The 187,590-nt window shown below is 42.0% G+C and carries 171 protein-coding genes, 1 pseudogene, 1 riboswitch and 2 other annotated features (1 of these 175 running past the window's edge); of the genes and pseudogenes, 143 read left to right on the forward strand and 29 right to left on the reverse strand.

Annotated elements, in window-relative coordinates:
- The 7 genes and pseudogenes from G4417_RS00710 to G4417_RS00740 form a co-directional block, all read left to right on the forward strand.
- Positions 1-1,742: the 3' portion of an Ig-like domain-containing protein gene (locus G4417_RS00710; protein WP_055052727.1), read on the forward strand. The gene continues 394 nt to the left of window position 1, outside the view; 1,742 of the gene's 2,136 nt are visible here — the last part of the coding sequence; its start codon lies off the left edge, out of view; it ends in the stop codon at positions 1,740-1,742.
- A 464-nt stretch (positions 1,743-2,206) separates the two neighbouring features.
- Positions 2,207-2,980, forward strand: a pseudogene (locus G4417_RS00715) (transposase); the annotation flags it as partial.
- 288 nt (positions 2,981-3,268) lie between these two features.
- Positions 3,269-3,562 (forward strand): nucleotidyltransferase family protein, encoded by a 294-nt coding sequence (locus G4417_RS00720; RefSeq protein WP_008706339.1) that lies wholly within the window; start codon positions 3,269-3,271, stop codon positions 3,560-3,562.
- Positions 3,549-3,938, forward strand: a complete 390-nt coding sequence (locus tag G4417_RS00725) for an HI0074 family nucleotidyltransferase substrate-binding subunit (protein WP_008706340.1) — start codon at positions 3,549-3,551, stop codon at positions 3,936-3,938. Before G4417_RS00720 ends, G4417_RS00725 begins: the two co-directional genes overlap by 14 nt.
- Positions 3,939-3,978: 40 nt before the next feature.
- Complete coding sequence (locus tag G4417_RS00730; protein WP_173682275.1) at positions 3,979-4,593, forward strand: NUDIX hydrolase; 615 nt, start codon at positions 3,979-3,981, stop codon at positions 4,591-4,593.
- A 72-nt stretch (positions 4,594-4,665) separates the two neighbouring features.
- On the forward strand, positions 4,666-7,086 hold the full coding sequence (locus tag G4417_RS00735) for a glycoside hydrolase family 3 protein (RefSeq protein WP_173682276.1): 2,421 nt from the start codon (positions 4,666-4,668) through the stop codon (positions 7,084-7,086).
- 40 nt (positions 7,087-7,126) lie between these two features.
- Positions 7,127-7,309, forward strand: coding sequence for a hypothetical protein (locus G4417_RS00740; protein WP_173682277.1), 183 nt, complete (start codon positions 7,127-7,129; stop codon positions 7,307-7,309).
- Between the two features lie 168 nt (positions 7,310-7,477).
- On the opposite strand, the gene G4417_RS00745 is transcribed toward G4417_RS00740, so the two are convergent.
- On the reverse strand, positions 7,478-8,818 hold the full coding sequence (locus G4417_RS00745) for an MATE family efflux transporter (protein WP_173682278.1): 1,341 nt from the start codon (positions 8,816-8,818) through the stop codon (positions 7,478-7,480).
- 456 nt (positions 8,819-9,274) lie between these two features.
- Here G4417_RS00745 and G4417_RS00750 point away from each other — a divergent pair, with 456 nt between their 5' ends.
- The 14 genes from G4417_RS00750 to G4417_RS00815 all read left to right on the forward strand — a co-directional run bounded on the left by G4417_RS00750 (position 9,275) and on the right by G4417_RS00815 (position 21,508).
- Positions 9,275-10,387: an ROK family transcriptional regulator gene (locus G4417_RS00750; protein WP_173682279.1), complete on the forward strand. Its 1,113-nt coding sequence runs from the start codon at positions 9,275-9,277 to the stop codon at positions 10,385-10,387.
- 323 nt (positions 10,388-10,710) lie between these two features.
- A complete protein-coding gene (locus G4417_RS00755) occupies positions 10,711-11,739 on the forward strand; it encodes a zinc-dependent alcohol dehydrogenase (RefSeq protein ID WP_008706353.1) in 1,029 nt (342 codons plus the stop codon).
- Between the two features lie 113 nt (positions 11,740-11,852).
- Positions 11,853-13,217, forward strand: a complete 1,365-nt coding sequence (locus G4417_RS00760) for an MFS transporter (protein WP_173682280.1) — start codon at positions 11,853-11,855, stop codon at positions 13,215-13,217.
- Between the two features lie 189 nt (positions 13,218-13,406).
- The gene (locus G4417_RS00765; protein ID WP_173682281.1) at positions 13,407-14,699 is read left to right on the forward strand and encodes an MATE family efflux transporter; all 1,293 of its coding nucleotides are present in this window, start codon (positions 13,407-13,409) and stop codon (positions 14,697-14,699) included.
- Between the two features lie 78 nt (positions 14,700-14,777).
- Entirely contained in the window at positions 14,778-15,596 is an 819-nt protein-coding gene (locus G4417_RS00770) for a TrmH family RNA methyltransferase (protein ID WP_062808087.1), read from the forward strand.
- Between the two features lie 26 nt (positions 15,597-15,622).
- Complete coding sequence (locus G4417_RS00775) at positions 15,623-16,096, forward strand: YbaK/EbsC family protein (RefSeq protein ID WP_022379991.1); 474 nt, start codon at positions 15,623-15,625, stop codon at positions 16,094-16,096.
- Positions 16,097-16,176: 80 nt separating this feature from the next.
- Positions 16,177-16,548: a hypothetical protein gene (locus G4417_RS00780; RefSeq protein ID WP_173682282.1), complete on the forward strand. Its 372-nt coding sequence runs from the start codon at positions 16,177-16,179 to the stop codon at positions 16,546-16,548.
- A gap of 159 nt (positions 16,549-16,707) precedes the next feature.
- On the forward strand, positions 16,708-17,145 hold the full coding sequence (locus G4417_RS00785) for a PPC domain-containing DNA-binding protein (RefSeq protein ID WP_173682283.1): 438 nt from the start codon (positions 16,708-16,710) through the stop codon (positions 17,143-17,145).
- Between the two features lie 114 nt (positions 17,146-17,259).
- Positions 17,260-17,751, forward strand: coding sequence for a GNAT family N-acetyltransferase (locus tag G4417_RS00790; protein ID WP_173682284.1), 492 nt, complete (start codon positions 17,260-17,262; stop codon positions 17,749-17,751).
- Positions 17,752-17,960: 209 nt separating this feature from the next.
- Positions 17,961-18,500, forward strand: coding sequence for an RNA polymerase sigma factor (locus G4417_RS00795; protein WP_173682285.1), 540 nt, complete (start codon positions 17,961-17,963; stop codon positions 18,498-18,500).
- Entirely contained in the window at positions 18,497-19,291 is a 795-nt protein-coding gene (locus G4417_RS00800) for a hypothetical protein (RefSeq protein ID WP_173682286.1), read from the forward strand. The genes G4417_RS00795 and G4417_RS00800 overlap by 4 nt, the downstream gene beginning before the upstream one ends.
- A 241-nt stretch (positions 19,292-19,532) precedes the next feature.
- Positions 19,533-20,117 (forward strand): biotin transporter BioY, encoded by a 585-nt coding sequence (locus G4417_RS00805; RefSeq protein WP_022381192.1) that lies wholly within the window; start codon positions 19,533-19,535, stop codon positions 20,115-20,117.
- Positions 20,101-20,484 carry a CHY zinc finger protein gene (locus G4417_RS00810; protein ID WP_202048464.1) on the forward strand — a complete coding sequence of 128 codons (384 nt, stop codon included), beginning with the start codon at positions 20,101-20,103 and terminating at the stop codon, positions 20,482-20,484. Before G4417_RS00805 ends, G4417_RS00810 begins: the two co-directional genes overlap by 17 nt.
- 241 nt (positions 20,485-20,725) lie before the next feature.
- Positions 20,726-21,508: a ZIP family metal transporter gene (locus G4417_RS00815; RefSeq protein WP_173682287.1), complete on the forward strand. Its 783-nt coding sequence runs from the start codon at positions 20,726-20,728 to the stop codon at positions 21,506-21,508.
- A 20-nt stretch (positions 21,509-21,528) separates the two neighbouring features.
- Here G4417_RS00815 and G4417_RS00820 read toward each other — a convergent pair whose 3' ends face one another.
- On the reverse strand, positions 21,529-21,852 hold the full coding sequence (locus G4417_RS00820) for a hypothetical protein (RefSeq protein ID WP_173682288.1): 324 nt from the start codon (positions 21,850-21,852) through the stop codon (positions 21,529-21,531).
- A 515-nt stretch (positions 21,853-22,367) separates the two neighbouring features.
- Positions 22,368-22,610: a binding site (T-box leader), on the forward strand.
- Between the two features lie 72 nt (positions 22,611-22,682).
- On the opposite strand from G4417_RS00820, the gene G4417_RS00825 reads away from it, so the two are divergent.
- Positions 22,683-24,377 carry a carbon starvation protein A gene (locus G4417_RS00825; protein WP_055052711.1) on the forward strand — a complete coding sequence of 565 codons (1,695 nt, stop codon included), beginning with the start codon at positions 22,683-22,685 and terminating at the stop codon, positions 24,375-24,377.
- A 202-nt stretch (positions 24,378-24,579) separates the two neighbouring features.
- On the opposite strand, the gene G4417_RS00830 is transcribed toward G4417_RS00825, so the two are convergent.
- On the reverse strand, positions 24,580-25,491 hold the full coding sequence (locus tag G4417_RS00830) for a 4Fe-4S dicluster domain-containing protein (RefSeq protein ID WP_173682289.1): 912 nt from the start codon (positions 25,489-25,491) through the stop codon (positions 24,580-24,582).
- Positions 25,492-25,663: 172 nt separating this feature from the next.
- Here G4417_RS00830 and G4417_RS00835 point away from each other — a divergent pair, with 172 nt between their 5' ends.
- From G4417_RS00835 to G4417_RS00860, 6 genes are all read left to right on the forward strand, one after another.
- Entirely contained in the window at positions 25,664-26,509 is an 846-nt protein-coding gene (locus tag G4417_RS00835; RefSeq protein ID WP_118633401.1) for a LysR family transcriptional regulator, read from the forward strand.
- Positions 26,510-26,689: 180 nt separating this feature from the next.
- Positions 26,690-28,411 carry a S8 family peptidase gene (locus tag G4417_RS00840; RefSeq protein ID WP_173682290.1) on the forward strand — a complete coding sequence of 574 codons (1,722 nt, stop codon included), beginning with the start codon at positions 26,690-26,692 and terminating at the stop codon, positions 28,409-28,411.
- Between the two features lie 195 nt (positions 28,412-28,606).
- Positions 28,607-28,954, forward strand: coding sequence for a TnpV protein (locus G4417_RS00845; RefSeq protein WP_055160784.1), 348 nt, complete (start codon positions 28,607-28,609; stop codon positions 28,952-28,954).
- A gap of 111 nt (positions 28,955-29,065) precedes the next feature.
- Positions 29,066-30,904, forward strand: a complete 1,839-nt coding sequence (locus tag G4417_RS00850; protein ID WP_334296867.1) for a phage/plasmid primase, P4 family — start codon at positions 29,066-29,068, stop codon at positions 30,902-30,904.
- Positions 30,905-31,100: 196 nt separating this feature from the next.
- Positions 31,101-32,045, forward strand: a complete 945-nt coding sequence (locus tag G4417_RS00855; protein WP_055160778.1) for a ParM/StbA family protein — start codon at positions 31,101-31,103, stop codon at positions 32,043-32,045.
- Positions 32,042-32,494 (forward strand): hypothetical protein, encoded by a 453-nt coding sequence (locus G4417_RS00860; RefSeq protein ID WP_055160641.1) that lies wholly within the window; start codon positions 32,042-32,044, stop codon positions 32,492-32,494. The genes G4417_RS00855 and G4417_RS00860 overlap by 4 nt, the downstream gene beginning before the upstream one ends.
- Before the next feature lie 53 nt (positions 32,495-32,547).
- On the opposite strand, the gene G4417_RS00865 is transcribed toward G4417_RS00860, so the two are convergent.
- Positions 32,548-32,781 (reverse strand): helix-turn-helix domain-containing protein, encoded by a 234-nt coding sequence (locus tag G4417_RS00865; protein WP_015540886.1) that lies wholly within the window; start codon positions 32,779-32,781, stop codon positions 32,548-32,550.
- Between the two features lie 106 nt (positions 32,782-32,887).
- Here G4417_RS00865 and G4417_RS00870 point away from each other — a divergent pair, with 106 nt between their 5' ends.
- The 8 genes from G4417_RS00870 (at position 32,888) to G4417_RS00905 (ending at position 41,894) form a co-directional block, all read left to right on the forward strand.
- Positions 32,888-33,151, forward strand: a complete 264-nt coding sequence (locus G4417_RS00870; protein ID WP_055158244.1) for a hypothetical protein — start codon at positions 32,888-32,890, stop codon at positions 33,149-33,151.
- 759 nt (positions 33,152-33,910) lie between these two features.
- Positions 33,911-34,291 carry a plasmid mobilization protein gene (locus G4417_RS00875; RefSeq protein WP_055160636.1) on the forward strand — a complete coding sequence of 127 codons (381 nt, stop codon included), beginning with the start codon at positions 33,911-33,913 and terminating at the stop codon, positions 34,289-34,291.
- Positions 34,240-35,481, forward strand: a complete 1,242-nt coding sequence (locus tag G4417_RS00880) for a relaxase/mobilization nuclease domain-containing protein (protein ID WP_173682291.1) — start codon at positions 34,240-34,242, stop codon at positions 35,479-35,481. Before G4417_RS00875 ends, G4417_RS00880 begins: the two co-directional genes overlap by 52 nt.
- A 28-nt stretch (positions 35,482-35,509) precedes the next feature.
- A complete protein-coding gene (locus tag G4417_RS00885; RefSeq protein ID WP_055160633.1) occupies positions 35,510-36,106 on the forward strand; it encodes a DUF6040 family protein in 597 nt (198 codons plus the stop codon).
- A gap of 197 nt (positions 36,107-36,303) precedes the next feature.
- The gene (locus tag G4417_RS00890) at positions 36,304-37,380 is read left to right on the forward strand and encodes a helix-turn-helix domain-containing protein (RefSeq protein WP_243872039.1); all 1,077 of its coding nucleotides are present in this window, start codon (positions 36,304-36,306) and stop codon (positions 37,378-37,380) included.
- 111 nt (positions 37,381-37,491) lie between these two features.
- Entirely contained in the window at positions 37,492-38,262 is a 771-nt protein-coding gene (locus G4417_RS00895; protein ID WP_055160630.1) for a hypothetical protein, read from the forward strand.
- Between the two features lie 73 nt (positions 38,263-38,335).
- Positions 38,336-40,153: an ABC transporter ATP-binding protein gene (locus G4417_RS00900; RefSeq protein ID WP_055160627.1), complete on the forward strand. Its 1,818-nt coding sequence runs from the start codon at positions 38,336-38,338 to the stop codon at positions 40,151-40,153.
- Entirely contained in the window at positions 40,146-41,894 is a 1,749-nt protein-coding gene (locus G4417_RS00905; protein WP_019162562.1) for an ABC transporter ATP-binding protein, read from the forward strand. The genes G4417_RS00900 and G4417_RS00905 overlap by 8 nt, the downstream gene beginning before the upstream one ends.
- Before the next feature lie 103 nt (positions 41,895-41,997).
- Here G4417_RS00905 and G4417_RS00910 read toward each other — a convergent pair whose 3' ends face one another.
- Positions 41,998-42,558, reverse strand: coding sequence for a helix-turn-helix domain-containing protein (locus tag G4417_RS00910; protein ID WP_055160624.1), 561 nt, complete (start codon positions 42,556-42,558; stop codon positions 41,998-42,000).
- Between the two features lie 372 nt (positions 42,559-42,930).
- Between G4417_RS00910 and G4417_RS00915 the strand changes: the two genes are divergently transcribed.
- The 5 genes from G4417_RS00915 (at position 42,931) to G4417_RS00935 (ending at position 48,461) form a co-directional block, all read left to right on the forward strand.
- Positions 42,931-43,092, forward strand: coding sequence for a hypothetical protein (locus G4417_RS00915; protein WP_173717658.1), 162 nt, complete (start codon positions 42,931-42,933; stop codon positions 43,090-43,092).
- Between the two features lie 110 nt (positions 43,093-43,202).
- Positions 43,203-43,448, forward strand: coding sequence for a DUF6870 family protein (locus tag G4417_RS00920; protein WP_016286640.1), 246 nt, complete (start codon positions 43,203-43,205; stop codon positions 43,446-43,448).
- Positions 43,449-43,576: 128 nt separating this feature from the next.
- On the forward strand, positions 43,577-45,250 hold the full coding sequence (locus G4417_RS00925; RefSeq protein WP_055160621.1) for a recombinase family protein: 1,674 nt from the start codon (positions 43,577-43,579) through the stop codon (positions 45,248-45,250).
- Positions 45,251-46,906, forward strand: coding sequence for a recombinase family protein (locus G4417_RS00930; RefSeq protein ID WP_055160619.1), 1,656 nt, complete (start codon positions 45,251-45,253; stop codon positions 46,904-46,906).
- Positions 46,899-48,461 (forward strand): recombinase family protein, encoded by a 1,563-nt coding sequence (locus G4417_RS00935; protein WP_055160606.1) that lies wholly within the window; start codon positions 46,899-46,901, stop codon positions 48,459-48,461. Before G4417_RS00930 ends, G4417_RS00935 begins: the two co-directional genes overlap by 8 nt.
- Positions 48,462-48,713: 252 nt before the next feature.
- On the opposite strand, the gene G4417_RS00940 is transcribed toward G4417_RS00935, so the two are convergent.
- On the reverse strand, positions 48,714-50,474 hold the full coding sequence (locus G4417_RS00940; protein ID WP_173682292.1) for a diguanylate cyclase domain-containing protein: 1,761 nt from the start codon (positions 50,472-50,474) through the stop codon (positions 48,714-48,716).
- 200 nt (positions 50,475-50,674) lie between these two features.
- Here G4417_RS00940 and sfsA point away from each other — a divergent pair, with 200 nt between their 5' ends.
- The 16 genes from sfsA (at position 50,675) to G4417_RS01020 (ending at position 67,593) form a co-directional block, all read left to right on the forward strand.
- Positions 50,675-51,373, forward strand: coding sequence for a DNA/RNA nuclease SfsA (gene sfsA, locus G4417_RS00945; RefSeq protein WP_173682293.1), 699 nt, complete (start codon positions 50,675-50,677; stop codon positions 51,371-51,373).
- 43 nt (positions 51,374-51,416) lie between these two features.
- Positions 51,417-51,575 (forward strand): hypothetical protein, encoded by a 159-nt coding sequence (locus G4417_RS16820; protein WP_008706411.1) that lies wholly within the window; start codon positions 51,417-51,419, stop codon positions 51,573-51,575.
- 170 nt (positions 51,576-51,745) lie between these two features.
- Positions 51,746-52,579: a hypothetical protein gene (locus tag G4417_RS00955; RefSeq protein WP_173682294.1), complete on the forward strand. Its 834-nt coding sequence runs from the start codon at positions 51,746-51,748 to the stop codon at positions 52,577-52,579.
- A gap of 67 nt (positions 52,580-52,646) precedes the next feature.
- Positions 52,647-53,591, forward strand: a complete 945-nt coding sequence (locus G4417_RS00960) for a DUF4428 domain-containing protein (protein WP_173682295.1) — start codon at positions 52,647-52,649, stop codon at positions 53,589-53,591.
- Positions 53,592-53,811: 220 nt separating this feature from the next.
- Positions 53,812-55,479, forward strand: a complete 1,668-nt coding sequence (locus G4417_RS00965) for a histidine kinase N-terminal 7TM domain-containing protein (protein WP_173682296.1) — start codon at positions 53,812-53,814, stop codon at positions 55,477-55,479.
- A 20-nt stretch (positions 55,480-55,499) separates the two neighbouring features.
- Positions 55,500-56,819: a sensor histidine kinase gene (locus G4417_RS00970; RefSeq protein ID WP_243872040.1), complete on the forward strand. Its 1,320-nt coding sequence runs from the start codon at positions 55,500-55,502 to the stop codon at positions 56,817-56,819.
- Complete coding sequence (locus G4417_RS00975) at positions 56,767-57,393, forward strand: response regulator transcription factor (RefSeq protein ID WP_173682297.1); 627 nt, start codon at positions 56,767-56,769, stop codon at positions 57,391-57,393. The genes G4417_RS00970 and G4417_RS00975 overlap by 53 nt, the downstream gene beginning before the upstream one ends.
- Positions 57,394-57,481: 88 nt before the next feature.
- Positions 57,482-58,333 carry a hypothetical protein gene (locus G4417_RS00980; RefSeq protein ID WP_173682298.1) on the forward strand — a complete coding sequence of 284 codons (852 nt, stop codon included), beginning with the start codon at positions 57,482-57,484 and terminating at the stop codon, positions 58,331-58,333.
- Between the two features lie 58 nt (positions 58,334-58,391).
- Positions 58,392-58,916 (forward strand): hypothetical protein, encoded by a 525-nt coding sequence (locus tag G4417_RS00985; RefSeq protein ID WP_173682299.1) that lies wholly within the window; start codon positions 58,392-58,394, stop codon positions 58,914-58,916.
- A gap of 450 nt (positions 58,917-59,366) precedes the next feature.
- On the forward strand, positions 59,367-61,331 hold the full coding sequence (gene rsxC, locus G4417_RS00990) for an electron transport complex subunit RsxC (protein WP_020993629.1): 1,965 nt from the start codon (positions 59,367-59,369) through the stop codon (positions 61,329-61,331).
- Between the two features lies 1 nt (position 61,332).
- A complete protein-coding gene (locus G4417_RS00995) occupies positions 61,333-61,953 on the forward strand; it encodes a methylenetetrahydrofolate reductase C-terminal domain-containing protein (RefSeq protein ID WP_062808077.1) in 621 nt (206 codons plus the stop codon).
- A 25-nt stretch (positions 61,954-61,978) separates the two neighbouring features.
- A complete protein-coding gene (locus G4417_RS01000; RefSeq protein ID WP_008706435.1) occupies positions 61,979-62,857 on the forward strand; it encodes a methylenetetrahydrofolate reductase in 879 nt (292 codons plus the stop codon).
- Between the two features lie 197 nt (positions 62,858-63,054).
- Entirely contained in the window at positions 63,055-64,041 is a 987-nt protein-coding gene (locus tag G4417_RS01005) for an alpha/beta hydrolase (protein ID WP_173682300.1), read from the forward strand.
- A 257-nt stretch (positions 64,042-64,298) separates the two neighbouring features.
- Complete coding sequence (locus tag G4417_RS01010) at positions 64,299-65,687, forward strand: condensation domain-containing protein (RefSeq protein WP_173682301.1); 1,389 nt, start codon at positions 64,299-64,301, stop codon at positions 65,685-65,687.
- Between the two features lie 26 nt (positions 65,688-65,713).
- A complete protein-coding gene (locus G4417_RS01015) occupies positions 65,714-65,944 on the forward strand; it encodes an acyl carrier protein (protein ID WP_173682302.1) in 231 nt (76 codons plus the stop codon).
- A 104-nt stretch (positions 65,945-66,048) separates the two neighbouring features.
- On the forward strand, positions 66,049-67,593 hold the full coding sequence (locus tag G4417_RS01020) for an AMP-binding protein (protein ID WP_173682303.1): 1,545 nt from the start codon (positions 66,049-66,051) through the stop codon (positions 67,591-67,593).
- A gap of 35 nt (positions 67,594-67,628) precedes the next feature.
- Here the strand turns inward: G4417_RS01020 and G4417_RS01025 are convergent, their stop codons facing one another.
- Together G4417_RS01025 and thrS are read right to left on the reverse strand one after the other, a co-directional pair.
- The gene (locus G4417_RS01025; protein ID WP_173682304.1) at positions 67,629-68,207 is read right to left on the reverse strand and encodes a TetR/AcrR family transcriptional regulator; all 579 of its coding nucleotides are present in this window, start codon (positions 68,205-68,207) and stop codon (positions 67,629-67,631) included.
- Between the two features lie 135 nt (positions 68,208-68,342).
- Positions 68,343-70,304 carry a threonine--tRNA ligase gene (gene thrS / locus G4417_RS01030; protein ID WP_173682305.1) on the reverse strand — a complete coding sequence of 654 codons (1,962 nt, stop codon included), beginning with the start codon at positions 70,302-70,304 and terminating at the stop codon, positions 68,343-68,345.
- Between the two features lie 156 nt (positions 70,305-70,460).
- Positions 70,461-70,688, reverse strand: a binding site (T-box leader).
- Between the two features lie 147 nt (positions 70,689-70,835).
- On the opposite strand from thrS, the gene hisC reads away from it, so the two are divergent.
- Both hisC and G4417_RS01040 read left to right on the forward strand, forming a co-directional pair.
- A complete protein-coding gene (hisC, locus tag G4417_RS01035) occupies positions 70,836-71,891 on the forward strand; it encodes a histidinol-phosphate transaminase (protein ID WP_173682306.1) in 1,056 nt (351 codons plus the stop codon).
- 15 nt (positions 71,892-71,906) lie between these two features.
- Positions 71,907-72,407, forward strand: coding sequence for a COG2426 family protein (locus G4417_RS01040; RefSeq protein ID WP_173682307.1), 501 nt, complete (start codon positions 71,907-71,909; stop codon positions 72,405-72,407).
- Positions 72,408-72,431: 24 nt separating this feature from the next.
- Here the strand turns inward: G4417_RS01040 and G4417_RS01045 are convergent, their stop codons facing one another.
- Genes G4417_RS01045 through G4417_RS01075 form a run of 7 tightly spaced genes read right to left on the reverse strand, consistent with a single transcriptional unit; the run spans position 72,432 to position 77,279 of the window.
- Positions 72,432-73,493, reverse strand: coding sequence for a type IV pilus twitching motility protein PilT (locus G4417_RS01045; RefSeq protein ID WP_173682308.1), 1,062 nt, complete (start codon positions 73,491-73,493; stop codon positions 72,432-72,434).
- Complete coding sequence (locus tag G4417_RS01050) at positions 73,490-73,972, reverse strand: hypothetical protein (RefSeq protein ID WP_173682309.1); 483 nt, start codon at positions 73,970-73,972, stop codon at positions 73,490-73,492. Before G4417_RS01050 ends, G4417_RS01045 begins: the two co-directional genes overlap by 4 nt.
- Positions 73,965-74,417: a hypothetical protein gene (locus G4417_RS01055; protein WP_173682310.1), complete on the reverse strand. Its 453-nt coding sequence runs from the start codon at positions 74,415-74,417 to the stop codon at positions 73,965-73,967. The genes G4417_RS01050 and G4417_RS01055 overlap by 8 nt, the downstream gene beginning before the upstream one ends.
- Positions 74,414-74,914: a DUF4860 domain-containing protein gene (locus tag G4417_RS01060; protein ID WP_173682311.1), complete on the reverse strand. Its 501-nt coding sequence runs from the start codon at positions 74,912-74,914 to the stop codon at positions 74,414-74,416. Before G4417_RS01060 ends, G4417_RS01055 begins: the two co-directional genes overlap by 4 nt.
- On the reverse strand, positions 74,911-75,261 hold the full coding sequence (locus G4417_RS01065) for a hypothetical protein (protein ID WP_173682312.1): 351 nt from the start codon (positions 75,259-75,261) through the stop codon (positions 74,911-74,913). The genes G4417_RS01060 and G4417_RS01065 overlap by 4 nt, the downstream gene beginning before the upstream one ends.
- Positions 75,262-75,271: 10 nt before the next feature.
- The gene (locus tag G4417_RS01070; protein ID WP_173682313.1) at positions 75,272-76,321 is read right to left on the reverse strand and encodes a type II secretion system F family protein; all 1,050 of its coding nucleotides are present in this window, start codon (positions 76,319-76,321) and stop codon (positions 75,272-75,274) included.
- A 49-nt stretch (positions 76,322-76,370) separates the two neighbouring features.
- Complete coding sequence (locus tag G4417_RS01075) at positions 76,371-77,279, reverse strand: transglutaminase-like domain-containing protein (RefSeq protein ID WP_173682314.1); 909 nt, start codon at positions 77,277-77,279, stop codon at positions 76,371-76,373.
- A 175-nt stretch (positions 77,280-77,454) separates the two neighbouring features.
- Positions 77,455-77,541: riboswitch (cyclic di-GMP riboswitch) on the forward strand.
- Positions 77,542-77,702: 161 nt separating this feature from the next.
- Between G4417_RS01075 and G4417_RS16720 the strand changes: the two genes are divergently transcribed.
- The 20 genes from G4417_RS16720 (at position 77,703) to G4417_RS01175 (ending at position 99,103) form a co-directional block, all read left to right on the forward strand.
- Entirely contained in the window at positions 77,703-78,668 is a 966-nt protein-coding gene (locus G4417_RS16720) for an anthrax toxin lethal factor-related metalloendopeptidase (RefSeq protein WP_202048465.1), read from the forward strand.
- 450 nt (positions 78,669-79,118) lie between these two features.
- Positions 79,119-80,510 (forward strand): transcription termination factor Rho, encoded by a 1,392-nt coding sequence (gene rho / locus G4417_RS01085; protein ID WP_173682315.1) that lies wholly within the window; start codon positions 79,119-79,121, stop codon positions 80,508-80,510.
- 142 nt (positions 80,511-80,652) lie between these two features.
- Entirely contained in the window at positions 80,653-80,856 is a 204-nt protein-coding gene (gene rpmE / locus G4417_RS01090; RefSeq protein ID WP_020993628.1) for a 50S ribosomal protein L31, read from the forward strand.
- A gap of 73 nt (positions 80,857-80,929) precedes the next feature.
- Positions 80,930-81,898, forward strand: coding sequence for a DUF1385 domain-containing protein (locus tag G4417_RS01095; RefSeq protein ID WP_173682316.1), 969 nt, complete (start codon positions 80,930-80,932; stop codon positions 81,896-81,898).
- Positions 81,895-82,872, forward strand: a complete 978-nt coding sequence (gene prmC / locus G4417_RS01100) for a peptide chain release factor N(5)-glutamine methyltransferase (protein ID WP_173682317.1) — start codon at positions 81,895-81,897, stop codon at positions 82,870-82,872. Before G4417_RS01095 ends, prmC begins: the two co-directional genes overlap by 4 nt.
- Entirely contained in the window at positions 82,865-83,941 is a 1,077-nt protein-coding gene (prfA, locus tag G4417_RS01105; protein WP_173682318.1) for a peptide chain release factor 1, read from the forward strand. Before prmC ends, prfA begins: the two co-directional genes overlap by 8 nt.
- A gap of 82 nt (positions 83,942-84,023) precedes the next feature.
- Complete coding sequence (locus G4417_RS01110) at positions 84,024-84,941, forward strand: nucleotidyltransferase family protein (protein ID WP_173682319.1); 918 nt, start codon at positions 84,024-84,026, stop codon at positions 84,939-84,941.
- 61 nt (positions 84,942-85,002) lie between these two features.
- A complete protein-coding gene (gene glmM, locus G4417_RS01115) occupies positions 85,003-86,349 on the forward strand; it encodes a phosphoglucosamine mutase (RefSeq protein ID WP_173682320.1) in 1,347 nt (448 codons plus the stop codon).
- A 20-nt stretch (positions 86,350-86,369) separates the two neighbouring features.
- Positions 86,370-87,440: a tetratricopeptide repeat protein gene (locus G4417_RS01120; protein WP_173682321.1), complete on the forward strand. Its 1,071-nt coding sequence runs from the start codon at positions 86,370-86,372 to the stop codon at positions 87,438-87,440.
- 13 nt (positions 87,441-87,453) lie between these two features.
- The gene (hflX, locus tag G4417_RS01125) at positions 87,454-88,689 is read left to right on the forward strand and encodes a GTPase HflX (RefSeq protein ID WP_173682322.1); all 1,236 of its coding nucleotides are present in this window, start codon (positions 87,454-87,456) and stop codon (positions 88,687-88,689) included.
- Positions 88,690-88,914: 225 nt separating this feature from the next.
- A complete protein-coding gene (locus tag G4417_RS01130) occupies positions 88,915-91,293 on the forward strand; it encodes a ribonucleoside triphosphate reductase (protein WP_173682391.1) in 2,379 nt (792 codons plus the stop codon).
- Between the two features lie 40 nt (positions 91,294-91,333).
- Positions 91,334-91,762 carry an amino acid-binding protein gene (locus G4417_RS01135; RefSeq protein WP_173682323.1) on the forward strand — a complete coding sequence of 143 codons (429 nt, stop codon included), beginning with the start codon at positions 91,334-91,336 and terminating at the stop codon, positions 91,760-91,762.
- Between the two features lie 243 nt (positions 91,763-92,005).
- Positions 92,006-92,440, forward strand: coding sequence for an RrF2 family transcriptional regulator (locus tag G4417_RS01140; protein ID WP_173682324.1), 435 nt, complete (start codon positions 92,006-92,008; stop codon positions 92,438-92,440).
- A 121-nt stretch (positions 92,441-92,561) separates the two neighbouring features.
- Positions 92,562-93,491 (forward strand): cysteine synthase A, encoded by a 930-nt coding sequence (gene cysK / locus G4417_RS01145; RefSeq protein WP_173682325.1) that lies wholly within the window; start codon positions 92,562-92,564, stop codon positions 93,489-93,491.
- A 213-nt stretch (positions 93,492-93,704) separates the two neighbouring features.
- Positions 93,705-94,787 carry a tRNA 2-thiouridine(34) synthase MnmA gene (gene mnmA, locus G4417_RS01150; RefSeq protein WP_173682326.1) on the forward strand — a complete coding sequence of 361 codons (1,083 nt, stop codon included), beginning with the start codon at positions 93,705-93,707 and terminating at the stop codon, positions 94,785-94,787.
- Positions 94,788-94,992: 205 nt separating this feature from the next.
- The gene (locus tag G4417_RS01155; protein WP_173682327.1) at positions 94,993-96,306 is read left to right on the forward strand and encodes an O-acetylhomoserine aminocarboxypropyltransferase/cysteine synthase family protein; all 1,314 of its coding nucleotides are present in this window, start codon (positions 94,993-94,995) and stop codon (positions 96,304-96,306) included.
- Between the two features lie 287 nt (positions 96,307-96,593).
- Positions 96,594-97,448 carry a putative manganese transporter gene (locus G4417_RS01160; protein ID WP_173682328.1) on the forward strand — a complete coding sequence of 285 codons (855 nt, stop codon included), beginning with the start codon at positions 96,594-96,596 and terminating at the stop codon, positions 97,446-97,448.
- Between the two features lie 122 nt (positions 97,449-97,570).
- Complete coding sequence (locus tag G4417_RS01165; RefSeq protein ID WP_173682329.1) at positions 97,571-98,008, forward strand: Fur family transcriptional regulator; 438 nt, start codon at positions 97,571-97,573, stop codon at positions 98,006-98,008.
- Positions 98,009-98,070: 62 nt separating this feature from the next.
- Positions 98,071-98,796 carry an AzlC family ABC transporter permease gene (locus G4417_RS01170; RefSeq protein WP_173682330.1) on the forward strand — a complete coding sequence of 242 codons (726 nt, stop codon included), beginning with the start codon at positions 98,071-98,073 and terminating at the stop codon, positions 98,794-98,796.
- Entirely contained in the window at positions 98,786-99,103 is a 318-nt protein-coding gene (locus tag G4417_RS01175) for an AzlD domain-containing protein (protein WP_173682331.1), read from the forward strand. Before G4417_RS01170 ends, G4417_RS01175 begins: the two co-directional genes overlap by 11 nt.
- A gap of 91 nt (positions 99,104-99,194) precedes the next feature.
- Here the strand turns inward: G4417_RS01175 and dapF are convergent, their stop codons facing one another.
- Positions 99,195-100,046: a diaminopimelate epimerase gene (gene dapF, locus G4417_RS01180; protein ID WP_173682332.1), complete on the reverse strand. Its 852-nt coding sequence runs from the start codon at positions 100,044-100,046 to the stop codon at positions 99,195-99,197.
- A 320-nt stretch (positions 100,047-100,366) separates the two neighbouring features.
- Here dapF and G4417_RS01185 point away from each other — a divergent pair, with 320 nt between their 5' ends.
- From G4417_RS01185 to G4417_RS01195, 3 genes are all read left to right on the forward strand, one after another.
- Positions 100,367-101,155, forward strand: coding sequence for a transporter substrate-binding domain-containing protein (locus tag G4417_RS01185; protein ID WP_055059322.1), 789 nt, complete (start codon positions 100,367-100,369; stop codon positions 101,153-101,155).
- Between the two features lie 70 nt (positions 101,156-101,225).
- Entirely contained in the window at positions 101,226-101,933 is a 708-nt protein-coding gene (locus tag G4417_RS01190) for an amino acid ABC transporter permease (RefSeq protein WP_020993623.1), read from the forward strand.
- Entirely contained in the window at positions 101,923-102,663 is a 741-nt protein-coding gene (locus G4417_RS01195) for an amino acid ABC transporter ATP-binding protein (RefSeq protein WP_330598069.1), read from the forward strand. The genes G4417_RS01190 and G4417_RS01195 overlap by 11 nt, the downstream gene beginning before the upstream one ends.
- Before the next feature lie 90 nt (positions 102,664-102,753).
- On the opposite strand, the gene G4417_RS01200 is transcribed toward G4417_RS01195, so the two are convergent.
- Both G4417_RS01200 and asnA read right to left on the reverse strand, forming a co-directional pair.
- The gene (locus G4417_RS01200; RefSeq protein WP_022380489.1) at positions 102,754-103,179 is read right to left on the reverse strand and encodes a CBS domain-containing protein; all 426 of its coding nucleotides are present in this window, start codon (positions 103,177-103,179) and stop codon (positions 102,754-102,756) included.
- A gap of 108 nt (positions 103,180-103,287) precedes the next feature.
- A complete protein-coding gene (gene asnA / locus G4417_RS01205; protein ID WP_173680821.1) occupies positions 103,288-104,295 on the reverse strand; it encodes an aspartate--ammonia ligase in 1,008 nt (335 codons plus the stop codon).
- 219 nt (positions 104,296-104,514) lie between these two features.
- On the opposite strand from asnA, the gene G4417_RS01210 reads away from it, so the two are divergent.
- Complete coding sequence (locus G4417_RS01210; RefSeq protein ID WP_173682333.1) at positions 104,515-105,084, forward strand: hypothetical protein; 570 nt, start codon at positions 104,515-104,517, stop codon at positions 105,082-105,084.
- A 120-nt stretch (positions 105,085-105,204) separates the two neighbouring features.
- Positions 105,205-107,340: an anaerobic ribonucleoside-triphosphate reductase gene (gene nrdD, locus G4417_RS01215; protein ID WP_173682334.1), complete on the forward strand. Its 2,136-nt coding sequence runs from the start codon at positions 105,205-105,207 to the stop codon at positions 107,338-107,340.
- A 157-nt stretch (positions 107,341-107,497) separates the two neighbouring features.
- Here the strand turns inward: nrdD and arcC are convergent, their stop codons facing one another.
- Complete coding sequence (arcC, locus tag G4417_RS01220) at positions 107,498-108,430, reverse strand: carbamate kinase (protein ID WP_173682335.1); 933 nt, start codon at positions 108,428-108,430, stop codon at positions 107,498-107,500.
- A gap of 702 nt (positions 108,431-109,132) precedes the next feature.
- Here arcC and G4417_RS01225 point away from each other — a divergent pair.
- The 26 genes from G4417_RS01225 to ftsZ all read left to right on the forward strand — a co-directional run bounded on the left by G4417_RS01225 (position 109,133) and on the right by ftsZ (position 141,089).
- A complete protein-coding gene (locus G4417_RS01225) occupies positions 109,133-111,016 on the forward strand; it encodes a DUF7507 domain-containing protein (protein WP_173682336.1) in 1,884 nt (627 codons plus the stop codon).
- Between the two features lie 190 nt (positions 111,017-111,206).
- A complete protein-coding gene (locus G4417_RS01230) occupies positions 111,207-112,664 on the forward strand; it encodes a UDP-N-acetylmuramoyl-L-alanyl-D-glutamate--2,6-diaminopimelate ligase (RefSeq protein ID WP_173682337.1) in 1,458 nt (485 codons plus the stop codon).
- Positions 112,665-112,690: 26 nt separating this feature from the next.
- Entirely contained in the window at positions 112,691-114,910 is a 2,220-nt protein-coding gene (gene priA, locus G4417_RS01235; protein ID WP_173682338.1) for a replication restart helicase PriA, read from the forward strand.
- 108 nt (positions 114,911-115,018) lie between these two features.
- Positions 115,019-115,495 carry a peptide deformylase gene (gene def / locus G4417_RS01240; protein ID WP_173682339.1) on the forward strand — a complete coding sequence of 159 codons (477 nt, stop codon included), beginning with the start codon at positions 115,019-115,021 and terminating at the stop codon, positions 115,493-115,495.
- 122 nt (positions 115,496-115,617) lie between these two features.
- Entirely contained in the window at positions 115,618-116,565 is a 948-nt protein-coding gene (gene fmt, locus G4417_RS01245; protein WP_173682340.1) for a methionyl-tRNA formyltransferase, read from the forward strand.
- Between the two features lie 4 nt (positions 116,566-116,569).
- A complete protein-coding gene (locus G4417_RS01250; RefSeq protein ID WP_173682341.1) occupies positions 116,570-117,265 on the forward strand; it encodes a zinc metallopeptidase in 696 nt (231 codons plus the stop codon).
- Entirely contained in the window at positions 117,258-118,610 is a 1,353-nt protein-coding gene (rsmB, locus tag G4417_RS01255; RefSeq protein WP_173682342.1) for a 16S rRNA (cytosine(967)-C(5))-methyltransferase RsmB, read from the forward strand. The genes G4417_RS01250 and rsmB overlap by 8 nt, the downstream gene beginning before the upstream one ends.
- Before the next feature lie 3 nt (positions 118,611-118,613).
- Complete coding sequence (gene rlmN / locus G4417_RS01260) at positions 118,614-119,654, forward strand: 23S rRNA (adenine(2503)-C(2))-methyltransferase RlmN (RefSeq protein WP_173682343.1); 1,041 nt, start codon at positions 118,614-118,616, stop codon at positions 119,652-119,654.
- A gap of 1 nt (position 119,655) precedes the next feature.
- Positions 119,656-120,402, forward strand: a complete 747-nt coding sequence (locus G4417_RS01265; RefSeq protein ID WP_173682344.1) for a Stp1/IreP family PP2C-type Ser/Thr phosphatase — start codon at positions 119,656-119,658, stop codon at positions 120,400-120,402.
- Complete coding sequence (gene pknB, locus G4417_RS01270; RefSeq protein ID WP_173682345.1) at positions 120,396-122,579, forward strand: Stk1 family PASTA domain-containing Ser/Thr kinase; 2,184 nt, start codon at positions 120,396-120,398, stop codon at positions 122,577-122,579. The genes G4417_RS01265 and pknB overlap by 7 nt, the downstream gene beginning before the upstream one ends.
- Before the next feature lie 3 nt (positions 122,580-122,582).
- A complete protein-coding gene (gene rsgA, locus G4417_RS01275; RefSeq protein WP_173682346.1) occupies positions 122,583-123,461 on the forward strand; it encodes a ribosome small subunit-dependent GTPase A in 879 nt (292 codons plus the stop codon).
- Complete coding sequence (gene rpe, locus G4417_RS01280) at positions 123,461-124,135, forward strand: ribulose-phosphate 3-epimerase (protein ID WP_334296868.1); 675 nt, start codon at positions 123,461-123,463, stop codon at positions 124,133-124,135. The genes rsgA and rpe overlap by 1 nt, the downstream gene beginning before the upstream one ends.
- Before the next feature lie 4 nt (positions 124,136-124,139).
- A complete protein-coding gene (locus tag G4417_RS01285; protein ID WP_173682348.1) occupies positions 124,140-124,886 on the forward strand; it encodes a thiamine diphosphokinase in 747 nt (248 codons plus the stop codon).
- Between the two features lie 189 nt (positions 124,887-125,075).
- Positions 125,076-126,173, forward strand: coding sequence for a redox-regulated ATPase YchF (gene ychF / locus G4417_RS01290; RefSeq protein WP_173682349.1), 1,098 nt, complete (start codon positions 125,076-125,078; stop codon positions 126,171-126,173).
- Positions 126,174-126,193: 20 nt separating this feature from the next.
- Positions 126,194-127,150: a prolipoprotein diacylglyceryl transferase gene (lgt, locus tag G4417_RS01295; RefSeq protein WP_243268895.1), complete on the forward strand. Its 957-nt coding sequence runs from the start codon at positions 126,194-126,196 to the stop codon at positions 127,148-127,150.
- A 294-nt stretch (positions 127,151-127,444) separates the two neighbouring features.
- The gene (gene mraZ, locus G4417_RS01300; RefSeq protein WP_173682351.1) at positions 127,445-127,876 is read left to right on the forward strand and encodes a division/cell wall cluster transcriptional repressor MraZ; all 432 of its coding nucleotides are present in this window, start codon (positions 127,445-127,447) and stop codon (positions 127,874-127,876) included.
- A gap of 51 nt (positions 127,877-127,927) precedes the next feature.
- Positions 127,928-128,863, forward strand: coding sequence for a 16S rRNA (cytosine(1402)-N(4))-methyltransferase RsmH (rsmH, locus tag G4417_RS01305; RefSeq protein WP_173682352.1), 936 nt, complete (start codon positions 127,928-127,930; stop codon positions 128,861-128,863).
- A gap of 15 nt (positions 128,864-128,878) precedes the next feature.
- Complete coding sequence (locus G4417_RS01310; protein WP_173682353.1) at positions 128,879-129,457, forward strand: hypothetical protein; 579 nt, start codon at positions 128,879-128,881, stop codon at positions 129,455-129,457.
- Positions 129,458-129,522: 65 nt separating this feature from the next.
- Positions 129,523-131,706, forward strand: a complete 2,184-nt coding sequence (locus G4417_RS01315) for a peptidoglycan D,D-transpeptidase FtsI family protein (RefSeq protein WP_173682393.1) — start codon at positions 129,523-129,525, stop codon at positions 131,704-131,706.
- Positions 131,707-131,772: 66 nt separating this feature from the next.
- On the forward strand, positions 131,773-133,551 hold the full coding sequence (locus G4417_RS01320; RefSeq protein ID WP_173682354.1) for a peptidoglycan D,D-transpeptidase FtsI family protein: 1,779 nt from the start codon (positions 131,773-131,775) through the stop codon (positions 133,549-133,551).
- 109 nt (positions 133,552-133,660) lie between these two features.
- Positions 133,661-134,617, forward strand: coding sequence for a phospho-N-acetylmuramoyl-pentapeptide-transferase (mraY, locus tag G4417_RS01325; protein ID WP_173682355.1), 957 nt, complete (start codon positions 133,661-133,663; stop codon positions 134,615-134,617).
- A 25-nt stretch (positions 134,618-134,642) separates the two neighbouring features.
- Positions 134,643-135,998: a UDP-N-acetylmuramoyl-L-alanine--D-glutamate ligase gene (gene murD / locus G4417_RS01330; RefSeq protein ID WP_173682356.1), complete on the forward strand. Its 1,356-nt coding sequence runs from the start codon at positions 134,643-134,645 to the stop codon at positions 135,996-135,998.
- Positions 135,999-136,082: 84 nt separating this feature from the next.
- The gene (locus G4417_RS01335; protein ID WP_173682357.1) at positions 136,083-137,180 is read left to right on the forward strand and encodes an FtsW/RodA/SpoVE family cell cycle protein; all 1,098 of its coding nucleotides are present in this window, start codon (positions 136,083-136,085) and stop codon (positions 137,178-137,180) included.
- A 120-nt stretch (positions 137,181-137,300) separates the two neighbouring features.
- Positions 137,301-138,545 (forward strand): UDP-N-acetylglucosamine 1-carboxyvinyltransferase, encoded by a 1,245-nt coding sequence (gene murA / locus G4417_RS01340; RefSeq protein ID WP_173682358.1) that lies wholly within the window; start codon positions 137,301-137,303, stop codon positions 138,543-138,545.
- A gap of 58 nt (positions 138,546-138,603) precedes the next feature.
- Complete coding sequence (locus tag G4417_RS01345; RefSeq protein WP_173682359.1) at positions 138,604-139,746, forward strand: cell division protein FtsQ/DivIB; 1,143 nt, start codon at positions 138,604-138,606, stop codon at positions 139,744-139,746.
- A gap of 170 nt (positions 139,747-139,916) precedes the next feature.
- Positions 139,917-141,089, forward strand: coding sequence for a cell division protein FtsZ (gene ftsZ, locus G4417_RS01350; RefSeq protein ID WP_173682394.1), 1,173 nt, complete (start codon positions 139,917-139,919; stop codon positions 141,087-141,089).
- 149 nt (positions 141,090-141,238) lie between these two features.
- Here ftsZ and G4417_RS01355 read toward each other — a convergent pair whose 3' ends face one another.
- The gene (locus G4417_RS01355) at positions 141,239-141,568 is read right to left on the reverse strand and encodes a DUF1540 domain-containing protein (protein ID WP_173682360.1); all 330 of its coding nucleotides are present in this window, start codon (positions 141,566-141,568) and stop codon (positions 141,239-141,241) included.
- Between the two features lie 436 nt (positions 141,569-142,004).
- On the opposite strand from G4417_RS01355, the gene infC reads away from it, so the two are divergent.
- From infC to G4417_RS01400, 9 genes are all read left to right on the forward strand, one after another.
- Positions 142,005-142,499 (forward strand): translation initiation factor IF-3, encoded by a 495-nt coding sequence (infC, locus tag G4417_RS01360; RefSeq protein WP_008706524.1) that lies wholly within the window; start codon positions 142,005-142,007, stop codon positions 142,497-142,499.
- Between the two features lie 35 nt (positions 142,500-142,534).
- The gene (rpmI, locus tag G4417_RS01365; protein ID WP_008706525.1) at positions 142,535-142,732 is read left to right on the forward strand and encodes a 50S ribosomal protein L35; all 198 of its coding nucleotides are present in this window, start codon (positions 142,535-142,537) and stop codon (positions 142,730-142,732) included.
- 47 nt (positions 142,733-142,779) lie between these two features.
- Complete coding sequence (gene rplT / locus G4417_RS01370) at positions 142,780-143,136, forward strand: 50S ribosomal protein L20 (RefSeq protein ID WP_008706527.1); 357 nt, start codon at positions 142,780-142,782, stop codon at positions 143,134-143,136.
- Between the two features lie 435 nt (positions 143,137-143,571).
- The gene (locus G4417_RS01375) at positions 143,572-144,726 is read left to right on the forward strand and encodes an ABC transporter substrate-binding protein (protein WP_020993610.1); all 1,155 of its coding nucleotides are present in this window, start codon (positions 143,572-143,574) and stop codon (positions 144,724-144,726) included.
- Positions 144,727-144,974: 248 nt separating this feature from the next.
- Positions 144,975-145,862 carry a branched-chain amino acid ABC transporter permease gene (locus G4417_RS01380; RefSeq protein ID WP_008706530.1) on the forward strand — a complete coding sequence of 296 codons (888 nt, stop codon included), beginning with the start codon at positions 144,975-144,977 and terminating at the stop codon, positions 145,860-145,862.
- A 10-nt stretch (positions 145,863-145,872) separates the two neighbouring features.
- Positions 145,873-146,928, forward strand: coding sequence for a branched-chain amino acid ABC transporter permease (locus G4417_RS01385; protein WP_173682395.1), 1,056 nt, complete (start codon positions 145,873-145,875; stop codon positions 146,926-146,928).
- 3 nt (positions 146,929-146,931) lie between these two features.
- The gene (locus tag G4417_RS01390; RefSeq protein WP_025578122.1) at positions 146,932-147,690 is read left to right on the forward strand and encodes an ABC transporter ATP-binding protein; all 759 of its coding nucleotides are present in this window, start codon (positions 146,932-146,934) and stop codon (positions 147,688-147,690) included.
- 12 nt (positions 147,691-147,702) lie between these two features.
- Entirely contained in the window at positions 147,703-148,413 is a 711-nt protein-coding gene (locus G4417_RS01395; RefSeq protein WP_020993607.1) for an ABC transporter ATP-binding protein, read from the forward strand.
- A gap of 14 nt (positions 148,414-148,427) precedes the next feature.
- Complete coding sequence (locus G4417_RS01400) at positions 148,428-149,051, forward strand: AAA family ATPase (RefSeq protein WP_119251100.1); 624 nt, start codon at positions 148,428-148,430, stop codon at positions 149,049-149,051.
- A gap of 40 nt (positions 149,052-149,091) precedes the next feature.
- Here the strand turns inward: G4417_RS01400 and G4417_RS01405 are convergent, their stop codons facing one another.
- The 5 genes from G4417_RS01405 to G4417_RS01425 all read right to left on the reverse strand — a co-directional run bounded on the left by G4417_RS01405 (position 149,092) and on the right by G4417_RS01425 (position 153,463).
- Positions 149,092-150,411: a replication-associated recombination protein A gene (locus tag G4417_RS01405; RefSeq protein ID WP_173682361.1), complete on the reverse strand. Its 1,320-nt coding sequence runs from the start codon at positions 150,409-150,411 to the stop codon at positions 149,092-149,094.
- A gap of 31 nt (positions 150,412-150,442) precedes the next feature.
- Positions 150,443-150,955: a DUF4364 family protein gene (locus G4417_RS01410; protein ID WP_173682362.1), complete on the reverse strand. Its 513-nt coding sequence runs from the start codon at positions 150,953-150,955 to the stop codon at positions 150,443-150,445.
- A 36-nt stretch (positions 150,956-150,991) separates the two neighbouring features.
- A complete protein-coding gene (locus G4417_RS01415) occupies positions 150,992-151,918 on the reverse strand; it encodes a TIGR01212 family radical SAM protein (RefSeq protein WP_173682363.1) in 927 nt (308 codons plus the stop codon).
- Positions 151,915-152,622 (reverse strand): YesL family protein, encoded by a 708-nt coding sequence (locus G4417_RS01420; protein ID WP_044955952.1) that lies wholly within the window; start codon positions 152,620-152,622, stop codon positions 151,915-151,917. Before G4417_RS01420 ends, G4417_RS01415 begins: the two co-directional genes overlap by 4 nt.
- Positions 152,623-152,746: 124 nt before the next feature.
- Entirely contained in the window at positions 152,747-153,463 is a 717-nt protein-coding gene (locus G4417_RS01425) for a polysaccharide deacetylase family protein (RefSeq protein WP_243872041.1), read from the reverse strand.
- 227 nt (positions 153,464-153,690) lie between these two features.
- Between G4417_RS01425 and G4417_RS01430 the strand changes: the two genes are divergently transcribed.
- The 13 genes from G4417_RS01430 to G4417_RS01490 all read left to right on the forward strand — a co-directional run bounded on the left by G4417_RS01430 (position 153,691) and on the right by G4417_RS01490 (position 172,602).
- Positions 153,691-154,710: a sugar ABC transporter substrate-binding protein gene (locus tag G4417_RS01430; protein WP_173682364.1), complete on the forward strand. Its 1,020-nt coding sequence runs from the start codon at positions 153,691-153,693 to the stop codon at positions 154,708-154,710.
- On the forward strand, positions 154,707-156,188 hold the full coding sequence (locus G4417_RS01435; protein WP_173682365.1) for a sensor histidine kinase: 1,482 nt from the start codon (positions 154,707-154,709) through the stop codon (positions 156,186-156,188). The genes G4417_RS01430 and G4417_RS01435 overlap by 4 nt, the downstream gene beginning before the upstream one ends.
- A 26-nt stretch (positions 156,189-156,214) precedes the next feature.
- Positions 156,215-157,810, forward strand: coding sequence for a helix-turn-helix domain-containing protein (locus G4417_RS01440; RefSeq protein ID WP_173682366.1), 1,596 nt, complete (start codon positions 156,215-156,217; stop codon positions 157,808-157,810).
- Positions 157,810-158,907 (forward strand): sugar ABC transporter substrate-binding protein, encoded by a 1,098-nt coding sequence (locus tag G4417_RS01445; protein WP_243100787.1) that lies wholly within the window; start codon positions 157,810-157,812, stop codon positions 158,905-158,907. Before G4417_RS01440 ends, G4417_RS01445 begins: the two co-directional genes overlap by 1 nt.
- Positions 158,908-159,175: 268 nt before the next feature.
- Complete coding sequence (chvE, locus tag G4417_RS01450; RefSeq protein WP_420313643.1) at positions 159,176-160,192, forward strand: multiple monosaccharide ABC transporter substrate-binding protein; 1,017 nt, start codon at positions 159,176-159,178, stop codon at positions 160,190-160,192.
- 143 nt (positions 160,193-160,335) lie between these two features.
- Complete coding sequence (mmsA, locus tag G4417_RS01455) at positions 160,336-161,874, forward strand: multiple monosaccharide ABC transporter ATP-binding protein (protein ID WP_173682367.1); 1,539 nt, start codon at positions 160,336-160,338, stop codon at positions 161,872-161,874.
- A 5-nt stretch (positions 161,875-161,879) separates the two neighbouring features.
- Entirely contained in the window at positions 161,880-163,052 is a 1,173-nt protein-coding gene (gene mmsB / locus G4417_RS01460) for a multiple monosaccharide ABC transporter permease (protein WP_055059354.1), read from the forward strand.
- 481 nt (positions 163,053-163,533) lie between these two features.
- Positions 163,534-164,256: a phosphatase gene (locus tag G4417_RS01465; protein WP_173682397.1), complete on the forward strand. Its 723-nt coding sequence runs from the start codon at positions 163,534-163,536 to the stop codon at positions 164,254-164,256.
- Positions 164,257-164,493: 237 nt separating this feature from the next.
- Positions 164,494-164,799, forward strand: a complete 306-nt coding sequence (locus tag G4417_RS01470; RefSeq protein WP_008706557.1) for a YerC/YecD family TrpR-related protein — start codon at positions 164,494-164,496, stop codon at positions 164,797-164,799.
- A gap of 90 nt (positions 164,800-164,889) precedes the next feature.
- Complete coding sequence (locus G4417_RS01475) at positions 164,890-165,822, forward strand: helix-turn-helix domain-containing protein (protein ID WP_173682368.1); 933 nt, start codon at positions 164,890-164,892, stop codon at positions 165,820-165,822.
- 144 nt (positions 165,823-165,966) lie between these two features.
- On the forward strand, positions 165,967-169,149 hold the full coding sequence (locus G4417_RS01480; RefSeq protein ID WP_173682369.1) for a glycoside hydrolase family 2 TIM barrel-domain containing protein: 3,183 nt from the start codon (positions 165,967-165,969) through the stop codon (positions 169,147-169,149).
- Between the two features lie 123 nt (positions 169,150-169,272).
- Positions 169,273-170,268, forward strand: a complete 996-nt coding sequence (gene mgrA, locus G4417_RS01485) for an L-glyceraldehyde 3-phosphate reductase (protein ID WP_173682370.1) — start codon at positions 169,273-169,275, stop codon at positions 170,266-170,268.
- A 114-nt stretch (positions 170,269-170,382) separates the two neighbouring features.
- Positions 170,383-172,602 (forward strand): alpha-galactosidase, encoded by a 2,220-nt coding sequence (locus G4417_RS01490; RefSeq protein WP_330598074.1) that lies wholly within the window; start codon positions 170,383-170,385, stop codon positions 172,600-172,602.
- Positions 172,603-172,685: 83 nt separating this feature from the next.
- Here the strand turns inward: G4417_RS01490 and G4417_RS01495 are convergent, their stop codons facing one another.
- Positions 172,686-173,612 (reverse strand): AraC family transcriptional regulator, encoded by a 927-nt coding sequence (locus G4417_RS01495; RefSeq protein WP_243872042.1) that lies wholly within the window; start codon positions 173,610-173,612, stop codon positions 172,686-172,688.
- Between the two features lie 222 nt (positions 173,613-173,834).
- On the opposite strand from G4417_RS01495, the gene G4417_RS01500 reads away from it, so the two are divergent.
- The 3 genes from G4417_RS01500 to G4417_RS01510 all read left to right on the forward strand — a co-directional run bounded on the left by G4417_RS01500 (position 173,835) and on the right by G4417_RS01510 (position 176,996).
- Entirely contained in the window at positions 173,835-175,100 is a 1,266-nt protein-coding gene (locus G4417_RS01500) for a sugar ABC transporter substrate-binding protein (protein ID WP_330598076.1), read from the forward strand.
- Positions 175,101-175,265: 165 nt separating this feature from the next.
- Positions 175,266-176,159 carry a carbohydrate ABC transporter permease gene (locus G4417_RS01505; RefSeq protein WP_173682372.1) on the forward strand — a complete coding sequence of 298 codons (894 nt, stop codon included), beginning with the start codon at positions 175,266-175,268 and terminating at the stop codon, positions 176,157-176,159.
- 12 nt (positions 176,160-176,171) lie between these two features.
- Positions 176,172-176,996: a carbohydrate ABC transporter permease gene (locus tag G4417_RS01510; RefSeq protein ID WP_008706570.1), complete on the forward strand. Its 825-nt coding sequence runs from the start codon at positions 176,172-176,174 to the stop codon at positions 176,994-176,996.
- Between the two features lie 73 nt (positions 176,997-177,069).
- Here the strand turns inward: G4417_RS01510 and G4417_RS17665 are convergent, their stop codons facing one another.
- Positions 177,070-177,246: a DUF6783 domain-containing protein gene (locus tag G4417_RS17665; protein WP_420314183.1), complete on the reverse strand. Its 177-nt coding sequence runs from the start codon at positions 177,244-177,246 to the stop codon at positions 177,070-177,072.
- Between the two features lie 21 nt (positions 177,247-177,267).
- On the opposite strand from G4417_RS17665, the gene G4417_RS01515 reads away from it, so the two are divergent.
- Positions 177,268-177,933: a YesL family protein gene (locus G4417_RS01515; protein WP_173682373.1), complete on the forward strand. Its 666-nt coding sequence runs from the start codon at positions 177,268-177,270 to the stop codon at positions 177,931-177,933.
- 56 nt (positions 177,934-177,989) lie between these two features.
- Positions 177,990-180,191, forward strand: coding sequence for an alpha-galactosidase (locus tag G4417_RS01520; RefSeq protein WP_173682374.1), 2,202 nt, complete (start codon positions 177,990-177,992; stop codon positions 180,189-180,191).
- A 142-nt stretch (positions 180,192-180,333) separates the two neighbouring features.
- Here G4417_RS01520 and G4417_RS01525 read toward each other — a convergent pair whose 3' ends face one another.
- On the reverse strand, positions 180,334-180,951 hold the full coding sequence (locus G4417_RS01525; RefSeq protein ID WP_025578120.1) for a DUF1836 domain-containing protein: 618 nt from the start codon (positions 180,949-180,951) through the stop codon (positions 180,334-180,336).
- 332 nt (positions 180,952-181,283) lie between these two features.
- Between G4417_RS01525 and pcrA the strand changes: the two genes are divergently transcribed.
- Positions 181,284-183,518 carry a DNA helicase PcrA gene (pcrA, locus tag G4417_RS01530; protein WP_173682375.1) on the forward strand — a complete coding sequence of 745 codons (2,235 nt, stop codon included), beginning with the start codon at positions 181,284-181,286 and terminating at the stop codon, positions 183,516-183,518.
- Between the two features lie 133 nt (positions 183,519-183,651).
- On the opposite strand, the gene G4417_RS01535 is transcribed toward pcrA, so the two are convergent.
- Positions 183,652-184,335 (reverse strand): YjjG family noncanonical pyrimidine nucleotidase, encoded by a 684-nt coding sequence (locus G4417_RS01535; RefSeq protein WP_118342285.1) that lies wholly within the window; start codon positions 184,333-184,335, stop codon positions 183,652-183,654.
- 247 nt (positions 184,336-184,582) lie between these two features.
- Between G4417_RS01535 and G4417_RS01540 the strand changes: the two genes are divergently transcribed.
- The 5 genes from G4417_RS01540 to G4417_RS01560 all read left to right on the forward strand — a co-directional run.
- Positions 184,583-184,804, forward strand: a complete 222-nt coding sequence (locus tag G4417_RS01540) for a hypothetical protein (RefSeq protein WP_008706577.1) — start codon at positions 184,583-184,585, stop codon at positions 184,802-184,804.
- A gap of 66 nt (positions 184,805-184,870) precedes the next feature.
- Complete coding sequence (rlmD, locus tag G4417_RS01545; RefSeq protein WP_173682376.1) at positions 184,871-186,235, forward strand: 23S rRNA (uracil(1939)-C(5))-methyltransferase RlmD; 1,365 nt, start codon at positions 184,871-184,873, stop codon at positions 186,233-186,235.
- A 42-nt stretch (positions 186,236-186,277) separates the two neighbouring features.
- Positions 186,278-186,688, forward strand: a complete 411-nt coding sequence (locus G4417_RS01550; RefSeq protein ID WP_173682377.1) for a hypothetical protein — start codon at positions 186,278-186,280, stop codon at positions 186,686-186,688.
- Positions 186,689-186,800: 112 nt separating this feature from the next.
- Positions 186,801-187,208, forward strand: a complete 408-nt coding sequence (gene tnpA / locus G4417_RS01555; protein ID WP_173682378.1) for an IS200/IS605 family transposase — start codon at positions 186,801-186,803, stop codon at positions 187,206-187,208.
- Positions 187,205-187,590: helix-turn-helix domain-containing protein (locus tag G4417_RS01560; RefSeq protein ID WP_173682379.1), on the forward strand; the 386-nt coding region annotated here is incomplete at its 3' end. The genes tnpA and G4417_RS01560, both read left to right, overlap by 4 nt.

The raw sequence follows: 187,590 nt of genomic DNA on the forward strand, positions 1-187,590 counted from the left end.
CGGATCTGACAGAGTTTTCCTATTGTTCAGCTTCTGGCTGGACTTATACTCTTGATAATGTATTTATGGGTGTAGGCATGGGGGCAAGCCATCCTTCAGACGGAAGTGTACTTCGTGTCATGTTTGCCCTGTGTGGCGGTACGGATATCACCGGCTGTGATCCGTATAACAATAATAAACAGATTTTTGAAGCCGCAGATAAAAGCGAGCTGATCCGTATGATGGGAAAAGCCAATGCGGAGCGTTCCAGATGGTCACAGGCCAGCGGTTTCTCCGGAGCCTATGCTGAGGCAGACAGCGCACTGACTACTCTGGATGCTTCTGCAAACAGGGTTTATGAAGCAACCCAGCTGCTGAAGGCCGTTGAGGCCGGGCTTCCGGCATCACCAAAGCATATTACTTTGAATGCTTCTGAGCTTTCTCTTTCCAAAGGGGACAGCTATACCCTGACTTATACACTCCTTCCTTCTGATTCAGTGGGAACAGTAACCTGGAATTCCTCCAACAGTTCTGTTGCAAGGGTAAATGACGGAGTGGTAACAGCAGCAGGGGAGGGTTCGGCAGTTATCACTGCCAGGGTTTCCGGAAGTGTTTATGCAACCTGTAATATTTCCGTATCTTCCAGACCGGTTGACATTACAGGTATCAGCATTTCCCCGTCAAGCCTGGCGCTTTCAACAAAAAGTGGTTCCAGAACACTGGATTATACCATTTCTCCAAATGGCGCGAAACCTTCTTCCCTGAACTGGGCATCTTCAAATACTGCAGTGGCAGCTGTTGACGGAAACGGAAAGGTAACTCCTGTTGGCACAGGCTCAGCAGAGATTACCCTGACTTCTGATAATGGTACCAAGGGTACCTGTCAGGTAACGGTAACTGCCCCTGCGGAGGGGATTACTCTCAGTGATAAGACTCTGACCCTGGCAATTGACAGTGGAGCTCATGCACTGACATGGACCTTCAGCCCTCAGGGAAGTGGTGGAGAGCTGGTATGGACTTCTGACAATGTACATGTTGCAAAGGTGGATCAGAAAGGAGTTGTCACACCGCTTTCTGTAGGTGAGACAGATATCCGCGTAAAAACAGATCAGAATGTAACAGCTGTGTGCCATGTAGTGGTAAAAGGTACTGCAAAGGATCTTTTTGCAGCAGGAATGCCGACTGTGAAAGCATGCAAGGCTTCCGGAAATACAGTAATGATTACCTGGGATAAATATGATGCTGCAGATTCCTATCTGATCCTCAGACGCAGGATGGGAGAGAGCCGGTTTACACAGATTGCGGAGACAAAAGAGCTTACTTACACAGATGCCAGGACAGTAGGGGATACTCTCTATTATTACAGTGTACAGGCTGTTTCAGGCAAATGGGGCAATGCTGTGAGGAGCAGCTACGACAAGAATATCTCAGTAAAAACACAGACAACAACGCCGCAGCCGACACCGGGACAGACTGTAAAGCTCAAAACACCTGCTGTAACCGTAACAGCCGGAAAGAAACAGGCAAAGCTGAAATGGAAAAAGATAAGCAATGCCCAGGGCTATGTTGTATATCGTGCAACATCCAAAAACGGAAAATATAAAGCAGTCTCAACAATTAAAAAAGGAAGCACAGTTTCTTATACCAATAAGAAGCTTACTTCTAAGAAAACCTATTATTACAAGGTACGTGCCTACCGTGTGGTAAATGGGAAAAAGGTTTACAGTGGTTATTCTAAGGTGAAAGGCGTGAAGATTAAATAACAGTTTGAAAAGGATTATGGAAGGGGCTGTCGGGAAATAGATAGTTCTAAGAGAGGGAGGGTGTGACTCATACCGATTCACACCCTCCCCCAATTTTTTATCAAAAAAAGAAAAAATGGCTAACGACAACCATCTTTCTCTCCGTTACATGTTATAATTTAACTATGCTAACAACTATAGCAATCCTCTAAAATAATGCATCTTAATCCAGTCCATCAGAGTGTGAAATCCTGCGTCAGATATCTTTGCCGTGCGTCAGCACGCCTGCAGATATCTTTCTTGTCTTTCGCACTCTGCTGAACTGTCTTAAATGCATTATTTACGAGGATTACTATAATTATTATACCGACTTTTTTGAATTAGGGCAACAGAAAATTAACTTTAGTTTCTATGAATTGAGTTTACCCGACGACGATCCATTTTCTACCCTGAAAAAAGTGATGGAGGATTTAGATTTTTCTGACCTGCTGGATTCTATCGAGCTGACTTTTACCAGATATAATACATTTTTGCAGGAGAATGGTTATGGGCTAAAGTATGATATCGGGAATGCGCAGATGTTTGTGATCGAAGGAATGGATAAAGTCCGCAGTGTAATAGAAAAGAACCGAAAAAGGAAGCTGTCAAAGCATAAGAAACTCGCAAATAATACAGTTATTGAGATTGATAACTGCTCTCCGCTTGAGATCCTGAAACTGCAGGATCATGAGAAACGTAAAACACGTGCATATGCAGAAGATATTAGCAAATATTACAATATGAAGGTTGAGGTGTTTGAAGATGAGCAGTTTTATATCTGCCATGACGGACGTGAATTACGTCACATAAGAACGGAAACCAAAGAGCAGAATGGTGATACCCAGACCTTTGAAGTATACAGCTGCGCCGATTGCAGTGGATGCGAACATAAAGCACGCTGTCTGTATAAATATAATGCCGAAAAAGATACTGAAAGAAACAAGGTAATGAAGATCAATGAGCAGTGGGAAGAACTGCGTGAAAAATCCCATGCAAACATCCAAAGTGAGCGTGGGATCCTGAAACGGCAGACACGTTCGATCCAGACAGAAGGACATTTCGGTGATATCAAAGAAAACGAAAACTTTAGGCGTTTTAATTACCGTTCTGCAGATAAAGTGTACAAAGAATTCATGTTGTATGCAATCGGAAGGAATATAAATAAATACTGTCGTTTTCTCAATGAAAAATTAAAGAAGTTTGAGGGAAAAACAGTTTGATCAAAAGTGTAGCTGTAAAAATCCAGACAAGGGATTTTTGCGGCCAAAAATAAATTTCATCTTTCATAGAAAAAAGGATCCCTTGCAAGGTAGAAGGCTAACAAGCCTCGTCCTTACAGGGATCCTTTCAATTACTACTGAGGATGCCGAAATGTGGTATTAACCGACAGCCCCTTCTTTTTATGTGCAAAAAATAATTACGGAAATTGTCAGACAGACTTAAAAAAGATACGATAATATGGTAAGATAAAACAGACGATATAAATATCGGAATGTGAGGTTTATAAAATGAATGATACAGGAATCAGACCGGAAGTTATAGAAGAAATCCGAAACCTTGCGCAAAAATATGATATTGAAAAAGTAATTCTTTTTGGTTCGAGAGCAAGAGGGGATTTCAGAAGAACAAGTGATATAGATATTGCAGTCACAGGAGGAGATTTTGCAAGGTTTGCGTTAGATGTGGATGAAGAGACAAGTACTCTTCTGGAGTATGATATTGTAAATCTTGATCGTGACATGCAGGATGAATTAAGAGAATCTATAGAGAAGGAAGGGAGGATTTTGTATGAGAAAATATGAGAATTTCTGCAATGCACTGTCTAACATGAAAGATATTTATAATTATGAAGAGCCATATGATAATGTAGTGATTACCGGACTTGTAGGATTATATGAAATTTGTTTTGAGCAGTCATGGAAAATGATGAAAGAAATACTGGAGATTCATGGATATGCGGAGGGAGCAACAGGTTCACCGAAAATCATTCTGAAGACTGCCTATAAAGCAGGAATGATAAGAGATGAGGAGCAGTGGCTTCGTGCATTGCAGGCAAGAAATAATGTTACACATTCTTACAATCAGAAAATTGCGTTAGGAATTATAGCTGATGCAAAAGAAGAGTTTTATCAGATGTTTTGCGAACTAAAAACAGAGATAGAAGAAAATTGGCTGTAATAATCAGCGAAGGTATAGAAAGCGAAAGGAAGTATCCATTATGGGACAGATACACAATATTGAAAAACTGACAGATTGTAAATTTTTAAATTTGTACCATTTAAATGCAACAAGCATTCACAACACTCCTGTGTCATATTTCGTGGCATCCCGTGCGAAGAGTATTAACGAATTAAAGATAAAAACAGGTAAAAACACTCCGGATGGCGTGATCATTTACAGTCTTTATGGGGAAAAGAGAGACAGAGTTGTATTAGTACGTCAGTACAGATACGCAATTGGCGGATATATCTACGAATTCCCGGCAGGTCTGGTAGAACCGAACGAAGAATTCCATGAGGGTGCAGTAAGAGAAATGTACGAGGAAACAGGAATGAAATTCACACCTCTGAAAGTAGATCCTGCATTTGAGAAACCTTATTTCACAACGGTTGGCATGACAGATGAATCCTGCGCAACTGTTTACGGATATGCGGAAGGTGAGATCAGCAAAGATGCACAGGAAGACACCGAAGAAATAGAAGTTGTACTTGCTGACAGAGAAGAAGTAAAGAGGATTCTGCGTGAAGAAAATGTAGCGATCATGTGTGCATATCAGCTTATGCATTTCCTTCAGGATGAAGAACCTTTTGCATTTTTGAAGGAAGAACTTTAACCAAATCAGGCAAGTAGCGAAGCGGATGATTTTATCTGCTTGACTAAGGAGAATTAAGGGAGGATTAAAATAATGGCAAAATGGCAGAGAAGCTTTTTCCAGCCTGTGCTTCCGTTGGGAGAGGATGGACGGAGAGTTACAGGAAGTAAAGAACACATTGCACTTTCCAGAATGGCAGCAGGAGAGGGAATGGTTCTTCTGAAAAACGAGAAAAATACACTTCCGATCCGGAGAGGGACGAAAGTCGCACTCTTTGGTAAGGGTACTGTAGACTACGTAAAAGGCGGCGGAGGAAGCGGCGATGTAACTGTAGAATACATCCGTAATCTTTATGAGGGCATGAAGATTAAAGAGGATGAGGGGAAAGTAGAAGTTTTCGATAAACTTGCGAAATATTATGCGGAAGATATTCAGAAACAGTACGAAGATGGTGCAGTACCGGGTATGACAGTTGAGCCGGAGCTTCCGGATGAACTTCTGAATGAAGCGCGAGAATATACAGATACTGCAATAATTACCATCTGTCGTTTCTCAGGCGAAGGATGGGACAGAAAATGTGAAGCTGCACAGGACGGATACGTTCTTGACGGAGAGGAAAAAAGAAACTCCGAGCTGTCAGCGAAGATTTTTGAAAACGGTGATTTCTGCCTGACAAATGCAGAGAATATCATGGTAGAGAAAGTAAAGAAAGCATTCACACATGTAATCGTAGTGATGAATGTTGGCGGTATCGTGGACACGAAATGGTTCAGAGACTGCGATGAGATCCAGTCAGTACTGATGGCATGGCAGGGCGGTATGGAAGGTGGTCTTGCAACAGCAGATATACTTTGTGGTGATGTTAATCCATCCGGTAAATTATCCGATACTTATGCAAAAGATCTGGAAGATTATCCATCCACAGCAAACTTCCATGAGTCTGCATTCTATGTAGATTATACAGAAGATATTTATGTAGGATACCGTTACTTTGAGACAATTCCGGGTGCAGCGGAGAGAGTAAATTATCCGTTTGGATTTGGACTTTCCTACACAGATTTCGACTGGAAGGTGACAGGTGCTTCCGAAGAAAACGGTGTGATCACAGTCCTTACAGAAGTAACCAATACTGGAAAAACAGCGGGAAAAGAAGTTATCCAGCTCTATTACGGAGCACCACAGGGTAAACTCGGAAAGCCTGCGAAAGTACTGGGGGCATTCAAAAAGACCAGCATTCTTCAGCCGGGTGAACGACAGATTCTTACCCTGAAACTTCCTGTAAATCAGATGGCGTCTTACGATGATCTGGGCAAAGTATGCAAGTCTGCATATGTTCTGGAAGCAGGAGAATATGCAATCTATATTGGTACAAACGTAAGAGATGCAGCGAAGATTGACTTTACATATGTAGTAAAAGAAGATACAGTAACTGAGCAGTTAAGCCGGAAGGCAGCACCATATCATCTTCAGGAACGTATGCTTGCGGACGGTTCTTATGAGGAACTTCCACAGCGTGAATATGTGGAAGAAGAAGGACTTCCGAGACAGGATAAATATGCCATCGGTCTTCCATGCCCTGATACAAGAGGACAAAAAGGAATAGACTTTCTTGATTTTCTTGATTCCAAGGGAGTTCACTTCTCTGATGTAGCAGATGGTAAAATGACATTGGATGAGTTTATGGATATCCTGACATTGGATGACTGTATCAATCTCCTTGGCGGACAGCCAAACACAGGATGTGCCAATACATTTGGAATGGGAAATCTTCCGGAATACGGAGTCCCGAATGTGATGACTGCAGACGGACCAGCCGGACTTCGTATTCTTCCGAAATGCGGAGTGAACACAACTGCCTGGCCATGTGCCACACTTCTTGCCAGCACCTGGGATGAAGAACTGGTAGAGAAAGTTGGTAAAGCAGGAGCGGAAGAAGTAAAAGAAAATAATATCAGTATCTGGCTTACTCCTGCCTGCAACATTCACAGAAGCCCGCTCTGTGGCCGTAACTTTGAGTATTATTCTGAAGATCCGTACCTTGCAGGAAAGACAGGGGCAGCTATGGTAAGAGGCATCCAGTCTCAGCATATTGGAGCAAGTGTAAAGCATTTTGCAGCCAATAATAAGGAGACAAACCGTAAGGATTCTGATTCCAGAGTATCAGAGAGAGCACTCCGTGAGATTTATCTGAAACAGTTTGAGATCATTGTAAAAGAGGCTCATCCATATACAATTATGTCCTCCTATAACCTGATTAACGGCATCCACGCCTCAGAGAACAAAGAACTCCTGACAGGTATTCTCCGGGATGAATGGGGATTCGACGGACTGGTTACAACAGATTGGTGGACATTCGGAGAACACTACCGCGAGACAAAAGCAGGAAACGATATCAAGATGGCAGCAGGATATCCGGAACGCATAAAAGAAGCATATGAAAAAGGGCTTATTACTGAAGCAGAAATCCGTCTCAGCGCAAGAAGAATCCTGAATATGATTCTGAAAATTGACTGATGAGTATCATTAATATTTTATACAGGAGCAAAAAAAGATAATGGATGAGCGTAAACGAAGTTTACGAAAAGAAATAGTCAGGCTGGCACTTCCGATTGCACTTCAGCAGTTCATGACAGTCCTGGTCGGAGCATGTGATGCGATCATACTGGGAAAGTTAAGTCAGGATGCCATGTCAGCCGTATCACTGTTCCTCTGGGATGCATCTGCGCATTTATTCTGAAACTGCCGGTTATGGTTGTCTACTTTGTACTCAATCTGGACGAGATCATTAAACTGCCGGTGGTCTATAAACATTATAAGAAATATAAATGGATTAAGAATCTTACATAATTTTACACGCTTCACAGGCACATATACCGGATATCCGGGACTATGTGCCTGTTTTTTCTTAATGATATTTATGCATCCGTGCATAATAGCTGATGCATAAGATCACAGTGGCTCCGCTCCATGCTGCAATTTCTGCAAAGAAAATACCGTCCTGTCCGATAAAATGGGGAAGAATCAGTGCAGCACTGATACGCATGACAAATTCAGCCATACCACTTACCATAGGCATTAAGGTATCTCCCAGCCCCTGAAGTGCAGATCTGTACACGTACAGGAAGTACAAAACCCAGAGCATGGCAGCCATAATAGAGAGGTATTTAAAAGCAATTGCAAGTACCTGCTGTGTCTGCTGTGGTTCACCTGAGATGAAAAGTGAGAGAATATTTTTTCCAAATAAAAACATGGCAGCAGAAATGATCAGTGAGGTAAGCAGGGAAAGCAGCATACTGCTGCGGACGCCTTTTCTGATCCTGTCAATCTTTCCGGCCCCCAGATTCTGACCTACATAAGTAACGATGGCATATCCATAGGAAATAGCAGCCATTTCCAGCAGACCATAAAGCTTGTTTGTAGCTGTAAATCCTGCCACAAAAAGGAAACCGTAGCCATTGATCACATACTGGACTACCAGACCACCCACACCGATGATGATATTCTGAAATACAACAGGAATACCAAGCTTCATCAGGCGGGCATTCATGCCGGAGGCAGGCATAAAATCTGCTCTGGTCAGATGAACAATATCAATTCTGCGTAAAATCAGAAAACAGTAAATTGCAGAGAAGCTCTGTGCGATCACAGTTGCGATTGCTGCTCCTGCCACACCCCATCCGAAGCCTGCCACAAAAAGGATGTCCAGTGAGACATTCAGCACAGATGCGATGATCATTGCGGTCAGCGGTGTTTTACTGTTTCCCATAGCCCTTAGAGCAGAGGCAAACATATTATAGGCTGCTGTGGCGGGGATTCCACAGAAAATGATGCGCAGATATAACAGAGACATTCCGATAATATTGGAAGGTGTATGCAGCCCTGTTAATACCAGCGAAGCAAATGACTGGCTGAGAATCAATACTCCGGCTGCGATGAATGCGGTCAGCCGGTAACTGTGTGCCAGAGATTTACGCAGATTTTCGAAATCTTTTGCCCCATAATACTGGGAGAGTTGAATAGAAAATCCCTGAGTGAGTCCTGTGGATATTCCTGTGACAACCCACATCAGAAAGTCAACAGCACCCAGTGCGGCAAGAGCCTCCACACCTGCAACCTGGCCAACAACCATGGTATCCACCATTGTATAAAGCTGCTGACAGATATTTCCCAGCATCAGGGGAATTGCAAAAAGAATGATCAACCGTCCCGGTGAACCGGAGGTCATATCCTGAATCTTGGTTTTCATTAGTATAAAAGTTCCTTTCCGGAGCATATTTAAAAAAGTTTAGAAATGATTATTCGAATATGCCCTGATATTTACATTAATAATTTTACATCATTAACGTGAAAAATGAAATATAATATTTCATCAGAATGATATAAATTTATCGTTACTGTTCACTCCGTTCACAGTAACTTAGCCAAAATTCATTCCAGATTGCCTGCGGCAATGGAATTTTGGCTTGTAGGTCTCGGGATTTTGGCATATTCATGCCAAAACACCTCGCGGGATAGTGGCGTGTGAACAGTAACAATTTATCTGTTATTGTAGATATATTAACTGAATCAGCTGAATAAGTTAAGTCCCCTGCCTCAATTGCAAAAAGCAACATACTCTGCAGAGACAATGGCTATTTACAAATATGACAATAACAGGTATCATTCTTTTATAAATACATTAATAAAAGAAGGTAGAAACAGAATGAGCGGACTGGAAAAGAAATTTGCTACGAAATCAAAAATCGTAAATTATATTATAAATAGAGAATCCACATCAAAAGTGGAAATATCCAAAGAACTGAATCTGAGTATGCCAACAGTTCTGTCTAATGTAAAAGATTTATTGGAAAAAGGTATCATAATAGAAATTGGAGAATATGAATCCACAGGAGGAAGAAAGGCTAAAAGTATTGGAATCAATCCATCCTATCGTTATGCAATGGGAATTGTGATCACTGCAAATCATCTGGGAATGGTGCTGGTAAATCTGAAGTATGAGATTGTGAAATCAGAGCGGATCCGTCTGAAATTTGTATCTGATATGTCATACTGCAGTCAGGTGGCAGATTTTGCGGCGAAATTTCTGGATCATATGAATGATGCAGAACAGAAAGAAAAGCTTCTGGGTGTTGGAATCTCTATTCCGGGAATCATTAATCAGGAGCAGAAACTGGTGATAAAATCCCACGCACTGAAACTTGAAAACTATAGTCTCAGTTTCCTGGAACAGGCATTTTCTGTCCCGGTTTATTTTTCAAATGATGCCAATGCGGCAATGATGGCAGAAGATATGAACATCTATCAGAATGCAATTTACCTTTCGTTGAATCAGACTCTTGGCGGTGCATTTTGCATAGGGGGAAATTTGTTTTCCGGAGAAAATCAGAAGGCCGGAGAATTTGGACATATGATACTTGTACCTCAGGGCCGCAAGTGTTATTGTGGAAAATCTGGTTGTGCAGATGCTTATTGCGCTGCAGGCGCACTTGTTGGTGAGTCAAAGGATTCTGTGGAACAGTTTATGCAGCTGCTTCAAAACAATGATGAAAAGGCAGAGAAAAAATGGGAAGAGTATCTTGATTATCTTGCAATTCTGATTTCAAATCTGCGCATGGCATATGATATGGATATCATTCTTGGAGGTGAAATGGGTGGATATCTCTCAGATTATATGATACCTCTTGGGGAAAAAGTAATGAAGTATAATGGATTTGATCATGATCTGAGATATCTGAAAAACTGTTCTTATAAGAAAGAAGCCTCAGCTGTAGGTGCAGCAAAGCATTTCCTGCAGGATTTTATCGGAAAGATATAGATTTGCCTATAATCTGCCGATATATCATAGTAAAAAAATATCTGAATACAAAAAGTACCCTGATTACAACAATGAAACGTTGTGATCAGGGTGTTTTTGTTGAGGGAATTCCGAAGACAATCAGAAGGATTGCTATAGTAAAATCTGCATAAAAACAAAATCTTTACTTTGTGCAACTGGTAGAAATGAGAAATATTCTTAAATATTTATTGACAAAGTTATATATTTGAATAATAATGTAATTACTTTAATAAAACATTTAATAAAAGATAGTAAATAACAAGAAGTTCAAAGTACATTCAACAAACAAGGAGGAAAATATTATGTTACAGCAGGTTATGACAAATCCAGGAGAAATCATTTTCAGAGAGGTTCCCGTACCAGAGATTAAAGACAACCAGGTTTTGGTTAAGATTATGAATATTGGTATCTGTGGTTCTGATATCCATGTATATCACGGAAAACATCCTTTTACAAAATACCCGGTAACCCAGGGACATGAAGTATCAGGAGAAGTGGTAAAAACAGGTGATGCAGTAACAGAATTTCATGTGGGACAGAAAGTAACAATTGAGCCACAGGTATATTGTGGACATTGTTATCCATGCCGTCACGGAAAATACAATCTCTGCGAAGAGCTGAAAGTAATGGGATTCCAGACAACAGGAACTGCATCCGAGTATTTTGCAGTTGATGCATCAAAAGTAACACCGATACCGGAAGATATGTCTTATGAAGAGGGCGCAATGATCGAGCCTCTGGCAGTAGCTGTTCATGGAGTTAAACAGATGGGCGATGTAACAGGAATGAATATTGTAGTGATAGGAGCCGGTCCGATCGGAAATCTGGTAGCGCAGTCTGCAAAAGGGATGGGAGCAGCTAAAGTTATGATCACAGATGTCAGTGATCTTCGTCTGGAAAAAGCAAAAGAGTGTGGAATTGACGTATGTGTCAACACAAGAAATAAAAATTTCGGGGAAGCAATGGTAGAAGCCTTTGGACCGGATAAGGCAGATGTTATCTATGATTGTGCAGGAAATAACATTACAATGGGACAGGCGATCAAATATGCAAGAAAAGGAAGCGTGATTGTGCTGGTTGCAGTTTTTGCAGGAATGGCTGAGATCGATCTGGCAGTTGCAAATGATCATGAGCTTGATATCAAGAGCACAATGATGTACAGACATGATGATTATGTAGACGGAATCAGACTGGTGAATGAAGGAAAAGTGCATTTAAGACCGCTGATCTCTAAGACATTTGCATTTAAAGATTATCTGAAAGCATACCAGTACATTGACGATAACCGTGAGACCACAATGAAAGTGATTATCAATGTGCAGGAAAAATAAAATACCCTGCTGATCATAAGCATTATGTAAGACCAAGATATAATAAAAAAGACTGCTGTAAAGAACACATGAGTAAACGGAAAGACGGAGGATGGCAGCAGGCAGGAGGAATTATGGAGAGTAAAAACGAAAATGTAAAAGTTCCGTTGATCAGTAAAATCGCATATGGATTTGGCGATGTAGGATGTAATTTCAGCTGGATGTTCGTCAGTAATTTTCTCATGATTTTTTACACAGACGTATTTGGAATTAGTATGGCAGCAGTCTCTGCCCTGATGCTGTTTTCGAGATTTTGGGATGCGATCAATGATCCGATCGTGGGTGGACTGACAGATAAAACCAAAACAAAATGGGGACGTTATCGTCCATGGCTTCTCATTGCAGCTCCGATCACGGCCGTGCTTCTGATTATGACATTCTGGGCACATCCGGATTGGTCGGACAGATCAAAGGTTATCTATATGGTAATTACATACTGTCTGCTGGTACTTGGATATACTTGTGTAAATATCCCGTATGGCACCCTTTGTGGAGCAATGACACAGGATATCGATGAACGTGCAAAGATTAATACATCACGTTCAGTATCTGCAATGGTTGCAATTGGAATTATCAATATCATTACAGTTCCACTGATTGGAAAACTTGGCAGTCAAAGTGCTAAAATCGGATACCTACTGGTAGCAATCATATACGGATGTATTTTTGCAGCCTGTCATTTCTTCTGTTTCGCAAAAACAAAAGAGCAGGTGATTATGCCGGAAAAAGACAAAATATCCATAAAAGTGCAGTTAAGAGCAGTGATGCAGAACCGCCCATATATTCTGGCATTAATCGGACAGGTGTTATTCGGATTTACACTTTATGGAAGAAATGCAGATGTTTTATACTATTTCACTTATGTAGAGGGAAATGCATCCTACTATACTACATATTCCATGTGTATTATCATTCCATCCATTATCGGTGCTGCATGTTTCCAGCCGGTATTCCGAAAATTGAATAATAAAGGAAGAACTGCATCTATTTTTGCCCTTTTTACCGGAATTTCCATGCTCTGTATGTTCTTCTTCAATGTAAAAGAAACACCGGCAGCGTTCTATACACTTGCAGGAATTACACAATTCTTTTTTTCTGGATTTAACACTGCAATCTATGCGATCATTCCCGACTGCGTAGAATACGGAGAGTGGAAAACGGGCTTAAGGAATGATGGTTTTCAATATGCATTTGTGTCACTGGGAAATAAAATTGGCATGGCAATAGGAACTGCTCTACTTGCAGCACTTCTTGGAAAATATGGATATGTGGCAAATCAGGTACAGAATCCGGCTGTTCTCAGTATTATGAGACATTCCTTTACTACAATTCCGGGAGTTTTATGGATAGTGACAGCAATTGTACTGTTTTTCTATCGCCTGAATAAAAAACGTTACAATGAAATTGTAGAAGACCTGAAAAAAAAACGGGTAAAATAAAGAGTGTCGTGAAGTGAATTGCGAATATCAACAGAGTCTCCTTGAGCAGCATTAAAAAATCTGCTTAAGGAGATTTTTATATCTGGAGTTTTTGTGGTTGCATTTTTGTTTTATATGGGTATAATGGTGAGATAAGTCTGCAGATGAAAGGAAGACAATGCTGACAATATAACGAAGGAGCGGAGTATTATGCTGAAAAGATTCACCAGATATGTAACCCAGAGTGTTGCCGGAATGATCGGGATTTCTGTTTATGTTCTGGCAGATACTTTCTTTATATCTGTATATTCCGGTGCTGACGGACTGGCAGTTCTCAATTTGATCCTGCCGGTTTATGGACTGATCTATGCGATTGGGGCTATGATCGGGATTGGTTCCGCTACCAGGTATGCCATAAGCAGGGCAAAAGGAAAAAATACAGAACATTATTTCGTACAGTCAGTAACCTGGAGCATACTGGCTGCAGTTCCATTTATGCTGGTCGGAATCTTTATTCCGGACAAAGCATTGGCTTTGCTGGGTGCAGATGCCGGACTGATCGGACTTGGACGAAACTATGTGAGAATTATTCTGATCGCAACACCATTCTTCATGTCAAATTATACATTTACTGCATTTGCCAGAAACGATGGAGCGCCTTCTGTTGCAATGATCGGTTCCATCAGTGGAAGTATCTTTAACATTATATTTGATTATATATTCATGTTCCCGGTCGGTCTGGGATTTTCCGGAGCCGGACTGGCTACTGCAATCTGTCCGATCGTAACAATGAGCGTCTGTACCATACACTACAGAAGTAGCAGAAACCATGTAGGATTCCATTGGAAAAAACCGTCATTCAGACACCTGATTTCCTGCTGTCAGCTGGGAGTTTCCGCATTTGTCGGTGAACTGTCTTCCGGTGTGATTGCTATTGTATTTAATTTTCTGATCCTTGGAATCGCGGGAAATATGGGTGTGGCAGCCTATGGAGTTGTGGCAAATCTTTCTATCGTGGCATTTGCAATTTTCAACGGTCTGGCCCAGGGAGCACAGCCCCTGATCAGTGAAAGCTACGGAAAAGGTCAGCCCACTCAGGTAAGAAAACTTCTGAAATGGAGCCTGCTCGTATGTCTTGCTGTAGAAGCACTGATCCAATTGATCATCTGGACTTCAACCGACATGCTAATCAGCATTTTCAACAGCGAAAACAATGTTCAGTTATTGAATTATGCACATACAGGACTGCGTCTGTATTTCCTTGGATTTATAGTGGCAGGAATCAATATTGTACTGGTGGCATATTTCTCAGCAGTAGATGAACCTAAAATCGCGATTGTCGGATCATTCCTGAGAGGAATTGTTGCTATTGTTATCTGCGCAGTTATACTTGCGAAATTATTTGGATTAAATGGAATCTGGATCTCTCTTCTTGTAGCGGAGACAGTTACGTTTCTGACGATTCTGTTTCTGGCATATAAAGACAGAAACAGAATCGAATAACACTGTTGAAAAGGAATTCTTGTATAAACCTCCAAACTGATGTAAGATAAGATTACTCAGTTTGGAGGTTTTATTTTTATGTTTAACGAAATAAAAGATTTCGCTGCGCCGGAACTGGATGTATATGCCAGAACATCAGAAGTGCAGCTTTTACGATATTATGAACCGGAACCGGGAATTTTCATTGCGGAGAGTCCGAAAGTAATTGAACGTGCCCTGAATGCAGGATATCAGCCAATCTCTTTCCTGGTGGAGCATAAAGATCTGGAAGGAGAGGCACAGGAAATCCTGAAACAATATCCGGATGTGCCGGTTTATACCGCGGAATATGAACTTCTGGTCAAGCTGACCGGATTTGCCCTCACACGCGGAATGCTATGTGCAATGCGCAGAAATCCACTGCCATCTGTAGAGGAAATCTGCAGAAATGCCAGCCGCATAGCAGTTCTTGAAAATGTTGTAAATCCTACAAATATCGGAGCTATTTTTCGCTCAGCAGCAGCACTCCATATGGATGCAGTACTTCTGACCGGCGGATGCAGTGACCCGCTTTACCGACGTGCAGCCAGAGTCAGCATGGGAACTGTATTCCAGATTCCCTGGACATATTTTGATAAAAAAACTGTATGGCCACAGGATGGAATGAAGATTCTGCAAAAACTGGGATTCAAAACAGCGGCAATGGCTCTGCGTGACGATTCCGTAGGAATTGATGATAAAGCACTCCGGTCAGAAGAAAAACTGGCAGTCATTCTCGGAACGGAAGGTGACGGCCTTGCATCACAGACCATTGCAGATTGCGATTATACAGTAAAGATACCAATGTCCCACGGAGTAGATTCATTGAATGTGGCAGCAGCAAGTGCAGTGGCATTCTGGGAGCTGGGACACAGATAAGATATAACTCAGGAGGAAATGAAAAAATGTCTTTGGAAAAAGCAGAAAAATATCTGGAAGAAAAAGGCTTTCTTGACCATGTGATCGAACTGGAAGCATCCACTGCCACAGTAACAGAAGCAGCAGAAGCCCTTCATGTAGAGCCGGGTATGATCGCAAAGACTATGTCCTTTTTGCAGAACGATAAAGCAGTCCTGATCTTAACAGAGGGTACAGCCAGAGTAGATAACCGAAAATATAAAGATACTTTTCATATAAAGGCAAAAATGATTCCATTTGATGAAGTAGAAAACATCATCGGTCACGCTCCGGGAGGGGTATGCCCGTTCGGAATTAATGAGGGAATTGAAGTCTACCTTGACGAAAGTCTGAAACAATTTACCACAGTATATCCGGCTGCCGGCAATGATCACAGTGCAGTAAAGCTCACAATCCCGGAACTGGAACAGGTAGCAGAGGCAAACGGATGGGTGGATGTGTGTAAAGAAACAGAAAACTGATCGTTCATGGTAACACCCATGCATTACATTTATATGAAAGAATCGGTTTTACCATAGGGAATGTAAGAGGTGGAAGATTAATGAAAACAGTAAAAACTCCTGCGGGGATATTTACAATCAACAAAGTGAAAATTCCCTCAGCATACACATGTGCAGCAGAACAGAAAATAGAATATATCAGCGAAAACCATATGCAGATCACCACTATGGATCAGGCAGTATTATTTGGAAATCAGTTATTGTCCCCGAGAATCTGTCAAAGCTGCATGAATCCTGATAAAATTACAATTTATCCACTGGAAATAGAATATATTGGGGAAAAAGTGCTTTTTACAGATCACTATAGTGTAAAAGAATGGAAAAAAAGCGATCCATTACCGGAAATCCATGAATGGTATCCGCATATAAAAAAAGCCAGATGCAACCCGTGCAGGAACTGTGGAAGATGTTAAAATTGCACACTTGTTACTGTTTACTCCGTTCACAGTAACATACACTTCTTTAAATGACAGAAACAGAATGATAGGGATTGTTATCAACAGGAAACAGGAATATAATATTTCTGTTAAGCAATATTTATCCGAAAGTAATAACTTAAATGGAGATAAAAAATGGATTACAGAAAATTCGGCGAATGCTATTACATAAGAATGGATCGTAATGACGAGATCATCAGTACAATCATCGAAATATGCAAAAAAGAAAACATCAGATCAGCCACTTTTTCAGGGATCGGAGGATGCAAGGATGCAGAAATTCAGACCTTTATCCCAGAGACAGGCAGCTTCGAAGAACAGCGCATTTCCGGAATGCTTGAGTTGGTATCTTTAAACGGTAACGTGGTCACAGGTGAAAATAATACTTGTTACCATCATACCCATGCAGTATTTTCTTATAAAGATGGTGAACGACATTGCATGGCAGCAGGTCATATGAAATCAATTACTGTACTATATACTGCAGAAATCGAACTTCATCCGGTAACAGGCGGAACGATCCACCGCAAATATGATCCTGAAACAGGGACTGGATTCTGGGATTTTAATTGAATCAAGTAAGTCCCATGTTTCAATTGCGAAAAGCAATAAGCAGTGGGTAGATGTATGTAAAGAAACAGAAAACTGGTAGTTGACGGTATGATATGGAAAATGGAGGACAGAAGAATGGGTATTGTAATCAGAGAATATCAGACAGAAGACGTAACAGCAGCTATTACAATATGGAATCAGGTGGTAGAGGACGGTGTAGCATTCCCACAGGAAGAAAACCTGACAGAAGAAACAGGAGATGCTTTTTTCAAAGAACAGACTTATACAGGGATTGCAGTAAACACTGACAATAATGAAATTTTCGGTCTCTATATCCTGCATCCGAACAATGTAGGAAGATGCGGACATATCTGTAATGCCAGCTATGCAGTAAGAAGAGAACTCCGCGGTGAACACATCGGCGAGAAATTGGTTCTTGACTGCCTTGCACAGGCGAAGGTAAAAGGCTTCCGTGTTATGCAGTTCAATGCAGTGGTTGCAAATAACACCCATGCATTACATTTATATGAAAGAATCGGTTTTACCAGACTTGGCGTGATTCCTCAGGGATTCAAAATGCCGGATGGACATTATGAGGATATTATTCCGCATTATTATGTGCTGTAGAGAATAGAAATATGCTGTAGAAAAATTTGAAAGCTGTTTTCTGGATATGGAAAAGGAACAGTTCTTTGAGAGTGTACAGAATTTAACACAAGTTCTGTATACTCTTTTTTGTTAAAAATGAAACTTTATGCTCTTTGACAGGATATATAAGAATGTAAAGGTTAAAAGCTTTTAATTTTTTAAAGTATTAAAAAGAAAGTAGGGTTGATATGACAGATGAAGCAGAGCTTTTGCAACGTCTCAGGAACAGAGAAAAAAATTCAATAGATGAAGCAATCCAAATTTATACGCCGTATTTAAGTACTGTTTTGTATCATATGGCCGGCAATTCACTGCCGAAAGAGGATATTGAAGAAATTGTGGCAGACGTGTTTGTTATACTCTGGAAGAATGCAGAAAGGATAGATTTGCAGAAAGGTACATTACGGTCATATCTTGCTGCTGTTGCCCGAAATTTTGCTCTGAAACGGATAAACAGAAAAACGGATCATACAGTTCTTGAAGATATTGAACTGTCAGATGGCAAAGATTTCATTGAAGAGAATTTTTGCAATAATTATGTATGGAAAACAGTTATGAGTCTTGGCGAACCTGACAGCGAGATTTTTGTAAGACGGTATAAATTTGATGAAAAAATCAAGGACATTTCAAGAGCAATGGGACTTAATATTTCTACGGTTAAGACCAGACTTTCAAGAGGAAAAAGAAAACTCAGAAAAATGTTATCGAATGCGGAGGAAAGATTATGAGAAGAAAAAATTTGCTTAAAGAATTGGGAATACAAAAACAGGCAGATACTTCCTGCAATGCTCTTGATATTGACACAGAGAATGTCAGACAGAGAGTTTATGCAAAACTTGACTTCGCAGATACAGAAAGGAAGCAAACGACTATGAGATCAAAAAAGAAAATATTACCTTTGTTGATAGCTGCAACACTTACAATTGGAGTTACTGCTGTGGCAGCAACAGGAAAGATTTCAATGTGGACAGGTTCATCTGCATCACGTGCTGATTATACATCTCTTCCAACAGTAGAACAGGTTACAAAGGATATTGGGTATAGACCGATATTGATTGATACATTTGAGAATGGGTACTGCTTCAAAAAGGGCAATATTATAAAAAACAGTTTTAAGGATGACAATGCAAATGTAATTGAGAAGTTTAAATCCGTGTCCTTTGATTATCAGAAGAATGGAGATGTTGTATCGTTTGAACAGCAGAAATTTAACTCAAAACTTATTCCGTCAGGTGATATTATTGCTACTGTAAATGGAACAAATCTGTATTATGTACATTATATAAATAAAATGGTATCGGATGATTACGAATTGACAGAACAAGATAAAAAAGACCAGGCCAGTGGAAAAGTTGTATTCAGTTACGATGACAGCGTTTCTCAGATTGAAGTCAGTCAGGTTCAAAGCGTTAACTGGAATAAAGATGGCATCCAGTATGATTTGCTGCAAATAGATGGAAAATTATCTGCCGGTGAACTTGTAGATATGGCGAGAGAGGTTATTAATAACAGAAGATAAAGAAAAAAGATGGTGAATTCAGTCCGGTTCACCATCTTTTTGTAACTGTTGTGGAAATACCTGTATCGCAGTTGATGTATAATATGTTATAATTTACAGATAGTGGTGAAATAGCAACACTATATACGACTTAACACAAATGTAAACCAAATACAGAGAAATAGGTTGACAATCCTCCCCGCTTATGATATAAAAAGAAAGTCAAAACCAATCATCAACAGGGAAAGAGGAGAGTCTTATTATGAGTCAGTCATATGCAAAAAGCCCTGCTGCAGAGAGAAAATTTACAACCAGAGAAATGGTACTGGTTGGTATGTTTGCAGCAGTTCTTGCAGTAATATCACAGATTTCACTGCCAATGCCTACCGGTGTACCGATTACCATTCAGGTATTTGGTGTAGCACTTGTAGGAGCAGTACTTGGTTCCAGACTTGGAACTACAGCAACACTGGTTTACGTTCTGTTGGGAGCCATCGGTCTTCCGATCTTTGCTAACTTCTCAGGCGGAATCAGCAGCATTGTAGGAGTTACCGGAGGATATATCTGGGCATGGCCGATCATGACCTGGCTCTGCGGAATCCGTCCGAAAACAGAGAACAAGACAAAGAACCTTGCAATCTCAATCGGATTCGCACTGATCGGACTTCTGATCGTTGAGACAATCGGTGGTCTGCAGTGGCACTTTGTAGGAGGCTCCATGAGCATCCCGGCAATTGCAGTATACTCCTTAACAGCATTTATTCCAAAGGACATTGTGATTACAGTTCTGGCAGTCCTGATCGCAATTCCCATCAGAAAAGGAATTAACAATGCAGGAAACCGCTGAGAATAGTAACAAGCTAAAAAGTAGCCTGCCGAAAGATACTCAGGTAAAGCAGGAAAACATAAAGATTCACGGAATCGGACTTGATAAAGCAGGACGGTGTACACACTATCACACACAGCTTGACATAGCTGCATTGCTCTGCGCGAAATGCAGGAAATATTATGCATGCTATTCTTGCCATGATGAACTGGAAGATCATCCATTTGTGGCAACAACACCGGAAGAAGCTTATCCTGTTTTATGCGGAAACTGCGGCAGGAAACTTACACTTCAGGAATACAAAAAAGGCAGCTGCCCTTACTGCCACGCAGGATTTAATCCAAAATGCAGTTTACATGAGAATATTTATTTCTGTTGTACTATGTAACGTGCTTTGAAAAACATTCCCGCAATCTGCACGTCTCACTTTGCAGTATATTTTGCAGAAAGTCTTTTTAAACACAATCTAATGCAGAGGATACAAAATAACAAAAAATTTTGTATTCTCTTTTTATTTGTCAAAAAATCTGATATACTGATTAAAGTTAGAATAGGCTAACTAAATTAAACAAATAACAAGAACCCATTTCTTTTATTTGCATACAAATAAAAACAGGAGGAATAAATCAATGGATATAAATGTATTCTATGGGATCCTGATTCCTTTTCTTGGGACATCTGCAGGAGCTGCCTGTGTATTTTTTATGAAGAAGAATCTGAATGAACAGATCCAGAGAGCGCTTACCGGTTTTGCAGCAGGAGTTATGGTTGCGGCTTCCATATGGAGCCTGCTGATCCCGGCAATTGAACAGTCTTCCGGACTGGGGAAGCTTTCATTTGTACCGGCAGCAGTGGGATTTTGGATAGGGGTGCTTTTTTTGCTCTTGCTGGATCACATGATCCCGCATCTTCACCAGAACAGTGACAAGGCAGAAGGTCCGAAGAGCAGACTTCAGAGAACTACCATGCTGGTTCTTGCAGTAACTCTGCATAATATTCCGGAGGGAATGGCAGTAGGAGTCGTATACGCAGGCTATTTAACAGGTCACGCCCAGATCACTATAATGGGAGCCATGGCCCTTTCCATCGGGATTGCTATTCAAAACTTCCCTGAGGGAGCTATTATCTCCATGCCCCTGCGTTCTGAAGGGATGGGAAAGACCAAAGCCTTTGCAGGCGGAGTCCTGTCCGGGATTGTAGAACCTATCGGTGCAGTCCTCACAATCCTGGCTGCCGGCCTCATTGTCCCGGCACTTCCATATCTTTTAAGCTTCGCTGCCGGAGCTATGCTCTATGTAGTAGTGGAAGAACTCATACCCGAAATGTCTGCCGGAGAACACTCCAACATTGGAACTATTTTCTTCGCTGTAGGATTCTCTCTAATGATGATTCTGGATGTAGCTCTTGGATAAAAAAACAGCTGTCCGATTTATCACCGGGCAGCTGTCTTGGCGTTGAGAGATATTTGGGAAACAGTGGGAACCTGTGAGGGGGCAGAGTCAGTTGAATGACGTGGTTCTGTCCGGTACAGATATAAAATACCGCCAAAGAAACCAAAGATCAATCCTGTATACCCGCCACTGCAAAGGACAACAGTTACCTTTGTAACGAAGGACATACCGCCGATCATGCAGATCAAAAATCCTGCCAGAAGACCGATCGTTGTCCACCCGATAAGTGAAACAGCCAGAAAAGCTGCGGAAGCATGTAAGTCTTTTACATGTTTATTAATAGAATTCCATAATGTCTGATACATAATGATTCCTCTTTTCTCTTTCAATTCTTTGATTACTATTATAGAAACAGTTTGTAAAATACACATGCGCGCTAATGAAAAATTTCTGTAAAATTTTCTGTTTCTGTTATACGCAGAAGACAAAGACAGTACAAGACAGAAAAACAATTACGTATATTATACAAATGAATGCATTTGAAAATGATTTTATAGCAATCCTGTAAAATAATGCATCTTAATCCAGCCCATCAGAGTGTGAAATCCTGCGTCGGATATCTTTGCCGTGCGTCAGCACGCCTGCAGATATCTTCTTTGTCTTTCGCACTCTGCTGAACTGTCTTAAATGCATTATTTATGAGGATTGCTATAGGTAACAGATAACGATATAAAATGACCGTATGCGTGCGAAGCGGATTGCGAATATCTGCTTGATAATCATACATATTGCATAAAAACACCTATCTATAATTGTAAAATATATATAAATTATCTCTTGATATTTTATAAAAAGAAGAGTAAAACTTTAAATAAAAAAGAGAAATGCATAGAACAGGACAGGTCACAGAAGAAACCGGATTACAGAGAGTCGCAGGCAGGTGAGATGCGGCAGATGGTGTTTTGTGATATCACCCGGGAGCATCCCGCTGAAATCTATAGTAAGCCGGGACGTGGTCTTCACGTTACAGGAGAAGCTGTTTGACTCAGACAGTGTTAAGAGATTGTATCTGGCGACAGGTATAATAATACAAAGTGGTACCACGGAATATTCCGCCTTTGTTATTCAATTGGAAATTGGATAGCAGGGGCGTTTTTTTATATATAAATATAAAAGAAAGAAGAGGGAAGAGATTATGAGTGGAATAGTAATGATGATAATAGCCATCGTAGTGCTTGGTGGAGCATATCTTCTGTATGGCCGTTATCTTCAGAACAAATGGGGCATTGATCCAAAAGCAAAAACACCGGCATATGAGATGGAGGATGGAGTGGATTATGTACCGGCTGATACCAATGTGGTATTTGGTCATCAGTTTGCATCTATAGCAGGTGCAGGTCCTATCAACGGACCGATCCAGGCAGCAATTTTCGGCTGGCTTCCGGTTATGCTCTGGATCCTGATCGGCGGTGTATTTTTCGGAGCAGTTCAGGATTTTGCATCTATGTATGCCTCTGTAAAGAACAAAGGCCGTACAATCGGATATATCATTGAAGCCTATATCGGAAAACTGGGAAAGAAATTATTCCTTTTATTCTGCTGGCTGTTCTGTATTCTGGTTGTTGCAGCATTTGCAGATGTTGTGGCAGGAACCTTTAACGGATTTGTGACAGATAACGCAGGAACCGTTACCAAGGTAGCAGCAAACGGAGCAGTTGCAACAACTTCCATGTTATTTATCATCGAGGCAGTGGGACTGGGATTTTTCCTTAAATATTCCAAGTTTAATAAATGGATCAATACTGCAGTGGCTATTTTATTATTGGTGCTCGCAATTGCGCTGGGACTTAAATTCCCGGTATATGTAAGTCTTGGAACCTGGCATATTATTATCTTTGCATATATTCTGGTAGCCAGTGTTGCCCCTGTATGGGCGCTGCTCCAGCCCCGTGATTATCTGAACAGTTATCTGCTGATTTTCATGATCGTTGGTGCGGTTATCGGTGTATTTGCAGCCAATCCATCCTGTAATCTTAAGGCTTTTACAAGCTTTAATGTGGACGGACAGTATATGTTCCCTATTCTTTTCGTGACAATTGCCTGCGGTGCAGTTTCAGGCTTCCATTCACTGGTATCCTCCGGCACTGCGTCAAAACAGATCAAAAATGAAAAGAACATGCTTCCGGTTTCCTTTGGTGCAATGCTTATGGAAAGTATGCTGGCAATTATTGCACTGATCGCTGTTGCATCCTTTGCAGATGGTGAGGCAGCAGCACAGGGACTTACCACTCAGCCGCAGATATTTGCAGGTGCTATTGCAAACTTCCTTTCTGTAATCGGTTTGCCACATTCACTTGTGTTTACACTGATCAATCTGGCTGTATCAGCCTTTGCGCTGACTTCTCTTGACTCAGTGGCCAGAGTAGGACGTCTGTCATTCCAGGAATTTTTCCTTGATTCTGATACAGACGAGGAAAATATGAGCCCGTTCTTAAAAGTAGTAACCAATAAATATTTTGCGACGATCATTACACTGGTACTTGCCTATCTGCTTACAAAGGTAGGATATGCAGAAATCTGGCCACTGTTTGGTTCTGCCAATCAGCTGTTATCTGTACTTGCCCTTGTAGCCTGCGCAGTATTTCTTAAGAAAACAAAACGCCAGGGCTGCATGCTCTGGATTCCTATGGTATTTATGATGGCAGTTACCTTTACTGCACTGGGTATGACCATCAGTAAGCTTACAAAAGCATTATTTACCACAGGCCTGGACCTTGGAAATACCTTACAGCTTATCTTCGCAGTGTTACTGCTGATCCTTGGTGTGCTGGTAGCAATCCAGGGAGTGAAGAAGCTTTTTGAAAAAAATGATGAAAAACAGACTGCATAATCTAAGAAGGATAGCGGTTGATATTCTTACATAAAAATCTGAAAAAAGACACTTTGGGAGAGTCACCTCATCCCTAAGTGTCTTTTTTAACCGAATCAAGTAAGTCCCCTGTTTCAGTTGAGAACATTGGCTTGACTTTGTGATATATTTTGCTTGAATTCGTTTGTCGTAGTTAGCGGAATTTTCAATCACCTGCCGATAGTCAGCCAATCAATTTCTCATTCACATACTCAAATCCGAGACGTTTCACAGTATCTGCAAATCGTTCTCCTGCGATTCCTTCATTTTTGAAGAGAAGGATTGCTTTCTCTATGACTGCCATTACTTCTTCTTCCTCTGTGAAAATTCTGGTAAGAGCCTGACCGTGTGAGATTCGCTTACCCCAGCGGCCTCCGATATAGATTTTATAACCATTTTGATATTCCGGTACTGCGCCGAAAGGACATTTTCCTTTGCATCGTCCGCAATGGATACATTCTTTAGGATCAATGTAAAGTTTACCGTCAACTAATTTCGGGACATGGACAGGACAGCTTTTTTCAATCTGACATTTCTTACATCCCCGGCATTTCTCTGCATCCGGTTTTGGGATTCTCTGGCCGATAATTCCCATATCATTCAGATTAGGTTTTACACAGTTATTTGGACATCCGCCAACTGCGATCTTGAATTTGTGCGGGAGTACCACATCGTGATAGCCAACATAAAAACGCTCATGGATCTTCTTGCTGAGTGCAAAGGTGTCAATCAGACCATACTGGCAGGTTGTTCCCTTGCATGAGACAACAGGACGCACTTTAGCTCCGGTTCCGCCTGTCATCAGGCCGTGTTCCCCAAGGAAGGCGATTGTTTTCTCAATATTATCATAAGGAACTCCCTGGATTTCCATACTCAGGCGGGTTGTCATAGTAATCTGACCATTTCCGAACTTGTCTGCTGCATCTGCAATGGCACGGTGTTCATCTGTGGTAATATGTCCATTTCCTGTGATGACCCGAATATTAAAGATGTCATCATATCGTTTGTCCTGAAGGCATCCAAGACCTTTTACCCGCTTGATTTCCTCGGGACTCAGTTTTTTGTTGTCGGATGTTGTTAATTTTTCCTCATTCATGTTTAAGTATCTCCTTTATGTAGCTGTTGCTTTTTTCTGATATATACGGCGTTTCTTTTCTTGATTATAGGCTTCATGAATGATAAAATCAATTTATGAGTTTTTATTATACGATAAGTAACATTTATGGAATTCTGATATCAATAGAGTGAAAGAGTTCAAGGAGAATATTATGTTAGATCACAGAACGGAAACCTTTATGGCTGTATGCAGTGTTATGAATTACAGGGAGGCGGCAGAGCTGTTACATATTACCCAGCCGGCAGTTACCCAGCACATCCAGTTTTTGGAGAAGGAATATGGCTGCCGTCTTTTTCTTTATGAAAACAGAAAACTGATCAAGACCCCTGCTGCACAGATGCTGGAGGATTACCTGCGTTCCGTTCAGCAGCGTGAAAATTTTCTCAGGGAAAAGATAAAAAACAATGGTCTCCGGGAACTGCGTATCGGTGCAACCAAGACCATTGGTGACTATGTGATCACAGACAGGATTCACGATTTCTTAAATCAGCCGGATACGGCACTGACTCTGATCGTGGATAACACAAAGCATCTTTTGCATTTATTGGAACAGAATACTCTGGACTATGCCATCATAGAAGGATTCTTTGACAAAAACAGATTTGGAAGCCAGTTATATCGCCGGGAACCTTTTGTGGGAATCTGTCCGAAGGATCATCCCTTTGCAGGCCGTGAAGTATCTGTAGAGGAGATTCTGAAAGAAACTCTGATCCATCGCGAAAACGGCTCCGGAACTCTGGCTATCCTGGAGGAAAAGCTTCTGGAGCATAATGAATCCCTGGAGCGTTTTCACCGGCATATATGCATTTCCAGTTTTAAAATGATCATCAATCTGATCAAGTCCGGGTATGGAATCTCATTTGTATATGAAGTACTTGCCAAAAGCGACCCGGAGCTTGGGATTTTTACATTGAAGGGTGAGCCCATAGTCAGAGAATTTAATGTTATTTATCTGAAGCATGCGGATGTGCGGGAGAAGATGGAATGGTTTTTATGACCGCTTGCGTCTGTACTCGTTGGGAGTCATTCAAAATTGTTTCTTAAAAGCAGTCTGGAAGTGGCTCTGGCTGGAAAAGCATGAAATGAATTATCAGTTCCTAAAATTGTTATAATAAGAGTCCGTATGCAGAACTTTTGTATATAATAGACTAAGTGAATATCTGGAAATGAGATTAAAATGCCAGATCAGAAAATAGATAACCTTTTAAATCTTGCAATGGATGCAACCCCACAGGAGCGTAGAAAGTCAGGAAATCTTAATGTAGGATATGATTCTGCAACCAGGCTATGGGATGTGATCATAAAGTACAGCGGACCGGAAAGTGGTCTGGCTGGAAATGGAATTCAGGTAGTGCCATTGTTAGGCGGTTATGCAGTGGTAACTTTGCCGGAAAGTGAGATTGATGAGTATTCCCACAGAGTGCAGGTGGAATTTATGGAGAAACCCAAACGCTTGTATTTTGAATTGTTTCAGGCGAAGGGAGCGAGCTGCATCCGCACAGTGCAGACCAGCAGGAATGGACTGACGGGAAAAGGAATCCTGACAGGAGTTGTGGATTCAGGAGTGGATTATTTTCACCCTGATTTCCGAAATGCAGATGGGAGCAGCAGAATTTTACGTTTATGGGATCAGAGCATACAGGAAAATCCACCTCAGGGATATGTGACAGGAACTGAATATACGAAAGAGCAGATCGATGAGGCGCTTGCACTTGGAGAAAACCAGGGCAGGCGTCTTGTTCCATCTTCAGATTACAGTGGACATGGAACTTCCGTGCTGGGAATTGCAACAGGAAATGGGAGGGCATCAGATGGAGTGAATCAGGGAGTTGCCAGTGAAAGTGATCTGTTGGTTGTGAAAATGGGAATTCCCAGAGAGAACTCCTTTCCCAGAACTACGGAACTGATACAGGGGATTGATTATCTGGTGAGGCAGGCGCTGGCTATGGAAAGACCAATGGTGATTAATCTCAGTTTTGGAAATAATTATGGCTCACACAAGGGAGATTCCCTTCTTGAAACATATATAGATATGGTTTCTTCCATAGGACGTCTGGCTATCTGTACAGGTACAGGGAACAACGGCAATCAGCCTCTGCATGAGGGAGGGATCCTGAAACAGGGACAGACCAGACAGATAGAATTGTCTGTGAGCAGCAGGGAACCAACATTAAATGTGCAGTTATGGAAATCTTATGAGGATGAAATGAGTATTTATATTGAAAATCCATCCGGAAATCGGATCGGTCCCTTAGATGAAAAACTTGGTCCTCAGAGGTATAGGCTGGGAAATACAGAGCTTTTAATCTATTATGGCAAACCTGGACCATATCATCTGACACAGGAAATCTACATAGATTTTCTTCCTGTGGAAACTTATGTGGACAGTGGAGACTGGAAAATCATCTTAAGTGGAAAAAGGGTCAGAGGAGGGGAATATTATCTGTGGCTGCCGGGTGGAAATACTCTGAACAGAGGGACTGGGTTTTATGAACCAAGGGCATATGGGACTTTGACCATACCTGCCACAGCCCGGCGGGTTATTACAGTTGGAGCATATGATTCGCTGGTTGACTCCTATGCGGACTTTTCCGGAAGGGGCAGCAGAATGCTGCCATATCTGAAACCTGATCTGGTGGCACCCGGAGTGAACATAGTTGCCCCCGTACCCGGTGGTGGTTACAGAACAGTAACAGGGACTTCCTTTGCAGCCCCCTTTGTCAGCGGATCCGCAGCATTGTTAATGCAATGGGGGATTGTAAATGAAAACGATCCCTACCTCTATGGGGAAAAAGTAAAAGCCTATCTCCGAAAAGGCGCCAGACCATTGCCGGGGTATGAGGAGTATCCCAATGAAGAGGTGGGATGGGGGGAGGACGTTATAATAAGGTTACATTGAAGAAAGTCAGTAAAATCAAGTGTTTCCGTTCATTTTCCCAACACAGAAACGAAGCACTTCCGCCATGATTTTGAAGAAAATCTGCCCGGGTTGGATTCAAAATAATATGGAAAGAAAGATTTGTAGCAATGACGTAACATGAACATCTGGTTCTGTTACAGATAAAAGTTTAAACGAAAGAGAGGTCTTATGAATATGAAACTGACTTATACAAATGTAAATGGATACCTGATTCCGAACCTCACCTATAAATCTGGTGAGCAGATGGTGCAGCTTGGCAAATATGGATTCTTACGCAGAGATTATCTGAAGAACCATCGAAATTCAACCTATCAGGTGATGCTTTTACAGGATACCATTGGAGAGCATCTTCTGGAAGTGGACAAGGCAGCCAGGGAACGGGAAGAAGTGATTCTGAAACAGTTGGAAGAAAAAGAACCACTGCCGGATAAGGAGAAAGATCAGATGGCATGGGTAAGAGCTGCCAATCAGCACAGAGCGATTGCAGAAGAGATTATACTGAAAGAATTGATTTATGTATAAGGATAGCCAGTAATCAATCTGGCAGGTAACTGATAAAAATAGAATATTGTGAGTGAAGTAAGGCGTGAGTCATAAAATATGGCTTGCGTCTTTTTCTTTGCCTGAAAGGAAGTGATAAGTTTGAACAAGAAGTTTTTGAAGCATTATATGGAAACCAATCCAGAAGGGACAGCACAGACCTATATCTTTCTGGTGGACAATCAGGATATCGCACTTAATATTGTGATGTCAGGTTATCAGGCACTTTGTCTGGCGCAGGAAGATGACGGATATTATTTCAGTGCAGATTCCTTTATAGAAGAAATGAGAGCTATTCAGTTTACTGGAAGCTGTCAGTGTGCCTATCATTATGTGGCTTCCTGTTCAGTGAAGTGGGTAAATGATAAGTTGCTGACATTTTTCAAAGACGCTGGTCTTGATGGAAAAGCAGGCTGGCAGTTGTTCAAAGAGAAAGAGTATCTTGGCAAACTGGATAATCAGAAAGAAGTTGAGAAATTACTGGAACAGTATATTCTTCGGTTTGAGCGAAATCCAAAAGAAGAACCGGAACTGAGTCGTTTTCACTTATTTGATGCAAAAGGAAATGTGAAAGGCGTCCGGGATATGGAGATTGTAGATTATCTGGTGGAGAATGTTCAGTTTTTTGTGGTAGGAATCACACCGTATTATTATGAGCATGGCGTTTTCATGGAAGACCATGATGGGGTAAGAATGAAATATCGTATTCAGAAGCTGATCTATCGAGATCAGGTACAAAGTGGAGTGATCAAAAGAATCTATAATCTGTTGATCACACAGCCAAAAGTCCACAGAGAAGCCTATGAATTAAATAAACAGCCTGTGCGGTGGATTAACTTTAAAAATGGATATTATGATCCGGTTACGGGCGAAATGCTGGAACACAATCCAGATTATCTGACAATCAATCAGATTCCAATTCCCTATTATCCAGAGGATCGTGAGCAGGTGTTACAAGGTGGAGAAAATATCAAAAAGTATCTTGCATCCTCTCTTCCGAACAAAGAAGAACAGCAGACATTCTGGGAGTATTTTGGATACTGCATGACACAGGATACGCAGTTTCAAAAATTTCTTACGCTGAAAGGTAATGGTGGAACCGGAAAGTCTGTAGCAGTATCGCTAATCCAGTATGTGGTAGGAATCACTAATATGTCCAGCATTTCTTTACAGGATTTAAATAAACGATTCTATGCGACTGGAATGTACGGAAAGCTGTTAAATGCCTGTGCGGATATTCCATGCAAAGCAATGGAGAACACAGATGTATTAAAGAAAGCAGTCGGTGAGGACACACTGATTTATGAGAAAAAAGGACAGGATGCAATTCATTTCCACTCTTATGCAAAGCTGCTTTTTTCTACCAATGAAATGCCACAGAATCTTGAGGACAAGTCAGATGCTTTTTATCGTAGACTACTGATTCTCGATATGAACCGGGTAGTAAAAAGTGGTGAAAAAGATCTGCACTTAAAGGAAAAGGTACAGGCAGAATCCGATTATGCGATTCATATGGCGATGATTGCATTGAAAGAACTGTATGAACAGGGAAAGTTTACGGAGAGCGAACACAGTAAAGAATGTGTAAGAGAGGTACAGCGGTCATCTGACAGTATCTGTGCTTTTATTGATGAGTCATTGGTGCGTGCCAAAGGAAAACGTCTGAAACGAAGTGAAGTGTTCCATATGTATGAGGAATACTGCAAAGAGAATGGCAGACAGGGGCATGGTAAATCCAACTTTTTCAGGAATATGACAGATAAAGGTTTCCTTCTAAAGCAGTACAATGGTGAGTTTTATTATCAGGATATTGCAGTTAAGGAAGAAGATTTTTGTCCTGTAGATCCAGAAGAAAGAATACCTTTTGAAGAAACAGATATAGATTATAAACAGTTACAATTAAATATGAATCAGGGAATTAAGGGCATTTAGGGCAAAATAAGCAAAAAGAAATGTTACCGGAGCAGGAGAAATAACAAAGATAGCTGCCAGAGTACATAAAATTTTGCTTTTTTTACACTGATTGCCCTTTTTCAGGTATCAACGTTTTAGCTGATACAAATATAGGTTTTTCCCGAATTTGGGAAAAAGTAAAAAAATAAAAATTAAGAAAGTGTGAGGTATGATTATGAGAATGATGAAAAACAACAATAATGAAACAGTTATGGTGATCGGGATTGATCATGGTTATGGAAACATGAAAACAGCTACCAGATGTTTCCCATCCGGTGTAGCCAGATATGACAAGGAGCCAATCTTTCAGAATAATCTTCTTGTTTACAATGGCATGTATTACCAGATCGGAGAGGAACACAAGGAGTTCTGTGCAGAGAAAACGCAGGATGAGGACTATTATGTGCTGACACTGGCGGCTATCGCAAGAGAACTTGATGGGAAAGGTATGAACCGGGCAACGGTACATATCGCAGCCGGACTTCCCCTTACCTGGGTAGCTACACAGAAAGAAGACTTTCAGAAATATCTTCTCCAGAATGAAAGTGTGGATTTTACATTCCGTAACAAAGACTACCATGTAGAGTTTGCAGGAGCTGATATTTACCCACAGGGGTTTGCAGCAGCCTTTTACCGATTACAGGATTTCAAAGGAATCAACATGCTTGTGGATATTGGAAACGGGACTATGAACATCATGTATATCAATAATTCCCGTCCATTAGAGAAGAAATGCTTTACAGAGAAATATGGAACGCACCAGTGTGTGCTTGCAGTTAGAGAATCTTTGTTGAAAGAACTGGGAACAGTGGTGGATGATCTGGTGATTGAGCAGGTGATCCGTACCGGGACAGCAGATATTGGTGAGAAATATCTGACAGTCATTCGTAAAGCTGCCGGAGATTATACGAAAGAACTCTTTCATAAGCTGAGAGAACGGGAATATAATCCAGAACTGATGCGTCTGTATGTGGTCGGCGGTGGCGGTTGTATGATCCAGAATTTTGGAGAATATGACAAGAGCCGGGTGACAATTGTACGGGACATCTGTGCCACAGCGAAAGGCTATGAAGCAATGACCGTAAGGAAAATCCAGAGAAACGGAGGGATGCTTGTATGAGAAAAGAACGGAAAATCATCAATACAAATATCCGTTTGAATCTTTGTGATGAACAGGACAGGCAGGCATGGGAATATTTGCAGACGATGGACAGGGAAAAATATAAATCGTACACCAGAGCAGTTGTAGTTGCTTTAAACGATTATTTTTCCAGAGAGTACAGGAATGAAGCAGATCCGTATCTGGAAACCAGAGAAAAGGAAGATGTGTTTCTGGAAAGGGTGGAAACAGCTATCCGGGATGGAGTGAAAGAATCCGTCCCGATGGCTATAGCGAAGAATCTGATGGAAATGCTTGTACCGTTTGTAAAAGAATCGGTAGGAGAAATTAATCTGCCGGACAGAACACTAACAATGGAGAAAACGGATGGAGAGATCGCAGAAGATAATCTGGACTGGGAGAAAGAAGCTGATATGGATGCAGCACTGGATTTTGCGGATAGTTTTTAGCTGTCTGTAGAAAGGAAAAGCAGTCCGGTTTGCATAAAATAAATCGGACTGCCTTAAGTGGAGCTATTCTTTTTTCTTGGGTAAGGACGTTTATCATCTGTCAGGTTTAGCAGATAATCAACGCTGGTGTTATGAAATTCAGCCAGTTTAATCAGAATGTGAGTAGGGATATCGACATCACCACATTCATAATTACTGTAAATACGCTGACTGCAATTCAGAATTTCACCCATATTCTTCTGCGTAAGGTCACGATCTTCACGCAGATCCCGTATTCTCTGATACATGCGTTTCACCTCTAGCATAATAATAACTTAGCGAGATATTCACTATTGAAATATAGCGAGAAATTCGCTACACTGAATTTAAAAATGCAGGAGGGAGAAGTACAGAGTGAAAGAGAAAGTGAAAAAGGTGCTGGTGTGGATTTTTGAATTTGTTTTATTTTGTGGATATTTCTATGTTTTATTCGTGAATCTGGTATGTGGATTTGGATATGGAGGGATAAGCAGCAGAGGACAGGCAATAAAGATTTTATGTGCTTCGTTCTTCCTTGCAGTGGGACTTCCCGGATTGATCTGGTATCAGCATCGCAGACTTATGAAACTGGAGAATTTATTGCATGACCTGTTTGAAATTTGCGACAAAATAAAATAGCAGTAATAGAAAAATAGATTGACAGTAAGAAAAGCTTTACGGAAACAGAATAGCAGAAAAAGGTAATGGCAGTGATGGCATTTCTATTGGTAAAAATCAGTGAAATGTTCATGACTGCTATTTTTATGCTTTTCAGCAGAAATGGAAAGTGATTCAGAAAAAGAAAAGCAGAAATAACAGCGAAATATGGCAGAGAGGCATTTGCAGATGGAAAACGTTGTATAAGCAAGGCAAAGAAGAAATATAGAGTGCCGGATACGGCACATGATTGTCCGATACTTCGCATCGGAGTGGTGCATGACTAGCCTGTTTCAGAAAGGAAAAATCTATGGAATGTGGAGATTTTCTCTTTCTTTTACAGTCAGTTCCTGCACCACAAAACCACTGTCATCTCAATTTTGGTTTGATAACGCAGAGGAGAATGTTGCTTACTTGGTGCTGGTTCAGTGGTGGGGAGATGACAGGCAAGTTTCGCAAAGTGGCAAGCCACTATGCACCGGAGCCAGCCTTTGGGCTGTTCCTAAACTTGCCAGAGGGCTCCGCCCCTTGGAACCCCGGCACGTCAATGGCGTAAGTATTCCTGCGAAATGTCCACCGGACATTCCTACGGAACACTTACTGATTGACTAGGACGCTGTCCTGCACCTGCCAAAGAGGAATATTGCATTTCCCCTTATGGAATTCCCTGCTAATCTACCAGCCGGAAAGGTTATGGCTGATTTATAAAAAAGATAGAGTGGAGAAAGGAGACGAAGATTTATGCGAAAACGAAATTATACGGTAACGATACGAATGAATAAAGCAGAGTATGATCTGCTCCAAAATAAAGTAAAGGAGTCTGGACAGACTCAGCAGGCGGTTGTAATTCATGCAATAGCAGGTTTAAAAATTGCATCCGCAGAGGAAGTGGAAGAATTGAAAAAGCTGAATCTGATGCTTACAGAGATGCTCAGCCAGCTTCGTGGTGTTGCTACGAATATCAACCAGATTGCACGGAAAATGAATGCTGGTGGATTTATACCAAGAGAAGATATTTTGCATTATCTCAATCAGAATATCCGCAACTACCGGAAGGAGAGTGAAAAGATATGGCAGTCAATAAGACAGTTAATAAGCGGACAAATTCTCATGGAGCAATGAGAAACTGTATCGAATATGTATTGCGTCAGGACAAGACCAGTGAGCAGCTTGCCTATGTAACTGGTCCGTATTGCCACGATGAAATCAATTATGATCTGGTGTACCGCACATTTCTGGAAGAAAAGAAATTATGGAATAAAGACTCTGGAAGAATGTACGCCCACAATATTATTTCCTGGCATAAGGACGAGCAGATTACACCAGAGCAGGCATTTGAATTTGGAAAAGAGTTTGCAGAAAAATGGTTCCAGGGATTTCAAACCTTAGTGGCAGTCCATAAGGATAAAGACCATATTCATTGCCATCTGGTGACGAATTCTGTCAGCTATGAGGATGGAAAGAAATTGCATACTACGAAAAAAGATCTGGAGCGGATGAAGCAATTTACTAATCAGATGTGCAGAAAACGTGGATTGACAGTTGCAGAAAAAGGAAAACACTTTGACGGCAGTGAAATCGAAAAAGGCGAAGTCATTGCATGGAACAAGGATAAATATAACCTGTTCCGACAACATGCAAAGGACAGTTTTGTGGCTGACTGTGCAATGGCGGTCTTAAAAGCACTGGAAAATTGTATCAGCAAAGAAAAGTTTATAGAAAAAATGAAACAGTTTGGATGGAGTGTGAACTGGACGGAAAAGAGAAAGCACATCACGTTCCAGAATCAGGATGGAAAGAAAGTGCGTGACAGCAATTTGTCTAAAACCTTTCATCTGGACATCAGTAAGGAGGCATTGGAATATGAATTTAATGGAAATTACGAAAGGACACGAGCCGAAGCAGAACGAACAAACGGATCAGACGAAGAATTCGCTGGATACTACCGACAAGTGGAAGCAGCTTGCGAAGGAGCAGGCAGAAACGCTGGAGAAAGTGTCGGCAGAGAGGGACGAGTTGCAGGTGAGAAATCAGAAGATGAACGAGTTTATTCAGGAATTTCAGGAAAGGACACACAAGTTGAAAATGGAAAAACAGCAGTTGTTCTTCGAGAATCACGAAATGCAAGAAGAAATGCAGAAGTCGAACGCCGAAATTCAGCAGATGACAGTAGAACTGTCCGAAATGCGGAAACTCAATCAGTCTTTACAGCAGAGCAACGACGACTTGAGGAACAGAAACGGATTGATGAGCAGGAGCGAGCAAGAGCATCTCGAAGAAGAAATAAAAGACGTTCGGGACTGGAACTCTAAATTACAGACACAGGTGAACCAATCGTCGGTGAAAGCGGTTGAACAGGCACAGCAAAAACAGGAAGAAGCAGAAAAACAGGCAAGACAGGCAGAGTATCAGGCTGAAAGGGAAAAGAAACGGGCAGATATGGAGATACAAAAAGCCAGGAGAAAAGCAAAATCGGAAATGGAGGATATGAAAGAAATACAGTTTTTCTGGACTTGGGGATATCTTTGTGTCATATTCTTTTCACTTATTCAGAATGGAGCATTTCAAAGGGATTTAATGCAACTGATCATGTTGCCAGTTAATTGGTGCAGAAAGTATGCGATATGGTTTGAACAGCTGGATTATATGGGATATTCTACGGGAGAGGTAGTTTTTGAACGAATATTTTCAAGTGCTGTGATTATGGCGGGAAGTGTCGGGGGTGTATTTCTTGTATGGGGCGGAATTGAATGGTATCGAAAGATATGGGATGATATTTATAAAATGGTTTTGATAGCCAGCTTTTCCTTTATTGCGGTATTAGGAAACTTGATACGGGAATATTTGCCATTTAATCTGCTGTTTGTGATTTTTGTCATAAATGTAGGGGCTGTTCTGATTAGAATATATTTGAATAATAAGAATGTTGGCTATTGAACAATAAATCGAATTTATTTGCTATAATGAATTTCTATATTTTCTTGTCAGTCAGTCCTAACGGTGTTACACTGAAAGAGTATAGAAACTCAAACAATGTTACCTATTGTAGGGACTGGAGCTTTATAAGGTAACATTTTTTTATATGAGAAAGTTAGATAAAACTAATTACTGAAGGAGATAAGCTATGATGTTTTATGAAAGAGGAGACAAAAGTAAGAAAAGCAGCGGAAGAAAGTGGACAGTGTAATATGAGAACAGTAACAACAGAGGACAATCCATATAAGGTTGCTGGAGATATACTTTTTGCGTCTTCGGAAGTGGAATCGGATTTCAGAAGTGTTGATTTATATGGATCTTCTGTCCGGAGAAAAAAAGAAGATGCTATATGTTCAAGATTTCATCTTGAGAATGAAAGTGGTACAGGAGATATCGCCGTATATCAGACATTTCCAGGAATGGAGCTGGTCTATAATGATATGCATATGGAATATTGTAATAAGATGCAGAGTCCACGTCCTGGATTTATTGAAATTAATTATTGTCGGGAGGGGCGGTGTGAGTGTGCGTTTGGAGAGCGTAGTTATTGCTATATGGCAGCGGGAAATTTATCCATTTGTACCTTGCATAAGAAATCACATACATCAACATTTCCTACTTCCCATTATCATGGGATAACGATAACGATTGAGTTGGAAGAAATTACAGATGAGATGAGAAGAATCTTGAAACTTCTTTCTATTAATCTTACCCGAATTTCAAAGTTTGCAGGAAAACAGGATTTTTATATGGTTCGTGCAAATGAAACTGTCCAACATATATTTTCGGAATTATATACTGTTCAGGAACATATAAAGCCTAGTTATATCAGAATAAAGCTTCTGGAGCTTTTATTGATACTAACAGAAATGAATTTTGACAGGATTAAGAACGACTATGTTTATTTCTCAAAATCGCAAAGGAACTGTACCAGACAGATTCATGATTTTATTGTAGGACATATCAAAGAACATTATACAATTGAGGAGTTGGCAGAGCGTTTTGAAATATCACCTACGGCAATGAAACGTTGTTTTAAGGGAATGTATGGTGCACCTGTTTATGCGTATCTCCGGACTTATCGTTTACAAATTGCTGAAAAATTATTACGGGAGGGGAATTTATCTGTAGGTGAAATCGCAACAGAAATCGGATATACAAATCCCAATAAATTTACTTCGGCATTTCGAGGTGAATATGGAATGACACCAACGGAGTATAAAAAGAATGTCTGATTGGATAGAAACTAGTCTGCCAGGTCATTGAGTTTCATATTAGTACCAGATAAAATATGCATTGGTTAGATAAGACTGACTAATACATATTTTTTATTTAGGAGGATTATAATGAAACAGAGAAAATTATTAACAAGTTTGTTTTTAGCAGCAGCTTTGTCTATTTCTTTATTGACGGGATGTGGAAATACAGGCAGTAGCACATCTGAAACAAAGCACACAGAAAACAGTGCTACAGAAGAACAGACTACAAGCGTACAGAAGGAAAGTGAAACTGATGAGAATCAGGATGCAGCAGATCAGCTTTTATGCGATCTGAAAGGTACTTATCAGGAACTGTGGCCGGTTATTCTGGCAGATGAATACGATCAGCTGTGGCTCGATGACAGTGCTGCAATTGTAGGAGAGGATAATGCTCAGGCGGCTGTTGAAAAAATGTCTTCTATGGTAACTGGAACAGTCACCGGTGAAGAGGCAGTGGAAACCTACAAGGATGGAAATATGGCATACGACTGTGAATTTTTACAGAATATAGATCAGTTCACGTTTGACGGAACAACAATATCTGGTGTGGATGAAGAGGGGAATGATGTATTCAGTCATTCTTATCATTACGTAGGTATGGAAGAAACGCGTGGTCTGTACATCTACGAAAGTGATGATGCTGATTCCGGCGAGTTTACCTATTTCTGTATCGCTCCGGATACGATGAAAACTACATGGCACATTGAGTTCAGATATGGAAGTGACCTGGATGCATTGGAAAAATATGATGCAGGTGAATATGCTTATTGGCTGGCAGCAGGAATTTCTGTTGACTATACGAAAGCCGATGTTGAGAACTGTATACAGTTATTCTGTAAAGAGAATCTGTCTGAATAGTGAAAATAAATTTGAGTCGGTGGAAATCGGAGAGATTCTGATGCCACCGGCTTTTTGAGGAGGATATAAGGTCATGAGCAAAAAGAAAAATGCCGAGTTATCCCGGATGTGGGGATTTGCAGGGAAACGTCATTGGTTGACTATTGCCAGCTGCATTCTGGCAGGAATATCCACGGTGCTTTCTATTATTCCATTTGTCTGTATCTGGTTTGTGATTCGGGATATCTTGTATGCGATGAAAAAGGGAGATTTGTCACTGGCAGCTTCCAGTGGGCATTATGCGTGGTTTGCAGTAGCATTTTCGTTACTTAGTATTTTATTATATTTTGTAGCATTATGTTGTTCGCATCTGGCAGCATTTCGTACAGCTACCAATATGAAAAAAGAGGCAATGCACCATATTGTCACGTTACCGCTTGGATATTTCAGTCAGAATGCCAGTGGCAGACTTCGGAAAATTATTGATGACAATGCTGGACTGACTGAAGGGTTTCTGGCACATCAGTTGCCGGATCTGACCGGTGCAGTTGTTATGCCGGTTGCAGTCATCAGTTTGTTGTTTGTCTTTGACTGGAGACTTGGAATCTGTTGTTTGATTCCACTGGCAATCAGTGTATTTTTCTTAAAGAAAATGATGGGTGGAGATAATGCCGATTTTATGTCGGGATACATGACCGCACTGGAAAATATGAATAAAGAAGCGGTAGAATTCGTTCGTGGAATCCCGGTTGTAAAGGTATTCCAGCAAACCATTTACTCATTCAAAAACTTTCATGCAGCGATTGAAGAATACAAAAAATATGCCAGTGGATATGCAATCTGCTGTCGTATCCCATTGACGGGATTTAACATTACTTTAAATGGAACTTTTATTTTGCTGATCCCAACTGCACTGATGCTTTTTTCGGCAGCAAGTGGACAGGCGGATCGTCAGAAACTGTTTTTAGATTTCCTGTTTTACAGTCTGTTTACGCCAGTTTGTACAACAATGATGAATCGAATCATGTTTGCAAGCGAACAGTTAATGGCGGCAAAAAGTGCAGTAAGCAGAATAGAAGCAATTTTGCAGGAAAAACCGCTTAAAGAATCAAATACACAAAAACAGCCAAAGGATGCTTCTGTTGTATTCGGGGATGTTTCTTTTACTTATCCAGGTGCTAAGAAAAAAGCATTGTATCATGTAAGCTTCGAAGTCCCTGATGGTAAGAAAATTGCATTAGTCGGAGCTTCCGGTAGTGGCAAATCTACAGCGGCCAGTTTGATTCCACGTTTTTATGATGTTCAGGAAGGAAACGTCTTAGTGGGTGGTGTGGATGTTCGTGAGATTGCTAAAAATGACCTCATGGAGCAGATTGCATTTGTGTTCCAGAACACCCGTCTTTTCAATGATACCTTACTTGAAAATATCAGAGCTTCCAGGCCAGATGCCACACGTGAAGAAGTGATGAGAGCGGCAGAAGCAGCACAATGTCAGGATATCATAGAGAGACTTCCAAATGGTTTGGATACTATAGTTGGAAGTGGAGGAACCTATCTGTCGGGTGGTGAAAATCAGCGGATTGCATTAGCACGTGCAATTCTGAAAGATGCACCAATTATTATACTTGATGAAGCGACAGCTTTTGCAGATGCGGAAAATGAGCATCAGATCCAGCTTGCCTTTGAAGGACTGACCAGCGGAAAAACAGTACTTATGATTGCACATCGTCTGTCCACGATTCAGGATGCAGATATGATTCTGGTCTTTGGTGATGGAAAAATAATAGAACGAGGCAATCATGATGAATTGCTGAAACAGAATGGTGTCTACGCATCCATGTGGAAAGAATATCAGACACAGATTATCTGGAAGGTTGGAACGACTGTGAGAAAGGAGGAAAATCATGATTAACAGATTACAGAAAAAATACGCTCTGAGTGTCCAGGGTGCAAAGGATCTTTTTAAAGCAATTGTTTATTCTGTACTGGCAAATATCAGTCTGATGCTCCCGGTTGCCCTACTTGCAATAGTATTAAATACGATGCTTCCTATGGCTCTTGGAATGGAAGAAAAAGTGGCAGGATTTGCAGGATATACAGTTGTTGGAATTATCATTTTAGTGATTATTTTTGTCCTTCATTATCTGCAGTATACAAAAGCCTATATTGGTACCTATGAGGAAAGTGAACGTAGACGCATTACACTTGCAGAAAAGCTCAGGACGTTACCGCTTGGATTTTTCCATGAACGTGACCTTGCTGATCTGACAAGTACAATTATGGGCGACTGTGCCAGTTTTGAGCATGCGTTTTCCCATACAGTTCCGCAATTTTTTGGAGCACTTATTTCTACAAGTATTGTGTGTCTGGTACTTCTTGTTATGAACTGGAAAATGGGAATTGCTCTTTTGTGGGTTGCACCGGTGGCATTTGCAATTGTTCTTCTTTCACGCAAGTGGCAGGAACTGCTTGCAAAGAAATATATGACAACAAGAATTGATCTGTCAGAAGGAATACAGGAATGTCTGGAAACGGTACAGGATATTAAGGCATGTAATCAGGAGAAAACTTATCTGGAGAAACTGGATGCGAAATTGGATGCAGCAGAAAAAGCGCAGATTTCCAGTGAAATGGTTAGTGCGAGTCTTCTTACAACCGGTCAGATGGTCTTACGGCTTGGACTGGCAACGGTTATTGTTGTGGGAAGTTCGCTGATTTTAAAGGAAAAAATTGATCTGTTTACTTATATTCTATATTTGATCGCAGCCTCCCGTCTGTATGATCCACTTTCTGGAGCTATGGCGAATATGGCAGAACTTTTTGGTGTGAATTTACAGGTAAAACGCTTGAAAGAAATCCAGGAATATCCGTTAGAAAACGGGCAGACAGAGTATCACACCAAAGGATATGATGTGATTTTTGACCATGTGAAGTTTTCTTATGAAACAGGAAAAACAGTTTTAAAAGATGTATCTTTTACTGCAAAACAGGGACAGGTGACTGCATTAGTAGGACCATCCGGCGGTGGTAAGAGCACCATAGCAAAACTGGCAGCTAAATTCTATGACGTGGATGGTGGGAAAATTACACTTGGTGGTGCAGATATCGCAAAAATTGATCCGGTTGCATTGATGAAAGATTTTTCGATTGTTTTTCAGGATGTTGTTCTTTTCAATAATACAATTATGGAAAATATCCGTGTCGGACGAAAAGGTGCAAGTGATGAGGATGTTATTGCTGCAGCAAAGGCTGCAAAATGTCATGATTTTATCGAAAAATTGCCGCAGGGTTATCAGACGGTAATCGGAGAAAATGGTTCTACGCTTTCTGGCGGGGAGTGCCAACGTCTTTCCATTGCCCGTGCACTTTTAAAAGATGCACCTGTTATTTTACTGGATGAAGCAACTGCTTCTTTAGATGTGGACAGTGAAACACAGATACAGGAAGCGATATCTGAACTAGTCAGTGGGAAGACAGTTCTGGTAATCGCTCATAGGATGAGAACGATTGAAGCAGCGGATCAGATCGTTGTTCTGGATAAAGGTGTTGTGGCAGAAAAAGGAAACCATGATACGCTTATGAAGAAAAATGGTCTATATCGTAAGCTGGTTGATCTGCAGACGGAAGCAGCAAATTGGAAACTTAGTGTATAGAACAAAAGGCACTGAAAACCATAGAATTATTGGTTTGCAGTGCCATTTTTGAGCAAAGAGAAAAAATACAGTGAATTTAAGTTTTGCTAAGTTTCACTAAATTCTATTCGTTTGATTTCCGCCACTGTTTTGAGGGTTTCCGTTTTCCACAATCATCACAAGTCTGTGGCCAGTTAATTTTCCATTCAAAATATTCATCTCTGGTAATCGCACCAGATTTCAGTTCTTCTTTTCTAAGAGTCCATTCTTTCAGAAAATCGTTGAGAACTCTATAATTAAACCACATACCAACAGGCGAATGTGCAGGCCAGCTATCAGAATCATGGTAGCGGATAGCGGCATCGTCACTGGAATTTGATTTTTCACCTGGATATGTCTCTAGTTGAAAGAGATTAATCATGCCGGGATTAAATTCATCAATCCAGAACAGAATTTCCATCAGTTCAGAGGCGTCCATCGTGGTTGGCTCATGTAGTGTCAGTGGGTTTACGTCCAGAATCTTAGCCATTTCAGTTACTAGATCTTTGCGGGGAACCCGGTAATTCGTTTCATATTGGGCAAGACGATTTGCACCTTTATCGCCCCAACCGAGGGCAGCACCAAGTTCTGCCTGTGTCATATTCCGGAATGTCCGGATTTTTTTTATTTTATCACCGATTGTCATATCAGATTTCCCACTTTCTTTTTGATAAATCCATTTTACTACCAAAAACAGTGAATGTAAACAGAAAGATTCGCATTGAAGCGAACAAAACACTTGACATTCGCATGAATGCGAATTAAAATGACAGTACGATAAAGGTTCGCATGAAAGCGAATGTACAGATGAGGATAAATACTTTTTGCAAATTATTGCAAAATGAGGTTGGTAAAATCCTTCTGTCAGGCTTTATTAGTGAGAGGATTTTTTTGAAGTGAACAACATTTTGGTGTTTCCAGGCTGTAATAAGTGAAAGGATATTCAAAAAAACTCTTTTGTACCTTGAAAATTACATGAGCTGTATAATCTGATCTCACAGATGCCATAACCCTGTAAATGATTTTATGGGCGAGCGTCGAAGATACTCCGGAAACGGCTGGTAAGTTTGCGAAGAAGCTGCCAGCATTCAGAAATATTCTGATAGAGGTTGGATGTAACGCTGACAACAGATTATACGAATGGAAGCCAACACGCCGAACAGAATATGCAATGCCATAGTAATAGATAAAATTTGAGAACAAAATGCGAAAGGTAAGGTGATGTGATTGAGAAAATTGTAGGTATAGGACGACTTATACAAAGAATATGTTGGAAAAGAGGTGAGCATCATGGTGAATCAGTCAGTAATAGATTCCAGTGTTAATCTGGAGCAGTTAAAGGACATTGAAGATTTAATTCCTGATATGGATAAAGCTATTTCTGAAAAAGTGGAAACTTTTCTGGATAAATCTGGCGATCAGCCGTATGCTCACATGAATGAAGGGTATGTGGTAGTCGTGGAAATGACAGGAGAAATGGATGCTACAGATGCGATCAGTGATTATCTAAGAAAAAGAACGGAGTTGATGTATTAGATGCAAGTCTTGAAAAAATATCTTGCGAAGCTACAGATGTTATGTTAATGTGAGGTCAGGGAAAATGAACGTGATACATGGTTTCTGACTTCTATTCAATGGAATAAGTAAGTTGGGAGCGATGTAAAATGGAACAGATGCAAATGAATATGCCAGATATATACGATGCTGCATTGTATCTTCGATTATCGAAAGATGATATGGAAGAGGGCGATGCGAAGTCAGAGAGCAACAGCATTGCAAATCAGAGAGAGTTACTTCGGAGCTTTGTAAAAAGCCAGCCGGATATTCAGATCTTTGATATATATGTGGATGACGGATACTCAGGAGGAAATTTTGACCGACCTGAGTTTAAACGAATGACAACTGATATAGAAGCTGGAAAAGTAAACTGCGTGATTGTAAAAGACTTATCCAGATTCGGAAGAGAGTATATAGAAGCCGGGCGATGGATCGAAAAGACCTACCCGGCTTTAAATGTGCGTTTTATTTCAGTTACAGACCAGTTTGACAGTAAAACAGCAGATTTTTCAGAAAAGTCATTTGTTGTTCCAATCAAAAATTTTGTAAATGAAAGCTATTGCCGGGACATTTCCGGTAAAGTGCGAAGCCACCAGAAAATCAAACGTGAAAAAGGTGAATTTATTGGAGCATTTGCCCCGTATGGTTACTGCAAAGATTCGGAGAATAAGAATTGTCTGGTGATTGATTCTTATGCAGCGGATATTGTAAGAAAAATATTTTCATGGAAAATTGATGGATTCAGTCTTGGAGCAATCGCAGAAAAACTGAATGTACGTCATGTGCAGTCGCCAAAAGAATATAAAAAGGCAAATGGTGAAAATTACAATTCCGGATTCCATAGTTCAGATACACCGAAATGGTCGGCAGTGCAGATCAAAAGGATTCTGACCAATGAAGTCTATATTGGAAACATGGTACAGGGCAAGCAGGAACGAATCAGCTATAAAGTAAAGCAACGCCTGGATAAGCCAGAATCAGAGTGGGTGAAAGTAGAAAATACGCATCCGGCAATTATCAGGCAGAATGATTTTGATGTGGTTCAGAAGCTGCTTCAATATGATGGCAGGGCATCGAAAACATCAGACAGTGCAAACTTTTTTTCGGGATTTGTGTTTTGCGGAGATTGCAAGACACCGATGATACGCAGGGTAAATCAGTATAAGGGGAAGAAAAAAGCCTTTTATATCTGCCAGACAAAGAACAAAGGTGGAGATTGCACCAGACACAGTATTCCGGAAGAGGTGCTGAAAAGAATTGTGTTGAAAGAGATTCAGGCATATACGGCACTTTTTGTAGACTATCAGATGATTATGGAAGAACTTTGTGAGATGCAAGTCAGCTACGATCAGGTAATCGGTTATGATACGCAGATTAGTAAGTTGCAGGAAGAATATAACCGCTATTACAGTCTGAAAGCGTCTTTAGGTGATGACTTGAAAGAGGGACTGATCAGCAAAGAAGAGTTCGATGATTTTCGGGAAAGTTACGGAAGAAAATGTGAAGAACTGGAGCAGATGATCGAGAATCAGAAAAAATTGGTAAAGCAAATGTTTGAGGGTGGAGTGTCTGCAACTGTTCAGTTGGAGGACTGGAAGAAATCACTGGAAATCAAAGAACTGGATCGCACATTGCTGGCACTGACCGTAGATAAAATTTATATTTATGAAAATAAGCAAATTAAAATTCACATCCGTTATCAGGATATGATTGAGAAAATGAAAGTCATAAGACGGTTTTATGCGGAACACCGGACAGAGTGCAGGAAAGAGGCGAGATAAATGGCAAGGACAGCAAAAAGATATAAGAAAAACACAGAGAAGAAAGTTCTTGGGATTCCGGTATGTATGGCTGCAATTTATGCCAGATTATCCGTAGACAGTGATGAAAAAAAGTCAGAATCTATTGAAACACAGGTTACGCTGATAAAAGAGTTCATTCAGAAGCACAATGAAAATCCAGACAGAGAGTATGAAATTGCTGTATATGACATTTATTCTGATCTGGGAAAAACTGGAACAAATTTTGACAGACCGGGATTTGAACGGATGATGAATGATGTCAGGGCAGGTAAAATAAATTGTATTCTGGTAAAGGATTTCTCACGATTTGGAAGAAATTATATCGAAACCGGAAATTATTTGGAAAAGATTCTCCCTTTTATGAAAGTGCGGTTTGTTTCTGTATGTGACAACTATGACTCCTATGCACTGGGTGCTAAGAATCAGGAGTTATCCATGAATATCAAGAATCTGGTGAATGATGCTTACGCAAAAGACATTTCTGCAAAGGAACGGGCAGCAAAACGTATTGCACAGAAGAACGGTGAGTATGTGGGATCTACAGCTCCATACGGATATTGTGTGGAAAAGGTAAATGGAATTTATAAGTTAATTGTAGAACCGGAAGCCGCAAAGATTGTCCGCAGGATTTTTGAAGAATATGCTTCAGGAGATGGCATACAGAGCATTATTGACGGGCTGTTTGAGGATGGGGTACATCGAATTTCAGATTATAACCGATATCATCATGTGTACTGTCAGGACGTAGAAAATCTTCATCAGTGGGGAAATTCTTCGATACGTGCAGTGCTGAATCGAAATAATTATTATGGCGATCTGGTTCAGAGAAAATATGAATCCAGATTTCAAAGAGGTGAAAAATGGTGTGATATACTGGATGAAAGCCAGTGGATTATTACGCCAAATGCCCATGAGCCGATTATCAGCCGAGAACTGTTTGACAAAGCACAAGTCAGGTTAAAAGCAGCACAACAGAAAACAACAAAAACTACGGCAGGATGGGAAGAGGATGAAAGAGCATTTTATAATGTATTCTATTGTGGAGACTGCAAGCGGAAAATGTGTACACGCAGATACAGAGGCAATGTGTATTATTTTTGCAACGCTGCTCAGTATCGGGATGAAAGGAAATGTAGTCATAAATCTATCTCTGAAGAAAAATTGCAGAAAATTGTCCGCTCGGAGCTGACCAGACAGTTTCAGTTATCTGGCTTACGGAAAAAGAATATGTCTGCTATAAGCAGTGCGGTATTTCTTTCCAAAATCAAAGAAGTTCAAACAGAAATCAGAAAACTGGATGTAGATATGGAAAAACGTTCAGAAAAACTGGCACAGGCATTTATGCAATATAAAGAGGGGGAACTTTCCAAAGAAGCCTATATAGAAATGAAAGATGACCGTAATAGCTGGAAAGAGTTTTGCGAAGAGAGAAAGAAGTCTTTAGAGCAGACCATACGAAAGCTGGAAAAACAGCAGAAAGAAGAAGCCAGATTTTTACGAAGCCTGCTGGAGCTGGATGGGACAACCAGAATCAATGCGGAATTTGCAGAAGGCTTGATTGAAAGTATGTATCTATATGGTGATGGCAAACTGGAAATCAACTTCGGGTTTAAGGGGGCGGTAGAACATGAGTGATCAGAAACTGATTATTGGATATTACCGCCTTTCCATGGAAGATGACTCAGAGGGAGAAAGTAACAGCATTATTAATCAGAGAAAACTGGTAAAAGATTATATTTCCAATATTCCTGAACTGGTGGCTATGCCCTTTCAGGAGTTCTACGACGATGGATATTCTGGTTCCAGTATGGAACGTCCGGCAATTAAGCAGGTTCTGGAACTTGCCAGGGAGAATAAAGTGCAGTGTATTGTAGTAAAAGATTTTTCACGTTTTGCCAGAAACTATATTGAGATGGGAACTTATCTGGAACAGATTTTTCCATTCCTGGGAGTACGATTCATTTCTATCTCAGACCGATATGATTCTAAAGATTATAAGGGAAAGAGTTCGGATATTGAAGTACAGTTTAAAGGACTGATAGCAGATTTTTATGTGAAAGACCAGTCCGTAAAGGTAAAAGCGGCAGTCAGTACCAGACGAGGAAAAGGGGAGTATTGCTGTGGCTCTGCACCGTATGGGTATCGAATCAATCCTGAAAGTAAGAAAGAACTGGTGATTGTAGAGGACGAAGCGGAAGTGATTCGCAGAGTATTTGAACTGACCAATCAGCGATATTCCAAGATGGAGATTTGTAAGTTATTCAATGAAGAGGGTGTATTGACTCCCTTGCAGTCTATGAGCAGACGACAGAAATCAGACAGCAAGAAAGCTGCATCAAGAGGATTGCAGTGGACGAGTGATATGATACGGAAGATTGTGGATGATAAGACTTATATAGGCTGTATGGTCTATGGAAAGACAAAGATTCCAGATCCCGGAACAGGGAAAGAAGTACCAGTGCCGAGAAATCAGTGGAAAGTGATGGAAAACCATCACGAGCCGATCGTATCAAAAGAGGTCTTTGAGAAAGCACAGTCTCTGCAGATCAGATACACCAAGAAAAGCAAATTTGACAGGGAAACAACACTATTAGGTGGCTATGTAAAATGCGGGAATTGTCGCAGAAGTCTGACTTCAAGCAGTCCTGTTCATGGTCATATCCTTTATAGCTGTGCTTACAGTAAAGGAAAAGAAGATACAGGGTGTTTTGCCGGGAAAGCGGATAACAAAATGCTGGAGCATATCGTGCTGGCAGAAATAAAGGCTTACTTACGTCAGAATATCAGCCAAGAACAGATGCAGCAATCCATGAGAAAACAGCATGAGGACAGTATAGAAGCCTATAAGACGGAAAGTGCAGATTGTGAAAAGTGTCAAGAACAAATAAAAATCCAGAACCGCCAGAACTACGAGAAGTATCACGAGGGACAGATGAACCAGAACCAGTTTATGGAAGCCAAGAAGCAGTTGGAAGAAGAAAGAGAACGACTGCAGAAACGTGTACAGGAACTGGATGAGTTGATAAACGACGAGAAAGAAATCCTGATGAAAAAGAATATTCCGGTGGAGCAAATGTTGAAGTATTTAGGCTATGAGAAGCTGACACGAGAGATGCTGGAAGAATATGTGCAGGGAATATATGTGTATGATGACGGGAGAGTGGAGGTGGAGTGGAAATCACTGACTTGATTTGTAGCAATAATGTAACGTCCACTACTACTGAACTTGTAGCAATGACGTTACATCCTCCCTGCTGATTTTGTGACAACAATATAACGTCCTCTGTTCCCAAACAACGGTTTTATGGGAAAAATCGAGGAAAAAAGGTCAAAAAGTTTGTAGCAATGACTTGACATCCTCGGGGCGATTATGTCTTGCAGAAAGTATTCCATTATAGTTGAAAAATAAGCCTTTTCGTGAAAAACAGTCGTATGTCTGTTATTATCCGGAAAATTTATCACTGTAATGAATATGCATATCTTCCCAGTCCATGAATAATACATAGAACACCCTTCCGTATTGCTGGCTTTCTACGATTCTTCCGTGATCGAGGACAGAAAGATAGGAGCCGTCAGCTTTTCGGAGGTGAAAGTGAATATAGTCATTTTCATTACCACTATCAATCTGTTCCCAGATGCTAGATTCTATCTGTTTCTGTTCATCTTTCAGGATCAGGTTGCGGAAGCGCTTATTGGTGAGTCTGAAGAGCTCGTCCATATCTTTATATCCGGTCATATGAAGGAACTCATGGTTTGCATAAAAGAGTTCGTCATCGTCTTTGTCCGCTCTGTATATGATAAATGCACCCGGAAGGTGTTCAGAGATATCTTTAAATGCGAATCCCAGTTGTTTACGGATTCCGGACTGAAGACCTTCCCTGTAGGCCATACACCCGTTTTTTTCGTGAAGTTTTATTTCATAAAGGGCTGCATCTGCACAGCGCATAAGCTGTGAACGGCTGGCTACAAATGTGGGATATTCCGCATATCCCAGAGAAATGTTAAATGACTGTTTTTTTCCCTTGTATGAGAATGCCTTTGGAAGTCCGGTAAATTGCTGCAGCAGTTCTTTTGCATCTTCACAAGTATAATTTTGTAAAAGAATACAGAATTCATCCCCGCCGTTTCTTCCCAGTAATGCATCAGATGGAAAAAATGTTTTCATGCTGTCTGCCAGATTCTTTAATGCTTTGTCTCCATAGGCGTGGCCATAGATATCATTAATAAACTTAAAATCATCGATATCAAGGAGTGCAGCCACAAAATGTGCTTTCGGATTTTTATCCATCATCTTTTCTGCTGATTCGTCAAATCCATAGCGGTTGTAAATACCTGTAAGAGAATCCGTGCGTGCCAGTATCTGAAATTTATTTTTGTTTTCGTTTGATACCAGCCATGCCCTGATAAGTCCCGACAGAAGTAAGGTGATGACAGTAAATATTATACTGGCTTTTGCTATTAATAAATTGTCTTGCCATCCGCTTTCAGGAGTTAATTCAAACTTCCAGCTTTCTTTCCCTATGGTAAAATCATAAGAAACCGGCTGCGTTATCTGACCATCTGACTGGTAAACGGTTTTATAAGTGTCACTCCAGGGAGTTTCTGTTTTGGAAAGTCTGTACTCATATCCAAAACCTGAAAGTGCATGGATCGAGTCGGAAAAAATATCAGGAACACGCAGGATAACAATGGTAAATCCCCAGAAATACGCCTGTCCGTGCTCATCATTCAGGTAGACCGGATTGCGAACAGCAATTCCATAGCCGCCCTGTTTCAATTCAAAGGGTCCCTGTGTAATGATTGTATGGTTGTCTCTTGCATAACAGGAAATTCTGCCACGGTCTTTATCATGGAGCAGATCAATTTTACCTGCCTCATTTCCCTCAGCAGGATAAATATCTGTTACAACACCGTCCGGAGCAAGCTGTACACTTTCAATAGAATCAGATATAAGATTTTCTGCAATCGTATCAAATTGCTTGATATCTCCATTTCCACTGATCAGAACCTGTTTCAGAGTATCTGTGATCGCAATTCCATTTATAATTTCATTTTTAATACGTTCGCCGTAGGTTGATACATTTAATTGTGCAGTTGTGCGGCTCTGCCATTTTTCGTGAGTGTCTGTTTTGTATACGATGAAACCAACAAGGCACATGCTCAGTAAAAAAACGATAAGAGGCACAAGATTTTTTTTCTTCACCTGTTTCACCTCATTTTTATCGGATATTTTTATGATGGAACATTATAGCACAGAAATGAAAAAACGTAATGAATTTTTTTTAAAACATAGGTACAAAAACATAGGCAAAATCAGACAAAAGTTTCTTAAAGTGAAAATGTTGTAGATATGAGGAAAACATGTTATGGTATGTATACAATGCGTAAAGAGGAGCAGAAAAAATGAAGTACGAACATATCACAGAGGGCCGTTTCATAGATCGTCCTAATCGGTTTATTGCACATGTGGAAATCAATGGGCAGGTGGAAACGGTTCATGTAAAGAATACAGGCAGGTGCAGGGAGCTTCTGATCCCGGGTACACAGGTTTTTCTGGAAAGGAGCAGTAATCCGGCGAGAAAGACGGCCTATGATCTGGTCTGTGTAAATAAAGAGGGCAGGGGCCTGATCAATATGGACTCTCAGATTCCCAATAAGGCAGCGCTGGAATGGATAAAGGCAGGACATCTTTTCCCGGAAAAGATTCAGGTAATACCAGAGAAGACCTACGGAAATTCCAGATTTGATATTTATGTCTGTTCAGAGAAACGCAAGGCTTTTATAGAAGTGAAAGGCGTCACGCTGGAATCTGACAATATAGCACGATTCCCTGATGCACCTACAGAAAGAGGGGTGAAGCATCTGAGGGAACTGATCCATTGTATGCAGGAAGGATATGAAGCTTATCTGCTTCTGGTGATCCAGATGAAGGGAGTTGACAGGTTTGAGCCAAACTGGGAGACTCATCGGGAATTTGGAGAAACCCTGCAGGAGGCGGAAAGGGCAGGAGTGCATATTCTGGCTTATGACTGCCTGGTAGAACCTGACAGAATGGAAATTCAGGATTCGGTACCTGTATGTCTTACTTCTGAACGGAAATAAAAAAAGTATTCCCGCAATCAGCAGGTCCTATTCAAAAATTGCGATGACTGCCAATGCTTTTGAGGAAGATCGTAAAAAGGCAATCAAGGCGGGTATGAACGCTCATATTGCCAAACCAATCAGTGTAGATATAATTCTGGAAAATCTGGAGAGAATGCGCCAAAACAGAAAGTATTTTAATGAACCTGCTGAGAAGAGTTAAAAACTTTTCAGCAGGTTTTAATTTATCCAAAAAATTACATGCATACTGTCAGAAGTGCTAGTGTAAATATCTGAGCGCTCACGTATAATATAGATAACCAAAAAAACTTCTCACAAAATTAAGTAAAAAAGAGTCCGAGAAGTACATTAAAAAAGAAAGGAGATGTTTGTATGAGTAAAAAAATGAGGTTGTGGATGGCAGGAACAGTAGGAGTCTTAATGGCAGGCTTTATGAGCGTAAGTGTTTATGCCCTTGAAGAAAAGGATGTTATTGGAACCTGGTATGTAAACGAGCTTTCTATGGGCGAAGGTGCATCCTTTCATCCGGGGGCAATGGGAATGGAAGTGACCGTGGACATTAAAGAAGACGGTAAAATGAAAACAACAAGTTCTGTTTATGGGGAAGAGCCTGAAGTAGATGAATCAGAGTGGAAAATAGAAAATGATAAAATTTTGATGACTCATAATGATCAGACAGGAGAATGTGAGTACAAGGACGGTAAGATAACCTTAACAGCAGATGGAACGACAATGATCCTGAGTCAGGAAAAGGAAGAGTATGAGCCTTATGTACCGGGCAAACCGGTAGAAAATCCAACCATGAAGGATTTTGAAGGAGAATGGAGCTGTACTCTGATGGAAGCATTTGGAATGCAGATGCCTGTTAATGCTGACTTTACAGGATTTGAAATGAGTATGTCTGTGGAAGACGGAAAGGCTGAAATTATCTTAATAGAGAGCGGAGAAGAGACAAAAGTAGAACTTCAGGGCGACGTGGAAGGAAACGCACTGGTATTAAAGGCTGTAACAGAGGATGAGGCAGGAACTATGTTTTTCAGTCTTGATAATATGAAGTTCAATTTACTGGATGATGGAAAACTGTGTTTGATAGCAGAAGACGATGCAGAGGAATCTGATGACGGCGAAGAAGCAGATGATTCTGAAACAGGTGAAGTTGATTTTTCCGTAAAGACATATTTTGAAAAAATAATTGTTACAGAATAAGGTAAAATACTGCCGCACCATTCCGGTGAGGCAGTATGGGTTTTCAGATAAAAAAGGAGGATAGGGTATGGGATTATTTGATAAGAAAATCTGTGACATCTGCGGAGAGAAAATTGGTTTATTGGGAAATCGAAAACTGGATGACGGAAATCTGTGTAAGGATTGTGCGAAAAAATTATCACCATGGTTTGAGGAGCGGCGGCACAGTACGGTAGAGGATATCAAACGCCAGCTGGAATATCGTGAAAAAAACAAAAAAGCGGTAATGGACTTTTGTATAACCCGTCAGATCAATACCAGAAATTACAATGTTTTTATTGATGATAATAAGGGGAATTTTACTGTTGCGCGGAAACTGGATGTCAATGAAAACCCGGACATAGTTCCTTTATCAGCCATTGTACAGTGCAGAGTTGATGTAGACCAACAGCAGCAAGAGGAAACATATACAAAGGATGGAGAAACTGTAAGTTATCAGCCTCCGGTATATAAATATGAATTTGATTATACCATGCGTATTAAAGTGAGAACCCAGTGGTTTGATGATATGGATTTTCGCCTGAATACTTTTTCCATAAGCAGTGACAAAAGAAGAGAACTGATGGAAGTAGAGCAGACCGCATATCAGATTATTGCAGCACTGACACCAAACGCAGCCGGAATGCAGTTCGGAATGTCAGGAATGAACATGACCGGAGGAATGCAGTCCGGAATGCCGGGAATGAACATGAACGGAGGAATGCAGCCTGGGATGTCAGGAATGAATATGACCGGAGGGATGCAGTCTGGGATGCCGGGAATGAACATGAACGGAAGAATGCAGCCCGGAATGTCCGGAATGAACATGAACGGAGGAATGCAGCAGATGGGAATGTCAGAAACGAACATGACCGGAGGAATGCAATCCGGAATGTCAGGAATGCAGCAGAATGGCAGTTCGTGGAAATGCCAGTGTGGTGCAGAGAATACCGGAAGGTTTTGTGAATACTGTGGTCAGCCAAGACCGTTTTAAGTAATGATTAAACAGAGTGGACATAATTGTTTACTCTGTTTGTGATAAAAAACTCTGAAAATAGATGATTTCTCTAAAAACTATATGACAAAATAGTGCTTTATAGTATAATTATTACAAAAATGGATTAGGGCGTATTTGAAAAATCATTCCTGTAAATTGTGACGCACATCTTGCGTAAAGCATTTTTCAAACACGCTCCGGTGAAAGAGGAATTTTCATGACATACAACAAAAAGAGGACTCTGTCATATGGAGTGATTCTGATAAGTGTGTTGCTGGCTTATTTCTGCAGGCAGGTGAGAACGGAAAATATTTTTATGAGAAATCTGGCAGATCAGTGTCGTAGCTGTATTTATCTGGGAATGTACTGTGCCTGGGTGATTTATCTGAGAAAACATGTAGTGCATAAAAAAACGCGCAGATGCCTGACTGCAATTGGCTGTCTGATGGTATTCTGGTTCTTTGTGCGGACAGTAAAATTTCATATTTTTCATGATCCTCTTGGAGAACATATCTGCTGGTATCTATATTATATTCCCATGATCCTGATTCCGGTTCTGGGTTTGGCAGCAGCAATGTTTTTGGGCGAAAAGGAGGAAGAGAAAACGGTCAGAAAGGTTATAATTTTATTGACCGTGGCAGCGATATTGATCGTAAGTGTTTTTACAAATGATTTGCATCAGCTGGTATTTCGTTTTTCCAAACAGCCCCCATTTTCGGATAAAGATTACAGTTATGGTATTGTTTTTATGGTGATTCAGGGATGGATCTTGATCTGTCTGACAGGGATGGAAATTATTCTGATCAGAAAAAGCAGAATTCCGGGAAAGAAACAGTTCTGGCTGCCAGTGATTCCGGGAATATTACTTCTGGGATGGAATATCGGAAATATACTCCGCCTGCCTTTCATCAAAATCATTGCAGGGGATATGACGGCAGTGTGCTGCCTTTTAATGGCAGCAATTTTTCAGGGTTGTATATTATGTGGATTGATACAGACCAATAATCGATATTTTGAATTATTTCAGACTTCCGGAGGACTGGATGCAGAGATTACGGATCATTCTTTTCAGCGCTATTATCATTCCGGTGATTTTCCCGAGCTGTCGCCTGAACTGCGTAAAATCATAATAGACAGATCATCAGTACAGGAACAGGGAATCCGGATTAACCATATTCCTATAAGGGGAGGACATTTGTTTTGGTCGGAGGATATTTCGGTACTGCTGGATCAGTATCAGGATATTCGGGAACAGCAGGAGGAACTGACTGCCAGAAACCGTCTGTTACAGAAAGCTTATCAGAAAGAGGCTGAGCGGAGAAAGACAGAAGAACAGAACCGTCTGTTAAATATGATACAGAATCAGACAGCCGGTCAGCTGGAATTGCTGTCACAGTTTATGGAGGAGCTGGAACGGACAGAATCAAGGGAACAATATGATCGGATTCTCGGTAAAATTGTAGTTGTTGGTACGTATTTGAAGCGGAGAAAGAATCTGGTGCTGACACAATATGCATCAGATGGAAATCTGCTTACAATGGAAGATCTCAGACAAAGCCTGGCAGAATCCTGTGACAGCTTAAAATTATGCAGGATTCGGGCTGCTTACTACGTGGAAAATGTGGATGTGCGGCTGAATGCAGATGATATACTAAAATGCTATGACATCTTTGAATGGCTTGTGGAACGATTGGTTGATACCATGCAGTCTGTTTTTTACCGTGTGTCGCAGATTGATGATGCCTTGCGGGTTTCGGTTCATATTGTATCAGAGGCGGATCTGCGTGGATTTATCTCGGAAAGGCCGGAATTAAAAGTGCAGCAGGAAGATGAAAACGAATGGTTTATTAGTTGTATCGTCTTCAGAAAGAGAGGCGGAAGATGATCAGTTTTGTGGAATGCAGTATGGCAATACAGAATGTTCTGATGATTCTTCTTGAAATCTGCATGATTATGGAATTAATCCTCCTGCTGGTAAGAATCACCTGCTTTTCCGGGAAAAAGAAAATCGTAACGGTAGTGGCTGTCTTTGTAGTTTCCTTCATGTTCATGGGCGCTCTGATGAATGATCACAGATATTGTCTGGGAGAAAGTTCCTATCAGCCAATGCTTCAGGGTTATCCGGTCAGTGTTTTAATGACGGTGGTTATAGGATTATTGCTTTATCTTTGCTGGGCAATCCGGAGCGAGAGGCGCAGATATCATCATTCTCTGTCTTACTGGTCTGTAAATGAGGCTGTGAATGATGTCCCCTGTGGGGTATGTTTTTCGGATCCTTTTGGAAGGATTGTTTTGTGTAATACCAAGATGCAGGAACTGAGCAGAATCATGACAGGTTCTTATTTGCAGGATTATGAGGTATTAAGGAAAGCAATGAGTGGGGAACCTGAATCGGAAGGTCTTTGCAGATTGAGCAAAGACAGTAATGTGTTTTATTTTCCTGATGGTTCCGTCTGGATGTTTCAGGAATATAGTCTGCAGGAGCCGGATTGTGCAGGATATCTGCAGACAGTGGCAGTTAATGTATCAGAAATTTATTACAATGGTGAAAAAATCAGGGCAAACAATGAAAAGCTGGAAATCCTGAATCATAAGCTGGAGGAAATGTACGAAAAAATCGGAGATAAAATCAGAGAGCAGGAGACGCTTGTCATGAAAATGCAGGTTCATGACAATTTTGGACGAAGCCTTCTGTCAATACGCAGAATATTGGAAAGGAAAGAAGATCCGGATAAAATGGATAAACAGTTGTCTGTATTGAAACATCTGGTTTATATTCTTACCGGTTCTGCTGTTGAGAGTATGGAAGAAGTATATAAGGATACAATCAGACATGCAGAAGAGCTTGGAATTTTAGTTCAGATCAGTGGGAACTTTCCCATGCATCCATCTTACAGGCTGCTGACAGACAGGGCAATCCGTGAATGTGTGACAAACTGTGCCAGACATGCCCATGGCAGTACTGTTTGGGTGAAGATAGACAAAAATGCAGATGAATATACTGTTCAGATTACCAATGATGGAGAGGTGCCTGACAAAAATGCGGAAGAAGGCGGTGGTTTATCTGCACTGAGAAAGGCAGCTGAATCAGGAAAATGCAGGATGCAGGTTTCTTTTTCCCCTGAGTTTTGTCTGATATTGAAAATGCCACTGACAGAAAGGATGGGATTCGATGGTACGGATACTGATAGTAGAAGATCAGAAGATCATGCAGAAGTATTTTGAATATATTATTATGCAGGAGCCGGAATTCCGACATGTCCAGACGGTTTCAGATGCACGTGAAGCTGTAAAAATCTGTGATTATTCGGCAATTGATCTTGTGATCATGGATGTGCAGACGTTTCATAATCATGATGGGCTCAGTGCCGGAAAAGAAATCAGGGAAAAGTATCCATATACAAAGGTATTGATCGTTACTTCCCTGATTGATCCTAAGGTGCTGGAGAGGGCAAAAAGTGGATGCGCAGACAGTCTCTGGTATAAGGATCACGGGGAAGAGGAAATACGGAGTGTGATCCACAGAACCTTAAATGGTGAGCATGTATTTCCGGATATGACGCCGAAGGTGGAGCTTAACTGGATCACAAGCGGTGATATCAGTCCCAGACAGCTGGAGATGCTCCGCCTGTATATTCGTGGAATGTCATATTCAGAGATTGCGCGGGAAATGAAATGCTCTACCTCCGGGGTGAGATGGAATTTTCAGGAAATGATCGCCAGGGCAGGATACAGCTGTAAAGAAGATTTGATAGCGGCTGCACTGGAAAGTAAACTGATCGTAACTACGTTAAAATAGCAAGCTGATAAACTGCGAAGTTATTCTGTTATGAGCAGAAAGCGAAGCGGAGTGCAAATATCCGTTTGATAAGAAGGGAGATGAGAGTATGAAAAAATATTCGGTTGCTGTATGTGTTTGTGCGGTACTGTTTTCTGTTGGTATTCATGGCGGAGGTATGAGAGAAGTATCTGCCAGAGCACCTGGGGCAGATGAGAATCTGGCAATTCTGCAGGACATTATCAGGGAAAATGAATGTCAGGCCGGAATGGCATTTCTGGGATATACCTATGAAGGTGCAGAGGCAGCAGAGATACTTGAATATACCAGACAGGGAGAAGTGGCAGCTGCGTATCCTTTTTTACAGGATGGAACAGTGGTTGATGCAGGGGGATATGAAATTTATGCCATTGTCCCGGGGGATGATTGCAGGGTCAGCGTTTATCCGGCTCAGCCTACGGAAGAAGGGGAATATCTGGATGATCTGAACGCCCCATATTATACGGGGAGGGAGAATGAAATCATTATCCTGCGCTGCAATGTGAGTGAGATTCATTCCAATGTGATGGTTTCTGTACAGAAGCAGAATATGAGTGTGCAATACCATCCTATGGTGTCGTTAAAGGATGGACATCTTGCAGCAGAAACCCACTGCTATGATTTCTCCATATATTATAATTGGGATGAGTATGATCCGGGGTATGATTCGGAACTGGATATCAGGATTGCCAGAGAACAGCTTTCAGAAACAGATGAAGTCAGCTATTACCTTGGCCTTGGTATGTCTCTGTGGTATACAGGCACTGAGGAGTACATTGAGGGAAGAAATTGTCCGGTATTTGTTCTGGGAACGGATCATGAGGATCATTTTACAAAAGAACATTATTATGCAGTAGGAGACAATGTGGTTTATTATTATGATCCGTCAGGTGATGCATGGCTTCTGCTGGGGGCAGGCTGACAGAGGCTTCACCAATATATTATAGAATTTTGATTAATCAGAGAAAGAGGAAACAGACATGAATGATTTTTTGACAGAAAAAAATAAAAAAGCAGGGGTGTTGGGAAAACTGAAGTGGGTTCTTTGTGGCTTCTGCATACTTTTATCCCTGGGAGCTATTGGTGCATCGGAGAAGTATATTGGTGAAGGACGCTGGGGAATGGCAGCAACAGAGATACTGCTCTGTCTGTTATTTTTATATCCGACTTTCAGGGAAGTTCAGAAAGCATTACGGAAGAAAAAAGCCAGGGAAATTGCCTGCTGGTTTGAATCTTATGCCCAGAATACGGTCTCATTTGAGAAACTTGAGCAGGAACTGGGAAAAGGTGCAGTAAAAAAGCTGGAAAAATTTATTGCCAGGGGATATATGCGGAATATTCAGATAGACAGAGAAGGAAATTATATTATGATTACTGCACCAAACAGACGTGTAAATGAAAAGATTTATATTACAGTTACCTGTACCAGCTGCGGTGCAAAGAATCAGGTAATAAAAGGACGTCTGAGCAATTGTGAATATTGCGGACAGCGTCTTAACTCATGATACAAGTACTGTGAGAGAGGATTATCAGGAGTGTTCATAAAAACGAGAATGAATTTTGGCTAAGTTACTGTGAATGGAGTGAACAGTAACACTATTCCATCGCCGAAGGCGATTTCTAAAGATTTGAGTTTGAGAGCGTAACTGTGTGAAGGTGCTGAATCGTCATAGTTGCTATAGAATGTGGTATATTGTATACAATTTGCTGATTTCACATCCTTTACAGTACAAATATCTGCACTTCATAGAAATTTTGGATGAAATCATAGAAGAAATTTATAAAATTTGCTAATAAAACTGGATAAAATGTGCATTTTATGTTACATTTAATAAGGTATATGTATTGAACTTATTTATCTGGTTTTATTAGCCCTTTTTTGAGTGCAGAGATGGAGGGAACGGATAAGAACAGATATCATAAGGATAAAATTTTATCGTGAGGAAGGTGAGCAATTGGAAAACTATACTAAGTACAAACTGAAAAGCAGTGATGAACTTGCATCAGTGCTTGACGGTAAGGACAACCTGTTTGTGATTGCCTGCAACAAATGTTTCAAAGAATTTGAAACTGTTGACGAACCGGATTGTGACGAATTTCTGAAATTCGCTGCAGATCAGGGAAAGAATGTTACAGGCAGTGCAAAATTTGATTTCTTATGCAACAAGATGCACACAGAAAGAAAATTACAGGATCTGATTCCGGAAGGTACAGAGAATGTAGTAGTAATTTCCTGTGGCCTTGGTATTCAGACCGTTGCGGATCTGGCAGGTAAGCCGGTAGTTGCTGCAAGCAACACCCTTAACTACAGAGGTCATCATGGCATGGCACTTACCAAGAAGAGCTGTGACGCATGTGCGCAGTGTTATCTGAACATTACCGGAGGTGTCTGTCCGATCGTTGACTGTTCAAAGAGTCTTGTCAATGGACAGTGCGGTGGAGCAAAGAATGGAAAATGCGAAGTAGATCCGAATAAAGACTGTGCATGGGAGAAGATTTACCAGAGACTTGCAAAACAGGGACGTCTGGAAGAATTCTTAAACCAGCCTGTACAGGTTCGTGATTTCTCCAAAGTTAATTTCAAAGTGATCAACGACTATGTGAAGTCCATCAGAGAAGAAAGACTGGACGGATATTACGGCGGTGTTCATCCGTCAGAACGCAAGGAATTCAGTGAGCACATCGCTCTGAAGAAATTCCCGGATCCGAAGACAGTTGTAATCTCCATGTCACAGCATCTGGGCGCACCGGCTAATCCGATCGTTCAGGTTGGTGACACTGTAAAAGTTGGTCAGAAGATCGGTGAAGCTGCCGGATTTATCAGTGCTCCGGTACATTCCAGCGTAAGCGGAACCGTAGTTGCTGTTGAACCGCGTATGCATGGCACACGTGGAAGCGAAGTGATGGCTGTTGTCATTGAATCGGATGGAAAAAATACTCTGCACGAATCCGTACAGCCACATGGTGATCTTGACAATCTTACTCCGGATGAAATCATTGATATCATCCGTGAAGCCGGAATCGTTGGTATGGGCGGTGCAGGTTTCCCGACCTGTGTCAAACTTAAACCTGCCAAACCGGTAGATACCATCCTTCTCAACGGATGTGAATGTGAGCCTCTGTTAACAGCAGACCACAGAGTACTTCTTGAGTATGCAGATGACATTATTTTTGGTCTGAAAGCAGTCCTTAAGACAACAGGTGCCGAGAAGGGTATCATCGTTATCGAGGATAATAAGCCGGATGCCATTGAATTAATGCAGAAAAAAGTTGCTGATATCGGAAATATGGAAGTATTTGTTGCAAGAACCAAATACCCGCAGGGCGCTGAGAAAACTCTCATTAAGCGCGTTATGGGAAGAATTGTTCCAAGTGGCGGTCTTCCGGCAGATGTCGGCGTTGTAGTAGATAATATCAGTACAGTAAAAGCAATCTCCGATGCGATCCAGACAGGAATGCCTCTGGTTGAGCGTGTTGCTACAGTAACAGGCGAGAAGATCAAGAATCCTGGAAACTTCGTTATCAAGATCGGTACAAGCGTAAGAGAGCTGATCGATTACTGCGGCGGATTTACAGATGACGATGTTCTGGTTAAGATGGGCGGACCAATGATGGGATTCCCTCTGAACACACTGGATGTACCGATGATGAAAGGCTCCAATGGTATCATTGCCGTTGAACCGGATGAGACAAAAGAACAGCCGTGTATCAAGTGCGGACGTTGTGTAGATGTATGTCCGATGGAGCTTTCACCTCTGTATTTCGTGAAATATGCGAAAGATGAGAACTGGCAGGGCATGAAAGACATGAACGTTATGGATTGTGTTGAGTGCAGATGCTGTCAGTATATCTGTTCTTCCAAGATTCCGATCATTAACAGTATCAAAGCCGGAAAAAATGCAGTAAGGGGGATGAAGTAATATGTTGATTACCCAGTTAAAAGCAAAAGAAGCGATTACATCACTGACAGCCGGAAAGAAAGTTTTCATTATCAACTGTCATGGATGTAAAGAAGTTCGTTTTCCGGAAAAAGAAGCTGCCCAACTTCAGAAGGAACTTGCTGCTGAAGGAAATGTGACAGGAATCATGACAACTGATTACATCTGTAATCCGGAAAATATGGAATTACGTCTTAAGAAACATATGAGCAAGATCCAGGAAGCAGATCTGGTTCTGGTATTCTCCTGCGGTGTTGGTGTACAGACCGTTTCAGAATATCTGGAAGACAAGATGGTCTGTGCAGCCTGCGATACATACCCGGTACCTGGTTTCCAGGGCGTGACACCGTTAGAGTACAAATGTGACCAGTGCGGTGAATGCTACCTGAACCTGACAGGTGGGATCTGCCCGATCACAGCATGTTCAAAGAGCCTTGTGAACGGTCAGTGCGGTGGTTCCAAGAACGGTAAATGTGAAGTGGACAGCGAGATGGAATGTGGATGGGAACGCATCTACAGACGTCTGAAAGAAATCGGACGCCTTGACGCGCTGAAATGTCCGACACAGATTCATAACTTTGCAACAGACGATGAATTAAAATAGATTATAATGATTGGAGCAATGTACAATGAAAATGAAAGAATTATTCGACCGTGGTGAATTTGTAGTTTCTGCAGAAGTAGGACCGCCAAAAGGAATCCACGTAGATGAGCTGGTAGAAGAAGCAAAAACATACCTTAAGGATGTTCATGCAGTTAACGTAACTGATAACCAGTCTTCTGTTATGCGTCTTGGATCTCTTGCAATGTGTAAGGTTCTCAAGGATGCAGGCATGAATCCGATCTTCCAGCTTGCATGCCGTGACAGAAACCGTATCGCTCTGGAGTCTGATCTTCTCAGCGCTGCAATGCTGGGCATTGACAACATCCTTTGCCTCACAGGTGACCATACAAAGATGGGTGACCACCCACAGGCAAAACCTGTATTCGACCTTGACTCCGTATCCCTTCTTCATACAGTGAAGCTTCTGGAATCCGGTGTGGATCTTGGTGGAAACGAACTGGTTGGCGAGCCTCCGAAATTCTCCAAGGGTGCTGTTGTATCTCCATGCAGCGATTCCGTTGACGCACAGCTTGCAAAAATGGAAAGAAAAGTAGCTGCAGGTGCAGAATACTTCCAGACACAGGCAGTATTTGAACCGGAGAAATTCATCAAATTCATGGAAAAAGCAAAACAGTTCGGAAAACCTGTACAGGTTGGTATCATTATTCCTAAGTCCGCTGGAATGGCTAAATTCATGAACAATAATGTTGCTGGTATTCATGTTCCGGACGAAATGCTCGAGGAACTGAAAGCAGACAAAGAAAAGACAAAAGCAGGTATCACAGGTGTTGAGATCGCTGCACGTATTATCAAAGAGTGTAAGCCATACTGTCAGGGTGTACATATCATGGCACTTGGCTGGGAATCCAAGATCCCGGATCTGCTGAAACTGGCTGAGATTTAAGTTTCTGAACTGAGAGGTTATGATACGCATAAAGTATCGCAGAACATATGGATTATAACAGGGAGCTGTCTGAAACCCGGATGCAAAAAGAGCTGCATCCGGGGTAGACTGCTCTTTTTATTTTGGAAGAGAAGGAGTATAATAAAGCAGGAATATCCGATTGTTTATCAAATAAGAAAGAACAGAGGAAATTATAGATGAAGAAAAAGATTTATAAGCTGTCTGCAGTGCTGTTACTTTTTTTCTCAGGCGTTCTGGAGATTGGCTGGCGTTTTTTTAACATGGTGGTCTGTTGCAAAAGAGGGGAAAGAAAAAAGGAAAGAAAGAAATGGTTTGAATTATCCCATATCCGGGATAATCACCCCAGAAACGGATATGCAAAGGAATATGAGGAGAGCAGGGCATGGTGTGAGGCACAGAAGATGCAGGACTGCTATATCCAGAGCGTGGATGGATTAAAACTCCATGGATTCTATCTGCCGGCAGAGAATGCAAAGCGGTTTGTTATCTTAAGCCATGGATACAGGGGCAGCAGATTTGGTTCCTTGTCATTTATGGCAAAATATCTCCATGAGCATCAGTGCAATCTTCTGTTTATGGAACAGCGCTGCTGTGGAGAAAGTGAAGGGAAATATATCACCTTTGGAGCAAAAGAGAAGTGGGATGTGCAGCGTTGGGCAATTTATGTGTCTGAGCGAAATAAGGAAAAGCTGCCAATCTATCTGTATGGACAGTCTATGGGAGCATCCGCTGTGCTGATGGCATCTGGATACAGGCTTCCGTCAGAAGTGAAGGGACTGATCGCAGACTGTGGTTTTCAGTCTATGGAAAGGCAGATGCGGGATATGGCTGACAACTGGTTCCATTTGCATTATATCCCTGTGCTTTTAAAGGAAATGGATTGCCTGTGTCACCTTATTGCCGGATTTCATATGAAGGATGCGGATACCACAGAAGCGATGAAAAGGAATACAAGACCTGTTCTTTTCTTTCATGGAGAGAAGGACACCTATGTGTATCCGAACAATTCATTCCAGAACTATATGCTGTGCAGAGCACCAAAGGAGCTGGTCATTGTACCGGAAGCAAGGCATCTGTGCAGTGCCTATGCAGATCCGGAACTGTATCAGCGTACAGTGATGGAGTTTTTTGAAAAATATGATGGCAGTCATTCTGAAAAATAATGTGACTGTTTTCAACCGCCAAAGGCGATTACGAATGACAATAATCTCTGACCGGGACTTATTAGATGCGTTTTGTTAAATGCATGATAAGTCCCGGTCAATTTTATGTAAAGTGTTCATTAAGTCCTGAGGGTACTGGTATTTGGGAAAAATCTGTGCTATTTTTTGTCACGTAATAAAAAAGGAATGATGAACAAGTATGTAATGTTTTTATACCCGGGAAAAGAGAAAAACGGGTGATGGAGGTTAAATAAAGTATGGCAAACTACTATCCTTTAACAGCAGCACAGAAAATGCACCACAACTGGATCATGGATTACGGTACACAGCAGGTATCCGGTGTCAGTGTTGTGGCATCTGTACAGGCTGAACTGGATTTTGGATTATTAAAAAAATGCATTCAGATGGAGACAGAACGTTCCGGATGCACCAGAATCCGTTTTACAAAGCCTGATAAAGACGGAAATGTACAGCAGTATCTTGTAAAACAAGATCCAAGGGATATCGGATTTAAGGATCTGTCAGGAATGGGAAGCCTTGCAAAAGCAGACGAGCTGATGCAGCAGTGGGCATACGAAACCTTTGACGGTGATGACATTCCCATGTGCGAGTTTACTATGTTGAAGCTGCCGGAAGGATATAATGGTTTCTTTGTACATATGGATCACAGACTGATCGATTCCTGTGGTCTGGTAGTAATGATCGGTGATCTGTTTCAGTTATATACCTATTATAAATATGGAACAGCCTATCCGCAGGAACTGGCAGACTTTGAGACAGTACTGAAAAAAGACCTGGCAAAAGCAGGCAACGAGAAACGTTTTGCAAAAGATAAGAAATTCTGGGATGACCAGCTGGATACGCTGGGCGAGCCTTTGTATTCTGATATTCAGGGACCGTCCGTACTGGAGGAGGCGAGAAAACGTCATGGAAATCCTAAACTTCGTTCTTCTGATATTGAGATGAAGGATCTGTTTGTGGCAGTTAAGGATTATTATCTGGAGCCGGGACCAACTAAAAATCTGATCGATTTCTGTATGAACCATCAGCTGTCTATGACAAACCTTCTTCTGCTTGGCATCCGTACCTATCTGTCAAAGGTAAATAACGGACAGGAAGATATTACTATTCAGAACTTTATATCCAGACGTTCTACTCATGATGAGTGGACTTCCGGAGGAAGCAGAACCATCATGTTCCCATGCAGAACAGTGATCGCACCGGAGACAGATTTCCTTTCTGCTGCTTATGAGATCCAGAATATGCAGAATCGTATCTACATGCACAGTAATTATGATCCGGCACTTATTATGGATGAGATGAGAAAGAGATACAATACACCGGAGCATACAGGATATGAGAGCTGTTATCTGACTTACCAGCCAATGACTGTGAAGGTGGAGAATGAAATGCTTGGAACTATCCGTCAGCATGCAAAATGGTTTGCAAACGGTGCAGCTACCAAGAAGATGTATCTGACTGTATCCCATACAGAAGATGGAGGTATGAATTTCTCCTATCATTACCAGACTGCTCATCTGGAGGAACATGACATGGAACTGCTCTATTATTATATGATGCGTATTCTTTTCAAGGGAATCGCAGAGCCGGATATGAGCATCGGCGAAATTATGGAACTGGTTTAACTAAATCAATATCAGGAGGAAATGCAATGAATCAGGAAATGAAATTTAAAAATATCGTAGCACAGTACAGCAAGGTAGCACCGGAAGAAATGAATAATGAGATGAGATTTCGCGAGGATCTGGGTTTCAGCTCTCTGGATTTTATGTCCTTTTTAGGTGAGCTTGAGGATACCTTTGATCTTGAACTTGATGAGAGCGAAGTGCTGAAGATCACAACTCTTGGCGAAGCCTTAAATCTGCTGGAAGAACTTCAGTAATTTTTTTCGAAGTAAAACCTTATAAAGATGTCAGGGTCAAAGATATTTTGTACCTGACAGGATATCCATAACTTGAACAGTTCAGAAATAATGGGGGAACAGACATGCTGATCAGAAATATATTAGAAGAAAGTGCACGTAAATTTGACGAAGTAAAAGCAGTAAAATGGCTCAACAAAAAGGAAATCATGGAAAGAAGCTATGGCGAACTGATGGAAAATGTAGTTTCCACCAGAAAAGGTCTTCTTGCAGAAGGCTTTGAGGGCAAACACATTGCACTGATCGGAACCAGTTCTGTAGAGTGGATGGAAAGTTATCTGGGAATCATCACCGGATGTACCACTGCAGTACCGCTGGATGCCGCACTTCCCTGTGAGGATCTGATCGATTTGCTTAACCGTTCCGATTCCGTAGCTCTTTTCTTAAGTCCGAAGCTTAGGCCATATCTGGATGCATTTCTTGGAAACTGCCCGAAACTTCAGAAAGTGTGGATGCTTCAGGAAGAGGTAGAAGATGCACCGGCAAAAGTATATGGTATTGGTGAACTTCGAAATGCGGGAAAGAGCGCATCAGCAGATTCTGTCTGCCCGGATGCAGAGGATATTGCAACCCTTATTTTTACTTCCGGAACAACAGGAAAGAGCAAGGGTGTTATGCTGACACAGAACAATCTGGCTTCCAATGTTGAGGCAGTAAAGATCACAGCAGAACCGGGAACTGCCGTGCTCAGTGTGCTTCCGATCCATCACGCATTTTGCCTTGTTATGGACTGGCTGAAGGGATTCTCTCTGGGTGCAACTCTTTGCATCAATGATTCCCTGCTCCATATGGTAAGGAATATGAGTATTTTCAAACCGGATATTATGCTTATGGTTCCAATGATGATCGAGACTATTTATAAGAGACTGACTGCCGCTGACCCGTCAATCCCGAAGGCAGTTCTTGCAGAAAAGGTATTTGGTGGAAAACTGCGCATTATCTTTACAGGTGGTGCACATCTGGATCCGTACTATATTGACCGTTTTGCAGAATATGGCGTTGAAGTACTGGAAGGCTATGGAATGTCAGAATGCTCTCCTGTTATCAGCAATAATACACCGGAAAACCATAAAAAGGGTTCTATCGGAAAACCACTTGAAAATGTAGAGATCAGATTCGAAAACGGTGAGATTCTGGTAAAGGGAAGTAGCGTTATGAAAGGATATTATCAGATGCCTGATGAGACAGCAGAGACTTTAAAGGATGGATGGCTGCATACAGGTGACAAGGGATATATGGATGAGGACGGTTACCTGTTTATCAATGGACGTGTGAAGAACCTGATCATTTTGTCCAACGGTGAAAATGTATCTCCGGAGGAGATTGAGAATAAGCTGGCCCTTAATCCGCTGGTAGGTGAAGTGATCGTAACAGGTGAGGACAATGGACTGACCGCCCGCATCTATCCGGAGCAGGCTGTTGTGGAAGCAAAAGCATTGGATACAGAGGCAATTCAGACACAGCTTCAGGCATTTCTGGATGAATATAACAGAAATCAGCCAACCTATCGCCGTATTACAGGACTGGTTGTCCGCAAAAATCCGTTTATTCGCAATACTACAAAGAAGATTAAGAGGCAGGATGTTCTGATTGATGAGCCTCTGGAATAAGACAAAGGCTTATAGCAATGATTTTCAGACACGATCTAGGATAAAAGTGGCAGCATACCGGATAAAAAAATTTCAGACAGAATATCAGCGATTACTTCCGGTTCCAGATTAAAATTATCCCGGCTCCATTTATGGAGAACGCCGATGGTACTGCCGATGGCGCAGGTGATCACATAGGAAACTTCTTCCTTTGTATGCCTGTCAGGCCTGGAATTAGATGTAGTCTCTGTGACATAATGATGTAGCATAGTCAGCATTTTTTCAAACAGGTCATTCCCATGAGGCGTGCTCAAAAGACCGGACAGAAAAGGATTTTCCATAGTGTACCGGCACAGGGTCAGAAAATAGGAACTGCAGATATCCCGGTCATTTTTGGGCTGAAAATTTTCCATCATGGAAAACACATCCTGAATCGTTTTATCTTCAACAGCAGAGATCAGTGAAGGGATGTCCTGATAGTGGTTATAAAAAGTACTTCTGGCAATCCCGGCTGTTTTGATAATATCGGATACTGTAATCTTATCAGGAGACTTTTCCTTTATCAATTTAAAAAAAGCACCTAAAATGGCTTCATCAGCCACATAATATCTTTCGTCAGGAATTGTATTTTGCATAGCTGTTTCCTCCCGGGAGTCTGTAAGTAATACATAAAGTATATCACAAATCTGAAGATAAAAGAATCGAAAATATCAAAAAAGCCCCGGAGCTCTAAGCTTCAGGGCTTTTTGTGATCTCAGCAGGGAACCTGCCTATTTGTTTTCTTCCTGTACTTCAATCTTGCGGATTGTTTTGTTTTTGATTTCTTCTTTGATTGCTGAGAGGAATTCGCCAAGGTCTTTCATTCCTTCGTCGCCAAGATAACGGCTTCTTACAGAAACCTTGCCTTCTTCTTCCTCTTTGGCACCAACAATGAGCATATATGGAACTCTTGCAAGACGTGCTTCACGGATCTTGTAGCCCATCTTTTCGGAACGCTGGTCAACAGAGCAGCGGATTCCGCTGTCTTTTAACTGAGCTTCAACTTTGGCAGCATAGTCGTGGAATTTCTCGGAAATCGGGATTACACGAACCTGTTCCGGGCAGAGCCATGTCGGGAACATGCCTGCATATTTCTCAATCAGCCATGCCAGTGTTCTTTCGTAGCATCCCATGGATGTACGATGGATGATGTATGGACGCTGTTTTTCACCGTTCTCATCAATATAGTACATATCAAACTGTTCAGCAAGGAGAGCATCCCACTGGATTGTAATCATTGTATCTTCTTTTCCGTATACGTTCTTTGCATTGATATCGACCTTAGGTCCGTAGAAAGCAGCTTCTCCAACATCCTCTGTAAACGGAATGTTCAGCTCTTCCAGCATCTGACGGATATGTCCTTCGGTTTCTTCCCATACTTCCGGCTCACCGATGTATTTTGCTCTGTTGTTCGGGTCCCATTTGGAAAGATGATAGGTTACGTCTTCCTCCACGCCGAGAACCTGCAGGCAGTACTGTGCAAGTGCGATACAGTCTTTGAATTCCTTTACCATCTGGTCAGGTCTTACGATCAGATGTCCCTCGGAGATTGTGAACTGACGTACACGTGTCAGGCCGTGCATTTCTCCGGAATCCTCATTACGGAACAGAGTGGATGTTTCACCGTAACGAAGAGGAAGGTCACGGTAGCTGTGCTGTTCTGCCTTATATACATAGTACTGGAACGGGCATGTCATAGGACGAAGTGCAAATACTTCTTTGTCTGTCTCTTCATCACCGAGAACGAACATACCATCTTTGTAATGATCCCAGTGACCGGAAATCTTGTAGAGATCGCTCTTGGCCATTAACGGAGTTTTTGTTCTTACATAGCCACGTTTTGTCTCTTCGTCTTCAATCCAGCGCTGGAGTTCCTGCATTATGATCACACCGTTTGGCATAATAAGCGGAAGTCCCTGTCCGATTACGTCTACAGTTGTGAAGATCTTCATTTCACGGCCAAGCTTGTTGTGGTCACGTCTTTTTGCTTCTTCCATCTGTTCCAGATGTTCTTTCAGTTCGTCCTTGGAAGGATAAGCGGTTCCGTAGATACGTGTGAGCATTGCGTTCTTTTCGCTGCCTCTCCAGTAAGCGCTGGAGGAGGAGAGAAGCTTGAATGCTTTTACACCTTTTACGCTCATAAGGTGAGGACCTGCGCAGAGGTCTGTCCAGTCGCCCTGGGAATAGAAAGAGATTTCGGAGCCTTCCGGAAGGTCTTCAACCAGTTCGACTTTATATGGTTCATTTTTTTCTTGGAAGTATGCGATGGCATCTTCTCTTGATTTTGTGAAGCGTTCGATCTTAGCGCCTTTTTTGATGATCTTTTTCATTTCTTTTTCGATTGCATCCAGGTCATCACGGGAGAATGGAGGGCAGTCGAAATCATAGTAGAATCCTGTGTCAATAGAAGGTCCGATAGCAACCTTTGCATCTGGATATAATGTCTGCACTGCCTGGGCAAGTACATGGGATGCTGTGTGACGGAGAACTGCAAGTCCTTTTTCGTCTTTTGCTGTCAGGATGTTTAATTCGCAGTCACTGTCGAGAACTGTTCTTAAGTCCACGACTTCTCCGTTTACTTCACCTGCACAGGCTGCACGTGCAAGGCCTTCGCTGATGTCGTAAGCAATGTCGATGACTGATTTTGCTTCAGCGTATTCTTTTTTTGATCCGTCTTTTAATGTTACGATCATGGTCATTATCTCCTTTATTCTTTATTTATATATTCCTTGTATGCCGTCAGATGTCCGGTTATCTGTTGGGATGTGAGAATCATCTTTCGGTGTATTTTGTACTGCAAAGGGGGAAAAGAAAGAATAAAAAAATCCCCTACAGTACGATTAAATACTGTAGGGGACGAGATATCATTACTCGCGGTTCCACCCCGGTTGTCCTGATCATTACTGATGGATAAATTCACCTGATCAGAACCACTTCATTCGATGGTAACGGAATCACCGGACTGTATTAAAGTCACTCAGAGGTGGTCTTCGGCTGATTCGCGATGAAATGCTTGCACCGGTATGCATTTCTCTCTGTAACGTTTCTCAGCGTACTCTTCTCTTCAACGTTTTAATCTCTCTTATCTTTTCTGTCGCCTATTATAAACTTGCAAAATGGGTTTGTCAATCAGCAAAATGTAAAAAGTTGATTTACGAAAATGACGATTAATGTTATACTGACGAAAGTGAAAAACAATAAAAAACATGAAAGGAATCAGATAAATGAGCAGATGGGAAGAAAATATACGTAAAGTAATACCATATACACCGGGCGAGCAGCCCCACCAGCCGGATATGATAAAGCTGAATACCAACGAGAATCCATATCCGCCGGCACCTGGAGTGGAGAAGGCACTGAGGGAGATGGATACAGATACTATGAGACTTTATCCGGATCCCACAGCAGGAGAACTGGTACATGCCATTGCAGAGAATTACGGGCTGAAGGATGAACAGGTTTTTGTGGGAGTAGGTTCCGATGATGTGCTTGCCATGAGTTTTCTCACGTTTTTCAATTCACAGAAACCGGTTCTTTTTCCGGATATCACATATTCTTTTTATGATGTATGGGCAGACCTGTTTCGCATCCCATATGAGAGACCGGCACTGGATGAGAACTTTCATATAAAGAAAGAAGATTATTTCAGAGAAAATGGTGGAATTGTATTCCCGAATCCCAATGCGCCTACCGGTGTGGAATTGCCATTGGAGGATGTAGAGGACATAATCCGTCATAATCCGGATGTAATCGTGATCGTAGATGAGGCATATGTGGATTTTGGCGGTCAGTCAGCACTTCCGCTGATTGAAAAATATGATAACCTTCTGGTTGTACAGACTTTTTCCAAGTCACGTTCCATGGCAGGGATGAGAATTGGTTTTGCATGCGGAAATGGGAAACTGATCAGATTTTTGAATGATGTGAAGTATTCTTTCAACTCCTATACTATGGATCGCACAGCACTTGCGGCAGGCGTGGCAGCAGTTGAGGACAAGGCATATTTTGAGAAAACCTGTAATAAGATCATAGAGACAAGGGAATGGACAAAGAAAGAGTTAAAAGCACTGGGATTCTCTTTCCAGGATTCCATGTCCAACTTTATCTTTGCCACTCACGAAACCTGTCTGGCAAAAGAACTTTTTGAAGCATTAAGAGAGCAGCATATTTATGTACGCTATTTCCCGAAAGACAGGATTGATAACTTCCTTCGTATTACTATTGGAACAAAGGAAGAAATGCAGAAATTTATTGACTTTTTGAAAGATTATCTCAAGTAAGAGTTAGGAGGCTTTATGGAAGCACTGGTACATTGGTTCTCGCAGAACCTGTCACAATATATTTCGCCTGAAGGAGCAGTATTTATTATTTCAATGATTCCGCTGCTGGAACTCAGAGGAGGACTGCTTGCCGCATCATTATTGAAGATTTCGGCTGCAAAGGCAATTCCGTTGTGTATTGTTGGAAATATTATCCCCATTCCCTTTATCCTGCTGTTTATCAGACAGATTTTTAAAGTTCTGAAAAAGACGAAGCTTTTCCGGGGGCTTGTCATAAAACTGGAAGACAGAGCAATGCGAAAGAGCGATCAGGTAAAGAAATACGAGTTTTGGGGACTGATGCTGTTTGTGGGAATCCCGCTTCCGGGAACAGGAGCATGGACAGGTTCTCTGATCGCATCTCTTCTGGAAATCGATATTAAGAAATCTTCTCTGGCAATCTTCTGCGGCATTATTATGGCAACTGTCATTATGTATGTTGTTTCCTATGGATTAGTGGGAAGTCTGGTACATTAATTGAATCTGGTAAGTAGCGTATTATTATAGTTTTCGTTTCAGCATATCTGCATTGGAAGCAAATTTCAATGCAGTTTCTTTTGTAATTTTACTCTGTTTATAAAGTTCCAGAAGACTCTGATCCATGGAACGCATATGTTCATGTGCGGATGAGGCGATAACGCCGTCAATCTGATGGACTTTATTATCCCGGATCATATTTCGGATTGCAGGATTCAGGCACATGACTTCAAAGACAGGAATGGTGTGCCCGTTTACATCAGGTATAAGCTGCTGGGAGATTACTGCCTGCAATACCATAGACAATTGGATGGAAATCTGCCTCTGCTGAGCGGGTTCAAATACATCTACGATACGTCCGATCGTATTGGCGGCACCTGTAGTGTGGAGACTGGACAGGATCAGATGGCCGGTTTCGGCGGCAGTCATGGCGGTCTGGATTGTTTCGTAATCGCGCATTTCCCCAAGAAGGATCACATCCGGACTCTGACGCAGGGTGGCGCGGAGGGAAACCAGATAGCTTTCCGTATCTGTGCAGATCTCACGCTGGCTGACAATACATTTATCATGCCTGTGCAGATATTCCAGAGGATCTTCCAGAGTGATGATATGGCCTTCCCTGGAATGATTGATACGGTCAACGATACATGCCATTGTTGTGGATTTACCGCTTCCGGCAGGTCCTGTGACAAGTACCATCCCTCTGGTGAAATCAGCAACAGACATGACATCTTCCGGGATGTTAAGTTCATCAGGATGGGGAAGCTCGAAAGCAATTACCCTGATAACTGCTGCCAGAGAACTTCTCTGGCGGTATGTATTTACACGAAAACGGGAAAGACCGGGAATGGAACAGGAAAAGTCGTCGTCGCCGGTTTCCAGAAAACGGTCAAAATTGCGGTTATTTGCCATCTGGTAAATCTGCCGGAGCAAGGCTTCTGTGTCTGCAGGCATTAACCGTTCGCCATGAGTTGACAGTTTGCCGTCGATTTTAAAGGAAAGTGGCCGTCCTGCAATAATAAAAATATCAGATGCGTGATGTTCAGTAGCGAAAGATAAATATTCAGGTATCGTCTGTTCTGTCATTTTGTATCTCCTTTGTAAACAGGTTGTCTGGTGTCAGGATTCCAGCTGGTGAAACTGATGGTTTTCCATGTCAGGATTTCCGGTATCAGGGTGGAAGAATATGGAATACTTACTTCTATATATATTGCCTGTTCTTTTGCAAAATCTACAGTGAAGGATAAAATCTGTGTCTCCGGATTCCATTTGGCATCCGGATATTTTTTTGTGACAGATGACATCCGGGTGTCATAAGCATTCCGATCCTTGCAGTCTGCAAATATCTGCTGTGCATAATCTGTCAGTTCCTGATATTCTTCAGAAGCAGTGGAGCAGGCGGTATAATAAGCAGTAGTCTGTTCAAGAGTAAGTTTGCTGTTCTTAAGATCCTGTCTGGAAGTATTAAGAGTCAGCAGTGAAAGGATCACCAGACAGAGTACAGAGAAAATCGTACACATGGATGGGATTCCTACAGAGAGAAAAGAGGTTCTTTTTTTATTCATCACTGACCGTCCTTTCTGATACAAAAGGAAATGAGACAGAAAGCTGATACAGATTGTTCTGTTCTGAGTTATAAAAATTTATATCAGCAGTTTTCTCTGTCTCAGAAGCTGCAGGCTGTATAGTCATGGTATATACGGCTGAATTTTCCGGGCAGGTGTTCCAGTTGTTGTCATAGAAATATTGCAGCAAAGCTCCGGAGGTCTTTGAAGGCTGTCCGAATATCCGGGTAAATGAGGAAAGCTGTCCGTCCCACCCCTCAAGAGTCTCACCGGCAGAAGTGACCAGCTCTTGGATATGGTTCAGTTCTCTGGCTTCTTTTCGCTGCGTCTTTGCAGCTGCAAAAATTCTGATGCAGGCAGTACAGGTCAGTGCCAGAATGAGAATGGAAAGAATCATTTCCATTAAAAACAGGCTGGATTTTGAGTGTGTGGTTATTTTTTTCATGATTGAAATCTCCTTGTCGGAACACCAGAGTGCAGCAGCAGACTGCAGGTATTCCCATCCGGGTCTGTAAGGGTGATGCGGTAAAATCCATCTGCTTCCTGCCAGATACGGAAATCGTTCAGTTCTGCGATATCCGTACCCATCTGGGCGGAAGGTGTATTTCCGGCAGAGGTAAAAAGCTCCTTCAGATGATGATCTTTCAGATAAATATAGGTTATATATTGCTGTCCATTTATTGTGTCAGTCATACAGAATGCAAGGATATCGTCTATAGTGTCTGTGGAAATGCTCTGTGAATGATCGTGCTGGCGGAATTTGGCGGTTATGTAAGCGGAAGCGGTATACAGATTATTGTTCTGCTGATCTTCTGCCACTGCTGTTCGATAAGCCTGTGCTGAAAAAAGAAGCATCACAAGCAGAAAAATCAGAAAAAGTCCCAGAAGTACAACTGTGAAAAGGCTGTCAATGGGATGTCTGCGGCGTTTGGAACTGTTCATAGGCTGCCTCCTTTTCCGGAAGAGAGACGCAGAACACTGACAGAAGGAAGAAGATTGGAACCGGAAGGAACATATTCAACTACAAATTTGTCTGTATCATAGGAGATATTGTAATCCTGCAGCAGTTCTTCCAGACTCTGGGGATAATGGCCCGTCAGTGCATAAGTATGTATGGCACCCTGTTCAAGAGCCCGCAGCAGAGAATCCTGTTCCTGTGAAATGGTTTCTATGCCCGCACAGGAAATCCCCAGATAAAATATCAGACAGAGAAACACCAGTATCATAACTGGCAGAATGTTTCTCAGTTTTCTTCTGAGGCGTGTATGCCCTGTTTCAAATATATCCATATCCGTTACCTCACACAACAATTTCTGAAAGAATTCCAAGTAAAGGCATCATAACAGAGAGAAGGACCAGACCGACCAGAAGAGAGAAAAGGATCACAATGGATGGTTCTACGATAGAAATAATATTTCCTGTGGCTGTCAGGGCCAAATCACGATATCTATCAGCGAGCCTGTTCATAACTTCATCTGCTGCACCTGCGCGGAGTCCGACTGTGATCAGACGTGCGTTCAGTCCCTCGAAGAGACCGGATTCTGAAAGCGCATCTTCAAAAAGAACACCATTTTCCAGAAGGTTACATGCTTTTTCAGCCTTTTTTCGTATATCCGGATGGGAGAGAAGATCCTGAGCCATTTCCAGCGTGACAACATGATCCAGACCACTGTGGATTCCCATGGCAATGGCCTGAGTCAGACGCGCATAGTCAGCGGAGATGGAGATTTCTCTGATATAAGGCAGTTTAACGGAAAGCTGACGCAGGCAGGAACGTCCTTTTTCTGTAAAGAAAAGCGCAACGACTCCGGCAATGACAACAAGGATCAGAATCATTAAAACTGAAAAATAACGGCTGATAACGACTCCGGCATTTAAAAGCCCGTTTGAAAAGTTATTCATTTCCAGCCCCATCTGTCGGAAAACCTGTTGAAAAACCGGAAGGACTTTTACCAGAAGAATGACAATGACCGTTCCCATCATAGCAAGCATAAGCAATGGATAGGTGACTGCACTGCGGATATTTTCGGATATCTCAATTTCCTGTTCATAATGTTCGGATAAGCTTTTGAGAACTTCATCCAGACATCCGGTTTCCTCGCCGATATTCACATAAGAGGTCATAGATTCCGGAAAATATCCTGAATTTTCTAATGCCTGAGAGAAGGAACCGTTCTGTTCAAAGTCTGTCAGCAAAAGCTGAAAAAAATCTTTTCCCCGCTGTGTGCGGCTGTCGTCCAGCATCAGTTCCAGTCCCTCGGCACAGGAAATGCCGGAGTGCAGAAGAATGGAAAACTGTTCACAGAAATGGAAAAGTTCTTCATTGGTCAGTTTGTTTTTTTGACGCATAAATGCCTCCTGAAGTTTTAGTGTGAAAGTCGGCAGAGAAGCAGACTTTCTAACGTGTAAATTGTACGCTGTAATTGTCATCGTCCCCTATGTATTGCTGAATGCCTTTTTTATCCTCACTGTTGGAATCAAAAGTGGGATCCATACGTGACCAGGATTCTCCGCTGAATTCCACAGCTTTGTCAACCCAACCCTTTGAACGGATATAAACACTGATCCAGGCGTGTTTCACTGTGCCGGCATATCCGATCTGCAGCTTGCAGGGGATATCCCGGGCACGGAGCATGGCAGTGGTGAGAGCTGCATAATCAAAGCAGATTCCCCTTCCGGATTTCAAAGTTGCATCCACATCCGGAAGGTAACCGGATTCAACGGTATCTGCCAGTTCATAATCATAGGTAAGATTCCGGGTCACATAATTGTAAATGGCCTGAAGGGCATCTACATCGGATGCATCTTCTGAAATCATAGAAAGCGCCAGTTTGCTGGAATCGGAGTCAGGTGTAAAGTTCACATACTGATTCGGGTAAAGAAAAGGCAGGAATTCGTTTTCTAAGCTGACTTCCAGAGTGTCTGCAAATAATGCAGCATACTGAGAACCGTCTATCTGCTGGTAGCAGCAGACCTGGTAAGTACCGCTTCCGCTGGAGAAAGGAATGACTGCACTTTCCTTTGGACTAACAAAGTAAGAATAAACAGTTCCGTCTTTATCAGTAAGCTGGATATTCATCTTCTGACTGTCAGAATCGGAAACCGCAGTGAGATATCCCTGATCTACATTGGAAATGTCCAATATTAGCGGAGATGCGCCCAGTGTTTTCTTTCCCGGTGCTTCCGGCACAAGAACCTGAAGCGGGGAATAGACAGGTGGTTCTTCTTTTTTGCCGGAAGAGCTGCAGCCGGTCAGAAGAAAAATCAGTATGAATGCAATAAAGGGGCGGATATGAAAAATCCGCATGTATATTTTCCTCACTTTTATCTTGAAATCGATATCTCTGGTTTGGAACAGATATCATGGAAATTTTGTTGCTGTTTACAGTATATCAGATTTAGTATAAAAAATGTACAAAATTTAATATTTATGTTAAAATTCGTGCCGGAAACCTTGACAAAATAAAGAAGAAAAGCATATACTATAGTAAAGGCAAACCTGTTGAAAGATGGGGACGCAAAGCCATGGGTCTAAGGTCACAGGTTGACTATGACAGCCGGTTGCCGCATTAAATTTCAATTCTGTGATGCGATTTCGGAAAATGAGAAGAAGGCTGATGTATGTCAGTTATTTTGTGGTAACCGTTTATATTTTAAAATATAGGCGGTTTTTATAATTTTCGGAAATGTATCGATACAGAGGTATGATCAGAAAGGATGTGTAAAGATTATGAAGAAGAGAATAGTTGAATTATTAAAGAAGAAAAAAATAGCAGCAGGTCTTACCGCAGTAGTACTTGCAGTTGCAGTAGGCGGGGTGGCTGTTGTGCAGCAGAATCAGATTCCGGAACTGCCGTCATATACAGATCCGGTGATGGAGACTACCATTGCAGAAGAGGAGACACCTCTTGCGTCACAGCCGAAGGTAAATACCAGGACGAGCAAGAGTACTTCTACTAAAAAGGTTAAAATGAAAAAAGCTGCAAAAAAGACTTATACAAAGTCTCTTCCTGCAACTTCAACAACATCTAAGAAGGTATCAGAGACTTCAAATGCAACTGTTACAACTCAGACAACAGTTGTAAAGCAGATTACAGAAAAGTATACAAAGAAATCAAAGGTTAAAGTTGTTACAACAGCATCTACTACAACAGTGAAGACTACTACAACTGCGAAGAATGCAACAGGTACAGGCGCGACAGTTGTTACAACAACTAACAGTAACAATTCAGTAAAAGGTGCAATAGATGTGGGACAGTATGCATCAAAAGCAGACAGCCGTGTGCTTACTGCATACAGAACTCTTGGGTTCACCGCAGAGGTTAATCCTTCTGTTTCCTATTCCGGATATTATGATACCCGAAACAGAAAGATCACACTGAGAAAAGCAGATGATACGATTTATCATGAATTAGGACATTTTGTAGCATTTATTTCCGGAAATACAGATCAGACAGCACAGTTCAAAGCAATTTTCGAGCAGGAGAAGGCACTGTACACAGCATTCAATAAATCTTATGTTACACAGAACAGTGCAGAATATTTTGCTGAGTCTTTCAAAGAGTATACATTGAATCCTGCAGCATTGAAATCAGCAAGACCGAAAACTTATGAAGCAGTCAAAGAAGCGGTGGATAAGTTTACAGATGACCGTATTGCTAAGGTTAAGAAAGTATACGGTATAGTCTGGAGATAATTTTACCGGATTTATCCGATATGAATTTCCTTAATAAAAATTTTATATCAGTATTTAGAGAAAGTCCGGAGGCATGTTTTGTGTCTCCGGACTTTCTCTGTTATGTCGATGGCCTTACTTTTTTGTCGCATAAAATAGCTTGCCAATAATTATGATTTGGAATAATATAGTATTGTCAATTATGGAGAAGATGTGTTAAGATGAATATGAAAATATCAGCAGGAATATGATTTTTCTGCATATCGCGAAGTGTGTTGCTGACGGAGTGAACAGTAACCATAAATCTGATATTCGTGTCGGTTCAGACAGATTATCCCGTTAACTGTTATAGAAAAAACATAGATAGATTAATAAAGAAAAAATTCAATCAGGTACATAAGAAATCAGAAAAACAAAAATAAAAATAATTATGACTATCAACAATAAAAACAAAGAGCAGAGGATTATTTTATGAGAGAAAAGTATGAATCATTATCACTGGCAACTTTAAGAGATTTGGCAAAAGCCAGAGGATTAAAGGGGGTTTCGGCATTGCGGAAACCAGAATTGATCGAGAGAATGCTTCACGAAGATGAACTGGAGAGTGAGACAAAAAAGCAGGATAATAATCAGGAATATCAACCAGAACGCCGGCAGGACAGAAATCAGGAGCGCCAGCCGGAGAGGATGCAGGACAGTGCGCAGTATCATGTTCCGGCGGAAACAGTGCAGCTTGACAGTGGAGAGCGGGCGGATGGAATCCTTGAGGTACTTCCTGACGGCTATGGTTTTATCCGCTGTGAGAATTATCTTCCCGGAGAAAATGATATTTATGTATCTCCTTCCCAGATCCGCAGATTTAACCTGAAAACAGGTGATATTATTAAGGGAAATATCCGTATCAAGACTCAGGGAGAAAAATTCAGTGCCCTGCTGTATGTGACATCCATTAATGGATTCCATCCGAGTGAGGGACAGAAACGTTACAATTTTGAAGATATGACACCAATCTTTCCGAATGAGAGGCTGGTGATGGAGAGACCGGGCGGCACGGTTGCCATGAGGATTGTAGATCTGATCAGCCCCATCGGTAAAGGACAGCGAGGAATGATCGTATCTCCGCCAAAAGCAGGTAAAACAACGTTACTGAAAGATGTGGCCAAGTCTATTTTGAAAAATAATCCGAATATGCATCTGATCATTCTCCTGATCGATGAACGTCCTGAGGAGGTTACAGATATCAAAGAGGCCATCTGCGGTGATAATGTGGAGGTTATCTATTCTACATTTGATGAACTGCCGGAACATCATAAACGTGTGTCTGAGATGGTAATAGAACGTGCACGCCGTCTGGTAGAACATAAAAAAGACGTTACGATTCTTCTTGACTCTATTACAAGACTGGCAAGGGCATATAACCTGATCATCCCGCCAAGTGGACGAACTCTTTCCGGTGGTCTGGATCCTGCAGCTCTTCATATGCCGAAAAGGTTCTTTGGCGCAGCCAGAAATATGAGAGAGGGTGGAAGCCTTACTATCCTTGCCACAGCACTTGTGGATACAGGAAGCAAGATGGATGATGTAATTTATGAGGAATTTAAGGGAACCGGTAATATGGAACTGGTGCTTGACCGAAAACTGCAGGAAAAACGTGTATTCCCGGCAATCGATATCCAGAAATCAGGTACAAGAAGAGAGGATCTGCTGCTGAGCAGAGAAGAACAGGATGCGGTTTACATTATGCGGAAAGCCCTTAATGGAATGAAGTCAGAAGATGCGGTAGAACAGATCCTTAATATGTTTACCCGCACGAAAAATAATACAGAATTTGTACAGACTGTAAAAAAACAGAAGTTCATCTGAAACGTTGTAAAAAAAAATTAAATAAATTTTAAAATAACTTGCATTCTATGGGATGATATGTTATACTCATAAAGCTGTTTAATAGTAAATTCGTCAAATGAATACGAATAGAAAATAGAATCTTTACAGAGAGGTGAAAATCATGAGAGAAGGAATCCATCCTAATTATTATCAGGCAACTGTAACCTGCAACTGTGGAAACACATTTGTAACAGGATCTACAAAACAGGACATCCATGTAGAAATCTGCTCTAAATGTCATCCATTCTATACAGGTCAGCAGAAAGCTGCTCAGGCTCGCGGACGTATCGATAAGTTTAATAAGAAATACGGCCTGAACAAATAATCAGAATATAGTAAGAATTGAGAAGGCTGAGGTTGGGAAATCTCAGCCTTTCTTGTTTCTTTGGGAGAAAAGAATGAAATCATCGAATATCGGCGGTCAGGCTGTAATGGAAGGTATCATGATGCGGCATAAAGATAAATATTCCATTGCTGTCCGCAGACCGGACAATGAGATTGAATTAAAGGTAGAAGACTACAAATGCATATTTGGAAATGCGAAGTTTCTTAAATATCCACTGATCCGCGGTGTAGTAAGCTTTGTGGATTCTCTGGTGGTCGGTACCAAATGTCTGATGTACTCAGCAGAGATTGCAGGAGACGAGGAGGACGAAGAGGATAAACAGAAGAATGCTGCGCTTTCGGAAGAGGAACTGGCCGCGAAGAAGGCAAAAGAGGATAAGCAGTTTAAATGGCTGCTATATGTGACTGTCGCCATTTCAATCGTGGTGTCAGTTGCTGCTTTTATGCTGCTGCCATATGCTCTTGCAAGTCTGTGTAAAAAGGTCGGGGCTTCGGAATTTGTAGTTACGATAGTTGAGGCGTTTGTGAAGCTCGCGTTATTTATGGGATATATGCTTCTGATTTCCAGAATGAAGGATATCCAGAGAACATTCATGTATCATGGAGCTGAACATAAATGCATTAACTGTGTTGAGCATGGACTTCCGCTTACAGTGGAGAATGTTCTTGCAAGTTCCAGACAGCATAAAAGATGTGGGACCAGTTTTTTGTTTCTGGTTATGCTGATCAGTATTTTTCTGCATTTTGTTTTTGTATTAGTTCCGTTTTACTGGGCGAGACTGTTTGGAAGGCTTCTTATGGTGCCGATTGTAGCAGGTATATCTTTTGAGATTATCCAGTGGGCAGGAAGATCAGACAGTAAGCTGGCTGATTTCTTCAGTAAACCGGGGTTGGCAATGCAGAAACTTACAACTAAGGAACCAACAGCAGATATGGCAGAAGTTGCGATCAAAGCAGTAGAGGCAGTTTTTGACTGGAGAGCATATCTGAAAGAAGAATTCGGGGTTGAAGTGGAATCATGAACAGAGAGACTCTGACAGGATTATTAAAAAAGGGACAGATAATCCTTGCTAAGGCAGGGATCAGGGATGCCGGGCTGGATGCCTGGCTCCTTCTGGAATATATCACAGGAAAAAGCCGGGCGTATTATTTTGCACACGGAGAAGAATGTGTCACAGAGGAGAATGCTGAACGGTATCTGGAACTGATCAGCAGACGTGCCGGACACATACCGCTGCAGCATCTGACGCATCAGGCTTTTTTTATGGGCTATGAATTTTATGTAGATGAGAATGTGCTGGTACCCAGACAGGATACAGAAACACTGGTGGAACTGGGACTTGAATGTATGAAAACCCTGGAAAATCCTCATATTCTTGATATGTGTACAGGATCAGGATGTATTCTTATCAGTCTTATGAAAGAACTGCCCGGTGCATACGGAAAGGGTGTGGATTTATCAAAAGAGGCATTGAATGTGGCAATGCGGAATGCACGGACACTTGAAGTGGCAGAACGTGTGGAATTTGTACAGAGTAATCTGTTCGCGGAAGTGAGAAACACTGTGTATGGAACCGGGGATATGAAAGAAAATGGTGTAAAAGGTAAAACAAAAGATATTGAAAAAGTTACGGAACATCAAAATAATAATGGAAATTACACCGAAGCTTATGATATGATTGTATCAAATCCACCATATATTCCAACGGCTGAGATCGAAGAACTTATGGATGAAGTAAAATTACATGATCCGCGCATGGCACTGGATGGTATGGAAGACGGGCTTTATTTTTACAGGGCTATCACAGAAGAGGCACAGGATTACCTTGTTCCGGGCGGCTGGCTTTTGTATGAAATCGGATGCAGTCAGGGAAAAGATGTGGCAGCCCTTCTGCAGAAAGAAGGATTTGAAAATATTGAGATAAGACAGGATCTCGCCGGTCTGGACCGTGTGGTTCTTGGACGAAAGAAATTACAGGAGGATGAATATGTTTGATAAATTAGACGATCTGCTCATTCGTTTTGAAGAAGTGCTCAATGAGCTTGGAGAGCCGGGAGTTACCGATAATCAGGAACATTTCCAGAAACTGATGAAGGAACAAAGTGATCTGCAGCCGATCGTAGATACTTATCGGGAATATAAGAAGAATAAAGAGACAATACAGGACAGTCTTTCCATGCTTGAAGAAGAAAAAGATGAAGATATGCGTGAAATGTTGAAAGAGGAACTGTCTGAGGCAAAGAAGAATGTTGAGGAACTGGAGCATGAACTTAAGATACTCCTTCTTCCCAAGGATCCGAACGATAATAAAAACGTTATTGTGGAGATCCGTGCAGGTGCAGGTGGGGATGAAGCGGCTCTTTTTGCAGCAGAGATTTACCGTATGTATGTGAAATATGCAGAATCCCGCCGCTGGAAAACAGAGATGATGAGTCTCAATGAGAACGGAATCGGCGGATTTAAGGAAGTAACATTTATGATCACAGGTGCGGGGGCTTATTCCAGACTGAAATATGAAAGTGGTGTACATCGTGTACAGCGAGTTCCTGAAACAGAGTCCGGCGGACGTATCCATACCTCTACATGTACAGTTGCTATTATGCCGGAGGCAGAGGAAATTGATTTCCATCTGGATATGAATGACTGTAAATTCGATGTGTTCCGCGCATCCGGAAACGGTGGACAGTGTGTCAATACAACAGATTCTGCTGTACGACTGACCCATATTCCTACAGGAATTGTAATCTCCTGTCAGGATGAGAAGTCACAGCTTAAGAATAAAGATAAGGCGCTGAAGGTTCTTCGTTCCCGTCTGTACGAGATGGAACTTGCAAAGCAGCATGATGCTGAGGCAGAGGCAAGAAGAAGCCAGATCGGAACCGGTGACCGTTCAGAGAAGATCAGGACTTACAATTTCCCGCAGGGACGTGTGACAGACCATAGAATTAAACTGACACTGCACAGACTTGAGAATGTTTTGAATGGTGATCTGGATGAGATCATTGACAGTCTGATTGCCGCAGATCAGGCTGCGAAACTGAGCAATCTGCAGGAAGAGGAATAAATTGTTATAGATTTTTGATATAGAAACAGAAAATATTGAGAGTTATGTCAATAAACAATAATAGCGTAGGAGGAAAATATTTATGCAGAAAACAGCACTTGTAATTATGGCAGCAGGAATCGGAAGCCGTTTTGGAAAAGGAATCAAACAGCTTGCACCGGTGGGACCATGTGGAGAGATTATTATGGATTATTCCATCCATGATGCGCTGGAAGCAGGATTTAATAAAGTAGTGTTTATTATCCGAAAAGATCTGGAAGAAGAGTTCCGCAGAGTGATCGGAGAACGTATTGAGAAAATTACGGAAGTAGAGTATGTATTCCAGGAATTGGATGATCTGCCGGAAGGGTTTTCAAAACCGGCTGACCGCACAAAGCCATGGGGAACCGGTCAGGCTGTACTTGCAGCAAAGAAGGTTCTGGATGAGCCGTTTATTGTTATCAATGCGGATGATTATTACGGAAAAGAAGCTTATGTGAAGGTACATGATTATCTTGTACAGGAACAGCCAAAAGATGGAAAACTCCATATCTGTATGGCTGGTTTCAGACTTGGAAATACATTGAGCGATAACGGAAGTGTTACCAGAGGTATCTGTAATATTGAGAATGGGCAGCTTACAGGTGTGACAGAGACACATGATATATTTAAGACTGCTACAGGAGCTGAGTCAAGAAATGCAGACGGAAGTGTACAGGAACTGGATGTAAAGAATCTTGTTTCTATGAATATGTGGGGGCTGACACCGGACTTTATGGATATCCTTGAGAAAGGATTTACAGAATTTCTCAGTGAGCTTGCACCGGAGGATATTAAAAAGGAATATCTGCTTCCGGAATTGGTGGATCGTCTGATCAGAAATGGAAGTGCAGGAGTTGATGTTCTGGAAACAAAAGATACCTGGTTTGGAGTAACCTATCAGGAAGATAAAGAAACAGTTATGAATGCATTTAAAAATCTTACAGAAGCAGGGGTATATCCGGCCGGACTTTATAAATAGTAAGAGGATTAATGACAGTAACAGAGAGTGAGAATGTTTCAGGAAGCAAAGGAGAATTATTATGGGAAAATATTTTGGAACTGACGGATTTCGTGGGGAAGCTAACGTTAAACTGACAGTTGATCATGCATTTAAGGTAGGCCGTTATGTAGGCTGGTATTACGGAAGAAACCACAAGGCTAAGATTGTTATCGGAAAAGATACAAGAAGAAGCAGTTATATGTTTGAGTATGCACTTGTTGCAGGTCTGACTGCTTCAGGAGCAGATGCCTATCTTCTTCATGTAACTACAACTCCAAGCGTTTCCTATGCAGTACGTACCGAGGATTTTGACTGCGGTATTATGATTTCTGCAAGTCACAATCCATTTTATGATAATGGAATCAAACTTCTCAATGGCAATGGACAGAAGATTGAAGCGGAAGTAGAAACAAGGATTGAAGCATATCTGGATGGCCTGATCGAGGATCTGCCTTTTGCGACAAAAGAAGATATTGGACGGACTGTTGATTTTGCATCAGGAAGAAACCGTTACATTGGACATCTGATTTCTATTCCGAATTGTGATTTCAAAGGAATGAAGGTAGGTCTTGACTGTGCAAATGGAAGTTCTTCAGCAATTGCGAAGAGTGTATTCGATGCACTTCAGGCAAAGACTTATGTGATCAATAATAATCCGAATGGAACAAATATCAATACAAATTGCGGTTCTACCCACATCGAAGTTCTGCAGAAATATGTGGTGGACAACGGTCTGGATATCGGCTTTGCATATGATGGTGATGCTGACCGCTGTATTGCTGTTGACCATAAGGGAAATGTAGTTGACGGTGACAAGATCATGTATGTATGCGGAAAATATCTCAAAGAACAGGGAAGATTAAAAGATAATACAGTAGTAACAACTGTTATGTCTAATCTTGGTCTGTATAAATCTCTGGAGAGAGAGGGCATGCGATATGAGCAGACTGCAGTCGGAGATAAGTATGTTGCTGAAAACATGATGGAAAATGATTACGGTCTGGGTGGCGAGCAGTCCGGACATATTATTTTCAGCCGTTATGCGGCGACAGGTGATGGAATCCTTACATCTCTGATGATAATGGAAGCATGTGTAGAAAAGAAAACAACACTCTGTGATCTTGCAAAAGAGATGAAGGTATATCCACAGCTTCTGAGAAACGTCAGGGTAGCAGATAAGAAAACTGCAAGAGAAAATAAAAAGGTTAATGAAATTGTAGAAAAAGTTGCCAAAGAGCTGAGCAGCGACGGACGTATTCTGGTGCGTGAGAGTGGTACAGAGCCGCTGATCCGCATTATGGTAGAAGCAGGAACAGATGAAATCTGCCATGAGAAAGTAAACCGTGTAATAGAAGTGATGGAAGCAGAAGGACTGATCGTCGACTGATCAGCCGGCAAAGGAATTGCATGAAGAGTAAGAGAATGGGAGCACTTCTGGCAGTGTACTGTCTGAGTTTTATGACTCTGGCAGGATGCAGTGCAGAGAATTCGAGAAATTATAAACAGGCAGCACAGGATCTGAAGATTGGAAATTATGAAATTGCATTGGAAGAATATGAGACATCTGTCGCAGCAGGTGTAAAGCCGGCTCAGTCTTACAGAGGTGCCGGAGTGGCTCAGATGAAACTGGGAAATTACGAAGATGCTATAACGAATTTCAATAATGCACTGGCCTGCGATAAAGTAGGTCGGAAACTTAAAAAAGATATTTTGTCTTACAGAGCGGCTGCTTATCTGAAAATAAAAGCATATAACGAGGCAATGACGGATTGTCAGACATTGGCCGAATCTTATGATATGGATGCGGATCTGTATTTTCTGACAGGAAAGGTTGCGCTTGCGATGGACTCCTATGAGGAAGCAGGCTCTGATTTTGAACAGGCATATGGTGAGGATGCAACCTATGACAGGGCAATCCAGATCTATGGAGCATATCTGGAAAAGGATATGGAAGCAGATGGCACCCGTTATCTGGAAGCGGCACTCAGCGGAACTGCAAAGAATGCGCAGGATCATTATGACAGAGGCCGGGTTTATTATTACATGGAAGATTACGACAATGCGGCTGACGAACTGAAAAAAGCGATAGATAGCGATAATACAGAAGCACTGGCATTGCTGGGAATGGTATATATGGATCAGGGAGACAGTGAGAATGCCAGAACCATGTTCCAGAAATATGTATCTCAGGCAGATAATGGGGCAAAAGGCTTTAACGGACTTGCGCTGTGTGATATGGAAGCAGGGGATTATGACAGCGCACTCTCGAATATTACCAGTGGGATCCAGACAGCAGATGGTGAAGAGATGCAAAGCCTGTTGTTTAATGAAATTGCAGTTTATGAAAAGAAACTGGATTTTCAGACCGCATTGCAGAAAGCGCAGGAATATCTGGAGTTATATCCGGAAGATAAGACTGTAAAGAAAGAACTGGCATTTCTGAAGACACGTGTAAATGTAACAGATACTCAGGACTGATCAAGGAGAGACTATGGAGGAATTTGGAAAACCGGAAGAACGTGTTATTCTTGTTGGCGTTCAGACAGGAGAGAATGATAATGTGGAAGAGTCTCTGGATGAACTGGGAGAACTTGCCTCAACTGCAGGAGCTGTTACAGTGGGCAGGATAGTTCAGAATCGAGAGGCAATACATCCGGGAACTTATATTGGAAAAGGAAAGATAGAGGAAGTACGTGCACTGGTGTATGCCATGGATGCAACAGGTATTATCTGTGATGATGAACTTTCTCCTGCGCAGCTGAACAATCTGGAACGTGAACTGGACTGCAAGGTGATGGACAGAACATTGCTGATCCTGGACATTTTTGCGTCACGTGCCATAACCAGTGAGGGAAAGATACAGGTTGAACTTGCGCAGCTTCGCTACAGAGCGGCACGTCTGGTGGGACTCAGAGAATCTCTTTCACGTCTCGGCGGAGGAATCGGTACCAGAGGTCCTGGTGAAAAGAAACTGGAAACAGACCGCCGTCTTATCCGTACAAGGATTTCTGCTCTGAAGCAGGAATTGGTTCAGGTGGAGAAGCACCGGGAACTGCTTCGTTCGGGTCGTGCAAGAGGTAATATGAAGACCGCTGCCATTGTAGGGTATACAAATGCAGGAAAGTCTACCCTGTTGAATAAACTGACAGGTTCTGAGGTTTTGTCGGAGGATAAATTGTTTGCAACTCTGGATCCTACGACCAGACTCCTGAATCTGAAGGATGGGCAGCAGATATTACTGACAGATACAGTTGGTTTTATCCATAAACTGCCCCATCATCTGATCGAGGCGTTCAGGAGTACGCTTGAAGAGGCAAAATATGCGGATTATATTATCCATGTAGTAGACTCATCTAATCCACAGGCGGAAATGCAGATGCATGTGGTATATGAGACACTGAAAGAGCTGGGAGTGATGGGAAAGAAGATCATCACGCTTTTTAATAAGCAGGATGCACCGGGAGCATCAGTTTTAAGAGACTTTAAGTCTGATTACACACTGAAGGTTTCTGCTAGGACAGGTGAGGGACTGGAAAACCTGAATACTCTTCTGGAGAAACTTCTGGCAGAAGAGCAGATTTATGTGGAGCGTCTTTTTCCTTATCAGGAGGCTGGAAAAATTCAGCTGATACGTGAATACGGACAGCTTCTTTCGGAAGAATATACAGAGGACGGGATTCTTGTAAAGGCGAGGGTTCCCGGTGAAATTTATACCAGAGTTGTATAAGACTGAACAGACAGCAGTCAAAAATTTTTTTTTGATAAAAACACCATATATTGTACCTTTGCGACGGAATGGGACATTATATGGTGTTTCTGCGTGTTGACTAACAGAGGATACTCTGATACAATGAACCTAAAGCGTCTGCCGGGAAGAGCGTGGCAGACAAAATGTCTTCGGTATGTTTATGCCGGAGAAACATATGAACAACAGAAAATGGGGGCATTAGATATGTTTCAGGTAGTAAAACGTGACGGTGAACTGGATGAATTTAAGATTGGTAAAATTACAGCGGCCATCCACAAAGCCTTTGATGCAAAAGAGAAAAATTATAGCGAAGAGATGATCGATCTTTTAGGGCTGCGTGTTACTTCTGACTTTCAGAAAAAGATTACAGATAATAAGATAACTGTAGAGGAAATTCAGGACAGTGTTGAAAATGTACTGATCCAGGCAGGATATGCAGATGTGGCCAAAGCTTACATTCTCTACCGCAAACAGAGAGAAAAGGTCCGTAATATGAAGTCGACGATTCTGGATTATAAAGAAATCGTAAACAGCTATGTAAAGGTGGAAGACTGGCGTGTAAAAGAGAATTCCACAGTTACCTATTCTGTAGGCGGACTGATCTTAAGTAATTCCGGTGCGGTAACTGCAAACTACTGGCTGTCTGAGATTTATGACAATGAAATTGCAGATGCACACAGAAATGCAGATATCCATATCCATGATCTTTCCATGCTGACCGGATATTGTGCAGGATGGTCGCTGAAACAACTGATACAGGAGGGACTTGGCGGTATTGAGGGAAAGATTACTTCTTCGCCTGCGAAACATTTGAGCGTTCTCTGTAATCAAATGGTAAACTTCCTCGGAATTATGCAGAATGAATGGGCAGGAGCGCAGGCTTTTTCTTCCTTTGATACTTATCTGGCACCTTTTGTCAAGGCAGATCATTTGAGTTATCCGGAAGTGAAGAAGTGTATTGAATCCTTTATTTATGGGGTAAATACTCCGAGCAGATGGGGAACACAGGCACCATTTTCCAATATTACACTGGACTGGACGGTGCCGGACGATCTTGCAGAACTTCCTGCCATCGTAGGCGGAAAGAATATGGACTTCAAGTATAAAGACTGTAAGAAAGAAATGGATATGATCAATAAGGCGTTCATAGAGACCATGATCGAGGGAGATGCTAACGGACGCGGCTTCCAGTATCCGATTCCGACCTATTCCATTACAAAAGAATTTGACTGGTCTGATACAGAGAACAATCGTCTGCTTTTTGAAATGACTTCCAAATATGGAACACCGTATTTTTCCAACTATATTAACAGTGATATGAAGCCAAGTGATATCAGGAGCATGTGCTGCCGTCTGCGTCTGGATTTAAGAGAACTTCGTAAGAAGAGCGGGGGATTCTTTGGTTCAGGAGAGAGTACGGGTTCTGTAGGGGTAGTGACCATTAATATGCCGCGTATTGCATATCTTTCCAGGACCCCGGAGGAATTTTACAATCGTTTGGACCGTCTGATGGATATTTCCGCACGTTCTCTTCATATTAAGAGAGAAGTTATCGGCAAGCTTCTGGATGAAGGTCTGTACCCTTATACGAAGAGATATCTGGGAAGCTTTTCCAATCATTTTTCTACTATCGGTCTTGTGGGAATGAATGAAGTGGGGCTGAATGCACGCTGGTTAGGCAAAGATATGTCCGATGAACGCACTCAGAATTTTACCAAAGAGGTTCTTCTGCATATGAGAGAACGTCTCTCTGATTATCAGGAAAAATATGAGGGAGAGCTGTTTAATCTTGAAGCAACTCCGGCGGAATCTACTGCCTATCGTCTGGCAAAACATGACAGAAAACGTTGGCCTGATATTAAGACAGCAGGCAGGGAAGGAGATACTCCTTATTATACAAACAGTTCACACCTTCCGGTTGAATATACCACTGATATCTTCGATGCACTGGATATTCAGGATGATCTGCAGACGCTTTACACATCCGGTACGGTATTCCATGCATTTATCGGAGAGAAACTTCCGGACTGGAAGGCGGCAGCGGCACTGGTACGTAAGATTGCAGAGAATTATAAGCTGCCATATTATACGATTTCTCCAACATATTCTGTATGTAAGGAACATGGTTATATCAGCGGAGAGCATTTTACCTGTCCGAAATGTGGTAAGAAAGCAGAGGTTTACAGCCGTATCACAGGATATTACAGACCGGTCCAGAACTGGAATGATGGTAAGGCACAGGAATATAAGAATCGTACACTTTATGATGTGATGCATTCAGATATCAAAAAAATGCAGCCGGTTCATACCAGTGTTGTGACTGTGACAAAGGATGATGTGAAAATTCAGCCGGTAACGGAGCATAAGTATCTGTTTACTACAAGTACCTGTCCAAACTGCAGGATGGCAAAGAAGATGCTTGAAGGTGAAGAACTTGAGATTATTGATGCAGAAAAAAATCCGGAAATGGCGAAAGAGTTCGGGATCATGCAGGCACCTACTCTGGTGATCATGAATGGAAATCATGTGACAAAATATGTAAATGCGTCGAATATCCAGAAGTATGTGGATGAAGAATTATAAATTTTACTGTTAATGAAAAGTTTTCCGGAGGATAAGAGAAATGATTAAACAGAACATTGTATTTGTAGAAAATAAAGCAGGAAGTCTGAAAAGAGTGACCGGTATAATTGCAGATAACGGCATTAATATTTATGGATTTGCATGTTTTGATGCACCGGAGTTTGCAATTTTCCGTATGATCTGCGACAATCCTGACAAAGCGGAAATGGTTTTAAATCAGAGCGGATATATGAACCGTATTACTCAGGCAATCGTGGTTGATATGAAGGACCAGGTGGGAGGGCTGGATGAACTCCTGAAAGTAGCGGCAGACAGTAATGTAAGCCTTGACTATATTTATACTTCTTTCCACAGAAAAGATCTCAGACCTGTAGTGATCCTGCAGGCGGAGGATGGTGCAGTGACAGAATGTATTCTTAAAAATAATGGATTTAATGTATTTACTTCAGCCGAAGAACTGGAGAAATAATGAGAGGATCACAGGGCTTTGAGAAAGTCCTGTGATTTTTACGTGGTGTGTGAACGGTAATGAAAATACATCTTGACTAAACAACTAGGAATACTATATAATTAAAAGGAATAATAAACAGGTGAAACAGAACTTTGCATTCTGACAAGCCGGACTGATTGCAGTATTTTGCAAAATTACTGTAAATGGATGATTCAGTCCGGATCAGATGCTTAATAATATTTAGTCAGGAGGATTTGGAAAATGCAGATTTCTACAAAAGGAAGATATGCGTTAAGACTGATGCTTGATCTTGCAGTGCATAATACAGGAGAATTGGTCAAGATTAAAGATATTTCCGCAAGAGAAACTATTTCAGAAAAATATCTGGAGCAGATTATCTCATCGTTAAAAAAAGCAGGTTATGTCAAGAGTTTAAGAGGTGCCCAGGGAGGATATATGCTGGCAAGAGAACCGCAGACATATACGGTGGGCAGTATCCTCAGACTGACAGAAGGCAGTATGAAGCCGGTGGCCTGTCTTGAAGATGAGCCAAACCAGTGCAGCAGGGCAGGGGAATGTGTAACACTCCATCTGTGGAAAATGCTGGATGAAGCCATTGAAGGAGTTCTGGATAAAGTAACACTTCAGGACCTTAAGGACTGGTATGAAGAGATGGGAAATGATTATGTAATCTGATCCGGTTAAAATTTTGTTTGTACGTTTTATATTTTTTGCTTGACAATAAAGCGTATTTAACATATGATGTATATAACATATAATTCATATCTACTTAGTATGAAATAAGGAGGGCGAACTCATGGGTAAAATCTATAAGAATGCTGCAGAACTGGTTGGAAATACTCCTCTTCTTGAGGTTGGAAATATTGAGAAAGAGCTTGGGCTGGAGGCCAGGATACTTGTAAAGCTTGAGTATTTTAATCCTGCAGGTAGTGCCAAGGATCGTATTGCATTGAATATGATCGAGGATGCAGAGGCAAAAGGCCAGTTGAAGCCGGGTGCAGTGATCATTGAGCCTACATCAGGAAATACTGGAATCGGTCTTGCATCTCTTGCTGCGATCAAAGGATATAAAGTAATCCTTACAATGCCGGAGACAATGAGCGTTGAGAGAAGGAATATTCTTAAAGCATACGGTGCAGAGATTGTGCTTACAGACGGAAGCAAAGGTATGAACGGAGCTATTGCCAAGGCTAATGAACTGGCAGCAGAATATGAGAACAGCTTTATTCCCGGACAGTTTGAGAATCCTGCAAACCCGGAAATCCACAGAAAAACTACAGGACCGGAAATCTGGAAAGACGCAGACGGACAGGTAGACATTTTTGTGGCCGGCGTTGGTACAGGCGGAACTATTACTGGTGTGGGCGAGTATCTGAAATCCCAGAATCCGGATGTGAAAGTAGTGGCAGTAGAGCCGGCAACTTCTCCTGTGCTTTCTCAGGGAAAAAGCGGCCCGCATAAGATTCAGGGCATTGGTGCAGGATTTATTCCGAAAGCATTAAATACAGATGTTTATGACGAAGTTTTTCCGGTTGAAAACGAAGATGCGTTCACAACAGGTAAACTGATCGCAAAACATGAGGGAATCCTTGTTGGTATTTCTTCCGGTGCAGCTCTCTATGCAGCAATTCAACTGGCTAAGAGACCGGAGAATAAAGGAAAGACAATTGTAGCCCTCCTTCCGGATTCCGGTGACCGTTACTATTCAACTCCATTATTTGTGTAACTGGGGAGAATGTCAGAAGAATCCCTGTGATTCGATTATAAAATAAAAAAAGCCCTTTTAAGGGCTTTTTTTATTTTATATAAGTGTGTTAGAATAGACATGCCGTAAAAGAAATTTTACGTTTGACAATATCAGTGATTATGTACGAAAACAGTGAAATGTTGAAGAATAGTATTCCGGACAGCCGGATGCAGAACAGGATGGAATAAAAAAATGAGAAAAGCAATTATCGCAATGAGCGGAGGAGTGGACAGCTCTGTAGCTGCTCTGCTTACAAAGGAAACTGGTGATGAGTGTATTGGTGCTACCATGAAATTGTTTCATAATGAGGATATAGGAGTTAAGAGGGAGAAAACCTGCTGTTCCCTGGACGATGTGGAGGATGCCAGAAACGTCTGCTACAGAATGGGAATCAGATATTATGTGTTCAACTTTTCCGAGAGATTTAAGGAAGACGTTATGGATCGTTTTGTAGATGCCTATGAACATGGTACCACACCAAATCCCTGTATTGACTGTAATCGATATCTGAAGTTTGACAAGATGTTTCAGAGGATGCGTGAATTGGAATATGATTACATTGTGACCGGTCATTATGCACGTGTGGAATATGATGAGGAAAAAGGTCGTTATCTGTTGAAAAAGGCAGTAGATGACACAAAGGATCAGAGCTATGTACTCTATATGCTGACACAGGAACAGCTTGCGCATATTTCTCTGCCTCTTGGCGGTCTGCGCAAAACAGAAGTGCGTGAGATAGCAGAAAAGCATGGCTTTGTCAATGCCAGAAAGCATGACAGCCAGGATATCTGTTTTGTACCGGATGGAGATTATGCGAAGTTCATCGAACAGTATACGGGACGCAGATCAAAACCGGGAGATTTTGTAGATACAGAAGGAAATATCCTTGGTACGCATAAGGGTATCATTCATTATACACTTGGACAGAGAAGAGGTCTTGGGATCCCGGCTGCATCCAGACTGTATGTATGTGATATTTCCCCGAAGACCAATCGGGTGGTACTGGGAAGTAATGAGGATCTTTTTCATTCAGAACTGACAGCTGAAAAAGTGAATCTGATTTCCTGCGAATCCCTGAAAGAGCCGATGAGACTGAAAGCAAAGATACGTTACCGTCATCCGGAGCAGGATGCTGTGGCGTGGCAGACAGAGGATGGGGTTTTGCATGTGCGTTTCGATAAACCACAGAGAGCTATCACCAGAGGACAGGCAGTTGTGCTGTATGATGAAGATGTTGTTGTGGGCGGCGGCGTGATCGAGAATTGCATTAAATAAAACATATAGTTATTATTTATTAAAGGTTATAGATTTTTTCCTATTGACGTACTAGGAATTAAATGGTAATATACAGACATGCTAAATCATATCAAACAGATATGAAATATGTAGAAACAGAGACGGCTTAGGGATAAGAGTACTCGAGAGCCGGAACTGAATTTTTCAGATCATTATAAATCACAGAAAGATGAGGATATACGCCATGGGAAAAAAAATCGAAAGAAAAGACAGACATTTCAAATTTGAAACATTACAGCTTCATGTAGGACAGGAAAGTCCGGATCCGGTTACAGATGCAAGAGCAGTGCCGATTTACCAGACATCTTCTTATGTGTTCAGAAATTGTGACCACGCAGCAGCTCGTTTCGGGCTTGCAGATGCAGGTAATATTTACGGACGTCTTACAAATCCGACTGAAGATGTATTTGAGAAAAGAATCGCAGCACTTGAAGGGGGTTCTGCAGCACTTGCAGTAGCATCCGGTGCAGCAGCAATCACATACACAATTGAAAATCTTGCACAGCAGGGTGATCATATCGTTGCAGCCAAAAACATCTACGGCGGAACAACAAACCTGCTTGAGCATACACTTCCGGCTTATGGAATTACAACAACATTTGTTGATGTATTCAACCTTGAAGAAGTAGAGAACGCAATTCAGGATAACACAAAAGCTGTTTACATTGAAACACTTGGAAACCCGAACTCTGATGTGGTTGACATTGAAGCTATTGCAAAGATCGCTCATGCACATAAAATCCCGCTTGTTGTAGATAACACATTTGCAACACCTTACCTTGTAAGACCAATCGAATATGGTGCTGATATCGTTGTTCACTCTGCAACCAAGTTTATTGGTGGACATGGAACAACAATCGGTGGTGTTATTGTTGAGAGTGGTAAATTTGACTGGGAGGCATCCGGTAAATTTGCATCCCTGACAGAGCCAAACCCAAGCTATCATGGTGTAAGCTTTACAAAAGCATGCGGACCTGCAGCATTTGTTACAAAGATTCGTGCAATCCTTCTTCGTGATACAGGTGCAACAATCTCTCCTGTAAGTTCATTTATTTTCCTTCAGGGACTTGAAACACTGTCACTTCGTGTTGAACGCCATGTAGAGAATGCGCTGAAAGTTGTTCAGTACTTAAATAACCATCCACAGGTAGAGAAAGTTCATCATCCTTCTGTATCTGCAGATCCGGAACAGCAGGAACTTTACAGAAAATACTTCCCGAACGGCGGCGGCTCCATCTTTACTTTTGAAATTAAAGGTGATGCACAGAAAGCAAAAGATTTTATTGATAATCTGGAACTGTTCTCATTGCTCGCAAATGTAGCTGATGTGAAATCCCTTGTTATCCATCCCGCTACAACAACACACAGCCAGTGCACAGAAGAAGAACTTCTTGATCAGGGTATCAAACCAAATACAATCCGTCTTTCCATTGGTACAGAGAACATTGATGATATCATTCAGGATCTTGACGAAGCATTTAAAGCAGTTGCTGAATAATTATCGTATAACCTCCTTTATTTTATTATTGCATAAATAAAACGTAAATAAGAAGACCATTTTCCAGAAATCCCCCCATACGTTTGGAAGATGGTCTTTTTTTATGTCTTTACCGGAAAGAGTTGGACTTGACAAATTGGAAAAATACTATATAATACTGAAATGCAAATAAGTTGCAAATGTAAACAGATTGCAAATACAAACAAAGTGCAAATACAGTATTGTAAAAGGCTCTGCTGAAAAAACAGAGAAGCTGTTGTACAATTAGTAAACACAAGGAGAAATATATGTCAGAGATTATATTAGATTCAGTAACAGACAGCATAAAGCTGATTCCTTTTCTTTTTCTTACCTATTTATTTATGGAATGGCTGGAGCATAAGACCGGTTCTGCAGCGCGAAAAAGAATCCGCAAAGCAGGTAAATTTGGACCTGTATGGGGCGGACTTCTGGGAGTGATTCCGCAGTGTGGATTTTCGGCAGCAGCATCCAGCCTTTTTTCAGGGCGGGTGATCACAGTGGGAACTCTGATTGCAGTATATCTGTCTACTTCAGATGAAATGTTTCCAATTATGATCTCTAATGCAGTGCCTGCAATTACAATTGTGAAAATCCTGGCCTGCAAAGCGGCGATCGGAATGTTTTCAGGTCTGGTGCTGGAATATGTTTATACACATATGCTGAAGAAACAGGAACCGGATATGGATATTCATGATATTTGTGAAGAAGAACGCTGTCATTGTGAACATGGGATCATTTCTTCGGCGGCATCTCATACATTAAAAGTTTTTGTGTACATTTTCTTGATTTCTCTCGCGTTAAATATTATTATTGGATTGGTTGGGGAAGAAGCACTGGCAGGACTTTTTACAGGAACCCCGGTTGTGGGTGAACTGATCGCTGCTGTGGTTGGACTGATTCCAAACTGTGCTTCTTCTGTAGTGATCACCCAGTTATATCTGGATCACATTATCGGAGCAGGAGCAATGATGTCAGGGCTTCTGGTAAATGCGGGAGTAGGGCTTCTGGTTCTGTTCCGGCTGAACAGAGACAGGAAGCAGAATCTGAAGATTGTGGGAACTCTTTATACACTTGGCGTATTCTGGGGAATCATTATTGAACTTGCAGGAATTGTTTTCTGATTATATAATTGATGTGAAAGTGTAATAATATGCAGTCTGTCTGCCGGAAACGGCAGGCAGGCTGATTTTCGGTTATATCGCCGTCTGGTGATATGTTCATTTAAGGAGGAAATGTAAAGAATATGGCGGGAAGCAATTATGCGACAGCAAGCCGCAGAAAAATACTTGAATATCTGAAGAAAAGTAATGACCATACTGTAACAGCAGCAGATGTGGACGAATATCTGAAGTCCCACGACAGTGAGGTAAATATCACAACTATTTACCGCTATCTGGATAAGCTTGCAAAGGATGGGACTGTAATTAAATATGTGGCCGAGAAGGGATGCCAGGCTGCCTATCAGTATGTAGAACCGGGGCGTGGATGTGAGCAGCATCTGCATTTAAAATGTGTAAAATGTGGAAAGATCATCCATCTGGAATGCCATTTTATGGAAGAGATTTCTCATCATATAGAAGAAAGCCATGGCTTTACTTTGCAGTGTAAAAATTCTATACTATATGGAGTATGCAAAGAATGCAAGTGTGAAGCAAATAAAGAAACACAGAATACTGATTAAAAAGTTACTGTTCATTCCGTCACAGTAATATAAAAAATCAGTGAACACAGGAGGAAGGAAACATGAGAAGTGAGAGCTTCAGGAAAGGGTTAAAAGATGGCGTTCCCATAGGATTGGGATATTTTGCCGTATCGTTTACATTTGGCATGATGGCAGTTGCTGATGGACTGAGTATCTGGCAGGCTGTACTGATTTCGCTGACAAATGTAACATCAGCGGGACAGTTTGCAGGACTTGAAATTATGGTAATGAGCGGTTCTTACTGGGAGATGGCACTGACACAGCTGATCATTAATCTGAGATACTGTCTGATGTCATTTTCCCTTGCGCAGAAATTCAGAAGAGATGAATCACCGGTTCATCGTTATATTGCGGCATTTGGCGTGACAGATGAGATTTTCGGAATCAGTGCCAGCCAACCGGGAAAGATAAGCACATTCTATAATTATGGTGCCATGTGTGTGGCAATTCCAGGGTGGGTACTTGGAACTCTGGCAGGAGCGATTTCCGGAAATCTGCTTCCGAATTTTATGATGAGTGCCCTCAGTGTGGCTATTTATGGCATGTTTCTTGCAATCATTATTCCTCCGGCAAAGAAAAACAGGGCAGTGCTGTGGGTTGTTGCTGCAGCGATGGTGATCAGTACATTGTTTAAGGTAGTTCCGCTGCTGTCAGAGGTTTCTTCCGGTTTTGTGATCATTATCACTACACTGATCGTGGCAGGGGCAGCAGCATATTTCTGTCCGATAGAGGATGAGAAAGAAGAGGAGAGTGTTCATGAGTCATAACATTTATATTTACATTCTGGTGATGGCGGCAGTTACATATCTGATCCGTATGCTTCCGTTGGCTCTTTCCAGAAAAGAGATCACAAGTCCCTTTATCAGGTCATTTCTGTACTATGTTCCTTATGCATGTCTGGCAGCAATGACATTTCCGGCGATTCTTTTTGCTACAGACAGTGTGATCTCGGCTGCTGTGGGATTTATCGTGGCGCTGATTGCGGCATATAAGGAGAAAAGTCTTCTCACAGTTGCGTTATTCGCATGTGCGGCGGTCTTTATTGTGGAAAGAATACTGGGATTTGCAGTATAAAAGTTGATAATTAACGTTGAAAAAACGGATACATAACCATAACTGAATGGTTTGTATCCGTTTTTTATTATACGCTGCAGATGATAGATTTTTATTTCAGAAAACTTACATCAATTTCACCGTCAAACACTGTAGCAGCCGGACCTGTCATGTAAACCAGATTCTCCTGTCTGTTCCAGAAAATCTGCAGGTCACCGCCAAGAAGCTTTACAGTGACGGGACTGTCACCGTCTACATGTCCGTTAAGGACAGAAGCGACTGCTACCGCACATGCACCGGTACCGCAGGCAAGAGTCTCTCCTGAACCGCGTTCCCATACACGCATTTTTACAGTATGTTTATCGATCACTTTTACAAATTCGGTATTTACACGATCCGGAAATGCAACATGGTTCTCGAAATCCGGGCCGATCTTTTCAATATCCAGATGGTCAATGTCGTCCATATAAACAATAGCATGGGGATTTCCCATGGAAACAGTGGTTATGTAATAGGTTTTTCCGTTTACATCCAGAGGTTCATTGATGACTTCCTCCTTCTCAGATACTACAGGAATCTGTCTGGCGGTCAGAATCGGAGAACCCATATTTACCTTAACCTGGGATACCTTTCCGTTTTTTACAGTAAGATCCAGATATTTGATACCACTTTTGGTAGCAACAGAAATATGTTTTTTGTTTACGATGCCGTAGTCATAGGCATATTTGGCAACACAGCGGATGCCGTTTCCACACATGGCACCCTGGGAACCGTCCAGATTATACATATCCATCTCGCAGTCTGCGATTTTGGATGGCTTGATCAGGATCAGTCCGTCGGAACCGATACCAAAGTGCCGGTCGCTGACATATCTGGCTACTGCGGAAGGATTCTCCACAGTTTCCTCAAAACAGTTTACATATACGTAATCATTTCCAATACCATGCATTTTTGTAAATTTCATCAGCAAAGCCTCCTTATTTAATTAAATATTTATACACCTCTTATTTCATAATATCTTATCTGAAAAATGTTATGAAAAAGTGAAAACTACAAATTTTTTTACCAGAAAAAAACATTTTGCCTTTCCCGGAACAGTTATGTATTATACATTATATGGAAAATGTATCTGTTATTTAAGTTTTACCTTGCATTTTATAAAAAGTATGTTAAAATTAAAAACAAAAAAATATACAGCCGAAACGAATAATTATACGTTGCTGTCTGAAGAAAGTAAAAAAACGACAGTCGTAAATATGCTTTCGGATGCGAGGAGGAAGAAAGATGAAAGATCAGAAGAGATTTGCAGCTCTTGCACTCAGTGCAGTAATGGTATTTTCCATGGCAGGAAGCGTATCCGCAGCTCAGAAAGTTGAATCCAAAGATGACCTTGCAGGAGCAACAATCGGTGTTCAGCTTGGTACAACAGGTGACCTTGATGCATCTGATTATGAGAAAGATGGTTCTACAGTAGAACGTTACAGCAAGGGAAGTGAAGCTGTTCAGGCATTAAAGGCAGGACAGATCGACTGTGTGATCATCGATTCACAGCCGGCTCAGAAATTTGTTGAGAATAATGACGATCTTAAGATCCTGGATGAGCCATTCGAGGAAGAAGAATATGCAATCTGCTTAAAGAAAGGCAATGATGAACTTCTTGACAAGATTAACGGAGCTCTTAAGGAACTGAAAGAGGATGGAACTATCGACAGTATCATGGATAATTACATTGGTGAGGATGCCGGTAAGACTCCGTATGAATCCCCGGAAGACGTTGACCGTTCCAACGGAACTCTGGTAATGGCTACTAACGCTGAATTCGAACCATATGAATACCATGAAGGTGATGATATCGTTGGTATCGATGCGGATATTGCTCAGGCAATCTGTGATAAGCTTGGATATGAACTGAAGATTGAAGATATGGAATTTGACTCCATCCTTCCGGCAGTACAGTCCGGCAAAGCAGACTTCGGTGCAGCAGGTATGACTGTAACAGAAGACCGTAAATCAAGCGTTGACTTTACAGATACCTATGCAGATGCAAGCCAGGTAATTATTGTAAAGAAATAAGTATCAAAATAACAAATAACAGAGCTGTTGACAATCTGCCAACAGCTCTCTTTTCGGAACAGAGGTTTTTATGAATAATCCTATGATATTAGCGAGTGTAAAAGAAGATTTTTATCTGAACTTTATTAAAGATGACCGCTATCTCTGGCTTCTGGATGGTCTGAAAACAACCCTCATTATCACAGTATTTGCGGTAATTGTAGGTCTGATCATCGGTTTCCTTGTGGCAATCATCCGTTCTGCGCACGATAAGTCAGGCTCCTTTAAGATCCTCAATGCGATCTGCAGAGTTTATCTGACTGTAATCCGTGGAACACCAACCATGATCCAGCTGCTGATCATGAACTTTGTAATTTTTGGTGCTGTAAGCATTAATAAGATCATTGTAGGCGGACTTGCCTTTGGTATCAACTCAGGTGCCTATGTAGCTGAGATTGTCCGTTCCGGTATCATGTCCATTGATCAGGGACAGACAGAGGCAGGACGAAGTCTTGGCCTGAATTTCAGCCAGACCATGCGCCTGATCATTATCCCGCAGGCATTTAAGAATGTACTTCCTGCACTGGTAAATGAATTTATCGTGCTGATCAAAGAGACATCCATCATTGGTTATATCGGTATGATGGACCTGACAAAGGGAGCTATGCTGATCCAGAGCCGTACATACAATGCGTTCTGGCCTCTGATGGCAGCAGCAGCAATTTATCTTGTGATCGTTGGAATCCTTACATGGGGGATGAATAAACTGGAAAGGAGATTAAGAACCAGTGAGCGATAAGAATGTACTGATTCAGGTAAAGGATCTGAAGAAAGCTTTTGGCACAAATCAGGTTCTTGATGGAATTACAACAGATATCTGTCAGGGAGAAGTAGTAGCCGTCATTGGCCCTTCCGGTTCCGGTAAATCTACTTTCCTGAGATCTCTGAATCTTCTGGAGGTTCCGACAGGCGGACAGATCCTCTTTGAAGGAACTGACATTACAGATCCGAAGGTTGACATTAACAGACATCGTCAGAAGATTGGAATGGTATTCCAGCAGTTTAATCTTTTTCCGCATAAAACAGTAAAACAGAATATTATGCTGGCACCTGTAGAACTGAAGCTGATGACAAAGGATGAAGCTTCAAAGAAAGCAGACGAGCTTCTGGCACGTGTAGGGCTTCCTGACAAAGCCAATGCATATCCGGATATGCTTTCGGGCGGGCAGAAACAGCGTATTGCCATTGCACGTTCTCTTGCCATGAATCCGGATGTGATGCTTTTTGATGAGCCAACTTCCGCACTTGATCCTGAGATGGTAGGTGAGGTTTTGGAGCTGATGAAGGAGCTTGCACAGTCAGGTATGACTATGGTTGTAGTTACCCATGAGATGGGATTTGCAAGAGAAGTGGCAACCAGAGTTCTTTTTATTGATGACGGTAAGATACAGGAAGAGAATACTCCGGAAGAATTTTTCGCAAATCCGAAGAATCCGAGACTGAAAGACTTTCTTTCAAAGGTTTTATAAGAGACTGAAAAAATTTAACAATTTTATAGAAAAATTATAAAAAGAGCTGCCGCATTAGCAATTGAAAAATTGCAGTGCGGCAGCTCTTTTTTATGAATCTGAAGCCTTTATATATTTCTTCAGTTCTTTGTAGCAGTATTTGATGATCTCTTTACGGGTGATAATGCCGATAAAGTATCCCTGATCATCTACAACCGGAACATAATTCTGGTTGATTGCCTTGTCCAGCAGATCCTCCATGTCAGAATCTGCGTGAACTGCCTTATATGTTGCTCTTCGCGGGATTGCCATAATGGAAATGCTCTCTGCTTCTTTCAGTCCGGGAACATTTAAGGTTTTCATTCCCCAGAGAAGATCGCCCTCGGAAATACTTCCTTTATACTTCCCATCCAGACTCAGAAGCGGAATACAGGAAAATTTTCTGTGTTCCATTTTCTCAAGAGTCTGACGAAGAGTCTCATTTTCAAATATATATGCTACATCACTTTTAGGTGTTAAAAAAAATAAAATATTCACTTTTGTATTCGCCCCGTTACATTTATCTGATAAGGCACTCAGATATACATTGTGTATTTACACATCTGTGTGTCTGTGATTTCTGGGTATTTCAGGTTTACGGCTTTTTTACAGAAGCTGTACTCCTTTTGCTGCTGCTTCTTTCATTACTTCTTCCGGCCACAGGGAAGCATGTACTTCACCGATATGTGCTTTTCTGAGGAAGAACATACAGATACGTGACTGGCCGATACCGCCGCCGATAGTGTATGGAAGTTCCTTGTTCAGGATTGCTTTCTGGAAAGGAAGCTCACGTCTGTCGTCACAGCCTGCGATGGTAAGCTGTCTGTCAAGCGCATCCTCGTCAACGCGGATACCCATGGAAGAAAGCTCCAGAGCAATGTCGAGAACAGGATAATAAACAAGGATATCACCGTTTAATTCCCAGTCATCATAGTCCGGTGCACGTCCGTCATGACGTTCTCCGTTGGTTAAGGTTTTGCCGACCTGCATGAGGAATACGGCACCTTTTTCCTTGACAATCTTGTATTCACGTTCCTTTGGAGTGAGATCAGGATACATGTCGACCAGTTCCTGGGTGCTGACAAATGCAATCTCTCTCGGAAGGATTTCTTCGATGTAATCGTACTGAACAGCCATGTATTTTTCGGTTTTGCGGAGAACGCTGTAGATAGCACGTACTGTGGAAACAAGTGTGTCCATGTTGCGTTCTTCCTTGCTGATGATCTTTTCCCAGTCCCACTGATCTACGTATACGGAATGGATATTGTCCAGATCCTCGTCTCTTCTGATCGCGATCATGTCTGTGTAAAGTCCCTCACCATGAGCAAAGCCATATTTCTGTAATGCATATCTCTTCCATTTGGCGAGAGAGTGTACAATCTCAGCATTCTCCGGCTGGCCTTTGATATCAAAGCTTACCGGACGTTCTACGCCGTTTAAGTTATCGTTCAGACCGGATGACGGGTTTACGAAAACAGGAGCAGAAACACGAAGCAGGTTCAGTTTCTGTGATAGTGTCTGCTGAAAGAAATCTTTCACAGTTTTAATGGCAATCTGGGTATCATGGAGATTTAAAGCTGACTGATACCCGTCAGGAATTTTAATCTGTTCCATTATTGGATTCCTCCTACAATTTTGAAATCCTTTCAAATGTATTTTTAAGAGGATTTCTATAGTCTTTTACTCAGCTATTATAACAGGAAAGTAGGCGTTTGACAATTTCAGCTTTGCAAGATCAGGGTAAAATGTTAAAATAATTTTATGAGAATCAATGAAAGTAAATAAATTTATAGCAATTTATGGAATTGCTATAGCTGACAGGAGGGAAGATATATGGGAAAAAAATGTCAGGTTTGTGGCGGCTCGGTTGTAAACGGCAGATGCAAATATTGTGGAATGCCGTATAGAAATGATATGGAACTGTATCACCTGAACGAAGACAGGTCAGAGCATTACCGGCATTCTTCGGCGAAAGTGAGAAAAGCAATGGCAGAGAGCGAGATTCCTCTGCCGGACAGAAACAAAACAACAAAAAAGCCGGAAAAAAAAGCGGCAGTGAGAACAACACAGAGAACAACACAGAAACCGAAGAAAAAAGAAGCCAGGGCATCAAAAAATTTCTGGAGACTTATATTGGTTCTGATTGCAGCAGCAGGACTGCTTGCGGAACAGTGGGATATAATTGAATACAGGATTGAGGAATTTATTTATGATACGTTTGATATCAGCTTAGATTTTGACAGCCTTTTTGGTGACAGCAATGCTGATGAAACTGTAAAATTTGACAAATCGGAGCATAAAGAAAAAGTGGAATTGCATACAGGAGATGAGGTATCGGCAGTAGCTTCGGATGGTCAAGAAAATTTTTTGATAATGTATCAAATTCAGCAATATGACGAATAATTTTTTGCCCCTTTCTTTTTGACAGAGACTGTGCTATACTTGTTAAACGTACCACATATAGAGCAAATTGTGGTGAATAAAAGAAAAAAATACTATATATTGTATATGGGAGCAAGAGGCATGATATATGTTATAAAGAAAGATGGTACAAGAGAAGAATTTAATTCAAAGAAGATTGTAGCTGCAGTAAATAAATCGGCAGCCAGAATCTTATATACATTTTCGGATAAAGAGAAGGAATTTATCTGCCGGTTTGCGGAAGAGCATGCGGAGGCACTGGGAAAGAATGAGATAGAGATCCAGGAGATGCACAACATCGTAGAGGGAGCACTTGAGAGAGTGAACCCGGCAGTGGCTAAGAGCTACCGCGATTACAGAAATTACAAACTTGACTTTATCCATATGATGGATGATGTATATACCAAGAGTCAGGCAATCCGTTATATTGGTGATAAGAGTAATGCCAATACGGACAGTGCGCTTGTAGCTACAAAGCGAAGTCTGATTTTTAATGAACTGAACAAAGAACTTTATCGCAAATTTTTTATGAACCGTAATGAACTTCAGGCATGTAAAGACGGTTATATTTATATTCATGACCAGTCTGCACGTCTGGATACCATGAACTGTTGTCTCTTTGATGTGGCATCTGTACTCAGCGGCGGATTTGAGATGGGAAATGTATGGTATAATGAACCTAAGACACTGGATACTGCATTTGATGTTATGGGTGATATTATCCTGAGTACTGCGGCGCAGCAGTATGGCGGATTTACAGTACCGGAAGTAGATAAGATCCTTGCACCTTATGCACAGAAGAGTTATGACAAATATATCCAGGAATTTATGAAATACTCTGACGAGAGCTGGACAGGACGTGAAGAACGTGCGATTGAGTATGCGCTTGACAAAGTCCGCAGAGATTTTGACCAGGGATGGCAGGGGATTGAGTATAAGCTGAATACAGTCGGATCTTCCAGAGGGGATTATCCATTCGTAACTGTAACTCTTGGGCTTGGAATAAAGCAGTTCGAGAAGATGGCAAGCATTTCTCTTCTTGAAGTGCATAAAGGCGGACAGGGTAAGGCAGGACGCAAGAAACCGGTACTTTTCCCGAAAATCGTATTCCTTTATGATGAAAATATCCATGGAAAAGGCAAGGTCAGTGAGGATGTATTTGAGGCTGGGGTTGACTGTTCTGCAAAGACTATGTATCCGGACTGGCTGTCTATGTCAGGAAAAGGATATATTTCCAGTATGTACAAGCAGTATGGAAAGGTGATCAGCCCTATGGGATGTCGTGCATTCTTAAGCCCATGGTATGAGAGAGGCGGCATGTATCCCGCAGATGATAAGGATGTTCCCGTATTTGTGGGAAGATTTAACATCGGTGCGGTAAGCCTTCATCTTCCAATGATCCTTGCCAAAGCCAGAGCAGAGAGCAGGGATTTCTACGAAGTGCTGGATTTCTATCTTGAGATGATCCGTAATCTGCATATCCGTACCTATGATTATCTGGGACAGATGCGTGCGTCAACCAACCCGCTGGCATATTGTGAGGGAGGATTTTACGGTGGACATCTGAAACCGAATGAAAAGATTGGAAAGATTCTGAAACCGATGACAGCATCCTTCGGAATCACTGCATTAAATGAACTTCAGGAACTTTACAATGGCAAATCCATTGCGGAAGATGGACAGTTTGCACTGGATGTGCTGAAATATATCAACAGGAAAGTAAATGAATTTAAAGAGGAAGATGGTTATCTTTATGCAATCTACGGAACACCGGCAGAGAGTTTGTGTGGATTGCAGGTGGAACAGTTCCGTAAGATGTATGGTATTGTGAAAGGTGTTTCTGACCGTCCTTATGTAAGCAACAGTTTCCATTGTCATGTGACTGAAGATGTAACTCCGATTGAAAAACAGGATCTGGAGGGACGTTTCTGGGAGCTGTGTAACGGCGGTAAGATTCAGTATGTGCGTTATCCGATCGATTATAATCGTGAAGCAATACGCACTCTTATCCGCAGAGCCATGTCTTTGGGATATTATGAGGGAGTAAATCTTTCCCTTGCTTACTGTGATGACTGCGGACATGAGGAACTTGAGATGGACGTGTGTCCGGTCTGCGGTTCCAAGAATCTGACAAAGATTGACCGTATGAACGGATATCTTTCCTACAGCCGTGTGCATGGTGATACTCGTCTGAATGAAGCGAAGATGGCAGAGATTGCGGAACGTAAATCTATGTAATATCAGGTCAGGGGTAAACTTTTGAACCTGACATCATAATATGATAATTAAAAGACATATACCGACAAGATGAGATGTATTGCTCTGGTATATGTCTTTTTGTATTGTCAGATAAAATATAGCAATCCTCTTGTTATTTATGAGGATTGCTATAGAATCATTTAATGATAGTTCCGGTTTTTTCGAAATATCCATCCTTTGCATGTGCAATATCTGTGATGATCGTTCTTCTGTTATCTCCCTTTTCGATAAAAGAGATTCCGGCTTCGAACTTAGGAAGCATGGAGCCAGGGGCAAACTGATTGTCAGCCATATATTTCTTTGCATCATCTACAGAAATCGTATTAAGATATTCTTCATTGTCCTGACCGAGGTTCAGACTTACTTTCTCAACACTGGTAAGGATCAGAAGAGTATCTGCATTTAATTCCTGTGCAAGAAGTCCGCTGGAAAGGTCTTTCTCAATGATCGCACTTGCACCATGAAGATCGATTCCCTGTTCCATAACCGGGATTCCGCCGCCGCCTGCTGCGATTACTACCTGTCCTGCATCTACAAGTGTACGGATTGTTTCCAGCTCTATGATTTTCTGTGGTTTCGGAGCTGCCAGGATTCTTTTATATGTGCCGTCAGCCAGTTTAGTGACAAAGTTTCCTTTGTTTTCTTCAGCTTCAGCCTCTTCTTCTGTAAGGACACGTCCGATGATCTTCTCAGGTTCAGCGAAAGCATCATCATATGGATCAATGACAACCTGTGTAAGGATAGTAGCTACCGGTTTATAAATACCGCGGGAAATAAGTTCTGCGCGGATTGCAGTCTGGAGGTCATATCCGATATAACCCTGACTCATTGCTGAACATACGGACATAGGTGCAAATGTATAGTCAGGATGTGTTTTACCAAATTCATTCATGGCTGTGTGGATCATTCCAACCTGTGGACCGTTACTGTGGGAAATGACTACACGATTTCCGGCTTCTACAAGATCTGCGACAGCTTTGGCTGCTTTTTTTGTAGCGATTTTCTGCTCCGGTAAGGTGGTTCCTAATGCTCTGTGGCCCAGTGCAACTACTGTAATTTTCTCACTCATGGGAATTACCTCGATTCTTTCATGTTCTTTAAATATGATATCTGCGGGTCAAAAGTCTTATCATATAAGGAGAAAAGAATTTTTGAATCTTTGTCAATGATATCATAAATATTCAATCATATTGATATCCTACATTATAAAAGACTGCAAGTAGAATTGCAATAGAAAATAAGGCAAAAAACAAACAGCCCTCACATTTCTGTGAAAGCTGTTTTGTTTTTTGAGGGGGGAGATAGAGAGTGGTTTTTCATCTATCCAAGACCAATTATATGGGAAAATTATGTTCAAAGTATGTCGAATTTCTGAAACAATCGGTAAATTTATAAAAGAATTATAAACAAATACGAAAAATAAAAAGTGGTATCTTGTTTTTATAACAGAGACATGTTAAAGTAAAACCATCGACAGTGTTCTTTACGGAGAAACAGAAAGCTGTTGATATCGTTCCTGTTTTCTGCAGGTACAACGTTCTTATTTTCATGCACCGGTCCGGTGCAGAGATTTCCAACTATTTATTGATGATTCAGGAGATATTTTTAAATCCTGAGCAGAAACCCTGAAAATATTTTGTTATGCGGGATGGAGAGGGGAGATGTGTATGTCTGCGAATATTTGTCTGACAGGCTTCTAAGGAAAAAGGTATAGTTTTAACAGTAAAAATACGTCAGATAACATAGAATAAAATTTCAGGAGAAAGAGAGAATGAAAAAAAGAATATGGAATCAGTTAAAAAAAGCAGCAATGATGACTGCTGCTATCGGGATGTTGGGAACCGGTGCGGCATCTGCTGCTGAATTCGGAGAAACAGAATTGTCCGTGCCTGCCGTAAGTTTAAGAGAGTATGCAGAATGGACTGATGAGGAGAATTTTCAGGCAGAACTTACACTGGAAGTGAGTGGCCTGAAAGAACTGTATAAAAAAGAATATGAGAATCCGAATCCGGAGAATGTACATGGGCAGACAGAAGAAACGGATGTATCAGCAGAGGAGAACGCAGATGTGGCATCAGTGGAAAATATGGAATATAAAGCAGAAACCGGGGATACGGAAAGCGGATCAGAGAATATAGCGGTGAATGAGGAAGGAGAAGAATATCACAACGCAGAAGAGAATATAAAAAGTGAAGAATACCAGAATGCGGAAAAAAATGTGGGAAAAGAATATCGGACTGAAGGAGAAAATGCGGAAGAAAATGAAAATCAGGTTACAGGAGAACAGATTACAGAAAAAGAAGAAAAAACAGTAAGATCCAATACAGAGATTAGCAGATATTTTCTGACAGCATACATTTCAGAATATTTTCAGGTAAAGGAAGATGATCTGAAACATGATATGCAGGCAGAGTCTGTGCAGATACAAAATCAGAAAGGTGAGATAACCCAGATTACAAAGCTGACCTGTGAGGTGCTGCTTTCGGATGCGGAAACAGATGTTTTCAGTTTGAAGGTACCGATATCTCTCAGGGAAGAATATCGTATCTCTCCTGTACAAGTGGATTATCCACTGTGCCAGGACACACCGCTTTATAAAGATCAGGATGGTTCAGGAGCATATGTCTGGATGAAAGCGGGGGAAGAGGTTCAGACAATGGCGGTATCTCCTTCTGCTTTACTTTCTGTACAGGAAGCAAAAACAGGAATTGCAGCTCAATTGCAGCAGGAAACAAAAGAGGCGCGTGCAGGACAGGAACTGGTCTATATACTGTCAGTACAAAATACAGGAGATTTGTCACTGGAAAATATAGAGATATCCGGTACTTTTTCTGAAAGCGGTATGAAAGCCGGATGGAAGCAGGAAGAGGGATTTACAGTAAATGGTATGCAGGGAATCATCTCCTGTCTTAAGGCCGGAGAAATCAGGCAGGTTCGGATGATAGTGGAGCCGACAGAAGAACAGACTGGAGAAATTATCAATACTGTAACTGTGAAAGCGAAACATCCGGGAAAAGAAGAAAATATTGAATGCCAGAAATCTGTCAAAACAGAGATAACTGCATTAAAGGCCGCCTTTGAGGTGGAGAAAACGGCAGACAGAACACAGGCATATCCGGGGGATACGATTACATATCAGATCTGTATCCGAAATACAGGCGAGCGGACACTGCATTCGGTTTTAAGCACGGAAAGATTCCGGAATGCCGGAATACAGGCAAAATTTGTCCAGAAAGAAGGTGTGACATTAAACAGTAGCGGTACGCAGGCACTGATTCCACAGATTGCACCGGGAGAGGCATTTGTACTCTATGCAACAGTGACGGTTCCTCAATATCAGGCAAGTCAGGAATTGGTCAATGAGGTAACAGTTACTTCTAATGAAACCGGCTCACAGGCAATCACATCTCAGGCAAATGTAAAACTGACCGGAAATGATAATACTGTTACAGTCACACCACAGCCTACGTCTGCACCTGTGGCGGTTCAGAGTTATGGATATGAGTCAAAGTCCGGAAATGCCTATACTGCTGCTTCCAAGCCGCGTACAGGAGACGAAACGGAAACAGCTTTGTATATTGTGCTGGGAATTTTTGCCATTATGTCCGGAGTCAGCGCATTCTGTTATATGAAAACAAAAAAACATCAGAAGTAGATAAACAACGTTGAAACGACAGGGGAGGTGTGATATTCTTATATAGAATATACGCTTTATAGCAATTCTCGTAAATAATGCATTATTTTAGAGGATTGCTATAGTAAAACACCTCCGCCTGATTTTGAGAAAATTGTTACAGAAGGCTGTATAAAATTCAGGCAGGCAGGAAATGATATGGAGGATTAAAATGAAATTAGTATCCTTGCTAGAAAAGCTGGAGTATACATGCCTTCAGGGCAGTACAGACCAGGAAGTAAAGAATGTTATTTATGATTCCCGGAAGGTAGAAGAGGGTTCTCTTTTTATCTGTATCCGTGGCGCAGTGGTGGATGGTCATAAATTTGTGCCGGATGTAGTTGCAAAAGGAGCGAAGGTTCTGATCGTGGAGGAAGCTGTTGAGGCACCGGAGGATGTGACAGTCATTCTTGTGAAAGATACCCGATATGCGATGGCATTTATTTCTGCCGCATATTTCGGTCATCCGGCAGAGAAACTGAAGACAATCGGTATTACAGGAACCAAAGGAAAAACAACCACTACTTATATGGTAAAGTCCATTCTGGAGAATGCCGGATATAAAGTAGGTCTGATCGGAACCATTGAAACGATCATTGGTGATAAAGTAATTCCCTCAAAGAATACAACACCGGAGTCCTATATGATCCAGGAGTATTTCCACGAGATGGCGGAAGCCGGATGTGACTGTGTGGTTATGGAGGTGTCTTCCCAGGGACTGATGCTTCACAGAACTCAGGGATTTGTTTTTGATTTTGGTATTTTTACAAATATTGAGCCGGATCATATCGGACCAAATGAACATAAAGATTTTGATGATTATCTCAGATGTAAATCCTTGCTTCTGAAGCAGTGTAAGGTAGGAATTGTCAACAGAGATGACGAGCATTTTGAGAAGATTATCGAAGGCCATACCTGCAGTCTGGAAACTTATGGGTTCTCACCGGAGGCTGATCTTCGTGCAGAAGATGCAAAACTGGTCGGAGGTAAAGGATATCTGGGTATTTCCTACCATCTGAAAGGACTTCTGGATTTTCATGTGGAGATTGATATCCCAGGTAAATTCAGTATTTATAATTCGCTGACAGCAATCGCAATCTGCCGTCATTTTAAGGTTTCCGAAGAGAATATTCTCAAAGCACTGAGGGTTGCCAGGGTAAAGGGCCGTATCGAAATGGTGAAAGTATCTGATGATTTTACCCTTATGATCGACTATGCGCATAATGCCATGGCTCTGGAGAGTCTTCTGACCACGTTGAAGGAGTATCATCCTCACAGACTGGTATGTCTGTTTGGATGCGGAGGCAACAGATCAAAGCTCCGCCGCTATGAGATGGGGGAAGTTGCGGGGAAGCTTGCGGACCTTACAATCATCACTTCTGACAACCCAAGAGATGAAGAACCTCAGGCGATTATCGATGATATTAAGATTGGTATGGCAAAAACTGATGGAAAATATGTGGAGATCGCAGACAGAAAAGAAGCCATTGCCTATGCAATCCATCATGGGGAACCGGGAGATATCATAGTTCTGGCAGGAAAGGGTCATGAGGATTATCAGGAAATTAAGGGAAAGAAATATCCGATGGATGAACGTGTCCTGATCGCAGATATTCTTGCCGGTAAATAGATGGCGGATCAAACAGGAATAAGTTCATGATATATGCTGATATAATAATTGATATTTCCAGTGATAAACTGGATCGGAGTTTTCAATATCGTATACCGGAGAGACTGGAGAAGGAAATAAAAGCAGGGATGGTGGTGGCCATCCCTTTTGGAAATTCCAGTCAGCTTCGTAAAGGATATGTGACCGGATTGTCAGATAAACCTAAGATCGCTCCTGAAAAGATTAAAGAAATCAGTAAAATCTGCAGCGGAGAGGAGACTACAGAATCCAGACTTATTGCTTTGGCAGCCTGGATGAGGGAAAATTATGGTTCTACGATGATACAGGCCCTCAGAACAGTACTTCCGGTTCAGGAGAAAATCAGGGCAAAAGAAAAAAAATATATATGTCTGGCCATTTCCGAAGACGCAGGCTGTCAGATGCTGAAAGAGCTTGAACAGACAAGATTTAAGGCAAGGACAAGACTTCTGCGGGAACTTCTGGAAAAAAAACGGTTGGATTTTACCCGGGCGTCGAAAGAACTGGGCGCGACCTCTGCTGTTGTAAAGAAAATGAAAGAGCAGGGGATTATCCGCATAGAATATGATGAAATAATGAGAAATCCTCTGAACATCGATGATATTACGGAAGAAGCGCCGATGCTCCTTACAGATGAGCAGGAAGCGGCAGTGAGACAGATACAAAAAGAGTGGGAAAAGCCCTCACCACGTCCTGTGCTGATCGAGGGTGTGACCGGAAGCGGGAAAACGCAGGTTTATATGAAGCTGATCGAAAAAACCATTTCTCAGGGAAAAGAGGCAATCGTGCTGATTCCGGAGATTGCGCTGACATATCAGACAGTACGCAGGTTTTATGCCAGATTTGGAGATAAAGTATCAGTCATCAATTCAAGACAGTCTCAGGGAGAACGTTATGATCAGCTCAGGCGCGCAAAAAGGGGAGAAATCCAGATAATGATTGGTCCCAGATCAGCATTGTTTACTCCGTTTGCCAATCTGGGACTGATCATTATTGATGAAGAACATGAACCAAGTTATAAAAGTGAGAGCAGTCCCCGTTATCATACAAGAGAAACTGCAATCCAGAGGGCTGCTTTTGAACATGCAAATGTAGTGATGGGATCGGCAACTCCCTCAGTGGAAGCTTACAGTAAGGCAATGAAGGAAGAATATGGTCTGGTTCGACTGAATGTGAGATACGGAAGCAGACCGATGCCTCAGGTTTCCATTGTGGATCTGCGGGAAGAACTAAAGGCAGGAAATCGGTCTGTACTGAGCAGAGAACTTCGGGAAAAGATGAAAAGCCGGTTTGAGAAAAAAGAACAGGTAATGCTTTTTCTGAACCGCAGAGGATATGCAGGATTTGTTTCATGTCGTTCCTGTGGACATGTGATGAAGTGTCCTCATTGTGATGTTTCTCTCTCAGAGCACAATAACGAAAGACTTTTGTGCCATTATTGCGGATATGAAACAGGAAAGCCAGAGACATGTCCGGTGTGCGGTTCGCCTTATATCGGCGGATTTAAGGCAGGAACACAGCAGATTGAGAAGATTGTGCGGGAAACCTTTCCGGGAATCAGGACTCTCAGGATGGATTTTGATACAACGAGAACCAAGGGCAGCTATGAGAAAATCCTTGCAGCTTTTGCGGCTCATGAGGCAGAGGTGCTGATCGGAACGCAGATGATCGTTAAAGGACATGATTTCCCGGATGTTACACTGATGGGAGTAGTTGCAGCAGATCTTTCTCTGAACGCTGAGGACTACCGGTGTGCGGAACGTACTTTCCAGCTACTCTGTCAGGCAGCAGGCCGGGGCGGTCGGGGGGAAAAGCCGGGAGAAGCAGTGATCCAGACCTATCATCCGGATCATTACAGTATCCAGGCGGCAGCAGTGCAGGATTATCAGGCATTCTATGAGGAAGAAATGAGTTACCGTATGCTTCTGGACTATCCTCCTGCGGCTCATATGCTGGCAGTTCTTGGCTCTGGCCCTGAAGATGAGAAGCTGACCCAGGCTATGCATTACCTGAAGCTTTATATAGAAAGGATATACAAAGAAAATGACCTGCATGTTATCGGGCCGGCATATGCGGCGGTCGGTAAAGTAAAAGATATTTACAGACAGGTTATTTATCTGAAACATAAAGATTATAAAACTCTGGTGCATATCAAAGACCAGATGGAGAAATATATAGAGATAAATTCCGGTTTCCGGAAAATATACATACAGTTTGATTTCAGTTAATTATGGCAGTTTTTTTTAATTTCATCGCTGCAAGCGGAGAACATAACTGTGAAGGTATTGAACAGTTATGAATTGCGATAATAATAATCAGAGAAGAGGAGAATAAAAATGGCACTTAGAAAAATCAGAGTAGAAGGCGACGAAGTACTTACAAAGGTCAGCAGACCAGTAGAGAAGATGACACCACGTATCCATGATCTGATTGAAGATATGCTTGACACCATGTACGATGCAATGGGGGTGGGACTTGCCGCACCACAGGTTGGTATGCTGAAACGTATCGTTGTGATCGATGTAGGAGAGGGACCACTTGTACTGATCAATCCTGAAATTCTTGAAACATCAGGTGAGCAGACTGGTGATGAAGGCTGCTTAAGTGTGCCTGGAATGGCAGGTCAGGTAACACGTCCGAACTATGTAAAAGTAAAAGCACTGGATGAAGATATGAACGAAGTAGAATATGAAGGAGAAGGTCTTCTTGCTCGTGCCTTCTGTCATGAAATCGATCATCTGGATGGACATATGTATACAGAACTGGTAGAAGGAGAACTTCATCATGTTTCCTATGACGAGGATGAGGAGTGATACAGGAAATATCTCATGAAGTGTGTTGCCGGGCACGGAGTGAACGGTAATTGTCTGAAAGATAAAGAGAAATGTGCAGGCAGTATAATGCCGCAGAAGAAAGAAGAGGTAAGATTATATAAATGAAGACAGTATTTATGGGAACACCGGATTTTGCAGTACCCTCATTACATGCACTGGTGGAAGCCGGATATGAGGTGGCAGCAGTAGTGACTCAACCTGATAAACCGAAAGGGCGCGGGAAAACATTGCTGCCTACACCTGTAAAGGAAGAAGCTGTTATGCATGAGATTCCTGTATATCAGCCGAAAAGAGTAAGAAATAATCCTGAGTTTCTGGATATCCTAAAAGAAATCAATCCCGATATCATAGTTGTTGCTGCATATGGACAGATTATTCCAAAAGAAATCCTGGAACTTCCAAAGTTTGGATGTATCAATATCCATGCATCACTTCTTCCGAAGTACAGGGGAGCAGCTCCGATCCAGCAGGCTGTGATCGACGGGGAAAAAGTATCTGGTGTAACGATCCAGCATATGGGAGAAGGTCTTGATACCGGTGACATGATTTCAAAGATTGTAATCCCGCTCTCTCAGGAAGAAACCGGTGGAAGTCTGTTTGGAAAACTTGCGCAGGCCGGTGCGGAACTGCTGATAAAGACGTTGCCATCTATTGAGCAGGGAACAGCAAAGTTTGAGAAACAGCCGGAGGAGAGTCCTACACCTTATGCGGCTATGATCACCAAACAGATGGGACTGATGGATTTCAGAAAATCTGCAGAAGAGCTGGAACGTCTTGTCCGTGGCTTGAATCCATGGCCAAGTGCTTATACATTTCTTAATGGAAAAACTCTGAAAGTGTGGAAATGTAAAGTCAGCACTGAGAAAACAGAGGCTGCTCCTGGAACAATCTTCCTGACAGATAAAGAGGGAATCCATACAGCATGTGGAGAAGGAGTGCTGATCCTTACAGAGGTACAACTGGAAGGTAAGAAGCGTATGGAAACGGAAGCTTTTCTCCGGGGATATCATATTGAAACTGGAATTGTTTTTACAGATCATAAGGAGTGATTAGATGTACGGATATTATTATTTTGATCCTACTTATTTATTGCTGGTTATCGGAATGGTGCTGTCCTTGCTGGCGTCTGCAAAAGTAAAGAGTACATTTTCTGTTTACAGCAGAGTACACAGTGCATCAGGGCTTACCGGAGCTGATGCTGCCAGAAGGATTCTTCGTATGTCAGGAATTACAGATGTTACGGTAGTACCCATATCCGGCAGCCTGACAGACCACTATGATCCGGGAAGTAAGAAACTGGCACTTTCCCAGGATGTATATGATAAAACATCTGTGGCTGCGATCGGAGTGGCTGCGCATGAATGCGGACATGCTATCCAGCATGCAACTAACTATATGCCATTGAATCTTCGTTCTGCGATTGTACCTGTTGCAAACCTTGGTTCTACACTTTCCTGGCCACTGTTCCTGGCGGGACTGATCTTTTCCATCCGTCCGTTGCTGACTGTGGGAATTATACTGTTTACTTTTGCAGTTATTTTCCAGCTTATAACTCTTCCGGTAGAATTCAATGCTTCTTCAAGAGCGTTGAAAATGCTTGGAAGTTCAGGAATGCTTGGAAACGATGAGGTAAAAGGTGCAAGAAAGGTTCTTACAGCGGCAGCACTCACCTATGTTGCAGCACTTGCTTCATCAATCCTGCAGCTTTTAAGATTGATCATACTTGCCGGAGGAAGAGATCGTGACTAATGGAATAAATACAAGAGAACTGATATTACAGATATTACTGGAAATTGAGGAAGAGGGAAAACACAGCCATATTGCAATCCGCAATGCTCTTTCCAAATATCAGTTCCTTCCAAGACAGGAGAGAGCCTTTATCACCAGAGTCTGTGAAGGAACACTGGAATATCGTATTTTAATAGATTATATTATTAATTCATATTCAAAAGTAACTGTAGATAAAATGAAGCCTGTGATTAGGGAAATTTTGAGAAGTGCTGTCTATCAGATCAGATTTATGGACAGTGTGCCGGACAGTGCAGTGTGTAATGAGGCAGTAAAACTGGCACAGAGAAAAGGTTTTTACAGTCTGAAACCTTTTGTAAACGGTGTGCTTCGTACGATTGCCAGAGAATGGAAAAATCTGAAATTTCCATTAAGAGAGGAAAATCCGGTTAGGTATCTGTCTGTCAGATATTCCATGCCGGAAACACTGGTAAAACGCTGGCTTGAAGATTACGGGGAAGAAAAGACAGAGAAGATCCTTGCAGATTTTCTCACAGAGAAGCCGATCACAGTGCGTTGCAGAACCCATAAATATCCACAGAAAGAGATTTATGAGAGCCTGGTCGATCAGGGAGTAAAGGTGAAACCTGCACCTTATCTGCCATATGCGTATGAAATTTCAAATTATAACCACATTCTTGCACTAGATGCCTTTATCCAGGGAAAGATCCAGGTCCAGGATGTAAGCTCCATGCTGGTTGCAGAAGTTGCAGATCCGCAAAAAGGGGATTATGTGATAGATATGTGTGCGGCACCTGGCGGAAAGAGTCTTCATATTGCAGATAAGATGGGAGATTACGGAATAGTAGACGCACGTGATGTCAGTCAGTATAAAGTGGATATGATTGAAGAGAATGTTCACAGAACTGACTGTATCAATGTGCAGGCTCATGTGATGGATGCTACAGTATTTGACGTGGATTCAGAACTGAAGGCAGATATTGTTCTTGCAGATGTTCCCTGCTCAGGATATGGAGTAATTGGAAAAAAGCCGGAGATCAAATACAGAGTAACGCCTCAGAAACAGGAAGAGATCGTGATCCTTCAGAGAACAATCCTTGACTGTGCAGCGGAATATGTGAAGCCGGGCGGAGTACTGGTATTCAGTACCTGTACCATTGCAAAAGAAGAAAATGAAGAGAATATGCTGTGGTTTATGAATAATCATCCGTTTAAACTGGAAAGTATTGATCCTTATCTGCCGGAGGAACTGCATTCTGAGACAACAGCTCTGGGTTATCTGCAGCTTTTGCCGGGAGTGCACAAAACAGATGGCTTCTTTATTGCAAAATTCAGGAGAAAATAAATAATGACAGATATTAAGTCAATGACAATCGATGAATTAAAGGAACTGATGATTACGCTTGGAGACAAGCCTTTTCGTGCGAAACAGATTTACAGTTGGCTGCATGAACATCTGGTTACCTCTTATGACGAGATGACCAATCTTTCCAAAAGCCTGAGAGAAAAGCTGAAAGAATATCCTGTTACAGCACTGGAAATGGTAGATGTACAGACATCCAAGATTGACGGTACACAGAAGTATCTGTTTCGTCTCAGCGACGGGAATGTAATAGAGAGCGTTCTCATGCGGTACAAACATGGAAATTCTGTCTGTATTTCTTCCCAGGTGGGATGCCGTATGGGATGCAGATTCTGTGCCTCTACCATAGGAGGACTGACCAGATGCCTTCTTCCCTCAGAAATGCTGGACCAGATATACAGGATACAGGTTCTGACGGGAGAAAGAGTTTCCAATGTTGTGGTCATGGGAACAGGGGAACCTCTGGATAATTATGAGAATCTTCTCAGATTTATACATATCCTGACAGAGGACGGAGGACTTCACATCAGTCAGAGAAATCTGACCGTATCTACCTGCGGGCTGGTTCCGAAGATTTATGATCTTGCGAGAGAAAAGCTTCAGATGACCCTTGCACTTTCTCTTCATGCACCTAATGATGTGAAACGCCGGGAACTGATGCCGATCGCAAACAAATACAGCATGGATGAAGTTCTGGAAGCCTGCCGCTGTTATTTTGAAGAAACGGGACGCAGGATTACATTTGAATACAGTCTGGTAGCTGGAGTCAATGACAGCGATGAGGATGCAAGAGAACTTTCCGGCAGGATCAGAGATATAAACTGTCATGTAAACCTGATTCCGGTAAACCCTATTAAGGAGCGTTCTTTCGCGCGTTCAACAAGACAGGCTGTGGAGAATTTCAAAATAAAACTTGAAAAATGTGGAATAAATGTTACTATTAGAAGAGAAATGGGCAGTGATATTGACGGTGCCTGTGGACAGCTAAGAAAAAGTTATATGGAAAAAACAGAAAGCGAGAAGTGACATGAGGATATATTCAGCTACTGATGTCGGGCAAAAGCGGGAAATGAACCAGGATTATGTGTTTGCAACTGCTGACCCGGTTGGAAATCTTCCGAATCTGTTTGTTGTTGCAGATGGTATGGGAGGTCATAATGCAGGAGATTATGCATCTTCTCATGCCGTTACATCTATGGTGGAGGAAATCCGGCAGGATGCAGATTTTAATCCGGTAAAAGTAATCCGTCATGCCATTGAATGTGTAAATACCGAGATTCTTACTCAGGCACAGCAGGATGAGAAACTCAGGGGAATGGGGACTACGATGGTGGCAGCTACTATTGTAGGACATTACGCTTATGTGGCAAATGTAGGTGACAGCAGGCTTTACGTGATCGGAGAGGAGATTCAGCAGATAACAAGGGATCACTCACTGGTGCAGGAAATGGTAAGGATGGGAGAACTTGATGCTGAACAGGCAAGGAAACATCCGAAGAAAAACATCATTACAAGGGCACTTGGAGCAGAAAAGACAGTGGATATTGATTTCTTTGATCTGAAACTGAAACCCGGAGATGTGGTTTTGATGTGTTCGGACGGACTCAGCAACATGGTTGAGGACAGCCAGCTTAAAGAGATTATTTCTGACACAGATACAGATCTGGATGAAAAAGGCAGGATACTTATCAGAGAAGCAAACCGCAATGGTGGCAAGGATAATATTGCAATTGTATTGGTAGAACCATTCGCAGATGAGGTGAAAGCATGTTAAAAACGGGAATGATCATAGCAGAGCGCTATGAGATATTAGGAAAAATTGGTACCGGCGGAATGGCGGACGTATACAAAGCAAAAGACCATAAGCTGAATAGGTTTGTTGCTGTAAAAGTTCTTAAGCCGGAATTTAGAGAGGATACAACATTTATCCGGAAATTTAAAAGTGAAGCACAGGCTGCGGCAGTCCTGACCCATCCGAATATAGTAAATGTATTTGATGTGGGGGATGATAACGGGGTTTATTACATCGTTATGGAGCTTATCGAAGGAATTACCCTTAAAGAATACATTTCCAAAAAGGGTAAGCTTTCTGTAAAAGAGGCAACCAGTATTGCAATCCAGGTATCTATGGGGCTTGAAGCCGCACACAGCCACGGGATTGTACATCGTGATGTAAAGCCGCAGAATATTATCATTTCCATGGATGGAAAGGTAAAGGTGACAGATTTTGGTATTGCAAGGGCTGCTTCTTCCAATACCATAAGCTCAAATGTGATGGGATCTGTTCATTACAGTTCACCGGAACAGGTCAGAGGCGGATACAGTGATGAGAAGAGTGATATCTATTCGCTGGGTATTACGATGTATGAAATGGTGACAGGCAAGGTTCCTTTTGATGGAGATACGACAGTAGCCATCGCTATCAAACATCTTCAGGAAGAGATTGTTCCGCCCAGTGTTTACACACCGGAGCTTCCGCACAGTCTGGAGCAGATCATTCTGAAATGTACACAGAAGAGTGTGGACCGCCGTTATCAGAATATGGAGGATGTGACCGCGGATCTGAAGCATTCTCTGATCGATCCCCAGGGAGATTTCGTAACTTTGACTTCTGTGGATAATGAAGCAAAAACTGTTGTAATTTCGGATAAAGAACTTGGCGAGATCAAGCATATGCCAAAGCAGATTTCAAAATCGGAACCTGAAACTCTGGAAGAAGAAATCAATGAAACAGATTATGATGATGAGCCAGAGGAGAAAAAACGCAGAAACAGATCTGACAAGACCGGGAAGAAGAAAAAACGCGGCGGACATGGAATGACGATTGCCATGCTCCTTATGGGAATCGTCATTCTGGTCGCAATCATTCTGGTTGCAGGAAAAGCATCCGGACTTATTGGAAGCGGCAGTGATACAGACAAAAAAAATGAGGCATCAGATACGTCGGAAACGGATGATGATGGAATGGTAACTGTGCCGGATCTGCGGGGAAAAACTGAGGATGAAGCAAAGGATATGACAAAAGATATGAAGCTTGGAATTCAGCCTATGGGTGAGGAAGCTTCTACTCAGGCTAAGGGAACGATTTCTTCTCAGGATATTCCAAAAGGAAGCAAAGTAGAGCAGTATACGACTATCAAGTATTACATCAGCAAGGGTACACAGCAGATTACAATTCCCGATGTGGACGGTCAGACAGGTGTGGATGCGCAGCAGACACTGGAAGACATGGGATTAACTGTCAATGTTCAGAAAGAATACAGTGAACTGAATGATGACGGTACACCGGTCACAGATCCCGGATATGCAGTTTCCACAACTCCTTCTGCGGGTGAAAATGTTTCATCAGGAGATACTGTCACATTGATTGTCAGCCGTGGAGTTGACTACGGTGACAGCGTGGAAGTTCCAAGTGTTGTTGGAATGACAAAGAATGATGCAGTTACTACTTTCGGTAAATTCCTCAATGTAGAGGTAAAAGAAGAAAAGAGTACGGAAGTGGCAGCAGGGGAAGTGGTTTCCCAGGAGCCGGAAGCCGGAAACTGGGAAGATCCTGATAATGTGAATGTGGTGATCACAGTAAGTACAGGGTCTCAGGAACCGACAACTCAGAGCGACAGTACAACTATGGAGAGTGCATCTGATAACACGGTACAGACAGCAGATAACAGTGCAGCTGTTGCAGCGGGAGAAGTATGGAAATGTACACAGACTCTGAATACCCCGTCAGGATATTCCGGAGGTCCGGTCCGTCTGGAGCTGGTCCAGAATGTAAACGGAACCCCGACTGCCTCTGTTGTTCTGGAAAATCAGGTAATCCAGTTCCCGTATGATCTGGATATCACAGGTGCGTCTGGTGTCAGTGAGGGTACTTTATATCTGTCCGAACAGATCAATGGTGTTTATCAGGAACTTGGAAATTATTCCATTACATTTGCTAAGGCAGAGTAATCCATGCAGGGAAAGATAATCAAAGGAATTGCAGGATTTTATTACATCTATGCTGAAAATGATGAGATTTATGAATGCAAGGCAAAGGGAATATTCAGAAAAGATAAACAGAAACCTCTTGTAGGGGATAATGTGGAGATAGAGGTTCTGGATGAACAGGGAAAGGAAGGCAGTGTGACTGCCATCCTTCCCAGAAAAAATTCACTGATACGTCCGGCAGTTGCCAATGTGGATCAGGCTTTTGTGATTTTTGCAATGGAGAATCCGAAACCCAATTTTATGTTGCTTGACCGTTTCCTGATCATGATGGAGAAAGAAAATGTTCCGGCAGTTATATGTTTTAACAAGAAAGATCTTGCAAAACAGGAAGAACTGGAACTTTTATATGAAACCTATAAGAGCTGTGGATATGATGTGATCTTTTCCAGTACTTTCAGTGGAGAGGGACTGGATGAGATACGCAGAATCCTGAAAGGAAAGACAACCGTAGTTGCAGGACCTTCCGGTGTGGGAAAATCTTCAATCACCAATGCATTGCAGGAGAATGTGCAGATGGAAACCGGAGAGATAAGTAAGAAGCTGAAACGTGGAAAGCATACAACACGTCATTCTCAGGTAATACCGGTGGGACATGATACTTATCTGATGGATACACCGGGATTTTCTTCTTTATATCTGACAGATATAGAGGAACAGGAGTTAAAAGATTATTTCCCGGAATTTCGCAGGTATGAAGAAAAATGCAGGTTTCAGGGATGCAGACATATCCATGAACCGGACTGTGGTGTGAAGGCAGCACTGGAGGAACATGAGATCAGCCAGCTTCGATATGAAGATTATCTGGCACTTTATAATGAATTAAAAGAGAAAAGGAGATTCTAATTATGTATCAGTTGTGCCCTTCTATTTTGTCGGCAGATTTTAACCGTTTGGGCGAACAGATCAAAACCCTGGAAAAAGAGGGGATTGAATGGCTTCATATTGATGTTATGGATGGTGATTTTGTACCGAGTATTTCTTTTGGGATGCCGGTGATAAAATCTATCCGAAAGGAATCAAAGATGTTTTTTGATGTACATCTTATGGTTACAGAGCCTGAGAGATATATCAGAGATTTTGTGGAATGTGGAGCTGATTCTATTACAGTACATGCGGAAGCGTGTGAAGATCTTGAAAGAACGATCGAGCAGATTCGTGAGGCAGGTGTGAAAGTGGGGATTTCAATCAAACCGGCAACACCTGTTAATGATATCAGCCATATGCTCAGGGATGTGGATATGGTGCTGATCATGACTGTACAGCCCGGATTTGGCGGTCAGAAGTATATGGAGGAATGTACAGAGAAGATCAGGGAAGTACGTGAACTGATCGATGCCGAAGATCTGGATGTTGATGTTCAGGTTGATGGCGGAATCAATGATGAGACAATGGAAACAGTACTCACAGCAGGGGCAAATCTGCTGGTAGCAGGTTCTTATGTATTCAGAGGCGATCTGGAGAAAAATGTAAAACATGCCAGAAGACGAATGGATGAGATCATAAGAAGGATTGACTGAGGACATGACAGATACAATAATTGTAAGCGGGGGCGATATCCAGAGTGATTTTGCCCTCGATTTTTTGGAAAAGAAGATCAAAGAAAATGAAAAAATATGTCTGATTGCAGCGGACAGAGGACTGGAGTTTTTTCTGGAACATCAGCTCCTGCCGGATGTGGCGATAGGAGATTTTGACAGCCTTTCAGAAGAAGGAAGAGGTTTTCTTGAAATTCATGAGAAGGGAAGCGGAAATGGAGAAATCCCTTATGGCGGGATGATGGGTTGGAAGGTGCAGAAGAGTTTCAGAGATGAAGCAAAAGAGATAACAGTTATTCGTTTGAGACCGGAAAAAGATGATTCAGATACACAGTCTGCCATGAATTATGCGATTCAAAATGGTGCGAAGAAGATTATGGTCCTTGGAGTGACCGGAAACAGAGTGGATCATCTGATGGCCAATTTCGGTCTTCTGGTTCTGGCAAAGAAACAGGAAACGGAAGTAATACTGGCAGATCAGTATAATTATATGAAACTTGTTTCAGATGGAGAAATCATAAAAAAGTCAGAACAGTTTGGAAAATATGTATCATTTTTTCCACTTGGAGGAGATGTGACAGGACTGACACTGGAGGGATTTAAATATTCTCTTGATAATTATCATCTGACAACAGCAGACAGCGGACTGACGGTAAGTAATGAGATTGTCAGTGAAAAGGCAAAAGTCACTTATCGATCAGGAACGCTGCTTATGATCATGGCACAGGATTAACAGCCATAGCAGTTCTGCCAAATGCATTTTAACGGGAATTATTATCAGATTATCATCCATTTCATGCCGGGTGACCGTAGTAATGCCGTACTTGCACATAGTAAGTGGTTATGCTAAAATAATGAAAGCGCAATAGAAACATTTGAAAATACTGTAAGATTAATACATTTAAAGGAGATATTTAGAGATATGAAATTAGGAATCGTCGGATTGCCGAACGTTGGAAAAAGTACATTATTTAATTCACTGACAAAAGCAGGAGCAGAATCAGCAAACTATCCATTCTGTACCATTGATCCGAATGTGGGCGTTGTTACAGTTCCGGATGAGAGACTGAAGCTTCTTGGGGATTTTTATCATTCAAAGAAAGTGACACCTGCTGTGATCGAGTTCGTGGATATTGCAGGACTTGTAAAGGGAGCATCCAAGGGAGAGGGACTTGGAAATCAGTTCCTTGCAAACATTCGTGAGGTAGATGCAATCGTTCATGTAGTGCGCTGCTTTGAGGATTCCAATGTGATCCATGTAGATGGAAGCATTGATCCGCTTCGTGATATTGAAACCATCAATCTGGAACTGATCTTCTCAGACCTTGAGATTCTTGAAAGAAGAATCGCCAAAGTTACAAAGACAGCACGTATGGATAAAGAGGCTGCCAAAGAACTTGATTTCCTTCAGAAGGTAAAAGCACATCTGGAAGATGGCGGGATGGCGATTACCCTGGAACTGGAAAACGAAGATGAAGAAGCATGGATGGCTACTTACAATCTGCTTACATGGAAACCTGTGATCTATGCTGCGAACGTTGCAGAGGGAGATCTGGCTGATGATGGTGAGAGCAATGAACATGTACAGGCAGTACGTAAATATGCTGCAGAGCAGAACAGTGAGATTTTTGTGATCTGTGCAGAAATTGAAGAAGAGATTTCCGAACTGGATGATGATGAGAAAAAGATGTTCCTTGAGGATCTGGGACTGAAGGAGTCAGGACTTGAGAAGCTTGTAAAAGCAAGCTATCATCTGCTGGGACTGATGAGTTTCCTTACTGCCGGTGAAGATGAGACAAGAGCATGGACGATTAAAATCGGAACAAAGGCTCCGCAGGCGGCAGGTAAGATCCATACAGATTTTGAAAGAGGATTTATCAAAGCTGAGGTTGTAAATTACCAGGATCTTCTGGACTGTGGTTCTTACGCAGGTGCCAGAGAAAAAGGTCTTGTAAGAATGGAAGGTAAAGAATACGTTGTACAGGATGGAGATGTGATCTTGTTCCGCTTCAATGTATGATAAACAGGTGATTTATGGAAATGTCGATACGTTTTCCCGGACCCGGACTGGTCTTTGATTATGTGCCGCGCTCATTTATGATATTTGGGATGGAATTTACCATATATGGAGTGCTGATCGCTGTGGGTGCTCTTCTTGGAATGGGACTTGTAACACTTGAAGCGAAACGAAATGGGGAAGACCAGAACAGGTATCTGGATATGATGCTTATTTCTCTGCTGTTTTCAGTGGTAGGTTCCAGATTGTTTTATGTGGCTTTTTCGTGGGGATTTTATAAAGAAAATCTGAATGCAATACTGGATTTTCGAAATGGCGGTTATGCTTTATACGGCGGGCTTCTGGCCGGATTCCTTGCGGCAGCAGTATTTTGCAGGATTACAAAAATGTCATTCTGGCAGAGTGCTGATATTGCATGTCCCGGAATACTTCTGGGGCAGGTTATAGGACGATGGGGTAACTTTTTTAACAGAGAATCCTTTGGAGAATATGCAAATCTTCCATGGGTCATGCAGATCCCTGTTTCTGTGGTGCGTTCAGGAGAGGTATCGGGAGCAATGAGAGATAATCTACTGACCATAAATGGGATTTCCTATATTCAGGTTCAGCCGGTTTTCCTCTATGAAAGTCTATGGTGCCTGTTACTATTGCTGCTGTTGATGGCTCTTCGCCGAAAGAAAAAATATGAAGGCGAACTGTTTATGATCTATCTGGCCGGTTATGGATTTGGAAGATTTTTCTGTGAATGGATCAGAACAGATAAGCTTTACATTCCGGGAACAAAAGTGGGAATTTCAATGGTGATTTCCGCTGTACTGTTTGTTGTTTTTATGACGACTGTGATTGTACGTTGCGTGATGGTGCAGAAAAGAGCAGTTATACGCAGACAGAGAAGAAGAAAATTTCTGAGTGAGGAAGAGAAAAAAGAAATTACTGTAAATGTGGGAACTTCTCCCACAAATTCAGAAGAAGAGCAGTAAAAAAACATACATCTGAAAGATAAGTGGGTTGAAAGTGGAATTTCAACCCACTTTTTGCGTATAAAAGCCCATTTTTTCTGTAAAAATAAGGTTGTTTCATAAATGTTAACAGAGTTCTAAATTTTAAAAATCTTTTTCTCCCCCTTGTTTTTTCAGCCTAAATAGTTTAGAATAAGCACATAAGTGGTAGAAAGTGGTGAATAGTGGTGGTGAGTGGGGGAATAACGGTAGAATCCATTACCACCTGAGAAATCTGAAGGGGAGATTCAGATTTTGCGAGAGTAGGTGAGTAACATGTTCATGGGAGAGTATAACCACACGATCGACGCGAAGGGGCGTCTGATCATTCCTTCTAAATTCAGAGAACTCTTAGGGGAAGAGTTCGTTCTGACAAAAGGGCTTGATGGTTGTCTTTACATTTATCCGATGGATGAATGGGAATCCTTTGAAATGAAGCTCAGATCCTTACCACTTACAAATAAAAATGCCAGAACTTTTTCACGATTCTTTGTAGCCGGAGCAACTACATGTGAACTGGACAGGCAGGGGCGAATTCTTGTGCCGCAGACGCTGCGCGAATTTGCCGGTCTGGAGAAAGATGTGGTTCTGACAGGTAATCTGAACAGAATTGAAGTTTGGAGCAAAGAAAAGTGGAGCGAGATCTGCAATTATGACGACATGGACAGTATTGCAGAGAGCATGCAGGACATGGGAATCACAATCTGACAGGTCTCATCCGAAGTATCTTGCAAAAGTAAATCCAGACAGGAGACGGAGATGGAATTTAAACACAAATCTGTATTACTGGAAGAGACCATCGAAGGTCTGAATATCAGACCGGACGGAATCTACGTGGATGGCACTTTAGGAGGTGCAGGGCATGCCAGTGAGGTATGCAGGAAACTTTCTGCCAAGGGGAGATTTATTGGCATAGATCAAGACCAGGATGCGATAATTGCTGCGAGTGAGAGGTTAGCCCCCTATAAACAGGCGACGATCATTCGCAGCAATTATTGTTACATGGTACAGGAACTGGCAGCAAGAGGCATCCATAAAGTAGATGGGATTCTCCTTGACCTTGGGGTATCTTCCTATCAGCTTGACAATGAAGAACGCGGTTTTACCTACAGAGTAGATGCACCGCTCGATATGCGTATGGATCAGCGCCAGACGCAGACAGCCAGTGATATTGTCAATGGCTATGAAGAAAAAGAATTATACCGTATTATTCGTGATTACGGCGAAGATAAATTTGCAAAAAATATTGCAAAACATATTGTTGCAGCCAGACAGGTGAAACCGATCACTACCACCGGAGAACTGACAGAGATCATCAGGGAATCTATTCCCATGAAGATGCAGGTGAAGTCAGGACATCCGGCAAAGAGAACATTTCAGGCAATCCGCATCGAGCTTAACAGAGAACTTGATGTGCTGAGAGATTCCCTGGACGGAATGATCGATATCCTTGATGACGGCGGAAGACTTTGCATTATCACTTTCCATTCTCTGGAGGACAGAATTGTTAAGACGATTTTCAGAAAAAATGAGAATCCATGTACCTGTCCTTCGGACTTTCCTGTATGTGTATGCGGGAAGAAATCAAAAGGAAAAGTGATCACAAGAAAGCCGATTCTTCCAGGGGAGACAGAGATGGAAGAGAATCCGCGCTCCAAGAGTGCAAAGCTTCGGATTTTTGAGAGAGTATTATAATTAGAGAGGCATGAAATGGCGAAAACGACCAGGAGTGAAACAGCAAGAAGAAGCAGGACCAATGCCAGAACTAACAGAGGAACGTATGTTGACGGAAATACGGTCAGACGTCTTGCAGAAGTTCCGGAGAGGACGAGACAGCCAGGAAGACAGAATCCGGGAAGACAGCAGACTAACCGAAACCGAAGAGTGCAGGCAAGTCCTGCACAGGTACCAAAGCAGAAACGTCAGGTAAGCCGGGAAGCACAGAAGAACCGACAGAAAGCAACTGCAATGAACTGGGGATTTGTGGCATTTCTGGCAGTTGTATGCGTGGCGATATTGTTCTGTTCCGTGAAATACCTTCGCTACAAGTCAGAAATTACTGCAAAGATGAGTACAGTTGCAACTCTTGAGGAGGAACTGGCAGATTTAAAAGAAGACAATGATGCATATTACAGCCAGGTAACATCCAATGTAGATTTGAATAAGATCAAGCAGATCGCATTGGGGAGACTGGGTATGAAATATCCGTCAGATGATCAGACAGTAACCTATTCTACATCCGGAAACAGCTATGTAAGACAGTATCAGGATATACCAGATTCAAAGTAGGTGATTAGTTGAGCAATACAGGAAGAAAGAGTCGAAGAAGACCGCAGAGAAAAATAAATCACAGTATGAAAAAAAAGCTGGCAATGCTATTTGGAATAGTATTACTGGCTTTAGTAATATTAATACTGAGAATTACTTATATTAATGCTACCAGCGGCAGCAAATATAAGAAGCAGGTATTAAGCCAGGCGCAACAGAAATATGAAAGCCAGGTATTGCCTGCCAAAAGAGGCGATATTTATGATAAAAATGGAAATATACTGGCTACCAGTAACAAGGTTTACAATGTAATACTGGACTGCAAAACAGTAAATTCGGATGAGGATTATGTGGAGCCGACAATCAGGGCATTAAATGAAGTGTTGGGAATTGATGAAGAAACAGTCCGTTCTCTTTTGTCAGATTCAAGAACCAGCCAGAGCCAGTATCAGATACTGATAAAACAACTGTCCATGGAAAAAAAGAAAGAATTTGATAAATATAAGGCAGAGGACGAAGATTCCGGACTGACGAAAGCCCAGGCAAAGGAACGGGCAAATATCAAAGGTGTCTGGTTTGAAGAGGATTATCTGAGAAGTTATCCATTTAATGAAACCGCATGTGATACGATTGGATTTGCTCTGGACAGAGATGTGGCAGACAGCGGACTGGAAGGGTATTATAACAGTACACTGACAGGTGTGGATGGAAGACAGTATGGTTATATTAATGACGATTCGGATGTAGAGCAGACTATTATTGCTGCGGCAAATGGAAAAAGTATTCAGACCAGCATTGATATCGGCGCGCAGCAGATCGTGGAGAAATATGTAAATGGATTTACAGAGGCAATGGGTGCCAAGAATATAGGAGTCATTGTTGAGGATCCGTCTACGGGTGAGATTATTGCAATGGATGGCGGCGACCGCTATGATCTGAATAATCCCAGAGATTTATCAAATTTATATTCAGAAGATGAAATCAAAGCAATGAATGATGTGGAAACAGTAGAAGCCCTGAATGGTATGTGGAGTAATTTCTGTGTCACAGATGCCTATGAGCCGGGATCTGTTGTAAAGCCGATCGTTATGGCTTCAGCACTGGAGAAAGGTGCAATACAGGAAACGGATACATTTGTATGCGATGGTGCCCAGACTTTCGGAGATACGATGATCAAGTGTGCGGTTTATCCAAGTGCGCATGGTACAGAGACACTGGGGGAAGTAATCGCAAACTCCTGTAATGATGCGATGATGCAGATTGGTGCAAAGATGGGGGCAACACAGTTCATCAAGGCACAGAGTCTGTTTAATTTCGGAACAAGGACAGGAATCGACCTGCCGAATGAGGGCGCGGGTATTATTCATACGAAAGATTCCATGGGAGAAACAGAACTGGCATGTTCAGCTTTTGGACAGGGTTTCACCTGTACTATGATTCAGGAAATCAATGCAATGAGTTCTGTTATCAATGGCGGATATTATTATCAGCCACATCTTGTGACAAAGATTCTGGACAGCAATGGCGGAACTGTAAAAACAATTTCCCCGATACTTCTGAAACAGACGATTTCATCCAGAATTTCCAGTGATATCAGAAGTTACATGGCGTTGAGTGTACAGCAGGGTACCAGCCGTCATTCCAAGGTACAGGGTTACAGTTCTGGTGGTAAAACAGGTACAGCGGAGAAATATCCTCGAGGAAATGGAAAATATCTGGTTTCCTTTATCGGGTTCGCACCTGTAGATGATCCGGCTGTAGTGATCTATGTGGTTGTAGATGAACCGAATGTAGAGGATCAGGCAAACAGTACTTATCCACAGTATATTGCACAGGGAATCCTTTCTGAGCTTCTGCCTTATCTGAATGTAACGCCAGATGAATCTGATGATGGAACAGTACCGGAAACGGAACTGTGGGAAGGATTTAAGGGGCACTTAAAGAGTATTTCCATATCAGACAGTGAACTTGACAGCAATGGCAATCTGGTAGATGCGGATGGCAATCTGATTGACTGGGATGGAAACCGGATTGATGAAAACGGATATCTGCTGGATGCCAACGGAGATCACATACTGGATGAGGAGGGCAATTATAAGATGTCTACCAATCTGGTCAGTGCAGCAGGAAGTACGGATACAGATTCATCGGGAGATGCGGTATCCAATCCGGATGCACCTGCGCCTCTGGAGGATGATGAAGCTGAGACAACTGAAGATAATAATGCAGAGACAGAGGGCATTACCAATGAGGAAGCCGGTCTGGAATAAGATGGTATAGTATAGTTCCGCAGAGGACAGTCATATATTGTTATGACGATCTCTGCGGAGTTTTTTATGAAAAAAAACATGACATTTCATAAGAAAAAAGTATGGGTGGTATTACTCGGCTGTATGTTGCTGATGGTGGGACTCATGGGCAGACTGGTATATCTTATGTGTTTCAGATCAGATTATTATTATGAGAAGGCAAAGGAACTTCATGAAAGAGAGCGTGATATCAAAGCTGCCAGAGGAGAGATTCTGGATGCAAAGGGAAGAGTTCTGGCATCAAACAGGACAGTGTGCACAATCTCTGTGATCCACAGCCAGATTAAAGAACCTGAGAAAGTGATCGCTCTGCTGTCTGAAAAACTGGAAATGGATGAGGCAGAAGTGCGCAAAAGAGTAGAGAAGATTTCTTCTATAGAAAGAGTAAAGACAAATGTGGAAAAAAGTACAGGGGATGAGATAAGGGAGAGTAATCTGGCAGGTGTGAAGGTTGATGAGGATTACAGACGTTACTATCCATTGGGAAGTCTGGCATCGAAAGTCATTGGTTTTACAGGCGGCGATAATCAGGGAATTATCGGTCTAGAAGTAAAATATGAAGATATCCTGAAAGGAAAGCCGGGCAAAATCCTGACAACAACAGATGCCAGAGGAGTGGAAATCGATAAACTGGGTGAGGCCAGGGAAGATCCGACAGATGGAAAAACCCTGATGATCAGTCTTGATGCGAATATCCAGAAATTTGCACAGCAGGCAGCTTTGAAAGTGATGGAAGAAAAACAGGCCGAGCGAGTATCCATTCTGCTGATGAATCCCCAAAATGGCGAAATATATGCATGTGTCAATGTGCCGGAATTTGACCTGAATGATCCGTTTGCTCTGACGGATGATCTGAAGATTCAATCCCGGATACGGACAGCAGGGAAAACAGATACAGAAAGAAAACAGGAATTACTGAATCAGATGTGGAGAAATCCCTGCTTGAATGACACGTATGAACCTGGTTCTACATTTAAGATCATTACCATGGCGGCCGGACTGGAGGCAGGTGTCGTTTCACCAAAAGACCGTTTCTACTGTCCGGGATATAAAGTGGTTGAGGACCGCAGGATCCACTGTGCAAAAAGAACAGGACATGGTTCCCAGAATTTTGTGGAAGGAGCACAGAATTCCTGCAACCCTGTGTTTATCGAGGTAGGGCTTCGGCTTGGAACAGACCGTTATTATAAATATTTCCGACAGTTTGGACTTCTGGATAAAACCGGGGCAGATCTTCCGGGAGAAGCGAAAACTATCATGCATCAGATGAAAAATATGGGGGAAGTGGAACTGGCAACTGTTTCCTTTGGTCAGTCTTTCCAGATCACACCTGTCCAGCTGGCTGCTACAGTAAGCTCGCTGATAAACGGAGGCAGGCGGGTGACACCGCATTTTGGAGTTGCAGTTTTAAATTCTGACAGAACAGAGGGTGAAAAACTAATCTTTCCGGTGAAGGATGGAATCGTATCTGAGAAAACGTCAGGAGAAATAAGAAAAATACTGGAAACAGTGGTGTCTCAGGGTTCAGGGAAAAATGCAAAAATCGAAGGGTATGCTATTGGCGGGAAAACTGCCACTTCCCAGACATTGCCCAGAAGCGCAAACCGTTATATTTCATCCTTTCTGGGATTTGCACCTGCAGATGATCCGCAGGTACTTGGGCTATGCATTATCCATGATCCAAAAGGTATTTATTACGGAGGAACGATAGCAGCACCGGTGATCCGAAGTATATTTGAGAATATACTTCCATATCTTGGGATTGAAAAAAGCAATACTCTGGATCCTGTCGTTGAAGGCAATTAGGGAAATTCCGCAGGCAGGGTTGATAAATAAGCAAAAAAGCCTTATACTAAAAGAAATCTGAAAGCCGAATACTTTCAGTAAAAAAACAAAAGAATAAACGAGGTGTGAGATGGAATTTCAAGTTGTAATCCCTGTGCTGATCTCTTTTGCGATCAGCGTTGTATTAGGGCCGGTCATCATTCCTTTTCTCAGGAAGCTGAAGATGGGCCAGACAGAAAGAACAGAGGGCGTACAGTCCCATTTAAAGAAGGCAGGAACTCCTACAATGGGTGGAGTGATCTTTCTGATCGCCACAGCAGTAACTGCGTTATTTTATGTAGGGGACTATCCGAAGATCATTCCGGTATTGTTCCTGACCCTTGGTTTTGGAATTATCGGCTTCCTGGATGATTATCTGAAGGTAGTGCTGAAACGTTCAGACGGATTGCTTCCATGGCAGAAATTTTCTCTTCAGGTAGTTCTGACTGCGATTTTTGTATTTTACATTATTAAGTATACAGATATTTCACTGACTATGAGAATTCCGTTCTGGAGCGGACATTTTCTGAACCTTGGATGGCTGGCTGTTCCGGTACTTTTCTTTGCAGTGATCGGTACTGTAAACGGAGTCAACTTTACAGATGGTCTTGATGGACTTGCTTCCAGTGTGACTCTGATCGTTGCGGTATTCTTTACAGTAGTTTCTATTGGAATGAAATCAGGGATTGAGCCGATTACAGGTGCTGTTGTGGGAGGTCTGATGGGATTTCTGCTGTTTAATGTATATCCGGCAAAGGTATTCATGGGAGACACCGGTTCTCTGGCACTGGGAGGTTTCGTGGCAGGTACGGCTTATGTGATGCAGATGCCGTTATTTATCCTGATCGTAGGACTGATCTATCTGGTTGAAGTACTTTCTGTTATCATTCAGGTAACTTATTTTAAGGCGACTCATGGAAAACGTATCTTTAAGATGGCACCGATCCATCATCATTTTGAATTATGTGGATGGTCTGAGACACGCGTGGTTGCAGTGTTCTCAGTTATTACGGCAGTTATGTGTATGATCGCGCTGCTGGCATTGTAACATTGTAAAAGGAAGGAAATTTATTATGGAATTACAGGGAAAAAAGGTACTTGTATTCGGTTCCGGAAAAAGCGGGATCGGAGCATCTGACCTTCTTGCAAAAGTGGGAGCATTTCCGGTTATCTATGATGGAAATGCAGAAATAGATAAAGACGCAGTTGTACATAAAACAGACGGTACATATCCGGTCACTGTATATGCAGGGGAACTTCCGAAAGAAGTACAGGATAGCCTTGATCTGGTAGTTTTAAGTCCTGGAGTGCCAACAGATATTCCGCTTGTAAAGAGCTTTTATGAGCAGGGACTCCCGGTATGGGGAGAAGTAGAACTGGCATACAGGGCGGGTGACGGCGAAGTGCTTGCTATTACAGGTACAAACGGAAAGACCACTACAACAGCACTTCTTGGAAAAATCATGCAGGATGCGCGTGAGTCTGTTTTTGTAGTTGGAAATATCGGAACTCCATATACTTCCAGGGCACTGGAGATGAAACCAAACTCTGTAACTGTTGCAGAGATAAGCAGCTTTCAGCTTGAAACTATTGATGAGTTTGCGCCAAAGGTATCTGCAATCCTGAATATTACAGAGGATCATCTGAACCGTCATCATACAATGGAAGAGTATATACGTGTGAAAGAGATGATCACTGAGAATCAGGGTACAGAGGATGTGTGCGTACTGAATTATGAAGATGAGGTACTGCGTAAATTCGGAGAACATCTGACTCCGAGAGTGGTATATTTCTCCAGCGAGCGCAAACTGGATGAGGGAATTTATCTGGATGGAAATAAAATTATCCTGAAGGATAGAGAAAAAGAGGTTGAAGTAGTTAAGACAGAAGATCTGAAACTTCTTGGCAGACACAACTTTGAGAATGTTATGGCAGCAGTTGCAATGGCTTACTACGATGGAGTATCCATGGACAGCATCCGTAAGAGTATCTGCGAATTCACAGCAGTTGCACACAGGATTGAATATGTGACAGAGAAGAATGGCGTTGCATATTATAATGATTCCAAGGGAACCAATCCGGATGCAGCTATCAAGGGAATCCAGGCAATGAACCGCCCTACACTTCTGATCGGCGGCGGTTATGACAAACAGTCCGCTTATGATGAATGGATTGAAGCATTTGACGGAAAAGTACGTTATCTGGTTCTGATCGGACAGACAAAAGAGAAAATCAAAGAGACAGCTGAGAAGCATGGTTTCCATGATATTATCCTCTGTGAAAATCTGAAAGAAGCAGTAAAGGTATGCGCCGAAAAGGCGCAGCCAGGAGATGCAGTTTTGCTTTCTCCTGCATGTGCAAGCTGGGGACAGTTTGACAATTATGAACAGCGTGGAGATATGTTCAAGGAATATGTAAGAAATCTGTAGAATATCTATAAGTAAGATACCTGCAGGCATGAAGCAGACAGATAAGGTCTTCTGAAGTGCCGCAGAGGATTTACGGAGAAATAGATGACGCGAAAAAAAGCAGCAGATTTTTCAAAAACAGATATAACGATGCTTGTGCTTGTGATTGGGCTTGCAGTTTTCGGGCTTGCAGTGCTTCTCAGCACGAGTGAATATAATGGCAGAGTACGTTTCGGCGACTCTGCCTGTTATTTTAAAAAGCAGTTATTTGCCACAGCACTTGGGATGGGAGTGATGTATCTGGTTTCTTCTATTGATTATCATTTTTTCCTGAAACTGGGACCTGTGGCATACCTGATTTCTATGTTTTTATCCGGCGCGGTACTTCTGGTAGGACAGGAAATTAATGGTTCCAGAAGATGGCTGAATCTCGGACCTTTATCTTTTCAGCCTTCAGAGTTTGCAAAAGTGGCTGTGATCCTTTTTCTTGCATGGCAGATTGAACATACAAAAAAAGCGACTAAGGGGTTGGGATTTATGTGCAGGACAATGCTGACTCTGCTTCCAATCGTTGGTCTGGTAGGTTCCAATAATCTGAGCACAGCGATTATTATTCTGGGTATCGGAGGAATCCTGGTCTTTGCATCAAATCCCGGATATTTGGAATTTGTCGGGCTTGGCAGTGCAGGTGTGGGGTTTATAGCCATTTTTCTGGCAGCAGAGAGCTATCGCCTGGAACGTCTTGCAATCTGGAGAAATCCGGAGAAGTATGAAAAGGGATTTCAGACAATCCAGGGGCTGTATGCCATTGGCAGCGGCGGAATATTTGGCAGAGGTTTCGGAAACAGTCTGCAGAAGCTGGGATTTGTTCCGGAAGCACAAAATGATATGATTTTCTCCATTATATGTGAGGAAATGGGAGTAGCCGGAGCCATCTTTCTGATTTTTATGTTTGCAATGCTTCTGTGGAGACTGGGGGTGGCAGCCATGCATGCAAAAGATCTGGCGGGTGCTCTTATCTGCTGTGGAATCATGGGGCATCTGGCTATTCAGGTTATTCTGAATATTGCGGTGGTAACCAATACAATTCCAAATACAGGAATCACGCTGCCATTTATCAGCTATGGAGGAACATCGGTGGTGTTTCTTCTGGGGGAAATGGGACTTGCGATGAATGTTGGGAAATGTGACAGAATGATCTGAAATGTCCTGAGTCATGGAGAGATATACCGGAACAGGGAAGATTACAGGTTTCATAAGGACGTAACATATAATAGGAAAGACCATAAACTGTAAAGTAAGAGACTCTTTAGGAGTAAAAGTTTGGATGAGATCCATGTGACAGGTAAATGTTCTCTCAGCGGAGAGCTTTTTATACAGGGTTCTAAAAATGCAGCACTTCCGATGATAGCGGCATCTCTGATGCACAGAGGGATAAGTGTTCTGAGAGGCTGCCCGAGAATTTCTGATGTATTCTGTATGGAAGAGATCCTGAGAAGTCTTGGAGCAGCAACATGGTGGGAAGACCATGATCTTTACCTGGACTGTTCCTGTGCAGACAAAACAGAGATTTCGGCAGTTTATACAGGCAGAATGCGTTCTTCGATTATTCTGGCAGGTGCAGTACTTGCCAGGAACAGAAAGTGCAGGATAGGGTATCCGGGGGGATGTACCATAGGGAAGAGACCGATAGATCTTCATCTTATGGCATTGAGGGCACTGGGCGCAGATATCCGGGAAAATGCATTGGGACTGGATGGAGAATGCGTCAGATTCACAGGGCAGGATATCGTGTTTCCAAAATCAAGTGTGGGAGCCACACAGCAGGCCATACTGGCGTCAGTTCTTGCAAAAGGTGTAACACATCTTTACAATTGTGCGAAAGAACCGGAGGTTTTCTGGCTCTGCAGATATCTGAAAACAATGGGAGCGCTGATAGAAGGAGAGAAAACCGGAGAAATTATGATCAGAGGAGTGGAGGAACTGAAAGATGGAGATTACCGTGTTCCTCCGGACCGTATTGTTGCAGGCACGTATCTGTGCGCAGCCGCAGCAGCAAAAAGTGAGATTATTCTTCGGAATGTACCTGTGGAGGAATTACAGGCGTTCCTGGAAGTATATCGGAAAATAGGTGGACAATATCAAGTGAATGGTGGTACACTAGAGGTCAATGGAAAGAACGCGGTCAGACCGGCTGCTTTGGTGGAAACAGAAATTTATCCGGGATTTCCTACGGATCTGCAGGCTCCGCTGATGGCAGTGCTGACAGGAGTACAGGGGCAGAGTGTGATCAGGGAGAACATTTTTGACCGGAGATTTGGCAGTGCTTTTCAAATGAAAAAAATGGGCGCAGATATTTCGGTAAGCGGGAATCAGGCAATCATAAGAGGCGGAAAAACTCTTACAGGAACACAGGTACAGGCAGGAGACCTCAGGGGAGGTGCTGCACTGATCATTGCCGCACTTATGGCAGAAGGAGAAACCTGTGTAAAAAAAGCCGGATTCATCAGCAGAGGATATGAACATATCTGTGAAGATCTGCGGACTTTGGGATGCGAAATATGGTAGTCTGAAGCAGAGGACATGAGGATTTATGAGAAAGAGTAATTATGGAAAAAAACCTCCCATGAGTAAAAAATCGAAGAAGATAATGGCGGGTGTGATAGGAACAGGGATTTTAGTTGCTGTGATAATCTTTTTTTCCTATTATAAGGTGGATTCTGTAGAAATCAGGGGAACTTCCCATTATACAGATGAAGAGGTAAAGAATATGGTGCTTCGGGGACCGATGGCTTCAAATTCGGTCCTTGCGCCTTTGATCTACAGTACCACAAACACAGATGATATTGCATATGTAGATGCGTTTAAGGTTACCCAGTTAAACCGCAATACTATCTGTATCAGCGTAAAAGAGAAAAAGGCAGTAGGCTGTATCCGTTATCTGGATAGTTATATTTATTTTGATAGAAATGGTATTTTTGTGGAAGGTTCTCAGAACAGAGATGAGACGGTTCCCTATTTTGACGGAATTCAGGTGAACAGTATTGTGATGGATGAGAAACTGGATATCAGGGGAGATACTGTACTGAATACAGCCGTGGCATTGTCTACAATTTTTCAGAAGAATGATATGATCCCGGATCATATTCAGTTTGACAGCAGTTATTCTATCAGTCTGATCTACGGAGATGTTACAGTTCAGCTTGGGAAAGATGTTGATCTTGAAGAGAAGATGAACCGTGTGATAGCAATCCTGCCACAGATTCAGGGAAAGAAGGGCATTCTTCATATGGAAAGTGTGGCTACAGATTCCAATACCTTTGAAGAAGAACAGGAACAGGAAGAAGTTACTGCTGAAAGCTGGAATGGAGGCTATGATGAAGAGGGTAATTATACCGGAGACGGCGAGTATGACGAGGATGGCAACTATGTAGGTGCAAAACCGAAAACTGCCCTTGAGGAAGCAATCGAGAACTGGAACGGCGGCTATGATGAAGAGGGGGATTATACTGGAGCCGGTGAATATGACGAATCCGGCAATTATGTGGGATCGAAGCCTACGCAGGAATCTCTGGATGCGGCAGATGATGAGTCAGGAGATGGTTCCGGGGATGAGAACTCCACAGACAGCCAGTGGTCTGATACTTCAGGAGACGGAGCAGACGATACATCATATGATGAAAGCAGTTTAGGCGGAGATGGTGATTATACGGAAGATAACGGAGATTATTCCAGTGATTATTCCGGAGATGATTCTGAAGGATATTAACAGCATTCTCCCAGAATTGCCGAAAAAGAGTGAAAAAAGTATAAAAAAACAAAATTAATGGTTGATTAATTCTTAAAAAAAATATATGATATATCTATATGTAACTTTGATATAAATCACTGAAAAGGATATCAGGTATAAATAAAGGAGGAAGTACGTTGTTAGAGATTATGTCAAACGAGGCTGAATCATCTGCCAAGATCATAGTGATCGGTGTAGGTGGAGCCGGAAATAATGCAGTAAACAGAATGGTGGAAGAGGCCATCGGCGGAGTAGAGTTTGTAGGTGTTAATACTGATAAGCAGGCTTTAACTCTGTGCAAAGCTCCAACTGTACTTCAGATTGGCGAGAAGATTACCAAAGGTCTTGGCGCAGGAGCCCAGCCTGAGGTTGGACAGAAAGCAGCAGAGGAGAGCATTGAAGAAGTAAAACAGTTAATGGAAGGTGCGGATATGGTATTCGTTACCTGTGGTATGGGAGGCGGAACCGGAACCGGAGCTGCACCTGTTATCGCAGCGGCAGCGAAAGAAATGGGTATCCTTACAGTTGGTGTTGTTACAAAACCTTTCCGTTTTGAGGCAAGAACTCGTATGAACAATGCACTTGCAGGCATTGAGAATCTGAAGAAAGCAGTGGATACATTAATCGTTATCCCGAATGATAAATTACTGGAAGTTGTAGACCGCAGAACAACTATGCCGGAAGCACTGAAGAAGGCTGACGAAGTTCTGCAGCAGGCAGTGCAGGGTATCACAGACCTGATCAACCTGCCGGCACTGATCAACCTTGACTTTGCAGATGTTCAGACTGTAATGACAGACAAGGGAATCGCTCACATTGGTATTGGTGAGGCACGAGGAGATGACAAAGCTATGGAAGCTGTACAGCAGGCCGTATCTTCTCCACTTCTTGAGACAACCATCAAGGGTGCTACACATGTTATCATCAATATTTCCGGAGATATTTCTCTTATGGATGCCAATGATGCTGCAAGCTATGTACAGGAGCTTACAGGTGAGGAAGCAAACATCATCTTTGGTGCCATGTATGATGATACAGTTGCAGACTACTGCAGAATCACAGTAATCGCAACAGGTCTGAATGATGATAATCTTCAGCAGACCCCTTTCGGAAAAAGAAGCACAGCTTCTTCCTTTGGTGCAAGAAGACCTTCTTCCACAGCAGGTACAGCAACAGCCGGAACTACAGCAGGAAGCGGTATGAACATGCCTAGCTTCAGCCTTCCGACTATGAATGCCACACCGTTCGGAGCATCTAAGGCTCCGTCCAGTACTGTTCAGAAGAAAGACATCCAGATTCCGGATTTCTTAAGAAACAGATAGGATTATCAAACTGTTTTGCAGTGAAATAATTTACAGACAGACAAAAGAGACATATCCCATGTAGATGGACATGTCTCTTTTTTGACTGGATCAGGGAAGATAATTATCCCTGATATACGGGTGAAAATCCTGTTGCCATGGTGTTGATATTATGCACCACAATGGCACTGGAAAGTGTCACATCTTGTATCGGAAGATGCATGTGCATTGGAGCCGTCTACCTGAATGGAGGATGCTGTACATTTGCAGTTGTCATTATAGGTACAGTTGTGGGCTTTGCAGTCAATCTGGATTTTGTCGCAGCCGCAGCCATCTGTGTAGCTGTCTTTCATGGAACTGTCGGTTCTCTCTCGGAAACTGCCACAGCTTGTCTCATTTGCAGAGGTGGCATTTTCACCTGTCACGTCAATATCACCTTTTGAACAGAGCTGTTCTTTGTTGTAAACACAGGTCATTGCTGAACATTTAAGAATTGTCATAGTGTTATCCTCCTGGAAAATCTGAGATAACCATTCAATATTGAACAGTTACATTGAATAAGTTTCGGAGATAGGATGTGCAGTTTGGGAGGAAATATACATGAGGTCTGAAAAAAATTAAAGAAAATGCAAAAAGTACTTGACGTAGCAGACTGAACATGGTATCTTATACAAGTACGTAAGAAAACAAAGCAGAGTTCCACTCTCACCTCAGCGCATTTGATTTAGCGGCTTGGGTTTATATTGCACAGAGAAGACTGGTATTTAAGGCTGACAGGAATAAGGAGATTGTTCCAGCGGATCAGGAAGAAAAGATATCAGCAGTGTGATAACGGAGTGTGGATTTTGTCCACGCTTTTTTTATGTAAATGAGGGCGACGAGAAGTCATTAGAATCTATCTAACAGGTATGGAGGTGCACTACAATTAGCAATTTAATGATTAACGAACAGATCAGAGACAAAGAGGTACGCTTAATCGGTTCGGACGGAGAACAGCTTGGAATCATGTCCGCGAAAGAAGCAATGTTCAAAGCTCAGGAGGCAGGGCTTGACCTGGTAAAAATTGCCCCGCAGGCGAAACCGCCGGTATGTAAGATCATCGATTATGGTAAATACCGTTATGAGCTTGCAAGAAAAGAAAAAGAAGCCAAGAAGAAGCAGAAGACCATCGATGTCAAAGAAGTGCGACTTTCTCCAAACATTGATACCAATGACCTGAATACGAAAGTCAACGCCGCCAGAAAGTTCCTCTCCAAGGGTGACAGAGTAAAGGTAACATTACGTTTCCGTGGACGAGAAATGGCACATATGGCAAGCAGCAGACATGTACTCGATGATTTTGCAAAACAGCTTGCAGACGTGGCAACAGTGGAGAAGGCACCGAAGGTTGAAGGCAGAAGCATGACCATGTTTTTAACGGAAAAACGTTAAATATAATAGAGATACAGTTTAAGGAGGAATTAACAATGCCAAAAATTAAAACTTGCAGAGCAGCAGCAAAGCGTTTCAAAAAAACAGGTACAGGAAAATTAGTAAGAAATAAAGCTTATAAGAGCCATATCTTAACAAAGAAATCTCAGAAGAGAAAAAGAAATCTGAGAAAATCTACTGTTGTTGATGCTACTAATGTTAAGAGCATGAAGAAAGCATTACCGTATTTATAAGAAGCATTCATCATTTGAAGATAGACGTACAGGAGGAAATTTAAGAAATGGCAAGAATTAAAGGCGGATTAAACGCAAAGAAAAAACATAATCGTACATTAAAACTGGCAAAAGGTTACAGAGGAGCCCGTTCCAAACAGTATAGAGTTGCTAAGCAGTCTGTAATGAGAGCACTTACAAGCTCCTACGCAGGAAGAAAACAGAAAAAACGTCAGTTCAGACAGCTCTGGATCGCACGTATCAATGCAGCAGCAAGAATGAACGGATTATCCTACAGCAAACTGATGCACGGACTGAAAGTTGCAAACATCGACATCAACAGAAAGATGCTTGCTGAACTTGCAGTGAACGATGCAGAAGGATTTGCAGCACTTGCTGAGATCGCTAAAAAAGCAATCGCATAATTGGCGATTTTAGAGAGATATAAGATTTGATAAATTAAATCAGAATTTTGAGGTACACATAGAAATTGTTACGGTTTCTGTGTGTACCTTTTTTGATGTATTTTTCGATGAATGGGATAAAATTGCGTGTGCGGTGCGGTCAAGTGTCCATGAAAGACGGAAAAATCTTAAATTTCCATAAAGTTTTTCTTGCATGGTCAAATATATGGTGATATAATTCAAAACAGCAACATATTAAAGTGTCAGTGGAAGCCAAAGCCGGCTGGGAACCCAGTTGGCTTTTTGTTACTTTTCAGTTCCTCTACATAATAAATGAACTTGCGGAATTTAGCACATCAAAAATGATGTACCAGGTGGAATGAATGGTAACGGAAGCTAACCTTATGAGCCGTAAGAGGGACGAAAGGACTGACAAAATATAAGGAGGATTTTATTATGAAAAACCTGAAAAAAATCATCAGTGTTACTGCGGCAGCAGCAATGGTAATGTCAACAGTTGCACCTGTATCTGTATTTGCAGACGATGCTACATTTAAGATCGGTGGAATCGGACCTGTAACCGGAGCAGCAGCAATCTATGGACAGGCTGTAAAGAATGCAACAGAGCTTGCAATCAATGAAGTAAACGAAGACGGCGGAATCAACGGATATCAGGTAGAGTTCAAATTTGAAGATGATGAAAACGATGCTGAGAAAACCCTGAACGCTTACAACGCATTAAAAGACTGGGGAATGAACATCCTGGTTGGTACAGTTACTTCCACACCTTGTGTAGCTGTAGCAAATGAAACAGCAGCAGACAATATGTTCCAGCTTACTCCATCCGGATCTGCAACAGAGTGTGTTGCTAATCCGAACGTATTCCGTGTATGCTTCTCTGACCCGAACCAGGGTACTGCAGCAGCTCAGTACATTGGAGAGCATAAACTTGCTACAAAAGTAGCTATTATCTACGATAGCTCTGATGTATATTCATCAGGTATCACACAGAACTTCACAGCAGAAGCAGCTAATCAGGGTATTGAAATCGTATCTTCCGAAGCATTCACTGCTGATAACAATAAAGACTTCTCCGTACAGCTTCAGAAAGCAAAAGACGGTGGTGCTGAATTAGTATTCCTTCCGATTTATTATACAGAAGCTTCCCTGATCCTTGCACAGGCAGACAGCATGGGATTTGAAACTAAATTCTTCGGATGCGACGGTATGGACGGTATCCTTGGTGTAGAAAACTTTGATACATCTCTTGCAGAGGGGCTGATGCTTCTTACACCATTTGCAGCAGATTCTACAGATGAGAAAACCCAGAACTTTGTAAAAGCATACAAAGATGCTTACAAAGACACACCAAACCAGTTCGCAGCAGATGCTTATGATGCAGTATACGCAGTCAAAGCAGCAGCAGAAAAAGAAGATGTAAAAGCAGACATGGATGTTGCAGATATCTGTGCAGCACTTGAAAAAGGCATGACCGAGATCACACTTGAAGGTGTTACAGGTGACGAGATCACATGGACAGAAGACGGTGAGCCGAACAAAGCTCCGAAAGCTGTAGAAATCAAAGATGGTGCTTACGCAGCAATGGAATAATGAAATTGAAATAACTGAAAAGATTTCATAAGAAATAAAATGCGATTGTTCCTGGAGTGGACAATGGTTGCATGCCAACGGGGCTGTCTGAATTATGCAGACAGCCCTGTTGCCTAATACGTTATTACATTAATGCGTTAATGACAGATTTACTTTTGGCAAAATAAACAAGACAGATTTCGCTAAAGGCAAATCTGCCAGTTTTACACACAATAAAATTATTTAAATATAAGAAAGGAAAGACTTCTATGAGTAGTTTTATATCATATCTTATCAGTGGTATCAGCCTCGGAAGTGTATATGCGATCATCGCCCTTGGTTATACCATGGTATACGGAATCGCTAAAATGCTGAACTTCGCTCATGGAGATGTTATCATGGTCGGCTCTTATGTAGTTTATGTCGCAGTCAGCGGCATGGGATTAAATCCGATTTTAGCCATCCTGCTGTCCATTATCATCTGTACACTCATGGGCGTTGTGATCGAAGGCGTTGCGTATCGACCACTGCGTAATGCAGCTTCACCTCTGGCTGTTCTGATCACAGCAATTGGTGTCAGCTACCTGCTTCAGAACGTGGCCCTTCTGATCTGGGGAGCAGATACCAAATCATTCAGTAACGTGATCAGTCTTCCATCCCTGAAACTTGCAGGTGGTTCTATCGTGATCACTGGTGTAACCATCGTAACCATTATCGGTGGTATCCTGATCATGGCAGGTCTGATGCTCTTTATCAGCAAGACAAAAACAGGACAGGCAATGCTTGCCGTATCTGAGGATAAAGGCGCTGCCCAGTTAATGGGTATTAACGTAAACAAAACAATCTCCATTACTTTTGCGATCGGTTCCGGACTTGCAGCAATCGCAGGTGTGCTTCTCTGCTCTGCATACCCGTCTTTGACACCATATACAGGTGCTATGCCTGGTATCAAAGCATTCGTTGCAGCTGTATTTGGCGGTATCGGATCTATCCCGGGAGCCTTTATCGGAGGTGTTGTTCTGGGTATCCTGGAGATTTTTGGTAAGGCATATATCTCTTCACAGATGGCAGATGCCATTGTATTCGGTGTTCTGATCGTGGTTCTGGTTGTGAAACCTACCGGTATTCTTGGTAAGAACATTCAGGAGAAAGTGTGAGGTGGCAGACATGGAAAAGAAGAAATTAAACAAAACAACAAAAAGCAATCTCATTACATACGGAATGGTTCTTGCAGCATATCTGATCGTACAGGGAATGATCGCAGGGAATCTGCTTTCCAACCTGATGCAGGGTCTGTTGGTGCCTCTTTGTGTATATATTATCCTGGCACTTTCTCTGAACCTGACGGTTGGTATCCTGGGTGAGTTAAGCCTTGGCCATGCCGGATTTATGTGTATCGGTGCTTTCACCAGTGCAGCATTTACAAAGGCAACTATGGATACATTTACAAATGCAGGACTTCGTTTCTTCGTTGCTCTGATCATCGGAGCTGTATGTGCAGGTATCTTTGGATTCCTGATCGGTATTCCTGTACTTCGTCTGAAAGGTGACTACCTTGCTATCGTAACACTGGCATTTGGTGAGATCATTAAAAATATCATCAATGTACTTTATGTGGGAATCGACAGTAACGGAATCCATTTTTCCATGAAAGATCAGATGTCTCTTGGAATGGAGCCTGGTGGGAAAATGCTCATCAGTGGTGCCATGGGTATCACAGGTACACCGAGACAGTCAACTTTCACCATAGGTGTGGTTCTGATCCTGGTTACTTTATTCGTAGTTCTGAATCTGATTAATTCCAGAGACGGACGTGCGATCATGGCAATCCGTGATAACCGTATTGCAGCGGAATCTATTGGTATTGATATCACAAAATATAAACTGAAAGCATTTGCAATCTCAGCAGCATTAGCCGGTATCGGCGGTGTGCTTTATGCTCATAATCTTGCAACTTTAACAGCACTTCCGAAGAACTTCGGTTATAACATGTCCATTATGTTCCTGGTATTCGTAGTTCTCGGTGGAATTGGAAATATGCGTGGTTCTATTATTGCGGCAGTGATTCTGAACCTTCTTCCGGAGCTTCTGCGTGGACTCAGTGATTACCGTATGCTGTTCTATGCAATCGTGCTGATCGTAATGATGCTGATCAACTGGGCACCTAAGGCAATCGAGATGAGAGAGCGTCTTTTCAGTAAATTTAAGAAAAAGGAGGCATAAGCTATGGCATTGCTGGAAGTAAATCATTTAAATATTTCATTCGGCGGTCTTCATGCAGTGGATGATTTCCATGTCTCCATCGAGAAAGGACAGCTTTATGGTCTGATCGGTCCGAATGGTGCCGGTAAGACTACAATCTTTAACCTTCTTACAGGTGTGTATAAGCCGGACGAGGGAATCATCAATCTGGACGGACAGGATATCACCGGAAAGAGTACCATTGATATCAACAAGGCGGGAATCGCCAGAACATTCCAGAATATCCGTCTGTTTCATCAGATGAGTGTGCTGGACAATGTAAAAGCAGGACTTCACAATCATGATAAATACAGCCTTTTTACAAGTATTGTACATACTCCGAAATACTTTAAGGTTGAGAAAACCATGAATGAGGAAGCAATGAAGCTTCTTAAAGTGTTTGATCTGGACAAAGAGGCAGATATCCTTGCATCCAACCTTCCTTATGGTAAACAGAGAAAGCTGGAGATTGCCAGAGCACTGGCAACAAAGCCGAAGCTTCTTCTTCTGGATGAGCCGGCTGCAGGTATGAACCCCAATGAAACTGAGGAACTGATGGATACCATCCGTTTTGTTCGTGATAACTTTGATATGACCATTCTTCTGATCGAGCATGATATGAAGCTGGTTTCAGGTATCTGTGAGGAGCTGACTGTACTGAACTTCGGTCATGTTCTGAGACAGGGCAAGACTTCAGATGTGCTCCATGATCCGGAAGTTATCAAGGCATATCTTGGAGAATAGGAGGAGAGACAGATGGCATTACTGGAAGTACAGGACATACAGGTTTATTATGGAATGATTCAGGCATTGAAGGGTGTTTCTTTCTCTGTAAATGAAGGTGAAGTTATTGCTCTGATCGGTGCCAATGGTGCCGGTAAGACTACTACTCTGCATACAGTGACAGGGCTTCTTCGTGCAAAATCAGGACATATTATTTATGACGGACAGGACATCACAAAGGTTCCGCCTCACAAGATCGTAACAATGGGTATGGCACATGTTCCGGAAGGAAGACGTGTGTTTGCAAATATGACTGTTCTTCAGAATCTGAAGATGGGTGCTTTTACAAGATCTGATAAAAATGAGATTGATGCGACCATTGAGAAAGTATATAAACGTTTTCCGCGTCTGAAGGAACGTCAGAATCAGACTGCAGGTACCTTAAGTGGTGGTGAGCAGCAGATGCTCGCCATGGGACGTGCGCTGATGAGCCAGCCGAAGATTATTCTGATGGACGAGCCGTCCATGGGCCTTTCACCGATCTTTGTAAATGAGATTTTTGATATCATTAAAGAGGTAAGTGAGAGTGGCACAACGGTTCTTCTGGTTGAGCAGAATGCGAAGAAGGCTCTTTCTATCGCTGACAGAGCTTATGTCCTTGAGACCGGAAGGATTACACTGGAAGGCAAGGCAAGTGATCTTCTTCATGATGAATCTGTTCAGAAAGCTTATCTTGGAGAGTAAACAGGAGGGATTTTATGGAGAATTTTGTAATTACCATTGCGAGACAGTATGGAAGTGGCGGACGTACCGTCGGTAAGATGCTGGCAGAGAAACTGGGAGTTTCTTTCTATGACAAGCAGATCATTCAGATGGCTTCTGATGAGAGCGGGATTGATGTGAAGCTTTTTGGACAGGTGGAGGAAGGCTCCAGTGTGAAGGCATCTCTGTTTAATAAGACAGGGTTATATAAAGGAGATCTGATCGCACCGGATCAGAAGGGATTCGTTTCTGATGAGAATATTTTTAATTATCAGGCGAAGATTGCAACGGATCTGGCAGAGAAGGAATCCTGTGTGATCGTTGGGCGTTGTGTGAATTATGTGTTTAAGGACAGACCGAATACTTTGCGGGTGTTTGTTCATGCACCCTGGGAGTTTCGTGTGGAGAAGTCCAGAGAGAAGATCAGCGGCAGTGATGAGGAGATTGAGAAGTTTCTTCGCAAAGATGATAAGAGAAAGCAGGATTATTATCGCAAATTTGCCGGTGGGGACTGGAGTGATGCGACGAATTATGATCTGTGTCTGAATGCAGGAAAGCTTGGATTTGAGAAGTGTGTGGATGCGATTTTGGCGCAGATGAACGTTATGGGAATTAAATGATGAAAAGGGCAGTCTCTCTTTGGAGGCTGCCTTTTTTAGCCTAAGATTGGGATTTGATTTTTGTTTGGTATTCTTTTAGTTTTTTTTCGTAGCCCATTTCGGAGAGTTCGTAGAAGTGTTCTCCCTGGATTTCGGTGGGGAGGTATTGTTGGTCTACGTAATGGTTGGGGTAGTCGTGGGCGTATTTGTAGCCGATTCCGTGGCCTAGTTTTTCGTGGCCTCCGTAGTGTGCGTCCTGGAGATGGGGCGGGACGGTGGTTTTGGTGCGTTTGACGGAGTCCATGGCTGCAAAGATGGCGTTGACGGCGGAATTACTCTTTGGAGCGCAGGCCATGTAGGTGACTGCCTGGGAGAGAATGATCTGGGATTCGGGCATTCCTACGCGTTCTACTGCCTGAGCTGCGGCGACTGCTACGCAGAGGGCCTGGGGGTCGGCGTTTCCGATGTCTTCGGAGGCGAGGATCATGATTCTTCGGGCTATGAATTTGACGTCTTCTCCGGCGTAGAGCATTTTTGCAAGGTAGTAGACTGCTGCGTCAGGGTCTGAGCCACGCATGCTTTTGATGAAGGCGGAGATGATGTCGTAGTGGTTGTCTCCGTTTTTGTCGTAGCGGACGACGCGTTTCTGGATGCACTGAGATGCCACATCCAGGGTGATGTGGATAAGGCCGTCTTCGCTTCGGGGGGTAGTGAGGATGCCCAGTTCGATGGCATTGAGGGCATTTCTGGCGTCGCCGCCTGCCATGTCTGCAAGGAAGTCGAGGGCGTCTTCATCTATCCGGGCTTTATAGTTTCCCATTCCTTTTGTTTTGTCGTTGACTGCACGAAGGATAAGTTCTTTGACTTCGGAGATCTCCAGGGATTTCAGTTCGAAGATGATGGAACGGGAGATTAAGGCTGCGTTTACCTCGAAGTATGGATTTTCTGTGGTGGCTCCGATAAGGATGATGGTTCCGTCTTCTACGAATGGGAGGAGATAGTCCTGCTGGCCTTTGTTGAAGCGGTGGATCTCGTCTATGAAGAGGATTGTTTTTTTGCCGTACATACCCAGGTTTTGCTGGGCTTCTTTTACAACTGCTTCCATATCTTTTTTGCCTGCTACAGTGGCGTTGATCTGGGTGAATTCTGCACTGGTAGTGTTGGCGATTACTTTTGCCAGGGTGGTCTTGCCGGTTCCGGGAGGACCGTAGAAGATGACGGAGGTCAGTTTGTCAGCTTTGATAGCCCTGTATAATAAGGTGTTTTTTCCGATGATGTGTTGCTGCCCTACAACTTCATCCAGAGTTGTGGGGCGTAGTCTGGATGCCAGAGGGGATTCCTGGTCCAGGGTTTTTGATTTGGCGTATTCAAATAAATCCATAGTTTTTTTCTCCATAAAGTATGGAAGAGCACTATAAGAGCTCTTCCATTATTTTTCCGTATATTTCCTGGTAATGTGTGGACCATTTTTTACAGATTGACTGTGCTGCCTCAAGGTTAGGAGCTGCGATGTTCAGGTCGATGAGGGAGTTGCCCTTTTCGATGAGCTGGCATCTTACAGAATAGGTTCCCTGTTTGGTGATGTAATAATCGGCAGGAGTGACGATTCGCTCCTGGGCTTTGAAGCCGGTGGATTTCAGGTATTCTCTGACTTCCTGTTTGATCTCAGGAGAGAGATCTTTCTGGAAAAAGGAGAGAGTCTTTATGCCATCTTCGGTAATCTGGTAATGGGAGACATTGGAACGGGTGTCCATGGTGATCAGTTCTGCTTCTACCAGTTCTGAGATTGCCTGCTGGAGATGGAAATAGTTTGTATATTCCCGGTCCAGGATAAATTCCGAAATCTGGGAATTTGTCAGGGTTTTTTCAGTATTCTGAAGCATATATAATACGATTAATTTATAAACTGTGAATGGTGTTGCCATTTTATCCCTCCTTTGCGTAGAGTAGCAGAGAATCTTTTAGTGTGAAAACAGTCTTCCCTGGTAGGTTTGTTCTTCTTTCATTCTGTGATGCAGCATATTTAATACTTCTCGTTTACGGCTTGCCCACAGCGGTGCGATCAGCAGATCTTTGGGGCCGTCGCCTGTGATGCGGTGTATAACCATATCCGGTCTGAGATGTTCCAGACAGTTTATAAGGAGAGAGATGTATTCATCCCGTTCGTAAGTCTGAAACAGTCCTTTCTCGTAATCTGCTGCCAGATCAGTGCCGCGAAGCACATGAAGTAACTGCAGTTTGATTCCCTGAATATCCATATGGTTGAGGTATTCCATAGTTTCCAGAATATCTGCTGTGTTTTCACCGGGCAATCCGAGGATTGTATGCACGATTACTTCGATATTTTCTTTTCGCAGGCGTTTTACGGCATCATCAAAAATGCAGAGAGGATATCCCCTTCGGATATACCTGGCAGTGGATTCATGGATCGTCTGAAGTCCAAGTTCAATCCAGACAGGTTTCTGTTTATTTAACCGGGACAAAAGTGTCACAATTTCAGGACTGAGGCAGTCTGGTCTGGTGCCGATGGAAAGTGCAACTATCTTTGGATGAGAGATTGCTTCTGTAAAAATTTTCTCCAGATATTTCACAGGTGCGTAGGTATTTGTGTATGCCTGGAAATAGGCAATATATTTATGAATCGGACGTTTCTGTGAAAGGATACTGATCTGGCTTTCTATCTGGTCAGTGATGGAAAGTGCGGCATCTGCAGCGAAATCTCCGCTTCCTCCTGCGCTGCAGAAGATGCAGCCGCGGGTTCCAATCTTACCGTCCCTGTTGGGACAGGACATGCCGCCGTTTAGCGTGACCTTATAAACTTTTTCTCCAAACCGGTCTCTGAGCATATAGTCCAGAGAGTGGTATGGTTTCTCTCCCCATTTGGTCATACTGTGTGATCATTTTCTGCTGATGAAGTTTCAGCAGAGTTTCCGTTCTGAAGGTCTGTATCCTGGGTATCTGCATCAGCCGGAATATAATTATCAAAAATCTTTACCAGAAAATGTCCGTTGATAAATGCCTCCAGTGCAAATCCAAACAGGCACAGAAGCATGATGGCCATGGACTGTATGCGGAAACTTTTAATAAAAAACACGCCTGCAGGTAACAGAGTGATGACTGCCATCAGGACTGTATACGGAAGATGACGGATAGCCATCAGGAATGCATTGCGGAAGGTGTTTTTGATGGAGTTGTAGAATTTGGCAAGCACCGGATAAATATACAGAAATACCATCATATAAAGGATACCAAATGCAAAGAAAACGATATACAATACCTGAGACATTGTTCCGCCGATATTACCTACAATACGCAAATCCATGTAAAGGATAGCTGCAACTGCAAGCATGATAAGATTGATGACAGTTGCCTGTTTGAAGTTCTGCTTAAAGGATTTGAAGAAGCTTCTGATAATATAAGATTCTTCGTTACGTGCCATTTTCAGTGTGACATAGTGGAGTGCAGTCAGTGACGCACCAATAGTCACGATTGGCAGACAACAGATCAGAAAGACCACATTAAGCATAATAAGATCAGCCACACGTCCCATGACGGTGAAGAATTTGTTGTCCATGTTAAATAGTCTGTCCATTCGTTTAATTACTCCTTTTGTATATAATGATGTACAGCATACTCTGTGAATAATCCTGCTACAGAGAAATCTGTACAAGCTCTGTATAACAGTATAACGAATCAGACAGGAAAAAGCAAATCTTTTATGTGAGCAGGAGCTGGTCTGCAGTGACAAAAACATAGCCTTTTTCAGTAAAAAGATCAGCGATTTTCAGGGCTGCATCCACAGATGTCTGATAGCCGTCATGCATCAAGATGATAGAACCGTCATGAATCTGTTTCTGGGCGATAGACAGGATAGAATCAATGTTTTTGCTTTGCCAGTCCAGGGTGTCTACATCCCAGAATACGGGAAGCATGGTGACAGAAAGTTCCATATCCTTGATCCATGCGCCGAAAGGCGGTCGCACATAAGAAGGGTAAATTCCGGAAGCTTCATAGATTCTGTTATTTGTTTTTTCAATTTCCAGTCGGGCCTTCTCCGCCGGGATCTTGTCAAGCTGTACATGATCCCAGGTGTGATTTCCGATAAGATGTCCGTCTTTTCGCATTTGCAGGAGTATATCTTCATTTCCTTCAATGTTCTCGCCTATCAGAAAGAAAGATGCCCTGATGTTTCTTTTTTTTAATCCATCCAGAAGCATGGGGGTATACCGGGCATTAGGACCGTCATCAAAGGTCAGTGCGATTCTGGGAGGTTCTTCGACGGGAAGCCCGGCGGTGGTGTCAGTTAAAAAATTCTCAGAAGCTGTAGCTTTTGCAGATGCCTGTTTTACAAGGGAAAGCATACCGGGACCTGCCAGTGAAGTAAGGAACTGTGTGCGTCTGTCAACAGAAGAAAAGAGCAGAAAAAAAATCATGCATAATATTTCAAAAAATATTAAAGTCCGCTTCATGCAAAGATACTCCTCATAAAAATATCCCTCTGACTCCGGAACACAGGGTGTGAATATCTGTGTCAGAATGAAAGAGACAGCAGGTGGCAGATGTAATCATTACAGTATATGAAAAAAAGAAAGCAATTCATACCGATTTATTGTATAATAGATTCTGCAAAATATAGAAGAAAGAATTTACGGAGATTGAGATGAAAAAGAAACGGACAAAACTGCTGGTTTTCTTTGCACTGGCAGGAATTTTAGTGCTTTTTTATATGATAGGAGAGTCTTATTGTGAGGGACTGTCCAGGGGGAGCAGTCTGGAAGAGAAGAATGAGGTGATGTGTAAATATAAATACGATATGATCGTAGACAGTCCGAATTCTTCTTTCTGGCAAGCGGTTTATGATTGTGCACAGGAATGGGCGCAGAAGAATGATGCAATTCTTGAACTGAGAGGCAGTGGAAGGGAGAGCGATTACAGTAAGCTTGATTATATGAATATGAGTATTGCTTCAAATTCAGACGGGATCATCCTGCAATACAGTGGGGAGCAGGGACTGGAAGCGAAGATAAATGAGGCTGTTCAGAAAGGAATTCCGGTTGTCACTGTAATGGGAGATGCAGTTCACAGTAAGCGTCAGAGTTTCGTGGGTGTCAGTGATTATCAGCTTGGAAGTGCCTATGGCGAAAAGGTAGCGGAATATGTGACTGAGGATACGGAAAGTATTCTTATTCTGTTGAAGAAAAATATTGATGATATGAACCAGAGCCAGATATATACACAGATCAGCAATGCAGCCCAGGCAAAGGCAGGCTCTTTGCAAAATATCCAGATAACCGGAAAAAATCTTCGCTTAACCGGAACTTTTGAGACAGAAGAAGCGGTAACAGATATTTTTCAGCAGAGAGATAAAATACCGGATATTCTTGTGTGTATGGATGAAGAGACTACAGAATGTGCACGTCAGGCAGTGCTGGACTTTAATCTTGCAGGAAAGGTTACAATCATAGGATATTACAGTTCCGAAGATATTCTTACAGCAGTGGAAAAGGGAGTAATCTCTGTTACCTGTGATGTGGATACAGAGCAGCTTGGCAGATACAGTATAGAAGCTCTGACAGCATATCAGAAGGATGGAAGGACCAATTCCTATTATAATGTAGATATTAATTTCCTGGACAAAAATGCAGTACGGGAAATGAGAAGGAAGGGGGTGTCCGGATGAAGCAGCTGCGCTGGAAAGATTTTTCACTGGTCAGTAAAATCGTTATAGAGGTGGGTATGATCGCAGTCCTTCTTTTTGCCATGAATATGCTTTTTTATGTGCGAATCAATAATTCCATGCAAAAGATGGATAATGTTTATGCCAGTAATGCAGAGCTTACCGAACTTTCACAGGTATTTGAGAAAGTACAGGATAATATGTATAAGTATCTTAAGGTTAAGAATTCTCAGACACTTCTTGATTATTATCAGAATGAGGCAAAATACAGAAATGAACTTGAGAAACTTAATGAAGATAATATCAATGATCCCGTAAAACTGCTGGAACGGAATATCCGGAAAATGTCGGAAACATATCTGGACTGTACTGCGGAAACGGTAGCTGCCAAACGAGGAAGGAACGTTGAGCAGTATAAGCGTAAATATGATGATGCAACAAAGCTTTACAGATATATCCAGTCATCTATTGACGAACTGAATAACCTGATGTTTCAGGAGAACTCCAGTACTTATGCAGTACTTCGTGCAGTGATGAGATATCTGGAGATAAGCAATTCAGTTATTATGATCATAATTGTAGCCGGTGGAATGCTTCTGCTCATCCAGGCCACCAGAAATATGTTTGTTCCCCTTTCCAATATGGCAGAGACAGCACAACTGGTAGGTCAGGGAAATTTCCATGTAAAGATGCACGATACAGATGCACAGGATGAACTGGGAACAGTAACCAGAGCGTTTAATACAATGGTAGAGAATCTTGATCTGTATATGGCAAGGACGAAAGCAAGTATGGAGAAAGAGCAGCAGATGATGGAGAGGGAGCTTCTTATGGAAAATCATCTGAAAGAAGCACAGCTGAAATATCTTCAGTCACAGATCAATCCGCACTTTCTGTTTAATTCCCTGAATGCAGGAGCACAGCTTGCAATGATGGAGGATGCAGAGCAGACCGGGATTTTTGTAGAGAAAATGGCGGATTTTTTCCGCTATAATGTAAAAAAAGGACAGGAAGACGCCACATTGGGAGAAGAACTGGAGGCTGTTGATAACTATATTTATATCCTGAATGTCCGGTTCGCCGGAGATATCCATTTCAGCAAGGAGGTGGATGAATCACTGGAGAATGTGCGTATGCCAAGTATGATCTTGCAGCCGGTTGTGGAAAATGCAGTCAATCATGGAATACGTGACATTGAATGGGAAGGAAAAATACATCTCACAGTTACAGGAGATGCAGATTATATACGTATCAGCGTGAAAGATAATGGAAAGGGAATGACGCAGGAACAGATAGAGGGTGTTCTGTCAGGAAACAGAGAGCACAGAAATGAAGAAGGTGATTCTACAGGAATCGGTATGAATAATGTGATCAGTCGTCTGGAACTTTATTATGAGGAATCAGGGCTTATGGAGATTAACAGTGAAGGTGAAGGAAAAGGCACAGAAGCAGTAATCTATATACCTGTGCATGAAAACTAAGAGAAGTATTATGGGAGTGAGAGAAGATGTATAGAATTTTGCTGGCAGATGATGAAGGTATCATGCTGGAATCATTAAAGAAAATTATTGAAACTGAATATGGAAATGAATGTGAGATCCACTGTGCAAAGTCAGGCAGAGTTGTGGTGGAGATGGCACAGGCATATTCGCCGGATATCTGTTTTATGGATATCCAGATGCCGGGAATAAGCGGAATCCAGGCAATCAGGGAAATTCAGAAATTTAACAGTTCAGCAGTTTTTGTGATCATAACTGCATATGATAAGTTTAATTATGCAAAAGAAGCAGTGAACCTGGGAGTTCAGGAATTTCTCACAAAACCTGTAAATAAGAAAGTAATTCTGGAAACCTGCGCGAAGATGATGACAAAGGTAGATCAGATACGGCAGAAGAGAAGCGATGATCTCCTGATCAGAGAGAAACTGGAGACAGTGGTACCTATGATTGAGAGTGGATATATCAATAATATTCTTCTGCAGGATGATTTTGTTACTTATCAGGATAATTATACACAGCTTCTTGATATCCGTCAGAAATACGGTTATATGATGGTCATAGAATTTGGAGATTCTATGGAAAATGGGGTGCTCAGTAATGCAGTAGGTGCAAGTGTAAAGGCAAACAAATTTTATTCTACTTTTCGTGAAATCGCACAGGGATTCTTTGAATGCCTTGTAGGTCCTATTATGGGAAACAGGATCGTACTGCTTGTTCCTTATGAAAATGCGAAAGAAGATTACGAAGACAGAGTTGCAATTGTCACAAGAGCCAGAAATATGGTACATAAATTTGAAAACCGGATCGACAGTATGTTCCGCTGTGGAATCGGAAGAGTCAAAGAACTTGGAAGCGTGAAGGAATCTTTTAAGGAAGCGGTGGTCGCACTGAGAGAGAGCATCAGTCATGTAGTGCATATCGAGGATGTACCGGCGGCACAGAAATATGACGGGGAATATCCAAGAGACCTGGAAATCAGATATCAGAAGAGGATCCTTGAGAAGGATGCTGCGGGAGCGATGAACTGCGCAGAGGGATTTTTTGAATGGATGCACAGTCAGCAGGCCGTCACAAGAGAAGACATTGAGATTAAAATCCTGGAGATGGTGATGAATGCGGAACGCAGGGCATTCTTTGCAGGAACTTTGAAATATAATGTTAACAGCAGGAGAAGCTATATCCGGGAGCTTCAGTCCTGTACGGATATAGAAAATCTGAAGAAGTGGTTTCTGGATAAGACGAGAGAAATCTGTACGAAACTGGAGAATTCCAAGGAAAAAGAAGCTGGCAGTATTATTGACAGAGCAAAGGAATATATCAATGAAAATTTCCGCAGTGATATTTCTCTGGATGATGTTTCAAGAGAGGTAGATATCAGTCCGTATTATTTCAGTAAACTTTTTAAACAGGAAACAGGTAAGAACTTTATTGAATATCTTACAGAAATACGTCTGAAAAATGCCAGAGAACTTCTGCAGGATTCCAGACTTTCCATTAAGGAAATATGTGCACAGTCAGGATACAGTGATCCCAATTACTTCAGCAGGATTTTCAAGAAGTATGAAGGAGTTACGCCTAGTGAGTTCAGAGAGAGGTTAGGCTGATGAAATTATATAAGACAAAAAAGAATTGCGGAAAGCTGCTGCTTGGAATACTGGCATTTTGTACAGGGATGATACTGCTGACAGGATGTGGTTCCTCTTCAGAACAAAAACAGAATAAGAATGAAGAAACAGCAGAAGAGAATAAGGAAGAGGATAAGGTGCAGATCGGACTTACAGTGGATTCTTTTGTTATAGAAAGATGGATCCGTGACAGAGATGTATTTGTGGCGACTGCCAGAGAACTGGGAGCAGAGGTAAATGTGCAGGATGCAGGTGCAGATGTCAAAGAGCAGATCAGTCAGATTGAATACTTTATAAATAAGCAGGTGGATGTGATCGTTGTGATCGCAAGAGATTGTGGAGCACTTTCAGATGCCATACAGAAGGCACAGAGTGCGGGAATTTCAGTTATTTCCTATGACAGAATGGTCAATAATGCCAATACAGATTTGTACATTTCCTTTGATAACCGTAAGGTGGGTGAGATCATGGCACAGGCACTTGTCAATGCACTTCCTCAGGGAGGAGATGTCTTTATGATACAGGGATCCTCTTCAGATAATAATGTCCAGATGGTGAAACAGGGGTTTGATGATATGCTTGCAGACACAGATCTGCATGTGGTTTATGAAGCTAACTGTGATGGCTGGACAGCAGAACTGGCTGCCGGATATGTGGAGGAAGCCCTGGAAAAATATCCTCATGTTAAGGGAATTATGTGCGGAAATGATGACATTGCCAGTCAGGTCGTACAGGTACTGGCAGAGAATCAGCTTGCCGGAAATGTGGTTGTTGTAGGTCAGGATGGAGATCTTGCAGCCTGTCAGAGAATAGTAGAAGGAACACAGTATATGACTGCTTTTAAACCAATTGAAGATCTGGCAAGAAAAGCAGCGAAATATGCAGTGGAAATGGGTAGTGGAAAGGGAGTTGCAGAACTGGAAGATGTGACAGAAACAGTAAATGACGGAACTTATGAGATTCCTTCCTGCATCCTTGAACCAACTGCAGTGACAAAAGAGAATATAGATAAGGTGATCATTGAAGGAGGTTTCCACCGCAGAGATGAAGTTTATCTGAATGCGGATTACAGTTAAATAAAATATTCAGAGATTATCCGGCTGCTTTTGCAGATGTAAGAGTAAATTAGTATATAGCATTATCTTGCAACAAAAATGTCCTGTCCTGTGCAGGGCATTTTTTGTTTTTCTTAAAATGTCTTGTTTCTTGCCAACCATGTCCAGATTGCCCTGTGCTATAGTAACATCATCAAGAAAACGTGAGAAACGTAAAAAGAAATGGAGGATTTTTACAATGAGAAAGAAAGTCGTATCTGCAATTCTTTGTGCATCAATGGTAGCTGGAATGGTAGTTATCCCGGGAGTAGCTGTTAAAGCGGATGACAAGAAACTGATCGGTGTTACAATGCCTACAAAAGATCTTCAGAGATGGAATCAGGATGGCGAGAACATGAAGAAAGAGCTGGAAGCAGCCGGCTATGAAGTAGACCTTCAGTATGCATCCAACGATGTAAGCACACAGGTTTCACAGCTTGAGAATCAGGTTGCAAACGGATGTGATCTTCTGGTTGTGGCATCTATCGACGGAAGCAGTCTTGGTGAGCCGCTGAAACAGGCTAAAGAAGCAGGAATCCCGGTTATTTCTTATGACCGTCTGCTTATGAACTCAGATGCAGTTACTTATTATGCAACATTTGATAATTACAAGGTAGGTCAGAAACAGGGCGAATATTTAGTAGATGCACTTGATCTCGACAATCAGGACGGACCGTTTAATATTGAGCTGTTCACAGGTGATCCTGGTGACAATAACTGTAACTTCTTCTTCGGCGGAGCAATGGATGTACTTCAGAAATATATTGATGAAGGTAAGCTGGTAGTTAAATCCGGACAGACAGAATTTGAGCAGGTTGCAACTGCTAACTGGGACAGTGCAAAGGCTCAGGACAGAATGGATACAATTATCGCAGGTAACTACTCAGATGGCTCCAACCTTGACGCAGTTCTCTGCTCCAATGACTCTACAGCACTTGGCGTAGAAAATGCTCTTGCAGCTTCCTACACAGGAGAATATCCGATCATCACAGGTCAGGACTGTGATACACCAAATGTTAAGAACCTTGTAGCAGGAAAACAGGCTATGTCCGTATTCAAGGATACACGTGCTCTTGCAACAGCAGTTGTTGGAATGGTTGATTCCATCATGAAAGGTGAAGAACCGGAAATTAATGATACAGAATCCTATGATAATGGCACAGGTGTTATCCCGACATACCTTTGCGATCCGGTTGTTGTCACGGTTGACAATTACAAAGAAATGCTGATCGATTCCGGATACTATACAGAAGATCAGATTAAGTAATAAAAATTGATCATACAGGCGGGAATACCACCCGCCTGTGTTAATCTATAGCAATCCCAGAAAATAATGTAATTCAGTATTTCCTGGGATTGCTATAGGGCTGCCCGTCGCAGGCATGATTTATAAAAGGGAGGGAAACAAAATTGGCTAAGATACTTCTGGAAATGAAAAATATTACCAAAACTTTCCCAGGTGTAAAAGCACTGGATAACGTTAATCTTCAGGTGGAAGAGGGCGAGATCCACGCTCTGGTCGGTGAAAATGGAGCCGGTAAATCTACCCTGATGAATGTATTAAGTGGTATTTATCCGTATGGAACATACGATGGTAATATTATTTATAACGGTGAAATCTGTAAATTTAATACAATTAAAGACAGTGAAGAAAAAGGAATTGTAATCATTCACCAGGAACTGGCGCTGATCCCATATATGACGATCGGTGAAAATATGTATCTGGGTAATGAAAGAGGAAGTTCCTTATCTATTAACTGGAATGAGACTTATGGAGAGGCTGATAAATATCTTAAAATAGTGGGACTTGAAGAATCCTCCAGAACTTTGATTAAGGATATTGGTGTAGGTAAACAACAGCTGGTAGAAATTGCCAAGGCGCTGGCAAAGAATGCAAAGCTGCTGATCCTGGACGAGCCTACTGCATCCTTAAATGAGGATGATTCTCAGGCTTTGTTGGAACTGCTTCTGAAGTTTAAGGAACAGGGTATGACATCTATTATCATTTCCCATAAATTAAATGAAATTTCTTATGTTGCGGATAAGATTACAGTTATCCGTGATGGTTCTACTATCGAGACTCTGGATAAGAAAAAAGATGACTTTTCCGAGCAGCGTATTATTCAGGGTATGGTAGGTCGTGAGATGACAGATCGATTCCCGAAACGTCCGGATGTAAAGATCGGGGATGTTTCCATGGAGGTTAAGAACTGGAATGTCTATCATCCGCTGTACTCAGAGCGAAAAGTAGTAGATAATGTATCATTTAAGGTGCATAAGGGAGAAGTAGTAGGTATCTCCGGACTTATGGGTGCAGGACGTACAGAGCTTGCAATGAGTATTTTCGGAAAAAGTTATGGAACTAAGATTTCCGGTCAGGTATTCATGAACGGAAAAGAAGTGAAGCTGAATACTGTACAGGAAGCAATCGATAACAAGCTTGCTTATGTTACAGAGGACAGAAAAGGAAATGGTCTGATACTTTCCAAATCCATTAAGATGAATACTTCTCTTGCAAATATGAAGGGAGTCAGTAATGGAAAGGTTATTGACACAGATAAAGAATATGCGGTGGCAGAGGATTACAGAAAGAAGTTGAAAACAAAATGTCCGTCTGTCGAGCAGAATGTAGGCAACTTAAGTGGTGGTAACCAGCAGAAAGTCCTTCTTGCAAAATGGATGTTTACAGAGCCGGATATTCTGATCCTGGATGAGCCTACCCGTGGTATTGACGTAGGTGCAAAATACGAAATTTACTGTATTATCAACGATCTGGTAGCAGCAGGAAAATCTGTCATCATGATTTCTTCTGAACTTCCGGAAGTACTTGGAATGTCAGATAGAATCTATATCATGAATGAGGGCAAGTTCGTAGGTGAGGTCAGCAAAGAAGAGGCCACATCAGAACTGATCATGTCCAAGATCGTAAAATCAGGAAAAGGAGCGTAAAGAAGATGGAAAAAAAGATTAGTTTTTCAGAGATATTAAAGAAATATACCATGGTGCTTGTTCTTGTTCTGGTAGTCATCATGTTTGCTGTAAATACAAAGGGGGTTATGCTTCTTCCTCAGAATGTGAATAACCTTGTAGCCCAGAATGCGTATGTATTTATCCTTGCAACAGGTATGTTGTTCTGTATTCTGACTGGTGGTAATATTGACCTTTCTGTTGGTTCTGTTGTATGTTTTGTAGCAGCAGTTGGCGGTAAGATGATGGTTCTCAACAGTATGAACCCATATCTTACAATGCTGGTTATGTTGCTTACAGGTATTGCCATCGGTGCATGGCAGGGATTCTGGATTGCATATGTAAGAATCCCACCGTTTATTGTAACTCTGGCTGGTATGCTTGCGTTCCGTGGTCTTTCAAACGTAGTTTTACAGGGACAGACACTGGCACCAATGCCTGATTCTTACCTGGCACTGTTTAACAATTATATTCCGGATCCATTTGGGAAAGAGGGATTTAATCTTATCTGTTTTGTAGTTGGTATTATTGTCTGTATTGTATATGTGTTACTTGTTCTGAAGAATCGTGCAGATCGTGTGAAGAAAGGGTACAGTGTAGATGCTTTTGGTGGTGTTGCAGTTAAGATGATTCTGATTTGTGTAGTTGTTCTTGCTTTTATGTTCCGTCTGGCTCAGTATAAAGGTATTCCGAATTCTCTGATCTGGGTAGCTGTGATCATTGCAATCTATACATATATTGCCTCCAAGACAACTACAGGACGTTATTTCTATGCAGTTGGTGGTAATGAGAAGGCTACAAAGCTTTCCGGTATTAATACAAATAAGGTTTATTTCCTTGCTTATCTGAATATGGGTCTTCTGGCTGCTATTGCAGGTATGGTTACTATGGCCCGTCTGAATTCTGCCAATCCTCAGGCTGGTACAAACTTTGAGATGGATGCGATTGGTGCTTGTTTCATTGGTGGTGCTTCTGCTTATGGCGGAACCGGTACAGTTCCGGGGGTTATCATTGGTGCATTGCTGATGGGTGTTCTGAACTTAGGTATGAGTATCATGGGTATTGACCAGAACCTGCAGAAGGTTGTTAAAGGTCTGGTTCTGCTGGCAGCGGTTATCTTTGATGTTGTTAGTAAGAGGAAATCCTTTATTGTGAAATAAAAAAATTGTATATTCCTCCTTGAATAGGAATTTTTGGCAGGGCTTGCAGGGTGCAGGCCCTGTTTTTTTACCGAATCAAGTAAGTCTCCTGCTTTAATTGCGAATATCTGTTTGACTTGACAGGGGACGCGCAGAAAAATAGTGTGTTTGATGTGCGGTTTCGGTATCTAAGATATTCTAAGGCCAAGAAAATCTGCTAAAGGCATGAGCCGGCTTCTCAAACTCGCTCCGTCGCAGACTCCGCTCAGACAGTGATACAGCCGGCTCATAACGCAGATTTTTTTGACCTAAGAATATCTAAGATACCTGCAAATGCACATCAAACACACTATTTTTCTGCGCTGGCTGCTGGCGATTTTTGGGGTGTTGGATTGAGTAAAAATGGACGATAAAAATGGGTGGACGGAAAATTTGCTTGTGGAGGTAGAAGGATGGTCGTATAATGAGGGGGAATATTGTACGAAGTGAGGAGTGGGTTGTTATGAGATATAGTTCTGTGTTGGATTTGCATACACATACTTTGGTGAGTGGTCATGCATATTGTTCTCTGAGGGAGATGGCGAAAGCGGCCGCAGATAAGGGACTGGAGGTTCTGGGGATTACGGAGCATGCGCCTGCTATGCCGGGGACCTGTCATAAGTATTATTTTGAGAATCTGAAAATTGTGCCCAGGGAGATGTATGGGATTCAGTTGCTTCTGGGGTCTGAGGTGAATATTCTGGATGCACAGGGGACTGTGGATCTGGCGCAGCGGACGTTGGAGAGGATGGATGTGGTGATCGCCAGTCTGCATATGCCATGCATGAAGCCGGGATCTAAGCTGGAGAATACAGAAAGCTATCTGAATGTAATGAAGAATCCGTATGTAAATATTATCGGGCATCCGGATGATGGGAGATATGAAATCGATTATGAGGCACTGGTTCAGGGTGCGAAGGAATATGGGAAGGTTCTGGAACTGAATAATCATTCTATGGATCCGGACTGTAACCGGCAGAATGCGGTGGAGAATGATACTGTGATGCTGAATCTGTGTAAGAAATATCAGGTCCCGGTGGTGATGGACAGTGATGCTCATTTTGATCTGTTAATCGGGGAGTTTGATCTGGCGAGAGATCTGCTGGAGAAACTGGATTTTCCGGAAGAGCTGGTTCTTAATCAGTCTGTGGATGCAATAAGGAAGTATGTGAATCGTAAATTCTGATAAACTGAGAAGCAGTTATTTTGTGTAGAGCCGTGTCGCAAAGAGAATGATTTTATCTGCCTTACTCTTCGAAAGAGGTTTTTGTGAGAAAATTAAAAAATCTGTAATTTCTTTTAGGTTAAAGGCTTGCTTCCTATAATTTAACGTGGTAAAATATCACTGTTAGAAATATAACACGGACATTTTAAAGACAAATGTCCGCCCAGTGAAGTACAGAGTTCTAAAAGGAGCATGAAAATGAGTAAAAAAATCAGAACAGAGGCTGTAGATCAGCTTTTTGAAGCGATTTTATGTCTGAAGGATAAAGAAGAGTGTTATACTTTCTTTGAAGATGTATGCACGATCAATGAACTTCTTTCCTTATCACAGCGTTTTGAGGTTGCCAAGATGCTGATGGACAAGAGAACCTATCTTGATATTTCGGAGAAAACCGGAGCTTCCACAGCAACGATCAGTCGTGTGAATCGTTCATTGAATTATGGAAATGACGGATATGAGATGGTGTTTTCAAGAATGGCAGAGAAGGAAACTAAAGGGGAATAAGATAGCGGAAGGCTGAATAAATGCAGTGCTATTGTGGGGCAGGTGAAGATCACCTGCCTTTTTGTATAGGGAGTTTTCAGATAAAAAATTATGAAAAAAAAGAAACCTAAAATAGAATTACGCTATTATTATATGCCTGCAGGAAGTCCTATCCTTCCTCTTCTGGGAGAGCGCTGGGTGCAGAATTATGGAACCGGTATAGAGGAGCTTCATTTTCATAATTTTATGGAGATTGGTTTTTGCTATTATGGAGAGGGAATCCTGACTCTGGGAGAGGAGAAAAGGAAGTTTACAGGGCGGCAGTTTACTGTGATCCCGGAACGGTTTCCTCATACCACAAACAGCATGGGAAATACGGTCTGTAAATGGGAGTATCTGTTTGTGGATGTTGAGGGATTTTTGCAAAAGAATTGTGAGAATACTGTGCAGGCTGAGAAAATGCTGCGAAGGATCAACTCAGGGGCATTGTTGATGAACGAGGAAGAGGAACCGCTTATAGCTGAGTGTATTATCAGAATTATGGATATCATGCGCAGAGAAGCTGAGTTTTATATTCAGGAGGCATCAGGGCTTCTTATGGCTTTGCTGGTGCGGATTGCACGGTTGAACCGAACTCCAGAACAGGAAATGCTTTATGAAGAGCAGAGCAGGAGTATGCGGATCATTTCGGATACATTAGATTACATTTCAGATCATTACAGAGAGAATATAAAGATAGAGCAGTTGTCTGCAAACTGTCATTTAAGTGAGTCACATTTCCGCAGGATTTTTTCCGGATGTATGCATATGAGCCCTGTAGAGTATATAAATCTGATACGTGTCCGTACTGCCTGTGAAAAACTGAAAAAGACAGACAGGTCAGCAACTGACATAGGTACGGAATGTGGTTTTGCATCGGATTCTGCTTTTAACCGGAATTTCCGGAAGCTGATGGGAATGTCACCTGCAGAGTGGCGAAAAAAGGGAGAAAATTATGAGCAGCTGCTCCTGAAGTTTGACATCCGGACAGAGGAAGGATGGTAAATATCAGACACTGGAATATATAAAAGTCGAAAATGAATATTATATAGTCAAATATGCAAACTGTGCGGATTGGTATAATGTTATAATCTTGCTTATGAAGGATAACAGTTATAAAAAAACAAATCATGAGGAGAACATAAGAGTATGAAGGCATTTGATTATTCACTGGTAAAAGATCCACAGTATTTCTGCGATAACCGAATGGAAGCTCATTCAGATCATGTGTATTATAGAGATGGGAATGAAATGCAGACTGCTGTGCAGGATGGAACAGAAACTTCTTTCCGTTACAGTCTGAACGGTTTATGGAAGTTTCATTATGCGCGTAATTACAAAAGCACAGTTCAGGGATTTGAGAAAGAGGATTACTGTTGTTATGACTGGGATGACATTCATGTACCGGCACATATCCAGATGGAAGGATATGATGCACCCCAGTATGCTAATGTCCAGTATCCATGGGAAGGACATGAGGAAATTTATCCCGGTCAGATTCCGGAGAGATTTAATCCGGTTGCAAGCTATGTGAAATATTTTACAGTGCCGGAACATATGAAGGGAAAGAGATTGTTTATTTCTTTCCAGGGAGCAGAGAGCGGACTTGCACTATGGCTGAACGGAGCCTTTGTTGGCTACAGTGAGGATTCTTTTACTCCATCTGAGTTTGAACTGACAGATTATCTTAAAGATGGACAGAATAAGCTGGCAGCACAGGTATTCAAATGGACCTCTAGCAGCTGGTGCGAAGATCAGGACTTCTTCCGTTTCTCCGGAATTTACAGAGATGTGTATCTTTATACAGTTCCGGATACCCATGCATATGATCTCCAGATCCGTGCAATCCCGGAAGAGAATCTGGATGTAGCAGATCTTGAAATTAAGGTAAAGACATGGGGAAAGGGAAGCATTGTTTTCAGACTTGAGAAAGATGGAGAATGTGTGCTGGAAGAGAAAAAATCTCTTACAGAAGCTGGAAATGAAGAAGCAAATGCAGAGCCATTTTATATTCAGAAAACAAATAGCAGCAAGACTGTACAGAACAGTTTTGTATGGAAAATCAATAATCCAAAATTATGGAGTGCAGAAGATCCGCAGCTCTATGATCTTACAATTGAACTTTATGACGAAGCAGGAAATATTCAGGAAGTGATTCCTCAGAAGGTTGGATTCCGCCGTTTCGAGATGAAGAACGGCATTATGACTCTGAACGGAAAGCGTATCGTGTTTAAGGGCGTAAACCGTCATGAATTCAGTTCTGTCAGCGGCAGACATGTATCAGAGGAAGAACTCCGCAAGGATCTTCGCATTATGAAGCAGAATAATATCAATGCCATCCGTACCTGCCATTATCCGGATACATCACTGATCTATCAGCTTTGTGATGAATATGGTATTTATATGATCGATGAGACAAACCTGGAATCCCATGGTTCCTGGGATGTGGCGGAATTTACAAAGGATTATACGCATGTTGTTCCTCACAACAAACCGGAATGGCTGGATATGATGCTTGACCGTGCCAACTCCATGTATCAGAGAGACAAGAATCATCCGGCAATCCTGATCTGGTCCTGTGGAAATGAATCTTTTGGCGGAAAAGATATCTATGAAATGTCTCAGCTTTTCCGTAAGAATGACTCTACCCGTCTGGTACATTATGAGGGACTTTTCCATGACCGCAGTTATAATGATACCAGTGATATGGAAAGCCAGATGTATCCATCTGTAGAAGCAATCAAAGAGTTTCTGGAAAAGGATGACAGCAAACCGTTTATCTGCTGTGAGTATACACATGCCATGGGAAATTCCTGCGGTGCCATGCACAAATATACTGATCTGACAGATACAGAGCCCAAATATCAGGGCGGATTTATCTGGGATTACATTGACCAGTCTATTTATAAGAAAGACCGCTATGGCAAAGAGTTCCAGGCATATGGCGGCGATTTCGGAGAACGCCCTACAGACTATAATTTCAGTGGTAACGGAATCGCATATGGCGGTGACAGAGAACCATCTCCGAAGATGCAGGAAGTGAAATTCAATTATCAGAATATTACAGCAGAGGTGACAGCTGATACAGTAAAAGTGCTTAACAAGAATCTCTTTGTAAATACAGATACTTTTGACTGTAAGGTAACACTTGCAAAGAATGGAAAAGTGATCCGTACAGAAGCACTGGAAACAGCAGTTGAGCCATTGAGTGAGAAAGAATATAAACTGCCTTTTGAAACAGCAGAAGCAGCCGGAGAATATACAGTCACTGTTTCCTTCCATCTGAAAGAGGAAAAAGTGTGGGCATCTGCAGGCCATGAGATCGCGTTTGGACAGTATGTATATCAGGTGAAAGAGGATGTTCCGGATGGAAAATCAGATTCAGCAGAAACAGCGATTACAGCGGAAAAAGATGTATGTGTATCAGATGCGTTTGTAAAGAAGCCACAGATCATCCGAAGTACACACAACATTGGTGTCCGCGGCGAGCACTTCGAAGTAATGTTCTCCGTCCTCAATGGTGGTCTGGTTTCCTATAAATATGCGGGTAAAGAGATGATCGAGGCAATCCCGAAACCAAACTTCTGGCGTGCACCAACAGACAATGACTGTGGAAATCTTATGCAGATGCGCTACGCACAGTGGAAAGTCGCCAGCATGTATTTAAGCCACAAAGAATACAGAAAAGGTGCATACGGCCCATCTAATTTACCACAGGCAGAAGAAACAGATCACTCTGTAAAGGTGGCCTTTACCTATCTGATGCCAACCACACCAGCCAGTGAGTGTCAGCTCACATACGAAGTATTCGGCGATGGAAAGGTGAAGACAACTTTAACTTATGATCCTGTAAAAGAACTTGGCGATATGCCGGAATTTGGGGTGATTTTCAAATTCAATGCAGATTACGACAACGTTCAGTGGTATGGACTGGGCGAAGCTGAAACCTATGCAGACCGTAAAAAAGGTGCAAAACTGGGCATTTACCAGAACAAAGTTGCAGACAACATAGCAAGATATATGGTACCGCAGGAATGCGGAGCAAAAGAGGAAGTACGCTGGGCGAAAGTCACAGACCGCAAGGGCAGAGGAATGTACTTTGAAATGGATGGAGAATCAATGATGTTCTCTGCACTCCCATACACTCCACATGAGATGGAAAATGCCATGCATCCATATGAACTCCCGCAGATTCATTACACAGTAGTACGCGTAGCCAAAGGCCAGATGGGAATCGGCGGTGACGACAGCTGGGGAGCATATACCCATCAGGAATATCTGCTGAATGTAGACGGAAAGATGGAATTCTCATTTAGCTTTAAAGGGATTTAATATAGTTTATTTGTTAAAAAAGCCATTTTCAGTCAGAAAGTGGCTTTTTAATAATGCTAATAATATTTGTTGAAAATAAGTGGAACAGGATGTATGATTACAGAAAAAGGGAGAAATTATCTTATGTATCAGGCAGATGAAAAACGTTATGAAACTATGAAATACCACCGCTGTGGTGCCAGTGGGCTGATGCTGCCGGAGTTATCTCTGGGTTTATGGCATAATTTCGGAGATACCGGTGTTTATGAGAATATGAAGCAGATGTGCTTCACAGCATTTGATAATGGAATTATACATTTTGACCTTGCAAACAACTATGGCCCACAGCCTGGAAGTGCGGAGGAAAACTTTGGGAAAATCCTGAGAGAGGAATTTTCTGCATACAGAGATGAGCTGATCGTCAGTACAAAGGCAGGCTATGATATGTGGCCGGGACCTTATGGAAACTGGGGAAGCCGCAAGTATCTGATCGCCAGTCTTGACCAGAGCCTGAAACGTCTTGGTCTGGATTATGTAGATATCTTCTATCATCACAGAATGGATCCGGAGACTCCCCTTGAGGAGACCATGGAGGCTCTGGCACAGATTGTCAGAAGCGGAAAGGCATTGTATGTTGGAATTTCCAACTATGATGGTGAGACAATGAAACGCGCCGCAGATATTCTGGAGGAACTGCACTGTCCCTTTATCATTAATCAGAATTCATATAATATTTTTAACAGAACGATTGAGAAAAATGGTCTGAAGCAGGCTGCTGCAGAGAAGAGAAAGGGGATTATTTCTTTTAGTCCTCTGGCACAGGGAATGCTTACTGACCGTTATTTGAACGGAATTCCGAAGGACAGCCGTGTCAACACAGACGGACGTTTTCTCCATGCAGATCAGTTCAGCGAGGAACGTCTTAACAGTATCCGCAGTTTGAATGCAATTGCAGCAGAAAGAGGGGAAAGTCTTGCACAGATGGCACTGAAATGGATTCTCCGTGACGGAATCGTAACCAGTGTGCTTATCGGTGCATCCCGTCCACAGCAGATTCTTGAGAATCTGAAAGTGCTGGACAGTGCATCCTTCAGTGAAGAGGAATTAAAGAAGATAGATGAGTGTTCGCTGGCCTTATAATAAACATCCACTTGACAGACTGTTTTCTTAAATGATATGAAAGAGTAATGTAATCTGAATTGCATTATTTTCTGGAATTATCAGCGAATAACAGATATGCGGAAAGGAAAAATTATGATTATTTATCACGAAAGTTCAAAGACATTCCATTTATACAACAATGAAATCAGTTATATTATGTGTGTGCTTCCAAATGGACATCTTGGAAATCTCTATTTTGGGAAAAGAATCCATGACAGAGAAGATTTTTCACATCTTCTTGAGATGAAGCAGCGACCAATGACAGCCTGTGTTTATGAGGGAAACCGCAAATTTTCGCTGGAGCATCTGAAACTGGAATATCCGGTGTATGGTAGTTCTGATTACCGTTATCCGGCAGTGGAGATCCTTCAGGAAAACGGCAGCAGGATTTCTGATTTTACTTATGTAAGTTATACAATTGCAGCTGGAAAACCAAAACTTCAGGGGCTTCCGGCTACATATACTGAGAAAGACGAAGAAGCCCAGACCTTATGTGTAAAATTGAAAGATGAAGTAACAGGAATTGTATTGGAATTGCTTTATACTATTTTTACACAGAGGGGAATCATCACCAGAAGTGCCAGATTTACAAACGAGGGTACATCATCAGTACATCTGTTAAATGCAATGAGCCTCAGTCTTGATCTGCCGGACAAGGATTATGTGTGGATGCAGTTTTCAGGTGCATGGTCCAGAGAACGTCATGTGAAAGAACGCAGATTAGAGCAGGGAATCCAGTCTGTGGGAAGCATCAGAGGAAATTCTTCCCATGAACATAATCCCTTTATTGTGCTCCGACGTCCGTCGGCAACAGAAAATGCAGGAGAAGTGATGGGATTCAGCCTGATCTACAGTGGAAATCACAGAATGCAGGCAGAGGTGGATACTCATGATACAACCCGTATCACTGTGGGAATCAATCCCCAGAATTTTGACTGGAAGCTGGACTGTGGTGAGAGCTTTCAGACTCCGGAAGCAGTAGTAGTATTTTCTGATAAGGGTCTGAATGGAATGAGCCAGACTTTCCATAAATTATATCAGAAGAGACTGGCAAGAGGTTACTGGAGAGACCGTCCCAGGCCAATCCTTAACAATAACTGGGAAGCTACTTATTTTGATTTTACAGAGGACCGTCTGGTGGAAATTGCTGCAAAGGCAAAGGAATGTGGTGTTGAATTATTTGTGCTGGATGACGGATGGTTCGGTGCACGAAGCAACGATTATGCAGGACTTGGTGACTGGGTGGCAAACAGAGAGCGTCTTCCGCAGGGAATCAAGGGAATCGCAGACAGGATTGAAGAGATGGGTATGAAATTTGGTCTGTGGTTTGAGCCGGAGATGGTGAATATGGATTCCGATCTTTACCGTGCACATCCGGACTGGATCCTGCAGACACCCCAGAGGCATTCCTGTCATGGCAGAAATCAGTATGTGCTGGACTTCTCCAGAAAAGAAGTGGTGGACTGTATTTATGAGATGATGTACAAAATCCTCTCAGAAGCAAAGGTTTCCTACATCAAATGGGATATGAACAGAAGTATTACGGAATGTTATTCAGCTGCACTTCCTGCAGACCGTCAGGGAGAAGTGTTCCACAGATATATTCTCGGAGTGTATGATCTGTATGAGCGGTTAAATACTGCATTTCCGCAGATTCTCTTTGAGTCCTGCGCAAGCGGTGGCGGACGTTTTGATCCGGGAATCCTTTATTATGCACCACAGGGATGGACCAGTGATGATACAGATGCGGCAGAGCGTGTGAAAATCCAGTACGGCACAAGCATGTGTTATCCCGTAAGCTCCATGGGAAGTCATGTTTCTGTAGTACCAAACCATCAGTTAAACCGCAAAACTCCGTTACATACAAGAGCAAATGTAGCTTATTTTGGAACTTTCGGATATGAGCTGGATCTGAATAAACTGTCTGATGAGGAAATCAGTGAAGTAAAACAGCAGATCACTTTTATGAAAGAATACAGAGAACTGATCCAGTTTGGAACTTTTTACAGACTGAACAGTCCTTTTGAGGGCAATGAAACAGCGTGGATGACAGTCAGTGAGGACAAAAAGACAGCGCTGGTATTCTGGTACAGGGAAAGAAATGTAGTAAACGCAGATTTTACCAGAGTACGGCTTCAGGGACTGGATCCGGATCTTATCTACAGAAATGAGTATAATGGAACAGAAAACTACGGGGATGAGCTGATGAATCTGGGACTGCTCACCACAGACTGTACAGCAGGTGAACCTACAAGTGAAGACGAACCATGCACAGACTATGAGTCCAGAATTTATGTTTTAACTGCAAAATAATAACCGAATCAGGTAAGCTCCTTATGGAGGTTACGAAAAGCAATAGACAGAAATAAAAAATCAACAAAAAGCAGGCAGAACGATCACACGGGATCGTCTACCTGCTTTTCGTTAAATTTATCCATCATTTCTTTATGAGTCTTATAATTCTTCGGACTCATTCCAAACTTCTTCTTAAAAGCTTTTGAAAAAACAAGTTGGTCTTCATAGCCCACATTATTAGCAATCTCTTTAACAGACAGACTGGTGCTGACCAGAAGACTGGCTGCTTTATGCATCTTATAATCAATGAGGAAGGTCTGTGCGGACATTCCAAGCTCTTTCTGAAAGGAACTGTTCAGATAGGCACGGCTGATTCCGATATTATCTGCAATATCAGAAATCCCGATTCCCTTTTGATACATATCTTTAATATATTCAATGGCAAGCTCCACGTAGACACTGGTGCTGTAGGCATATTTGGCATTTTTTTTGTTCTGTGCAGACTGCTTTTCATGAAAGCCGGAAAGCTCGGCTAACAACAGGATCAGATAAGCCTGGCGCCTCAGGTCATTGGCTTTGGAAAGCTGCTTATGATTCAGCATATAATCGATGTGTTTCAGGATTATTTTCTGATCCGGTGCAGGAAGTACTAATTGATTTTTGGAAAATCCACATTCTTTTACCATTGAGTGAGCTCGGATTCCGCGAAAACCAATCCAGGCATAAGTCCAGGGATTGATTTCATCAGCACCGTATGTGACTGGTTCATTTGGATAAATTACAAACATCTGTCCGGGAGTAAGGCTCCAGGTCTGACCTCCGGCAGAATAGAATCCGGTACCGTTCAGCACAAAATGGATGATGAACTCATCTCTTGGCATGGAACAGATATGTCCGGGCGGGCAGTGCTCTTTGCCTGTATGAATCAGACTGATATCAAGGGAGCCTTCTTTCAGATTTTCAAGACAGCGAAAAGTAGCGCTGTCCGTATATTTTACATTTGGCATTTGCGCAATTCCTTTTTCCATTTTCTTTGACTGCAGATATTGTTGATATAAAGACATAAGGACTGATATCCTGCAAATACGCATAAATTCAATCCTTTGTTGACATTTTACCATATATTCAGCGCTTTTTCCATAACGATTATGACATAAATTCATTTCATTAGTCCATTTAAAAAAATAGACAAAAACGTATAATAAGAATCACAAGGAACACGTCGAAACGACGAATAAAGGAGGATGTATATGAGAAAAAACATGAAAAAACTCACAGTCGCAACAGTGATCGGTGCTATGACAGTTACTGCACTTGCACCAGTAAGCGCACAGGCGAAAGACAAAACTCTGACAGTTGCAATCTGGGATAACGGACAGAAAGCCGGACTTCAGGAAATCATGGATGAGTTTACAAAAGAGACCGGAATCAAAACTGAACTTCAGGTAGTAGAGTGGAGCAGCTACTGGACACTTCTTGAAGCAGGTGCATCAGGCGGAGACATGCCGGACGTATTCTGGATGCATTCCAATGAAGCTGTAAGATATATGTCCAATGATATCTTACTTGATCTGACAGACAAGGTTGCAGACAGCGATAAACTGGAAATGGACAAATTCCCGAAAGATATCAAAGAAATGTATCAGTGGGACGGAAAAACATACGCAGTACCGAAGGACATCGATACAATCGCCATGTGGTACAACAAAGATATGTTTGATGAAGCAGGAATCGACTATCCGGACGGAAGCTGGACATGGGATGAATTCTATGATATTGCAGAGAAACTTACAAAAGAAGACGGAAGCCAGTATGGTTTCGCAGCAAACCCATCTAACGAGCAGGATACATGGATGAATATTGTTTACTCCATGGGCGGATGTGTACTGACAGATGACAACAAATCCGGTTTTGATGATCCTAATACCATCAAGGCAATGGAATTTGTTGACAAATGCGTTAAAAATGTAATGCCTCCTGCATCTACAATGTCCGAAACAGGTACAGACGTACTCTTCGGATCTGGCAAGGTAGCTATGATCTCTCAGGGATCCTGGATGGTATCTGCTTTCAAAGACAATGATTATATCAAAGAACACTGTGATGTGGCAAGACTTCCGAAAGATGCTGAAACAGGAGAGAGCGTATCTCTTTACAATGGTCTTGGATGGGCAGCATCTGCAAACACAGATATGCCGGACGAAGCTTTCCAGCTTATTGAGTGGTTCGGTTCCAAAGATATGCAGCAGAAACAGGCTGACCTTGGTGTAACAATGGCAGCTTACGAAGGAATGTCTGATGGATGGGTTAACAGTGTTGACTGCTTCAACTTACAGCCATACATGGATGCAATGGACAATATCGTGTTCAGACCACACACAAATGCAACACTTGCATGGTGGAACCCAATGTGTGAAGAACTGAAGAAACCATGGAATGATGAAGAGAGCATGGATGATGCATGCAAGAACATCGTTACTATTATGAACGATGCCATCGCAGAAGAGTCCTATTAATTAATATTCAGCAAAACCATTCATAAAAAATAAGAAACAGGAAAGCTGCCGCAGAAAAGATTCCGATCATGTGATAACCGCAGAAGTCACAACAGGTATGCAGATGTGCGGCAGTTTTCCGTTCAAATCAGCAACAGAATTTTACGATAAGAAGGAGTGAGAGCCGTGGCAAATCCAAAAAAAGGTACCAGTCAGGCGCGGAATGAATTCATCTGGGGATGGGCGTTCATTCTTCCTACAATGCTTGGTCTGATCATCTTAAATATCTATCCGATTTTTAAGACCATTTATGAGAGCTTTTTCAAGACCGGAGATTTCGGTAAGGGAAATATCTTCATTGGTTTAGACAACTACGTAAAGCTGTTCCACGATGCGGAAGTATGGCAGGCATTATTAAATACATTTAAATATGCCATTGTGGAAGTTCCGTTTTCCATTGCCATTGCACTTGTACTGGCAGTTTTATTAAACCGTAAAATGAAAGGCCGTGCTGTTTACAGAACTATTTTCTTCCTGCCTATGGTTGCTGCTCCGGCTGCGATCGCCATGGTATGGAGATGGCTGTTTAACTCAGAGTTTGGTCTTCTCAATCACATTTTTCATACAAAGATTAACTGGATTTCTGATCCGAAGATTGCAGTCTATGCGATCGCAGTGATCGGTGTATGGTCCATCATTGGCTACAATATGGTACTTTTCCTGTCAGGTCTGCAGGAAATCCCAAGAGATTATTATGAAGCAGCAAGCATTGACGGAGCAACCGGAATCAAACAGTTCTTCCACATTACAATCCCGTTGCTTTCACCGACCATCTTCTTTGTAATGGTTACCCGTGTCATCGGTGCCATGCAGGTATTCGACCTGATCTTCATGGTTATGGACAGAAACAGTCCTGCACTTTACAAAACACAGTCACTTGTTTACCTGTTCTACCAGAATTCCTTTGTACAGAATAACAAAGGTTATGGTTCAACAATCGTCGTACTTCTTCTGGTTGTAATTATGATCATGACAGTATTCCAGAATATTGCGCAGAAGAAGTGGGTTCACTATAATTAAGGAGGGATAATTATGTCAGCAAGAGATAAAGCAAACAGAGTTCTGATCCATGTTATCCTGATATTGGTATCTATTACCATGCTGGTTCCTTTCTTATGGATGATCCTGACAGCTTTCAAAACTATGACAGAGGCAACCTCTGTCAACCCATTCGTAATCCTCCCGTCTACATGGAGATGGGACAGTTTTAGAGAAGTAAGCGCAAATATGGATTTCTTACATCTGTATATCAATACCTTACTTCTGATCCTGGGTCGTGTTGTATGTGCGGTTCTGACAGCAACACTGGCAGGCTATGCATTTGGACGTCTGAACTTCAGGGGGAAAAACCTGATGTTCTCACTGGTTCTTTTCCAGATGATGGTTCCTGGACAGATCTTCATTATCCCACAGTACTTAATGGTAAGTAAAATGGGAATGCTCAATACCATTTTTGCCCTGGTATTTCCCGGTATTGTTACTGCATTTGGTACATTTCTCCTCAAACAGGCTTATATGGGACTTCCAAAAGATCTGGAAGAGGCAGCACGTCTTGACGGATGTAACATCGGTCAGACCTTCCTGTTCATCATGGCTCCTCTGACACGTTCTTCCATGGTGGCACTGGGAATCTTCACAGCAGTATTTGCATATAAAGACCTGATGTGGCCTCTGATCTGTAACAAGGATGTAATGCCTCTGTCAGCAGCACTTGCAAAAATGCAGGGACAGTACACCAACAATTATCCGCAGCTGATGGCAGCATCTCTGCTTGCATGTATCCCGATGATCGTACTGTATCTGATCTTCCAGAAGCAGTTCATCGAAGGTATTGCAACATCCGGTGGTAAGCTGTAAAATAAATATTAAGTAAAAGTTCAGGTGTTCAGACAGAGTTTTCTCTTGATCTGAGCAGCACAGGCAGGCTTTGTTATAAAATCAGACCAGAGATTGCAGCAGGGCTTGCCTGAAACTGGATTTGATAATATTTAGAGTGTGTTTGAAAAATGCTTTCCTCAAGATGCGCGTCACAATTTGCGGGAATGGTTTTTTTAACATGCTCTAGAGAAAGAAAACTGAATATAAAATAAAAAAAGATAAATGACAGGAAAGGAAGAGGTAGATAGAAATGAAACCAGGAAGTCTTTTTGACAGAATATTTGGATTTTTAGGTCAGTTGATCGCATTAAATTTGCTGTGGATCGTGTGCTCTCTTCCAGTTATCACAGCAGGGGCATCCACCACTGCATTATTTTACTGTACATTGAAGCTCCATAAAGATGGAGATATCAGAGTACTTCATGATTTTTTTAAGAGTTTTAAGCAGAATTTCAGGCAGTCCACACTGATCTGGATTCTGATGGCTGCAGCAGGAATATTTATTTATATGGAAAAAGAAGCTCTGGCAACAATGCCGGGATCCATGTCACAGATTTTTAATTATGTGATCTTTGCGGTATATATTCCTCTGGTGGCAGTTGCACTGTATGTATTTCCAACAGTTGCAGCATTTGAAAATAAAACAATGACTTTGATCACAAACGCATTTTATTTTGCGGTTAAACATATAGGCTATGCTTTAGCTGTGGCAGTGATCACAATCCTGCCAATGACAATGACACTTGTAGATGCAAAACTTTTCCCGGTATATCTGTTGATCTGGCTGATGTTTGGATTCTCCCTGACTGCCTATGCAGATTCCTGGTTTATGTGGAAACTGTTCAAGCCTTACTTCAAAGAGGAGGAAGAGGAACATCACTACGTGGCCACAGAACCTGATCAGTATGTGTTTTAAAAAATAGATAGAACATCTATAAAATAGAAAGAACAAAGAAATGAGAGGTACAGAGTATGGAATGGATCAAATATCACGAGGCAGAGAAAGTATTCGACCTGAGAACAGAGCACAGCACTTATCAGATGCAGGTAAGAGAGTATGATACTCTGGTTCATCTGTATTATGGAAGTCCGGTAGGCGATGCACTGATCACAGACAGGATCGTATGTGTGGACAGAGGATTTTCAGGAAATCCTTATGAGGCAGAAAATGACAGAACATTTTCATTAGATACCCTGCCACAGGAATATACTGCATATGGAAATGGTGATTATCGTATCAATGGCCTGGAGACAGAGCAGGCAGACGGCAGTGATACTGCAAATCTGAAATTTGAGTCCTATGAGATTACAAAAGGAAAGTACAGCCTGAAAGGGCTTCCTGCAATGTTTGCAAAGGAAGATGAGGCAGAGACACTGGAAATTGTTTTGACAGACCGTGTCAGCGGACTGAAAGCACATCTTCTCTATGGTGTATTTCCTCATCTTGATGTGATCACCAGAGCGGTACGCCTGGAAAATACAGGTACAGCACCGGTTACAGTAAAAAAAGCAATGTCTATGGAAATGGACTATGAATACAGAGAACTGGATGCAGTCCATTTCTATGGCAGGCACATTATGGAACGCCAGATGGAGAGAACTCACCTTGGTCATGGCAACTGGTCTGTGGGAAGTATCCGCGGAACTTCCAGCCACCATCACAATCCATTTGTAATCCTCTGTGATAGAAATACAGAGGAAACTTATGGAGACTGCTATGGATATGCACTTGCATACAGTGGAAACTTCTTATTTGAAACAGAGGTGGACCAGGTAGGACATACCCGTGTGGCAATGGGAATCCATCCTTATCATTTCTCCTGGACATTGGAACAGGGAGAGAGTTTTGAGACACCGGAAGTGATCATGGCATACTCAGCAGAAGGCTTCGGAAAGCTTTCCAGGATCTATCATGATGCATACAGAAGCAATCTGATCCGTAGCAAATATGTAGAGCAGCCAAGACCGATCCTGGTAAATAACTGGGAAGCAACTTATTTTGATTTTGACGCAGATAAGATTTACCACATTGCAGAAGAGGCAAAAAATATCGGACTGGATATGTTTGTTTTGGATGACGGATGGTTTGGAAAGAGAGACAATGACTGGTGTGCACTTGGTGATTGGGAAGTAAATGAAGAGAAGATTAAAGGCGGACTTCCCGCACTTGCAGAGAAGATTCATGGACTTGGACTGAAATTCGGTCTGTGGGTAGAGCCGGAGATGATCTCTGAGGACAGTGATCTGTACAGAGAACATCCGGACTGGGCACTGAAGATCCCGGGACGTGCCATGAACCGAAGCAGACATCAGTTAAATCTGGATATTACCAGAAAAGAAGTACGCGAACATATTATGAACCAGATTTTTAAGGTTCTGGATGCATGCAAGGCTGATTATGTGAAATGGGATATGAACCGAAGCGTAGATAACGTATTCTCAGCAGCTCTTCCAAGGGAACGTCAGGGAGAGGTTTACCACAGATATGTGCTGGCTGTCTATGAAATGATGGAAAGCCTGGTACAGAGATATCCGGATCTTCTGTTTGAGTCCTGCTCAGGCGGAGGCGGAAGATTTGAGGCGGGAATGCTTTACTATTCTCCGCAGATCTGGTGCAGTGACAATACAGATGCTATTGACAGACTGAAAATCCAGTATGGTACCTCCTTCGGATATCCCATAAGTGCAATGGGCGCACATGTCAGCGTATGCCCGAACCATCAGTCCGGAAGAACGACTCCTTTTGAGACAAGAGGAATTGTTGCATCCGCAGGTACCTTTGGCTATGAGCTGGATCTGATGAAGATGTCCGAAGAAGAGAAAAAGACAGCCAGAGAGCAGATTCTGAAGTATAAAGAAATGGAGCATCTGGTACAGTCCGGAGACTACTATCGTCTGGTGAACCCATTCGAAAACAACAACCATGTACTCTGGCAGTTTGTATCCAAAGACAAAAAAGAAACAGTTGTGTGCGGAGTAAGACTCCACAGCGAAGCAAATCCTTATATTTATCTTTTCTACCCACAGGGGCTGGATGCTGATATGAAATACGAAGACACAGCAACAGGAAAAGTATATACAGGTGCAGCTCTTATGAAGGCAGGTCTGCCTCTGCCACTGACAACAGGAGATTACCAGCCAATCAGATTTACATTTAAGGCAGTCGAAAAATAATACAGCTATTATCGGTGTCAACACAGTCGATAAGGAATTGGCTCTGACAGCAGAGGAAAAAATAGCATAATCATTATTTTATATAACATAAAAAAGCAGCAGATTTTCCCAAATCAGGAAAAATCTGCTGCTTTTTGAAATATTATTTTTTCTTTTTGGAATTATGCTCCGGTTCCGGATTCATCCCGTCGATTATATGCTCAATCATCATTTTCTTTACATAGACATCAAAGCTTAACAGGCAGATAAATGAAAATCTCTTCAAATTTGCCTGATCTTCTTCATCTGCGTCCCCGAAAGTATCCTGTGCTGTTTTGTATTTGCGCAGCAGGTCTTTTTTCAGGGATTCAATCTGTTCCTTTTCCATGCTGAAAACTTCATTATAAATATAAGTCATATCTTTCTCAGTCATGGATTTAAAATATTTCTGCGTGATCGGTGTGAGCAGAGTCTGGATATCATTGATGGAAAGAATATTCTTGAAATAGTAAATAAAAATCAGCATCAGCACATGTTCTTTGGAATAACGTTTCTTCTCAGGCGGGGGAAGGAGCTTATTCTTTGCATAATTGTTGATCATAGTCTTGGTGAGAATCTTGTCGTCTGCGTAACGTTTGGAAGAAACGAGCTGTTCTTCCATAAAGGTTGTCACCTGATCCATATATAAATCAATATTTGGGATGTCTTCCGGTTTAATATAGTCAATCCTGGATACACTTTCCAGAATGCTGTTTATCATGTCTTTATCATCGATTGTCATCTTTTATCACCTCTGTTCCTTATTATATAGTTTTAAATACTACTTGTAAATGTTTTTTTTACTCATTATAAAATTTATTATTCAGTGTAGAGCTGCATAGCGAAGCGGATGATTTTATCCGCTTGAATTTACAGGAATCAGTTGTAGGCGAACAGATTTTTGTGTATAATCATAAAGATATATGCCTGTTCAGGCACAAAAAATATTTCGAGAGATGTAAACGATAACCGGTACATATTTTGAACCTGAAAGATTGTTGCAGGAATCAACTTGTTGATCAGCATGGTTGTTTGTAAAATAATGTACCGTACAGGAAGAAGACAGGAGAAAATATGAGCGATATTTACAGTGCATTAAATCCTCAGCAGCAGGAAGCGGTTTACCATACAGAAGGTCCACTGCTGATCCTTGCGGGAGCGGGTTCGGGAAAGACAAGAGTACTTACCCACCGCATTGCTTACCTGATAGATAAAAAGGGAATCAATCCCTGGAATATTCTGGCTATCACATTTACAAATAAAGCAGCCAGTGAAATGAGAGAACGTGTAGATAAAATTGTGGGATTTGGTTCCGAGAGCGTATGGGTTTCCACATTCCATTCCACCTGTGTGCGTATTCTGCGCCGTTATATTGACCGTCTTGGATATGATACCAGATTTGCTATTTACGACACAGAAGATCAGAAAACTCTGATGAAGGAAGTGTGCAGAAAACTGAATATTGACACCAAGAAAACAAAGGAACGTTCTCTTCTGGCACAGATTTCCCATGCAAAAGATGAACTGATCACACCGGATGAGATGGAACTGAATGCAGGTGGGGACTTTGTTAAAAAGAAGGTTGCTGAGGTATACCGGGAATATCAGGCAGCTTTGCGTAGAAATAATGCGCTGGATTTTGACGATCTGATCGTAAAGACCGTAGAGCTTTTTCAGAACTGCGGAGATGTTCTGGAAAACTATCAGGAACGTTTCAGATATATCATGGTGGATGAGTATCAGGATACCAATACTGCGCAGTTTAAGTTTATCAGCCTGTTGGCCTCTAAATATGAAAACCTTTGTGTAGTCGGTGATGATGACCAGTCTATCTATAAATTCCGCGGTGCAAATATTGGAAATATTCTTGGATTTGAGCATGTTTTTCCAGATGCAAAAGTTATCCGTCTGGAACAGAATTACCGTTCCACAAAGAATATTCTGAATGCAGCCAATGCGGTGATCGCAAATAACACTTCACGTAAATCAAAAACACTCTGGACTGAGAATTCGGAGGGGGAACGAATCCATTTCCGCCAGTTCATGAACGGATATGAGGAAGCAGAGTATGTGGTAGGCGAGATTTCCAGAGCTCACAGAGAGAATGGTGCGAAGTATAAAGACTGTGCAGTTCTGTACAGGACCAATGCACAGTCACGACTCTTTGAAGAGAAATGTCTTCTTGCGAATATCCCTTACAAGATTGTAGGCGGTGTGAATTTCTATGCGCGTAAAGAAATCAAAGACCTGTTATGTTATCTGAAGACAATTGACAATTCCAGAGATGATCTGGCAGTCCGCCGTATCATCAATGTACCGAAGCGTGGAATCGGAGCCACAACTCTTGGCAGAATACAGGATTATGCGGATAAAATGAGTGTGAGTTTCTATGATGCCTTGCGTGTGGCAGAGGAGGTCCCGTCTATTGGAAGAAGCCTTTCAAAGATAGATGGATTTGTAACCTTTATTCAGAGTTTAAAGAGTAAGGCAGAGTCTTACACAGTACGTGAACTTCTGGAAGAAGTGATTGAACTTACCGGATATGTGGCAGAGCTGCAGGCTGAAGATACAGATGAATCGAAGGCAAGAATCGAGAATATTGACGAACTTATTTCCAAGACAGAATCCTATCAGGAAGCAATGAAAGAACAGGGACAGACTGCCACACTTTCAGGTTTTCTCGAGGAGATTGCACTGATCGCAGACATTGACAGCGTGGATCCGGATCAGGATTATGTGCTTCTTATGACTTTACATAGTGCTAAAGGTCTGGAATTTCCGAGAGTATTTCTCGTAGGAATGGAAGATGGGATGTTTCCGTCTTATATGTCCATTATATCAGATGACAGATCTGATCTGGAAGAAGAGAGAAGACTCTGTTATGTGGGCATCACAAGAGCCATGGAGGATCTGACGCTGACAAGTGCCAGACAGCGGATGCTCCGGGGAGAAGTACAGTATAATAAAGTATCCAGATTTGTACGCGAAATTCCGCGGGAGCTTGTGGATCTGGGACAGGAAGCTCAGGAAAAGAAGAAAAAGATTGAAGAGATGATCCAGGCAGACAGAAACCTTGCAAAAATGAAAATGGTTTTTGAGACAAAAACATTCAAGCCCAGAGAATTTAAGGTGACAAAGGCTGATGCACTGGATTACGAAGTGGGAGACACCGTCCGCCACATTAAATTTGGTGTAGGAATTGTCAAAGACATTGTAGACGGCGGAAGAGATTATGAAGTCACTGTTGATTTTGACAAAGTGGGAATAAAGAAAATGTTCGCAGGATTTGCAAAGCTGAAAAAAATATAGTAATTTCAGAATCAGGATGATGCGGGCAAGTAACGCCTGCCATCTGTTAGCCGGGCGATTGGGGCAGGTGACTTAAGTCACCTGCGGAGGCTGCGAAAAGCAATAAGCAGTAAGGCGAACGATTTTATCCGCTTTATATATGAGACAGGAGTTCAGGAAGTTTCATAAGACTGTCAAATTCATGATCAGGGATGATTTCTGAAGTTTTCTCATGGTTGGGATTAAACCAGATCGTGCGGATTCCGGCATTGATGCCGCCCTGGATATCAGAGGTCAGACTGTCCCCGATGATTACTGCTGTTTCCTTATGGAAATCAGGGATTCTGGAGAAGCAGCAGTCAAAGTATTCCCTGCCCGGCTTATTGTATCCCAGTTCTTCGGAGATAAAAATATCCTCAAAGTAACGGGAAATTCCGGAACTTTTAAGCCGTCCCTTCTGGACACTTAAGGTACCGTTTGTAACCAGATACATCCGGTATTGGCCGTAAAGAGTTTCGAGCAATTCTTCTGCACCATCTATGAAATAGTGCCCCTGGGCCAGAAGAGTTTCATAGGTATGTGCAGCTTCTTTTGCAGGTACATCCACATTCAGCTCTGCAAAAAGAAGCCGGAATCTCCGAAGCTTTACCTGGTCTCTGGTGATTTTGCCCTGTTCAAGAAGCTTCCACTGGGCGAGGTTGAGCTCACTGTAACGCTTCAGAACTGAAGGCTCGGGAGCAATGTGAAAACTTTCCAGAGTTTTTGCGATAGCTGCTCTTTCTGCCTGATTAAAATCAAGTAATGTATTATCAAGATCAAAAAAAAGTGTTTCTACCATAAGTATTTTATCCTCTCTTATCAGATCGTTGCTGTCGGCATATTCATGCCAAAACACCTCGCGGGATAGTGGTGTGTGAACAGTAACCCCCTGATATCATTATAATAAAGAAATTAACAAAAGTATAGAATAAATGCAGATATCTTATGGTAAAATTACAGAAAAAGTGTTATAATAATTTTATTAAACAGCAGACGGCAGAAGTGTTAAGTGTCAGCTGATGAATTATTGAGAGGATGGTGCGATTATGAATATCAAAATTGAAGAATTATTATCAGCATTAAACAGAAAAGAAGAAGAGAAAGAAAAAAATACAGTCCTCTGGGTACTGGCAATCATTGGCGCAGTTGCAGCAGTAGCAGGTATCGCATTTGCTGTATATCATTTCTTTGCTCCGGATTATCTGGAAGATTTTGAAGAGGATTTTGATGATGACTTCGACGATTATTTCGAAGATGAAGAAGAATAATTACCTGTAATATGAAAATGAAAGAATAGCTCCGGCTTATACCGGGGCTATTTTTATGGAGGTTATATGAAAAAAGGCGAAATTTATGAAGGCGTGATTGAGAAAGTAGATTTTCCCAATAAGGGAATTGTGATAACAGACGGACAAAAAGTTACCGTAAAGAACGGAATGCCTGGACAGAAAGTCCGTTTTATGATCAATAAGAAGCGTTCCGGACGTGCAGAGGGAAGACTTCTGGAAGTATTGGAGAAGTCTCCGCTTGAAACAAGAGAACCGGTCTGCAGCATTTTTCCGGAATGTGGAGGATGCATGTATCAGACTATGTCCTATGAAAATCAGCTTAAAATGAAAGAACAACAGATCCGCGAATTGCTGGAAGGTGCCTTAGATGGTGCATCCTGTCATTGGGAGGGGATTCATGGAAGTCCCATGGAATTCAGATACCGCAATAAGATGGAGTTTTCTTTTGGAGATGCATATAAAGATGGTCCATTGACTTTGGGACTGCACAAAAAAGGCAGTACCTATGATGTGCTTACAGCAAATGACTGTCAACTGGTTCATGAAGATATGACTAAGATTCTTACCTGTGTTCATGAATACTTTCTGGAACGTAATGTTTCCTATTATAAAAAGATGCAGCATACAGGATATCTGCGCCATCTGCTTCTCCGTCGCGGTGTGACTACAGGAGAGATTCTGGTCCATGTGATTACCACCAGTCAGGAAGAACATGATCTGGAATCTCTGAAAGAAGAACTTCTTGCACTTCCGCTGGAGGGTAAAATTGTGGGAATCATGCATATTATCAATGATTCTCTTTCTGATGTGGTGCAGAGTGATGAGACACGTATCCTTTACGGTCAGGATTTCTTTTATGAAACGCTTCTGGGACTGCGATTTAAGATCAGTACATTTTCATTTTTTCAGCCTAATTCACTGGCTGCGGAAGTGCTTTATTCTATCGTACGTGAGTATATCGGAGATACGAAGGATAAAGTAGTGTTCGACCTTTACAGCGGAACCGGAACGATCGCCCAGCTTGCAGCCTCCGTAGCGGACGAAGTGATAGGTGTGGAAATTGTGGAAGAGGCAGTAGAAGCTGCAAAACAGAATGCAGCACTGAATAACCTGAGTAATTGCAAATTTATTGCAGGAGATGTCCTTAAAGTCCTGGATGATCTGACGGAGAAACCGGATGTGATAATTCTGGATCCGCCAAGAGATGGAATCCACCCCAAAGCATTGCCGAAAATCCTTTCTTATGGCGTGGATCATATCGTATATATTTCCTGCAAAGCTACCAGTCTGGCAAGAGATCTTCCAGCATTTCTGGCGGCAGGATATAAGTTGGAAAAAGCCTGCTGCGTTGATCAATTTTGTCAGACTGTTCACGTTGAGACGGTTGTTCTTTTGTCCCAACTGAAATAAAAACCGGATGATTACATTAATGTCACGATTGAACTTGATGATATGGATATAACATCTGCAGAGACTAAGGCTACATATGATGAGATAAAGAAGTATGTGGCTGAACATAATGCCGGCATGAAGGTTTCCAATCTGTATATCTCACAGGTAAAGAGAAAATGCGGAATTGAGGTTGGAAAGAATTATAATTTACCTAAAAATGAAGATAGCAGGCAACCGCAGTGTCCAGAAGATAAAGAGAGTGCAATTGTGGAGGCATTGAAGCATTTTAACATAATATATATCAAGAATTCTCCTTCCTCTACAGGTGGGTTACTGTTCACACACCACTATCCCGCGAGGTGTTTTGGCATGAATATGCCAAAATCCCGAGACATACGAGCCAAAATTCCATTGCCGCAGGCAATCTGGAATCAATTTTGGCTACGTTACTGTGAACGGAGTGAACAGTAACACAGGTGGGAGATGAATTGCAAAAAATAAAAAGAACGCTTGTTTGGTAGTGAGATCCATGGTATAATAGAATCAGTCGATAAGATAATTACTCAAAAAAAGGACTGGTTTTATGGAAAATATGGATCATAATGCACATTCAGTATACTTGCTGTATTATCACCTGATTATGGTGGTGAAATATCGAAGAAAAGTTATCAATGATCCGATTTCAGAAAGAGCAAAGGAAATATGGGGATATATTGCCCCACGGTATGGAATTGTTTTGGAGGAATGGAATCATAATATTGACCATGTTCATGTAATGTTTCGTGCACAGCCTAAAACAGAACTCAGCAAATTTATCAATGCTTATAAAAGTGCCAGCAGCAGGCTGCTGAAAAAAGAGTATCCGGAAATCCGGGAAAAACTTTGGAAAGAAGCGTTCTGGAGTCAGAGTTTCTGTCTTTTGACGGCAGGAGGGGCACCAGTAGAAGTGATCCGTCAATACATCGAAAATCAGGGAGAGAAAAAGAATTGAACATAGCATATCGTTTCCGGATTTATCCAACAGAAGAACAGAAGATACTCCTTGGAAAAACATTTGGCTGTTGTCGTTTTCTGTACAACCAGATGCTTAATGACAAGATCCAGGAGTATAAAAAGACAAAGAAGATGTTAAAGAATACACCAGCTATGTATAAAAAGGAGTATCCATTTCTGAAAGAAGTTGATTCGCTGGCACTGGCAAATGTTCAGCTCCATCTGGAAAAAGCATATAAGAATTTTTTTTGTGATCCTAAGGTTGGATTTCCACGTTTCAAGTCAAAACATCACTCCAAAAACAGCTATACAACAAATGTAGTCAACGGAAATATTCTGGTAGAAGATAAGCGGATCCGGCTTCCCAAATTAAAATGGAT

The sequence above is a fragment of the Blautia wexlerae genome, assembly GCF_013300825.1.
Lineage (GTDB): Bacteria > Bacillota > Clostridia > Lachnospirales > Lachnospiraceae > Blautia_A > Blautia_A wexlerae_B.

Excerpts from the sequence above, each read along its gene's own strand:
- priA (WP_173682338.1), top strand. The coding sequence starts at position 112,691 with ATGATATATGCTGATATAATAATTGATATTTCCAGTGATAAACTGGAT.
- G4417_RS01175 (WP_173682331.1), top strand. The coding sequence starts at position 98,786 with ATGAGTCATAACATTTATATTTACATTCTGGTGATGGCGGCAGTTACA.
- G4417_RS01045 (WP_173682308.1), bottom strand. The coding sequence starts at position 73,493 with ATGACAGAACAGACGATACCTGAATATTTATCTTTCGCTACTGAACAT.
- infC (WP_008706524.1), top strand. The coding sequence starts at position 142,005 with ATGATTAACGAACAGATCAGAGACAAAGAGGTACGCTTAATCGGTTCG.
- G4417_RS01440 (WP_173682366.1), top strand. The coding sequence starts at position 156,215 with ATGTATAGAATTTTGCTGGCAGATGATGAAGGTATCATGCTGGAATCA.
- G4417_RS01010 (WP_173682301.1), top strand. The coding sequence starts at position 64,299 with ATGGCAAACTACTATCCTTTAACAGCAGCACAGAAAATGCACCACAAC.
- G4417_RS01165 (WP_173682329.1), top strand. The coding sequence starts at position 97,571 with ATGGCGGGAAGCAATTATGCGACAGCAAGCCGCAGAAAAATACTTGAA.
- rlmD (WP_173682376.1), top strand. The coding sequence starts at position 184,871 with ATGAAAAAAGGCGAAATTTATGAAGGCGTGATTGAGAAAGTAGATTTT.
- G4417_RS01040 (WP_173682307.1), top strand. The coding sequence starts at position 71,907 with ATGGAAGCACTGGTACATTGGTTCTCGCAGAACCTGTCACAATATATT.
- G4417_RS01390 (WP_025578122.1), top strand. The coding sequence starts at position 146,932 with ATGGCATTGCTGGAAGTAAATCATTTAAATATTTCATTCGGCGGTCTT.
- cysK (WP_173682325.1), top strand. The coding sequence starts at position 92,562 with ATGGGTAAAATCTATAAGAATGCTGCAGAACTGGTTGGAAATACTCCT.
- G4417_RS01135 (WP_173682323.1), top strand. The coding sequence starts at position 91,334 with ATGATTAAACAGAACATTGTATTTGTAGAAAATAAAGCAGGAAGTCTG.
- G4417_RS01525 (WP_025578120.1), bottom strand. The coding sequence starts at position 180,951 with ATGACAATCGATGATAAAGACATGATAAACAGCATTCTGGAAAGTGTA.
- G4417_RS00750 (WP_173682279.1), top strand. The coding sequence starts at position 9,275 with ATGAGCGGACTGGAAAAGAAATTTGCTACGAAATCAAAAATCGTAAAT.
- G4417_RS01355 (WP_173682360.1), bottom strand. The coding sequence starts at position 141,568 with ATGACAATTCTTAAATGTTCAGCAATGACCTGTGTTTACAACAAAGAA.
- prfA (WP_173682318.1), top strand. The coding sequence starts at position 82,865 with ATGTTTGATAAATTAGACGATCTGCTCATTCGTTTTGAAGAAGTGCTC.
- G4417_RS01160 (WP_173682328.1), top strand. The coding sequence starts at position 96,594 with ATGTCAGAGATTATATTAGATTCAGTAACAGACAGCATAAAGCTGATT.
- G4417_RS01400 (WP_119251100.1), top strand. The coding sequence starts at position 148,428 with ATGGAGAATTTTGTAATTACCATTGCGAGACAGTATGGAAGTGGCGGA.
- G4417_RS01380 (WP_008706530.1), top strand. The coding sequence starts at position 144,975 with ATGAGTAGTTTTATATCATATCTTATCAGTGGTATCAGCCTCGGAAGT.
- ftsZ (WP_173682394.1), top strand. The coding sequence starts at position 139,917 with ATGTCAAACGAGGCTGAATCATCTGCCAAGATCATAGTGATCGGTGTA.
- G4417_RS01065 (WP_173682312.1), bottom strand. The coding sequence starts at position 75,261 with ATGGATATATTTGAAACAGGGCATACACGCCTCAGAAGAAAACTGAGA.
- G4417_RS00740 (WP_173682277.1), top strand. The coding sequence starts at position 7,127 with ATGGATGAGCGTAAACGAAGTTTACGAAAAGAAATAGTCAGGCTGGCA.
- rho (WP_173682315.1), top strand. The coding sequence starts at position 79,119 with ATGAGAGAAAAGTATGAATCATTATCACTGGCAACTTTAAGAGATTTG.
- G4417_RS01535 (WP_118342285.1), bottom strand. The coding sequence starts at position 184,335 with ATGGTAGAAACACTTTTTTTTGATCTTGATAATACATTACTTGATTTT.
- G4417_RS01060 (WP_173682311.1), bottom strand. The coding sequence starts at position 74,914 with ATGAACAGTTCCAAACGCCGCAGACATCCCATTGACAGCCTTTTCACA.
- G4417_RS00960 (WP_173682295.1), top strand. The coding sequence starts at position 52,647 with ATGGGATTATTTGATAAGAAAATCTGTGACATCTGCGGAGAGAAAATT.
- rpmI (WP_008706525.1), top strand. The coding sequence starts at position 142,535 with ATGCCAAAAATTAAAACTTGCAGAGCAGCAGCAAAGCGTTTCAAAAAA.
- G4417_RS01335 (WP_173682357.1), top strand. The coding sequence starts at position 136,083 with ATGACGCGAAAAAAAGCAGCAGATTTTTCAAAAACAGATATAACGATG.
- G4417_RS00830 (WP_173682289.1), bottom strand. The coding sequence starts at position 25,491 with ATGAATGAGGAAAAATTAACAACATCCGACAACAAAAAACTGAGTCCC.
- G4417_RS01210 (WP_173682333.1), top strand. The coding sequence starts at position 104,515 with ATGGGAAAAAAATGTCAGGTTTGTGGCGGCTCGGTTGTAAACGGCAGA.
- G4417_RS01500 (WP_330598076.1), top strand. The coding sequence starts at position 173,835 with ATGAGAAAAAACATGAAAAAACTCACAGTCGCAACAGTGATCGGTGCT.
- murD (WP_173682356.1), top strand. The coding sequence starts at position 134,643 with ATGGAATTACAGGGAAAAAAGGTACTTGTATTCGGTTCCGGAAAAAGC.
- G4417_RS01000 (WP_008706435.1), top strand. The coding sequence starts at position 61,979 with ATGAAAATGAAAGAATTATTCGACCGTGGTGAATTTGTAGTTTCTGCA.
- chvE (WP_420313643.1), top strand. The coding sequence starts at position 159,176 with ATGGTAGTTATCCCGGGAGTAGCTGTTAAAGCGGATGACAAGAAACTG.
- rplT (WP_008706527.1), top strand. The coding sequence starts at position 142,780 with ATGGCAAGAATTAAAGGCGGATTAAACGCAAAGAAAAAACATAATCGT.
- G4417_RS01420 (WP_044955952.1), bottom strand. The coding sequence starts at position 152,622 with ATGGACAGACTATTTAACATGGACAACAAATTCTTCACCGTCATGGGA.
- G4417_RS01310 (WP_173682353.1), top strand. The coding sequence starts at position 128,879 with ATGGCGAAAACGACCAGGAGTGAAACAGCAAGAAGAAGCAGGACCAAT.
- G4417_RS01550 (WP_173682377.1), top strand. The coding sequence starts at position 186,278 with ATGGATATAACATCTGCAGAGACTAAGGCTACATATGATGAGATAAAG.
- G4417_RS01465 (WP_173682397.1), top strand. The coding sequence starts at position 163,534 with ATGAGATATAGTTCTGTGTTGGATTTGCATACACATACTTTGGTGAGT.
- G4417_RS01320 (WP_173682354.1), top strand. The coding sequence starts at position 131,773 with ATGAAAAAAAACATGACATTTCATAAGAAAAAAGTATGGGTGGTATTA.
- G4417_RS01005 (WP_173682300.1), top strand. The coding sequence starts at position 63,055 with ATGAAGAAAAAGATTTATAAGCTGTCTGCAGTGCTGTTACTTTTTTTC.
- G4417_RS01410 (WP_173682362.1), bottom strand. The coding sequence starts at position 150,955 with ATGGCAACACCATTCACAGTTTATAAATTAATCGTATTATATATGCTT.
- G4417_RS00795 (WP_173682285.1), top strand. The coding sequence starts at position 17,961 with ATGACAGATGAAGCAGAGCTTTTGCAACGTCTCAGGAACAGAGAAAAA.
- mgrA (WP_173682370.1), top strand. The coding sequence starts at position 169,273 with ATGTATCAGGCAGATGAAAAACGTTATGAAACTATGAAATACCACCGC.
- G4417_RS01020 (WP_173682303.1), top strand. The coding sequence starts at position 66,049 with ATGCTGATCAGAAATATATTAGAAGAAAGTGCACGTAAATTTGACGAA.
- G4417_RS01430 (WP_173682364.1), top strand. The coding sequence starts at position 153,691 with ATGAAAAAGAAACGGACAAAACTGCTGGTTTTCTTTGCACTGGCAGGA.
- G4417_RS00825 (WP_055052711.1), top strand. The coding sequence starts at position 22,683 with ATGAGTGGAATAGTAATGATGATAATAGCCATCGTAGTGCTTGGTGGA.
- G4417_RS01185 (WP_055059322.1), top strand. The coding sequence starts at position 100,367 with ATGAAAGATCAGAAGAGATTTGCAGCTCTTGCACTCAGTGCAGTAATG.
- G4417_RS01050 (WP_173682309.1), bottom strand. The coding sequence starts at position 73,972 with ATGAATAAAAAAAGAACCTCTTTTCTCTCTGTAGGAATCCCATCCATG.
- G4417_RS00815 (WP_173682287.1), top strand. The coding sequence starts at position 20,726 with ATGGATATAAATGTATTCTATGGGATCCTGATTCCTTTTCTTGGGACA.
- def (WP_173682339.1), top strand. The coding sequence starts at position 115,019 with ATGGCACTTAGAAAAATCAGAGTAGAAGGCGACGAAGTACTTACAAAG.
- G4417_RS00880 (WP_173682291.1), top strand. The coding sequence starts at position 34,240 with ATGGCAGTCAATAAGACAGTTAATAAGCGGACAAATTCTCATGGAGCA.
- G4417_RS00855 (WP_055160778.1), top strand. The coding sequence starts at position 31,101 with ATGAGAATGATGAAAAACAACAATAATGAAACAGTTATGGTGATCGGG.
- G4417_RS00860 (WP_055160641.1), top strand. The coding sequence starts at position 32,042 with ATGAGAAAAGAACGGAAAATCATCAATACAAATATCCGTTTGAATCTT.
- G4417_RS01495 (WP_243872042.1), bottom strand. The coding sequence starts at position 173,612 with ATGGAAAAAGGAATTGCGCAAATGCCAAATGTAAAATATACGGACAGC.
- G4417_RS01490 (WP_330598074.1), top strand. The coding sequence starts at position 170,383 with ATGATTATTTATCACGAAAGTTCAAAGACATTCCATTTATACAACAAT.
- G4417_RS00755 (WP_008706353.1), top strand. The coding sequence starts at position 10,711 with ATGTTACAGCAGGTTATGACAAATCCAGGAGAAATCATTTTCAGAGAG.
- pcrA (WP_173682375.1), top strand. The coding sequence starts at position 181,284 with ATGAGCGATATTTACAGTGCATTAAATCCTCAGCAGCAGGAAGCGGTT.
- G4417_RS01095 (WP_173682316.1), top strand. The coding sequence starts at position 80,930 with ATGAAATCATCGAATATCGGCGGTCAGGCTGTAATGGAAGGTATCATG.
- G4417_RS01230 (WP_173682337.1), top strand. The coding sequence starts at position 111,207 with ATGAAATTAGTATCCTTGCTAGAAAAGCTGGAGTATACATGCCTTCAG.
- rsgA (WP_173682346.1), top strand. The coding sequence starts at position 122,583 with ATGCAGGGAAAGATAATCAAAGGAATTGCAGGATTTTATTACATCTAT.
- G4417_RS00890 (WP_243872039.1), top strand. The coding sequence starts at position 36,304 with ATGAAAGAGGAGACAAAAGTAAGAAAAGCAGCGGAAGAAAGTGGACAG.
- G4417_RS00785 (WP_173682283.1), top strand. The coding sequence starts at position 16,708 with ATGGATTACAGAAAATTCGGCGAATGCTATTACATAAGAATGGATCGT.
- G4417_RS00845 (WP_055160784.1), top strand. The coding sequence starts at position 28,607 with ATGAAACTGACTTATACAAATGTAAATGGATACCTGATTCCGAACCTC.
- G4417_RS00745 (WP_173682278.1), bottom strand. The coding sequence starts at position 8,818 with ATGAAAACCAAGATTCAGGATATGACCTCCGGTTCACCGGGACGGTTG.
- G4417_RS00965 (WP_173682296.1), top strand. The coding sequence starts at position 53,812 with ATGACATACAACAAAAAGAGGACTCTGTCATATGGAGTGATTCTGATA.
- lgt (WP_243268895.1), top strand. The coding sequence starts at position 126,194 with ATGTCGATACGTTTTCCCGGACCCGGACTGGTCTTTGATTATGTGCCG.
- G4417_RS00910 (WP_055160624.1), bottom strand. The coding sequence starts at position 42,558 with ATGACAATCGGTGATAAAATAAAAAAAATCCGGACATTCCGGAATATG.
- G4417_RS00875 (WP_055160636.1), top strand. The coding sequence starts at position 33,911 with ATGCGAAAACGAAATTATACGGTAACGATACGAATGAATAAAGCAGAG.
- G4417_RS01540 (WP_008706577.1), top strand. The coding sequence starts at position 184,583 with ATGAATATCAAAATTGAAGAATTATTATCAGCATTAAACAGAAAAGAA.
- G4417_RS01385 (WP_173682395.1), top strand. The coding sequence starts at position 145,873 with ATGGAAAAGAAGAAATTAAACAAAACAACAAAAAGCAATCTCATTACA.
- nrdD (WP_173682334.1), top strand. The coding sequence starts at position 105,205 with ATGATATATGTTATAAAGAAAGATGGTACAAGAGAAGAATTTAATTCA.
- G4417_RS16720 (WP_202048465.1), top strand. The coding sequence starts at position 77,703 with ATGAAGAAGAGAATAGTTGAATTATTAAAGAAGAAAAAAATAGCAGCA.
- G4417_RS00975 (WP_173682297.1), top strand. The coding sequence starts at position 56,767 with ATGGTACGGATACTGATAGTAGAAGATCAGAAGATCATGCAGAAGTAT.
- G4417_RS00980 (WP_173682298.1), top strand. The coding sequence starts at position 57,482 with ATGAAAAAATATTCGGTTGCTGTATGTGTTTGTGCGGTACTGTTTTCT.
- G4417_RS00765 (WP_173682281.1), top strand. The coding sequence starts at position 13,407 with ATGCTGAAAAGATTCACCAGATATGTAACCCAGAGTGTTGCCGGAATG.
- sfsA (WP_173682293.1), top strand. The coding sequence starts at position 50,675 with ATGAAGTACGAACATATCACAGAGGGCCGTTTCATAGATCGTCCTAAT.
- G4417_RS00805 (WP_022381192.1), top strand. The coding sequence starts at position 19,533 with ATGAGTCAGTCATATGCAAAAAGCCCTGCTGCAGAGAGAAAATTTACA.
- G4417_RS00840 (WP_173682290.1), top strand. The coding sequence starts at position 26,690 with ATGCCAGATCAGAAAATAGATAACCTTTTAAATCTTGCAATGGATGCA.
- G4417_RS00895 (WP_055160630.1), top strand. The coding sequence starts at position 37,492 with ATGAAACAGAGAAAATTATTAACAAGTTTGTTTTTAGCAGCAGCTTTG.
- G4417_RS01130 (WP_173682391.1), top strand. The coding sequence starts at position 88,915 with ATGTTTCAGGTAGTAAAACGTGACGGTGAACTGGATGAATTTAAGATT.
- G4417_RS00775 (WP_022379991.1), top strand. The coding sequence starts at position 15,623 with ATGTCTTTGGAAAAAGCAGAAAAATATCTGGAAGAAAAAGGCTTTCTT.
- tnpA (WP_173682378.1), top strand. The coding sequence starts at position 186,801 with ATGGAAAATATGGATCATAATGCACATTCAGTATACTTGCTGTATTAT.
- G4417_RS00780 (WP_173682282.1), top strand. The coding sequence starts at position 16,177 with ATGAAAACAGTAAAAACTCCTGCGGGGATATTTACAATCAACAAAGTG.
- pknB (WP_173682345.1), top strand. The coding sequence starts at position 120,396 with ATGTTAAAAACGGGAATGATCATAGCAGAGCGCTATGAGATATTAGGA.
- G4417_RS01075 (WP_173682314.1), bottom strand. The coding sequence starts at position 77,279 with ATGCGGATTTTTCATATCCGCCCCTTTATTGCATTCATACTGATTTTT.
- G4417_RS01425 (WP_243872041.1), bottom strand. The coding sequence starts at position 153,463 with ATGATTTTTTTTCTGCTCTTTTCTTCTGTTGACAGACGCACACAGTTC.
- thrS (WP_173682305.1), bottom strand. The coding sequence starts at position 70,304 with ATGATCGTAACATTAAAAGACGGATCAAAAAAAGAATACGCTGAAGCA.
- asnA (WP_173680821.1), bottom strand. The coding sequence starts at position 104,295 with ATGGAACAGATTAAAATTCCTGACGGGTATCAGTCAGCTTTAAATCTC.
- G4417_RS00770 (WP_062808087.1), top strand. The coding sequence starts at position 14,778 with ATGTTTAACGAAATAAAAGATTTCGCTGCGCCGGAACTGGATGTATAT.
- rpmE (WP_020993628.1), top strand. The coding sequence starts at position 80,653 with ATGAGAGAAGGAATCCATCCTAATTATTATCAGGCAACTGTAACCTGC.
- hflX (WP_173682322.1), top strand. The coding sequence starts at position 87,454 with ATGGAGGAATTTGGAAAACCGGAAGAACGTGTTATTCTTGTTGGCGTT.
- G4417_RS00920 (WP_016286640.1), top strand. The coding sequence starts at position 43,203 with ATGGTGAATCAGTCAGTAATAGATTCCAGTGTTAATCTGGAGCAGTTA.
- G4417_RS01395 (WP_020993607.1), top strand. The coding sequence starts at position 147,703 with ATGGCATTACTGGAAGTACAGGACATACAGGTTTATTATGGAATGATT.
- G4417_RS00820 (WP_173682288.1), bottom strand. The coding sequence starts at position 21,852 with ATGTATCAGACATTATGGAATTCTATTAATAAACATGTAAAAGACTTA.
- G4417_RS01345 (WP_173682359.1), top strand. The coding sequence starts at position 138,604 with ATGAGTAAAAAATCGAAGAAGATAATGGCGGGTGTGATAGGAACAGGG.
- G4417_RS00835 (WP_118633401.1), top strand. The coding sequence starts at position 25,664 with ATGTTAGATCACAGAACGGAAACCTTTATGGCTGTATGCAGTGTTATG.
- G4417_RS00900 (WP_055160627.1), top strand. The coding sequence starts at position 38,336 with ATGAGCAAAAAGAAAAATGCCGAGTTATCCCGGATGTGGGGATTTGCA.
- G4417_RS00925 (WP_055160621.1), top strand. The coding sequence starts at position 43,577 with ATGGAACAGATGCAAATGAATATGCCAGATATATACGATGCTGCATTG.
- G4417_RS01225 (WP_173682336.1), top strand. The coding sequence starts at position 109,133 with ATGAAAAAAAGAATATGGAATCAGTTAAAAAAAGCAGCAATGATGACT.
- G4417_RS01110 (WP_173682319.1), top strand. The coding sequence starts at position 84,024 with ATGCAGAAAACAGCACTTGTAATTATGGCAGCAGGAATCGGAAGCCGT.
- G4417_RS01155 (WP_173682327.1), top strand. The coding sequence starts at position 94,993 with ATGGGAAAAAAAATCGAAAGAAAAGACAGACATTTCAAATTTGAAACA.
- rlmN (WP_173682343.1), top strand. The coding sequence starts at position 118,614 with ATGACAGATATTAAGTCAATGACAATCGATGAATTAAAGGAACTGATG.
- prmC (WP_173682317.1), top strand. The coding sequence starts at position 81,895 with ATGAACAGAGAGACTCTGACAGGATTATTAAAAAAGGGACAGATAATC.
- G4417_RS01120 (WP_173682321.1), top strand. The coding sequence starts at position 86,370 with ATGAAGAGTAAGAGAATGGGAGCACTTCTGGCAGTGTACTGTCTGAGT.
- G4417_RS01285 (WP_173682348.1), top strand. The coding sequence starts at position 124,140 with ATGACAGATACAATAATTGTAAGCGGGGGCGATATCCAGAGTGATTTT.
- G4417_RS00730 (WP_173682275.1), top strand. The coding sequence starts at position 3,979 with ATGGGACAGATACACAATATTGAAAAACTGACAGATTGTAAATTTTTA.
- hisC (WP_173682306.1), top strand. The coding sequence starts at position 70,836 with ATGAGCAGATGGGAAGAAAATATACGTAAAGTAATACCATATACACCG.
- fmt (WP_173682340.1), top strand. The coding sequence starts at position 115,618 with ATGAAGACAGTATTTATGGGAACACCGGATTTTGCAGTACCCTCATTA.
- G4417_RS01470 (WP_008706557.1), top strand. The coding sequence starts at position 164,494 with ATGAGTAAAAAAATCAGAACAGAGGCTGTAGATCAGCTTTTTGAAGCG.
- G4417_RS00725 (WP_008706340.1), top strand. The coding sequence starts at position 3,549 with ATGAGAAAATATGAGAATTTCTGCAATGCACTGTCTAACATGAAAGAT.
- G4417_RS16820 (WP_008706411.1), top strand. The coding sequence starts at position 51,417 with ATGACTGCCAATGCTTTTGAGGAAGATCGTAAAAAGGCAATCAAGGCG.
- G4417_RS01315 (WP_173682393.1), top strand. The coding sequence starts at position 129,523 with ATGAAAAAAAAGCTGGCAATGCTATTTGGAATAGTATTACTGGCTTTA.
- mraZ (WP_173682351.1), top strand. The coding sequence starts at position 127,445 with ATGTTCATGGGAGAGTATAACCACACGATCGACGCGAAGGGGCGTCTG.
- G4417_RS00760 (WP_173682280.1), top strand. The coding sequence starts at position 11,853 with ATGGAGAGTAAAAACGAAAATGTAAAAGTTCCGTTGATCAGTAAAATC.
- G4417_RS00915 (WP_173717658.1), top strand. The coding sequence starts at position 42,931 with ATGATTTTATGGGCGAGCGTCGAAGATACTCCGGAAACGGCTGGTAAG.
- G4417_RS01070 (WP_173682313.1), bottom strand. The coding sequence starts at position 76,321 with ATGCGTCAAAAAAACAAACTGACCAATGAAGAACTTTTCCATTTCTGT.
- G4417_RS00930 (WP_055160619.1), top strand. The coding sequence starts at position 45,251 with ATGGCAAGGACAGCAAAAAGATATAAGAAAAACACAGAGAAGAAAGTT.
- G4417_RS00790 (WP_173682284.1), top strand. The coding sequence starts at position 17,260 with ATGGGTATTGTAATCAGAGAATATCAGACAGAAGACGTAACAGCAGCT.
- G4417_RS01190 (WP_020993623.1), top strand. The coding sequence starts at position 101,226 with ATGAATAATCCTATGATATTAGCGAGTGTAAAAGAAGATTTTTATCTG.
- G4417_RS00800 (WP_173682286.1), top strand. The coding sequence starts at position 18,497 with ATGAGAAGAAAAAATTTGCTTAAAGAATTGGGAATACAAAAACAGGCA.
- G4417_RS01515 (WP_173682373.1), top strand. The coding sequence starts at position 177,268 with ATGAAACCAGGAAGTCTTTTTGACAGAATATTTGGATTTTTAGGTCAG.
- G4417_RS01265 (WP_173682344.1), top strand. The coding sequence starts at position 119,656 with ATGAGGATATATTCAGCTACTGATGTCGGGCAAAAGCGGGAAATGAAC.
- rsmH (WP_173682352.1), top strand. The coding sequence starts at position 127,928 with ATGGAATTTAAACACAAATCTGTATTACTGGAAGAGACCATCGAAGGT.
- G4417_RS01510 (WP_008706570.1), top strand. The coding sequence starts at position 176,172 with ATGTCAGCAAGAGATAAAGCAAACAGAGTTCTGATCCATGTTATCCTG.
- ychF (WP_173682349.1), top strand. The coding sequence starts at position 125,076 with ATGAAATTAGGAATCGTCGGATTGCCGAACGTTGGAAAAAGTACATTA.
- G4417_RS00995 (WP_062808077.1), top strand. The coding sequence starts at position 61,333 with ATGTTGATTACCCAGTTAAAAGCAAAAGAAGCGATTACATCACTGACA.
- G4417_RS00970 (WP_243872040.1), top strand. The coding sequence starts at position 55,500 with ATGGCAATACAGAATGTTCTGATGATTCTTCTTGAAATCTGCATGATT.
- G4417_RS01415 (WP_173682363.1), bottom strand. The coding sequence starts at position 151,918 with ATGACCAAATGGGGAGAGAAACCATACCACTCTCTGGACTATATGCTC.
- G4417_RS00955 (WP_173682294.1), top strand. The coding sequence starts at position 51,746 with ATGAGTAAAAAAATGAGGTTGTGGATGGCAGGAACAGTAGGAGTCTTA.
- G4417_RS01025 (WP_173682304.1), bottom strand. The coding sequence starts at position 68,207 with ATGCAAAATACAATTCCTGACGAAAGATATTATGTGGCTGATGAAGCC.
- G4417_RS00810 (WP_202048464.1), top strand. The coding sequence starts at position 20,101 with ATGCAGGAAACCGCTGAGAATAGTAACAAGCTAAAAAGTAGCCTGCCG.
- G4417_RS01055 (WP_173682310.1), bottom strand. The coding sequence starts at position 74,417 with ATGAAAAAAATAACCACACACTCAAAATCCAGCCTGTTTTTAATGGAA.
- mnmA (WP_173682326.1), top strand. The coding sequence starts at position 93,705 with ATGAGAAAAGCAATTATCGCAATGAGCGGAGGAGTGGACAGCTCTGTA.
- mraY (WP_173682355.1), top strand. The coding sequence starts at position 133,661 with ATGGAATTTCAAGTTGTAATCCCTGTGCTGATCTCTTTTGCGATCAGC.
- G4417_RS01015 (WP_173682302.1), top strand. The coding sequence starts at position 65,714 with ATGAATCAGGAAATGAAATTTAAAAATATCGTAGCACAGTACAGCAAG.
- G4417_RS01475 (WP_173682368.1), top strand. The coding sequence starts at position 164,890 with ATGAAAAAAAAGAAACCTAAAATAGAATTACGCTATTATTATATGCCT.
- G4417_RS01405 (WP_173682361.1), bottom strand. The coding sequence starts at position 150,411 with ATGGATTTATTTGAATACGCCAAATCAAAAACCCTGGACCAGGAATCC.
- G4417_RS00985 (WP_173682299.1), top strand. The coding sequence starts at position 58,392 with ATGAATGATTTTTTGACAGAAAAAAATAAAAAAGCAGGGGTGTTGGGA.
- G4417_RS01520 (WP_173682374.1), top strand. The coding sequence starts at position 177,990 with ATGGAATGGATCAAATATCACGAGGCAGAGAAAGTATTCGACCTGAGA.
- G4417_RS00865 (WP_015540886.1), bottom strand. The coding sequence starts at position 32,781 with ATGTATCAGAGAATACGGGATCTGCGTGAAGATCGTGACCTTACGCAG.
- G4417_RS01435 (WP_173682365.1), top strand. The coding sequence starts at position 154,707 with ATGAAGCAGCTGCGCTGGAAAGATTTTTCACTGGTCAGTAAAATCGTT.
- arcC (WP_173682335.1), bottom strand. The coding sequence starts at position 108,430 with ATGAGTGAGAAAATTACAGTAGTTGCACTGGGCCACAGAGCATTAGGA.
- glmM (WP_173682320.1), top strand. The coding sequence starts at position 85,003 with ATGGGAAAATATTTTGGAACTGACGGATTTCGTGGGGAAGCTAACGTT.
- G4417_RS01140 (WP_173682324.1), top strand. The coding sequence starts at position 92,006 with ATGCAGATTTCTACAAAAGGAAGATATGCGTTAAGACTGATGCTTGAT.
- G4417_RS01375 (WP_020993610.1), top strand. The coding sequence starts at position 143,572 with ATGAAAAACCTGAAAAAAATCATCAGTGTTACTGCGGCAGCAGCAATG.
- mmsB (WP_055059354.1), top strand. The coding sequence starts at position 161,880 with ATGGAAAAAAAGATTAGTTTTTCAGAGATATTAAAGAAATATACCATG.
- G4417_RS00905 (WP_019162562.1), top strand. The coding sequence starts at position 40,146 with ATGATTAACAGATTACAGAAAAAATACGCTCTGAGTGTCCAGGGTGCA.
- G4417_RS01480 (WP_173682369.1), top strand. The coding sequence starts at position 165,967 with ATGAAGGCATTTGATTATTCACTGGTAAAAGATCCACAGTATTTCTGC.
- G4417_RS00735 (WP_173682276.1), top strand. The coding sequence starts at position 4,666 with ATGGCAAAATGGCAGAGAAGCTTTTTCCAGCCTGTGCTTCCGTTGGGA.
- G4417_RS01250 (WP_173682341.1), top strand. The coding sequence starts at position 116,570 with ATGTACGGATATTATTATTTTGATCCTACTTATTTATTGCTGGTTATC.
- G4417_RS01170 (WP_173682330.1), top strand. The coding sequence starts at position 98,071 with ATGAGAAGTGAGAGCTTCAGGAAAGGGTTAAAAGATGGCGTTCCCATA.
- dapF (WP_173682332.1), bottom strand. The coding sequence starts at position 100,046 with ATGAAATTTACAAAAATGCATGGTATTGGAAATGATTACGTATATGTA.
- G4417_RS00935 (WP_055160606.1), top strand. The coding sequence starts at position 46,899 with ATGAGTGATCAGAAACTGATTATTGGATATTACCGCCTTTCCATGGAA.
- G4417_RS00720 (WP_008706339.1), top strand. The coding sequence starts at position 3,269 with ATGAATGATACAGGAATCAGACCGGAAGTTATAGAAGAAATCCGAAAC.
- G4417_RS01445 (WP_243100787.1), top strand. The coding sequence starts at position 157,810 with ATGAAATTATATAAGACAAAAAAGAATTGCGGAAAGCTGCTGCTTGGA.